The organism is Kordiimonas pumila (assembly GCF_015240255.1).
GTDB lineage: Bacteria > Pseudomonadota > Alphaproteobacteria > Sphingomonadales > Kordiimonadaceae > Kordiimonas > Kordiimonas pumila.
This window is the reverse complement of the sequence record NZ_CP061205.1, coordinates 1,137,501-1,368,186: the sequence shown is the minus strand read 5'-3', so window position 1 is coordinate 1,368,186 and position 230,686 is coordinate 1,137,501. Positions and strand designations below refer to the sequence as shown.

Sequence of the window (230,686 nt, the reverse complement as noted above, 5' to 3'; positions counted from 1 at the left end):
TCGCCACCACCACCTGATAGATGACTGGTACGTGCCTGAAGTGGGTGAAATAGCGAAACGTATTTTAAACATCTGGAAAATTGATATCTGCCTCGCAAATTATGTTTGGTTCAGCCGCTGGCTGGAAGATGTCCCCGCTGGTATTCCCAAATATCTTGATACACATGATATGTTTGCTGACCGGCATAAAAGCCTGAAAAATGATGGTCTGGAAGCAAGCTGGTACTCAACCTCGGTGCGCGAGGAAACCAAGGCTTTAAGGCGGGCAGATACGGTGCTTGCCATTCAATCGCAAGAAGCCGAAGTTTTTCGCAGCATGAGCGAACGCAGTGTAGCTGTGGTCGGGCACTATATGCCCAGCAGTTTTCTACCCGCACGCACAGCAACAGGCCCAAAGCTGAAAGCCGGGTATCTGGCAAGCAACAACCCCATAAACCAGTTTGCGCTCGAAGCCCTGTGGCAGGAAATATCTATCAGACCTGATATATTAGAGCATGTAGAGATTGAACTGGCTGGCGCCGTTAGCACCAGTGCCCCAGCCCAAAACATGCCATTTACCAAACACGGTTTTGTAGAAAGCCCGGAAGCTTTTTATCAAGACATGGATATTATTCTGAACCCTAACCTTGGCGGAACGGGGTTAAAGATAAAGTCGGTTGAGGCGCTTGCATACGGCAAAGCGCTGATTGCAACCAAAGATGCTATGGCAGGCATAAAAACCAGCGCCGAACACCACAATCACGATACAATCGCCAGCCTCTGCGAAGGCTTGCTGGATCTGGCACAAAACCGCGAAAAGCTAGCGGCGCTTGCGCTGGACGGCCAAGATGTTTTTACCGCATACCAAAAAGAGCAGCAAGCCACACTTGATGCGCTTTTCCCCGTAAAAGGGGAGACCGCATGAGCCGCCCCAGCCTTCTGGTTTTTGGTGTATTACCGCCTTTAACAGGACCAGCAACAGCCCTGACGGTGCAAACTGCTTTCTATCTGCACTATCATAAACTTGCAGATGTCACCCTTGTGATCAGCGACCACGCACCGCCGCCAACCGGGATACCAAACGATATACCGGTGCTGCGCGAGCGTGAGCTTGGTAGCCAGCAAGCAGCCTTTCAAAACACACCCCGGCTTTATGTACTTGATGACAGCTATCAAGGCATTTTTACCCTGAAACTGCTTAAGCGTTTCCCCGGCACAGTGCTGGTGCCAAATGAAAGCATGCATGGTTTACTGCGCGCCTATATGGAAACACTGCCGGAATGGCCAGATAATTATACGGGCTGGCTTGAAAGCCGCCTGGGCAAAGCAGGTACCATCATGGGGGCAGCCCTTACCCGTTTTGGCCGTGAATCAGAGGTTATACAAAACGACATCCCGGCGCTTGACAATATATCTTCTCATGTACTGGATCTACCATTCCCCTTCATGGGTAGCACAGTATTACCCACCCCACTTTCACAGAAAAACCACACGGTAACAGACACCGCAAAACGGGTTATCTCTTTTGGTGCGCCCACCGCAACAGCAACTGCGGTGCAAGACCTGAATCTGCTTGGGCTTACTGTACAGCATATCGCCCTTACCGGCACTGAAATAGAGGTAGCGCACCTTGTAAGCACGGCAGACATCGTCGTGATTGCCGCACAAGGAACACAAGCGCCCCCGGCCCTAACTGCTGCTCTCCGCGCCGGTAAGGCTATCATTGCCGCAGGCAGGTGGGCAGCCCACATGCCCGCAAACAGCCGCCTTAACCTGACAGGCAACCTCACACATCATTCTTTGGCATCAGCAATAGGTGCCATCATAGCAAGCCCGCTGGGTGGATGGTTAAAAGAAGGCAGCAAGGCTTATGCGGAACAGAGCCTAATAGACAGTCTCCACAAGAAAGCGACCAAACAGCTTTTAACAGCCCCTAAAAAACCACTGGTGCTTGATGTCGTTACTATAGCGAAACAAATAATAGAGCCTGTTCTAAACCAACCAGCCGCCAGTAGCCCGACTGTTAGCACCTCGGCCGTCAGTATCAGCGTTACCGGGCCAGCAGCTCTTATCGGTACAGTACCACCGCGCAGCGTTATTAAGCAGCTATACCCCGGCATTGATGCTGCAAAAAGCCCTGCCTTTGCCACCCCTGAGCTTGCTGTAGCGCTGGAAGAGGCAACAGGCAAACCAGCCTGCCTTGTTTTACCGCGCCTTGGCTATGAAACACCGCTGGTGAAATCCAATACATCGCCCTTGTCTTCAACAAGAGAAGCCTATGATTGGCCTGATATAAAAAGCCGTCTTAAAGTGGCCCTGCCTGCTATTAGCTTTGGCTGCGCACTGGACAACAGCTTTCCCGCAGACCCCGTGGGCGAAGTGAAACTATCGCTACAATTCCCGCGATACCAAGCGCGTAAACGACACAAAGAAACCAGTGGCTATATAGAAGAAGCTGGTTGTTTTTGGCACCTTATGGTGCCCGAAAACAGAATTGAATGCCTGCTCATGCCCGGTGTAAGCGGCCAGTTTACCCTATCACTGCCAAAGGCAGCCGCTTGCGCGCTGCTTATCACCAGTAAAAGCACGACAGAGATTGTCACACATACAGCACAAGCCCGGCTTGTCACAGATCAAGCAGCCTTGCTGCGCTTTGGCATACAGGCGCTTGACCCCGAAACATATGCCCCCTTGCCGCTTTCCGGGCTACAGCAAATTCTTGCCATCACCCCCTTGCAAGTCCGGTATGAATCTGTGATGGTCGGCCTATGAAAAAAAACGATACACGCGCAACAGAAAATGTCGTGCCGTTCAAGGCGCGAGATGACCGTTTTCCAAAAGCAGCCCTTGATTATATTGATACCCTGCTTACCGTTCAGCGTGACCGTTTTGACGCAGAAATGGCCTGCCTCACGCCAACAGATTTTTCCGATTTACCTACCCGCCCAACTGCGAGCCTTATGGTGGCTGATACAGATAAATTTATTGGTGCTGGCTGGTCATCCCTTGGCCAAAGACGCGATGGCACCAGTTTTCGCTGGATGGGCAGGGTTGGCACGCTCATGCTACCGCTTAATCTCGAAGCAGAATTGCCTTTCAGCATCTTTGGCTGTGGCTTTACCAAGCGACGTTTTTTAAAAGAAACGACCCTATGGCTTGATGATATGCCCGTTCGTTTTAGCCTGACACGTCGGGGCTTTAATCGTTGGTACATGACAGGGACCTTGCCCAAAATGGCACCCCGCCCTTACTATATCCTGCGGCTAGAGGCCCCTGCACTGGCCCGCCTCGCTGAAGGGGTTGATGCCTTTTTCAGCCTCGCTGTCAGTGAAGTAAGGGTAAACTGTTAATCCACAGTACCACTAGCTTTCCGGGTAAGGCTATCAATCGGGTTTTCAAACGATCCATCCTTGTTCTTCACAAGGCCTAGCTGCGTTATGATATAGCCTTTAATTTTAGCAGCAATATCATGAAGCCCTTTTACATCTTTGTAGCGACCATAAAAATCAGGTATTTCAAGCTTGTTTCCCGGCACCCGAACACCGAGAAACTGAGCGAGACTTTGCATAACTTCGTGCGGTGATTCTGCCAGTTCTTCAACTGTTATCATACGGCCCGTGAGCTCGTTTGAGACCACAGCTTCGATAATAGCCTCTTCCAGTACAAGGTGTTGAATATCTGCCATGGCTTTTGAAATGCTAATATCGGTAGCCGCCAACAAGCGAACATCTTTTCGAAGCATATCCCAAAGGCAGCTGTACTCAGGCGGCAATGCCGTTGCCAGTGCCACCTGCAGGCATTTATCACGGCGGGTGAGATATAGTATTTTTGCTTCTGATTCCAACAGCAGCTTTTGAGCGCGCGCCGTAAAAGACTCGTTTGCATCATAAAACATGGCAAGCACATCGCTTTCAACATGCAGGAAAAACCTTTTTTCCGCTGCATAGCGCTGAAACTCTATCAGTAAGCGGGATAGCTGAAAATCACGCTGCGACAATGCCCATGTGGCAAGCCTCCGGTCTAGCTTACACACCGGCAATGGCATTCTTGCATTACGCATCAGGCGAATCAGGTAACCCCCGTCACCGCCTTTAAGCGAGAATAAAACGATTGGCTCTTTCTTGTGTTTTGCCGGGGCTTCAGAAGGATAGCAAAAACCGTTTTCTGGATGAAACCCCGCAACCGCCAAATCATAGGTTACAGAATACACCTTAAGTTTAGGCCATACCGCCGCAGTTTCCCGCTTCAAGGCATGTTCTCTGCTACGGCAAAAGAAAAACACACGCTTCACGGTGCCGGATATTTCATGCCTAAAGCTGTCTGGGCTGGAAAGAATCGCCTGCCCTGAGTGGCTGCCCGCCAGCAAAGCCTGCTTTATATCCGGGTCTGTTACTAGTAAATCAGTATTCTTCAGCATCGCAAAAGCATTGAAAAGGCCCCAGCTTTCCAGCTCGCTGATCAACAGGCTTTCTGCCCTTTTCTGTTGCTGTATGTTATTTTTGTTAGGCATTCATCTCAGCCTTTTTGCCTGTTTAAGCGGCATCAATTTCCTGAACTGTACCGGTTTCTGTATCATTGCACGAACGACATATTTTTTCAGGTGCCGGAAACTTACGCGTTGCAAGCGGAAACTCCATCATAAGCGGCAAGCCTTTTGCCAACTGGTCTTCCTGCCACAACAGAAATGTATCATGATAGTCTTTCCTGTCGCCAGAAAGCTCGCGCACATAAGACAAGCCCTCTACGGTCCAATTAAACCCGCCGTTTTGCCCCCGCGTAAGCGATTCGTCGCGCAGTAACCCTATATAGCAAACCTGCCGCATGGGAAACAAACGCGCCACGCCAAACACCTTGTGGATCCGCCTGATAAACTCGGTATCGGCCGATATGCGTACACTGTCAAAATAACCAATTTTACTCACAACATCATGTCGCCTGATCATCAGGCTAATGGCTGCCGTGCGTTCTTTCAGGCCGTCAATAACCAGACAGTTTCCTTGCTCGTCGACCCGCTGCCAGCGGCACGTTACACCAACCGCTTTTTTGGAAATAATGGCACCAAGCTGGCGCTGCAAACGAAGCGGGTGTGATGTGTCATCGCTATCATGAAATGCAACAAATTCACTTTCCGCTTTTGATAAACACCAGTTTTTTGACCAGTATGTTCCATGATTAACAGGCGAATGAAAAACCCTGATCCGGCTATCTGTTGCTGCCAGCTTTTTTAAAACATCAAGGGTGTTATCTGTGCTGGCATCATCAATAATCATAAGCTCAAAAGCACGATGGCTTTGTGCTAAAACCGATTGTACAGCGGCCTCTACCAACGTGCCGGTATTGTAAGCTGTCATGATAACCGTAATTTTGCGGTCAGCATTTGCGCGGCCTACAGCATCAAACCTTGCGGTCTGCGCCCTATAGAGGCTGCCACCCAAAGCACGAAGCATACCGTGCTTTGAATCAAGGCAATAGCCGATCGGATCGCGCCGTAGTTTGCGCAGTTTTCTATACACGCGGCAATCCTTCCCGGTTAGATCCCGATCACGACACCTGCAGACAGGGCCAACTGGTAAAAGATATTAATGATGTCAGATGCGATCTGAACATTTTTGGTCGCCACGCGAGGCAGAACAAAAATTTCGTCCCCTGCCACAACAAGCAAGCGCTTACTATCTAGCTCGCCGCGTGAAACTTTTCTAAAGGTGCCATCCCTGTGCAGCAGCAACACATTTGAATTGCGGCTATTCTGGGTAAAGCCACCGGCCTGATCAATATAGTCCTCAACCGTGCTATTACCCTGAAACGCCATCGCGCTTGGGAACAAAACATCGCCGTGTATCATCACAAGGTTACTGATACGCGGAATACGGATCACATCGCCCGGCTCCAGCAGAATGTCGTTACGCGATTCTGCCCCTGCAAGCGAAACCATACCACGTGGTTCAACCTTGCGGGCACGTTCTACCCACTGCAAAATAAGGCCTGCTTCGCGTTCGCGCAGTTCTGCTTCCCCAACGGTGTTTGACCGTGCGGTCAGGACACTGTTTTCAAGGGCGCGTAGCTGTGCTTCCAGCGTTTCTTTTTGCCGTTCTTTCACACTTTTACGCATAAGCTGAATGGCCTCTGGCTGCGCATACTTGCCAAACTTCACCTGCGATAAAAGGTCACCAAGGCTAGCGCCGTACGGCAGAACAAACTCTTGTGCCCCTTCATGCTCGCCTTCAATCCGAACACTGATAGTGCCTTTGTTTTTATCTGACATAACCTCAAGCACATCACCGCGGTAAACAATCGCGTTTTCAGCGCTTGCTATCGGCATATATTCCACTTCGGTTTTGGCCCGGTTATTACGGCTTATTCTTATGTGCGTGGCCTGCGCCGATGGGCGTGCCAGCCCCAGAAGCGTGCTGGCTTTTTCAGAGGCACCCTTAAACTCGAAAAGGGCGGGGTTTTTAACCTCGCCAAAAACCCCGGCCTGAGAGTTTACCGGGCTGACAACAATGGTGTCACCGTCAGCGAGCTGAAACACAGGCAGTGTGCCCGACAGGATAAAACTATACAGGTTTACACTGCGATATTCAGTGCCGTTACGCAGTACTCTTATATCCAGAAAAGACCCACGATCGGGGTCAATACCGCCTGCCTGATCCAGAAAATATAAAACAGAATCAGACGCGTGGCCCGCAAACAAACCGGGCTGATTAACAAAGCCCGTTACAAACACTTTTACTGGTTCAGCACCGCCTAAGCTTGCGTATACATTCACATTCTTGCGGAATGTTTGTTTGATCGCTTCTGTGATGAAGCCATTCACGTCATTATTTTTTACGCCGAGCACCCGAACAGGGCCAACTTTAGGCACAAAAATATTGCCTTGTTGGTCAACTGTCAGGCTGCCTGTAAAATCAAACCCGCCCCACAGTTTAAGGCCAATATTGTCGCCAATAGAAATTTCATAATCCGGGTTAAACCCGGCAAATGACTGGTTCGCAAACTCGCCGCCAAAAATCCAGTCCCCAAATACCTTTTTATTTTCCGTTGTCTCAAGCGCTTCCGCAGGAACCGCCGTTGCTTCCTGTTGAACAGGGAAATTTTGTGCGCTTATGCTGCCTGCGAACACTATGCCGCTTGCCAGCATACAAAATGCGAGAAACGCTTGTCTAAGTTTACACATCGCGGTGCTCCCGAATGGTGGCAAATATCATCATTACAACGCCGTAAGCAAGTGACAGGGTAACAAACAATGTTATCAGGTCATATAGTTTGCGTGGGTATTCTGCACTGTCTGGTATGGCAGGGGACTGCACAACAACGACGTGTTTCAATTTGTGATAGCTTTCAACCCGGGCTTTCTCAAGCGCTACCAAACTTGTTTGGTACAGGTCGGTTGCAAACTTCAGTTCCATTTCCAGTTCCTGATAGGTTGCATTCACCTCGTTTATCGAGGTTTCATCAGTGCTCGCCAGCTTTTGGCGTTCCTGCTTCAACTGGTTTTCAATAGCTTCGATCCGGCTACGTAAGGTCACAAGCTCGGCAGCGCCACTGTTTAGGTAACTTGATAGGGCTTTTTCTTCCGTGTGCAAACGTACAAGCTCTGCCTCCATTTCACTGACAACCTTCTGCATCGAGGCCCCTGTTGCCTCGGCATTCAGAAGGCCATTGTCATTTTGAAAAGAAAGTAGCTTGTCCCTGGCTCTGGCAAGGGCATCACGTGACCGGTTGAGTTCTTTTTCGACAAAAGCAATTTCTTCGGTCGCAATTTTTTGCCCGGTGCTATTGATAAAGGCTTCACCTGCACGGATTACAGCCTCTACAAATTTATGAGAAAACTCAGGCGTAAAGCCTTGACCGCGTACCACGATCAAACCACTATCCGGGCTAACAGATGCAGAAAGCCGCTTTTTGAAATATTCTAAACGGTCTTCCGCATTAGCGCCGTCTTTTAAACGAGATAAAAAATCGGCGCCCGAATGGGAAAAATGGTCGCTGAAACTAACCTCTTTTTCCATCAGTTCCATCAAGTCTCTGGACTGGAAAAAGGCATTTATCATGACAGCATCCTGTGAATCGCCCTGTGCGCCAGTCAACATCTGCAACTGCGGCATGACAGAGGATGATGCATTGCTGGATTTTACATATATCCGTGCCTCGGTCACATATCTGTCTGATGCGATAAGTGCATAGTAAACCGCAGCAAGTGCCACAATAAACAGAACCCAGCGATATGATTTAAACCGCACACTCGATGTTCTGACATCACGAATAGCAGGGCCGCCCGACTGGCCCCTGGCTACAGCATGCCGAAGTTTTGACAGTATTTTATCCATAAAGCTTTTGGCACGTCTTCATTATAAGTTTTGATACCGAAACAGGGCACGATCTATACTTTCGTAGAATTCTGCCCTGCCATATGCAAGTAAAATTGCGGCATTACAATGCTCTTTGATAGTCCCTTCATTATGAGACACAAGGATTATATTTGCTGAAGCCCGTTTATCTGCCAGTGCCTTGGAACACTTCCTCTTAAACGAGGCATCCCCTACAGCCATAATCTCATCAAGTAAATATGTGTCAAAATCGAAACCCATCGAAACTGCAAAAGAATATTTTGATTTCATCCCGGACGAATAACTTCCAACCGGTAGTTCAAAGCTTTTCCCCAGCTCAGAAAATTCTTTGACAAATTCTTCAATTTCTTTGGTTTTTTCTATCCCGTGGATACGACAAACAAACCGAACATTTTCCCGGCCTGACATGCTGTTTTGAAACCCTGAAGCCAAAGCAAGCGGCCAGCTGATAAATCTGTCAGAATGTATTTTTCCGTGAGAGGGAAAATCAATACCACCTAAAAGCCTGATTAATGTTGATTTTCCGGCCCCATTAACACCCAGAATGGCAACATCCCTGTCGTCAGGGACAGAGAATGTCAAGTTTTTCAGCACATATTTAGGCCCAAACCGCGTGGGATAATATTTTGAAACATGTTCGAGCCGGATCATCGTGCCAGCATCCTTTGCCAGCGCAGCCTGTAAGCCGAAACAGCCAATGCCGACAATATAAGTATCCAGACAAACAAATACTCATAACTGGCAACAGGGCTAATATATCCCGGCAGCCATGCTTCCCGAATAAGCTCACTTGCATGAACCAGCGGGTTGAGTGCCATCAAGTCCTGATACCGGGCAGGCACAATTGTCATCGGGTAAAAAACAGCCGACACAAACATAAGCGGCATTGTGAAGAGGTTAACCAGTTTTTCAACTTCTCTTGCAATACTGGCAATAACGCAGGCCAAAATGCCAAAAAATATGGCAAAAAGCCACAGATGTGCAGCATAGAACAGCATAAACAAAGGATCATTCGGCAAGGGCGCAAAACCCAGCCACATCATGATCAACACCAAAGCCGTACCCGACACTAAAAATATGCCGCCCTCGACCAAACTACGGGCCATGAAAATATCAAAAAGGCGTACCTGCCGAAACCCGAGCAACCCTTTGGCCCCGCCCAAAGCAGACATGTTTTTCCGCATTGTAGCCTGCCAAAGTGTGCGGAATGGTAAAAAACCCGCCAAAATAAACACCGGCGGTTCAACATAGCCAAATTCACCACGTCCCCGCGCACCAAAAAGCACCAAAAACACCGATATCATCAGGAGTGGCTCTAAAATAATCCAGATATTACCGAAGGTATAGCTTTTAAACCGGGCATTCATTTCCCGCAGGAAGATCGCGAATATCACATCGCGCTGAATTGATATGGCAGATCTGGCTTTCATGGGGAGGCACTATTCCTGAACTGGTTCTGACATGCAAGCCATATCAGGCAGACGCACGCAAGCCCGGTCAGGACTCATCGTGTTTATACACACCCTGATATATGCCCGCACGGTCAACCACCACCAAAAATTTAACTTCCTTGGACCTGAGCAGGCTTTCTGCATCATCTACTATCTGGTCTTTGTAGATAGTGTAAAAGTCTTTACCCATACATTGATATGCACTGACTTCGCGCACACGGCGCGTAACCCTAAGAGCCACCGCAAGCTGGCCTTTTGTGACAACGCCTAGCGGTTTCTTGTCGGCATCAACCACAATGGCAACACCGGCCGCGCCGCCTGCCATTTCAGCCGCAAGTTCCAGAAGCACCATATCTGGCTGCACAACAGGCACGCTTGCTGTTAGCATAGCCTCGCCCACCTTGGTTAGCAGCCTGCGGCCAAGCGACCCACCTGGGTGGTAGCGGGCAAAATCCTTGGCGTGAAAATCCCGCAGTGTCATAAGCGAGATCGCCAGCGCGTCACCGATCGCAACGGTTAGAACAATAGAAGTGGTCGGCACCAGATTATGCGGGCACACCTCTTCTGCTACAGGCACCTCAAGTACAATATCTGCGGCCCGGCCAAGTGTGGAAGATTTTGCGCTGGTAATGGCGAGAATTTTATTACCAAAGTTTTTAAGTGACGGCAAAAGCTGGGACAGTTCCTGCGTTTCGCCAGAATATGAAATAAGCAGCAGGGTATCATCCTGCGTTACCATACCCAGATCACCGTGAGAGGCTTCTGCCGGATGCAGAAAAAACGACGGTGTACCAGTTGATGCAAGCGTTGCTGAAATTTTACGTGCTACATGGCCAGACTTGCCCATACCAATCACAATAACATGGCCGGTGGTGTTCATCAGCGCCATAATGGCTTCTCGGAAAGCCTCTTCATCATAGGACTGCGACAATCGCTCCAGAGCCTGACCTTGCTTTAAAAAGCTGGCACCGATATTTTCAAGTGTGCGGCCGAAATCTGCTTTAAGGCCAACCGGAAGTTCAAGGACATTTTCAGTGGCTTTTGCCTGATCCACAGAAGCAGTCATATTTTTCCCCCCTAAGGTTCTCATACTTTTTTCGTCCCTAAAGGCTTCTACTATTTGTTTTCTTTACCGTTGTCACTGAATAGGGCATTTTTATGTCGTTGCGGCACTGGCATATCATACAGGTTGTAGCTGCTCAATAATTCTATAATATTTTCAACAATTTATACATTTCCCATAAAGATCATTGCTGAAATATGAATATGTTTAAACTGGATACAAAGTCTCTTAACAATAGCAATTTTAGCTTAATTCCAGCCCTTTACTTTTTGAAGAGCCTACACATCTTTGTCTTATTGAAATAATATGACACAATAATTCCTTCATAATACGCCTCTCTCAGACCGTCAACCTCCCTGTTCATGGGATATACAGGTAAACTTTTGAAACATCGTGTGATTTACGTCATAGGGTGATTTAGCTGAACGTAAAATGAACGATATGCACAAACCATTTGAACCCTAAATTCACATTTGATACTAGGGTCTGGCCCCTTGCATTTTGTGTTTGCTGCAAGGACCAGGAAAGAACAACATGCCATGCCAGATGACACCGGCCTGACCCTACCCCCGACGACAGCCCGCACATTTTTAGTGCTACAGGGGCTTTCAACCCGGTTTTTTACGGTTCTTTCAAACAGGTTAGCCGCCGAAGGACACAAGGTTTACCGTGTCCATTTTTGTGGTGGTGACTGGCTTCTCGCACGGGGGAGTACCGCTGTTTCACATATAAGGTTTAAGGATACACCCGAAAATCTGGAGCATTTTTACAGCACAACCCTGAAAGAAAAAGCAATTACAGATATTATTCTGTTTGGAGATTGCAGGCCTATTCATAAAACCGCCATTGCTGTAGCAAAAAAACACAGTATTGCAGTACATGTATTTGAAGAAGGCTACACGCGCCCACACTGGGTTACGCTTGAAGTTGGCGGCACAAATGATCATTCACCTTTACCGCGCAGCGCCGAAGTCGTGCTTGAAAAGGCTGCCGCTTTAACCACAGAAGAAACGCTTACTGACACAGCCACCCCCATACCTAATCCCATGGTAGCGCGGGTATTTTGGGATCTGGCTTTCCATGCAGGGCGACTTGGCGGCAAGCCCTTTTACCCGCACTATAAAACCCACAGGCCAAACGATGCTACCGACGAATTAATTGGCTGGTTTGGGCGGTTTTGGCGCAAACTACAACACGGTGACCAGAACAAAGCGCTGCTGGCACATTACAAAAAATACCATGAGCAGTATTTTCTGGTCCCGCTCCAGCTTAACAGTGATTTCCAGATCAGAGAGCATTCAAATTACCCGAATGTGCCCACCTTCATTATGGAAGTAATCCAGTCTTTTGCGGCGCATGCCTCGAAAAAGTCACGGCTGCTTTTTAAAATGCACCCGCTCGATAATGGCATTATTGACTACCGTTTCCTGATCACAGACCTTGCCCGGCAGTATAAAATCTCCAAACGGGTTGATTATGTGGAAGGCGGCGACCTTGATATGATGCTCATGAACGCAAAAGGCGCCGTGATGATTAATAGCACCGTAGGCTTTAAGGCCTTGCAGCTTAGTATCCCGATAAAAGTAATGGGTCGTGCCTTTTATGATATGGCAGGGCTTTCTGCCCAAGGCCCGCTTGACAGCTTTTGGGAAAACCCGGAAAAACCTGACCCGGAACTGGTCGCCGCTTTTATAAAGCTTGTGCGCACAGAGAGCCAGCTATACGGTGATTTCTTTACCAGAAAAGGCATGGCGCTTGTGGTAGAATCTGCCGTCAAAAAGCTACTAGCTCAAATACCAAACACGCAAGAAAGCCCCAAAGCTTTATGAGTATAACCCTTGTTACTGCCGTTTTTATTCTGCCTTTTATGGCTGAATGGTTTACCGCATCACTGCATACAGAGAGCCAGCAAAGGCGTGCGGCATTTTATATTCTGTGCCCTCTTGTTGGTGTGCTTGTTTACGGCACCTGTGTGATTGTTACGGGGCGCGAGTTTTTGGGTTTTGCTGGGGCACTGCTATATTACGGCGGACTAACGGCAGTATCGAACAAGAAACTTGAAATTCTGCGCGAACCTTTTAATGCCCATGATTTTGACAACCTCAGAAACCTGTATATTTACCCCGAATTTTATGTCTCCTATGTTGGCTGGCCGTTGCTTATTCTGGTCATCAGTGTGTTCACGAGCCTTGTGGGGGTGGCATTTTGGCTAGAGGCACCGCTTGCCGTATATAACCAAATACCGTGGGCCATAGTGCTTATTTTCTGGTTTGTGGGGCTTTACCTCCTGCGTTTAGCATTCAAGCGTTTCATCAATGAAACAACCATGAAAGATTACGGCCTGAGCCTGCATGTGGGCACAGATGCCCGCGCCTTTGGCCTGTTTCCCACCATCTATCTATACCGCCTGCTGCTTGGCGGCAGCGCTGAAAAGCCCGCCCTTAGAAACCGGCCCCTGCATATCACCAAAGTAACGGAAAAACCGGCTGACATTATTGCCATTCAAGGCGAAAGCTACTTTGATATTGAGCGGCTTTTCAGCAAACTTCCAGAGGGTAAATCCACCTCGTGGAAGCCGCTTCGCGCCCTTGAAGAGAAAGGCGTTTTAACCGGCCAAATTACAGTGCCCGCGTGGGGTGCCTATACCATGCAGACAGAATTTTCATTCCTTTCCGGCATTGAAAACAGCCTGCTGGGCATTGACCATATAAACCCCTATATGCGCTTTGCCCAAACACCGGTAGCTACCTATGTGCGCGCCCTAAAAGCCGCCGGGTACCGCACCATTTGCATCCACCCTGCAAAGAAAGAGTTTTTCCGTCGTAGTGACGTGATGCCTAATTTAGGCTTTGACGACTTTATTGGCCTTGAAGCCTTTGAGGGTGCGCCCTACTACGGTAAATATATAGCAGACGATGCCCTTGCTGATGAGATTGAGCACATCATTCAGGGTCACCATGCCATGCACACAGAGCCGCTGTTTATCTTTGCCATCACAATCGAAAGCCATGGCCCGTGGGCAGAGGGGCGGCTTGCAGCACATGTGGATGAGGAAAAACTGACGGCTGCAAACCCTATGGGTGACCCTGCGTTTGCCTTGTATCAGAACCATATGGAAAACCTGCTGGCCCTATACCGGCGGTTAAGTGTGGACGCTGGCAAAACCGCCCTGCGCACCTCACGCACAGTGGCGCTTTACGGCGACCATATGCCAGCCCACGGCGCGCTTTTTGAAAAATACGGCTTTGATGAAACCCCGGTTGACTATCTGCTGTGGTCAAACACTGCTCAATCAGAAATACCAGAGACAATGCGCAGCGAAACATTTTTTGAAACCATATTACATACGGCCGGGTTAAAGCTGCTGTAACAAAGCTGAAGCTAACACACTCCCTTAGAAGTTTTCGAGGATACCTTCCAGAAGCCACTGCTTTGCAGCCTTCATACTGGTAAAACCACGTACGCGGCCATCAGCCAGATTTTTAAGAACGGTAGAGGCCGCGCCAAATACATCAAAACCTTCAGGTGCTTGCACAATTTTTTCGGGCAGCACCACAGCTTCACGCACCAGCCCTGCCTCAAAAATAGCAGGCATTAGTTCCCCAACCATCCAGTCATTTGCCGCCAAAAAACTGCTGGACATAAACCTGAGGTCAGCGAGCCAGTATTTATAAGCGCCGGTTTGCATCTGCTCCAACACAAAGTACAACACCTCCCGAAACTGCTCACTGGTATGAAAATCACCAAACCATATATCGCAAACTAGGCCAGTATCAGCATTGTGGGCAACCACCGCATAGGTCATGCCACCCGGCATGCGAAAGGTTTTCAGCTCACTGAGAGCAAAGATCGATTTAACATTCTGTATTTGGCTATAGGCTGACATATATACATCCCGTGGTTCACGCTTTCAGAAACACAACGCTCACGGGGGAAAGGCACACAGTGCACGCTTGCACCCTACCTTTTACTCAACACTACTCAACTTCCCCATTAGCCTTTTACCCTATAACTATATATACTGTCAGTAATTTTTTGATAGGTGCCTTCGCTATCATGGGCTTCTATTTTTGCAGCAACCTTGGGGGTTGGGAAATATATCCCGCTTTCCAGCATAAACACCCCGTGCAGCTTCACCAGAACACCGGTGGGGTAAACCTGTACTTTTTTGGGGTGCAGTGCTTCTATGGCAGTTGGCCAGCTTTCTTTAGGTAGCACGCCGCGCGGCGCAGTGGTGCGCAGCATACTCGAGGCTACTTCAGCGGCGTTCAACGCATCAAGCCCGCCTGCAAAATCTTCTGCATCATAGTGACGCGGGTTAAGAAACAGAAAAAACCAGCCTGTTGCCAGTGCCACGACAAGCACCATGCCCAAAAGAGCGCCCCAAAGCCAAGTTTTCATCTATCTACCTCTGTTTATTCTCTCAGTGTCAAGCTGCGCATAAACATAAGGTAAGTGTCAAGCCAGTTTAGAGGGTCGTTGTCTTCCGACAGTCCATCGCCACCACATACACCATGCCGCGCATGGCCTTGCCGGTAAAATTCATGGAATAACGTCTAGGCCGCTAGACCTCAAAATCTTTTCTACACAGTTTTTCCTCTAAAGCTGCATAGCCCTTTTCCAATCCATATGAAAAAGTAATCTTTCCAGATAAATCTTTTATACTCAGCCATTCAAGCAGTGAAAGCTGATCATCAAAATCATCATAGCGAAGATCAGTCCAGCCAGCATTAAAAAAGAGCCGTACCAAATCTGTTTGGACATAGTATTTATGTTGAAACTCTGGGCACACCATAATGGTTTCTTCAGTGCCATCCACTGTATTTTTAATAGTGGCTTGCATTTGGTCGAAATTGAACGTGATAAAACCATTGTCAAACATGGCCTTGCCGCACCGTGTTTGCTCATTCGCATATTTCGCGGTTATCAGATTTATTTTCACACCATCACCCGGTGCTCTGCCCGGGGCATTTACCCCTTCGTAGGGTATTGTACCGCGTAATTGAATATATGTTTCAACCTTCTTATTATCGCTTACCGCAGCGGCACTGCGGCCTTTTATAACTTTCGGGGTAAAGCTGTTCCAGTTAAGCCTCTCTTTCGCAATAAATTTGTAAGCGATAGTAAGCGGATGAATGAGCGTTTCAAATGCCAGCCCATTTGGCACCTCGGTCCATGCGCGGTTACCTGCGCTGGGTGAACGAACAGCCCCTTCCACCAAGGCAATATCCAGAGATTTCAGCCGCCCCAAACTTCTGTATAGCTGTCCCAATTTGCTGTGGGTAAGCTCCTTGCCACTGCCTACTGTTAGAAACCTTTCATAGTAGGGATTACCGCTTAAAAGATAGGTAATAGGCAGGGCTTTCTCTAGCGCATAATAACTCAGGGCAAAGGTTGAGGCCCGATAGGTTTCTGCATTCTGCTTTAACAAGGAAATTTCTGCAGCATTTGTCGACATAGGTTTTTCAATGGCACATTTAACACCGGACGAAACCAGTGCAGATAAATAAGCAAAATGCGTGTCTGACGGTGTCGCAATGATAACCGGAACTTGTTCAGCAACAGTATCTGCCACGATCGCACTTTTGGCCGCATTCTGCACTAATACCTTACCTGACTTTATAGTCTGGGCACCTGCAATATCGTCCGTGATTGTATAGACCTTAACATGACGCTTCGTGAGGGGGCTTAGGAAATCCTGCTCACCTTTCATGCGCTCACGGAGCAACGCGGGCAATATCCTGTTGATAACAACATCCCCCGCACCAATAATATTAACAGTTGTCGTAGATTTAAATTTGGTCGTCGGCACCATGGAACGCAAATTAGCAAAAAAGACAGTGAAGTAAAAAAAACTAAGTATTTTTAAAAAGGTGACCTTCCACTCGCTTAAATTGGAGTTCTTAGTTGCGTTAAAAATCGCCTGTATGAGCTCCCACGGGCTTTCGCCAGATATATAGGAAAATCCCATAATCTGTACGCCCAGCACCAGCGGAAACATAACAAAATATTCAGCGGGATGATAAAGCGTATAGCGTGCTTCAGCAAAATTACGCCAAAACAAATAGTAGCTAATCCATGTAAATGCTTCGAATGTTAAAAGGCAAACAAGCCCGGTGATGATAATGCGCCAGCGCTCCATATTAATGGCAGGGTAAGACGCAAGCCATGAAGCAATATTATCACCACACACATAAGCAACGATAAACATGCCCATAACGACCAGAAAATAAACTTCTGTGTCCTTTGCATGAAAATCAGGGCGCTTTTGTACTTCTCCTAGGGAGTAATGCATCCGCACAAAACGCACAAAACGCTTGATATGTTGCAAAGGACTGAAAAAGCGAAAGAAGCGAAATGTGTGCTGCATCAGCCATGTAAGGGGTGAATAGTGGTTTTCCCACAACGACAGCATTCTATTTTCTTCGCCAGAAATCCTCGCATAATACACCTTCACGGAATTCCACGACACCAGAAAAGATACAATCACCAGTGCGCCCACAAGCTGAAAAACAAGCAACGGCAACGGCAGAGCATTTATCAGTGACAAGACAACAAATGCAGAGACACTTATTTTTGCCACCAGTTTATAGAGTTCTGTCATCAGTGTCTTCTTAGGGTCATTATAAAGCTCAAATAAAAAGGCCGGGTAATGCCCAGCCTTTGAAGTTTAGGTGTAAACTTTAGCGAGAGTCCAGCCCCTTGTCATACCGGGGCAAGTACCCCGGTATCCATGAGTAGCGGTATATTCTGAAATCCTAAAGATGGCCCCCGTGGTCAGGCCACGGGGCGTAAGCTGTTGGGCAGAGCGGTATCGTTAAATACCCTCGCCGCCCATAAAGCCATTCGATGTCAGATAACCGTTTTCTTCCAGATAATCTATAATCTGGTCGGCGCATTCCTCGGCTGATTTTTCACCCGTTTTTAGGTGAATATGGGCATTTTCAGGCGCTTCATACGGGCTATCGTAGCCAGTGAAGTTTTTAATCTCGCCCGCTTTTGCCTTTTTATACAGGCCTTTCGGGTCACGCTCTGCACAGGTTTCAATCGGGGTATCGACAAACACCTCGATAAATTCGCCGTCTTCCATCAAGTCTGCAACCATGCGGCGCTCAGCCCGGAACGGCGAGATAAAGCTTGTCATAACCATCAGGCCAGCGTCGACCATCAATTTTGCCACTTCACCCACCCGGCGGATGTTTTCTACCCGGTCGCAATCTGTAAAGCCAAGGTCTTGGTTAAGGCCGTGACGCACGTTATCGCCGTCGAGCACATAGGTGTGGCGGTGCCGTGCAAACAGGCGCTTTTCTACAATGTTTGCAATGGTGGACTTACCAGAACCGGAAAAGCCCGTGAACCACAATATAGCTGGTTTCTGGCGCTTCATGTCTGCGCGGGCCTGCTTGTTCACATCCATTGCTTGCCAGTGGATGTTTGAGGCACGACGTAGCGCAAAATCGATCATGCCCACACCCACTGTGGTGTTGGTAATGCGGTCGATAATAATGAATGAGCCCATATCGCGGTTGGTGCCGTATGGGTCAAACGCAATGCGGCTATCAAGGCTGATATTACAGATACCAATTTCGTTCAGGTCGAGCTTTTTGGCGGCTGTGTGCTCTAGCGTGTTCACATTCACTTTGTGCTTCAGGTCGGTTACCGAGCCGGGCACCATTTTGTTCGCTGTTTTAAACAGGTATGGCCTGCCGGGCAGCATAGCATCTGCCGACATCCAGATAATTTTTGCTTCAAACTGGTCTGCGGCTTCTGGTGGGCTGTCTTTACCGGCAATCACATCACCGCGCGAAATATCAATCTCGTCTGTCAGCGTTAGGGTTACCGCTTCGCCCGCGACAGCCTCGTCTAGCTCGCCGTCATACGTGACAATAGATTTGATCGTGCTTTCCTGCGCGTTTGGCAGCGCCTTGATCTTGTCGCCCACCTTGATGGTGCCAGAGGCAATCGTGCCAGAGAAGCCCCTGAAATCAAGGTTCGGGCGGTTCACCCACTGCACCGGCATACGGAACGGCGCAGCTTGGCGTGCATCCCCTACCGGAATTGTCTCCAGATGGTGCATAAGCGCGGGGCCCGTGTACCACGGTGTGCGGTCACTTTTAGTGATAATGTTATCACCCTTCAAGGCCGACATGGGGATCGCTTCAATGGTGCGGAAACCAAAATCTTTCGCAAATTCCCTATAGCCTGCCTCAATCGTGCGAACCACACTTTCGCTGTAATCCACAAGGTCGATCTTGTTCACCGCAAGCACGATGTTCTTGATACCCAAAAGCGACGCAATAAAGCTGTGACGGCGTGTTTGGGTCAGAATACCCTTGCGCGCGTCGATCAGCAGAATGGCAAGGTCAGCGGTTGAAGCGCCCGTTGCCATATTGCGGGTATATTGTTCGTGGCCTGGTGTATCCGCCACAATGAACTTGCGCTTGTCGGTACTGAAAAAGCGGTAAGCGACATCAATGGTGATGCCTTGCTCGCGCTCAGCCGCCAGCCCGTCCACCAGCAAGGCGAAATCAATTTCCTGGCCCTGCGTGCCCATTTTTTTACTGTCGCTTTCAAGCGACGCGAGCTGATCTTCAAAGATCATTTTACTATCGTACAGCAAACGGCCAATAAGCGTGGATTTACCATCGTCAACACTGCCGCAGGTAATGAACCGCAGCATGGATTTTTCTTCCTGCGCCTTTAGGTACGCCTGAATGTCTTCTGCAATAAGGTCACTTTGGTGGGACATTTAGAAATACCCCTCTTGTTTTTTCTTTTCCATTGAGGCGCTGCTATCGTGGTCGATAACGCGGCCTTGGCGCTCTGATGTTTTGGTCAGCAGCATTTCCTGAATAACGTCGGTCAGCGTTGCCGCCTCACTTTCCACTGCACCGGTTAAGGGGTAACAGCCAAGCGTGCGGAAACGCACCATTTTCATTTCTGGTGTTTCGCCTTCATTCAGTGGCATACGGTCATCATCCACCATAATAAGCTGGCCGTCGCGCTCCACAACTGGGCGTTTTTTAGCGAGATAAAGCGGGATCATCGGTATATTCTCAAGGTGGATATACTGCCAGATATCAAGCTCGGTCCAGTTAGAAAGCGGGAACACACGAATGCTTTCACCCGGTGATTTACGGGTGTTATAAATGTTCCACAGCTCTGGGCGCTGGTTCTTTGGGTCCCACCGGTGCTGCGCAGAGCGGAAAGAGAATATCCGCTCTTTCGCGCGAGACTTTTCCTCGTCGCGGCGCGCGCCGCCAAAAGCTGCATCAAACTTGTATTTATCAAGCGCCTGCTTCAAGGCCGTTGTTTTCATAATGTCTGTGTGTACCGCGCTGCCGTGCGTAAACGGGCCAACGCCGTCTTTTACGCCCTGCTCATTAATATGCACAATAAGATCAAGGCCATACTGCTTGCATATTTTATCGCGGAACTCGATCATCTCACGGAATTTCCATGTGGTATCCACATGCATAACCGGGAACGGCGGCTTACTAGGGTAAAACGCTTTCATCGCCAGATGCAGCATCACACTGCTGTCTTTACCAATGGAATACAGCATAACCGGGTTCTCGACCTCAGCCGCAACCTCGCGCATGATGTGGATACTTTCGGCTTCAAGCCGCTTTAGGTGTGTCAGCGTTTTTGTCATTAAACAGGTACCAATTGCGTCCATTATATTTTAAGCGCGCTGCGATAAAGACACAGCCATAAACATATCAGGCTTTTACAGATGGGCGCTGTTTAACGCAAGAACAACATAAATTGAAATAATATTTTCTTATGCATGGGTAAAAATAACCTACACAAGAATTTTATTCTAATATAATTAATATTATTGCAATGATAATCTCGCCGCCCTTTGAGTAAGAACATTCTCTAATTCATTAATACGCGACCAGTGCGTATTCTTTTTTGAGGCAACCGCAAATTTTTCCTTCATAGCGTTCAATTCTGCGCCCGCCTCCTCAAGCTGCCCGGCGTGTATAAGGCACCTTATAAGCGTGTACCGGGCCTGATAAAAAGGCCGGATACGGTCAATAATAAAGCCCTGCGCCTTGCGGGCAAAGTCTAGTGCTTCTTCCTTTTTACCAATAGACAAGGCCATATTGGCGGCATGCACCAAAGCCAGATAGAAATCCGGGTTATTTTCTACAGCCACTATAATGTCACTATAAGCACCTTCTAGGTCTTTGCGCTGCCGCTTTAAAATGGCGCGTTTTAAATGAAGAATGCTAGCGCTAAGCCCGTCCATGTGCAGCAGGCACGCATCAAATGCCGCTTCAATATCATCGCCCCGTTCCCCAAGCACATCATGCCTGTAGAGGGCGCGAATAGCATCTGGATAGCGTGTTATTGTCCCCGTCATTGCTTGCCACGGCGCAGCCGAACCGGGGGAGCAACAGGACAGAACGAACTGCTCCATACCAAAAAAATGGTTCAGCAGCGGCGGCAGGGAATGGTCTTCATTTCGGATTGTGTGAATATGGACATTATCCTGCCGGGGTAACTGTAAGGAACCCCAAAGGTCATAGGCGCACAATTCCCCGTAAAAACAATGAAACTGCGTGGTTTCTGCCGCTTTAACAGCCGCCATAAAAAGCTGTTTGCGGTCATCAGGGATCGTTTCTTCGCATAGCTTGTTAAAAAAGGCCCCTTCTGTGCCAAGCGCGACCTCCACACCTGTTGCGATACAGTGGTCAGCCTTTACCATGGCACCGTATAAAATAGCCCCGTAGCCCCCCATAGAGCCGCCGTAGGTAATAACCTCGGTGCTACCTAGTGCGCGCAATTCCTGTTCCAGTCTTTCCGCCACGTCTGCCGGGTGGTCCCCCAAACCGGGAATGGGGTTCAGGTACCAATTATTATTGGGGCAATTTACATACACATAGTTTGAACTGAGGTCCGTAAAAGCGCGCGTACCAGAAAACTTTCCCGCTCGCACCCGCGCAGAAGAAAAAACCACCAACGTGCGGCTTGCACCATTATTAACAATCTTGAGAAACTCGGACATTTCCAAGCCTAATCCACAGGGCTTTTCTTTAAGTTATCCACCATAAACTGATTAAAGCGGTCACAAAGAGCATGATACTGGCTGTTGAAATAGCTGTAATCAAGTGCATCATAAAGCTCGTAAATTGCCTCTGTGCCCTCCACAAGCTTTTCTACCGGATGGGCCGGTATATTCAGAAACTCGCATAGCTCCCGCGTTCTGCTGTCATGTGTGATAGCAAGGGTCGGGATACCTTTCATCAGCGCCATCATATTGCCGTGGAAACGGGCGCCATAGGAAAAATCAATGTCAGAGAGAAAGTCCGACCATTCCTGATATGTAAAAAAGATCCCCACATTGTTCAAAAGCCATTCGCGGCCTCTTTCCAGATCAGAATCTGCTATCTCAAAGTGCTTGCGAAAACGCTTTAGGGCATCTTCATCTATTTTTTTGGAGAAGCCAATATTGCCTTCCAGCATCTCGGTTTGAACCACAAGCTTGTAGTTATGATCGAAACCCTCGCGGAACATACGCTTCTGATAATCTCGCAATTGGTCATCGGCGTGATATTTCTTGCGGTCCCGCTTCATGGTTAGGGAAACCTTGAAGTTTTGAAGCTCATCACGTTTTGGAACGGTTATGCGGAAATCTTTATCATGACTATTAATATAGTATGACGGGCAGCCATTAACCTCGACATTTTTAACCCCACACTTTGATAGAACTTCCGCTGTATAACTGCCCCTCACACCGATCCGGTCAGAACGCTCCGCGATCAACTTCATGAAGTTGATGGTACCGCCGGGGGGCGTTAACTCTACCTGACTAGACTCCGCCTGCGCCCCCACACCAAAGGCCATGACAGGCAGGTTTACGTTCTTTAATGCCCGGTATATAAAAGCAAAATCAGCCCGCTCGTTGATCATATTGGCACCCGCCACCACAATGATATCAAAGTTTTCTTCAAGGTAAACTTTATCAGCAAACCGCAACTGCGACAATTTCATGTATGTAACCGTGCCCGCATCACCCGCCGCACGCTTCAGGTGATACATCGCGCCGTGCCCGATCATATAATTACCGGAGTTACCGCCAGATAATACCATCAGCTCTTTGAGGTCTTTACCGACAATGTCTGCCTTGTCCAGGAAATGGCCTGCACCAGTCATTAAAATTCGCATTGTAATCCTTTTACTGATCAGACTTTAAGTGTTTCGAAAAGTATCAGGTCACTCATGGTATCATGAATTTCCGGCACAACTGCAATCCGCTTCAAGCCGCCATTTGTTTTAATTTTAAAAGCAGACACACCCGGCTCAACTTTTTGTTTGTAGGCCATATTCTGTGAAAACTGCCAATCAAAATCGAAAAGCAGTTTCATGGATGACTTTTCCTGTGACCGGTTAACCAGTTTCAATACAAATTCAGCCGGCATGGGGTTATCTTCCGTTGTCCGGAAAATTATCGCGGGGTGATCCCCTGTCGCAACAAGCCCGCCCTTGGCCTTGTCGGGCGCTATCTGGCGGTTAACACGTTTAATTTTCAAGGGGTCAGGGTGGTTTTCAGCCATCACCTGCTCAACGCCGTAATAAGCCAGCGACACCTGCTTGTAGCCTGTTTCAGGGTCGATAAAATCTCGGCAGTTCTGTCGCTGTTCTGGTGTAACGGTCAGATTCATAAAATCTGTCGCGGCCTGTATAAATTCATCTTTGCTTTCAACAGCCCTATCATAGTTAATCAAGAGCATTGGTATATCCAGCTTTTCGATTAATTCTGCCATGATCACATTTTGTCGCAGCGAAAATCTGAGCGCATTTTCCACGGTCGTATCGTTTTTGGACCGGTTGACCTGGCTCATTGTTGTCGAAAGCATATTCCGAAAAACGAACACAAAATGAGGGTTGCGAATATCAGGCAAAAGTTCCTCGATATAATGCAAGCTATGGGGCATTTTCCAACCCCATGCTGGCGTTTCTGCATTCCTGACTGCAATACGCTCCCGCAGTTCATCAAGGTCTTTTGTTAAAAACTTTGGATCCTCGTGATTTTCACCCAGGCGGCTGCCTAAATCCACACCGAGTTCCCGAAAGGCACCAGCAACCATGGAAGTGCCCCCACGAGGAGCCCCCATAATAACCAGTGTCTTTTCCTCACTTTTCGACGGTGTTCCGAGAATTATGTGTTTATTTGCCATATCAATACCAAGTTACACCCTTTTGAAGGGCCAATTATTACAGGGCACTTATAAGCTTGCCCTAGCCAAAAGATCAAGGCGAGAATAAGCGTAAAAACACACGCCCACCCCCAGCATAACTGCCCATACCAACACCCTAAATGACAAGGAGAGTGTGTCTTTATCAAGACATATTAATGCCAAGTCTATCAATCATCTCGCGTCTAAAGGCAACGACTGCATCCTGTAACGTGGGCGCATGCGTATCCACCACGCTGTAATCGCCAACGGTAATATCGCCTTCTATTGGAAACCCTATAAAATCTGCCATTTCGCGTATAGATAGTTCCTGATTTTGCAGAAATGCTTCGAGCGTAATTCTGTAACTGGGAATGCCCGCATCTTCCACCGCGTTAAGGATATGCTCTTGCTGCTCAAAGCGTAAGCATCGCTTAATCCACCCGGTTATGCCTGAAGCCCATGTCTTCACAATGCGTTTCTTATCTGTCTTTTGGGTCCAGACAGAGCGTTCGATGGACTGATCCAGAAACTCTGCCCTTACAGACTGGGTGATATGGTCATCTTGCGACACAAGGATGACTTTAGCCCCTGACTGTTCCAGAAACCGAATAAACCTGTTCAATTTAAAAGGCGTATTATCAAAGACCGCTTGCAATACATCTATTTGCAGCAAGCTGAAAAAGTGCCCTTTCCTGCTAAACCGGCGCTGAGCAGCATCATAAAACCTGCTAACCTGAAAATGCTGGTGCACAGACAACCACGACACAAACAGACGCCCCAAATGTTCATGAAACAGCGGAAGGCCGTTTTCTACAAACACCTGCGCAATAAATTCTGCGTCAGCATAAGCCGTTGACAATATAAAAACCGGTTTCCCATAAGACTGGGTGTCTAGCTGTACATACGGTACCGTAGGCAACATACGCGGGGACCTGTCTGGCCCGGTGAGCGCATAAGTATAGGTTCCTGATACAACGGTTTTGTCTGGATAGCGTGCCTGAAGCTCTCTAACCAGAGCCATCTCACCCTGCTGGCAAAAAACCAGTATCTTCTCGATTTCGTCAGTTACGGCTTCATGCACCGCATGAAGAGAGGCAAGCTTGCATTTTAGCCTGCGCGGCGAACTATTTTCCACTTCGTGCAGAAAAAAATCATCGGCAACAATCAGGTGGTCAGCATCATACTGGTTGATAAAAAAGAACCATGACCAGTGCCTCATGTGACGAAAAAAACGCACGCGCCACGCCTTATTGTCAACTAACATCTGGTCATTTCCTTAACTACCAACATCTGCATCAAGCAGAAACATCATACTCGCTTTACGTAAAGTTATAGGCCATCCATAGGCAATAGCGAACAGAAAAGTCAAACCAGTTTATTTCTGGCTCACTTCATCCATCATCTCATCAAAGCCTATACCGAAGCATAATCGCTTCTGAACTCACGACGACCAAGAACACAAACGTCACTGATGAATAGGCTGATAAATGGGAATATGCATGATAGCGCCAATATTTTTATCGGCGCGCTTTGTTAGCGCCCCCGAATTTCTGTAATGCCCTTAGGAACACCGTACCCAACATCCAGATAAACACCGTGCCTGCAAACACTGTAATCTTGATCCGTGCAATGCTCAAGAAGCTCAGAATCGTAATTTGGCCACACCATCATAACGCCGATCGACAGACGCTGTGTTTTATCGCGTCCATAAAGAGGCAGGCTATAGTTTACCATATCAAAAACCAGATTTTCCCGGCAAAAATAGCGCCAATCAGCTTCTGCCGCGCACGGACCGGAAAAGATAACATTAAAATACCGGTGTAATCGAGCCCAGTCTTCCGGGCCGTAAGTATCCATATGGTCGCCAATTAAAAAGCGATGATTTGTTGAACGCTCAATCCCGGTACCTCGGTGCCGAAAACGAATTTCGTTATCTTCATTTAGCTCCATCATATAAAGATAGGGCAGCAGGCTCTTTACTTTTGCAGGGGAAAATTGTTTTCGGAACGGAATACCACCAGCGTCTTTTGCCATTTCGTGCCAACAGGATTTGAGCGATGAAAACAGCCGTTTTGCGTCTTTCAAATGCTGGTCCGATAGTCTTTCGCTTTTTGGCAAAGCGCTCATTTTTACTCCAACCACCAAAGGCATATACATCGCTATAATAGTTTATATCACATACTAACCGCCAATGTAACCAAAAGCCTTCAGTCTAGACAGGACAAAGGGCTAGCGCCGCATGGCATCAAGGAAGTATTTTGCTTTGCGACCAAGCCGGGTAACGGGCGCAAAAGGCCCGGCAGCGATTGGGCCACCGCGCGGTGTGCGGGCCAGTTCTTCCACCAGTGCCTCAGGGCTGTAGCTTGCACCTTCCGGCCAGCGCACATAGCGCGCATAAACGCAGTAAAGCGCATAAACAAGGGCATCGAGCGAAAGCTTGCGCCCCCGGCGCGGCAAGCTACACATGTCCGTTGTCAGGCCCCAGCCCGCATAAAACGGCATGCCATATGTGGTGACATTTTTACCTGAAATAAGCGCCTCAAAACCTGTCAGGCTGGTCATGGTATGAACACTGTCCACCGCTTCAAGCACATCAATGATATCAGCTTCGGTAATAACTTCCTGTGCTGTTTGGGCAAGCACTGTTTGCGGTACATCGCCCGCCCGGTTGCCGCTCACCACATCGGGGTGTGGCTTGTAAATAATATAGGCATCCGGCTTTGCGGCTTTCACAGCCTCAAGCAACCCGGCATTGGTTTTAAGCGTGGGCGACCCATACTGGATACTGGCATCTGCCTCCACCTGCCCCGGCACCAAAATAACCTCGCGCTTACCCGCCGCCTCGCGGAAATTTAAGGCCCCATGTTCGCCCACATTATATTTGCTCACACGGGCAGAGCGTATTTTATGTCGCAAGCGCTCGCCGCGCGCTATATCAGCATCGTCAAACTTGTGCGCCGCCAAAAAACTTTCCAGATCACTCGGCGCCGTACCGTCATAATATATACCCGTTCGGTCAAGCACCAGAGATGAAGGCCGCCTCAGATCACTGCCCAGCCCAACAGAGCGCAAGAAGCCATCTTCCATACGCCACACCGGCACATGTGCCGGTATAACTGCGGCTTCCGTATCGTGCTTTCGGCCCCACAGCACAACCATATCACCTTCTTTATAGTCAAGGGCTGCAAGCACTGCTGGCTTGATAAACTGAACAGTGCCAGCACCCACACCCAAAAATTCTGGTATAAACCCGCGCTTCCAAAGGCTAAAGCCAACAGCAAAGGTACGCTGTGCTCGTGGCCGTGCCATTTGCCGCTCGGCAACCAGCAGGTCCAGAATGCGCTCAATCTCAACCCGTTTGCCGGTATATGGGTCGTTATAAACGGTGTAGAGCATATAGGCGGCGGCAAACAGTTCAGCAAGGCTGCGGTTGGCAATGCGCGCTTCACACAGTTGTTTGTCGTGTGTCAGGCCCCAACCGGCATAAAACGGGAGGCCGTAACAGCTTACTTTTTTACCCGCGATCAGCCCTTCAAAGCCCATCTGGCTTGTCACCACATACACCTGATCAACCTTTTCGATCAGGCTCTGGGGGGCAACATCGTCTGCCACAAATAGCACCCGGTCCATTACACGCTCTGGGTCATAGTGGCCACGTTTCTGGCCCAGCATGACATCAGGGTGCACCTTCACCAGCACCAGCGCCGTAGGGTTTTCGGCCAGTGCATCTTCCAGCATGGTGCGGAACATATCGTCAGACGCCATACCGTCAGTAATCGATTTATCACCGAATGTCTGGTCTACCACCAGCACCTTGGGGCCTTTATAGGCCGCAAGCTCAACCTGCAGCCATGCCGGTATTTCAGCGGGTGACTGATTATATTTTGAGATACGCCATCTGCGCATGCGGGCCATGGCCGTTTCGGCCCGCTCGATAAGGTCGGGCGTAATCCAGTCATCCTGGTTCAGCATATTCTCAAGGTCGCTGGGGCTGTGGGCATCATAGTAAATACCGGTGGTATCAATAATAAGCGAAAGCCTGCGTTTATCAATTGCCGGGTGGCTTAAATACCCAATAAAACCATCTTCAAGCCGCCAATATGGCAGCCCGTTTTTTTTGGCATACAAGCGGGCCTTTTCGGTATTGTCTTTCTGGCCCCAGCCCACAACTACATCTGCTGGCGTTGCTGATGAAAGCCCCAACTTTACAGGCCGCCCCAAAAGTGCAGCCATGGCTTTGTCGCCCGCTATCCCACGTGAGCTGGTTAAAGCTTTTGGCCCGGTTGCCGCCCGGATTTTATCATCGCTCATGACTGTTTCCTGAAATAAGCCCGAACCGCTTCTAGGTCTGCCTCGGTATCCACCCCGTGGGGAGGGGCGCTGCTAACAGCCTCAACCAGAATTGTCATGCCCGCTGCCAGCGCTCGCAGTTGCTCAAGCTGTTCTATGCGCTCTAAGCTTGCAGGCCGGAGCGATATAAGCTGCTTTAGCGTTGCAACACGGTAGGCATAAAGGCCAATATGACGCTGATAGGAAAACCGTGACAGGTCAATAACACCGCTACGGTCATAAGGGATAGGCGACCGCGAAAAATAAAGCGCATAGCCCGCCCTGTCTGTTACCACTTTAACAATATTGGGGTTTGATACATCCTCAGGCTTTAGGATAATGCATGAAGCCGTTGCGATCGCAGCCTCTGGGTTTTCGGCCAGCGCCGTCCCCACTTGTTTTACAAGCTGAGGCGGCATTAGTGGCTCGTCGCCTTGCAGGTTTACAACAACCTCATCATCAGCCCAGTTCATTTTAGCCGCAACTTCGGCTATGCGGTCCGTACCACTTTCATGGTCGTTTTTTGTAAGCACCACCCGTGCCCCAAAAGCAGCGGCTGTCTTAACCAGCCGGTCATCATCCACCGCTATAATAATATCGTTCCTGTCATCCACTGCCTCAACCGCGCGTTCCCAGACATGCTGGATCATGGGTTTGCCAGCAATATCAGCAAGCGGTTTGCCCGGTAGGCGCGTGGAACCATAGCGCGCTGGTATTACAACCTTCATTGCACAAGGACCGTCGTAACGCCGCTTGCCGCCGTTTCAAGCGACAGGCCCAGCTGGCCCGCTAAATGGTCGCATGCCTCGCGCACCGCACCCCTGCCGCCATCCCGCGCCGTTACAAAATCAGCGCTTTTAATAACCGCCGTAACGGCATTTACCGGCGCTATTTTATAGCCGCATACCTGCATGACAGGCAGGTCATTCAGATCGTCGCCCATAAAAGCAACCTCGGCAAGCGTCACACCCATATCAGCGCATATATCTTCAAGGCCTTTTATCTTGTCACCGCATGCAAGGCGGCGGTGATAAACCCCCAGATCGTCAAGCCTACGCTCAAGAGCCGCACTTTTGCGGCCAGAAATAACCGCAACCTGAACCCCAAGCCGCGATAAAAGTTTCATGCCCATACCGTCCTGCGCGTTAAAAGCTTTCATCTCTTCGCCAGCCGCAGTGTAATAAAGCGTGCCGTCTGTCAGCACGCCGTCCACATCAAGGGCTAAAAGCTTTATGGTCATGACAAACCCTACTCCGTTACAACCGGATCAAAGGTTTTTACCAGATCATCAATCGCCTTCATCTGCGCAAGATAGGGTTCAAGTGCATCAAGCGATAAGGCACAAGGCCCATCACACAAGGCTTCATCAGGGTTTGGGTGTGCCTCAAGGAAAAGGCCTGCAATACCAAGCGCCATGCCACTGCGGGCAAGGGCTGCCGCCTGCTCGCGCCTGCCACCCGCACTATCAGACCGGCCACCAGGGCGCTGCAAAGCGTGGGTTGCATCAAACACAATAGGGGCCAGGTGTCTCATCTGGTCCATGCCCAGCATATCAACAATCAGGTTATTATACCCAAACATGCTGCCCCGCTCACACAGCATAATCCGGTCATTGCCGCTTTCTTCAAATTTTCTGATGATATGCTGCATTTCAGCCGGTGCCAAAAACTGCGGTTTTTTTACATTGATAGCTGCGCCCGTTTGGGCCATGGCCTGTACCAAGTCGGTTTGCCGCGCCAAAAACGCCGGTAGCTGAATAACATCTGCCACATCGGCTGCTGGCCGGGCCTGTTCTGGTTCGTGCACATCTGTAATGGTAGGTACGCCGAATTCAGCCTTAATATCGGCAAGAATTTTCAGGCCTTCGTCCAGCCCCGGCCCGCGAAAGCTGTGAATGCTCGACCTGTTCGCCTTGTCAAAACTTGCTTTAAACACAAAGGGAATGCCAAGCTTTTTGGTAACTTCTACAAAATGCCCGGCAACCTCAAAAGCCAGATCACGGCTTTCAATAACATTCATTCCGCCAAAAAGCACAAAAGGTGTTTCATTCGAAACAGTAATATCACTACCGATCGAGACCGATTTAACCATATCTTATCTGCCGCCCAAACAATTGATCGTATATGTGGCTTACACTATCAAGCTACATAGTACATATCTATCGCTACCTTGCGTTTACAAAAATCGCAAGTAGCTTGTCACATAAAGGCATAAAATTATCGAGGGTTATTACGCACTGTTTGAAAGCGGATCAGGCCGCCTGTTTGCCATCATAATAGTGCTATCCAGTTCAAAAACAACAGGACTGGCTGCAACAGCAGCAATTGCCATTTCAAATTCGGGTATATAATGAAAAAAGATATGGGCTTTTTTCGTCCCTTTTGGGCTGGGCACTTTTAACGAAAACTGCCCGTCTGTCATATCCAGTTCTATTTGCCGCAAATATGACATCAGGGTGCCATCTTCCATTTTAACAAAACTTTCCTTGATCGCCCACAGCGTAAAAAACAGCATCTGCCCTTCTGATTCAGGCATGGCGAGCAAAAGCTCTGCCTCTGCTTCAGGGAACCGGCGTTCAGCCACGCGCTGCCATTGAATTTCGGGGTCAATTTGCTGAATATCTATGCCGATTGGCGTGGTTTCACTAACCGCAATAGCCGAAATACCGTCTTCTGCACCGCCTGTATGCGACACAGAAAAAAACGGCGGTTCATCCTGTGAAAAACCATCCAGCCGTACACGGCGGCCCGCACCCGCCTGATGCAAAGGCACGGCCCCCGGCAACAGGCCCATATAACCGCCCAACATTTCCCGCAGCATGGTACGCGCTGTTACAAAGGCCGGGCGCGCACCTTCGTGCATGCCTGCCAGTCGTGCATGCTCCGCTTCTGAAAGCATATCTTGTTTTGTAAGGGCGGCATCTGCCGCACGGATCTTTATTTTTACTCGCTCAAGTGAACCTGCATCACCTGTCATACACAAACGCTCCCATTCTGTAACAAGCAATTGCCTGACACTTTTTACAGAACATCACCAGCCACAAGGCGATTTAATTACGAAATTTAAGCATGAAGCACGTTGGTTTCAAGGGAAAAACCCCGCCAATACTTATAGGGGCAGGGTTTTTAGTCCATCACTGGAGCACTATTTAATAAATTGTATCCACATATGGCAGGTCACTGTGATCGATCCCAATCAGGAAAATCGTGTCATTTGCTGTGGTTTCCACCATTAGGCCGTGGTTCCCGTCTACCACTGCATCGTAAGAATAATAGGCTAGGTCAAAATCGTCCCTGATCTCTGACAGACCGCTGAAAACAAGCGTGTCATCATAGAGGTCAAAGTCTTCAACAATGTCAAACCCGTGACCATCGGCAAAATAGAAATAGTCCTGCCCTGTGCCGCCGTTCAGCACATCATCGCCGCTACCGCCAAACAAGTCATCATCGCCGCTGCCGCCCTCAAGCGTATCCCAGCCAGAGCCGCCGTATAGCAGATCGTGGCCCGCCTCACCGGCCACTATATCATCGCCAGAGCCACCATAAACCGTATCGTTACCAGACCCGGCGTACAGATCGTCATAGCCAGAACTGCCACCCAAAATGTCATCGCCCGTACCGCCAAAAACGCTGTCGTTGCCGGTACCGCCGTATAGATCATCAAAGCCGCCATCGCCCCAGATATAATCGTCGCCGCTACCACCATAAACCGCGTCTGCACCGCCGCCCGCAAAAATATCATCATGACCACTGCCACCGCCGATGATGTCGGCATAGTTGCCGCCAACCACAAGGTCATTGCCGCTGCCTGCCCAGATTACGTTTGTTGACGCATAGCCTGCCGTTACTTCTTCGCCCAGTTCAAACCAGCCATTATCGCTAACCAGACCATCCTGCCAGCCACCGCCTACAAGCGTGTCGTTACCGTCACCGCCAACAAGCGTATCACGGCCATCATAATAATAGGGGTCATCAGGATAGCTATAACCGTACCAGCTTATATCGCTGTAGTAGCCATCATCAAAACCGCCGCCGATAATCAGGTCATCACCGCCGTAGCCCACCAGATAATCGTTACCGCCGCCACCAACGAGAAAATCATCGCCGCCGCTTGCAAAGAAGCTGCTGTTACTACCCGAACCGTTAAAGTGGTAATGCCCGCCAATGATAATACTGTAAGCCATTATGGTCTCCTCATGCCGCTATTACTTTGTTGTTAGCCCTAAAAGAACACAGACCGCCTGAATGCAAAATGAACATAGGCTTCAGGAAATGGCTTTTATCAAAACACACGCTAAAATTTGCATCGTTTATTCACACCTTTTTAACAGCTATGTGCTGTACTGAGCATACGCCGTACCTGAAGGCACTTCCAGTTAGTTTGCCATCAAAACCCACTAGATTAAAAGTACAGAGCACGCCCATGTCACCTGTCACACCGCAAGAAAAAAGCGATGTCTCCCTGCCAGACACAGAGGAAAACACGCCCGCAACAGCAGGCCAAAGCGCAGAAAACACCGAGAATAAAGAGGAGATTGCGGGTGAGGATGAAGCAGAGACACAGCCTTTAGAACCAGCCCTGCCCCCGCTTGCCACTGTACTGGTGCTGGATACCAGCACCATAATGCACCGTATTTTGACACAGATGCTTGCTAAATCGCGCATTGACACACAAGCCGCCCGCAAAAAAGCAGACGCGATGGACCTGTGCCACAAAACAGAGTTTGATATGATTTTGGTGGAGGTAAGCCCGCCCAAATACAATGGCACAGATATTACGGGTGAAATACGGGCACTTGGTGGTGCCTATAAAACCGTGCCGATTGTGGCCATTTCAGCAAACCTGACAAAAGCAGACTGGCCCCCATACGCCGAAGCAGGTATGGCGGCTTTTGTCAAAAAACCGGTAAACGAAATAAACCTTTTGAACATCATGCGAAAAGAACTGCAACTTCCACTGGAAAAAGCAGTAGCAAAGCCGCTGGACGACGATGACATTCACGCCATAGCAGGGGAAGACGAGCTTTCACTTTTAAACTGGGAAACCGTGCGGGAATATCATGCCATTTTAAAAAATGATTACCGCAGCATGATGGAAGATTTTTTAGTGCTGGCTCCAAGCCTGATCAAAGCGATCGGTGAAGCTGTTGTGGCTGGGGATGCCAAAAAGGTGGGGGAACTGGCGCACCAGTTGAAATCTACCAGTTTGATATTCGGGGCAGAGCATATGTCGAATGCAGCGGCCCAGCTTGAAATTATGGGTTACAACGACAACCTTGCAGACGCGAACCAGTTTTACAAAGAATTGCACATGCTGTTTTCACGTATCAAGCCTGCACTTAAAAAGAAGCTGGTGCTGCTGCACAACGCCCCATAAATTCTCGAAAAAAGTGTATTACGGTAAGATTTTATTTATCATTATACGCTATAGTTGAAATTCAGGCACATCAGGCATCTGCGAGAGAGGTGTGCAGGCGGGGTAACTATAGCGAGTGATTGGCGTCCTCCGGCCAAACGGCCACCCCCACCTGCACTATTAATTTCGCCTTTTAAGGCTGGCCCAGATCGTAAACTTCATCTCTGCTATACTGAAGTGGTACAACAAGCTGCCCCTGCCTGTCGATCTGCCCCCACAAACCACCTTGTACGGCAAAATGGTCGCCTTCCGCTACTGCGGTGCAGCCATTGCAGACATATGCCCTGCTCTGTTGAAACGGCGCAGCAAAGTCATATTCTGCGGGCACCACAACATGCAGGCAGGCATCTAAAAAACCAACCTTGCCCTCATCCATGTAGCGCATCAGCCCCTCGACCAGATAATCAGGGCCGTTGTCATAAAGATACCCTTTAAAACGCTTATCGCCATTTTCATCAATCAGGTAACCATCTGCGAAGGCATAGCCATAGTTTGTAAAACCATGAGCTAAATGATACTGAGGCTTTATACGAATAGTGCCATCTTGTGTTTTATACCCCCATAAACCCGCTTCTTGGTATAGCTCTAATGTTTCTTTTGCCCGGCACATAGAGCTGTCACAGCCAAAAGCCGTAAAAGACAGTAAATGGCCCATCAGGAGACAATAAAATACATACCGCACGGTAATCACCCCTTTATTCAGGTAAAAACCACAGCCTTACAGCTATGGCTTTTAAAAAATAGTCCTCAGACTTATCACGCGTTTTCTGACCATCCCAGACTGTAAAATGCCCTGATGCATCACCCCAAACACCTGACGCATCTATTATCAATGTAAAAAAAACCGTACAGTTAAGAAACTACATCTACTTGTTTACTAAGGAACCTCATGACTAGGTAAAAAAGGTTCAGGAGCAGGAACAGAAACCGGATCGCTTTTTTGAGGAGCAGGAGGCATATATATTCTTGGATCAAATGGCTTATTGGGATCGAGATAACCTTCTCTCCATGCCTCTTCCTGAGCTTCACGGTAAGCATCATGACCAAGCTTCGATACCGCCCCTTTATAAAGTTCAGCTACCATTACCCCCATATGATAATATACCAACCTTATTTGTGGGCTTCTCAGCATCCAAGACTGTTTACTGACCACTTCTAGGAGTTCATCCTCAAATGCTTCGTCAGCCTCTTCTTTGGACCAATTAATATAAGTATAACGTTTATCATGTTTATTGCATGGTTCTAAAAAATTGTAGCCCAGTGGAAAGTCAGGAACCTTTATACCATCTTCAGCACCGCAGCCATTCGATAACGGCAAGCCTGACATAGTAGATATAAGATAAGCTAAGTCCTTATGAATATTTGGTAAATGTCTTTGTAAAACATTCATTAATTCGTTTAAGGCCAAAACGCCCAATCGCCTACCACTATCAAAAACATGCAGCAATACAACCAAGATCATTTTGCGAATAATCTTATCAGATGAAAGGCTTTGAATTTGGTTTAAAGAGATTTTTTCAAACCCAGCTGGAACAATTAGGGACGTCCCAGAAAACGGTGCCTTCTGCTTCGATAAAAAAAACATACCAATTTCTTGATTATATTTCTCATGTCCCCCAAAGGTCCATGGTCCTGATGGCAAATCAGCTTTTATAATACGAATAAAATCGCTTGGAATACCGGTTATTCTTTGCCCCGTGTCTTTGTTAAGGAACGATACACCTTGAAGAACAAGAGAAAGCTTGTAACGAAAATCTGACGTTACATCAAATAATTGAGCACTGAACCTAATTTTTTTCCCATCTTTTATATGAGAAGAATATGCTTTGAGTAATGTTTCAAGTTTTTGAAACAGCATGGCACCAAACTCATTGGGGACAGGGCAATTTTGAGGCTTGGCCGTACTGTTAACAAAAGAACTTTCAATAACATACAAAATAGAAGTATGGCGAATTGAAGCAACTTTATGAACTCTTAACCGTAGTAATTGGTTCATTTTTTTTAGAACAGGACTATTCGGCAATAAAGTAACAGGGTCGTTTTTTTTATATATATTTTTGCTACCTTTAGGCTCTTCCTCTGACCGAAACTCATGCTCAACCTCAAATTTTTTTATAGCTTCATATAAACTTTCACTCACTTGCCCTGATATTGCATCTGTATAATAAATGCCTTTAGAATAGGAAATGTTCTTTAACGCTAATTGAATTATTGCAACGTCATGCTTATAATTTGATTTCCCTTTACCTATAGATCTTTCAATTTCTATTATCACCTATTCCCTCCACTTTTCCCGGCTAACGCCTTTCAGCTTTTCAATAGTTCTAAGGCCGCCAAGGCCCAGCATGGACATCAGAACTGTTACCAGCGTTTCAGTGCCGGAAAGTGCAGGCGGGGCCGGCATATCAGGGAAAAAGGCAAGGCGCAGCCAGCTAAAGATATCAGCCCCCATAAAATGCCACATAAGGGCAAAACCACACACCCAGCCAATGAAAGGCCGCCAACCAGCCACAAACACGCTCGGGTGTTTTGCTTCCTCGCGGTTTACTTCCATTTGCGCCATGCCGGTGCGCAGAATTTCCATCTCGATCTGGTGGATAAATTCGGCTTTTTTGTCCTTATCAACAATCAGTTTGTCGATGGGGCCGGTAACCACGCCTAAAATGGTATCAAGCAAGGGAATACCCATAATGATTTCCTATAGTAGCAGGTTCTCTAAAGCGGCCAGTGCCAAAAAGCATGTACCAGCACCGCAAGCGCCGCCAGCATCAGGCCAGTTTGTAAGAGGTCAGATACCAGATCACGCCGCATTATGTTCCGCCTCCGAAACAAAATGCTCCAGCGGCTTAATGCCCTGTGCTACCTGCTGTTCGCCGTTATCGCTGCGAAAAAAGGTGAGCACCTCACGGCGGTTGCCGCCCATGCGTCGGTGCGAAATATGTACCCATTGCTGCAGTTCCTTGCCGGTGCGTTCCCGCATTTCGTAAATAAGCTGGTCGAACGGTAAGGTGTCGAGGGCGGCAAGCGTGAAGGCTGCATCTGCCACCTTAAGCCCGCGGGGGATAAAGTCGGCGGCTTCCCCTAGCATATGCTGGCTGTTGCGGGCGCCGCCAATAAGCCGGTTGAGCGTGGCGCAGCGATAGCCAGAGGTAATGATAAGCGGGGCATTCAACAGAAGCCGGGCTGGCTCCAGCACACATTCTGCCAGCGCCTTCAGGTTCGCATGTTCTGATACCTCCCGCGGGATGTTATACAGCCCTTGGGCTTCTGCCGTTTTGCTGCGGGTAAGTTCGCGCAGGGTAAAATGCGGGGAAAGCGCCTCAGATTGGTCAAATGTCATGTTATAGCCGGTTCTACCGGTAAGCCGGTACCCGCTCATGACAACCACCCAAGCTTGTCTGCGACCAAAAACATGGTAAGCCCGCCAAGTTTGGTAAGCGCCACCAGCATCAGCTTCACCACCAGTCCCCAGCGGCGTTTGCATTCTTCCTCGTGCCGTTCGATACGGTCAAGCGCGAGGGTTGCGCGCATCAAGGCCGCGTTTGCTGTGGTGCTGCCATCAAGCACAGCCGCACCGTTTGCCAGGTTATATTCCTGTTTGGTCCCTACCAACATAGCAGCACCCACACCGCCACAAGCAGAAAAAGGCTTAGTACAGCCGCCACCACAAGCCCCCGCATTCTAGGCAGTACAGGCAGGAAGCGGCATTTTTCAGAGATCACGCATAAAAAAAGGCCCGCCTGAGCGAGCCTTTTTTGCACATAGGAAAAGGCAGCATAAAGCCACCCAAAGATCAGGTTTTTCATAAGGATTACTTTTCTGTTAGCGTTTTAAATTAACCAATGCGGCGCAGTAAAGCGACAAGCATCTCTTTGGTTGCAGCAGGTATTTTTGTCTTTTTTATAATAAGCTCGGCTTCTTCAAGTGGCAGAAACTCGATCGGGCTTTTATGCTGTACCGGTTTATTTTTCCTGACATTAAATCGCATAGACTGTGTACCTTTCTTCAAAGTACTTTGCGCTTTGACACAAAATCCGAATGGTTCCTGTTTCCTCTGCCGTTACTTCAAGCGAGCCATCGCTTACCGTCACTACTTCATTATTTACCAGCACATTGAACGGCAGAGGCAGGCCCGACAAAACAGCCTCGGCAACACCGTCCGCCGTAAATGTTGTTGTGCTTAGGATTGCCCCTAGCGCTGTTTTGTCCATAACAGTTTCGGTTGCCACATCCACATAGTGCACTTGTGGGTCAGCGCTCCCTTCAATGATTGAATGATAGGCACCCATGCAGGCTACCGCTGATAAAAAATCGCTATCTGATAGTAAATTAATAGCGCCGTGTTTTTGTGCATCTGGGTGGGAAGCATTTATATAAATAATCCACATAAGGCTACCTCTTGATCACGAGTGCGGTCATCGCAACATTCCGAACATAAGCCGCTGCACCAGACGACAAGTAATTGCATGTAATTTCCACTTCAAACGGCGGCGAAATAGCCCCCTGAAACCGAGTTGTTAAAGGAATAGCGCTGTATTTATCTGCCGTCCCGATTGTGTGGCTTTCTTCTGTGACAAAACCGCCATCCTTCGTGGTGCTACCGTCTTTTACCTTCATCAGGAAATTCGCCCTGCCACCTGAAATCACCAGATACGGAATGGCCGTAACCACAACCTTATCTGTACTGGCGTTATAGACTGGTACACTCACACTCCCTTTTGTAACCGCCGTATCTAGTGGTAAAGCCGTCAGGTCGTATGTACTCATGCTCCAGTTAGCTTCAGAGACGGCATTATTATCAATTTCGCCGGTTCCAACACTATCAAGGTCAGATAGCGCCCCTTCCCCTTTCAGGGGTACAGCGGCAGACCACGAACCAGTGCCCGCCAGCCTTTCTCTGAAATAACGATCACTTGCTGTGGGGGTGGTATGCCAGCTACTGCTGCCATTCACACTATATTCACGTTCAAAAATGCTGCTGGCGATATTCAGCGGGGTTGACCAACTGCCCGCCAGCGAACCATTTGCACTGCGCCATACCCAGCTTTCCCATGCCGGGTTACCGTTTTCAGCCGGAATACCATCAGACCAGCCACTTGGGTTGGTGCCAGACGGGGTCGAAGGCTGGCTGGCCGAGCGTTTATAAATAAAGTCTTTATACCCGCCGTTTGCGCCGTCTTCGCCCGGTTCGCCGACAATGCGAATAGGGTCAGACCATGCGGCAGCCCCCGCGAGCCTTTGGTGCATGTAAAAATCAGACACTAAAAACGCGGCGTGCCAACTTATGGCATCAGAAGAATATTCAATTTCAAGGCCACTACCCCCCACTTCCTGCGGGGTGGTCCACACGTCGATCAGGCTACCGTCTGAGTGTTTTAACGCTGTTGTCATCCACAAGGGGGTGCCGTCTGCCTCTGGTGGGCCGTCAGCCCAGCCAGCCGGGTTTTCCTCTGTCGGTGTTGCAGGCTGGGTTGCCGCCCGCTTGAAGCGAATATCCTTGTAGCTGCCCCCTGCGGCGAGCAGTGCCCAGTAATCGGTATCGTCAGGTTCCACGCCTGATGTTGCCGCAAGGGCTGTAAAAATATAACTGCTGCCCAAATAGGTAACAACATCGCCTTTGCTGTAGGTTTCGCTGTCATCGTAAGCACCCCGGTGCACGGTTCTGGTGGCACCGTCCTCGATATTATCAAGTTTTGTGGGCACACCAACAAGATTAAGAGTGGCCTCAACAGGGTCAGATGTTATGCCGCGCTGCGTGGTATAGGTCACGCTCACGTCGTAACTTTCGTCGCTTGTAAGGCCGTTAATAATGGCAGACGTGCTACCGCCTGTTAAAATCATGCTGGCGCCGTAAACACTATCTGCGGTTTTTTTCCATGCAACCTCAACCGATGCAACGGTTGGGCCGCCTGTGGGGGCTGCCCACGCAACAACAACACCGCTGATCACACTGCCATCAGCATTGGTTTCATAGTTTGCCGTTAGTTCAAGGTCTTGCAGGGCCGGTGGGTCTAGCCACAAGTCAGGGTTATAGGGGCTGTTTACCAGTGGCTCTTCAACAAGCGCTGGTGCGCCGTACACCGTGGGATCATACTTTATCAGATCAACCGACACATCAAGATCAGACGAAATTGTAACCGCTTCGACCATGAAATAACTGTTATTAAAGCCTTTATCGGCATAGGTAATTGCTATTACATCACCCGGTTCCAGCAATAGGGCCTTTGGTGCCAGTTGCAGTTTTTTGATCACCGGGCTAACCCGGCTTTTACGCACAACATATTCGGCATAGGCCTGCGCACGGTAAAAATCTGTCACGCTTTCAAGCGCTATATTTGTGTGCAGTTCCTGCCCGTTATCTTCATCGCGGTAATCGCTGTACTGGTCGCTGCTAAGTTCTGGCCAACTAACGGTATCCAGCTCATAATCCTTGTTTGCATTCGGGAACTCAACCGTCACCCGGTTCAGGCGTTCGCTGCGCATGCCGCGTTCAATGGTCCAGCCACCCATTATGGTATTTTCATCAAAGCTCATAACCGGGCTAGCCACCACATCTTCAATGATGAGCTTGTGCTTGCCGTTTGACCACGGCAACGACCACCCCATGCCTTCAAGCAGCTTTTTGGTGTTTTTCACCACCCCCTCTTTAGGGTCCAGCACCACATCTGCGGTATAAAGCGGCTGTGTGGTGCCTGTTTGGTCGGGGCGCTGATCACTGTAAAATGCCCCAATTGGGATAGTGGTAAAATTACCAAGGGCCCTGTCCCAGTAAAGCGGAATAACAGCGCCTGTCTGGTTCACCTGCCGCGCCGGGATATCCATATCGCTGTCGCAGAGATCAGCCGCTGTCGCAAAGCTTGCAAAATCAATATCGCTGTCTGGTGCATTCAGGCCGTAACTGCTCATCAGGTAGTTCAGGGCAACAAGCGCACGGTTATTGGAATACAGCCATGTTGACGGGTCGCTCAGGCTTTGGTCATCGTCGCGCGGGTCATAAACCCTAACACCCTGCACCAGCGCGGTTAGTTCCGGTTCGGAATCAAACTGTGGTTTGCTGTGCGACGCCAAAAACCGCGACCATGTGTAAGCCACACCAAGGCCTTTGTGGTTTGCTGTCCAGTCGCTGTGACCTAAAGCAAGCTCGGCTGCGGCGGGCTGGGTTTCGGTGCCGTACATGCTCATGGTGCGAATGTAAGGCCGGGCATTAAAGCGCGCTGCTGTGTGGGAATCGCCGTCCACCCAAAAACGCCTTATGGCAGAGATTTCGCCCTGCCCCCATACGTCAATACGGTTTAGCCAGTTATTGTCATCGTATGACTTTTCATACTCGTGGAGGGGAAACGGGTTATAAACATGGTTATAAGCTGCCGCATTTGTGATCGGCATATTGTTTGTAGACACCACCTTAAACACGGTTATGGGGTCTACCCTGCGTTCCCCGTATATGATGGGCAGGCCCGCCGCAGCCGAAACTTTTTGCAGTTCAATTTTACGCTTTGGCGCACTCGTAAGGCCCAGAATGCCAGTTAAAAAACCTAGAAAACCCATTATTTTTCTGCCCCCCAGCCAATATTTTCGCGTTCACGGTGCGCATATTGGAAAAACTTGTCGCCCGCATAGATATCTTCCTGATTATTGCTGCTGGTCATACGGCCTGCTGTCAGGTTTGGTTTCGACCAAGGGCTGGTAAGGCTGATTGTCAGAGTGGAATTGCTGCCACTTTCCTGCTCTTGCCATGTGTGGAACGTGCCTTTGTACATGCCAATTGCCTCGCCCCCAACCACACTGCCGCCAGCATCCAGTAATACAAGTTGCACCGTACATTCAGCACCCGTGCGGTTAGAGGCTGCTAATAAACCTGCATATTGCTGGTCAGCGCCAGAAAGTGTCAGGCTATAGCCTTGCAGTTTTATTTCGCGCTCGCGCACAATAGACGGCAAGGTAAGAATATCGCCCTGGCTAATATATGTGTGGCCGCCGTAGCTAATATCCACGCCCCAGTCGGTTAGGTAAATATTCGCAGGCAGGTTAATAAGCCAAGCAAACCGCAGGCTCTCTGCGGCCAATGCTGCCGCTAAAGTCGATGATACAGAAAGCATGTTAAACCCTTTCCACCAGTTCAAGTTGCAGGCTGATAAGCCCGTTTTTTGCAAGGGAAAATTCCTGTGTGTCGCTGGTAAACGAGCAGCGCATATAAGGGCTTGTGGCCGATACAGTACCGCTACCCCGCTGCGGCGGGCTGTATGTCAGGGGGCCAGTGCCGGTAATCATATGCAGCTTTGTATCATCAGAAAAATTCACAAAACTGCCCACATTCAAGCCGCCAACCCCGTTAAGCTGCGGTACATCCACCCTAAAAATGCCGTGCCGCCCCTGCATTTCCTGCAAAAAGGCAAGCAGCGGCGCAGCGGTTGCTTTGTGCATGGGGTTATAAACCAGGGTCATGGAATATGACTGCCCGCCGTACAGCCTGCTTAAAATACGGCCACTTGAGGCAGTTGAAACCTTGGTGCGCTGCCTTGGTGTGATGCGCACAGAAGCAGGTGCCGGCGTGGCCGGTAAATATATGTCAGTCATGGAATACTCCGGCTAGGGCGGGTAAAAACAAGGGCTTAGGCGAAGGGGGCTTCCATCGCGTAATCAGCAAAAATATTGCGGATCATACCTTCAAGCGCATTGCGGTTTGAATAAACGGCATCCCCGCTGGCCTCACCGTTAATTGTAAGGTTAATAGACGGGCTGTTGGTCACGTGGGAACTACGGTCATAGGCAGGGCTACTGCTGCTTTGCTGCGCCTGTAGAAAACTGGAAAGGTCTGCGTTCAGGCGGCTACCCACTACCCGCTCGCCCTGCTCAAGCAAATAGGTGCCCGTAGACGGGATTTTTGACAGGCCATCGTGGGCCTGCCCCTTAATGGTGGCAAGGGACGCGGCCCCCTTTGCTACAGCATATGCCACAGCTGTAATATTTTCTGGAAAAGGCTCTTTTAAGGCTGAGGTAACACCAACAGCGGTGTTCCGGATAGCATCACCAATAGCAAGTGCCTTGCGCACTACAGCCATTTTTTTGGCGCCTAAAATGGTATCGCCCACCTCAAGTGCCAGATTTTTGGCCTTCTCTTTATTCAGCTTGCCATCTTTATCAATCAGATCAGCATAATATGTGTTCCAGATTTCTGAAAGTGCCGTGACTTTTTCCTGAACTTTTTCAAGAAAGCTGCCGCCATCACCCTCAGGTGCTATAGCGCCGAGAAAGGCTGAAGCACCGCCCAGTGCCTGCCCCACCACACCATTTTCTTTGTTTTCAACAACAGCATCAACCACTGTCTGCACATTGGCAGCGCCGCCGTTTAATGCATCGACCAGCATTTCAAGCGGTTTGGCCGCAGCACCTAAGCCAACCTCTTGCAACATATCAATAATCGGCTGAATTTTGCCCGTAGCATCTGTCAGTACACCGGGCAACTTTGCAAGGGCGCTTTGCGGTTCTGCCTGTGCGGCAGCGCCGCCGCCTTCGCCCGAAGCGGCTGTTTGTTCTTCTGTCATGCTATCCGTACTTTTCTATAAGAGATGTAAGTTCTGCCCGTGTCATGGCCGAGGCTTTTGCCGGTGCATCGGGGTTTAGCCCGCGTGCCCGTTTCCAGCCTCTTACGGCCATCATCACTTCGGGCAGAGTTGCCGCCATGACGGTTGCCGGTTGCCAGCCCAACACAGCGCAGGTTTCGGCAACAGTAAACCAGTCAAGCGCGCTGTCTGTCGCCGTATCTATTGTGTCTGTAACTGGGCCTGTATCTGGAACTGTATCTGTTGCTATGGCTTCTGCCTCTACGGCTTTCCCGGCGCCCCCATTTGGGGGTTAAGGGTTGCCTCAAGACAGCTTGAAATAGCTGTCGCCGCCTCTGCAAGCCCGGCTTTCACCAGTGTTTCAGCCGCCGCTTTTTGGGCCAGTTCATCAGTAAAATCGCCCGATGTCATGGCCAGATACAGAACCGCCATATCTTTCAGGCGAAACTCAGGAAACCGCGTGGCAAGGAAAGGCACCAGCCCCATACCAAAATGGTCTTCAAGGTCCATCATGGTGCCAATGGTTAAGCGTAGGCGCATGGTACGCGCCCCCACCTGTAGGCTGGCTTCGCCGCATATTTTACGTGCCATTCTAATTTCCTTAAAGGGTTGCAACAGTAACAGCACCTGAGCTGTTAAGCTGAATACTGTATGTTACGGCTTCACCGTCATTACCGTTTAGCGTTAGTTTGCTAATGGAAAACACGCCGGTATAAGTGGCAAAGTCGGGCACCACAATACGGCAGGAAGGGTGTGTGCGGGCCAGCGTATGGTCGTGCACCCGCTTAAAGCTGGCATCATCTACAAACACACCGTCACCGGTAATAGAAACCGCCACATTACCCGAACCCGGGAGCAGCTCTTTAAAGCCGTTGCTGTCCTTGTTGGTAATATCAACAGCCTCGCCGCTTATATCGAAACTGTTTGTTTTAATTCCGCCAACCACGACATAGTTTTCGTCGTCAAAATCGCCTGATCCATCGTGAATCTTGATCAGTAGGTCACGTCCTTGTTGTGCAGCCACTTTTTCTCTCCTTTATGGGTATGTGGAATGCTGGAATATCGCCCCGAAGCGGCTTGCAACCACAGCCCAAACGGGGTTATGGTGCTTAAACACTGCGTGAGGGGTATGAAATGAAAACTGTTTTTGCGGCCTGTGTTGCCATCTGTTTTGCGGTGCCGTTGCACGCAGCAGATGAAACCCAGAACACAAACCGAATTTACCGGCTAGAAACCCAGGTAAAAACACTTCAGGAAACTGTCAGTAGCCTGCAGGAAGAAAACGAAATTCTAAAGGATCAGGTCGCCCGGCTTTCAGGCAATGCAAACCTGCCTGCCGCAAACTGCGCTGACCGCACGGCGGCGCTTGAAGCCAAACTGGAACACCTTCAAAAAATTGGTTTCCGCGAAACGCACCCAGACACCATCAATGCTCAGGCCCAGCTTGCAAAAGCGAAATCTGAATGTGCTACAGAAGCAGAAGCCGCTACGGCTGCCGCCGCACCAAAAGGCGCTGGTTGCACGGCCACCATTGCTGCCCTGCAGGACCAGAAAGACAAGCTGATTGTTTTAGGTTTCAAGGAAAACCATCCTGACATTCACGCACTTTCAGCCAAAATAAAAGCCGCTACGGCTGAGTGCAACAAAGCAGGCTAAACTGCCCTAGCTTGCATAAACCAGCGCGGCATAGGTCAGGCGGCCACGGTACAGGCTGCCGTCCTCGTTCCACTGTCTGGTTACAGCAGCGCTTTGCAGCCTGAGAGAAACAAGACTGTAACCCACCACGCCAAGCGCGGCTTTATCCAGCACCCTGTCTACCTCTGCCATTAGCTCTTTTACCTCTAGCTGCGATGGTTCCTTTGACCACAGGATTATGTCAAAACTAATGGATGCACCGTCCCTGTCTTTCAGGTCATTTGGTTGCAGGTTGGTGCCGCCCATTGCCGCATAGGGATAAGAGGCCCCTGTTGGGGCTTCATCGTACACCCCCGTTACCAGCGCCGATAGGCTGGTGGCTGCGGCAAGCGCTGCAAACACAGCTTCCTGCAACCGAAAGCATGCCATAGCTGTCATGGGGTTTCTCCCTCTATCAAACGGGTATCGAACGTTAGTGTGGGGTTTGTACCCAGCATGCGCTCTGTGCCTTGAATGCGGTAGCGCACGCCGCGCCACACCACGACCCTCGCTGCCTGATAGGCCGCATTATACCGCACTTTAAACCGTGCTGATGTGGGGTATATTTGCTTGTCAGCGCGTTCCACACCACCTGCCAAACCTTCTGTAACCTCGGCCCATACGTCAGTTATAATCGGGGTGGTTTTTGTAATGCGCCCCCCTGCCCCAATTACATTTTGCTCCTGCATCAGGGTGATACGGTGTCGCATACCTGCAAGCATAGTCATAGCCGCACCGTGCGGTAAGGCGCAAGAATACCGAGCGCACCACTTGCCTTTAAAGCGGGATCACCGCTGGTATCACCCCGGTTATAATAGAGGTGTGTGACCAGCATTAAAAGTGCCTGCCTTATGCCTGCGGGCACTGTGTTCCAGTCTGCCCCAAAGCCTGCGGTAACAGTTATTTTAATGCCGTCTGCGGGCACACCCGGCTGGGGCCACACACGTCCATATTTGCGCACTATAGCAGGGGCAAGGCCCGGCTTTAGGTAATAGTCATCTGTATTCCATGCGCTTGTGGTGCCATCTGCGGCTGTTACCCCAATAGATGCCACCGCGCTTACAGGCCGCACCGGTAGTGGCGCATGGAAAATATCAGATTGCAGCATGCTGACAACGCCGTCTGCAACGCCGTTCCACCATGTGCCTGTTCCGGCCTGTGTCTCGGGCCATGTATCCAGATAAACTGCCACGGTACGGTTAATAAGCGCCATATCAAGCCAGGTTTCAACAAGGGTTACGCTGGTGCTGATAAGGGCACCAAGAGCCGCGTCTTCCTCTGCCCCGTCAATGCGTAGATGGTCTTTCACTTCGTCAAGCAATACCGGCACATATGCGGGCTGCAACAAGGTTTCTGTGCGCATGGTTATCTCTCCATAATATGAAGGGTTACGCTGCGCTCTGCTGTGCGGCCTGCGTCTGTTACAATTTTGCCGGAAAGCCGGTAGCGGTGCCCCGCCGCACCACCCGATACATATATGCCGCGTGTGCTGCCCGTGCCCACTTCGCTGCCAAGGGTGGGGGCGCTGCCACCTGCCGGGTCTAGCGACCATGATACGGTGCTAATGCTTTCCCCGCCTGATAGCCAGCCCGACCAGTCAAAGCTATAGTCAACGACCGAAGCCGGGTCTTTTGCATAAACTGTCATGATGTTTCCTATATTCTGTGTGGGGCACCGGGCGCTAGGTGCCCTGCGTTAAAGTGAACCAGCCAGATGCAGGCGGGGTGATGGTAAAGCCGCTGTTCTGGGCTTCAAGCGCGCCGCCTACGGGCGCAAGATCAGCAATACCAAAGAGCAGGCTGTCCGCCACAAGTGCCTTTGGGCTGCCAAATACCAGCACCAGATAGCGCACTGGGCCAACTGTGACCGGGTTGCCAAAAATAATACTGTCTGTTGTAAAGCGTACCGCGCCATCCACTAGGCTAACCGACAGCCCTGTAACCGCACTGCGGGCATAGGTGCCGCCTGTAATTTCATCAGCGAGAATATCAGCAAACTCCGCATGGCTTGCCGTGCTTGGTGTGTGGGAAGGCCGTAAAAGAAGCGCCGCCAGCCGCGCGCTTTCAAGTGCAGGCATCGTGCCCGCAAGCAAGACCTTCAGGGCACTATCATATAAGGTAATGGGGCTTGCATCCACGGCAGCTCTCCCTCTGGTTCGTTGGTTTTCTATGTCATTCCATATAGGACGGTGGTTTTGCGAGCCGCCCCTAGGTGCGCACGACAAAAACAGCTGGCTGCACCAGTACCGTCCGCCGGGCAGCAGCAGTGCCAGATACCGGATCGGCCAAAACAACCGCCTCAGTTCCTATAAGCCTAAGGGGCTGCACACCTGCGGTCTTGCCAACAGTGAGCTGGGGCAGGCCGGAAACCGGCCCACCGCCAAGGCTTGTTTCTGCTAAAAGCATGAAACCCGCCTTTAAACTGATACAGCAGATTGCCCAGCACCCTCAGATGCGGCAATGGCTGAAAGCGCGTTAAACGCATCAACATAGGCAGGCATTTCAGCCCCTTGTAGCTGTGTTCGCTGCAAAAACTGAATAATGGTTTTAGCCTGTTTGGCAGAAAGAACGGGGGTTTCGATTGGAACTGTATCAGTCATTTTATTACTCCGGAGGGAAGTTACCCTGCCGCACCATGCGCACAGGGGTGTTTGCGGCTCAGCCGTGCCACAAACAAAAAAGCTGCGCTCTTCCATATGAAGCAACGCAGCAAAAACGCACCACAGGCAGAAGCCCGCAGGTTCATAATAGTAATATTTCAGAGGTGTTGCAGCTCAGCAATGCATGCCTTTAGCTGATATTCGAGCGGGAGATCTCGCACCACTTTGTCGCGCGGTACACAAGCGTTATGGTGTCGTACAGGCTACCAAATGTAAAATCTACGCCGCCTGCCAGTTTTATGTTGCCCGTATCGTGTTTTATAACAACTGGCCTTGCAGCATTTTCCAAAACCAAGGTAACACTGTCGCCCTCATTCGCGCCGCTTATTGTATCAACATCATCACTGGCGGCATCTGCTTCTGTATCAACAGAATGGAAAGATTTTGTAAGCGCTATAGCCCCTGATACTATTGTAAGCTCGGTGGGGCTGCCATAATTTATCCGCCCTGCCACCTTCAGGTCATTCATGGTTTTGACAGTACCATCACCGTAAACCCGAAGGCTTGAAGCATTCGAACCCATGCCGATATAATCTGTTGATGCACTACCATCGTGCGATACAAAAAGTTGAAAAAGGCTATCCACGCTAGCATCAATTGTGCGATCAAATTGAATCATTGTTGCGGTTGACGACGCAATTTTTAGCTTGGCTGTGCCGGCATCTGGCGCACCACCAATCCCTACATTACCTAAAGCCTGAATAGCGCTATTCTTAAAATCCCACACAGCAGCACTGTTATCCCACTGCAGTTTGGTATCAGTTGCCGACCTGAAAGCAATATCCCCAGCGTTTGTCTCATGACTTTCACCGTACATAATAACATTGCCACCAGTTGCCACCGTTGTACCACCAGAAATAGCTAGAAAACCAGTGGTTACTCCCCTCAAAATAGCAGCCATTTTTGTAAGTGTCAGACCTTGGAAATTCCAACTTGTGGCACTAGCGTCATAAAGAAGCTTTGTGCTGCCAGCCGACATAAACGCAACATCATTAGCATTGGTTGCATGGGCATAACCATACATAATTATTGCCCCACCTTGTGCTGCCGTTATTCCTCCAGAAATAGTGATAGAACCTGTATTGCTATTGCGTTTCACTAGGTCCCCACTAACAAGTAACCCCTCAGCAAATACAGCCTCGCCGTTCTGCCTGATCGAAAATAATTCCGTGAGCGTTATTGCAGAACCAGTCACAATAGCAGAGGAAGACGTCACAATTCTAAACACATTGGCTGTTGTCGTATTTGCGGGGCACAATTCTACAATGGATGCATACCCTTCATCGTTGTTTCCACCGTAATAGCCATTCACACCGCTGTTGTGCCATGCATTATATGCGAGAAAAGCTGCGCCGTGGCTCGCTACACCCTGCCAATTATTTGTGCCCATTTTAATATAATTAATATCATCATTGCCTGTACTACCTAATGTTATCAGCGGTGAGCTAGAGCTGTTGGCGCCACCTACAAAGGTTGCCTTACCTTCAGCGTTTAGCGTAAAAATATCAGCACTGGCAGCTTCACTCCATATTTTTAGTAAGGTGCCAGTGCTGTAAATTTCGAATTGGTCAGCGTCACTGGCATCTAACACAATACCAGCACTAGACCCGGATATAAAAAGATATTTCCCTATGCCCGCATCAGACATAACAGGCCCTGTACCAATTCTTAAATTGTTCACAAAGCTAGCAATACCAGCACTATTATCATAGGAAAGCCAAGGAGTGGAACCCGCCCTAAATTCAATATCCCCTGCCTGTGTTGCATGACTGCCTGGGAACAATCTAATATTACCGCCATTACTTCCCGAAGACCCACTGCCTATGCCCGTTACATTTGTATTATTTGTACTAAGCCAGCTACCTGCCACAAAAGCATCGCCTGCAAAAGTCGCTGATGTATCTGATCCCAAAGTAAGAGCTGGCATGAGCGACCCAGCAGCAGCCGTTAAAAACTGGATAGAACCATCATCTTTATTGGCCGTATCAGTGCCTGCCAGCATGTTTATTTGGGCAACCGCCGTATTGTTCCATGATGCTTTAACAGCCACAAGGGGGACGCCCGCAGAAGACAGGTCGGCTTTGCCTTCAAAAACAGTAGAATTATCCGAATTATCCCCGGCGATTATATGCCTGCCAAGGGATTGTATGGCCCCGGAAAACGCCGACGAACCGTCTGTATTGAGCACCAACTGATCAGTGGCTCCCCCAGCACCAAGCCCCAGCGCACTCGCCGCAGGGCTGCTGATCGTCGTGTCTTTAATCAGCACGCCGTCCACCGTTACCCCTGCACCCGCTGTTACCTCGCGCACAACATCTGCGGCTATCTCGCGGCGCAGCAAAAAATCTGCGGTTGCAGCACAGTAAACACGCGCACTACCTGTGAGGGTGATTGCTACCGCCCCTTCGCGGGTCAACACACCCGCCACCAGCGTTTCAGTCACCTCTGTGCGCTCCAGCGTGCCTGTCGCCACAAGGGTGCCGGTACCAATCTCATAGTTATCGTCGTCTTCAACCACATAGATAACACTATCACCAACAGTGAAAGCGCTAGCAAAGGCCACATGCCCAGCAATAGCACCTGAAAGTGTGATATCGCCTGTGCCTACAGTTGTTGAATATTCCCGAACGCGGTTCGCCAGCATCGCTATAATCCCTGATTGAAGAAACATGAAAAGAAAAGGGCACAGCTTTTGGCCATGCCCTTCTGGTTGGTTAGTATCGCTAAAATTACCGTTATTCTTCAGGCGCGCTAAATTTCAAGAGCTTGATCGCATCATCATTCACAACCGCGCCGCCCACACGCCGTGTGGCATAAAAGTTTACATATGGCTTGTTGGTATAGGGGTCCCTAAGCACACGGGTGCCGGTGCGTTCCACCAGCGTGTAAGCACGGTCAAAATCACCAAAGGCGATAGAAAGGCTATCGGTTGCCACCGCTGGCATATCTTCCACTTCCACCACAGGGTAGCCCAGCAGCATATCAGGCTGACCTTCCATAAGGCCCGCGCGCCAGATAAAGTTACCGTCAGCATCCTTAAATTTCCGCACAGCCGCGAGCGTGCTGCTGTTCATCACAAACTTGGCGTTCGCCCGGTAGCGGGAAGACAGGGCATGCACCAGATCAATCAGAATATCAGCGGGGTTACTGGCTGGAAACCCGCCGTCAACACCAGTTAAAATATGCTGAATTTCACCAAAAGCGCGGGTTGCATCGCCGGTTTCTGCTGTTGTGTAGGTCAGAAAGCCCTTTGGCTTGTCCGTGCCGTTACCACTAACAATCGCCGCGCTTTCCTGTGCGGCAAATTCTTCTGCCACTTCTTCCTGCAGCCATGCTTCACCGTCAAACTGCATATCATCCAGCGCGCGCTGTGTGGCGGCCGCATTTGCATAAATTTCGCCCGGAGTGATCGCCACTTCTTTCAATTGCGGCGTGCCCGTAACACTGCGGCCGTCTGTTTCACCCACCCAACCAGAAGCAGTACCGCCAATGTTCACAAGGCGTTTGTAATTTGATGTTTCAATCGCCTTCACCTTCACGATAGACCGCATAGGGGAAAGCAGGCGAAGCTGTTTTTCAATCTCTGCGTCAATCACGGTTGGAATGGCATAGCCACCATCGCCGCCACTATTGCCGGTGGAAGAAAGCGCTTTCGCCTCCAGCGTGCGCAGGGCCGTGTCATCGCCCTTCATCATAAAGCCTTTCAGGAAAGCGTCTTTATGGTCGCGGGCTTCAGCCCCCATAAAGCCATCTGCCGCCATGCCGGGGCGCGACAGTTTTGTTTCCATATGGTCAAGCCGTTCCTTAAGGCTAAGGATGCCGTGTTCCGCCGCGCCGGTGTAATCATCAATCGCGGCTTTAAGATCAGTCATTTCCATTTTAAAATCCTTTTTCTGGAAAGTTTGCATTATGCTTCTTCCATGCAAAACCGGCCTACGCACCCACCTGATCACCATAAGGTATAATCCCTAGGTGGTCGGGTGGGGCGTGGGCCGGTGCCGCACTTAAAAGCAGGTAAAAGGCCGCGAAACCGTTCTGCCTCGCGCAGAAAGAGGGCCAATAAAAAACGCCGCCAGCATCACGCGGGCAGCGTTTAAAAATCGTTTAAATAAAGTGAGGGGCTTACATACCCTGACACTGAAAAGATGATTTTTCCTTCACTTGAAGCGTATCATAAGAATGTACACTATCAGCGTAAAGTGTTTTATCTTCGTTTAATTTTTGGTTATTTTTGACCAGATCAAATGCTGAGACTCTCAGTTTAAACTCCTCGGCCACCATTTTCTTCAAACCGCAAACCGACGTAATTTTCATACCTTCCACATCAAAGGTTTCTATTTTGTCATTATATTCCACCTTAACCCTGTCACCCGCCAGTGCAGCCGGTGCCATAATGGCGACAAGCGCTGCTGCTAATATTATTTTCTTCATAAATTCCCCCAAGGGTTTGCACGATCAGAAAAGCAACTTTAAGACTTTTTCCTGAACGGCCAATGAACTATAAGTTGATCTTAGGGTAAGGAACCAAAGGGTACCCTGCTTGAGAATACACATAGGGGGCACTTACATGAAAAAATATCTAATCGGCGGTTCAGTGGGGCTTGTCTTTGGCGCTGTGGTTACTTGGCTTATATGGCCTTACCACTTTACAAATCAGATTGTTGAAACAACCTTGAACAACGACAACTCTGACCCCTATAACCTTAATGTTCTAGGTGCCATTACAACCACAAACGCAACGTTTGTAGATGTCGAAAAGAAGTTTGAATTTGTGAGGCACACCAGCTTATTCAGCATCACGGAGGAAGATATTGAACAGCTATGCCTTGCCACCGAACCCGGTTTTCCCGATGAAGAAAACATATATTTAAAGGCCTATATTTATCTGAATGACCTTGCACAAAACCGCATTATTGAAGCCCTTCGCACTGAAGGGACCCAAAAAATTTCGGTGGAATATAACGGTTTTCCCCTAACAACGACTTACTTCAAAGAGAACGCTTCAGAACGCTACAATCGTTACAGATACCTTAGCGGGCAATCAGATATTCCCCCCTTTGACAGGAAAGAAGACCTCCAATTCACAGCTGGTATTCATGAAGACGTTAAGCCTTATCGATTACTAGAAACTGTGCATTTCCTGTCGCCATCATCCGTACCACAAGGTTGCCCTGTTGGTTTTGACAGTAATCTCATAACTGATGACTGGGAAGCTGCCTTAAAAAGCTTTTGGGAAATTGACATCACAAACAAGGTCAAAGAATAAAGATTAGGGCCTATTGAAATGGATGGCATGTAACCCCTCACAGCCATCTTTTTTAAACTGATTAACTTGATCCCAGAAAATCTTTTCCAAATATATAGCCTCACCATGTAAACGATCCACCTGGTTTTTGTAGCGACCTACCTGGGCTTGAAATTCTCGTTTGCGTTTTCCTTCATAGTTAAACACTGTATCTAGTGCCTCAGTCAGCATGTTACCTGCATCATACAATGCCTTTCCTGCCTCAACAGGATTCCTGCGGGTTAGCGCAAGTTTTGCTTCAAACAGCTTCATTACAGTTCCTGCTGTATTTGCAAAAACTGACATAATTGCGTCTTCATCGTACTCTTGAGCGAATTTTTTTGTAGCTTGTTCCAGTTTCTTAACTGCATATCCCAATTTTTGCCATGCATCCCAACGGGATTTGTTTCCAGAGGCAATATCATTTTTTAAATAATTACAATCTGGCTTGTCATTCCATCCCTTACGGCAGGGTTCACAGTCTGTACACCCGTCTTTGCAGAGATGGCTTGCATATGTATCCAAACGCATTTGGCGTGCCTTTAGGGTGCGGACCATCGCTGCAATTTCAGTGCTTTCACTCGCACTTAGCTCGTAGGCTTTAAAGCCTTTTGCTGTAATCGCCTTGGCGCGGGTGCGGGAAAAGCCGTTATCGCGCAGCATACGCTCGAACCCGCGTTCACTGTCAGCCGGGTTAAGGGTTGCTGATTTAACGGCGCTGGTGCGCGCCATATCGTTTGCCGGGAATGTCACGAGGGATACCTCCATCAGGTCTATTTTGGTCTTTGCAACACTTCCCTGATGCACTATAGGTTGAAATATTCATGACGCACTATTCGGGGGTGAGATATGGCCAAAAGTCTACCAATAGTTATCGCAGCCTTTGTCGGCGCTCTTATTGGCTCTGCGCTAACACACATGAGGGCAGACTATGACCAAAAGCTGAAAATTCTAGACCCCGACATTGAAGGAAGCGAACGGTATAGTTTTGCTTTAGTATCCAGCATTTCACTGGATAGTTCGCCATCTGCCCCTAACAAGATCAGCCTTATTCAGCAAAACATTCTGGCAACAATTGAACCTGAAAACATCCAAAGCCTGTGCCTTGAAACCAAACCATATGACGGTGAACTCGCTGGAGAGTATGAATTAGCACTCAAGCTAAAGTTCACGTCAGAATCTAAAGAAGTTTTTTACAAGGCACTGCAAACAGCAGAGAACGAACACTTACAACTGAAGTTTAACTACAGAACTGTCGTCCAGGGCGTTCTGCAAACTGGAAGTGCGGAACGTTACCGCAATTTTACCAATAATTACCCTGACATCTTTGATATGCAGTTTGCTGCTTTGCATGGTAACCATGCAGGCCTTTTAGAATTCGCGCATGCCTTATCACCGAATGAAATACCCGGTGGGTGTGATGAAAACTTTGACCTTGAACATATCAATCAGGAAGGTCAAACCACCGCCAAAAAGATATGGTAAGCGTTAGTCTCCATCTCGAATAATGAACTTAACGGCTTCTTTTTCCTTATAGTCAGGGTTATCGGCACCCTTAAACCCGATATATGTAAACTCACCCCTAGGGCCGAAATGGCCTCCAAGCTGCTGCTTAGCGCTATTTAACTCACTTTCACTGGCATTTTTAAACCACTTTTGCTGATCAGAATAAGAGCCAACTGATGCTCTGTCGTTGAATTTAGCACCGCCATGTTCTCTATGATTAATAGTTAATTTCCGAAGCCCAGGCCCAGACGATGACCATGTGACGTACTCGATTGTACATTCAAAATAATAATCCTGAATCTTGCCTCTTAGTACATCAACAACATAAGATATAGTAGGCTGATCCAAACGTGATCTCATGGTGAATTTTGCGACCTGACCAGGCAAAACCGAAATAGGCATTCGTGTAATATATGGCTTTTCAGAACTAAGCATATCTTTCAAAAATTCATAAGCGAAGTTCTCAACAATACCTGCTGTTACCGCCCCAGCTAACCACACCAACAACGGTAGTGCCTTTTCTTCCAGCTTTATCTGGCTGGCCTTTAGGGTGTGAACCATCTCTGCAATTTCGCCGTGTTCCAGTGTCTCTAGGTCAGTTGCTTTAAAGCCTTTTGCTGTAATCGCCTTGGCGCGGGTGCGGGAAAAGCCGTTATCGCGCAGCATACGCTCGAACCCGCGTTCACTGTCAGCCGGGTTAAGGATTGCTGATTTAACGGCGCTGATGCGCGCCATGTCATTGGCAGGGAATGTCACGAGAGATACCTCCATAAGGTCTGCTTTGGTAATGGTGCGGGTGGCTGATGCCGGGTCGCGGCTTGCTTCTTTGGTTACAAAACCGATTGAAAGGCCGTTCAGCGCACCCATTTTTAACAGGTCATATGCTTCTGCCCCCCGGCCTGTCATGGCAAGCTGGCCTTTGACAAACAGGCCTTTTTCGTCTTCGCGCACGTCGTTAAACCTGCCGATAGGGGCCTTTTGGTCGTGCTGCCACAAAAGCGCGGGCATGCCGCCCTTCAGGCTTTCCCTAAAGGCACCGGGGGCAATAATATCGCCGTCGCGGTCGCGGTTATGAAACACAGCGCCGTAGCCTTCAAAAGTGCCGGGCATATCGCCCGCTTTTACATGCAGCGGCAGCGCCACCTGCTTGGTTGCAGTGCGTATTGTCATGGTATGTCCTGTTTTTAAAAGGGGCATAAACAAGGAAAACCCGCGCTGATCCACATGGGTTCTTCGCGGGCTTTCCCCTCGGGAGGAAATTATAATCTTAAACGGCGGCTAGGCCCTAGTGCGGCAAACCGCGTGGTATATGGGGTGCAGCCTGATCGCCAGATACATATACACCTTTATCAAGTGCTTCGCGGGCAGTGCCGCCTTCACGCTTGTGGCTTTGCGAGCGGCCACTTATCCGGTGCATCACACTGGTGCGGCTATAGGTTTTAGCCTTCACTGTATCGTCTTTATCACCTTTACCGGTTTTTTTGCCCGGTGTTTCCACAACATTTTCGCGTGTACCGCTATCACGGTTTATCGACCACAGGTTCACATGGCGCTTTTCAACAGGGGTTATGGTGAACCGTTCCATCGTGCTGGTGGAAAGTACCAGATAAACCGGCAATAAAATAAGGGCGGCGGTCCAGAACCAGGCGGCAATCATGGTTGCAATAAACAGGGTTGCCAAAATAATGCTGCCCGATTTTCGCACATCAAGCCGCATCCACGTGCCGCAGCCCGTGCATATAACCGTTGCTGGCAAATTTGCCATATGGGTATGTCTGGTATCTATATCCTTGTTACAACAAGGACACGCAGGCTTGCTCATGGCATTGCCCCCCTTCGTTGTAGTTATGGTTTCACCGTAAAAGGCAAATATTAAATACCTGTAAGCAAGCCGGTAAAATTTGTCGAAAATGTGCGGCTCTGCATACATTCCCGTCTGCCTGTGGCTTATTTGTCACCTGTTTTGGCCTTAAAGCCCAAAATTGTGCGTTTTTCAGCGTCACTTAGGAAGGCTGCCCCTGCTATACGGTCAAATTTGCGGGCGCGTTTCTCGGCCAGCGCCGGTACATCGTCCAGATCAGGCACCAGCCGGACCGAGTCGCCAAACTTAGGCCCAAGCCAGTTGGTTAATTCTGCCGCAATATCATGCGCGATCGGAATGATGGTATCTTCATACAGGCTTTGGCGTGCCTCGGCATAATTGCTGTATGTCTGCGCATCTGGTATGCCCAGCATCTGCGGCGGTACACCAAAGGCCAGTGCAATTTCACGCGCGCTTACATTTTTGGCGGCGGTCCAGTCCATATCCTTGGGGCTAAGGCCCATATCCTGCCACTTTAGGCCGCCTTCCAGCAAGAGTGGCCGCCCGGCGTTCAAGGCACCGGTATACTTGCTTTCTACTTGGTCCTTCAGCGCTTTAAACTGGCTTTCGGTTAAAATATGGTCGCTGTCTTCTTGGTACAACACACCAGAGGGCGTACCACCGTTCTGGATAAGCGCCAAGTTCCAACGGCTGCCCTCGTTATGGGCATCAATAGACGTGGCCGCCGCCTCAAGCGGTGCCAGCCCGTACCAGTCAGACAGGGGGTTAAAGGTTTTCCAGTGCAGCACAGCACCTGCATCAAAACGCTGTTTTTTGCCAGCCACCTGTTGCTCGAAACCCGCAGGCAAGCCGTCACTGCCTTCAATCACGCTAACGGTATCAGGCCGCAGTAGCCACAGTTCCTTTGGTGCGCCCTTTTCGGGGCCCGCCGCAAAGGCATAGGCATTGCCTGCAATCAGGTAATAGCCGACAAAATTATAGAGAAAATTTTCGCCCCTAAGGCGCGGGTTTGGCCGCGATAGCAGGTTTATAATCGGATGGTCGCTTAGCCGCCTTTCGCCCTGCATAACCGCAAACGGAATGCTGGCCAGCGCCTTGGCAACCAGATTAATCGCCCTGAAGGCCACCACATTTTGCTGGTAGCCTTCGCGGGCCAGCCTATCGTACCGGCGCGGGGTGGCTACAGCACTGCCGGGGCTAACACGGGTAAAAATCGGTGCTTTTGCCGCCTTTTCCACCCGTTCTGGTGCGGCTGGTTTTAGGCCAAATAACGTACCTAGAAATGCCATCTATAGTGTCCTTATGGTTGGGTTCTTTGGGCGCGATAACATCAGGCTGGTAACCGCCCAGACAAGGGCATCTACCCGGTCGGGGCTGCTTGTCCCGCTGCCTGTAAACGTGCACATTTGGTCTTCCAGCTCAGGGAACTGGCCTGCATGAAAAATGCGGCCCTGTTCATAAAGCGCGGCAACGGGTTCTGCGCGGGTGTGTTTGCTGCGGGTGGCATGCACACCTGCCACCGGCACGCTGGCATCCACCTGCCTGATAACATTTTCTGCCATCAGGCCGCCTTGGTTGGTTTCAATCACAATACGGTCTGCCTGCAAACTGTGGTACAGGCCCACAGCCTTTGCGGCCCAGCGCATGGGGCTTAGGCCCTGTTCGCTGCTGTCTGCTATAATATAGCCCCGGTCTTCGGCGTCTATCCCGGCGGCTATAATGCCGCATTCATCAGCCTTTTCCCCCGCTGTTGTCGGGGGGTCGATCGCCACCACAATACGCACAAGTGTTGGCGGCCTGCTTACCCGCAGTTGCTCCAGCCGTGTGCGCTGCCACAGGGCACCGGGCACATCCTCTAAAATCTCGGCCATCAGTTCCTGCCGGCCAAGGCGGGTGCCCTTATATTTTGCCACCAGTTCACCTGCAAAGGTGGGGGCAAGGTTTGCAAGATTTTCAAACGTGCTGCCCCTTGTGACAGCAACCGTGCCGCCTTCCACCGCTGCCAGCAGCTTTTTAAGCAGCGCAATAGGCTTCGGTGTTGTTGTTGTCATGGTGCGGGGCTGTGCCCCAAGTCGCAAACCAAATACCAGATTATCCCATGTGTCTTCTGTGTGCCGCCACGCGCATAATTCGTCGCACCACGCTGCATGGTGCTGGTGGCCCCTTAAGCGCTCTGGGTCTTCTGCACTAAACAGGCTGGCCATACTGCCGTTTGGCCATGTTAAAAGCCGTTTCGAGGCCTCAAACTTTGGCCGGTTCCACGGCGGTGATACAGCAAGAAGGCCGCTTTCGCCCTCTACCATTACGGCGCGCGCATCGTTCAGTGTTGGCCCTACAAGGGCAATACGCTGGCCTGGCCCTAAAGCCGCCTGCTCACGCACCCATTCTGCGCCCGCACGGGTTTTACCGTAACCCCGGCCCGCCAGCACCAACCAGTGCGACCAACTACCAAGGGGCGCACGCTGGTTTGCCCGCGCCCAAAAAGCCCAATCATATAATAACAGGCTTGCTTCAGCCTCTGTCAGGTTGTTTAGAAAATCAGCCTGCTCGCTGGGGGGTAGTTGCTTCAGTGAACTTGCGGAGAAGTGCATCACGCGCCCCTTCTATGCAGCCTTCAAAATCTGGCGCGCCGCTGCCATCCTGATTTTTGCCGGTTTGTTTGCTGTCGTATTTTTCAGGGAAATGCGCCTTCAGGAGAAACATCAGCATACTGTCTGAATAATCGGTTGTGTGACCAACAATCTCGCCGCCCCTATATACCGGCTTACGCACACCGTGCACAGCGCGGCGCACGGCTTCTGCCTCCAGATCATTAGGCGGCCTATATTTAGGGTCCAGTGCATACCATTTATCAGCAAAAGCTGGGTTGGTTCTGCGCCAATTATAAACCGTGCGCCGGCCAACCCCTGCAATCTTTGCTGCCTGCTGCACAGTGTTACCCGCGGCCAAGGCATCCAGAAAGGCGGCCTCTGCCGCCTGCCGAATGCACACGTCATCTGTTTCAGGCTCCACCGGGATCAGCCTTTCAAAAAGAAGGAATAATAAAAACGAGAATATACGAAAAAGATGTTCTGAACGTAGCGCTGCACAGGCTTTGCTTTAGTGCCCTGTGCCCTTGGTACAATTCTTCACCTTGACTATGCATATGGTGCATTATTATGGAGAAAGGTGCAAGTTATTTTTACGTTTTTCGTAAATTATTTTTAAAACAGCAATAAAAAGCCAGATATCCGCCGCTTTCAGCACGGCTATATATAATCAGGCCAGAACACAAATTTATCATAAAAAGTGGCTATGTAGCATGGAAATGATTATGCGGGTAATTCTTGGCCAAATAGGCACAGAAACAGGGCACAAAAGAAAAGCCCGCCCCAAGTTTCAGGTCTCGGGAGCGGGCACATTCGGTCACTATGGCTAAATGCATCGTAGCAATACTAACTAAGGGACTGCAAGCTTTTTTTTATTAAATTTACTGCCTGAGCTTTAATTCAGGCGAGTCAAGGGCTTGCAGCATTCACCCGTTTAACAGTATCCTAGGTTTTTCAAATAAATCGATGGAACCTCTGGTATCATTGCAGGTATTCCCGTCCCCAAATCTACATAATCCAGCCCCAGTATTCTCTCTTTTGGTGCGCTCCCGTCCATAAATCGACGGCCCCTATCATAATTGCGCTGTAGCAGCATAACGCCCAAAATATAGCGCGGCGTGCCTTCATTATCTGCCAAAGGTACACACAGCGCATCAACATCATAGGTGCGTGCGTTTTCCATATTCAGGGTGCGCTGTAATCTGCAAGCGCAAAGCTGCTGCGTGCTGGTTTCAAAAAGGTTGCCGTAATAGCCCCATTCCTCAGACCTTTCAGTATCAAAGACACCGCCTGCCCGTAACCCCTTGCCAAAAACGCCCTCAATGTCTGATCCAATAAGGCGGATGCAAAGGCTTGTTCGCCCCACCTTTTCGACCAGAAACAGGTTCGTTACCAAATGCCGTAATGCTGTAGGGCGAAAGGCCGACTTCAAAGGGGCTTGACCTTTACTGCGCGGCAAATTCTGCCAGCAGGCTATAAGGTCTTTAAACGCTTTTGGCTCAGTTTTCATAGCGTGCTCCTTGCTGTTTGAACTATCAACTCGGACTTAACACTAGATACAACAACCCTACAAAAGGTTGCAAAATAAAGGCTACCACAATCCTGACCATTTCAATAGGATTTGAAGTCTGCAACAGAAACCTCAAGCGCGCAAAAAATATAAAAATTTACTAAAAATTAATAATAAACAACTGGTTAACTTTAATTAAGCCACAAAAAAAACATATATATATATTTTCGCTCCGGCAAAAATTTCCCAGTAAAACACTGTTCAAAACAAAACTTTAAGCTGTTTTAATGAAAGACTCGGACCAAAATGGTATGAATTAGCCAAACGGCTAATGGGTGTTTCTAATCACCTTATGACCGTGCCCCTGCCCGCCGGGTAAAAAGCTTGGAATACGTTCCATATCCGGTACACCGTACCCTAGATCAATATACTCATAATAGCTGATGCCCATACGGGTATAGGCTATATTGGGGGGGAAAGGCTTCAGGCTGTCCGTTTCAGCATAAGCAACACCGATCATAAACTTTATAGTGCCATCTTTATCAGCAAGCGGCAGGCAGTTTCTACATAACTTAAAGCTGTCTCCTGTATTCAGGTGTACTGTACGTTCATAGTAAACACCGCACGGCCTGCTACAAATAGCCTGATAAATATTTTCGCAAAATTCCAGCATGTGGGGTTCCAGATAGTCAAACATATTATCTTTTATGACACCTGCTGGCAGATCTTTGTCTACAGCTGTCCCTGAAAGGCGGGCTTCAATATTATAAGGGCCTTTTCGCTCTAACAGGCTTATATAAGGTAAAAGAGCGGGAATTCGCATGGGATTGAAACTGGACCGTATCGGCACAAGGGGTTTTAGGCCATCTGTAGATTCAGCCTTCTGAAGGTTGGCATCTTGAAGCTGCCACCAATGACGTTCGAAATCTGCAAACATCTGTTTGCTTATTGTCATCACCGTATCCCACACAAGCCCGGCTGGCCGACCGGCTCAAACGTTTAACTGACATATCCGCACCCTCACAGGAAAGCCTAGGGAAGAAACATTAACAAATGGTGTATTTTCTACCATATGGCCCAGTGAAACCACCTTTTAAACCATAGCCAAAATACCACTTTTTGTGGTATTGTTTCAATCAGGAGAGGGGAACCATCATGAAATTCATATTGATGTATATCACTGTTTTCGCCTGTTCCAGTTTTGCACTGGCTAATGACCCGGCTGCCCTTCAGGCTAAAATAGACACTAACCAAAAGGCCTATGTTGAGGCAGAAAGCCTCCGCAATAAAGCAGTTGCCTTTTTGCTGGCAGGCAAAATTTATAAAGATGCAACATCCCTCTATAAAAACACACCACACCAGTATGCACCCTTTGTTTTTTTATACGCAAAGGCCGCCGCCACCTACCGCGAGCCGGTGGCCCTAAGCCTGTTCACAGATGCTATAGACCTGTACCAAACTGCTTTTGGCGCCGGTGCCGCAGAAAATCTTGACCCACTTTTATATGCAGCAGCCGAAGCCACCTCGCGGAATGAAACTGATCAAGCATATGAATGGTATAAGGCCGTACGCGTGCTTTTACAACGCCACTTTCCGAACGGCAGCTTTTATGAGGCGCGCTATAAAATGGGCATGGCAGTGCTCTACAGACAAGCGCATGATCCGCGCGCTATCATAGAAGCACATGAAAGTATTAAGCTGCTGGAAAAGTTTAAAGATCCGGCTAACACATACCAGATAGCAACCCTGTATTATGAGCTAGCAGAAACCGAGTGGGACAGGCACGAAACCATGTTGGCAAAAGACGCTTATGAAAAGTCCGCAGCGCTTTTCACTGACTATGACACGAAAGAACGACGGCTACTCACCATCTATTCACGGCTGATAGATATTAACTATACGCTGCAAAACACGGCAGCCGTTTGTGAAAATATCATCAAATTCATCACTTTCAGGCCGTGGGCAAACCGCTATCCAGCCTATGACCCCAGTACAAGATATACAACATGGATGCGCGGACGCTATCTGGCCGAGGTTTCATTTACCATGACCATTGGCCCTGACTGTAAAGCCCATGATATTGATATCAGCACACTTAAAGGTAACGACATAAACCAACAACAAGTGGAAAGCTGGCTGAAGGAGATGTTCTTTTTCCCCGGCGACCTAAAAAACACTGCAATAACCGCTCCTGTTCCCTATGACGCAACATGGCGTATCTTTGATATTAGCATGCTGCAAAATAACAGATAACCAGCAGGAATCAAAAGCAAAGGGGCAATGAAGGCAAGGGGCCTGTCTATGCCACAGACCCCGTACTCGCACTGTCCGTTGCTGGTACGCCGTACCCAAGGTCTACATAAAAAAGCGTTTTAACCGTCAGGTGCACCACTTCTGTTGTCATCGATGGCCGGGTGATAAATTTTTCATCTGGCATGCTCGCGCTGATCACATATTTTATACGGCCATCAAGGTCTGCAAACGGCAAGCTAAAGCGGTTCATAATAAAGCTTTGCCGGTTAGACAGCACTGTATGATTTTCAAAACGCAGGCCACACGGGGTTTCAAACAGGGTTTTATGCGGCTTTACAAACCCGTGCCACACATCAACAGGTGATATAGCAAGGCTAAGCCTTTTTGGCAGTACAGGGACAACATTTTCAAGCCCGCTGCCCACCAACCTTGAATGCATTACATTGTTTTCATCTAGTTCCAGAAGCGTGATATGCGGCAACACTTCAGGAATTTTAAAGGGCTCAAAACTTTTCCTCAGGGGCACCAAAGCAGGTTTTACACCCAAACGTTCAGCATCTTTTTCGCGGCGTTCCTGTAGTTGCCACCAATAAGCCTCGAGTACCGTAAAAATCGGGTTTAACCCCTGCATAAACTTTCTCCCTCGGCTACAGTACAAAGCACCTGAAACCTTACGGTAAATCGTACCATCTTATTTCTTAAGATTCGGTGTATTCACTGTAAGGCAACAAGGGCCGCAAGCCACATAAGCGACGCCTCGTACCGGCGTTTCAGGGTCCAGCGCGACAGGGTAAGCCCCAGCGACCGCCTGACCTTAACCCACGAAATGCGGTTCCCGGTTTCGCCTTCCTGGTGCCATGCTGCCCAGAAAACAATCTGCCTGTCGGTTATGTCTGGCAGCAGCAGCAGCAGGTCAAGCGTTGGCTGCATCTGGTCTATCTCTGCGGCGGAAATGCGCACCCTGCGGCGCGCCTCAAACGCGCTCATGGCTGCACGCGGGTACGTACCAGGCTCCGCCAGCGTTTCCGGCCACAGGGCACCGCGCATACGCAGAAAACCCTTTTCCCTGTCAGGCAGGCGGCGCAGCACCCATGCTGCATTCACCATGCGTGTTTCAATAAGGGCAGCAAGCGCCGCCTCTGGCTCTGCCTTTACAGGCTTGGGGCCTTGGGCCACTGTGCTGGCTGGCTTTCCCGCCGCTTCCTGAAGGCTGCGGGCGGTTTTACGAAGGTCGCGTTCCTGCATCATGGGTATATCCTTTTTATTAATTGAGCGTTTCAAATCAATTTTCTGATTGCCAGCCCCACAAGGGGCCGTATTCAGCATAAATTTCAGGGGGGATACGGCGGTTAAACCGGTGCTTTGGGTCAGGCCCCAGATTTGCGGGTAAAAACACTGGGTGATCTGCGGGAATAAGCCAGTTACTGCTCATATAGTCGCCGCGAAACTTGCTTTGCCTGTCCCCCAAAAGCACACGCCAATCAGCCACATTTTTACTATCAAACACCCTTAAAGCGGGGCGCGCCGGGTGGCTTGCCGCATGGCCTTTGCCGCGCGCATCAGCCCCCAGCCGTGTATCACGGGCTTCCACCACCACATCGCGGTAATAGGCTAAATGGGCAGGCGGCGGGTTGCCGCGTGCCAGCTCGCGCGCCCGAACACGCATGACGGCAGGCACTATATCGCGCACAGCACACACACCAGCCCCGTTCCAATACCCCAAAACAGCAAGATCAAGCTTCTGTTCATCAAGCCCGGCAGCGGCGGCAATCGCCACCCTGTCATGCTGAAAGGGGATAGCATCCATCGCTTGCGGCGTGACAGGCACTGCCTGTGCGCTTACTGCTACTTTGGTTTTAGTTCTGGTTTTGGCTTTGGTTGCTTGCTGGTCGCCAGCGCATGCGCTTGCACCGTTGCATAGCGGCGGCTTACCATTTGCTAAACCTGCCGCCTTTTCTTTCAAAGGCTTAGCGGGGCTTTGCCGCGCCAGCTTTTCTGCCCGCGCCTGCCCGCCCTTTGCGCCGTTTAGCCGGTTATTTTCCACCTTGCGGGCAACGGTGCCGTAAATGTGGGTCAGCTTCTTTTGGGTCCAGAAACCATTTTCCACTTGAAAAAAATCAACCAGCACCGGCTTTAGGCGCTGCCACCGGCGCGGCGTTACCCCCACAAGGCGGCAAAGCTGGCTGTCATTGTCGCGCAGTTTGCAGCCACGGGTTCGCCACGCACACATCAGCAAAATCAGATATGCCCCGTGTTCCTCCACTGTCAGGTGGCGGGTGTCTGCAAGGTAAGCATCGGTAAACAGGGGCAGCGCAGGAAATTCAGCCAACAGAAGTCCTTTAAAGCTATAAACATAAAAAACAGCGCCAAAACAGCAAAAGGCCGCTTGACGGTGCAACATATTTCAATTATTTACGTTATTCGTAATTATATCAAGCGGAATATTTTCTTTTTACACTTGCATTTTTTACGGAAAGCGAAATACTGGTGATTATGCATTCACAAAACTGGATAAAAGACGCCCTCAAAGATGCGGGCCTGAAAATGAAGGACCTTGCGGCAGCGCTTAAAATAACGTCGCCGCGTGTGACCGACATTTTGCAGGGCAAGCGCAGCGTGCAAGCGCACGAGCTGTTGCCGCTTGCCACCTTGCTGGGCATGGGGGTTAAATCTCTGCTTGCCAGCCTTGATGCAGGCAAGCGTGTTTTGGTTGCGGGGGACGGGCCTTCCGCAACCCTGCCTATTCTTGGCCACCTTACCGGTCACGGCACTGTGGTGCCCCTTGCAGATACAGCGCCTTTAAAGGCCATTCCGCTGCCTGCGGGTGCTGAAACCGCAGACGGCCTATATTGCTATATAATGGGCGATAGCAGCATGGCAGGGGAAATAAAAGCAGGCGATATTGTTATTGCTGCTGACCCGCGCAAGCATTTTTACCCTATGGTACCGGGTGCTATTTTTCTGGTATCAGGCCCTGATGGCAGCCTTGCCCCCCGGCAATTTATGAAAGCCGATAGCGGCGAAAGCTGGCTTGTTGCCCTGCCCGAGCACCCAGACCCGTCCCTTGCATCATGGCGATTTGACATGCTGCCCGAAAGCCTGACGGCAGAGCGCAGCGCAGAGACCGGCGCAAAAACTGGCCGCACTGTATATACTGCTGATATTTTTGCCGCCGTTCTGTGGGTGCACCGTTCTTATATAGCTGCCACGACGGCCTAAGCAGTCGTTTCACACTTCCCGACAATAGCCACAAGTCGCCTTTTACTATGCAGGTGTATTGCTGCGGCGTACTGGCCTTTTTGCGTGGTTAATCCTGCCTTCAAACAAGGCAGCATATAGAGCCGCATATAGGGTGCTATATAGGGTGGCCAGAATTATTTTACGAAATTCATAAAATAGTTCTGGACATATTTTTACGTTATTCGTAATATTACTTCACCAACACCGGCACGCCGGCTGTACCGGGCAAATGCCCTAAACCCCCCTCGCACAAGAGGCGGTTATCTGCACCAAAAGGCACCTGTTGCCGCAGATAGATACAGTTTCTTGCTTGCACGGCAGTTGCCCTGAACCGCGCGCTATAGCCGGAGCAGGTTTTGGCGAAAAGCCACATAAAGAAGGAGAGCTTTTCCTAAAGCCGAAACACCGCTGATACTAGCCTGCTGCCCCTGTTCCCCCTAACAGGCGCGGCCCTGCCCAGGTCCCCCTCCCCCCCTCACAGGGTCGGCCCGCAGCGCAGCAAGGCACCTCCGCCTTTCGTAAGGAATGGCGGTAAAAGCGGCAGTGACGGAAACGGAAAAGCTCTCCCCACCTACGGCGGAAAGAGCTTTCCATAAACACTATAAAGCTAAGCCTGCTAGCGGCCTATCAGTTTGCTACCTTAGTGAACTCAAGGTCGTGGAAATCAAAGCTGAAATCCGTAAGCGGTGATACCGCCTGCATGGTAATGCCCTGCGGTACACCCTGATAGTCGCGTGTGAACCTCACATAGGCATCTGCCTCAAGGTCGCGCTCGTCCCAGCGTACAATAAACAGGTCGTGCTTATAGGGCACCATAACACCTTTCAGGCGCGCTGATTTTGCAGAAACAAAGGTCAGGCCGTCCTTGGTGTTTGCAATTGTGATAGTACCGAACCACGGATCCTTAAACGTGCCGGTATAATCATCAAGCGAGCCCTCAACCGTGTAGCCCGTATCATCAAGCACGGGTTCAACCTTGGCTGCTGCCGCAACCTGTTCCGCCCGTTTGCCCTCAAAATAGCTAACCCAGTCTGTTTTCTTCTCAGACGTGTACGCCTCAAGGATACCATAAGCGATCGCGCTCATGCTGCCGCCAGATTGCTGGTTGGTTAAAATAACAACACCCAGATCAAGCTCTGGCACCGTGTAAACATACGACACCATACCCAGAAGGCCGCCAGTATGTGTAACCCACTTGTAGCCGTTTACATCCTGCACGCCGAGACCAAGGGCATAAGCCTTGAAATTAGTATTCAGCATTTTTTTAGTTTCTGCTGAAACACCCAAAAGTGTGCGCGGTGTAACAAGGGCATTTTGCTGTTCAGGGCTAATAAGAGCCGTCCCATTTGGCAGCGCGCCTTTATCAAGCCGCATTTGCAGCCATTTCAGCATGCTTTTGCTACTGCACAGAAAACCACCAGCCGCCGCAGAAACCACGGTTTCATGCACGGCTTCTATCCGGCCTACTTTTTTCAGTTCGCCGTCCAGCACCATGTGCGGTTCTGCAACATTTTTATAGCCCTTAAGGCGCGCGCGCTCAGCCGCGCAGTATGTCATGCCAAGGGGCTTCATAATGCGGTTTTCAATGAAGGTCTCATACTCCATGCCAGACGCTGCCTTGATCACTTCGCCCGCCACAATATACAGCAGGTTGTCATACGCGAACTCAGACCGGAAGCTGCTAACCGGCTTCAGGTAACGCAGACCGTGGATAATTTCATCGCGCGTAAAACCCGGTGAAGGCCAGAACATCAGGTCGCCCGCACCAAGCCCAAGGCCGCTGTTATGTACCAACAGATCAAGCACCGTAAATTCGCGGGTGACCCATGGGTCCATGAGCTGAAAACCGGGAATATAGTCTATCACCTTATCAGACCATTTAACCTTGCCTTCATCAACCAGCATGGCAAGTGCTGCTGCGGTAAAGGCCTTGCTATTTGAGGCAATGGCAAACAGGGTTTCATCGTCGACCTTGTCTTTTTTGCCAACGTCGCGAATGCCGTATCCCTTCGAAACAATAACCTTGCCGTCTTTGATAATACCAACAGAGATACCCGGCACCTGAAACCGCTCCATCGCGCTTTCAACAAGCGTATCCACCTCAGACGGTGTCATGCCGCTTGGGGCTGCAACGGTAGGCAGCGTTACTGCCAGTGCAGCACAGGCCAAAAGCCCTGCTTTTATACTTTTTACTGAAAAAATAGACATCGTTCCCTCTCCCTTTGCCCGCCTTATGGTGCGAGCCATATCGTTAGTGATACACCAATGAAGTTTGCGACTGCATAACCAAAGACACCCAGCAACACCGCAGGGGCTACAAGGTCTGGCCTGCTTTTGCCCGCCGCCAACGCCGCCGCGCTCGCAGGGCCAGAGGCACAGGCGTTTGATGCAATCACAACATCCAGTAGCTGTAATTTAAAAAAGCGGCTGCCGATAAAAATAAACAGCGCATGGCAAACAATGATCAACACCGCATACAGAACAACCGCAAAAGCCTTGTCCAGCATTGCTGCAACATCGGCGCTAATACCAATGGCCGCAAAAAAGATATACATAAACAACAGGCCGATTTCATAGTCACCCTGCAGGGCTTTAAGCTGTTTTGGAAACAGGTTCGCGATCAGCACCGTAAGCGCGGTTATAAACATAATGCTAAAGCCGCCAACACCGAGCAAGTTCGCTATCGTTGTGCCCGCCGCGCATATAACAAAAGACAGGCCAAGGGCAAAGGCTATATGTGTCAGGTTAATAGCCGATGCCCCCGGGCTGTCACTGCTGTTTCCAGCACTTTCGCCGGTCGGCATTTCAGCAGGCAGGGATAGCCGAAACATCTTCCGGAAAAACAGTAAAGACGGCACAATTGCAAGAAACGACAGATAAAGCACGCCCACCACATTATCGGCTGCGACACTGGCCGCCGCAAGCGCGGGCGATAGATCAACTGACTGCGTAACCGCAGCCATGTTCATGGAACCCCCAATATAGGTGGCGCTAAACACCCCGGCGAGCTTGTGGCCCTCTGGCCCAAGCGGCAGAATAAAATAGCCAATAATAGCGCCCACGCTGGTGCCAATAACGCCGAAAAAGAACGCAAGCAACATGCCCTTTGTTTCAGATACCACGCGGCGCAGATCCGCTTTTAACAGCAACAACGGAATAGCAAGCGGCACCAGATACACCCACACCACACCGTATACATCTGCCGACTTTGGCAGTACCCCAAAGTTTGACAGCAACATGCCACCCGCCAGGATCCCCGCCGCACCAGATACATTGCGGCCAATTTTGGTGGTATCAAGCCAGAACCCAAAAGCCGCCAGCAGGCACAGCACCCCAAGCAAAAGCAACGTGGAATCCGCTGAGATAAGGGGGAATTGAAGCATGGCAAGTTCTTTCAGTTAAAACAGTAAACAGGGCACCACGGGCACGGGGCCAGCGCCGCAGCACTGACCCCGTATCATATTTATGAATAATACTGGAAGCCAATAAGGTTCCAGTAATAATAGAACCATGTCATGAGCACAGCCGCCAGCGTTACAAGGCTAAAGCGCACCCGCGCCCAAACACTGCCATAAAGGCCAGCGCGCCACACCTGCACCGCCTGATACAGATGATAAAGACCCGCAAGCGCCGCAAGGCTTGAAAACACAAGCGCGAATTTAACAAGGCCCGGCAATTCATACATGATTGCAGGCATGCCAGCACTTAGACCAAGGCCCACGAACACCACAAACAGAATGTTCAGGCTCGCAACCAGAATTGATGCCTGAAACGCCCGCTTTTCAGCTTTCGGTAGGCTTTTGTAGCTAGACCATTGGTACCCAAGGCGGATAAACACGCCCACAAACACAAGAAACGCAAAAACGAACTGCAAGCTTATAAAACCAGCAGTCTCATAAAATGGCGCTTTATAATAATAAGCAAAACCTTCACGCGACATGGTTTTTATGGCACCGTTTTCGTCTTCCTGAAACGCAACACGGCCCTGACCACCCACTTCGCGGAACAGGTTTTTGTCTATTTCCACATAGCGGGTTTCACCGATCAACAGTGTGTTATCTGGCATTGGCGTAACGGTTGTACCGCCAAAACCACGCAGGATTGCTTCAATACCGCTAAAATTACTGCGGTACCCGTTATAGGTACCTGCATATTTACCAGCCCGCGATGCAAAATCTGCGGGCGGCGTAACTTGCTCTAATTCATACGGGAAAAACTCATTATAAAAACCGGTTTCAAGAGCGCCGTATATTTCACCGTTGCTAATTTCGCTAAAGGAAAAGAACAAAGCTAAATCTTCAGTTTTGGAAAGCCCAAAGAATGACAGGAACTTGGTTGTGCCACCATTATGGCCAAAAACCTCAAGTTTATCTGGCCCAACTGGCATCTTGAAAAAACCAAGGCCGGTGTTTTTAACCCTTGGGTCCAGTACAAAACTATCAGTCAGCATTTGCTGTAATGTTTCTGGCTGCAAAATGCGCTTGCCGTTATAGGAACCATCTGCAAGCAGGGCACGCGCAAACAAAAGCATGTCAGGCGCGGTTACAGCAGACGCCCCAGCAGGGCCAAAGTTTGAAATAATCTCGTAGTTTGTTTCACTATATTTGCCAGCTTCATATTTGTAAGCCTTTGCCATATTTTTATCCAGCTCAGGCGGCAAGGGCTCTACAAAGGTGGAACGGGTCATGCCCAGCACATCAAAGATATTTTCTTGCACATACTGGTTAAATTCCACGCCAGACACATTCGCCACAATCAGCCCCGCAAGCGCTGTTGCATAATTTGAATAAGACCGGTATTTGCCCGGCGGGTTCACCCGCGCTGCCTGATGTGTTCTAAGCGACTGTGCCAGCGGCACGATACGGTCTGGATCATCAATGATCAAATAGCCCATAAAGCCATCTTCAAAACCCGCTGTGTGGGTCATGATATGCCTGAGTGTCACCGGCTGGCCGGGGTATGTATCATCGATTTGAAAGGTTTTCAGATACTGGTTTACGTCTGTATCAAGGTCGAGCTTGCCTTTTTCCACCTGCTGCATAACCGAAACCCAGGTAAACAGCTTGGAAATGGAACCCGGCCTGAACATGCTGGTGTCAGGGTCAACCGGGATCTGTTTTTCAACATCAATATAACCATAACCCTTTTTGAAGATAACCTCGCCGTCTTTCATGAGCGCAACAACACCAGACGGGCTGTGATAGGCTTTCATATTCGGTATAACAACACCGTCAACAAAGGCTTCAACCACCTCTGGATCGGTTACATCAAGTGGCTCGCGGGCGTGGCTTGCAGCCCCGCCGAGCATCATGGTGGCGGCAAGTAACGCTGCCTGCCAGCCAGATGATTTTAAAATTCCTGTAAACATATTGGATATCCTCACTGCTATTCCCCTATATCCTGAACAATGCCGCGCAGCTCTCTCTGGAACTTTCTTTACGCCACATAGGATGGGCCAGCGCGCAGCACTGGCCCTATAATATTTATGAAAAATACTGAAAGCCGATCAGGTTCCAGTAATAGTAGAACCACGCCATCGATACCGCCGCCAGCGTTACAAGGCTAAAGCGAACCCGCGCCCAAACGCTGCCATAAAGGCCAGCACGCCACACCTGCACCGCCTGATACAGGTGATAAAGACCCGCAAGCGCCGCAAGGCTTGAGAACACAAGCGAGAATTTGATGATAAACGGCAGTTCATACATAAGCGCCGGGAAGCCTGCGCTTACCCCGATACCCGCCAGCACCATAAACAGAATGTTCAGGCTTGCCACAAGTACAGACGCCTGAAACGCCTGCTTTTCAGCTTTTGGCAAGGCCCGGTAGGTAGACCACTGGTAGCCAAGGCGCACAAAAACACTTACAAACATAAGAACCGCAAAACCAACCAGAATACTAATGAAACTGGTTGTCTGGTAAAACGGTGCTTTGTAAAGCTGCATAACGCCCATACCGTCGATAACAAAGCCGGTTATAGCGCCGTTTTCATCTTCCTGAAATGCAACACGGCCATAATCGTTTACTTCACGGAACAGGTTTTTTTCAACCTCAACATAACGTGTTTCACCGATCAACAGTGTGTTATCTGGCATTGGCACAACCTTCATGCCACCAAGGCCACGCGCCAATGCTTCAATCTGCGTAAAGTTACCGCGGTAGCTGTTATAGGTGCCAGCATACTTGGCAGCACGGTCTGCAAAATCGGCAGGCGGTGTTATCACCGGTATATCCTGCGGGAAGAACTCGTCATAAAAGCCCTTCACAAATGCCTGATGCACAGGCCCGTTACCGGGGCCATTGAAAGACGAGAACACCACAAGATCGTATTTTTTAGACATACCAAAGTGTGACAGGAACTTGGTGGTGCCGCCGTCATGGCCAAAGTTATCGAGGCCGTCAGGGCCAAAACGTCGCTTGATAAAACCAAGGCCCATACCGCGCACACGCGGATCATGGGCAAAGCCTTCATCAATCATTTGCTGAAGCGTTTCTGCTTTTAAAATACGCTTGCCGTTATATTCGCCGCCGTTAAGAATAGCGCGCGCAAACAGCAGCATGTCAGTCGCGGTTACAGCCGCCGCACCAGCCGGGCCAAAGTTTGAAACAATCTCATAGTTTGTTTCAATATATTTACCAGCTTCGTATTTATAAACCTTCGCCATGTTTTTATCCAGCTCAGGCGGCAAGGGTTCTACAAAGCTGGAGCGGGTCATGCCCAGCACATCAAAGATATTTTCTTGCACATACTGGTTAAATTCCACGCCAGACACATTCGCCACAATCAGCCCTGCAAGCGCTGTACCCCAGTTAGAATAAGCCGTGTGTGTGCCCGGCGGGTTCACCCGTGCTGGCTGGTGGGTTTTAAGCGATTCTGCAAGCGGTATAATGCGGTCTGGGTCATCAATGATAAGGTAGCCGATGCCACCGTCTTCAAAGCCTGCTGTGTGGGTCATAATATCCCGCAGCGTTACCGGCTGGCCGGGGTATGTGTCTGCCACCTGAAAGGTTTTTAGATACTGGTTTACATCTGTATCAAGGTCCAGCTTGCCTTTTTCCACCTGCTGCATAACCGAAAACCAGGTAAACAGCTTGGAAATGGAACCCGGCCTGAACATGCTGGTGTCAGGGTCAACCGGAATATGTTTTTCAACATCAATATAGCCGTAACCCTTTTTGAAGATAACCTCGCCGCCTTTCATAACAGCAACAACCCCAGACGGGCTGTGATAGGCTTTCATGTTGGGTACAACAACACCGTCAACAAAGGCTTCAACAACCTCTGGGTCGGTTACATCAAGTGCTTCCTGAGCGTGGCTTGCAGCCCCGCCGAACATCATGGTGGCGGCAAACAGCGCTGCCTGCCAACCAGATGGCCTTTTAAAAAATCTGTTTAACATGCTTATAATCTCCCTATTATTATCCTCGCACTAGCCCTGTATTTATTTGTCTGCGCTCCCATCACGCATAACAAACGCCACCACATTGAGGTGGCTATCCCTGCCCCCATCAAGCAAAGGTTCCTTCATCCCGCGCAGATACTTGTTAAAGAACGCGAGGGTATAATCGTTCATAATATCGTTCATAGTGTTGATATCAATCGGCCCAAGAAGCCCAGTCCATGCACCAACTTTTGACGTATAGCCAACATCAGTGAAATTACCGTGGGTCGCCCCGCCAACAGACATGCTGTATGCAATGCTTTTGGATTGACGGTACACAAAATCGTTCATTTCAAAGCTAAGCGGCTTAGACCAGTCCAGTTCCGGACCAAGAGTTTTTTCAAAATCAATCCGGCGGTCGCCGTTCATGATCATGAACGGTTTTTCAAGCACAATATCAAAGCTGTTTAGGCCAAACTGGAAACCATCCATATTAAGGCCTGCGGTGCAGCGGTCATCCCGGGCGCAGAACATGCCAGCGGTTGCCCCGCCGTACGACATGCCAAAGATACCAACCGTGTCCATATCAAGCCTGCCAGCAAACTGGTCTATGCCCGCGTTTTTACCGCTTCCTGCAAGCGCCAGTTCATCCAGCATAAAAGCGGTGTCATCAACCCAGACATCAAGGCCTTTATTAAGGGTCACTTGCGGCTCGGCAAAGGCTTTTGCGTCTTTTAGGTAAACTTCATAGTCATCAGAATACAGGCCGCGGCCAAGCTGCAGGAAACGTTTGTTATCTGCTTCTTGTGCCTCTTTACTTACAGGCCCCATCCAGTCTTTTTTGTAGGTGGCCACCCGGCCGTCAGGAAACTGTACCCACGACGCATTATAGCTGTGTTCAATACTGAAAACCACATAGCCATGGCTTGCCAGATTTTCGAGCACGAGTGAATTCAAAGTGCCATAAACGGTCATACCGTGGTTAAACACCAGAACCGGAAATTTGTTATCACCCGTTAAAAGAGGGGTATCAGCATAGCTATGACCCGGTATCTGTTGCAGATGGTCAAAGATAAAATCCGGTGCCGGCATTACACTTGAGAAGATGCCAAGCAGTGGCTCTTTCATATAAAGAAACGGCAGCGGTTTTTTGCCCTCCGGCACATCTGATGGGTACCAAACCCGCACCATAAGCTCGCGTTTGTCGTTCGGGTCCTCTGTGTATATTTCAGGGCGGCTTTCGTCCTTCATATAAAGACTGGTGAAGCCTACTTTATAACTTCCCGTAGGGACAGGCGCATCAAACATGGGGAACATCTTTGGCAGCACGCAGGCCGCGCCCAACCACAGCACAGCCACTACAATATAGCCACCAAACAGAAGTTTGCGGCCGGTTGTACGAACAGGCGCATGTTTTGCCCGGTAGTATGTAACACCCGCCAGAACAAGCGCCAGCGCAGCCGCTGGTGTCATTTGCCAGCGGCCATGGCCCATAAGCTGATCAAGAACAACAACCAGAATAGCCGCCGCCGCAACCCGGAAAGCCCACATACCAAAACGCTTGCTGGGTAAAAAGCTCAGCACCGCTGCACCCACCAGCAAAAGAAGCACTAAAGTTTCCATAACCACCAACATTAGTGTGCCTCTTCTGCACTTACGCTGCGGCCATCGCGGCTTATGAAGGAGCTGACATTAGGATAGGCGCTTGTATCCCCCTCTAGAAGCGGCGAATTTATCCCGCGCAGGTGTTTGTCAAAGAAAGCCAAGGTATAATCGTTCATAATATCGTTCATGGCATAAATATCGATCGGGCCAAGCGCACCCATCCACTCGCCAATCTTTGACGTAAAGCCCATGTCCGTATAGCTCATGTGGGTGGCACCGCTCACCACCATGCTGTAAGCAATGTTTTTTGACTGGTAATAGAAAAAGTCATTCATGTGGAAATGCAGGGGCTTGTCCCAGTCATAGTCAGCATTAAGATACTGCTTAAAGCCAAGCCTGCTCTCGCTGTTCATAATCATGAACGGTTTTTCCAACGCCACATCAAAGCTGTTTTCGCCGAACTGGAAGCCGTCCATATTAAGGCCTGCGGTGCAGCGGTCATCGTGCGCACAAAACATGCCAGCGGTTGCCCCGCCGTACGACATGCCAAAAATACCAACCTTGTCCATATCAAGCCTACCGGCAAACTGGTCTATGCCCGGGTTATCACTGCTGCCTGCAAGCGCCAGTTCATCCAGCACAAAAGCCGTGTCATCAACCCATAGGGTCACGCCTTCATTACTGGCTGTCTGCGGCTGGGCAAAAGCTTTTGCCGCCGCCAGATAGGTGTTGTAATCATCTTCATAAAGCCCTGTCGCAAGCTTTGTGTAAAGCCGCATGGCCTCGGCCATTTCCTCTTCACCCTCTGGGCTTACGCCGCCTCCGTCAAACGTGGCAACATGGCCATCAGGGAACTTCACCCACGCTGCATTATAGGGGTGCTCAATACTGAACACCACATAGCCGTGGCTTGCCAGGTTCTCAAGCGCCAGCGCATTACCCTGCGCAAACACGCCGAACCCATGGCTAAACACCAGCACGGGGAACTTATTTTCACCTGCTAGAAGCGGTGTACCCGCATAACTGTGCCCCGGCATCTGTTTCACATGGTCAAAGAGAAAGTCGGGAACTGGCCCTAAAGTGGCAAGCAGTGGTTCCGTTTCTGTTAAAAACGGCAGCGGCTTTGTGCCCGCTGGTACATCAGAAGGGTACCAAACCCGCACCATAAGCTCGCGCTTGTCGTCTGGGTCGTCCGTATATGTTTCAGGACGATTTTCATCCTTCATGTAAATGCTGGAAAAACCAACTTTATAGGTGCCCGTGGGTGCAGGCACCTCATACATGGGAAACGCATATGGCAGCACCGCCGCCACGCACAGCAGCACAGTGCCCACAACCACATAGCCACCAAAAGCAATCTTGCGGCCAAGGCTTTTTTTAGCATCTTGTTTTGTGCGGGAATAGATAATAGCAAAAAGTACAAGAGATAGAGCATAGGCGGGCACCATTTGCCAGCGCCCATGCCCCATAATAAGATCAAGAACAGCGATACAGATCGCGCCTATTGCAACCTTAAGTGCCAGGCTGCCAAACTTTTCTTTTGGCAGAAAGCTTAAAACCGCCGTGGCGATTAAAAGCAAAAGCAACAGGCTTTGCAGTATAATTAGCATCGCGTTCCCCCCTTTAAAAACGTATTAGGCTGTCCAGATATCGCCCAAAACGCGCTTAAAGTTTTGGCCCAGTACCAGCCGGATATCGCTGTCAGAATAGCCGCGTTTAATAAGGCCTTCTGTCAGGTCGAACATGCGTGTTGGATGGTCAAAACCTTCCGCATCAATTTTATCACGGAAAGCATACGTAGATTTATAACCCGCTTTCAAGGCGCTATATGCTGGCTCTGGGATATCGTCGTAACCGTCAAGGTCCATGTCAGACCCTATACCCACATGCTCAATACCAACAAGTTTGGCAACATAATCAACATGATCAAGCACGTTTTCGATTGTCGTTGGATCAGTTGGGCTTAGGAAGTTACGAACACCGGTAATGCCCATTACGCTGCCTGCTTTACCCATTGCTTTAATGGCTTCGTCTGGCTTACAGCGCACATGGCCTGCGGCCAGTGTCCGTACATTGGAATGTGTAATCAGAACTGGTTTTTTAGAAATTTCAAAAGCGTCAAGCGTGGTTCTGTCACCGCAGTGTGACACATCAACAGCCATACCCAGCTCGTTCATGCGCTCAACAACCGCAACACCAAAATCGCTCAGGCCGCCGTCGCTGCGGTCCGTTGAACCAGTGCCGATAAGGTTACGGCTATTGTAGGTAAGCTGGCTTACGCGCTGGCCCATGTAATAATACTGGTTTACATCGTCCACTTCACGGAAATGGTCGGAATTCTGGATACCAATAATATAGCCAATACGCTTGCCCTTTTTAAGGGTATCAAAATCAGCTACAGAATCGATACGCTGGAAATACTCAGGATACTGTGCGGCATAAGCATTCATGCGACCAACAAAACCGGCAGCCTCGTCAGCGCCGAGCCCAACCGCCGGGTGAAACACATCAATGCCTGATGCCAAAAGGCGCTGTACCTGCTCTTCAGTAACCTCAAGCGAATCTGACTGCTTTGGCTTCTCGCTGAAGGCAGAAAGCATCATGGGGCCAAAAGGCGCCATAATCGACAGCATATCCACCACCTGTGTGGTGTTAACAATATCTACCGCTTTAGAACTGTATTTTTTTTCGCTTGATGCAAAAGCCTTGTAAGCGCCCATATTAATCATCGGGAAAGCGATTGCCGCTGCGCCCGTTGTACGCAAAAATGAACGACGGTTTACTTTTTTACTCAGTGTCATGATCTCATCCTTTTTTTTGTGTTTTTTTGCGCCTTTGAAAACAGACGTTTTCTGTGGTCCCCCCACGCTGCGCAGTGATGCTCTAGTTATAGAGGTGCTCCCGGCGCCCAAATGGGTACAAAGAGCACTTTATTTTAATCAACAGGCTATTCCCGCGCCTGCAAAACCACAGCAGGCACGGCAACAGAGCCTATTGGTACTGCCAACCGATCATGTTCCAGTAGTAGTAGAAAATGACCATGAAAACGGCAGCCAGTGTAACAAGTGTGTAGTGAATTTGACGCCCACGACGCCAAAATCCCTCACGCCATGCTTTTACCGCAAAATACACCATGCCAAGTGTTGTAAGAACAATCAGGATTGGCAGGATCAGGGCTACTTTCAGAATGGTCGGGATACTTTCGTATATTTCCATCTGGTAGGTCGCCATAATGCCAACAAGCATGAAGATAAACCCAAAATTAAGAACGCTTGTTGCCATAGATAGCTTAATGGCTGTGCGCGCTGGTGCTTGCATGGCTTTATAGTCCTTACGGCGATAAAACCAGCCTGTCCACACTGTTAGGAACAGCAGCAATGACACAATCGGCAGCAGCATTTTATAGAGCGACGATTCAAAAGCTGGTGCCCGGCTTAGCCCCATAAAGGGCAGACCGTCGATATACAGATCCTGAATATTGCCGTTTGCATCTTCACCAAAAGCAATAAGAAGCTTGCCGTCTACCTGACGGAACAGGTTTTCATCCACTTCAACAAACTGTTTTGGCTCTTCAAAACCACTAACGATCAAAGTGTTTTTGCCAGATGGTGCTACTGAAAAACCACCACTTGCAAGAGCCATAGCTTTTTCAATTGTACTAAAGTTATGACGCCAGAACTGATACGTGCCAGCATATTTGCCAGCGCGCTCGTTAAAGTCAGCAGGCGGAGTAACCTTTTCCAGTGGCTGCGGGTAATAATGGTCGTAGAAAGCCGGGATAAATTCGTTCCGGCCTTTAGAGCCTGTAATGGTCTGGTACGAAACAAAAATGCCCAGATCTTCATCTTGGTCGATCAGCAGGTTTGTATGGAACTGGAATGTATCGCCGCCGTGGCCAATAAGGCGGTGGCCGTTGATATATTCTTCATAAAAACCATGCGCCATACCGCCAAGGCGTTTGTCAGGCTGGAACAGAACAGAATGCATGAGCTTAGTGGTTTCCGGCTGTAGAATGCGGTTGCCATTAAGCGCGCCGCCGTTCAGGTGTGCCATCATGAACTGCGCCATATCAGTAGCGCTGGATGCCATAGAACCGGCTGGACCAAAACCGCCTAAAACCTCATAAGGACGTGGGTCCTGCACACCAGCTTCACGCTTATAGCCGATAGTCATATCACCGAGCAGGTCACCCGGTAGTGGCTCGCGGAATGAAGAATGATCCATGCCAAGAGGCTCGTAGATATTCTTTTCCACATATTCGTTGAACGGTACACCAGACACATTCTGTACAATCAGGCCCGCAAGCGCGGTTGCATAGTTAGAATAGGACCCATAAGCGCCCGGTTTGTTCACGCGAGCAGGAATATGCTTTGCCATGGCTTCAGCCAGTGTAGAAGCCTTTGCAGGGTCATAACCAATAAGATAGCCCATGCCGCCATCTTCAAAGCCCGCTGTGTGTGTCATAACGTGCTTCAGGGTAATCGGCTCATCAAATGTCGCCGGGATCTGGAACGTTTTCAGATATTTGTTAACGTCTGTATTAAGGTCCAGGTTGCCGCGCTCTACCTGTTGCATCACCGCTGTCCATGTGAACAGCTTAGATGTCGAGCCAATACGGAACATGGATTTATCAGCACTTACCGGAATATCTTTTTCCCGGTCCTGCATGCCGTAACCTTTAGCAAAAATAACCTTGCCGTCTTTAACAATGGAAACTGTCATCGCTGAAATATCAAGCAGCTTAAACTGGGCTTCCATCGTGCCGTCAACAAAAGCTTCCAAGCCCGGATAAGGCTCAGCCACTGGTGCTACGGCCTCTTGCACTACTTCAGGCGTTACCACCTCATCCTGTGCTATCGCCGTCAGGGTGAACGACATTGCAAGTGCTGCTGTCGTACACAGTTGTTTCATCATCTGTTTCATCTCACTGTCACTTCCTTAAAGTTAAAAGTTCCCAACCATTTATTGGTTTTGTTTACGTGTTTACTCGCTGTCGCCGTCGGGTTGGGTATTGACCATGACGTTCCCTATAGGCGATACCGCACGCAGTACGTGCGGCTTAGGTTGACGGTTTATACTATCCCCACAAAGCAGGTGTCGGGATAGTGACGATACCGCCGTCGCCGTAAGTAAGATTGTTTTCAATGTCCTGCGCCAAAAACAGCGGGCCATCAATGTCAACAAACTGACAGTACTGACCAATGACATAAGCTGGGGCCATAGAAAGCGATGACCCGGTCATGTTACCGATCATCAGGCCTTTGCCATCGCGCTGTGCAAGCTGTACAATCTCAAGGCCCTCTGTTAGGCCGCCGCATTTATCAAGCTTGATATTGACCACATCATAGCGTTTTGCCGCCACTTCATATTCTGCAACATTCAGGCAGGATTCGTCTGCACCCAGCGGTACTGCAGATTTAAAGCCTTCCAGTTCAGCATCACCGCCGCGTTTCAGGGGCTGCTCGATCATGGCAATACCCAGCTTTTGAGCCGCTGGCGTATATTCTTTCAGTTCGTCAAAGGTCCAGCCTTGGTTCACATCCACAATAAGGGCTGCGTCAGGGCGGGCGGCACGAATAGCCTCAAGCTTGGTGATTGGGTCATCGCCACTTAGCTTGATTTTAAGGTTCGGATACTGCGCATATTTCTGGGCAGCTGCCGCCATTTTGGCCGGTGTATCAATCCCCAGTGTTGCAACTGATATCAGCTTCTTTGGGGTAACTTTCAGCAGTTCCCAAATGGTTTTGCCAGCGCGCTTTGCCTCCAGGTCCCACAGGGCGCTGTCAAGTGCATTACGTGCGCCGCCCGTTGGCAGCAAGGCTTTTACGTCGGCACGGGTAAGGCCAGATTTAACCTCGCCTGCAATTTCCGCAAGCTGCGCTGCCATTGTATCGCCGCTTTCACCGCAGTAATAAACACCAGCACCTTCACCGCGCCCTGTGTAACCATCTTCTTCAAGGGTTACATGCACCGTGTCAGACGCTGTGAAAGTATAGCCTGTGATCGCAAAAGGCTGCGACAGCGGGAAGGCTTTTTTCTCTATTTTAATCTTCATAACACATTACTCTTTTCAGAATCTAAATCACCGACACACGTTACGCTGGAAACTCTGCCTTCAGGCGTTCAATAATCCGCTGCGTGCCGCCCTTTAGAGGGTCAACCGTTGGCAAGCCAACACGCTTTTCAATCTCTTCAAGGTAGGCTTTGCGCTCTGCCTCGGGTATATTGGCTGTGTTCACACTGATACCAACGCAGCGAATAGCCGGGTTTGTAAGCGAGCCAATGGCAATCGTACGATCAATCACATCTTCAATGGATGGCAGCTCGTAATCATCTTCCCAGCCCGCAACATGCGTGCGGCCTGCCTCAAGACAAACAACAAAGGCATCAGGCTGTGAACCAACCAGCAGACCAAATGTTACAGCACCAAAACCGGGGTGGAAAATACCGCCCTGACCTTCGATCACGTCCCAGTGGTCAGGTGTATTATCAGGCGACAACAGCTCAGCCGCGCCGGACACAAAGTCAGAAACTACAGAATCAATCGGGATACCTTCACCCGCAATCATAATACCGGTTTGGCCACTTGCGCGGAAGTCGGCATTCATGCCCATGGCTTTCATGTCGCGTTCCATGGCAAGGGCGCTGTATTTCTTGCCAACAGCACAGTCTGTACCCACCATAAGCACACGTTTGCCGGTGCGTTTTTTACCATTGCCAACAGGGATCTTGGCCGGCGGTACCCGCACATCAATAAGCTTGGAACCAGACTTTTCAGCAGCGGCTTTCAGTCGTGGAATATCCCCAAGCTTGGTGTGAACACCCGCAACAATATCAAGGCCCAGCAAAGCTGCTTCTTCAAGCGCATCTAGCCAACTGTCCGGGATGCTGCCGCCCACGGTCGCTGTACCAATCAGCACAGTCTTGATGCCAGCGTCTACGGCCTGCTGCAAGGTCATGTCCGGCAAGCCAAGGCTAACGCCGTTATCAATAAGACTAAGCTGGCCTTTGCAAAGCTCTGGCCGCCATTCTACCAAACCAGCGCCTGTTTTTGCCAGATGCTTTTTAGTCTCTGTACCCAAAAATATCAGGTAAGGGGGCGTTATTTCGATCGTTTTCATAGACGTTTACCTACTAAATTACTATTGTTTAAACCCTTTACCGCGCAGGACTTTACCCGGCGCAGCGCCCGTGTGATGGCCGCCGTCAAGCACAAGCTCACCGTTCACAAGGACATATTCTATGCCTTCTGGCGTTGCTGTGGGGTCTGCCCACGATGCATTCGCCTTCATTGTATCAAGATCAAAAACCACAACGTCTGCTGCCAATCCTTCCCGCAGAACACCGCGGTCAGAAAGGCCCATACGCTCTGCTGGCCATGATGTGATCTTCCTGATCGCATCTGGCAGCGTTATCACTTTTCTGTCGCGTACATATTCCGCAATCACTTTTGGAAATGTGCCGTAACTGCGTGGGTGCGGCAGACCAAGTGCATCAAGTTCGCCGAGCGCTGTAGAAGATGCGGCATCCGTACCAATGCTGGTCCACGGTGCCTTCATTGCTGTCTCCACATCTTCTTCGCTCATCATGAAGTAAAGGCCCATGGCACGCTCAGGATAGGCTTTCACAACAATATCCCACGCAATGTCTGCCGGGTCTTTGCCAAGCGCTTTGGAAATTTCTTCAAAGTTTTGGCCGTGGAACTGGCGGTATTCATCAAGGTATGAATTTGCGAGTACCACATGGCCCCAACCGCCAGAAACATAAATCATATTGGTCCAGCCAGGCTGGGGGCCAGCGGCCAGTTCTTTTTTCATCTGTTCGCGTACTTTTGGGTCTTGCAGGCGTTCAAGTGCTTTTTCTTCGCCGTCAGCAAAAACCCAGCTTGGCGCAGATACTTCAAGGCCGGTACCGCCCGCCACATATGGGTATAGGTCAGCTGCCACATTCACGCCGCGCGCACGCGCTGCATCAATCAAGGCAACTGCTGCTTTCATATCTTTACCCCAGTTAGGGTAGTATGCGGCTTTCATATGGAAAATTTCTACGCCAGAACCGCTTTCCTCGCCGATGCGAATGGCTTCCTTAACCGCGTCCAGAAACTTTGAGCTTTCATCGCGGATATGGCTTGCATACATGCCGTCATATTTTGCCACAACTTTTGCAAGCTCGACCAAATTTTCGGTTTTATGAAAGGACGAAGGCGGGTAAATAAGCGCCGTTGTAATGCCCATGGCACCCGCTTCCATGGCGGTTGCAACAAGGCCTTTCATTTCTTCTAACTGGGCTGGTGTTGGGTCAACCGCGCTATCGCCGATCACCGCCACACGTGCCTGTGTGGCGCTGTAATAGGTGCCAAAATTAACCGAAATACCATTTGCCTGCATCGCCGTGAAATAAGCGTCGATGTCTGCTGCATCAACTGGCGTACCACCTTCACCGGCAATTACCGTTGTAACACCCATAGCAATTTTATTGGGCGCAAGACCAACGGTCTGGAATATGCCGCCAGACTGGTCCATCATGTCGATCCAGCCGGGGGAAACATATTTGCCGTGAGCATCAATTTCGCGGGTGCCTGTGCCTGTTACCCGACCAATTTTTGCAAGCTTGCCGTCCTTGATAGCGATATCCGCAGGAACCCAAGGGTTGCCGGCGCCGTCAAGCACATGGCCGCCCCGAATAACCACATCGTACGCTGCATCTTCTGCTTGAACGGCAGCAGACGGTAACCAGATAGCTAAAAGTGAAACGGCAAGTGTGCGAACTGTTCCTTTAATCATTACACTGCCCCTTTTTTAACAGATTTATAAACACCGATAGTGAGTATTGGCACCACAAGGATAGCAATGAACACAAGGGTTAAGAGGCCGTATCCTTGGGCTATCAGGTTCACAATGCCAAAGGTTTCTGCCGCAAATATCGCAATCGCCAAAAAGCCAATAGCCACAAGCGGGCGCGCCATGCGCGGCAGGGTTTTACCCTTGTCTTCAAAGCTGCCTTCAAGGCGTTCATTAACCGAGTGCAAAAGTGCGGTACCGGTTTCAACAAAGGTACCAAAAATCACAACCTGAAACACCACAGCAAGCCAGCCAGAATGGATTTGCGCCATCAGGTAGGTGCTGGGCACTGGCTCTGACCCAATCTCAGGGAAACGGCCCATCATGGCTGTGAAAAACAAAATAGCAGGGACAACAGCAATGGCACCGGCAATAAGCCCCGCACCCACTGTTTCACGGCGGGTATTAAGCGCCTTAATAGCAAACAGAACCGCAGGCAGTGTCGCAAGGTTATAGCCTGCATAGAGCACACCGCCGCTTATCCAGCCATTAGTGTTGGGGGCTGTTTCAAACGTATGGGCAATATCAGCACCAAAGTTTTTATAAGCGAGCACAAACATGGTAATATAAACCGCATAGAGCAGCACCGACCACCACGACAAAACCTGTGCAATGATAGATGAGCCGGTAAAGGTTAGTACCCCGATAAAGCCCATCAGGAACAGGGTGCCAACAAGTGGTGTTACCCCGAACATATCGCTTAGAAGCGCCCCTGCCGCCGACCCGATCACCGACAGGATAAGCAGCATCAGGATAAAGTAAGCAACTTCGAACAGTACCCAGCCACGGCCCAAAAGCTCGCGGCAAAAGTGCCGGTAATCATAAGCACCGGTCACCCGGGCAAACTCAAACCCCGCCGCCAGAACAACGCCGAACACAAGGCCCGCCATAAGAAGACCAAGAACACCGCCCACCGGCCCAGCCGAAAAGAAAAACTCGACCAGCTCCCGGCCCGTTGCATAGCCACCGCCAATAACAACTGACTGAAAGATAAAGCCGGGCAGTATATATTTACTAAAAAAACTCATCGTATATATCCATGTGTAAGCGGTGTTTCAGAACCAGTCTTAAAGGGTACTATTTAGGCTGGTTTCGAACGGGCTTGCCCGGCAAAACATTCGTATCTAGCACGCCGCCAGAAACCACTGGCACGCCGCCCACAATCACATACTTAAAGCCAACGGAAGGCTGGGCTGGTGTTTCGTACGTTGCTTTGTCTGATACAGTTGCAAGGTCAAAGATCACGATGTCTGCGTCAGCACCCACCTGTATGCGGCCTTTTTTCTTCATTTGCGGTACAGCATCTTCCAGAATATGGGCAGGGCCGTAACTAACGCGGCGCATTGCCTCCACAAGGGAAACGGCTTTCATTTCACGTACATATTGACGCAGGAACCGTGAATAGGTACCGGCGCTGCGTGGGTGGCTCCATGCTTCCTTTGGCACCGGCCATGTATCAGACGAAATCATTTTACCGTCGATCAGCCATGTACCACCGTCAGAGGCAATCACGCCGCCCGGAAACAGGATAGACTGGTCAAGAAAGGCCTGATCTTCCGGCTTCTCTGTATCAAGGAAATGGATCACAGAATCAGTGCCTGGCTTTTCGCGTTGCAGATATTCAAATTCTTCTTCTGTAGTGCGGTGGCCGCCGACATCAAAGTTATGGGCTGTCATGCCGCCTATGCGCTCGCGCCAGTTCGGGCCGCGGAACATCGCCGCACCAATCGCGGTTGAACCAGCACCGTATGGGTAAGCCTCTGTCGTAACCTTCAGGCCTTGCTCCTGTGCTTCAGCAACCATTTCGCCGATCATGCCAATATCGCGCAGGCTAATAGAATTCATGTGTACAATATGTGCATGCACACCCGTACCCGCCGCCGCCTGAATAATTTCGCCCATACCTTCAAACGAGCTTTCAGGCTCTAGCACGGAAAGGAAGCGTGCATGGGTAAATGTTGGCACCCCTGCTTTAGCGGCAATTTCAGATACTTGATAGTATTCCTTGCGGCCCGTGCCGGGAGCATAGCCAAGCAGGAAACCAACACCCAAACCGCCTTCATCGATACCTTCCTGAACAAGCGCATCAATTTTTTCAAGTTGGGCTGGCGTTGCAATCTTTGTTTGCCATTCCGTGTTGCTGAAATTGCTAAAGAACCATTCAATGCTGTTATCTGGCTCAACATCCAAAAGCGCGGCAATGCGCGCAGAAGCCCAGTTTACAGACGCGCCGTAGTTAATCGGGCGGCCTTCCTTCGCAATATCATCGTAAAAACCACTGATCGGCATCGCGCCTGCTTCAAGCTCAAGCCCTGTTGTTACACCGTCAAGCGCCTGCATGCGGGCTGCTGGAATTGTTTGACCGTGGGCATGCAGGTCAATAAAGCCGGGAGCCACAACAAGGCCCTTGGCATCAATCACTTTACCCGCTGAAAGTGTATCTGTTGTTACAGTAACAATCTCGCCGCCTTTAATGCCGACATTCTGAATAGCATCAAGGCCTGTCTCGGGGTCAATCACCCGGCCACCAATGATCGCTATGTCATACTTTGTCTCCGCCGCCGATACGGGTGCCAAAGCACCGCCAACAACAAAGGCCACAACACTAATATACTGGAAAAAAATCTTCATGTTATATCCCCCTAGTTTGCCCTTAAAGGCAAAGTCCCGCTTATAAGATATTATTGAAAACTCAGAACAAGGCCCCCCGGCGTACCGAGGGGCCAGATAGTCATTACTTAGAAATCGATCTTCATGTTCACGCCGATTGTGCGTGGGCGCTCATAAACGCCAGAAGAAGAAACAATTGGGTCACCCGTTACAGGATCCGCACCCAGAATTGGGTCTTGGCGATTTGTCAGTTTGTACTCGTCAAACAGGTTACGTGCGTAAACTGTAAAGGACAGGTTTTCACTGGAAAGCGTGACGTTAAGGTCTGTAATCAGACGGCTATCAAGCTGCGTTGCCGCAGAACCTGGTGCCTGACTATAAGCAGATATGGATTTGCCTGCATAGCGGAAGCCACCACCAAAGTTAGCTGTCCAGCTATCAACCACATCAACCCTGTAATCCCACTGCAATGACGCAGTCCATTTGGGCAGATTTGGCAGGAACTCACCCTCAACACCGCCAATTGTTGGCTCATCAGATTTCAGCGTACTGTGCGAATATGCAATAGATGCTGTTAGAGTAAGCGCATCTACTGGACGCACAATGAACGAGCCGTCAAGACCATAGGCTGAAAGGCCGTCTTCTGCGTTACCACCAGTACTGATACCGTTCAGGAATACAGACGCTTGGAAATTAGCCCAGTCAATTTTCCAGAGAGCAACGTCATATGCGAACATATTGTCAGCGAAGTTACCCTTCACACCCAGTTCGTAGCTCCACGCATGGTCAGACGCTACAAAAGCAGGTGCCACGTTCACACCGTTTGTATCCAGAACTGGAATGTTACTTTGTGCTGGACGGTAGCCACTTGCAACACGGGCATAGAAAGACATGTCGTCATGCACACGGTACCGTGCAGCAAGAAGATATGTATCAACTGTATCTTTTACAGGTGTGTTAACCAGATCTCCCGGTGGCAGGAACACACCTGATGCAATGTAAGACAGAATAATCTTGTTTTTACTGATACGCGCACCGGCTGTGATGTCAAAATTATCATTCACATAGTAAGTCACATCACCAAAGGCTGCTTTTTCCGTATAATCAGACGGGAAAGCAATTGTCAGCAGGTCAAACGCGGGGGTTGCTTGCAGCGACTGGTTATTGATTGTATCTTCTGATGCATAATACAGGCCGGCGATCCATTCAAAAGCACCCATACGCTCTGATGTTAAGCGTACTTCCTGTACAAACTTTTTAGAGCCCAACGTCTGGTCAAAATCAACCTGCGTTGTTGTACCCGGTGCACGACCATCAAACAGATCGGCATAAATGGCATAATCAGCCGTAAAGTCTGAATAGCCGCCATAAGAATATTTGCTATGGCTTGTTGTTGACGTCACCGTACCCCAACCAAGATCATACTCGATCGAACCTGACATAATGCGGAAATCAAGGAATTTCGGTCCAGGAGGGTTAATGTTGCTATACCCACCAAACAGGGCTTCATCACCCTGTGGTACGAGCGTAGTCGTAGCATCAGCAGAAAAATCCATTTCCTGCTTCAAATACTTAAGACGGATACGAAGTTCATCAGTTGGCGTGAACAGCGCATCAGCCATATAACCCGTTACTTCACTGCCGTTATAGTCTTCCTGAACAAGCGCGCCAGTGCCGTCAACCTGATCAACATAACCGCCAGTATCTTGGTAAAAACCAGAGAAGGTAACGCCGAGTTTGTCTTCAACAACAGGCACACTTACACGGCCGTTGAAAATCTTGCTCATTTCGCCGCCTTTAGTGGTGGCAATATCAGCACCCACAGAACCACGGAACTCCTGCAAGGCAGGGTCGCGAGAAATATAGCGCATCATACCGCCTACAGATGTAGCACCGTACAGTGTACCTTGTGGGCCTTTAATAACCTCAACGCGCTCGATGTCCATCAGAAGGCCATCAAATATTATGTTGCCGCCGCCCGCGAAGTTTGTGTTTGATGAAAGTGGAATATCATCAAGATAAATCCCAAACACCGGTGTGGCAGATGACTGCGGTACACCGCGTGCAGATATGTTACCAAGACCTGGTGCACCACCAGTCTGAAAAACAACACCGGGTGTATAATCCAGAATTTCACCAATCTGTTTGATGCCTTTAACTTTAAAGTCATCTGGATTGATAGCGACAACAGAGGCTGGAACGTCTTGAAGCGATTGTTCCCGGCGGCCAGCTGTTACGATAATTTCTTCGAATAGCATTTCGCTTTTATCGCTGCTCTGGCCCTGCGCTGTAGCAGCGCCGGTAAGTGCTGTCAGTGATACAGCCCCTAGCAGTGAATATTTAGCTATAATGTTCAGTGACATTATTTTCCTCCCAAAGTGGTTTTTTGTCGAACGCATGTTTCGTAACTATCTCTCACGTCGCAATTTTTTTTATTATAGCTGCCTTATTATTACAATAATTCTGCCTTGTAAATGTTTTTAGCTGTTTAAACTGAATTATTATCAATTAAGGCTGCCTTAAGGGCTTGATTAAATCACTTCAACAGGTTAAGAATACGAAAATAAAATCAGTCAGAAAGTGTTGCCGTGCCTAAGGATGAGATTGTAAATTCAGAGATTCATAACCCTGATGTGCACGATGCGTACGAGCAGATTATGGATGCCATAGTCACGCAGAAACTGGCGCCAAGCCAAAAAGTTTCCGAGAATGTGTTTAGTGATATGTTTGGCATCAGCCGGTCCATATCCCGCAACCTTATCGAGCGCCTGACAGCCAAGCACTTTTTGGTTTCCATGTCGCCGCGCGTAACACTTGTGGCACCGCTTACCCTTCTTGAGATCAAGCAGAATTTCACACTGCGCAAAATATTGTTGCCGGAAATTTTTGCGCTTGGTGCCCAGAACGTTGATTACGAGGCGCTCAACACCCTTAATAAGCAAATTAGCAGTATGATGCCCATTAAGGATGATGCCTCTGCCTTGCAGGTTTTAAAGACCAACAAGCAGCTTAATATGCTGTTATGCGAGAATGCAGGCTACCCGCTCATGCAGGACTGGGCGCAGCAGCTTGAAGATACCGCCATGCGCATTTACTGGCTGTATGTGAAGGTCAATAAAACCTTTTTCTATTCCAAGGAACAGGTTGAGATGAGTTTCAGCGTGATGAAAAATGAAGAACCCGCCCGCGTCCGTAAGGTGATGTATGATATTCTGTCTCAAACCGAGGAACGCATACTCAACACGGTTTTCTCGCACGAGCAATTCTACACGCAGGACCTAAAGGTTTAAGATACCCTCGCGACCATAGCGACTACAGAACAGAAAAGCCCCCTCCCTGAGGGGGTTTTCTTTTGCGTGGCCTTTGATGCAACACCCACACCACACCGCACCACAATTCAAAGCAACAAAAAGGGCAGCCGGTCACCCGCACTGCCCTTCCGTTATACATGGTAGTCAGGGGGCAAAACATAGCCCCCTTAGCCATTATCTGACTAGAATTTAGCCCTCACACCAAAGTAGAAGGAGCGACCAATCACATCATAGTGGATAGCATTGGTTGCAGTTGGGCCGATAAAGTCTAGTGGAATAACTGGCGGGTCATTATCAAACAGGTTGTTAATGCCAGCATACAGTTCCATGCCTTCATTCAGCTTGTAACGGCCAGACAGGTCGACATAGATCTCAGCGCCGATATTGTTCTGGTCATCAGCAAGCTGTTCTGGGCCCCACTGTACGTTATATTTGCCTGAACCAACATAACGAACCTGTGTAAAGAGACCAAATGTATCCGTATCGTAAGAAACGCTACCGCGCATCTTAAGCTTTGGCAGACCAAAGACAGAACCTTGGCCAACTTCGCCAGCATAGTTCACTTCGTTGGTACCGTCAGCCGCGATCTTTTTAGAATACACATAGCTACCAAGAACTTTAAAGCCGAGCGAAGCGCCGTTATCAAGACCAGCCCTGTACTGTGCTTCAAAATCAAGCCCTTTTACGCGGTATGTACCAAGGTTCAGAAGCTTGTTGGTAATATCAACCACTGTATTATCAGGTGCAAGTGTTACCAGATCACAGAACAGATCGTTGCCCTCAAAACACTCGTCCACAATACTCTGGCTGGAAACCTGTGCAATCGCATCGCTGATATCAATGTCATACCAGTCAACAGATGCCTGGAAGTTATCAAGCCAGCTTGGTGAATATACCATGCCTACAGTTTTTGTGAGCGAGCGCTCTTCCTGCAGGTCAGTATTACCTGTGTTCAGTTCTTGTACAAAATCAGTATTGCCTGTGAACGGGTTGTTAACGTTACCGAACAACAACAATGTTTTCAGGAACACTTCACCGATTGCGGGTGCGCGAATATCACGAGAGATCGTGCCGCGGAAACGCAGTTCATCAAGCGGGTCGTATGTCAGGCCAGCTTTCCATGTAACCACCGAACCACTGGTGCTGTAGTCAGTGTAGCGAACTGCACCGTTAAAGTTCAGTGATTGGCCTGTTGCAGCTTCATCAAGAAGCGGGATCAGCACTTCGCCGAACACTTCTTTCACATTAAAGCTACCAGACAAAGGCTGTGCGTTTGTGATCAGGAACTGAGCCTGCTCAGAGAGATCATCCACTTCACGGTTAAGCGATTCTTTGCGGTACTCAACACCAAACGCTGTTGAAACCGGGCCAGCCCAACCTTCGAACAGGTCGCCGCTGATGCTTGCCGCTACAACTTGCTGCTTAAGCGCTGTATCAGAAATACTGGTACCGGTTACATATTCAATTGCTTCCGCACTTGGTGAACCACTACCAAACAGGTTGATCGGCACACAGTTCGGGTCAAGACCGCTCAGGGCTGCCGCGCAAACAGTGTCGCCTGTTGCAGGGTCAACAACAGCGTCAGACGCCAATGCCATATTGCCCGGGATCAGGTTATTGATCTGGCGGTTAGAGAAGTTTGTTCTGCCATACTGGTAATAAACATCCCAAGCCCAACCACTTTCAAGCTCGCCGTTCAGGCCAGTAACAAAGCGGTAGTTATTGGTTTGGCTTACAGATGTAATCGGTCCAAATTCGCCGTTCGTTCTAAAGAGAGTAAGCGAGTCTGTACCTGTATCATCCATTATTGTTTGCACTGAATCAGGCAGGAACGGGTTACCAGAACTAATTGGAATACCAAAAGAGAACGAATCTACAAGCGCGCCTTCTGAATTAGACTGGCTTGCAGTACCTTCGAAATAGAAATTAATATCTTCAGTGATTTTATAATCTAGCGCTGCAAGAACGTTTTTGCGCTCAAGCGGAATAGCAAGCGCCGCGCTGTCAGCAAGGTAAGAACCACTACCGCCTGCCATCAGGTTACCACCAATATTGCCCAGTTCGCGATCAACAACAGAACCGTCTGGCAAAAACTCAAGGTTACCAAGCGGACCACCAGGAAGTGTCACGCCGTTTGGTGAGGCGATAAACAGGCTAACATCATCAGCAATAATTCTGGATGGAATGCCATCATTTGGGCCTGTATCCAGTGAATTTGTGATGATGCCAGGGTGCCTTTGTGCCCAGTCACGCGCTGTTGCAAGCGGTACGCCTTTGCTGTCATTATAGTCTGCAGCGATCAAAATATGGCCACGACCATCAGCAACATCACTACCAAACGCCATAGAAACACGGTAGTTTTCGTTATCGCCTTCGTCAGAGATGCCGTACTGCGCCTCAACCTTCAAGCCTTCGAGAGTTTTGTCATAAATAACGTTAACCACACCAGAGATCGCATCAGAACCCCAAGCAGCAGAGCCGCCGCCGGTTACAACTTCAATGCGCTGCACAGCAAGTGTCGGAATAACGTTAGTATCTACAACACCAAACTCATCTGTTGGCACATGACGGCGGCCATTTACCAGAATAAGGTTACGGTTGCCACCAAGACCACGAAGGTCAAGTGCATTGGTCGCGTTTCCGCGTGAGTTTAGAATGGTTGATGTCGGCGTAGTGGTACCTGTAAAACTTGGCAACTCATTAATAATGTCTGCCAAATTGGTCGTGCCGCGCGCGGCCATGTCTTCGCTGCCAACCATTGTAACAGGTGTTGGCGATTCGAAACCTGAAGCTTTCAACCGTGTTGTGCTAACAACAATTTCTTCAAATACCATCATATCGTCGCTGGTATCTTGGGCCTGCACTGCGGCAGCCCCCGTAAGTGCAGCCATCGAGACAGCACTCAGTAATGAATATTTCTTTATAATGCTCACTGACATTATTTCCTCCCAAAGCGAAAATGAACGAACACTTAACCCTGACCTCTAACTCGTCGTGTAGGATATTGTTATTGTTGCATTTGCATCATTAGTACAATAATTCAGCCTTGTAAATGTTTTAAGCAGCTATATTATCATAATTAGCAGCCAAATAATGAATAATAGGCAGATAAATTTTATCTCCCAAGCCATTTAACCGCCTAAGGCTGGTTTGATAGCCGGGGTTTAGAGCGCCCCGCATAAAAAGCTATGATACTTTTCTTGATGGCAGAAAATATACCTGAAAATCGTACAGCCACACAGCGCCTAGCGGGGTGAACCAGAATAGTTTTTTCCCCTGCTAACCAGCATTATATACAGGTGCTATATATATAAGGAATAAAAATACAGCGAGACTAGAAAGTATTTGGCCCCTGCGATGCTGCTGCACCAGAGGGGCCTAGAGAGGTATAGATGCTGTCATGATCGGGCTTGTTGTCCTCGGGGCTGAGGCCCTAGGTACCTGCTACCAATAACATTCAGGCGTGTCGCCCCACTTGCGATAAACCGACCCGTTTTATCGGTAGGTCGTTTAATCGCAGCATAATAAGCCACCCAAATGTGGCTATGATTTGTCTTTCAGGCTTGCTTCAAAATGGTGCAACAAGCTTTTGTGCAGCGCCCGCTCGTTCATATCCGGGTTTTCGTACAGCAGATTTTCCCGTGCAAGCCAAAACACTTCACGGAAAGCCAGCGCAATAGCTGAGCTACTGTATGCAGCAAACTGTTCGTCATGCTCACGCATAAAGGCAGAAAGCGTTTCAAGCGCAGTGTCAAACCGGGGGCCAAGACCAGAAAAGCTATCCGCCGCAGACATTTTCTGCGCTAGATCAAGCGCCCTGATAACGCCGCGTCGCTCAGTACACAGGCGAATAAGCAAGCTTATAACAATGCCCGGCATTTCAACGATCAACGCGGGGCACGCCTCAAGTTCTGTCATCAAATGATGAATGGTTACTTCGCACTCAAGCCCCAGCCTGTCATCAAGGCAGTGTAACAAGGCTGTTTTATCGCTAAACCTGTTATAAAAACTGCCAACAGATGCCTTAGCACGCCGTACAATTTCCTGCACAGAAACTTCATGCCAGTGACGGCCAGCGAGCAACTGTTCCGCCGCATCTAAAAACCTAAAAAATGTACGTTCTGACCTATCTTGCGCCGGTGCCTGAACCCACTTTCCGTAAATCCAGACAGCTTCGCCTTCAGCATTCATTGATCCCGCTTCAAATCCCATTCCATACTCCCTAGCCGTATAGATAGCTGCCTGCAAAACCCCTTTTGCCAGCAGTTACAAAATCACCATCATACCGCACATGCAGCATACACTCAGTTAGGCGGTAACTGATAGCCCGGCCACGCTCCCACGATCATAGAAAGTGTCCCGCAGAAAACCACAAAACACCATGCCTATACCAAACTATCAGCTACCTATTATCAACACTCAAAACAGCGATACTCAAAACAGCGTTGGCACTCAGAACACCACCAAAACTCGAAACACACTCAAAACAAACCCAGCCGCTGGCGGCAACCAGTGCCACCAACCATAAAAACAGGCACACAAACACGCCTAACCGCCCCTTGCCAGGCAGCCATAAAACACAAAGGCATGGCTTTTTTAAAAAGCCTCACACCTTTTTAAAAAGCACACAGCAAAGCACCGCAGTCGCAAACACAACACCCAAAAGCGGCGCAACCAAAAGCCACCCATCCGCCGCCGCCAAAGTGCGGCTCAACTTCACTTAAACCTTATTCAAAACACCCTGCTTCAACAGCAAAACTCGGCGTTTCAACTCACTGTCTATATTAGAACCAGAATTCTAATTCTAATACAAGGAAAAAAGCGGAAAACATCATGTTAAATTTTTAAAACACATTGTTTTCAATTAGTTATAGTTTTTATCAGGCTTCTTTTGCCGCAAAAAATACCGGCTTGAAAATTGTGGGTCTGGCAGAATTTCAATAAACAGATAAATCTAACCAACTGTTCCAAGATCGCGCATTTCACCCAGTGCTGATGCAAACGATATAGGCTTTCACGGTGGACGAGGCTTAAGCCGCCCTATAATTAAGGCTTTCATCTGCTCGGTCGCAGCGCTATCAAGTCATAAATTCTACCGAGAAAAAAAAGGGGGGGGACCGATGAAAATTGCCATTATAGGTGCTGGCGCCATAGGAAACTGGATTGGCTGTGCTCTTGCCGCCTCTGGCAACACTATATCCATGCTGGCGCGCGGCCAAAGTCTGGACACTATAAAAACCAGTGGCCTCAGGCTGATCACACAGGAAACCGACACCTCCTATAAAGTGCACGCCTCAGACAATCCAAAAGACCTTGGCAAGCACGACCTTGTTATCATCGCCGTAAAAAGCCACCATCTGACTGATATTGCCTCTGCCGTATCAGAGCTTATCACCCCCAGCTCTATGGTTATTCCCATGATAAACGGTGTTCCCTGGTGGTTTATGGATGATGGTAAAGGCCTTAAAAGCCTTGACCCGGAAGGCTACCTGTCGCGCCTCATTCCTTATCAGCAAATCATCGGCTGTGTTATTCACGCCTCCTGTTCGTCGCCCGCGCCAGCTACAGCGCACCTCAAGTTCGCAGACAAAATTATTCTCGGCGACCCCTCAGGCTGCAACAGTAAAACTGCGGAAAATATACAGAAAATCTTTGAAGCAGCGGCTGTCAAAACAGTGATCAGCACTAATATCCGTCATGATATCTGGTACAAGCTTTGGGGCAACATGACGCTGAACCCCATTTCAGCCCTAACCCGGTCTACATCCCTTGCGGTTCTGGACGATGACTATACCCGACATTTCATGCATGAAATAATGCGCGAAGCACAAGAAATTGGCGCCTCCATTGGGTGCCCGATAGATCAAACACCTGCTGAGCGTAACCAGATCACCCGCACGTTAGGCGATTTTAAAACATCCATGCTGCAAGATCTGGAAGCAGGTAAACAACTGGAAATAGAAGCACTGCTGACGGCACCAAAGGAAATTGCGATCGCACAAGGTATCGCAACACCCAATCTGGATATTTTATTAGGCCTTATCCGGCTGCTTGCTGCCCGGCACGGCAGCAGCTATAAAAGTTAGCGCCCGTAAAAGCCGCAAAAAAGCCGCCCATAAGGACGGCTTTTCAAAAACTTTAGCCCCCCTGATTAAGCGCGGGCAGCAGCGATCACTTCAATTTCCACAAGCGCGCCCGGCAGTACAAAATCCGCCACCACGGTAGAGCGCGGCGGCGGGCTGGCGCTAAAATGCTGGGCATATACTTTATTATACCCGGCAAAGTTCGCGGCGTCTGTTAGCCATACCGTGGTTTTTACCACATCATCCAGCGTGCAGCCTGCCTCGGCAAGAATGGCCTTAATGTTGGCAATGGCTGCTTCTGTCTGTGCTTCAATGCCGCCTTCTGCAAGTTTGCCGTCTGGTCCAAGGCCCAATTGGCCGGTCAGGAAAACAAGGCCGCCAGCCTCAGCCGCTTTTGAATAAGGTGCTGTGCCACCGCCCGGCAACATAATCGGGGCACCTATAATTTTTTTTGTCATCAAGCTACTCCACCATAAAATATACTATGCGTTGCAGCGGGTGTAGCAGGCGCGGTAATTTTGGCAATAGTTTTTGAAACCGGCCTTAATAAAGGTTTGCAAAGCCTGTCGTTTGTGCCCAGTTTAAAAACAGGTCTAGCCACTCGCCCACGGGCTTGCCAACGGCTTTACGCAGGCCAAAACCGTGGCCGCCGTTTGTAAACAAATGGGTTTCAACACGAATATTTTGCGCTTTCAGCGCCGCCCTTAACAGCAGGGCATTTTCGACCGGTACCACGTCATCATCTTCTGCATGCAAAATAAAAAACGGCGGTGCATCGCTCGTGCCAATCCGGTCTACAATACCAGAGACAACCACTTCGTCGGTTTGGGCAAAACTTTCCCGCATATCAACACGTGCTGCAATACGGTGGCGATCAGCAGCATCAATATGCCGCGCGGTCGACGCCATAACACTAAGGTTTTCAAAGGCCTCAAAACCTACACTGTTGCGGCGCTCAAAAGGTTCAGCTATAAGTAGTTAATACTCTAAAATACCACACATTTACACCTTTTAAGGGTATTTAGGCATATTTTATGAAGCATAGTTACCCCACGCTCAAAAAAATGAGGGTGTCGCAGGAAATGCATGGCTGCCACGATAATCTTGCGGCTTTTCAAGGGCATCAATTATGGGTAGAAAGGATACTTGTAAAATAAGATGAGCTTTTTATGCCCACTACCCAACACGACACAACAACCATAAACCCTAATTCTGATAATCGGCCCTATGTAAAACGGCCGTCCTTTATCATATCGCTTGCTGCACTAACGGCACTAACAGCAACCGCTATTGATATAGCACTGCCAGCCCAGCCGCTTATTGCCGAAAGCCTCGGTGAACGGGCAGCAGCGGGTGGCATCATTGTCAGCACTTACATGCTGGGGTATGGCCCCGGTCAATTGCTTTGGGGCCCACTTGCTGACAGGTTTGGCCGTATTCCGCCCCTGATGTTTGGGCTTGTCGGTTTTATTCTCGCGACAATTGCCTGCATCTTGTCGCCTAACCTTGAAACGCTGAGTATAGCACGCGGTATTCAGGGCATATTTGGTGGCTCCGGCCCCGTTATCGCCCGGGCTATTGCCCGCGATCAGGGCGGCGGCAAAGCAACAGCCAACCTTCTGACAACAATCATGATGATTTTTGGCATAGCGCCCTTACTTGCGCCCATCATTGGTAGCACCATTCTGGCCTTTACCGAATGGCAGGGTATTTTTGTCTTTCTTGTTCTCTTTAGCTTAACCCTTATATTTTTGGTACGGCGTTATATTATGCCTGCCACAAAGCTACATTCAGAAACCAGCGCGCCGCGCAGACCCCTTACGCTGTCCTTAATCATACAGCTTATAACCGCGCGGGATTTTCTCATGGGTATGCTTGTTGTAACGGCCATTATGGGGGGTTACGGTGCCATGCTTTCTATTGGTGCCTTAATGGCCAGCACACGCTACGGCATTAGCGCAACCGAATTTGGCCCCCTGTTTGCCACCGCCTCTGTTGCGATTGTGATTGGCCCTGCCATTAGCCGCCAACTGCTAAAACGCTATAGCCTGCGCACCCCCATGAAAGTGGGTGCTGTTTCTATTGGCATTGCAGGGTTTGCCTTTTTACTAATGGCAAACACCAGTGTGCCGCTGGCTGTTTACTGGGTGTTTGTCTTTTTATACATGATCAGCTTTGGCCTTATTATGCCTATCTCCAACTCGCTTGCGCTGGAACCTGCGGGCGACGCCGCAGGCACAGCAAGCAGCCTGCTTGCAGCCTTACCCACGATCGGCGCGGCAGCAGGTGCGGCCCTTGCTTCCAGCACAGTTTTTACCGATAGCTATCAGGCTTTGTCTCTTATCATGGCAACAGGCGGTATTTGCACTGTTGCTCTTGTCTTACTGTGGGATACAAGCCACCGGCGCGGGGTCGCCAATCAGGAAAAATAAAATATAGGAGACATCACAATCAGACGACATATAATCGGGTTGTGATACATATAATATTAAATATTTTCCTGTATAGAATCAGGCCTATGATCAAGCAGTGTAAAATAGATCTGACCTTCCCTTTCCGGCTGGTCCTACTATGCCTGACCTTCAGTTGTGCCTTTCATCTGGCACCAACCTATGCAGTAGAGACATCAGGCGAAGTAGCCGCAACATCTGGTTACAAAGACACCCGTATTGTGCAAGTGTTTGCCCCAGAGGTAAGCGAAGCCTTAAAGCAGGATGGCACAGGGTTTTATAATGATATCTGGCAGCTGGCTTTATCAGGTTTTGACCGGCCCACCCTTACAATCGTACCGCACCGCCGCAGCAATTTTATGTTTATAAACACAGAAGGAAGCTGCCGGTTTCCGGCTGTAAGCCATTTTAAAAAAATAAAAGATGAAAAAGCGATTGCCAGTGCGCCTTTCATTAAAATGATCGTGCGTGCCTATACAAAACCCGGCATAAAAGCCCCGCACAGCCCTACTGACTTTATAAGTAAAAAAATAGTCATTTCGCCGCACTATGTTTTGCCTGTCCCATATCAGGACGTTAGTGCATCGACCATGGTTATTATGTCAGAGCGGCAACGTGCCACCATGCTGCTCAGCGGCAGGGTAGATATTATGATATCCTCCATGCCGGTATCAGAATTTGTGTTCCGATCGTTTGGGGTCAAAGAGCCGCTTTACGATAACAAGCTTGTTATTGGTGAATATAACCTAAGCCTTGTATGCCATAGAACGCCTGTGAACGAAGAACTGATCAAACGCTTTAACATGCAACTGGAAATGATACAGCAAGATGGCAGCCTCGCCGCCCTTTTCAGCCGTTATGATATTGAATATGACCTGTATAGACCCGGCGATGAGCGCACAATGACTATCCCGCTGCCAGCCTCTATGCAGCAGGATAAAATCGACGTCCTGGACTGAAAGACAAACAGTGCCGTTCGCCGTACCGGAACAGCATGAACATATCGTCACTGGCATCAAAATCATAAAAATCAGGGTCAATATTCAAGCTATACCCACCCGTGAACCGGAGCACAAAGCAATCATCCCGCGAATCCATATCAATGGCCGTTAGCTGTTCCCCTGCAAGCTGCTCTAGAATGGACCCCGCAAGCGAATGGTTGCTTTCACGGCGCCATAACAAGCGTGTATTGTCCTCATAGAGGTCCCAATCACACATATATACCCAGAGGTGCCAGTCATACTGAACATCACCTGTGATTGTGTCTTTGCCGCGCTTGTTACCAAAATCAAGGGTGACGTACCCGCCCACACCCTGGCGTGCTTTCGCGACAGGCAGCGGCAGCTCGGCCCGAAAAGCTTCGAACTGTGCCCTTGCTGAAGCCGGTGTCGGCATTTTCAGAATCGCGCTCATGGTTATATCCTAGTCTAAATCAGCTATTGTTTCCACTAGATGTCATTCGTCTGATAGTTCATCCCGAATTTTCATCATGATTTTACCAAGTTTGTTTTGGCCTGTTCCGCCTGCACCGGCACCCCAGTAAGTGCCCAGAACAGACCCATCTATAATTTCTGCCTTGCCAGTGGCACAGAGTGCCGCGCGCAGCTCAGCGTGTGCCTCAAACTTTGCTCGCACTGCCTTTTCCATTACCCTGTCCCTGACATCAAACCAGTCATCCCTCAGGGCATCTGGTACAGCCCGTGCGATTGATCTTGCGGCAAACGCATACGGTGATTTGCGTACCTTTTCCTGCACTTCCGGGCAGGAAAAGCGCTGCGCCTCAACATAATGCGCCACAGACCGCCAATAAACGCCGTCAAGCTTGATGCCGTGGGCAGATGAATTTTTAAACTCGCTGTGGTGCTCACCACGTGTATTAAAGAATATAGCCATGTTTCATTACTCTTGTATCATGGTTTCATTACAGTTTTGACAAATTCTGCCACCTGAAGTTTAGCTGACAGGCAGGCAATAGTTGTGTGCTTGTTACTGCCTACCTGTCATCCTCGCTACTGACCCGGGGTCATTGTTATTTCTGGGACAACCACAGCAGCCTGTAGTGCTTCCTGAAGGGCAGTTGCCTTCATCGCAGCCATCTGGCGGGCTGCAAGGGCACTGAACATAATATCCAGACCATCAGCCCGCCAGAGAGAGCGCGCAGTACCAGGGGCAGCTGGTACATGCTGGGGGGAAAGACTTTGGGTTTTCTGTATCTGCGTGATCATCACGTTTCTCGCTTCTATTTTTGCGGTTTCCTTTGGCCGCCTGTTTCAGTTCTCGTTGCGTTAGGGGTTGATAAAGACATAAAAAAACCCTCCGAGACTTTGGTCCGGGAGGGCTATCTGATTTCAGTTTTCAACCTATATTTTATGAGGTTGAGACACCGATACTGCCTCCCTGGACGCGCGTAATGACTAGTGCTGTACGCATAATCTGCGTGCACTTGACAACTGTCGCTGCGAATGTCCAAAGAGTAGTCATTAGTAAATTCCGTTTGTTTCTATTCAAAACCAAGCATAGGCATGGCTTCAACAATATTTCCCCTATACGCCCGTTCGGTCTAGCCTGTCAACACCCTTTCTTATCTCCCCCTACTGCTTGCGCAGGCTGGCAATAAAGGCCGCTGCCCGCTCAGATAGGGCCAATGTCTTATCAGATAAAGCACTAACAGCACCTGCCGTATTTTCAGCAGCACTTGAAATACTGTTTGAAACAGCGTTCATATTATCAACCGATCTTGTTGCCTCTGTTGTCCCGGCTGATGCCATTTGCGCCGCACGGGCAATCTCGTCTGTAGCGGCTGACTGCTCGCTGATCGCGCTTGCGATCGTTGCTGAATTTTCACTGATCTGGCCCACAACAGTGACGATTTTATTATTAACCGCAACAGCGCCCGTTGTAGCCTCGCGGATACCCGCCAACAGTTTGCCGATTTCCTCTGTCGCTTTTGCTGACTGGTTCGCAAGTGATTTCACTTCACTAGCTACCACAGCAAAGCCCTTGCCTGCCTCGCCCGCACGGGCCGCCTCAATCGTTGCATTCAAAGCCAGCAGGTTTGTTTGCTCGGCAATATCACCGATCATTTTCAGCACTTCATTAATTTTATCAGCCCGGTCAGCAAGTTCCTTAATCCGCGCCTCGCTATCCTTTGTATAAGTACGTGCTTCATCAGCTACAGCCGCACTTAATTTCACCTGCCGGGAAATTTCATTAATAGACGCTGCCATTTCTTCTGCACTGGCCGCAACTGAGTTCACATTGTCTGAAACATTATTTGTCGAGCCGATCGCCACCCGAACCGCTGTATCACTTTCTGTTGAAATTTTACTAAGTGATTCTGCTTGCTGCTCCAGTTCCTCCGCAACATGTTCGATATCTCTTAAAACAGTGCTTAAGCCCCCTTCAAACTCCAGTACAATCTGCTCGCGCTCCTGTGCTGCTTTGATACTGTGGTCCTCGTCTGCCAAGCGTTTTTCAGTTTCAAGGTTGTCGATGTGCGCCCGAGCCAGTTCTGTTTCAGCAAGAGCTCTTTCTGCGCGTTCCTTTGCCTCTGCTGCTTCTGCCGCCTCAGCAACCGCTTTTTCTGCCTCTGCCGAGGCTTTTGCCTCGGCGGCGGCGGCGGCGGCAAATCCATCTTGTAGTTTGAGCGCCAGCCAAAACAAGGCCGCCGTTTCAAACACAACAATAATAGCATGCAGCACAACCCGCATATAACTAACACCGTCAGGGAAAACCCAGCTTGGTACAAAAATGTTAAAAAGCAAATGGTGAACAGCAATAACACCAGCCGCCACTAAAATGGCCCGTGCATCGCAGAACAGGCACAGTACAGCCAGCACCGCGAAGAAATACATATGCACGTCAATTTGCCACGGGTGCCCCCTAAACGTGAGCACCAGAAGCGCTGGCATGACAACAAAAGACACACTGACAAGGAGCCGCTGAAGCTCATCAGCCCCGCGCAGATAATACAGCACCGTAGGGACAGCCGCCGCCAAAACCGTAACAAACACGGTAGCCAGAGTGCCTTCCTGATCATGCAGTGCTGAAAACAGCCAGACAAGCGGCACATGCACCCATAAGGCAACGGTTAACCAACGGGCAGAAAATGCACGAATGTCCTCAAGGTATGTCATGATTGTATCCTCACAAAAGGGCTAGCAGGAGGTTTGGGGGCTGCACTATTGCAACCTGCTTTTGGCAAAGCATTAAGCACCAAAAAGGCACCATTTTTATATAAAGCACGAATATCACCGGCGGCGCTGTATTGAACTATATACCGGCGGTCTGATATTTTTTCGATCAGCTGGGCATCGGTATCTGCCAGAACCGCATATATATCGGCAGGCACAGGGTAACCACGAACTACAACCATTAATTTATCTGGTGTATGCGGGTATAAAAGCACAGCAAGCATTAGGGCGAATATCCCTGCTCCGTATAAAAGCGCTGTACCTGTATGCTGCATTCCGTCTTCCCTTTATGGCTATTTGGGCAAACACCTTAAAGGGGTTATGCTGCAGGCCACCAAAAAACCTTTTGGCCCATAATGAAGGCAACCGGTTTTTTTTTGGTTAACGGCGTTTAACTGTATTAAGAGAAGACCAAAATATTATTCGGCGCTTGCTGGCCTTGAATGACGCTTGCGAATATATTGTATCTGCAAAACACCAAGGAAAGCGGCAAAACTGCCTAGCATAAAGGTATATTCAATACCGTACACAGCAACGTTGCTGCCAACCATGCTGATAACCGCCTGTGACAGGCAAAAACTGGACGTTATACTGCCCATCACCGCGCCTTGCTCCAGCGTTGCAATGGTCTCGCGGCTCATAAAAGCTGGAATAGAAGCATTCACAATCGCCACCGCAAAACCCAGCACCACAGAGATCAGCAGACCCACTTCATTAGTGGGCGACAGGAGTATAAGCAGCATTAGCGACACCACCCCAATGCCGCCAAACAACAGGTTATGCCCAAGGGTCATAATGCGCTCCACCCATTTAACACCAAACAGCGCAAACAGGATCATGGAGCCGGTAAAGAACATGTTGGTGGTTGCAATTTCTGCGCTGTCCGCCCCCCAGCGGTTCACCAGAAACAGCGGGTAAAACTGGTAGAATGTATTGATCCCAACTGTCATCAGGAAATGGGCCAACAACACCATTCTGAACATACGGTGGGTTTTCAGCATTTTTAAAATACCGGGGCGTTTTTGATATGCCCCTTTGTCTTTGACCCGCTGGTTGGTTTCAGGTAGCCAAAGTGCGGCCATTGCCAGCGTAATAAACCCAAGCCCCCCCGCCACATAAAACGGCAAGGCGTTTGACCAAACCGCCAGATAGCCACTTATAATGGGGCCTATCAAATAGCCGCTATAACCAGCCACCCCAAGGACAGCAAAAGACGATGCTTTGCTTTCCCCTTTGGTAATATCGGTAAGCATGGCGCGGGCAATAGAGCTGTTGGCTTCAAAATAGCCCGTCACCGCACGGCTAATTACAAATTGCCAAAAATCTTCTTCCCTGATCGCATAGGCAGACCACAACATACAAAAAGCGGTTAAAACCAGCGAAAATAAAAGCACGGGCCGCCGACCATATTTGTCAGAGAACGACCCAAGTGTCCCGCCCCCAAAAAACAGGCCAATAGGATAAACAGCCAGCGCAATGCCAAGGGCAGCCTCGCGCGTGAACGGTGTTTCAATAGCGCCGCTCATGAATAAAGGTGTGATCACAGGGTACGGCATGGCGATACCCATAAATGCCATGAAATACACAGCCGCAACGGTCAACTGTATGCGCTTGTCCAGATCAACTTCCTTTACCGGTATATCTGACAGGGTTTTTGGCCCCATAACCAGCTGCTGTCATATTAAATTTATCGGTATCGATTGCTGTATCGATACTTGTTTTTGGTGTTGGCTATTATAATGCCATGGCTTTTCTATAAAACAGGATGCCTGCTTTCACCATGATAAAATGCACACTTTTCTAAGAAAAGAAATACCATATCTACCTTGCAGCAAGCCTATTCTGCCGCAGTTTTTGCCGCCAGCAATTCTGCTTTAAGGCGCTCTGCACGCTTTTCGCGCCGGGCCGTATAGACCGTAACGGACAGAATAACAGCAGCACCTAACACCACCTGCACGTCAAACACATCCCCGAAAAGTGCAATGCCCAAAATGGCCGCCACCACAAGGCGTAAAAAATCTATTGGTAAAACCGCGCTGGCGTCAGCCGCTGCAAAGGCTTTCACCATATAAAACTGCGAAATAGCGGTGCCAAGGCCAATAAACAGAACCAGCAACCACTCTATACCTGTGGGGCTTGTCCAGTCTGTTACTGCATAAAGCGCACTAAAGGGCAGAATAAGCACAAACGGATATGCCACAACGGTTTCAGAGCGTTCTGTTCCCGATAGTTTTTTCACCACAAGAAAAGCCCCCGCCGTGGTGATAGTCGCAATAATAGCGGCAATCATGCCCGCCACTTCCATCTCAAAACTGGGTTTTAAAACAATCAGAACACCAATAAAACCAATGCCAAGCGCTACAATACGGCGCAGGGTTACACCTTCCTTAAAGACCACCATAGCAAAAACGCCTGCAAAAACCGGGGCGGCATAGGTCATGGCAACAACCGAGGCAAGCGGCGCGTGTGCCACTGCAAAAAACACCGAAAAACCGCCAATAAAAGCAAAAGCTGCCCGTAGCAAGTGGAAGCGAAGTTTATCGGTTTTAAAAAGCGCAGGCCCCTGCTTCATAAACAAGGGTATTATGGTGCAAAAGCCAATAAGATTTCGGAAGAAAAACAGGGTAGCGGTTGAAAGATCGTCGCCAACATAGCGCACAATACCCCAGACAAGCGACTGCAGAACTGTATAAATGGCCATGTAAAACATGCCGCGCTGTATCTGGCTGGCCGCCATTTTATCCTCCGAACACAAAGCGTATAAATGACATAAGCCAGCCCAAAGGGCAGCGCAATCGCTATTTATCAAAACAGCTTAAAACAGCTACTTTCAGTCACTAAATCTAGCCTGTAGGTGGGTTTGGCCGGGTCAGGATAAAAAAGGAAACACACACCAGAATAACAAGCTGTATTATAAAGGCATATAAAGGAACGCCGTATAAAAAGCTTAGCACGACAGAAAATATAATCATGCCTGTTGCAAGCCACTTAACCCGCGGTGCAATCGCCCCGTGCTGGTTCCATTCCTGAATCGGCGGGCCAAACCATGCGTGCCCCATAAGCCAAGCATGGATACGTTCAGACCCTTTCGAGAAACAGAAACTGGCCAGCAGCAAAAAGGGCGTGGTTGGCAAAAGCGGCAGATAAATGCCGATAATTCCAAGCCCTAACGCAAGCCACCCCGCACACAGCCATAAAAGCCGCATTCTGATCTCCTGAAACGCCGTTACCAGCTACACTATGTAAGCAAACCATTTGGGTAAGCAAACCATTTGGGTAAGCAAACCATTTGGGTACCCAACCTATTTGGTAATCGTTAATAACACATGTGTGCGAATGTGTCGCATTCTCTTTTTTGGTCACATGCAAATTAACAAACACTGCAACTATAGCCTTTTAATCAAAACATTCCTGTAGCATGATAAATACAATAGAATGCACCTGTCACTGTTCCGGGATACTCCATGATTGAAAAACTTGTTATTTTTGGCGTGAGTATGGCTGATGTGCTTGTGGTGTCATTTTTTTTGCTTGTGTGGATAGGCTATACCTATGTGGCAGATCACAGTTCCCTGCATAAAAAATCAATCTCATACGCGATGGACCGGCAGCGCCTCCGGTGGCTTACGGAAGCCAGTTCCCGCGAGGTAAAAATTGTAGACACCAATGTACTGCGCACCCTTATTACCGGCATTAGCTTTTTTGCATCGTCTACTGTGCTGGTTATGGGCGGTCTTATTGCAGCCCTTGGCTATGCCGAAAAGCTGGCGGTTACCTTTTCCCACCTGCCGCTTATTAACCCGGTTACCACAGACGGGCTAACGCTCAGGTTCTGCTTTCTTTTGGGCATATTTGTCTATGCTTTTTTCAAGTTTGCCTGGGCGTTTAGAACCGCAAACTACTGCGCCATTATTATTGGCGGCATGCCAGACACAGCACCAAACCAAAATGCCGCAGCAAAACAAAACCGCATTACAGTGGCAACCAGCCTTAGTTCCACATCTGGGCACAGCTATAACCGGGGGATTCGGGCCTATTTTTTTGCACTTGCCGGGCTAGCGTGGTTTGTTGGGCCCGTGTTTTTTGTCGCCGCTACCATTGTGGTTTTGCTGGTACTTATCCGGCGGGAATTTGCCTCAAACAGCGTGCGTATGCTGCGCGGGCTTGATTGATTACCTCACAGTCTTTAAACAGCACGGTAACAGCGCCGTAAACTTGCCATTTTTAGCAGTATAACAGGCATTAGAATTCAAACAGAAGGTAACCGGGGACAAAATTCGTATATAGGGTAAGTTTTCAAGCTAAAATTAATCTGGCGTTCAGCTTTATACCGGCATGGAAAATACTATAAAACCGATAAAATGATTTCATTCATAATCCGGCCCGGTTACGATAGCGGCAAATATTGGGGTAGTTACCCGAAACGAGGAAAAAAAGTGCTTTTCACCAAATCGATTTCAAAGTCATATTACATGCGCGTTTCCACCATTGCCCTTGTGTCTGCCATGATGGCAACAGAAGTGTATGCCGCCGATGAAACCATAACAGATGACCGCACCAGCAGCACAACCACCACAGATGAACTGGGCGCTGGAGCTGGCACCCTAACCATTGATTCAGGTGGTTCGATCACGGTAACATCTGGTACAGCCCTCACGGTGAATGGCCCTCATAACCTTGTGCAAACCGGTAGTATCACCTCTGAAGACCTAGCCGCAGGGCGCGGCCTGTTCCTTGATGCCTCAACCGCTAATCTCTTAGCAGATATTACAGTTGATGGCACAATCAATGTGGCAGCCCCAGAAGATACGTTTGACGACGATGAAACACCCACATCAAACATCGGGCTGGAACTTTCTGGCGCGTTTGGCCTAACGGGCGACATTACCGTTACAGAAAACGGCGACATTAATGTTTGGGGCGGTGATAGCCGCGGCCTGCTGCTTGGCAGCAATATGACAGGCGACCTGACAAACAATGGCGAAATTACCACAGTAGGCAGCCGCAGCGTGGCTGTGGACATTCAAGGTAACCTGACAGGCACGTTCCTGAACACCGGGACCATTCTGTCCAGCAACCCTGAGGGTACGGGCGTTAATGTATCGGGTGAAATTGATGGTGGCTTTATTAACCGGGGCACTATTCGGGCAGGGCGTGGTACAACAACGGATGCTGACAGCAACGAAGTTGATGCTATCCCCGGTAAAGCTGCCGTTTATATTGAGAACAATATTACAGGCGGCGTGCTGCTGGACGGTATTGGCGCGGATAACGAAACCGACCTAGACGGTGACGGCGAAGACGACATTACCGCAGACAGCATTATCACCACAACGGCAGGCACCCCAGCGCTGCATATCAACGGCGGGCTAACCATTGGCACGGTTGACGGGCTGGATTACGGCCTTGTGCACCGCGGCGGCATTCAGGTGAATGGCTCTACCTACGGCCTTGAATCCAAAGGTATCATTATTGAAGGCGAAGACGCCAGTAACCGCGCTGTTATTGAAGGTGGCATCCATTTTGATACCGGCACCTTGAGTGTTGTCGCGGGGGACGCTGATTCAACCGGCATTACGGTGGGGGATTATGCCACGGTTAGCCGTTTCCATAATGCGGGCACCGTTGACGTAGACAGTAATATTTCATCCACCACAACAGATGATGTTACAGTGGAAGGCCCCGGCGGCAATGCTGTCGGTGTGATGATCACTGAAAATGGCAGCATGACAGAGCTGGTAAACGACGGTAACCTTACGGCAAGCGCGCGCGGTACCGGCAAAAGTGCTACCGCCATTATCGACCTTTCCGGCACCCTTAAAAGCATCACCAACAACAGTGTTCTTTTGGCACAGAGAGAAGACACAGATACCGGCACAGCAACGGCTATTGATGTAAGTGCCAACACAAGCACATTCAGCCTTGTAAACACAGGCGATATTGTAGGCGATCTGCGCCTTGGGAGCGGAAATGATACAATAACCCTGAACGGCGGCACGCTAGACGGTGATATTTTCTTCAACACCGGCAGTGACAAGCTGGTGCTGAAAAACGATGCCTCTTTCTTTGGTTCGCTTGATTTTGGCGGCTCGCTTGACCTCACCGTAAACGATTCTGACCTGGCCCTCGGCCAAACAGACACGCTGCATGTGAGCAATGCCACCTTCACCGGCAACACAAACCTTGTGTTTGCCGTAAACCCCAGAAGCCAGTTGGCGGGTGCTATTGTTGTAGACAACACCTTGTCTGCAAGCTCTAGCGTGAACATCACCCCTGTTTTGCAAAACTTTGCGGTTGGCGAACAGTCATTTGACCTGATCACAGCGGGTAATATCAGCTTTGCAGACGCAAGCGCAACTCTTGCACTTGTTGATACACCCTATCTTTTTGATATAACGCTGGGCGAGATCGACGGGGCAACCACCAGCACGGTTACGTTGGACATCCGGGCAAAATCTGCGGCTGAACTTGCGGTTTCCGCGCCGCTTACAGCCCTATACGACAATATGATCAGCACATCTGTTGATCTGGACGCTGAACTGGAACGCAACCTAGCAGGCCTCACCACCAAAGGCGGTGTTGAAGATGCCCTTTCATCCATGCTGCCCGATGTAACCAACGCGAGCTTTAATGTGGCGCTTGCCAGCAAACGCCAGTTCGAGGGCCACCTTGCTGACCGGCTGACCGACTTTATGGTAGCAGAAAAGTTTGTTGGCGGTGGCTGGGCACGCGAAGTAACCAATTACGGCAAGCTTAGCGCTGGTCAAAGCCAGCTTGACGGCAAGCTTTTGTCTGTTGGGGTTACCTTTGGCTATGATGCCCCAGTCTCTAAAAATATCGCTGTGGGTGTTAGCACCGGCTTTACCCTAAACGGGGTGAACGGCGTGAAACCTGTTGATAGCCAGTTCTCGTCTTTTGCGCCGTTTATTTCGGCCTACGGCTTGGGCCGGGCGGGTGATTTTTATCTGGGTGCTCAGGTTGTTGGCCAGTACACAAGCATAGAACGTGAACGTACCCTAACCTTCGGCGACCTTGACCGCCTGGTGGAAAGCACGGCAAGCGGCTGGAACCTTGCAGCAACAGCAGAGGCCGGGTACGAGCTTCATCTTGGCGGCATGTTCTTAAAGCCTTATGGCCGTATTTCCATGCAAAGCTATAGCGAAGGCGGCTACACCGAAGAAGGTGGCAGCAGTGCCAACCTTGAAGTGGGCAAACGCAGCTTTAGCCGGACAGAAGGTACATTCGGCGCTTCCCTTGGGTACGATTTCAAATGGGAAAAATCGCGCTATAACACCAGTATTATTCGGCCTGAAATATTTTATAGCTACACCAAGGCCATCAGCGGCTCTGACCCCGACGCGCTTGAATCAATTTTTGTGGCGGGCGATACCAAGTTCGCGCTTGAGATTGACCAAATGTCTGAAACGGTTGAACAAATGGGCGGCGCTTTCAGCATCTTCGGCGACGGTGCCACAGCGCAGATCCATTATGCCCACGAAAAACTTGATGATCTGACAGGCCATGCGGTGAGCTTTAATTTCGCGCTGACCTTCTAAGCTGATAATCTAATCCTACAAAAGAAGGCCGGGTAAATATTACCCGACCTTCAAAGCACCCCACCCCCACTATAATAGCCATAGTGATACAGGGTTATTCTGCATCCTGTGCAGAATCAGGGGCTGTAGCACCGTCACCCGCATCAGCCACTGTCTTTTCCAGCTTTTCATACTGACCAAACTGACAAGACGGGCCGGGAATAGGCGTTGAATCTATCACTCGGAAAATATCGCCAGAGCACAGGAAACCACCGCGCACTTCGTAAGCAATAGCCTCATGAAAGCCCAGTGAACTGCATTTGTGCGGTAGCGTGTTTAGATATTTCTCGCGGCCTGAAACTTCAAAGATAATATTATTATCGTCCACCACCCGTGTTTGACGTATGCGGGAAGGGCTAAGGCAGCGTTTCATCTCGCCCGTGCGGGTATAGCCATCAAGCGCCTTATCAAGCTTTGTTGGCTCTGGCGGCGTGGGTGTTTCGTCTGCATAAAGGCTACCGGAAAGCCCGGCAACCATAACGCCCGCAACCAGCAGGCTGTGCCACACTTTGTGATCTCTGTTATATCGTGTCATAATACGGTCCCTTCACTGTTTCTTGTCTTATATAGACCAAGCGTTACAGAGACCATAGCCAACACAAGCTGAACACAAGCTGAATTAACACTGCAGCCCTGCTTCAGGCTGCAGTGCTTATTTAATACCAAATATCAGCTTATAGAGCACAGGCACAGCCACCATTGTGAGCACGGTTGCAAAGGCCAGCCCGCCCATAATGGTAACCGCCATACTGGCAAAAAACGCATCACCCAAAAGCGGTAACATGCCCAGAATTGTGGTAGCGGCTGCTAGAAACACAGGGCGAAGCCTGCTAACACTGGCTTCCACAATTGCATCACCCGGGGTAATATCTTCGCTGATCTGCATATCAATTTCATCAACAAGAACAATAGCGTTTTTCATCAACATGCCAGACAGGCTCAGAAGCCCCAAAAGCGCTGTAAAACTGAACGGCAAGCCTGATATAAGCAGACCAGCGGCAACACCGACCAGCGCCATAGGCACCACAAGCCAGATGATAAGCGGCTGCTTAACCCGCCCGAACAGCAGAACAGAGATAACCAGCATGATCACCATGGTTAAGGGTAGCTGTGAACCAAGGGATGCTTGTGCATCGCGTGAGCTTTCATACTCGCCGCCCCACTCCAGATGATAGCCGGGCTTCAGAGGGATTGCCTCCACGCTGGCTTTAATACCTTCAAGGCCCTGCGGCGTGGTAAGGCCGTCTGCCGGGTTGGCCTGCACCGTTAGGGTGCGCGCCCGGTTCAGGCGGCGAACCAGCACTTCCTCCGGCACTGTATCAAAACTGGTGACAACCTGTGTTATGGGTACATAGACCTGCGATGTAGCACTCCACACCAGCCGCTCGCGCAGGCGGTTTGCATTGAGCCGTTCATCAACCGGCGGGCGGGCGACAATCGGGATCAGCCTGTCGCCCTCACGGTATGTGCCAGCGCGGACACCCGTGGTGGCAAACGCAAGTGTTTCTGCTACATCCGTACGGCTAACACCAGCCTGCAAGGTACGCGCCGAAGATACACGCGGCGTAATGGTGAGCTCTTTCTGGCGCCAATCCTGCCGAATATCAATGACCGAACTGGAGCCATGCATAACATCCATTGCTTTTTGGGCCAGCCGGCGTAGTTCTTCTGAATCTTCCCCAGAAAAACGCGCTTCTATCTTGGCACCACCGCCGGGGCCAAATACCAAACGGTCTGTCCGCACTTCAGCGCTTGGATACTGTTCACTGATAATACGGCGAAGGTCAGCCGCCAGCGGGTCGATCAGCTTGCGATCAGTCATCGTTACAATAAACTGGGTGTAAGCTGAATTGGGCTGCTCGGGCTGGTAGGTCAGCATAAAGCGTGTTGCACCGCGCCCCACAAAGGTGGCAACAGATTCAACACCTTCTTTACCCAGAATGATTTTTTCAATCTCTTCAGCGTCGCGTTTGGTGGCGTTAATATCAACCCCTTGCGGCAGCAGATAGTTTACATAGAACATTGGCGTGTTTGAAGATGGGAAAAACGCCTGTTTCACAAAGCCAAACCCATAAAAAGAAAGCCCGGTCAGAACAACAAGCACAACCACGGTTAGGCCGCTGGCCTTTAGAGCGCGCTGTAAGAACCGGCGATATACACCGTAAAAACGCCCACTATACATAGTGGCGTCACCAACCTGCGGCTTTAAGAGATAATGCCCCATCAGCGGCGTTACCGTTATGGCCAAAATCCAGCTAAGGGTTAGGGAAATACCAATCACTGCAAACAGCGAGAATAAAAACTCGCCCGTTGCATCGGGGGACAGCCCAATACCCGCAAAGGCCATAATACCAATAAAGGTTGCCCCTAAAAGCGGGAACTGCGTGCGGGCGGCAGAATCGCTCGCTGCCTCGCGGGCACTCATGCCTTTTTGCACGTTAATCAACATGCCCTCAGCAATCACAATGGCATTATCAACCAGCATACCCATGGCAATAATAAGGGCACCAAGCGATATACGCTCCATCTCGATATTGAAAATACCCATAAAAAAGACTGTGCCCATAACAGTGAGCAACAGCGTAACACCCACCACAAGGCTCATGCGCCAGCCCATAAACAGGCACAGCACGCCAATCACAATCACAACAGATATGGCAAGGTTCAGGATAAAATCGTTAATGGCGGTATCCACCACCTTGTGCTGTTCGTAAACCGGGCTGATCTTCACACCCAGTGGAATACGGTCTTCCAGTTCGGCAAAGCGGGCATCAACCGCCTGCCCTACTTCCACGATGTTTGCGTCCGAGACACCAGCCACAGCCAGTGTAAAAGCAGATTCGCCGTTAAAGCGGATAAACTGGCTTGGTGTTTCCGTAGGCTCCCGCGAAATGGTTGCTATGTCTGTAAGGCTGATTTGTTCGGTCGACCCAGGCAGGCCAACCCGCAAAGCCTGTATTGCTTCAACAGAATCAAAGCTTGATTGCATGGAAACACGGATACGCTGATCATCCACCCGGATAGACCCGGCGGAGGTTACAGCATTTTCGCTCTGGATAGTTTTCAAAACCTCGCTGACCGGAATACCAAGCCCAATAAGCTGCTTGTTTGAAACCTCAACATAAATGGTTTCCTCAGGCTCGCCAGCAGTAGAAACTTTTGCAACACCGGGCACCGTGAGCAGTTCGCGGCGCAGATAATGGGCTATATCGCGCTTTTCTTCGTCTGAAAAACCGTTAGCCGTTACCGCATAAAACATGCCGAACACGTCACCAAAATCATCGTTCACAACAGGCGCACCAACACCTTCTGGCAGGGAAGACCGGGCATCACCCACCTTGCGCCTCAGTTCGTCCCATACCTGCGGCATGGTTTCGCTATTATATTTATCCTTGATCTCAACCTGAATTTCGGAGTAGCCCGGCATGGACTTTGAAGTAATTTTTTTCAACTGGGAAAGCTGCTGGATGGCAGATTCCAGCACCTCGGTTACCTCGTCTTCCACTTCTGTTGCCGTTGCCCCCGGATACTGGGTTACAACAATAGCCTGCTTAACGGTAAAGGCCGGGTCTTCAAGGCGGCCCACTGTTGCAAGGCCCCATAGGCCACCAAGCAAGCAGGCGAGAATAATAATCCACGTGTTAACGGGCTTATCAATAGCATAACGAGCAATATTCATGGGGTTACCTCAGCTTGCCAAGAGGCTGCACTTTCATGCCCTCTTTAAGCGACTGAACACCTGCGGCAACAACTTGTTCGCCTGCCTCAAGCCCAGACACAACCGAAACATAGCCATTCATAATAGCACCCTGCTGCACACGGCGCGGGGCAACAAGTTCTGTTTCTGGGTTATAAACCCATACCCGCATGCCAGTACCCGCACTATCATCTAGGGCACCAACCGGCACATAAACAATCGCACTACCAGAAGCCAGTTTCGGCGTCACCACAACAGACACTGTCATGCCCGGCAAAAGGTTAACTTCAGCTGGGCGCGGCATGCCAAAAACAACACCGTAGCTTTGCGCAACCTGATCTGCCTCAGTTGAATGCTCGCGGTATTCAAGCGGATAAGAATATTCTGTGCCCGCCGCACTAACGAGGGCCTTAACGTCAACCTCGCTTGCGTCCGTGGATGCCCTCATCAGATCTTCTGGCACTGAAATACGCACGCGCAGCTCGCTCACATCCTGAATTCTAAGAACAGCTTCCCGCGCTTGCACATTTGTGTGGGCATCCACCAAACGGCGGGTGATCAGTGCATCAAACGGCGCATTAATGGTGGTATAGGAAAGATTACGTTCCGCATTATCAAGCGCCACTTTCCGCAGATCATAAACACTGCGTGACTGCTCGTATGTTTCGGGGGCAACCAGCTGTTTATCGAGCAGGATTTTCTTGCGCCTAAGTTCGCTTTCAGCCACATCAACAGCTACTTCCGCCTCGCGTACAGCTGATTTAAATTCAGCGGGGTCAAGCGCAGCCAGCAGGCCACCTTCAGGCACGACGGTGCCTTCTTTAACCGGTAGCTGGGTCATGTTGCCTGTAACCTGAAACGAAATATCTACAGTGCTTACAGGCTCTACAAGCCCAATAAAACGCCGGTTTATCAGCGCCGAGGTAGTACCGCCTTCAGCGGTTTTTATAACAACGGTATGAATTTCATCAGGTTGCACCACCTGCTCTGGTTCAGAACAAGCAACAAGTGCAGACATTAAAAATACTATACTGCCAACATGGCAGATTTTTCGGGGGGAGATGGTCATTGTATTACAGGCCTTTGGCGAACTGATCAAATTTTTCAATAAAACTATCTAGGTCATCGGTATTGTAGGGAGCCATACCCATGCCCAATTTTGAAGTAAGAACCAAACCATCAATCGCAGCAAATAGAACGGCTGCCCCGGCTATATCATCACATTCCGTCATAATATCAGCCCAGTATTGCCGAAATAATACCCGAGCAGGCTCTAACAGGTCAGGGTTCTGTGCCGCTGACGCCAATATCGCCATCGAAACCCCGTTATCTGTTTCACATTCTTTCAAACAGGCCGATCTGATCATTGCACGAAGCGTGGGGTTTTTTTCACCCTTTCGCTTGAGGTCTTCTCGCAGCGCATTCATATCAGCACGGGACGTTTCAATTTTTCTCTCCAGCATGCCTTTTAAAAGCATTTCCTTGCTGGGAAAATTATAAAGAACCCCCCCTTTGCTCACACCCGCTTCACGGGCAACAGCATCGATCGTAACCTTACCGGCACCATCACGCTCTGCAACCCTGTGGGCGGCATCAAGGATCGTTTCTTTAGAATTAGAATATACTCGTTCTGTCGGTGACATCGGGCTTCTTACCTCTTTAAGTGAAAGGCATACTATACCGTCTGGTCGGTATAGTCAACAAAAATACAGAAAAATGCTGCGATGCAGAAAAACCATAGATTAGCCTGTTGATAAATAAGAAGTTATTAGCGGCGCGATGTGCGCATGCGCATCATTATTTCGATCAGGAAAGCGGTATTAAGGCCAAACAGCACCAACCCGTTTGCCGCTGCAAAGCCAGACAGCAGCCGCCATTCAAGCGGCAATAGTAGGTCACCAAACCCCAGTGTGGTAAAGGATGCCATTGCAAAATACAGCGCCGCCTCAAGCGTATCAAAGGCCCCGACATAGAGAAAACCCAAAGCCCACACCCACATGGCAAGGCTAAGGGCCGCCAAAAGCCACAGTGCTGTTACCGTTAGCACAAGAACAAAATGGCTAAAGCGTTTGCTGTCCATCAGGTTTTTACCAAAGCGACGAGTCGCCATAATGGCAAGCTCGATAAAGCTTACCTCCACCAAAATGGTGCAAACGATCAGAAAAGAGCCAATTGCAATCTGTATAAACACGCGGTTCCCTTACGCTAGCTGCCGTCTGTAAAAACTATAACTGCAGGCGTGATTTAGCAAGCACCCACATGGATGCCCTATAAAATGACATTTAAAACAAAGGCTATGTAAGAAAAGTATCGTCGCCCACAATTATTGCGCTATGATCAAAGAACGCATATTAATATACTGTCTGTTAGCAATTTTTAAGGTTTGCTTAGTGAAAAAGATAATCAGCTTTCTATTTTTATTTTGCTCGATCTCCATTTTTCCCACAGCCTCGCCGCATGCGCTTGATACAGATGCAGAGCTGCAAATTGCCTTAGAAGCGCTTGACATTGGCCGCTTCAAATTGGCAGACAACCTGTTTCAGGACCTGATGCAAAACAACCAGGCATTGCCGGTTGATATTAGCTACCATGCCGCACGCGCCGCTTATGGCAGCGGTTTCTACCAGCGTGCAGAAATGCTCATCAACGCCTATTTGGCCGAAGCCGGGGAAAAGCCGCTTTTTGCACCGGAAGCCGCCGCCCTTAAAGCAAAAATTCTGGAAGCCATAAGCGCCTTTACTACATCTGAAAAAGCGGCCTTTGAATTTGCCCAAAAACAGCATACCATTTTTGCATATGCAGCTTACCGGCGGCAATATCCAACAGGCGAAAACGTTGAATCTGCTGATTTCCTGAGCTTTAGGCGCGCCAAAGAGCTTAATACAGAGGTATCATTTTTGCGCTATCTGGAACACTGGCCTGACGGTAAGTTTGTGATAGATGCCACAAACGGCGCTGATGTGGCGGCCATGCGTGTTGCCCGCCAGCAAAACACTATCCCAAGCTATCAAAACTATCTCGACGCTTATCCAAAAGGCAAATTCCGCGATCAGGCAAAGCAGCATGAAGAAGCGCTGGCTTTTTACAGCGCCCAAAAAAGCGGGTCTGTGACCGCCCTGAAAAACTTTCTCTCTGTTTATGCCACCAGCCTTTACAGAGGTGAGGCTGAAAAGGCCCTGAAACTGGCCGAACAGTCGCTGCCGCTCTATACTTTAACTGGCCCGGTTGTGCGCATTCCTGCTGGCTTTTTTACCTATAAAAAATCAGGCATTGGCCAAACTATTACCAAAATAGACGGCAACATTATCCCCAAAGCCTTTGAAGCTACGGCATATGAAATAACCTTTAGTCAGTGGGACAAATGTGTTGAAGCCGGTGGCTGTAATGCCTATGTGCCAAATGACATGGGCTGGGGCCGCATGAAGCGGCCTGTTATTAATGTGAACAAAAATGACATTGCGAGCTTTATTGAATGGCTCAATAACGAGTGGCAAAAAGCAGGCGGCACCGGTTTTTGGCGGCTACCCAGTGAAGTGGAATGGGCCTATATGGTACGCGGGCAAAATGCCCAAATTGATACCCAGCGCGCAGCCTTCAGTAATGCGGGTGGCACCTGTGCTGAATGCGCCGACATGCCCGACCTCGATATGACCTTCCCTGTCGGTCAATATAAACCCAATACATACGGCCTTTATGACACCCTTGGTAACGTAGCAGAATGGGTTGCTGATTGCTGGCAGGATGATTTTACCAAAGCGCCGGCAAATGCAGCACCCTTTATGGGCACAGACGGAACCTGTGATACAGGCATGGGCGTGGTGCGCGGCAGTATGAACTCGGCCATGCCTGCCCTGCTTGCCGCACAGGCACGGCATAAAACAGAGGGTACAGAACGGCGTAAAAATATTGGTTTCCGGCTTGTTCGGTCTATCCCGGAATAAAGGCTGCTTGTTTAATCGCCTTTAGATAGTTTCCAGATTGTACCCTGTGCGGTGGCGCACAGCTTTTCCACACCGCGCTTCAAGGCATATATATCGCAGGTGCAAACCGCCTGACTGCGGCCCACGCCTGCTGTGCGAGCCCGGGCAACAAGGCGCTCGCCCACAGCAGGGCGCAGATAATTTATTTTATATTCCAGCGTTAGGCAGTCGCCCATAACAGAGCCGCCCGCAAAAGTGAGGGCATTATCTGCCAAATAGCTTATAATACCGCCATGCGCATAACCATGCTGCTGCCTGTGCTCGGGCTTCAGGTCAAGCGCCAGTTCTGCCATGCCTTTTTCAAAAGCTGTCAGCTCTGTCCCCAAAAGCACACTAAAGGGCTGGCTTTCCAGCACACCCCGCCCAAATGCCAGCATATCATCCGTCATAGTATCCCTTTCTGCTTACCCAGCATGACATATGCCAGACGGCAAAAGTTTCAATGAAAAGTAGGGTTTTTATAGGGAATTATTACTGCGGGGTATTCAGGCGATATGATTGCAGAAAATCACGCGCCGAAAAGCCAAATTCACGCCGAAAAATACGGCTGAATGTTTCGCGGTTTTCATACCCAACAGCAAAAGAAACTTCTGATATGGTAATGCTAGGCTCGGATTTCATCAATTCTGTTGCCCGGCGCATACGGCGGTAATGTAATAGCTCCATAGGGCTACCGTAGGGCTTGCAGACCTGAAACAGCTTAGTTCTGGAAACCCCAACCATGCGGGCAATGCTATCCGGGTTCAGGCCCGGTTTATGCAGGTTATTTTCAATACAGATACGAACCGACCTTAAAACAGGACCAGACATACTCTCTGATTCTAGAATATGCGGAGCCTCAATACCAAGAAGTGCCGCGCTTAGCATCTCGATCGTCACACTTGCTACTTTTTCGGCATCAAGCTGCGACAAACCCGGCATTTCCGCCATAACAGACTGCATGTGGGTTTTCAGAATGTTAGTCATCGGCCCGGCTTGCATGGTAAAGCCGTGCAGCTTGTCCAGCCTTGGTAGCCGGTCCAGCAATTCTTTTTTGGTAACCAAAATGCCAATATTATCATAGGCCGGGTTTTCAGAAAACAGCGGCTGGCTCAGGTCCGCAATTCTGATGTCACCGGGGCTAAAAAGCTGGTCTGCCTTTAGGTTATGCTGAACTTCTTGCCCGCTTAGTCTAAGCTGAACAGCGAGCAGTTCCACTTCCTGCGTATCTATAATCTTCTGTGTTCGGTCCATGTGGCAGTGATCATGGATGGTGTGCTGCACATAGCCAATAGAGGATGTGAAATAGTTGGTCATCGTACCGCGAAAAGGGGCGTTCAGTGGCCCGGGCCGCCCCAGCTCTGCAATACCCGCAGCGCAGTGCTGCCACATATCAAACTGTTCCGCAGGAACGGCTTCGGCGGTATCTACCCTGTTTGCAAAAACCCGCTCTTCTCTGCTTTCAAAAAGAGCAAGCAGGTTCGTGGTATCTGGTTTTGTTGCTGTTGGTGAATCCAGCATCAATCAGCCCATCTATTGTTCCAAAGGCTACCATATCAGCGTTTTTGCTAATCGGCAAATTATCCAGCCCTAACGATTGTATACAGCAAAAAGTAGCAAAACTACCTGTAAAATGAAACGCACGATCACAAAATATGAACTGTACGTCACGCACTAGCGCCCCGTATCTGGTATCTTTCTTTTCAGTCATGCTGTTGCCTGCTGCTGGTTTCGGCACGAATATTGCTCATAAACATTACTGCATATTATGAAGCACAGACTAAACAAATTATACGAGCTATTCGTCATGAACAAACACCAGCACAAAAGCCTTTCATTCCCAGAAGGGGGCACATATACCTTCAAAGTTGCAGACTTCAGTGTTCAATCTGGCCGCTTAACCTTTGTCACCCTTGATATTATGCCGCGCAAAGGCACAATATTATACGATAATGCCCCTCTTGTTGGGGCAGGTTGTTCTATTTCAGCTATCGATATTTTGCTTGGCAACCTTATCTACGAACCAGAGCCCGGTGCCACAGGCCCGTGGTATGCAACTTTTGAATACACAACGATCAGCAACTTCAAGTCTACATACAGTGGTTCTGTCGTTTTTAACATCACCGGGGAAGATGCCTTGGAGACCGTGGTACAGAGTGCCGGTCGCGCCTAAAGCCCACATATTGTGAAACTGATATTTTACTGACACGGTAATCGCAGCTCTTGTCAGACTGAGTGTATTAATAAGCCTCTAACAGAAAGCGAGGCCCTTTATGAAACACTCCTCAAACCACCCTATGTACACATGCCTAGCCAGCATTATTTTAGCATCTCTTTATGCAGCAAGCCCTGCTGCCGCATCGCCCTACCATACCACTGGTCTAGATGCTGCAGACCGGCCCGAAATTAAAATTCTCAGCGAGTACGAATCCGCCGGTGATGACTGGAGCCTTGAGGGCCCGGCGATTGACGCCACCCTGCCCATCGTACCCGGCCTTGAAACCTCGGTTACTTTTGGTAAAGGCTGGCTGAAGGAAGACGGTCTGCCATCTGAAAGCGGTTGGCTCGATACAGAAATCGCCCTGAAATGGGAAGTGATCCGCGTGCCTGAAGAAGGTGGCTTTGGCCTAACAACAGAGCCTGCACTGTTTGCCCCCACCGGCACACACGGTATCGGATCAAATGAATGGCAACTTGAAATTCCGGTTATTCTGGGCTGGGAACAAGGTCGCACCAGTCTGAGAACCTTTGTCGCCTATGCTACCTCCCTTGAATCGCACGAAGATGAACTGGGTTTCGGCGCTGTCGCAGAATATGATGTAACCGAAAGCCTTAGTCTCGGTGTTGAAGTAAGCGGTGATGTACCGCTCGCCTATGAAACCGGCTATGCGCTGGAAGGCGATGTTGGTTTCACGTGGGACATGGGGAATGATTTAGAGCTGCAAGGCCGTATCAGTCATAGCCTGCACACCGAAGATGGCATCAGTGTTATTGGCGCTGCTCTTTTTCTTGAAAAAGCCTTCTAAAGAGGGCCAAACCGCCTTATTTTAACTAAACAGGAAGCCTAATTATGAAAAAGTATATTTCCAGTTTGATTATCAGTACCGCCCTTCTCTCTGCTTGCTCTGCTGACAACAGTAGCAATGCGCAACAAACGCCCGAGGTTACCACAGCCTACAAAGTGAGCAGGACCATCACCGCGCCAGACGGTGGTTATGACTATATTTCCGTTGACCACGCCGCAAACCAGCTTTTTGTGGGGCGCGACAATGGCATTATGACAGTTGATCTAGCAACCGGCAAAACAACCACTCTGCTGGAACGCGCTGATGTAGCCGCCGTTCTGCTGATCCCGGACACAGACCTGATGCTAAGCACCAACAACGACAGCAACGATGCTACAATCCTGAACCGTAAAACCGGTGCAGTGATTGCCGATATAAAAACAGGCGACGGCCCAGACGGCGCTTTTTTTGAAGAAAAAAGCGGCCTGATTTTTGTAATGAACGGCCACAGCGAAGATGTAACCGTGATCAACCCAGCAACCGCTGAAGTGCTGGCCACTATTCCAGTGGGCGGTAAGCCAGAGGCCGCCAATGCTGACGGCAAAGGACATGTTTTTGTGAATGTCGAAGACACAAATGAAATTGCCGTTATCAGTACAGCAAGCCTGACTGTAGCAAAACGGTATGCCCTACCTGACTGTGATGAGCCAACCGGCATGGCGTACGACCCTGTAACCGGCCTTATCATTTCTGTATGTCATAATAATATTGCCAAATTGATTGAGGCAGAAACTGGCCGCAACCACGGCAATATTAAAATTGGTTCAATAGCAGATGGCTCTATCTTTAACCCTGAAACCCGTATCGGCTACGTATCTTGTATTGATGGCACCCTAACGGTTTACCATCTGGATACAGAAGGTAACGCCACTGTTCTGCAAACTATTAAAACCGCAGACGGCGCCCGCACAGAAGCCTATGACCCAATAGCAGACGAGCTATATTTGCCCGCGGCCCACGTTGAATGGGGCCCAGACGGTGAATATATGGGTGCGGAAAAAGAGTTTAAGGTCGTTGTTGTTAGCCAGAACTAATCAGGCCTTAAAGCACACCATAGAGCGCGTGGCCCCTGCCGCGCGCTTTTCTTTTAGCCCTCAACCATTAGGGCTGCCGCTTTGGTGCGGAACGTATCATCAATAGGCATAGCCTTTCTGGCTTTCAGGTCAAAAAACACTGAAACAGAGTCCAGCGTTGCCGCCAGCGACATATCCTTAATATTTCGCATTTCATGCCGCGCCGTAAAAGATGTGCGCCCCAGCTTTAAAATACCACTATGCACGATAACAAGCGCGCCGCTCCGCAGCTCTGAAAGGAAGTTCATTTCCAGCTTCACATCAACAAAGCCGCTTTCCCGGTTTTCAGAACTTAGGTCAACCCCGCAGGCATAGGCCAAATGGTAGCTGGCATCGTCAAACATTGCGGTATAGTGCCGGGTGGTAAAGTGCCCCATACCGTCACACAGCCACGGGTGCACTACTCCTCTGTAACTTTCCATCATACCCATATTATGCCCCTTTATTTCGTAGTTTATAAAGCATAGCCCCCACCAGTATATAGACCACAGACCATGCCGCATGTGCGGGTGACCCCACGACCACAACCAACAGGAAAAAAGCTGAAATAAGCATAAGCCCCCAGCCAGAAAACTGTATGCCGCCCATACCAAGCTTAAAGCCTGAGGCCCCGTAAGCCTCCGCAGCCTTTTTAGGCACATAAAGCAGCGCCGCCCCAACAAGGATCTGGAATAAAAGTGTGAACGACGAAACCCACACAGCATATTCGCTAATAGAGTTACCAAGACTGATAGCCAGCAGGGAAAACACACCTACAACCAGAACCGAGCGTGCAAGGCTGGTTTCGCCTTGCGGGGCAACACGGCGGGGCAGTAAACCGTCCTGTGCCAGTGCAAAAATATCGCGCGAGGCAACCAGCACCAGCGCATTAATCGATGTAGCTGCCGCCCCCATAATGGCAAAGCTTGTGAACACACCGCCCACACGACCAAAAAGCTGTTCCGCCACTATTTTAACCGGTGCTTTCACGCTCGCCAGCTCTTGCCACGGTATCATGCCCACAAGCGCAAGCGACAGGGCAACATAAGTAACCACCACCAGAATAAAGCTGATAATAAGCCCGGCAGGAATGGTTTTACCGGGTTTCTTAATCTCGCCTGCCATTTCCATCACTGCCATAAAGCCGCCGTATGAAAAAAAGGCTGGCACCGCTGCATACAGCACCGGCCCCCAGCCAGACGGTATAAAAGGGGTAATGTTTGCGGGTTCAATCGCGGCAAGACCCCCGCCAGACACCGCCACAAGCGCCGCCATAAAACACAAAACCAGAAAGCCCTGTATGCGCATCAGAAATGTAAGGTTACCAAGGTTTGCAAGGATAAAAAATGCCACCACCCCATAAGCCACAGCAGACCGGCTAAAAACCGGGAATACAGCGGTAAAATAATCAGCAAAACCAAGGGCAATAAGCACAATCGCCATAATATAGGCTGCGAGCATCAGCCAGATGCCAATAAAGCCTGCGAAGGGTGACAAAAGCCGCGACACAGCCACATAGCCCGCGCCTGCGCTGGGGAATACAGCCCCTATCTGGCCCGCCACAAGGCAGGAAAAAGCGGCTATCACTGCCGCCAGCAGATAAGATATAACAACCCCCGGCCCAGCAGTGCCCGCCAGTTCCCCCGGCAGAATAAAAATACTGGCACCGATCACATAACCGACAAGGGTTGCAACAACACCCCAAAGCCCAAGGGTGCGGTTCATTCGCTTGCTCCCGTGCCAATATAGTGCCCGTACCAGTTCAGGTTACGCTGCATGCGGTCGTGCAGGTAGCTGGGCACGCTAATGCCGTGGTGCTGGCCGGGGTATATAACAAGCTGGGTCTCGGTACCAACAGACTTAAGCGCCTGATACATTTGCTCTGCCCCAAGGCACGGCACGTTAAAATCTTTTTCCGAACACTGATAGAGGGTCGGTGTGGTGATTTTATCGGCGTGCAGAAACGGAAAGCTAACCCGCGCATAAGCTTCGGGGTTTTGCCACGGCGTGCCCAGTTCCAGCTCGTACCCGCCTGTATATTGGTCGTGCCCGTACATGCCGTACATATTAGCGGTGCCCGCGCCGCTGATCGCCGCCTTAAAGCGCGTGTCCGTGCCTATCACATAATTGGTAAGCATACCGCCGTAGCTCCAGCCGCCCACCGCCATACGGGTCGGGTCTGTAATACCCGCATTCACCATATGGTCGGTGCCTGCCAGAATATCAGCCACATCAACATGGCCCCAGTTTGCATAAATAGAACGGGCAAAATCAAACCCCTTGCCCGATGACCCACGCGGGTTAATACCCACAACGGCATAACCGGCAGCCGCATAAATCTGCCAGTCGCTCATAAATTCGTGGCTAAACTGGTACACCGGCCCGCCGTGCAACCGAAATATGGTAGGCAGCGGAACACCTTTCACCGCACCCACTGGCCGCACAATAAAACCATCAATCTGGTGGCCATCACTATCAAAGGAAAATTCCTCTGTTTCAGCAAGCTGCACGTCCTCAAGCCACGCATTATGGTGTGTAAGCGGGCGCAAGCCTCCCTCTACCGCATACAGTTCAAACGGCTTGGTGTCTGTGCTATCCAGCAGCACAAGCTTGCCGTTTGCAGAGGCAGCATAGTCTAGCGCAAACCGCTTGCCGTCGCTCAGCCGGGTAATAGCACCGGTTGTGCTATCTACCCGCACAAGATAGGTGCTGCGGTTTTCTTCCATCAAGGCAAAAAGCGCGGTGCCATCCGCCGACCATTTCGGCATATAAAAATTACGATCAGCGCGTGCAAGCGGCATTACAGTACCTGTTTTAAGGTCAGCAACCGTAAGCTGCCACGGCGCATAGTAAATCCATTTGCTTTCACCACTTTGCAGCCACGCCAGCTTTCTGCCATCTGGTGACCACGCTGGCGGCGAGGCCCAGTAAAGGTCAGCATCGGTGCCTTCAAACGTGCTAATCTGTTTTGGCGGGCTATTGCCATCCACTGCCATTATATAAACATCTGAGTTCATCGTACGGTCAGCATCTGGCCCGGCTTTGGTTACATAAGCGATGCTTTTACCATCTGGCGACCACGCCGGCAGCCAGTAATCTTGGTCGCCGTGGGTAAGTGGGCGTGTATCGCCGGTTTTTATATCCAACAACAAAATATGCCGCCGCGCCCCGGCCAAATAGCCGGTCCAGTCTTCCATAAATTGAAAGCGGTCAATCACGATGGGCGGTTCTGTTCCCGCCTCGTTTGGTTCAGCACCGCCCATAAAGGCTGTAATCAGCATACGCTTACTGTCTGGCGACCAGTCAAAATCAATAATACCGCCCACAACATCACTGGCCTGCCGGGTTTTGCCGCCTTTTAAGGTGCGGATAAAAACCTGCGAGCTGCCGTCATCCTCATCCTCCCCGACATAGGCCAGAAAGCGGCCATCGGGGCTAAACTTTGGCGTGCTTTCGCTTTTATCATCTGCCGCTGTTATCTGGTGCGGGGTAGCGCCCTTATAATCCACCATCCAGATATCGCTGATAGCGGCGTCTATCTCTGTATCGTGGCCAGTTACCACATAGGCCACAAGCTTGCCGTCTGGTGACAGCGCCGGACCAGATACATCCTGTATCAGGTAAAGGTCGTCCACCGTCATCTGCCTTTTGGCGGTATCTGCTTCCGCCCTTAAACCAGCGGCAACCGCAAAAACAGCCAGCGCCCCGCCGAAAGTTAACCTTATGCTCATGGGGCGGTTCCTTCTGCCAAATGCTCGTACACTTTTCGGGCCGCCGCTATTTCCGCGAGCACGGCCTCGCGCTCCCACGTATGGTTATAATCATCCCTCGCGCCAGCGTGCTCTGCTGCGCGGTCAAGCCACGCGGTAAAATAAGCTGCATCAGCAGGCGCATGGTGCGGTTTGCCCTCAACCTCCAGCCAGACAGGGTTTGTCGTTGCATAGGTGAAAATATCCTGCACAAACGGATGCGATGTTTTGCTTACCGCACGCACCAGCACCCAGCCACTTTTGGTAACGGGCAGATCAAGGGTTATATCAGCGCTGGTTTTGTCTGCGTCCGTTTCAAATGTTGCAACAACAACGCCGTTCATCACCAGTTCAAAGGCTTCCACCGGTACGGGTGACCTAAGCGCCGCCTGTATTTTCACGGTGCTGCCGTTTGCGGGCAAGGCAAGGCTACCGCCCGGTTTAACCTTATTCACCAGTAAACCAACAAGCGGGCCATTGGTTACAAAGCCATGCCCGCCTTTTATTGCTTTTTTCAGCGTTGCAGGTTTGTCTGCCTGCACCCCGTCCAGAAACATGCGGTTAAGGCCGATGGGCCCCCGCAGCGAAGCATAATTGGTCATGGCATCTGTGCCAGCCCCGGCCGACAGACGGAACCCAAGGTTCAAAAACTTATACCAAACGGCGGCGGTGTCCTCGTGGTTCGCAAAAGAAACCACCTCCAGATAATCGGTTTTACCAAGCGCGACACCAACAGGCAGGCTGTGGGTAAGCTTGCCGCTTGCCGCCGGGTCGGGCACGCCGTCAAACGGGTGAACATAACCCGTTACCGCGCCTTGCTTGTGGGCTAAATCCTCAATAATGCCGTTTGTCGGGTAAGCCGAGGCCAGCCCCGTATGCCAATAGCTGGTAAAATCAGGTGTCAAGTAATGATCGCCCAGATGCAGCAAGCCCATATGGCCCCAATAGCTGCTATGGTATTCCTGCCCCTCGTAAATGGTGACCCCGTCTATTTGTTTCACATCCGTACTAAACTCGCTGATGTCTGGGATGCGCTCTTCCTTATTCACGATCAGGTTATAAATAATATCGAGGTTTTCGGCGCGGGCATCCGCCGCCATTGTTGCCGCTGTTTGCTTGTATTTGCCGCCGTAGTTCATATGAACATGCATATCAGCACTGGTAAATTGGCCAAATTTTTGAGGCAGGCTGTTTTCAGCGAGAACCAGTTCAACCGTTCGCGCAGCCTTTACCGTCACTGTGCTCGCGGCCAGCTTGTAATCATAGCCGTGCGAGGCTGTTAGTTCTATTTCCCCTACAGGCACCATCACTGTGCATTGTTGATCGCAGTGGAAATAATGGGTTTCATGGTCCGCTTGTGCAGCATCAACAAAATCGTCGCCGTGCATGCGGCTATTATCAGGCCCATAGTGGCGGCCATCAGCAGCCAACACAGAAACCCGGCTAGCAAGCGGCTTGCCCTTGCCGTCTTTAAGGCTAATTTCAACCGGCACTACGGGCTGTTTGTAAACCCGGTTTTTCGCTTTAATCTGTTGTCGTTCACCGCCCACAAACGTGTGGTATATCAGGTTAAGGCCACCGGCTTCGTTGCTGCTATAAACAAGGTGCGTATCATCCGGGCTAAAGCGTGTCTGCCATATGTCAAAATCACCAAAAGTAAGCGGGAGCGGGTATTTGCCCTCTGCTGTCGCGATCCAGAGCTGGTGCCACTGGCGGCCACTATAGCTGCTGTAAATCATGCGCTTGCCGCCGTGGTCTATTTGCGGGCGGGTCGCCCATGTGGTTTCTTCCTCAAGCACCAGCTTGGGCGTGCCCTCACCGCTTGCCGCCACCGCCCATATATTACCCGTACCCCATGCAATTTCTTGGTTTGATACATAATAAACTGTTTTACCGTCTGGCGACCACGACGGGTTCACCGCATGGTCGGCCTGCGAATAATAATAGCGGTACGTATCAGAAACCCGCCCGGCAACAAGGGGCCTGTCGCCTGCAAGGGCAGTACCCGTAAAGCCCGCAATATAGATACCCAAATAGCCACTATCTCGGCTTGAGACATATACAATCTGTTTGCCGTCTGGGCTAAAGCGCGGCTCAAGGTTAACATCAGTGCCTTCTGTCAGCGCCCGCACACTGCCTGCCTGAACATCAAACACCATCAGGTTCAGGGCATTATGCTGCTGACGGGTAAAAACCACATAGTTACCGTCTGGCGACCAGTCAGGCTGGTAATCATAACCCGGCCCTGCGGTTAGCTGGTACGCTGTATCATCGCCAATCTTTTGCCGCCAGAGCGAGCCCTGCATCGTATATATAAGCGATTGCCCGTCAGGGCTAAAGCTGGCAGCAGACGGCCCGCTTGTAAGCTGTGGCATGTACATTTCGCGCCAATAATAGCTATGAGGGTGGGCAACTCCTGCCAGCACCGGTACCCGTGTTGGCTCTGCTGCCACGGGGCTTGTTATCAGGCTGCATACAGCCGCTATGCTCCATAATATGTTACGCCTGCGTATCATTTTTGCCCCCTTAGCCAAATTCTGTAAAAGCTGGCCCTTCCAGAACCATCATGCACTCGTCTGCGGCCTCTGTAAAACCAACCGCTTTATAAAAGGCCGCAGCTTCTCTATTGCTCGCATGCACACTAAGGCGCATGTATGTGGCACCCTGTGCCGCCGCACGCTGAATGGCAGCCGCCGTTAGCCTGCGCCCAACACCCAGCCCGCGTGCGCTATCTGCCACATACAGATCCTGCACATAAATGCCGGGCTTTGACCGCCACGTTGAAAATTCAAAAAAATACAGCACCAGCCCAACTGGCATCCCTTGCGAATAGGCCAGCATCACTTCAAAGGCGGGCTTATTAGAAAACCCATATTTCAAGAGGCTTTCGGGGGTGCCTTTATAGCCGCCCGGCTTGCCAAGCGCACAGGCAAGCTCAACCAGCATTTGCTGGATAACACCCACATCTTCAGCGGTTGCCTGTTGTATCTCTAGCGTCATATGGTCAAGCCAGACTAATGGCCCCTCTGCCTTTAAGGTCGAGCATGGTGCGCGCCTCGTCAGCGGTTGCAATACCGTAGCCCATTTCCTCAATGATGGTACGGATTTTTCGCACCTGCTCGGCGTTACTGGTCGCCAGCCTGCCGGGCGGAATGGTAAGGCTGTCTTCAAGCCCAACCCGCACGTTACCGCCCAAAATAACGCCCAAGGTTGCAAGCTCTATCTGGTGCCGTCCTGCCGCAAGTACAGAAAACTGGTACGCATCACCCAGCAAACGGTCTGCCGAGGCTTTCATCGCCATCAGGTTTTCAGGGCTCGCACCAATGCCGCCCATAACACCCAGCACAAATTGCACATAAAGCGGGGCCTTCACTTTGCCCTGTCGCAAATAGTAAGCAAGGGTTTCAATATGGCTCATGTCATAACATTCAAACTCAAAACGCGAACCGCCCTTTTCACCGAGATCAGCCAGAATATCTTCAATATTAGCGTAACTATTAGTGAACAGTGTGTGGCGTGTGGCCTCCAGCAGTTTCGGTTCCCAGTCGTGTTTCCAGTTCTCGTATTTGCGCTTGAGCGTAAAAATACCAAAGTTCATGGACCCCATATTAAGCGAGCACATTTCAGGGCTGATGGCCCGCGCGGGCGCAAGGCGTTCGTCCAGCGACATCAGCGAGCTACCCCCGGTTGAGATGTTCAGCACCGCATCTGTTGCCGCATCAATAACCGGGCAAAATTCCATAAAGTGCGCAGGGTCTGCGCTCGGCCTGCCATCTTCTGGTACCCGCGCATGTAAGTGGATAATCGCGGCCCCAGCCTTTGCCGCGTCAATAGAAGCTGCCGCAATTTCAGCAGGCGTTACCGGCAGGTGCGGCGACATGGTCGGTGTATAAATAGAGCCGGTTACAGCACAGGTAATGATAATTTTTCGAGGCATATTCGTTTCACCACAAATAACGCTTGATCTTGTTTGTTAACGCTCTATCATTTGATTATCTTATCTTATAAATGTCAAACATAGTTTTAATGAATGATACCATGACCCCAAAAGATGATACACCCAGAAATATGCTTACGCCGAATGACCAAAGCCCGGCCCCAAGCCCGTGGAACATGGACTGGAACCTGCTGCGCACCTTTATGGTTATTGCAGAACAGAACAGCATAACCGGTGCCGCGCGCTATCTGGGTCTAAAGCAGCCAACGGTGAGTAACGCGCTCAGGCGGCTTGAAACCATGCTGGGGTGCCAGCTTGCGCAGCGCGACCCGCGTAATTTTACGCTCACCCGCCACGGCAAGGCCCTGTACCATGAATGCCGGGAAATTTTTGGCTCCATCACCCGCCTGCCAAACCTGCTTTCCAGTATGAGCGAACAAGTTGAGGGCCATATCACCATTTGCATGACAAGCCATGTCATGACCCCGCTGCTGGACCAAGCGATTGCAGCCTTTCATAAGGAAAACCCGCTAACCTCTTTTTCAATCTCGATCCAAAGCAGCCATAATGTGGTCGAGACAGTGCTTTCAAAGCAGGCAACCTTCGGCGTATGCCTGATGCGCGACAAGCGCCCTGAACTGGAGTCTACCCTTTTTTACCGCGAACATTTTGGCTTTTTTTGCGGCCCCACACACCCGCTTTACGGCAAGGAAAACCTGAAGCTTGAAGACATGCGCGACTTTGAGCGTGTCAGCTTTTCAACCGATGACCTGGGCGGCTTGCTGCACCCTGTCGCTGCCGTCAGGGCCCAGGCCCAGTTTAGCGACAAAGTGGCTGGTGTTTCCAATAACCTTGAGGAAGTACGCCGCATGATTACGGCGGGCCTTGGTTTTGGGCCCCTACCCATTCATGTGGTAGAGCGCGACATTATAAACAAGCGCCTGTGGCAACTCCCACCCTACACCGGGACCCCCGCTGTTGATATATTTCTGGTAAGCCACCCAAAGGCAAACCTGAACGCGGCCGAGGCTGCCTTCCTTGAGAGCCTGACAGGCCTTATTAAAAAAACATCTCTCACGGCACGCACCTATGGCAGCCAAAAGATAAACCCTGAAAACAGCATGAAACAGAAAACAGCATGAAACCATCGCACCTTTTTTACCAGTCACGCCTACGCCGCCCGTTTCTTGACCGCGCCGAAGGCGTTTATATGTGGGATATTCACGGCAAAAAATATCTGGATGGCTCAAGCGGGGCCATGGTTTCCAACATTGGCCATTCAAACCCCAATGTGCTGGCAGCCATGCAGAAGCAAATGGCAAAGGCCACCTTTGGCTACCGCCTGCACTTTGAAAACGAAGCCGCAGAAAACCTGGCCGAGCGCGTAGCGGGCCTTAGCCCAGAGGGCCACGACAAGGTGTTTTTTGTCTCTGGTGGCTCAGAGGCTGTTGAAAGCGCTGTCAAACTTGCGCGTCAATATGCTGTCGCGAAGGGCGAAGATAGCCGCTACCGTGTTATATCGCGCCTGCCGTCGTATCATGGCTCTACCTTTGGGGCACTTGCCCTTACCGGCTACGCCCCTCTCAATGACCCCTTTAGGCCCATGTACAAGGATATGCCCAAAATACCAGCGCCGCGCTGCTACCTTGATACAGATAGCCTGACCAACCATGAGCGCGGCTTGCGCTACGCCAATATGCTGCAAGATAAAATACTGGAGCTAGGGCCAGAAACAGTTCTGGCTTTCATTATGGAGCCGGTGGGCGGTGCTTCAACCGGTGCACTAGTAGCCCCCGACAGCTATTATCAGCGTGTGCGTGATATCTGCGACGAGCACGGCGTGCAGCTTATTTACGATGAAGTGATGACCGGCGTAGGCAGAACCGGCGCCTTTCTGGCAGCCGAACACTGGAACATAAACCCCGATATTGTTGCGCTTTCAAAAGGCTTTGGCGCTGGCTATGTGCCGCTTGGTGCCGTAACAGCCAAAGACCATATTGTTGAAACAGTGCTTGATGCCGGTGGCTTTCAACACGGCCACACCTATGCAGGCAACCCTATTGCCTGCGCGGCAGGGCTTGCGGTGCTGCACGAAATAACCAGTAAAGGCCTGATGGAAAACACTGTCACGGTCGGCACCCTACTAAAACAGGGTCTTGAAGGCCTGATGACAGACTTTTCCTTTATAGGCGATGTGCGCGGCAAAGGCCTGCTGCTCGCGTTTGAACTGGTTAGCAACAAGGAAACCATGGCACCGCTCCCCAAAGATATGAACGCGTACCTCAAACTAAGCGACATAGCCTATGATAAAGGCCTGATTATTTACCCACGGCGCACCCGAGGCGGGTTTGAGGGCGACCATTTCCTTGTTTGCCCACCTATGATTTCAACCCCCGCCCATGTGGCAGAAATCCTTGAAACACTTACCGCCAGCCTAAAGCAGTTCGCCCATGAAAACGGCCTATGAAGGACATAAACCATGAAAGCATTTCTCTCAGATAAGCAAGCCGCACACTACCCAGAGCATTTTCTGGAAAATGGTGTTTTTGAACAAAACCCAGAAATGCCAGAGCGAATAAACCGGCTGCGCGCAGGTGCCCTTGCTGCTGGTTGCAGCCTGCACGAACCACAAAACCACGGCATGGGGCCAATCGCCAAAGTTCATACACCGGAATATCTGGCCTTTCTGAAACACGCCTACAAGCGCTGGGGGTATATCAAAGGTGCATCTGACGCTGTTATCCCCGACATTCGCCCCACCACACGGGATGGCCATTACCCCGCCTCTGTGGTGGCGCAGGCAGGCTATCATATGTCAGATGCTTCAAGCCCGATCACCGCCGACACATGGGACAGCATTTGCTGGAGCGCATGGACAGCGGTTGATACCGCCAATGCCGTCCTTACTGGCGACAAGCTGGCCTACGGCCTATGCCGCCCACCCGGCCACCATGCCAGCGCAGATATTGCCGGGGGTTTTTGCTATTTCAACAATAGCGCTATTGCCGCCGCACACCTGCAACAAAAATACCCGCGTGTTGCCATTCTGGATGTAGACCTGCACCACGGCAACGGCACACAGCAGATTTTTTATAACCGCGACGATGTGCTTACCGTATCGATCCACGCAGACCCGGTGCGATTTTACCCGTTTTTCTGGGGCCATGCGGCAGAGCGCGGCGCAGGGCGCGGACTTGGCTATAATATGAACCTGCCACTACCGCGCAAAACAGCCGATGCTGAATATCTGGCAACACTACAAACCGCCCTTACCCGTATTGAAGCCTTTGCACCTGATGCCCTTGTCATTGCGCTCGGGCTTGATGCTTCAGAGGATGACCCTTTTGGGGGCCTTAGCATTTCCCCTGTTGGCTTCCGCGAAATTGGCTGTATGATCGCCGCCAGCCTTCCTTGCCCCACTGCTGTGATACAGGAAGGTGGATATTTGAGTGATATTTTGGGACATAATTTAACACAATTTTTAAACGGCCTTGAAACACCATAACAGATAATCATAACAGGGCCGATCAGGAGCGAAACACTGTGACCACTAATACCTCAAAAGCCGAAAACATCCCATTATGGCTCGCCTTTCTGCCGCTTGTCAGCCTTATCTTGATGCTCACTGCGGCTGTTAGCCTTTTCGGCGACGGCGCAGCAGGCGGCCCCAACCAGCTTGCGCTTTTGTTTTCAGCTGCAGTTGCTGTCATTGTTGGCTTATCGCGCGGGCAAAAATATGCAGACCTTGAAAGCGCTATTATTGACGGCATTATGCTGGCAATGCGCGCCTGCCTTATCCTTCTTATGGTTGGTTCCATGATTGGTAGCTGGATGCTGGCAGGCACGGCGCCCGCTGTTATCCACCTTGGTCTCGGCGTGCTTGACCCCGGCTTCTTCTACCCGGCTACCCTTATTATTTGCGCTTGCGTGGCCGCTTCTATTGGTAGCTCGTGGACAACAGCGGCCACCGTGGGGCTGGCCCTTGTTGGCATTTCAAACATTCTGGGCCTTTCGCCGGAAATTACCGCCGGTGCCGTTATTTCCGGTGCCTATTTCGGCGATAAAATGTCGCCGCTATCAGACACTACCAACCTAGCGCCCGCCATGGTGAACGTAGACCTGTTCACCCATATCCGTCATATGTTCTGGACCACAACCCCGTCCCTTATCATCTCACTTATCCTCTTTACCTGGATCGGCTGGGGCGGTGTAAACGGCGAAGGCACTGTAGAAAGCATTATCAAAACCCGTGCGCTGCTGGAAGAAAACTACAACCTCGGTTTTGTGGCCTTCATTCCGCTTATTGTTCTGCTTACCCTTGCCGTTAAAAAAGTGCCCGCTCTGCCAACCATTACCATTGGCACCGTTACGGGCTGTATCGTGGCTGTCCTGTTCCAGTTCGAGTCCACCCGTGCGTTCGGCGACAGTGCTGGCGACCTCAGCACACCGCTTGCCGTTCTTAAAGGCCTGTGGGCTGCCATGACACATGGGTATGTGGCCAGCACAGGTGATGCCACGCTCGACGAACTGCTATCGCGCGGCGGGATGAGCAGCATGCTCAGCACCGTATGGCTGATTATCTCTGCCATGTGTTTTGGCGGCGTTATGGAGAAAACCGGCCTGCTAACGCGCATTGTGACAGGTGCCCTAAAGCATGTGCGCGGCACTGGTTCGCTTATCATGACCACCGTGTTCACCGCTATCGGCATGAACATTGTAGCGGGCGACCAGTATATCTCCATCGTGCTACCCGGCCGTATGTATATGATGGAATTTGCGCGGCGCGGCCTTGCGCCCCAGAACCTGTCTCGTACTCTGGAAGATGCGGGCACCATGACCTCCGCCCTTGTGCCGTGGAACACCTGCGGGGCCTTTATGGCCTCCACCCTCGGGGTTGCAACCTTCGCTTATGCGCCCTTTGCATTCTTCAACATTATCAGCCCAATAACGGCGATCGTATATGGCTTCCTAAACATCAAGATTACCAAACTTGATGAAAGTGAAACGGCCTAAACGGCGTTTAAATATCTGGTTGAAGGTCGCGATACCTTCAGCCAGAACCATTAAGGTGGCTCTTTTTTTAGGTGTACATTTACGCTTAAAAAGCTTCGATCTGTTCCATAACACTTGAAAGCATTGGCATTAAGGCCATTATTTCGGCCTCATGACGACGCCATTTTTCAGCGTGTGGCTGTGACAGTGTGGTTCTGGAAAGCGGCAAGGCCCCAGCGGCAGGGGCCTGCGTACCGTGCACCTGAACGCCAAGCGCTTCAGTAGCAGATGCTAGGGCGCCTTTAGGATCCCGAATGAACTGGTCATAGGCGAGGGTGGTAAACCGGCTTCTATCTAGCCCCTTTAACCCCTCCATAATCGCAAGGTTACTGGCAGCCCACTGAAAGGCTGCAATTTCGGCAAGTGGTTTACCGGCCATATTCTGCCACCCCCGCGGTAATACAAAACACCATGCAGGCAAAGGCCAGCCCGGCAGATCACGGAACGTCACAAAGCGGCCTGTTTGCAGGCCAACTGTCCATGCCTCTATCAAGCTGGAAACCGTTTGGCGTGGGTCGCGGTGCAAATAAAGGAAACGCGCGCGGGGAAAAACCTTCAACAGAAAAGCTATATTCAGCGCATTACGCGGTGTTTTCTCTAGAAAGCAAAACGCCGGCGGCCTGTGCGCTGGCGGCAGAGCAAGATATGGAACACCCTGTTGGCTGCGCAGTAAATATAAAAAACAGCGACGCATAGCGTCACTAGTGGCATCGTCTGCATGCGCTGCGGTGAGGGTCATGGAATCCAGTTCTGCGTTCTCTGCTTTCAGGTGCGGGAACGCCCGAAACACCGCATGGCTTTCACCGCCAATTGTCCAGAAGGGGTCGTGCTGCGCGAGCTGTTCGAACAAAAGTGTACTGCCAGAGCGCGGCGCAGAAAGAATAATAACCGGGCTGGCAAGCATGTTCAGCACATCACCCGCGCTTAACCCGCTTGTGGCACGGCGTGCAGCGCTTATAAGGTCTGGCGGTTGTTGCATGCCTATTGCCCCCTAGTCAGCGCTAATGCGCTTCGGGGAAACAGGTGCACGGGATTTTTAGTCGGTCGATCTCGACACAGGCTTGCGGGCTGCACGCAACACCGGGGTGTACTTTGTCGCTGCAACAGCAGCGTTCCCAAGGGAAAACCCAATCAAGAATCAAATGCACCCGGTCTTCTGTGCCGCCGTTTACAACAGCATGGGTGCGCCGGTTATTAATCTCGTAGATTTCGCCTTCCTTCATCGAGAGAGCTTCCTGCCCCACCTTAAAAACAACCTTGTCGTTCGTGATAATTGGCACATGAATGCGGTGCGAATGCGCCAGAGAAAAATTCATATCCTTATGCTCCGCAATCTCCCCGCCTGCGGCAAGCTTCACCAGATTAACGCGGATAAAATAGCCCTCCACCCGCCGGCCGAACTTGGCCAAAATAGCAGGGGATGCTTCGTAACAATCAGCAATCATCGCAAAAAGTTGCCGCAGCGCAGGGGCAAAAAGGTTATAAGCTGGCTTAACTGTTGGGTTGATATGGCGAAAATCTTCATCATACACCAGCCCGATAGCCTGTGTGCTTTTATGCACTTCATAGCGGTTTTGGCGGGTATCTTCGAGCGACCAGTGCTCAGGTGTCAGTTGCAGAACAAGGTCTTTCAAAAGCGACATATCTGCCTCGCCGTGCCGCAAAAAACTGCCATCAAAATTCATGAAATTCCCCAGCCTTGCCTGCTTTAATCTCTGTGTGGCGTATCGATAACAAGAACCACATCCTTATAGTCAGGCTATATAAGGCTGGAAACCAAGTCCAGATATTTTGGCGGGATGGTCTGAAAGCTTTAAGGGATTTGCCCAGCCCTAAAAACGGTCCTACTCGCCCAACGCGGTTTACATAACTCGTAATTGCATTTCTGGCCCGGTGGCGTTAACACTCTATAACCGTTCAATAATGAGGCTACGGATTGTGCGTTTCCTGTATTTACTGCTTTTCCTGTCACCGCTACCATTTGCGAGCGCACGCCCTGTTTGGCAATATATGTGGGTGATCTTCATTGGCTTATCCGGCATTATCTATACACTCAGATGGAAGGCCCTGAACACAGCCAACCTGCCAAAAGCATTTTATTTTCCCGTTAGCGCCACGCTTTTCCTGGTGTTTTGGGGTGGCTTGCAGGTTATCAACGGCTGGACACCCTCGCCCCACGAGACAATTGGCACCAGCCTGTTTTTCTTCACCTATCTGGTGTGGTTCTTTTTGGTTTTTAAAAGCTTCAAGCGCCGACATGATGTGCCCAAGCTGGTCCTGATGCTCGGGCTTATAATCACAGTATACTGTATTTACGGTCTTATCGTTTATTTTACCGGCAATGAAACCATTCTTTGGTACAAAAAGTGGACCAACCACGAATCCTTAACCTCGACTTTTGTGAACAGGAACAGTTTCTCAACGTATGTCGGTGTGGGTTTTCAGTGCATGATGGCCTATGCTCTTTGGACATACACGCATAAAAACACTATTCACTTACCCTTCAAAGAGCAGTTCATCCAGTTCCTGAGCAAAGACCTGACAAAAACGGTTATTATTGTTTTATCGCTAATCACGCTCCTCTCAAGCCTATTCCTAACAGCCTCAAGAGCAGGTATTATAACGAGCCTTATCGGCGCGGCACTGTTAATTCTTTTCTCAACTTTAGGCACTTCCTCTCATCATACTGAGGGGCCAAACCCTACAAAAAAATACCTCCTTCTGGCAGGCTTAGCAGCCATAGCTCTGTTAACCTTCAGCATGAGTGGGGATTTGTTTAGCAAAAGGATTGAAGCTGTTGGTGACAATGATATGCGCTTTCTAGCCTACCCGCTTATGATCGACGCCCTAGAAAGCACCCCAGTGAAGGGGACGGGCATAGGAGCCTTTGCCGAGGTGTTTGCCCAGTACCGCATAGACGCAATGATTTTGCCTTTCAACAAAGGCCATAATGATGTTCTCGAAATCCTGATGACCGCAGGCCTAATTGCAGGCACACTGTTTGTTCTATCGTTTATATTTATTACCATCTGGATATTTTTAAAGGCATTGAAAAATTCTGAGTATAAAATTTTCCTGCTACTTGGGGCGTCTGTATCCGTGCAGATAGGCCTGCATTCCCTTGTGGATTTTTCACTGCAAATGCCTGCTATATCTTATCTGTATATCACCCTATTAAGTGCTGTTGCTTTTTTAATAAGCAGAAGTCGCTATCAGACAAAATCTTATTGATCGCATGAGTTCTATTCGTGCCTACTGGAAGAATTTTTGCCAGACCTTTAAGAATATCAAGGCATTAGCAACCATCACAACGCCGTAAATGGTGGGAATTGTTGCCAGTTCAGCCCGTCCTAAAACCGAGAGGCCAAGGAATGTTGCCATCGTCACATTCTGCACACCCAGTTCAACACTCACTGTTACACTTTGTATGCTAGACAAGCCAAACCTGCGGGAAAGAACAAGCCCCACAGCCATCCCTGCAAGATTAAGAATAATGGCAATTGGTGCCACATCCAGAAAAACAGATGTCACCAACTGTTTATTAACAGCCATTGAAAATGCGATGATCGAGAGCAATATGCCAAGGGCAGCAGGCCTCAGTAACACAAGGACCGTGGCGGCCTTCTTCGGCGCAGAAATACGAAACCCCATCCCAACCAAAACCGGTATCGTAGAGAAAAGAAACAGGTTCCCTGTTAAGCTTGCCAAATCAGGCATGTGGGTATCTGGCACCACATCGAGATATTGTAACGCCACAGAAATAACCAGCGGCCCGGTTACAACAGTAATAAGCGTCGACAGGGCCGTGATCATAATCGACAGGGCCACATCGGCCCGGCCATAAAAGGTGAGCGCATTAGATGTAATACCACCAGGGCAGGCCGCAATTACAATCAGGCTAAGGGTTAGAACAGGCCCAAGCTGGGCCGCCCATGCCAGCGCAACAGCAATGATGGGGAGCAACAGCACTTGAGCGCTGACCGCAATTAGAATTGCCTTCGGAAAAACAAGACTGCGGGTAATATCCAGTATACTAAGGGAAAGCCCCAAGCTGAACATGATGGTAACAAGGCCAAACGGCAACAGATAGCCCGAGACAAAATCTATCGTTTCGGGCGATAGCTCAAGCACGGCTTTGCCCCCTTAAGATCAACCTGATATTTCCCCGGTGGCGGAGCCTTTTTGTGCACGGCTCAAACGGTTCAGAAGCCCCATCAACACTTCACGTTCCTGATCTGAAATATCTTCCATCGCAGAAGCAACCCATTTTGCATAATCGCTGGCCATTTCTTTATGAAGCGAGCGGCCTTTCGCGGTTACAGTAACCTGAAAGCTGCGCCGGTCATCAGGGTTCAGGCGGCGCTCAATAAGGCCTTCTTTTTCCATGCGGGTCAGAAGTGCAGAAACACTGCCAGCCGTGTCTAGCAAGCGCCGGGTAAGTTCACCAACCTGCAACCAGTCTTCGCTTGCTTGGCAGAGCTGCGACAACACATCGAAGCGGGAAAGGCTTTGACTATGCTTGTTCTGCAATTGCCCACCAATGTTACGTTCCATAGATTTGTAACACTGCAACAATTGATGCCAGGTAGAAATTGCTTTTGAACTATATTTACTCATAGTGGCTTTCGTTATTTTATATGATGGATCATATAAAGATATATCATATTTACACATCTAAAGTAACTGACTTTATGCCGCCTGTTTCCATGCTTTTGTTAGAAGCTTAGGCACAACAAGCGTATTTAAAATCATGATAAGGCCGTATAGGGTCGGCGTGATTGCCAAAGCCATATCATCCAGAACCGTTAGGGTTAAAAATGTAGCTACCGTGGCATTTTGCACGCCCACTTCAATACTTACCGTCATACGGTCTTGCTCGTTTAGCCCACCAGCCCTTGCAAGCAAATACCCGCCAAGAAGGGCTGATATATTAAGCACAAAGGCCGCTGGCCCTGCCGTTGTTATATTATCGAGCAACAAATCTGCGCTGGCATAAAGGGAGAAACCAATAACGCTCACCAAAACGATAAGTGCGACCGGGCGCAGCCAGATAACCAAACGATCTGCAAAAGCATTCAAGAAGCGGCGTAGCACCATGCCAAGCGCCACAGGTATAACGGTCATTTGAAAAAGCTTCATAAAGGTATTAAGCGGCGAAAAGGGCGGTGCATCACCGCTGCCTAAATAATGATCGAGAATAACACCCATAAGAATAGGTATAGTGACAATTGTCACCAAACTGGAAATAACCGTAAGCGATACAGACAAAGCAACATTGGCACGAACAGCAAAAGCAATAGCATTCGATGTTACACCACCGGGGCAGATTGCCAGGATCATCAGGCCAACAGCCATTTCTGGCGGCAAATGAAATGCCGCCACCACAGAAAGGCCAAGCAGCGGCAATAAAATCAACTGGCCCAACACCCCAAGCCCCAACCCGGTGCCTTGCTGCCCAACCCGTTTAAAATCCTTCAAGGTCAAAGACAACCCAAGGCTAAACATAATGGCGATCAGGCCGATGGGCACCACCGCTGTATTTATGAAATTGATTTGTGCGTCACCCATTTTTCTACCCTAACAACTATTGGCGCTATTCTTTATAGTACACAGAGGCTGCTCTCGGTATCACTTAGATGCCGCCCCTAAAACAGGCCTGACACAGTATTCGAGAGCAATTATCGCACATGCTTTTACGAATTAAGCACCCCACACATCAGACATCAGACGCACAAAGTTTTTCCCCAGAATTTTCTCAATACGAGCAGATGAATGCCCATTTGCATAAAGTATATCAGCGATTTTTTGGAACTGGTCTGGACCCTGAAGGTCTTCCACGAAAGGTACCACGCCCATTTTCTCGCCTTTTGCCGAAATACCCGCCGCTTGCCTGCTCGCAATTTCTTTATCAACCATGGCATGAAACGCCTGCATATCATCGATCTTGGTTGTGCCGCCGTCCGTTCCAATACCAACATGGTCCTCGCCGCACACATTCACTGCGTGCTCAATATGCCTCACCACATCCATCGTGTTCGGGAAGCTGTCTTCTTTCAGAAACGGCATGAAATATATACCAACAACACCGCCTTTATCTGCGAGCAGCCTTAATTCTTCATCGGTTTTATTACGCGGCACATTAGATAGCGCACGGCAGCCAGAATGCGTAATACTGATAGGGCCATCTGAAATGCGAATAGCATCCAGACATGTTTGTTCGCCGCTATGAGATAAATCAACAAGGGTGTTTGTTGCATTCAGGCGCGCAACCACGTCGCGGCCAAATTCGCTAAGCCCCCTGTTTTCAGGTGCCATGGAACCATCACCGATCTGATTGGCGATATTGTAGGTAAGCTGAATGATTTTAACACCTAGCCCTGCGAAAATATCGACACGCTCTGCCTTGTCGCCCATCATCGCAGCATTCTGGAAGCCTTGAATGATACCAATTTTCCCTGCCTGCTTGGCTGCAAGAATATCGGCCACACTTTCCACTTTCAGCAAATACTCAGGGTTCCGTTTAATCATGTCATTGCACCGGGCAATGGTCTGAACCGAATATTCGAAAGGCTCCATTGGCCCATCAACATAGCCAATTGTCATATTGACCGCCGTAGTGCCTGATGCAAGGGCATCCTTTATTGCGCGCTCGCCCAGTTCCATCGTGTCGCGACCTTGCTGCCCGCGCTTATTGGGGTCGCTAACACCGCCCAACGCATTAATAACAATGGCATCAGCCAGCCCCGGCCAGCGGCTTTGGCCTGCAAAGGCCGACACACCCGACATGGCAACCGGCATTGCAGCAAGGCCAGCGGCGGCCGCTTTTAAAAACTGACGTCTTTCCATTTCTCTCATGTCATTCCCTATCAATGTTCAAAACTGGCTATGTGCGTGGTAGCACTGATCGCAGCCCAAAAGCAGAAACCTGCTTATCCCCGGTATATTTGAGGGAAAGGAATATCCCTTCCCTCATATTTCAGCCTAAAAATCGTAACCGAGCGTAAGGCCTATTGTGCGTGGCTGCGTTGTCAGTATCCGGTCAGGAATACCCGGGCGCGTCTCAACAACCCAATCTACAGCTTCGCGTTTATCAAAGATGTTTTTCGCATAGATGCTGGCATGCCAATTATCACCGCGCAGGCCAAATTGGGCATTTGCCAGAACAAAACCACCCCATTCGCGGTCACTTGCGACACGCTCTGCCGAGAAAGTTGTATTGGCTTTGCCGGTGTAGGAGAAGTTCATGTTAGCAGAGGCTTGATACCCGCCAACTTCAAAACGCTGTTCAAACACAGCACCCGCTGAAAACGGTGATGTATCGGGCAGGCGTTCGCCTTTCCGGCCAGCTTCCGGGTTTGTCGCTGCGTCAACAGCATCTTCAGCAAGGGTCTGGTCTGCCAAAGACAGATTCAGGCTTGCAGAAAAGCCTTCCAGTGCATCCGGGCGAAGAACAGTTTCCAGCTCAATCCCGTACAGTTTAGCCTTTCCAGAGTTTGTTACATATTCAAATGCCTGATTGGAATCGAGCAGCGACGTTTGAATATCTTTGAACTGCATGTAATAAACAGCACCGTTAAAAGTAAGCTGTTTATCCATAAACTGGGTTTTCCAGCCAAACTCATAGTTATCAACAAAATCAGGATCGTACCCAACCGGCACATCTGCACCTGACGCCGTTTGCAAAGACGGCCTGTTTGGTCCGCCGCGGCGGAAACCTTGTGAGAACGTCAGGTATGTCAGCACATCGTCTGACCATTCGTAGAACGCCTGAAATTTACCCGCAAACTTAGTACCTGATTTATAGGATAAAGGATCAGCAAGACCGCCCGGCACACCAAACGGCGTGGCAAGCTCGTTTGTCTGCGACCAGCTTGTCATTTCAAACAAACGGCCACCGGCCACGATGTTAAAGCGATCACTTACCTGATAGCTGACCTCACCAAAAATGGCTTTATTGGTGTTTTCAACGTCAGTGCGTGTATCAAAGAACTTGCTTGCGTTTTCAGGCACAAGCCCTGTCTCTGGGTCGGTTATAAACCCTTGCGAGAGAGAGCCGCGCTTGTGCTTCTCATAAAACACACCGGCTATCAATTGCAGTGGGCTATCAAAAGACGAGGCAAACCGTGCTTCGGTTGAATAGTTCTTTTCAGGGCCTTTCTGGTTTATCGATGCTGATTGTCCCGGTGGCACAAACTGAGATACGTCAAACACATACAGCGCCTCACGGTCAAACAATGAGCCAGTAACCGTAAACACACCCGCGTCAATTGTATGGTCAAGGGTCACGTTATACATGGTCAGGTCATCAAAGAATGGCTCTTTAATGGTACCCAAACGGCTGTCACCCGCTTCCGTTACATTGCCGGAATCGCCAGCCTCGGTTTTATGATGGTAGATCATGCCGCTGAGCTTTGTGCTATCGCTCATATCAAAAGCGACCTGAACGCGGCCACCCTTTGTTTCCAGCGTATTTGTGTTTTCAGCACCAAGTTCTGGCAAATCCACATAGCCGTCTACATCACGGTAAAAACCAACGGCGCGGATCGCCAACTTGTCTGCAATCACAGGCACATTGACCATCGCATTCAAACTCAGGGCTTCGCCTGCATCTCTAGAGCGGGTTGCAATATCCCCCTCAACAGACGCTGCAAATGCGCTCGAATCTGGCTTGTTGGTGATATAGCGAATAGTACCGCCCTGCGAGCCAGCACCGTACAGCGTGCCTTGCGGGCCGCGTAATACTTCAACACGTTCCATATCATAAAGGGCAACATCTGTTTGCTGCACATTAGCGCCGATACTGCTCAGGAAAGGTACTTCATCAAGATATACACTTACTTGCGCCGCACCTGAAAGGCCTCGAATCTGGATTGTCTTGTTACTAGGGCCACTGTCCAGAACATTAAGGCCAGCAATCTGATGCGCAAAATCATCCATACCAACAGCATTAATCTGGCTAAGTGTATCAGCGCCAATGGCTGAAATATTATACGGCGTATCCTGTACTGTCGCCGCCCCGCGCTTTGATGCCGTTACCGTTATCTCTTCGAAATCAGCTGCGCCTTTATCACCAGCTGCAAAAACAGCCTCACCGGAGGCCAACAGTGCAACAGAGCTAATCGCAATAAGCGAAACCTTTGCTCGGCTACAGTATGCAAACGACCTTTTAAATTTCCTCATAATTTCCTCCCTAGGAATATTTATAATTTACTGGACAGCCAGGTATGTGATGTATCTTAAACCAAGTTACAAAAGGCCTGCCCTTGCTCCGGCACAGACCAATGATTTTCTAATCCACTTCAGGCCACGGCATTGCCGGAATGCCCTGATGCTTGTAATCTGCACGGTAGAATTTTTTACCGCGCTTAACAGTGAGCGCAACGCTGCGAAAATTCTTTACATCTTCGAGCGGGTTCGCTTCAAAGAAAGCAAAGTTTGCCAATTTGCCAACTTCAATAGTGCCAACTTCTGCATCAACGCCCGTTGCTTTGGCGCCGTTAATGGTTGCAGCTTTAATAACTTCGGCTGGCGTCAGCCCTGCATATAGGGCGAGATTATCAAGCTCCATATTCAAAGCAGGGTACGGGTCATTTGCCTTGGATACACCGTCCGTACCTGCAGAAACAGGCACACCAGCCGCCACAAAAGCCTTCACCAGTTCCCCTGCAAACTCGCGGGAACATGTGCTTGGCTCCATGTCATCACTCGCTGGCGGATACACAAACAGGGTTGCATCAAAGACTGTACCTGCCTTTTGCAAGGCTTTGATGTATTTCAAGATCACAGGGTTATCAGCCTTAATAGCTGTAATATCAGGCCGCTTGTCATGGTATGCAGCACCCGGCTTTGCAGCATACTGCGCAACCATGCAAACATGAGAAACAGCGACTGCACCACCTTCAACTGAATCAAACGGCGTTGCAGGGAAAACCTGCGCATGTGTCCACACAGGGATGTTTTGCCGCTTTGCTTCCTTCATGATACTGCGCACAAGACTGCCGGGTAAGTTTGCATAAATCTTCACACCTGACGCCCCTGTGCCCCGCGCTTCTGCAACCGCAATTTTCAGGTCTGTCTCTTCAGTGATACCATTCATCCACGGTATTTCGCCGGGGGTTTCACCAAGCCCTGAGGCAAAAGTTCTTGGGTCTTTAAAAAAAGAAGGCCCCGCCATAAGCGACGAATATTTTATATCAGGCGACGGAATTTCATTAATAAGCGAGGCCCGCGACAGATCTGCTAGCGAGCGAACATCCCCCGCCATGTCGCGCACTGTGGTTACACCAGAATAGATAAAGCGCTTTAGATATGCGGCAGCGATATCAGCAGCAGGCAGGGTTGCGAGATGAACATGTGTATCAATCAGGCCCGGTGTTAAATACCAGTTGCCTGCATCCACGACAGAAGCACCATCCACCTTCAGTGAGGCAAGGTCAGACATCGAAGCAATACGGGCGATCTTCTCGCCTTCCACTACAATTGCTAGATCAGTTTGCAAGGCGTCTGATTTACCATCAGCCATTTTGACATTTGTGTAAATAACAGTAGCTGTTTCCTTGCCTGCCATTTTGGCAATAGCTGCTCTCATTTTTTCAGGATCAGGGCGGCCAAGGTTGTCCTTACTGTCCGCTGCTGAAGCCGCCACCAAAAGTAAAAGCGCAAGACCCGCCGCAACAAAAGATTTTATCATTATTTCCTCCCATCTTAAACTCAGGGCAGGCCACTTTTGAGTCAAAGCAGCAAGCCAAGTGTTTTAAGCTTAAAGTATTTGTTACTTATAATTATATTACATGTCAACTATTTATATATAACAATAAAATATTAACGCCATTTCAGAGAGCACAGAATGAAATTGCTTGTTTTGGCGGGGGCGGCCACTAGAAGCGCTGCACCCTGCCTTTACCAATAAGTACCTTCAAAGCAGAGGCCGGTCAAAAAGCCTACCAGCGTCACCTTTGCAAAAAGTATTATCCGTTAGGGGCAAGAAAGCAGGCTAAGCAGCAACTTTATTTCGTTTATACTTTCTGGAGCTGATAGCAAGTAAAGCCAACGCCGCCACTTCTGCTAAAAAGACCAAATATGTATACTGGCCTGCAAATAGGGAAAGGGCTGAAAAGGTAGTAATAACGAGACAAAAAACCAGCAACGTGCGCTTTGGTCCGCTCGCCGCCATCAGCATATGATGCAAGTGATCTCGCCCTGCATAAAAAGGGCTGGCCTTACTAATCTTGCGCGAAATAACAACCCGCAAACAATCTAGCGTTGGTAGCGCCAGCCACACAAAAATTGTGTCAGCATAAATAGTGATGTTAGCCCCAACATTGTAGGTCAGAATTGCAACAGACCCAACGAGCAGACCAAGCGCATAAGCACCGCCGTCGCCGAGGAAAAACTCACCCTTCATATTGTACACAAACATCACGCCTAATGCAGACGCCAGAAAGAGACAAATCGCTTGCCGGTGCGGATTTGTTGCAACCAGCGCCATAATAAGAAACAGGATAAGGCTCATGCCAATAACGCCGCCGTTGAAGCCGTCCATCATGTTGAAGGCAATCACCAAGGTCATCAGGCATATAATTGTAAAGATACTGCCAAAAACCGGGCCCAGCGTAGTTGTAAACCCAAAAGACCAAATAAGCTGATCCAGACGCAGCTCAGGAACCCAAAAGACTAATAGAGCAGAAATCGCCGCAATGGCCAAAAGGCGTATCTGCCAGCTAAGTTGCAATTTATCATCCACAAGGCCAAGAACACCGGCCAAAATAGTGCACACACTCACACCCACCATCCTTGAACTTGCATCAAAGAGATAGTTGTTAAGAAGCATAAAAATCGCCAGAGAGCCAACCATCAATGCACCCACAAGCGGTGTTGGTAATTTATGGCTTTTGTGCGCTTCATTTTTAGGATCATCCATAATCCCTAAAAGCTCGCCAAAATACCGTGCGTTCAGCGCGATAAGAAGCACAGTCATAATACCAAGGTATGCAATGATAAGGCTCATGAAAAGGTCCCTAAAACTCTATCTGTCGAATTATCATAATATCGCACAAGTGATTATAGATAAACAGTGCGTCAATTACCATTAAATTCAGGCACACCCTGTGTTCCTTATCACAGAAATTGAGCCCTACAGTATAATCACTCGTTAGCCCCAAATCCCTCTAGTATCGATGATGATTTTTTCGGCGCGTTTATTAGGTGGCAAGCGCTTGAAAGGCTTATGGTCCACTAGTAGCACAAGAATGTCTGCCCTCTCAACGGCTTCAAGTGTGTCTGTTAGGGTAATGGGCAGGCCCGCCAGACTTGCGGGTAGCTCGCTGATATTTGGCTCAACCGCCAACATGGTACAGTCAAGCTCACCAGCAAGCTGTACCGTAATATCAAGCGCCGGGCTTGACCTGAGGTCATCAATATCCGCCTTGAAGGCGAGGCCCATAAAAGCAACGGTTGGGCTTTTAAACCGGCTAACCGCGCGCTTGACCTTATCGATTATCACAAGCGGCTTACTGTCGTTTACCTCGCGTGCAGTGCGGATAAGTCGCGCCTCATTTGGTACAGCATCGACAATGAACCACGGATCAACCGCAATACAGTGGCCACCCACACCGGGGCCGGGCTGCAGGATGTTCACACGTGGGTGCTTGTTCGCAAGTGCAATTAGTTCCCATACATCAATATCAAGCTTGTCTGCAATGATTGATAACTCGTTCGCAAAGGCAATGTTCACGTCGCGGAACGCATTCTCAGAAAGCTTTGCCATTTCTGCCGTGCGGGCGTTTGTCAGGTAACAATCACCGTTTACAAACAGCTCGTAAAGCGCCTGAGCACGCTCTGCACACTCATCGGTTATACCGCCGATAATACGGTCATTTTGCACAAGCTCGATCAGCACCCGGCCCGGCAGAACCCGCTCTGGGCAGTGGGCTGCGAAGTAAGCTTTGCCCGCACCACCTGCTACCGCAAGATCAGGGCGCTCTTCCTCAAGCCATGCCACCATCTTGTCGGTTGCGCCCGGCGGAATGGTCGATTCAAGCACAATCAAGTTGCCCTCCCGCACAAAGGGGGCAATCGACCGCGTAGCCGCCTCAACATACGTAAGATCAGGCACGTGCCCATCCATAAACGGCGTTGGCACTGCAATGATAAAGGCATCAGCTTCTGCAGGTACTGTTTGTGCTTTCAAGCTGCCGTTTGCCACCACACCTTGAAGAAGACCGTCCAGATCAACCTCAACAATATGGGCTTTGCCACTATTGATAGATTTGACAGCTTTTTCGCTAACGTCAACGCCTGTCACCTTGAGGCCGGTTTTGGCAAATACCGCAGCCGTTGGCAGGCCAATATAACCAAGGCCTATCACACATAAACTTTTAAAAGGTTGCACGCTTTATGGCCTCCAGAATTTGTTTTGCAGCCGTTCCGTCCCCGTAAGGGTTATGGGCTTCTGACATGGTTTTATAGTGTGTGGCATCATCGAGCAAGCGGGATGCTTCATGAACAATCACATCTGTATCAGTACCGACAAGTTTCACGGTGCCGGCGTCCACCGCCTCGGGGCGCTCGGTCGTATCCCGCATCACCAGCACAGGCTTGCCAAGCGAGGGCGCCTCTTCCTGCACGCCGCCAGAATCCGTCAAAATAATATGGCTGCGGTTCATAAGATAGACAAAGGCCGGGTAATCTTGCGGGCTAATCAAGTGTACATTGGCACTGCCACCAAGTGCCTTGTGTACAGGGCCTTTTACATTTGGGTTCAAATGCACGGGATAGAGAATTTCTGTATCAGCCCGCTCAGCAAGGGCTGCAAGGGCTGTGCACATATTCTCAAAGCCCTTACCAAAGCTTTCACGCCGGTGGCCTGTCACCAAGACTAGTTTTTTCTCAGGGTTGAGGAAAGAGAACTGCGCCTCAAAGGCCTTGACGGTTTCTGCATTACCAAGAATGCGATCACGCGCCATAAAAAGCGCATCAATCACCGTGTTGCCCGTTACTGTAATTTTACTGTCGCTAATGCTTTCGCGCAGCAAATTACGGCGCGACCCTTCTGTCGGCGCAAAACAAAGGCTGGATAAGTTATCGGTAATCAGCCTGTTTGCTTCCTCGGGCCACGGGGAATAAAGATTATGGGTCCTGAGGCCCGCTTCTACATGGCCGATGGGGATTTTCTGATAGTAAGCAGCCAAGGACGCTGACATTGTGGTATTGGTATCGCCGTGCACAAGCACCATATCAGGCTTTTCAGCCTCTAAAACTGCGGTAAGGCCGGTTAATATACGTGCGGTAACGTCCGCTAAGCCTTGCGCCTCTTTCATCACGTTCAAATCATGATCAACCCGAACATCAAAGAACCCCAGTACCTGATCGAGCATATCCCTATGCTGTGCTGTAATGCACACGCGGTTATCAATAGCTGGGTCAGCTTCCAGCGCATGCACAACAGGCGCCATTTTGATCGCCTCAGGCCGCGTTCCAAAAATTTGCAGGATTTTCATTATTTTTCCCGGGCTGAAAATTTAGACTGGTAAAAATCAACTAAAATTTGCGCCATCTTATTGGCCAGAGTTTTCCTGTCAAATGCTTTCGCCAAATCCGTGCCTGCTTTTCCCAAGCTTATTTGAAGCGCTTCGTCATTTCTCAGGGCTTGTATGGCTTCGATCAAGGCCTTCTCATTTTCAGGTTCAAAATAAATACCTGCTGCATAGTGCTCAATTATTTCCCGCGCCTGCCCGTCAACCCCAAGCAATATGGGCTTATTCATTGCTGCAGCTTCAAAAATTTTTGACGGGATTACTGTTTTAAAAGTATCCGATTTCCTTACCCGCGTTGATATCCCCTACCGTAATGACGTCATTTGCACTGACATCAGCGCCCGAAAGCTGGAAGGTACCACTTGTCACTGTTAAGGTATCAATCCGGACGGACGCAAGACTATCGCCTGTGTCCACATCCGCGAAGTTGAAATCTGCAGCGGTCAAGACGCGGGCGGCATCCTCAGCGATCGTGATGTCAGCATTGGCTGCCGTCGGCGCATCACTGGCTGCTGTAACCGTAACATCTAGTGTGCTTGGTGCGGCTGCAAAGTCAGTACCATCATTCACGCTGAACGTGAACGTTAGCAGGTCGTCGCCAAAATCATTCGCCCCTGGCGTATAAACGAGGTTGCCCGCGTTGATATCCCCTATCGAAGCTGATGTCGCGGTCACCGGCTGTTGGGTTGTCACCCGGTGCATCGAAGGTGACGTTTTCCATCAAGGCCTCAACCGCGGCCGTGCTTGCATTAGCATTCAGTGTAATCACAAGGTTGGCGCCGTCTGCGCCGCCGGATGCGGTACCAATGGTTATTCCGCCATAGGTTACGGTGGTGCCGTTAAAGCCAATCTCACCCGCATTTGTTCCTACATTGAGGATCGATAATTCATCGCCCGCTAGCGTGCCTGCGACGGTCAGGACACTTCCATCAAAGTCGCCTTCAGGGTCGGTAAAAATAACATTACTATCGATCTGTACAGGGCCATCGCCCTCGGTAAAGCTCAGGCTGTTAAGCCCGGAAAGCACTGGTGCAGTCGTCATTTTTTTCCCCTTATCCCCCACATGAAAAAGGAGAATGCACTGTTGGCGTGTATTGTTAACAACTTTTAGTTTCTATAAATGAAAAAGCAAGCCTGATCTTTATTTTCCAATCATCAATAATCTCAGCCCATTGATGCAAGTTACGTTTTCAGACCAGTCACGTGGGTGGAGTTGCCGTGGAAGGTAAGAGGGTGTTAAATTTCAAACTGAGACACTACCCAGTTTTAAATGATGATACCCCTGCTAAGGCAGGCAATTTTGCACGCCAATTAACACGTAAACTTACTCCTCAACAATCAGGCTATAGCTTTTCTTCTGATGATCAGATGTCGATGGGTCCATAAGTTCAAGCTGTAACCACAACACCCAAGACATCAAGTTCTCATGCTGAAGGAAACTATAATGATCCCCAGGCATTAAGTAAACTTTGCACTCGAAACTCGTATATGACTTCCAGTATCGGATAGCCTTCTTCGTATAATCGTTTTGAGTCTGAAACAAGGTGATCGATAGTTCACTGCTTGATAAAGAGTGTGTTTTAAAGGCAGCATAGGCATTCACAAATACATCATACATATTTTGCAAATCCGAAACACCAATAGTGGCCAATGGCTTCTGATTACTGACCTGGCTGGCTAACTCTTCTATGCTGGCAGGAAGAGTAGCCCCCGGGTATCCTTCTGTTAGCTTTAGCAAGTCTCTGGAAAACTTTTCAAATATATCGCTCGCAGAGGAAGCCGCATCAAACTCACCTTCCATTTCCTCAATAATATCATAAGGATAGCTATCCAAAAGCCCAACAAAGCTCACTTCATCCTGATTTGCAGATAATAAACCTGCAACTTCATACGCCAACAAGCCACCAAACGACCACCCGGCAATACGGTAAGGGCCTTCTGGCTGAACAGATTTAATGGCGTTCAAATACCGTTTAGCCATATCAGGTACGCTGGATAAATTCTCACCTTCGGGCACGCGGATACCATAAACAGACAATTCTGGTGGCAATTGCTTCACCAGTGGCAAATAGCAGCTTACTTCACCGCCAATAGGATGAAGTAAAAATAATGGTTTATCTGCATGATTAGGATCGTTAGAAATCTGTAATGGAACTAAGCAAGGGTCATCCCCATAACGGGCAGAACCATCTGAGCCTATTTTATCAACCACAATTTTCGCCTGCTGGGCAACCGTCGGTGCCGACAGAAGTTCCACATAAGATAGCTGCACCTTAAAAGCCGTGGAAATCGCATCCATGAGGCGTACAGCTGACAGACTGTTACCGCCGTACTGGTCAAATGGCACTGCAACACTGTTGATGCTTTTAGTATCAACATCATCCAGCACCAGCTGCCATAAATCTAATATCTGCTTTTCAACATCACTGACAGGCGAAACCTGTTCATAACCGCTCACTAGTGCAGGCAATTCAAGATTCTTAAGCATCACCCTATCTATTTTTCCACTGCTAGATAGAGGTAAGTTTTCCAGATATTGAATACGGTTAGGAACCATATGTTCTGGCAGCGCCCGCCTCAAATAATCCTTTAAGCCAGCTTTATCAAAAGTACCGCTATTCGCCTCAACATATGCCACTATAACGGTATCACCGCTTTGGTTTAATTGGGGCAGTACCGCTACATTACAATCATCATAGTCAAGGATTTTTGCTTCAATCTCACCCAGTTCAACACGGTAACCACGAACCTTAACCTGATTATCCATCCGCCCGTGGAATACAATGACACCATTACTTCCTTTTAAATATGATACCCGGTCCCCTGTACGATATAATCGTTGGCGGCCCCTATTAGTCCCCATGTCGATAAGTGGGAATCTTTCCGCTGTTAGGCTATCGTTACCCAAATACCCAAGGGCTAGGCGTCTGCCCCCTAAAAACAGCTCCCCTTTCACGCCTTCAGGGACAATGTTACCGTTATCATCAAGAATATAGGCAACAACACCATCAAGAGGGCGGCCAATGGGTACAATAGAGCCATATTTTTGGTCACGCGTAACTTCATAAGTAAGTGTTGTAATCGTTGCTTCTGTTGGGCCATAAGCATTCATCAATTTCACGCATCCCAAGATGCTGTTTTGCCAAAGGCTGACTAAATCCGCGGTTAGAGCCTCACCGCCAACCAAAATCAGCCGAAGTTTCAAGAGGCCTTCAGGCACTTCTTTCCCGCGCCACGCTAGTAATATCTCCCGCAGGTAGGCAGGGGGAATATCAGCAACTGTAACATTTTCCCCATTGAGAAGCCTATAGAACTCACTTGGAGCCAGTAATTTTTCACCCACCATGACCAAGCTGCTACCACATGCCAGCGTTGGCAAAATCTGCTCTAATGACGTGTCCGTGCTGTGGGATGCAAACTGTAAAACAACATCACTATTTCGCAGGCTATATTTTTCTGCGATGATCCCCACGTGGTCCGCAATAGATGCGTGAGAAACCACAACCCCTTTCGGCTCACCTGTAGAACCAGATGTGAATATTATATAAGCTGCGCTTAACGGGTCAGCATGAAGTTCAATATCACTGTCACTCATTGCCCGCAAATGTTCCTCAATGTTTTCAAGAACAGCTATATGGCCTCGTTTCAACCCAAATGTAGCCACCTTTTCGTCAAAACGAGCCTGCGTAATCAGTAACCGCACAGAAGCATTTTGCAGAATTAACCGGCTTCTAGCCCCTGGGCTTTCACTGTCCAGAGGAAGCCAAACAGCACCAACCGACATAACCGCAAGAAGTGTGACGATACTATCAGCTCTGCGCTCCAAAAATACAGCGACAGTATCCTCTGCCCTCACGCCTTGTGATAAAAAATACCGCGAAAGCTGGTTCACTTTATTCATTAAATCTCGATAACTTAGCACATTTTCGCCGCACACAATGGCTGGTGCATCTGGGGTTTCCTTGGCCCGCGCACGTATAGCATCAAGCACTGGCACAGATGGCTTACTGATGGGTTCTTTGCCGCACCATTTCAATTGCTGTTTTTTTTCTTCTGGTGAAACGACTGTTTGGTTGGCAATCGCTGCTGATGGCTGACGTATCACTTCTTGCAGCAATGTCTTAAAATGCGCCATAAAGTCATCAATGAATGCACTCGAAAAACGAGCACCATCATAGGAAAATACAGCATCGACACCCTTGGTATGCTCAAAGAAATCAACGCCAATAAAGGTGTCGTTTGACTGCCTGATCTTCGGCACCAGAACTGCGCTTCCCTGATTAAATTGCAAGGAAGTTTCAGCACCACCCCCTATATTCAAATAACAAAATGTCGCTTGATACAGCATATCACTGCCGTAAAGCATGGCGGTTTCCCGAATAATCTGGCTGTAAGGCACATTCCCATGTTTAAGATCCGTCAACAGTCTGGCATGCAGTGACCGGAAGAATACATCCGTTGTCATATGCCCCTTCATATCAACCGATAAAGGAATCATATTGGCACAGTAACCAACTGTTTTCTCAAAGCCACTTTCAGGCCGGCGCATTGTTGGCACACCCAGTGTAAACGCTCCTTGACCCGTATATTTATACAAAAGCATAGAGAAAACCCCCATAAAGAAAGAGGCTTTAGACACACCGATCAACCGCGCTGCCGCTTCAGCAGATTCAAGCACATCGCTGGGCAAGAAACATTCTAAAGTTTCTGGTTTAGCAACAGCACCTTGGTCAGCCGCAACATCAAAAGGCAAATCCAGCTTTTGTATGTCAGAAGCCAACTGGTCCCGCCAATAAGCAAGTTCAGCCCTGCCTTGATCACGCTGTAATAAGGCAGTCTCCCACGCAATATAATGCGCATAATCAAGCGCATTGCGGCTGTCCCCTGCCTTTGGTGTTATTCCTTGAGTAAAGTCATCATAGATTTGCCATAGCTCTGCGGCGAGTGTCGCCATGGAGGTAGCATCCACAACCATGTGGTGGGCCACGACAAGTAATATAGCCTCGCCTTTGTTCAAGGGGCCGCCTGTTAGGAATTCAAACCTAATTTTGCCAGCCTTGCGCAAATCAAACGGGATTGATGCTCGATATTTTATAAAGTTTGCCGCGCTTACACCTTTGGACATTGTGATATGAACAAGTGCCTCAGCAAGTGGCGAGGCAAGCAACATGGGCGCAGACGCTTCACTATCGTCAACACGAACTGATAAGATAGGATAGCGCTGTAAAAGGAGGGCGCACGCCCGCCCAAGCAGTTTTTCATCAATACCCTTCAACTGAAAAGCCATGGGCACATTATAAACGCTGCTATCCGGCTGCATTAGCTGGGCGATCCAGATGCCTCTTTGCCCTTCCCCCATAGGACTTTGCCACGGTTCAGGCGTTTGTTTCAGCCAGGGCGAACAACCCTCACCCAGCCCCTTCGACATATTAATTTCATTTTCACCCCTTACGCTTTCTTGGGCACCTATATTATCATCCTGACGGGCCTCAACAGATAGGCCGCCGTAAGCTTCATACAAATAATCAACCAAGCTATTAATCGTTGAATACTCAAACAAAATAGCCTGCGGCAATTCCCCAAAAACGTCACTGAGCGGTTCAAGAATATGCAGAGCTGACACAGAGTCTACCCCGTATCTATCAAAGGTCTTATCAGCATCCAGCCGCGCTGCCGGAATGCTCAGGGTTTCAGCAAAGGCCGCAACTACAGCAGCGGTTATTGCTTCGCGACCCATAGAAACCGGCCCCTGTGAACCGATAACGTCGTCTGCAATAAAGGCACCATCTTGCTCTAGCCCCGCGCCTGCGGTGGGCACAACTTGCGACGCCATCATTGCCCTCAAGCGGTCATGATCACCGTTTAGCACCAACACTTGACCCAAACTTTCACTATCAAACGCGGTCGATACAGCGATTAAAGCTTCGGAGAGCTCAAGCGGCAACACCCCGTAATTACGTTCCATTGCTTGGATATATTGCTGATCTAACGTAATGCCGCCATCTCGCCAATAAGGCCAATCCATTGAAAGCGTTCGGCCTTGGCGCTGCCCTTGTTGCGTCAACCTGTTTCGCACAGATGCAAACCCATCTAGGAAGGCATTTGCTGCGGCATAATCTGTTTGTCCAGCGTTCCCAAGGGCACCCGCAACCGATGACATCAGCAACATGAAATCAAGCGGCGCACCGCCAATTGCTTTATCAATATTGATCGCGCCGTCAACCTTAGGCGCTAATACATCATATAAATCCTGCGCTGTTTTTACCCGCAGCAATCCATCACGGGTTAGACCTGCACTATGAATAACACCGTCAAGCTTGCCGTCTGTATTTTGGATTTCCTGAATTAAATCCCTTATGTCGCCTTCAGAGGTTACGTCAACCTGCCTATAATAGACGTTTGCCGTCAATGCGTGCTGTTCCTGTTGCTGCTGCTCGCTAAGCGTTGAGCGTCCAATCAACCATAAGGAGGCGTTCTTAACTGCCCCAGCAATCTCACGGGCCATATGAAGGCCAATCCCCCCGGCCCCACCAGTAATAAGATAAACACCACCGTCTTTCCATGGCATTTGCCCATCAGTAGCTGTGGGGATCTCGCGCCAATATTGCTTAAAACGCTCGTTATCTTTGTACCGAATATGGCCGCCCGCTAAAGGCTGTTGAACTTCTTTAGAAATATTGGAAACCAACATTTCATGGCTACAGCCTCTATATTCAATAAGCTGCGTGGACAGATGCGGCGCTTCAAAGCTTGCGGAACGCAGCATACCGGCAAGGCCTCGCAGGTATGCGCCGTCATGATCAGCATCAATAACAAGACGGAGATTGATTCTTTCTTTTGTATTCTGCGTAGCCTTTTTCAGCAATTCCAAAAGGTTGGCTGCATATTCCTTATAACAATTGCCGGTAATCGCTGGCTTTCCTGTATGCCAAACATGCAGGTCATCATCAGCGACAAGGCCGTTGATCTGTTTACTGTCTTCCTCTCGCACATGACATAAAACCAGCAGATTACGCACATCATTTGCTTTAGAAGGTTTAACAATCTCTTCTGCGTGCCAACACGGCGCATACAGCAATGACAGCGTCTCTTTCTGCTCTATCAAAACAGCGTGACGGGAAGGGGCCTCTAATCCCGGCACCCAGTAAATATCGCTCGCGAATGGGTATGTTGGCAGGCTTATTTTTACAGGAACCCCTTCACCCCACAATAGTGACCAGTCCACTTGCGCGCCGCCGGTCCAAGCACGGGCTACATCAGAAAGCCGCGAGGCATCTGGCACGACACCCCGTTTTCCTGAAAAAGTTACATAACCGTAATAAATATGCGGCCCCTGCAATGTCTCAAACGCCGATGACAGGGCTTTATCTATCTTATGGGCAAGGTCTGCAACTGAGTGAACAATCAAAACGATCCGTTCATCAAAAGCCTCTCTGCCAACTTGCAAACAATATGCAGCAGAGGCCAACTTGTTGTCTGGTAACTGTTTGCTAAAATCGCGGAACCGTGAAATCACTTGTTTCAAGGTATCCTTGTCATGGGCCGAAAATGGCAAAATGTAAGGGCCTGAATGCGCCAAACTTTCAGTTTCATACTGATAGTCTTCCACCACAAAATGCGCGTTTGACCCACCAGCCCCAAAAGATGAAAGCCCCGCCATGCGTGGCTGAACTAAGCCATTGATATACCGGCGTTTCCAAGCCACGTTTTCGCGCTGAACCCTGAACGGGCTTTTATCAAAGTTGATTTTAGGGTTCAATGTATCTGCGTGAATGGATGGAACCAATTGATCATGCTTGAACTGGAGCAAAATCTTACTTAGGCCCGCGATCCCCGCTGCGCTTTCTGCATGCCCCATATTGCTTTTCACAGACCCGATAGCACACTTTTGTGCTGCCTGATTTCTGCTTTCGTATGCACGTGTCAAGGCAGCGATTTCAATAGGATCGCCAAGAGCTGTGCCTGTGCCGTGTGCTTCCACATACTCAATTTGGCCAGCATCAACACCAGCGCGTTTCAAGGCCCGGCTTATAACAGCGGCCTGAGCATGTGGGTTTGGCACAGTATAGCCATTTACCTGCCCGCCGTGGTTTAATTCTGAGCCACGAATAACCCCGTAAATTTGGTCTTTATCAGCCACCGCTTTATTAAGCGGCTTCAAGAGAACAGCACCAACGCCTTCACTTGGCACATAACCATCGCCCCCTTGTCCAAAGCTTTCGCATTTCCCGTTAGAGGATAGGAAATTAGCTTGTGCTAATCCAACATACTTATTCGAATGTGAAGAAAGGTTAACACCGCCCGCAAGAGCAACACTGCAACTACCACTTTTGATGCTTTCAACAGCCAAATGGATAGCCGTCAACGATGATGAACACATGGTATCCACCGTCAGGCTTGGGCCGTGGAAATTACAGAAATAGGAAACCCGGTTTGCAACAGATGATCCGTTCCCGGACATAGCAATAGGCGCGCCGCCACTAGCATACCGCTCGGCACCATACAGCTGGTATTCCTGCCACATCACACCCACAAACACACCCACATGGCTGCCGCCCAGTGGTGGTTCCATCGGGGCAAGTGTTTGGCGTGTATAGCCCGCGTCCTCAATTGTTTCCCATGCGCACTGCATAAACAGGCGTTCTTGTGGGTCCAGATAATGCGCTTCAGCGGGGGAAATATTAAAAAACAGCGGATCAAACCTATCGGCCCCATCAACAAAGCCGCCCCACTTGCTCTTGATATTCAGCTTTGAATCCTTTGCGGCCTGCACAAGAACTGCGTGGTCCCACCGTGCTTTGGGTATCTCTGTAATACAGTCTTTGCCTGCAACAAGATTATTCCAAAACTCATCCAGATTGTCAGCCTGCGGGTAGCGCCCAGACAGCCCGATAATAGCAATATCATCCACCGGATGATCATATTCAGAATAAGGACGGGCAACCGATGTATCATTCATACCCACGTTTAACGGCTTCACATGCGTTTGGGTGCTTACAATTTCTGCCTGCTTGTCCGCGTGATTATCTGCAAAATACTGCAAAAGTGACCCAAGCGTTAAATGATCGAAAAAGAGTGTTGCGGGAAGTTCGCCAAAATCCGCCTCAAGCGTTTCTGTCATTCTGGTGAGCAGCATTGAATCCATGCCGTACCGCTCAAGCGGGACATCCATGTCAATGTCTTCAGCAGGGATATCAGTGAACCCTGACAACATCGATGTTAAATACAGCTCAAGTGAAGCAGGCTTTTCAATGCCTCTCGCATTTTCTTGCTCGTGAATGGTCGGCTTTTTCACCTTAGGTAAGGTTTTCAGCGTGAATGATTTTATGATGGCCGTTACCAACCCGTCCGCATCCATCAGGTCAATATCAAGCTTTATAAGCCCCCCTGCTGCTGAGCGCACAGTAAGATGCGCCCACATATTAGATTGCAGTGGGCGATAAACCTCTATGCTTTCTAGTCCAATGGGCAGGGCCAAACTACCATCAGTGTCATCACCAAAAAGAGCCAATGCAGCATGGAAAGCGCCGTCTAATATGGACGGATGCAAAGCAAGCTCTTTTGCTTTTGCCGCTTCCTGCCCAAGTTTCAAATGGGCAAGTACCCGCCCATCACCCGCGTACAAGTTTTCAATTACCTGAAACGTGGAGCCGTAAACTATCCCTAAATCCTGGTATTTAGCGTATAGAACTGCAGCATCAACTGGTAACAGCGAAACCTGAAGCTGGTGAATATCCTGCCTAACTAAATCTATAACATTACCAATGTTGCCAATCGTGCCGCGCATATAGGCATCACCGCCATCAGCGGCCTCAAATACAAAGTTCACCCCGCCAACCGCCGTTTTTGTAAAACTAACCTGCGGCTTTGCAGTACCCTCCGCTAATTCAAAGGGGCGACGCCAACTGACATTTTTAAGCATCACAGGCGTAAAAGAGCCATCACGCGAGAGAAATCTCACCAGTTCCAACCCCATTGCCCCCGGCAGGATTTTCTTCCCCATCACCATATGATCGCGAAGATAGAAGGCGTCAGCCTCTATAACGCCGTTGAAGGCCTTATAAGGTTTGTCTTCTTGCGCTTGTTTCTTTGCAGATAGGGCAATGTGATATATATCACGCGCAAAGGAATATGTCGGTAACTGCACCCTTTGCACCGGCGTTTTGTAATAGGCATGCCAATCAATAGCCTGACCTTCAACCCAAGCTGATGCTATATCAGACGGTAGATCGCTCGCAAATATGCCATTGGTTTTGCTTTTGTGATTTTCCGGTATGCTACCAACAAAAATATCATCATGTGTTTCGCCTGCAAGATAGGCTTGCAGATACCGGCCCAACTCAGACAGGCTGGCAGCTACGATTGCCAAACGCTGGATCATGGCATAACGCCCTACCTGCAAGGTAAAGGCAATACTGCGGGCATCTTTTGCTTCAAAGTTCGAGAGAGAAGCGTATAGGGTTTTCGCCTGCTCTCTTAAAGCTGATTCAGTTTTTGCTGACAGGATAAAAACATGTCTATCTGTCTCTGGGGGCACCGGGGCGGCATGGGCAGCCTCCATGTATTCTTCCAGCACGATATGGGCATTCACACCGCCAAAACCAAAGCTGCTAACCCCAGCAAGCCTTGGTATAGCATGACCTTCGGCATCCTTGAATGGTTCCCAAGAGCAAAGCGTCTGATTTATCCTAAAGGGCGACCCATCAAGTTTAATGTGCGGGTTTAGGTCTGCACTATGTAGCGACGGAACAAGCATCTTATGCTCCATCTGCAACAGGGTTTTGATAATACCCGCGATACCCGCCGCTAGTTCCAAATGGCCAATATTGGTTTTAACAGACCCAATAGCACAGTGCCTTGATGCATAATGCGCTTCATTCTCCGGTGATACACCGAAGGCTGCTTTCAAGGCGTTAATCTCAACTGGATCTCCAAGGGCTGTCCCTGTACCGTGTGCTTCGATATATCCGATATCATAGGCATTAACACCGGCTGATGCATATGTATCACGCAGCAAAGCAGCTTGCGCATTAGTGTTAGGAGCAGTGAGGGAATTGGCATGTCCGCCGTGGTTCACACCGCTTGCCTTCACAATAGCCAGAATGCGGTCGCCGTCACGCTTGGCAGAGGACAGCGTTTTCAAGAGTACAAAACCAACACCTTCGCCGCGCACATACCCATTCGCATCCTTGGAAAATGTCTTGCAGTGCCCGTCCGGCGACAGCATCCCCGCCTTCGAAAAATTAATGTGTGCATCTGGGGTTAACATTGTGTTCACGCCGCCAGCAATTGCGGCTTCACATTCCCCGTCCCTCAAGGATCGTATAGCCCTGTGCAGCGCAACGAGCGAACTGGAACAAGCCGTTTCAATCGGCTCGCTAGGACCGTGCACATCAAGAAAATAGCTCATGCGGTTCGGGCCAACTGAAGCAACAGAGCCTGTTGCCACATAGCCCTCATCACCCCCTGCACTACCAATTAATTGTCGGTAATCGCTCGCCGCAGTGCCCGCAAAAATAGCCAGTTTCTTGCCCGTGAAGGACGTTGGATCATACCCCGCATCTTCTATAGTTTTCCAAACATACGTCATCAGCAAACGTTGCTGCGGGTCCATCAATAAGGCTTCGCGCGGGGAAATATTAAAGAAGGCTGGGTCAAATTCCAGCATCCCATCGCAGAAACCACCCCAATGTACATTGGTTTTACCAGTGTCAGTTTTCGGGTTACCGTCTAAGGCGCGCCAATCCCAGCGTTCTTCCGGCACACGCGATATGGATTCAGTCCCCCTCTTCAGGTTTTGCCAGAACTGATCAGCGTCTCTTGCGCCCGGGAAATTACAGCTATAGCCAACGATTACGACGGGGTCATTGCCTTCAGAAGAATTCGGCACTTCCACCGCACTGATAGCCTGAGTATGCTCGGGCACAGCAGGGGCAGTGCTTACCTGTACATCTGCTGTTGCAGCAATATGATCAGCGAGCTGCGCTAACGTTGAAAACTCAAAGAAATCCGCGGGTGACAAATCCAGGTCAAGGGTTTCATTCACATGCCCCGCAAAGGTTGTCATCACAATGGAATCAAATCCGAAGTCACCAAGCTCTGCATCCACATCTATAGCATCCGTATCCACTTCCAAAACAGATGCTGCCAATTCAACCAGTTTTTCCAGAATGGCATCAGCCCCTACCGCAACACTAGCCACCACATTTGCATCTGGGCTGTTTGTGGCAGGCATTGCCTCCGTAGCACCAATTATCGCGGCAGGTTTTTCTTTCGGTAGCACCGCCGCAGTCGCAGCTCCCCAGTAAGACGTTGTCTCAAATGGGTAACCCGGCAGCGCAACTTTCTGGCATATGCGCTGATTGTTCAGCACTTGCCAATCAACTTCAAACCCGCGCACCCACAGGGAGGCAACTGTTTGATAGTTACCAGAGGCCACTGACTGCTCTGCAGCTTTACGGAAATTATCGTCATTTCTAAGGATATCAACAGTTTCACGGCCACCTTTTACGCTGCTGGCATAAAGATCTGTGCACGCCTGTCCTTTCAAATATGCCGACAATTTATCGGCCAGGTCCGACTTAGAATGGGCAACAATAGCAATGCGCTGGTCCATCCCCTGACGTGCGACCTGCAGCGTATAGGCAATATCAGAAAGCTGATCACCGGTTGCAGCGAGATAGTCTTTCAGCCGTGCAACAGATTGCTGAAGCTGGTTTTCTGTACGCGCGGATATAGGAACAAAATAACTTCCGGCGGGTTCTGAATAACTGACCACCGAAGAAGACGGCGCAATATATTCTTCCAGCACCACATGGGCATTGCTGCCGCCAAAACCGAAGCTACTAACCCCTGCTCGGAATGGCTGTGCATGACCATCACCGTCTAGCACCCGCTGCCATGGCCGGTTTTTGTCAACAACAAAGAAGTTACCTTTATCCAGCTTCAAATATGGGTTTAAGGTTTCTGTATGCAGCGATTTAACAAGCGTTCCAGCTTGCATTTGCAGCACCACTTTCATCAAACCCGCAATACCTGCGGCAATTTCCAAATGGCCCATGTTTGACTTAACAGAGCCCAAACCACGCGCTGGTGTTTCTATGCTGTTGCCGTACTGCACTTCCGCCTCGCGGTGCAGGTCTTTAAAGGCCGCCGTCAGGGCCTCCACCTCAATCGGGTCGCCCATGGGGGTGCCTGTGCCGTGGGCTTCAATATAGCTTACTGTGCGCGGGTCAACGCCAGACCGGCGGTAAACATCGCGCAGCAAACTGGCCTGCGCCTTGGGGTTCGGCGCTGTTAAGCTGGTTGCAAAGCCGCCGTGGTTTTCACCGCTTGCGCGCACAATGGCTAAAATCTTATCGCCGGCGCGTTCCGCCTCAGATAAACGCTTTAACAGAATAAGCCCCAAACCTTCACCGCGCGCATACCCGTTCGCGTCAGCACTGAAGGTTTTGCAGCGGCCATCTGAGGCCAACATGCCAGCTTTTGAGAAACCGATGTATGTGTAGGGGCTTAACAGTAAGTTGATGCCACCTGCAATGGCGGAAGAGCAACGCCCTGCTACAATAGACTCTATGGCTCTGTGCACCGCTACCAGTGCGCTGGAGCACGCGGTTTCAACCGCCACACTAGGGCCGTGCAAGTTATAAAAATAGCTAATGCGGTTTGGCCCAAGCGACGGCGCAAGGCCCGCCATGGTATAACCTTCGATCTGCTCAACATCTCTAGCAACGATATTACTGTAAGCAGAGTCCGCAATACCAAGGAAGACACCCATGTCTGACCCAGAGAAGCTTTTCGGCGCATAGCCCGCATCTTCAAAAAGCCGCCATGTTTGCTGTAACAGAAGCCTTTGCTGCGGGTCTATCAACCTTGCTTCAGGACGAGAGATGCCAAAGAAATCAGGGTCAAAGCCGCCAGCATTTTTGATAAAGCCACCCCACTTAATGTTTGTACGGCCCGCTTCTTTGAGAGGGTCACCCCAGTAATCGCGCCAATCCCACCTGTCAGCCGGGATTTCACTGATCGCATCCACATTATTCAGCAGATTTTGCCAATATTCTTCAACACTCTCTGCTTCAGGGTACTGACAGCTCATCCCAACAATTACAACCGGATCATCACCGTCTTCAACCCTTTTAGGCTGCTTCACGGGTGCTGCGGCTGGCGCAGTCACAGCCGGTTCTTGCTGGGACGTCGGCACAGCAGGCGCTGAAATACCAAGTTTTTCGCTTATCTGATCAGCATACTCGCTGATAAAGTACGCGCTCAGTTCGTCCAGGCTCGGGCATTCAAAAAAGAGTGTCGGTATAATGTCGAGATTAAAATGGTCATTAATGGCATTGGCAAGCTGCGCAAAACCAATGGAATCAAAACCATATTCCGAGAGCTGTTCGTCAACATCCAGTTCATCCACCGGCACTTTCAGTTCATCACTGACAATTGTCTTGAGCGCCAGAATAAGCGCCGCAGACATATCGCCCGTATCCGCGTACATCGCCGCGCTTTGGCTTGGTGCCGGCTGGTTCACGGACCTTTTCTGATCATGTGATAAGAGGTCACCCCCTTTTATAAACGCAGTGATTTTTTCTGCATCACCTGAGGTAACGAGTGCATGGCTGCTTTCACCCGACAGCAATGTCATCATGGCAGCAATAGCCGCGTCACTGGAAAGAAGCGTTAACCCGGTTGTGCGTGTCATGCCAGCGACAGCATCATCGCTAAGCTGCATCCCGCCGTCGCGCCACAATGGCCATGCGACAGAGACTGTTCTGCCGCATCGGCTACCTTCCGTGCAGCGCATTTCCCGCATGCGGGCAAAACCATCCAAAAAGCCGTTCGCGGCGGCATAGTCAGTTTGTCCAACATTACCAAGTGCGCAAGCGATCGACGAGAAGAGGATCATAAAGTCCAGCCTCTCCCCTGCAAGCACCTTATCCAGGTGAACAATACCATCCACTTTGGGCGCTAGTACAGCCTGTAGGCTTTCCTCTGTTTTATTTAATAAAGCACCATCATCAAGAATGCCGGCTGCATGGAATACACCGTTTATATGGCCATGTTTTTTCTTAATACTGTCAATTAGACTAACTGTACTCTCGGCTACTGTAATATCAGCCGAAATATACTGAACTTGCCTGCGCTCATCTTCCTTGAGCCAATGAAGTTTATCAACATCAATAGCTGAGCGGCTGGTCAGAACCACATGGGCGTTGGGGGCGCTCGCAAGGATATGTCGGGTCAGTTGTCCCGCGATGCCGCCGCTACCGCCTGTGATCAGGTAAACCTTGCCATCCTCAAACGCAACTGAACGGGAAGCCTCACAAGCTTCCCTCAAGTCCCACTGGTGCTGTTCTAAATCACCTTCACTAGACAAGCGCAGCCACGGTGCTTCCAAAGTTTCTGCTGCAAGGGCAAGGATATCAGACACAGCTTTAGGCGACTGGTCAGATACTGACACCAGTTGTGCCGCCACCTTTGGATACTCTTTCCGAACAGTCCGTAACATCCCGACAATGCCCGTTAAGGGACTTAGCGCAACATCATCCGGCAAGACAACCTGCACAAGCTGAGGACCAAATTTAGGGACCTTCACGATATTCTGAATAGCCGTAAGGATTTGAGAAGCCATGTCCTTATAAAGTACGGCTATGTTATCTGTCTCCAGCGGTCCTAAATCATATAAGGTTGCGCTATACGCATTGTCTTTGAGTTCCTTGATATACGGGCTGAAGGCAAGCACATGCTGTTTCTCAAATACCGTATTTGAATGCGTATCCTCTGTCACTTTTGACCAGTGGGGTTTGAAGATATGTGTTTCTTGCGGTTGGGCCTGTGGTTGTTTCACAAGCCTTGCCATAAAGCCCCTGAGGCGCACACAAATGGACCCATCACCCGCGATCAGGTCAATATCAGACCGCTGAACCTGGCTACCTGCCTCGGCTGCACCTGTAGCCCGCACATGCACCCATATGTCATCTTGCAAGGGCTTGATATATTCCACACTATCAATGGCAAACGGAAGGGCTGTTTCATTAGGCGCGCTGGTCGCATGCAAACCCAGCCCCACCACTGTCTGAAAAGCACCATCCATTAAACCCGGATGCAGAGCGAACTGATCCAGCGATCCCGCAATGCTTTCAGGCAGCACCAGCTTACCGAGTACCTGAGGCAAGCCATTCACATACATGCATTTTATTTCGCGAACCGGCCGGTGCCCGGGACCGTAAGACAGCTTCATATCATCAAAAATACGGTAAATGTCTTCCGCTGAATAGCTGTTCCCAGCCTGTGCTTTCAAAGCATCCAAGTCTGCCAAAGCGGCACTGAAGGCCCCAACTTGCATGACTTTAATTTGGGCGTATTCTATCTGCTCTCCTGAAGCCGTTTTCGCATAAACCTGCGCTAGCCAATCACTATCCCCCCGCTGTGAAAAGACAATTGAAATAGTCGTCACGCTTTCAACCACCATTGGCTTTAGCCAGACTGTTTTCTTCAAAGTGATTGGGGCTTTAATCAGCATGGAGGCCGCCTGCTGTACCATTTCAAGGTACGCAACACCCGGAAGTATCTGCTGCCCCAAAATCACATGGTCGGTCAGGAAAAACTCGTCCCCCGTCAGTTCCAGTTCAAATTTTGTCGTGCTAACCGCTTTCGGTGTGAGCGGCGCTTTTGGTCTCGGTGTATCTTGAGGGACAGTTTCTTGCTGGTCGCCTTTCTCTATCGGTAAAGAGAACCTTTTTAGCGCGTAAGGGTATAATGGCAATGAGAGGCGCTTTGGCTGACTTTCAGCATAATATTTGGCCCAATCAACACTCACGCCTTTGACCCACGCGGCTGCCACAGCCTCTGCCCCCGAGCCTGCCGGATTCATATGATCATCGCCGCCGCGTAGGATAGTGCCCTGATGATACGCCGGATTATCGTTACCAGATAGATAGTCTAATATAGCTTCTTTCAGTTCATCCGTATTTGAGGCAACAAAGGCGGCCCGTTCCCGCATGGCATCACGCCCAACCTGAAGCGTATAAACCAGATCAGAGAAATCATACTGGCTTGCCACCGACAAAATATTTTCAACAATTTGTCTGAGCCCGGCCTTATTTTTCGCCGACAGCGGAACCACAGCTGGCGCACCCGACCATACTGGATTGGTAACGGCCCTTTGCTCAGCGTGGTATTCCTCGATCACGACATGTGCATTAGCACCGCCCGCCCCAAAAGAACTGATGCAAGCCGTACGCGGGCCAAATTGCCCCTCACATTCCGGGGACTGCCAATCTGCACCGTCCTGCAACAGGTAAAATGGGCTGTCTTCCAATGTAAGCAGCGGGTTAACATCGTCGCAGTGCAGGGTTTTAAACAGTTTCTTTTGTTGCAGGGACAATAGTATTTTAATAATGCCCGCAACACCCGCCGCTGTTTCCGTGTGGCCAATGTTGGACTTTATAGACCCCAGTCCAATTTTGGCACCCTTAGGCGCTTCAATGCCCAAATCTTTATACCGCTGTGCAAAAGCGAGCTTCAGTCCCTCAACTTCCGCTGGGTCGCCAAGCGGCGTACCTGTACCGTGGCATTCAACATAGCTGATAGAACGCGGGTCAACATCCGCGCGTCTGTGTGCCTCAACAATCATGCGGGCCTGCGCTGCCGAATTGGGCGCCGTCAGGGAACTGCCTTGCCCGCCGTGTTGTTCTGCAGAGCCCTTAATCAGTCCTAAAATCTGGTCGCCGTCCGCCTCAGCCTTTGAGAGCGGTTTTAATAGAACAACCCCAACACCGTCAGCGCGGCCATAGCCGTCTGCATTCTTGGAGAATGTTTTTGAACGTCCATCAGCCGCCAACATGCCGGTTTTGGAAAACAATATATGCTGCTTGGGGCCAAGCATCAGGTTAGACCCGCCCGCAATCGCCATTTCGCAGCCCTCATGGCGGATGCTCATGACAGCACGGTGGAGAGCAACAAGGGAGCTTGAGCACGCTGTATCCACAACTTCACTTGGGCCGTGAATATCCAGCATAAATGAAAGGCGGTTGGGGCAGAACGCATGCCCAAGGCCTGTCATTTGCTGCGCCTCCATAAGGCCCGCACTGTTTACACGGTCCACATGATCCAGCAAATTGATGCCAAGGAAAATGCTGATTTTTTTACCCGCCAAAGAGCTTGAAGCATATCCTGCCTTTTCAATTAACCGCCAGACAGACAGCATAAACAATCTGTGCTGCGGGTCGATCAATTCTGCTTCACGTGGGGAAATGTTAAAGAAAGAAGCATCGAACAGGTCATGATCCGGCACAAAGCCCCCATGTTTCACCTGTGTAAACGCCCCTTTTTTCGGGTCACCCTCTACCTTGCGCCAATCCCACCGGCTGGTTGGCACCTCTTCAATACAGTCCGTACCCTTCAGTAAGTTTTCAAGCAGGCTCTCTATATCCGGGCTGTTAGGAAACATGCCTTCCATCGAGATAATGGCGATGGGTTCAACTGCTGCATCACCTTTTTGAGAAGCAGGTTGTGGCTGTACTGGCCTTTCAGCCTTAACCCGGCCTGGTGCTTTTGCCTCAACCTTTACAGGTTTGATATTGGTCAGCGTGCTGCCCAGTTTTTTATGCCGCTCCAGCCACGCGGCGGGCATAACTGGTGTTTTAGCCGCCTTGGGTTGCTCTGCTTTCTCAGTAGCCTTATCAGATACTTGTGCCTGATAATGCGCCGTAATTTGTTTGGCATAACGATCAGCCAAAATATCACTGAGATGCTTCAAATGCTTCGCTTCAAAGAAGGTCGTCGGCGCAATAGAAACGCCGTAAAATCGCGAAATCTGAACCATAACTTCGGTAATAGCGATTGAGTCCACACCAAAATTAGCCAGATTTTCCGTGGGGTCCAGTTGGTCTTCTTGCATTTCCAGCGCCTGACAAGCAAGCCGCGTCACATCCCTGCGCAAAAGGCTTGTCATATCGGGCGTATCTGCAATCGTGCCTGAATTAGACTGAGCCTCATGCGCATCTGGGGCCTGTGTAGCACGCTCGGCGGCGTAACGCGCACGGCCACGCGCGACCAGCTCTGCGTCTAACAGTGCAGCCATTTTCTGCCTTATGTCCTTTGGTCCGCGCTCAGTCATTATAGCCCTCAACCAGCATTTCACGGTAACGGCGTGAATGCCCCAACAGCTTCCAGAGGTCAGCCTCCCACTTGTGACGGTAAGAGTCGATATAATAGGTTTGCCCCAAATCAGGCTGATCCGTTTTCTTGGCTTCTAAAAACTTCTCAAGCCCCGGTAATTTTTTCGCGTATGCTAGGGCATAGTTTTTCACAAACATTCCTTGGGTCTTAATGCCGTCACCCAGCCCAGCTGCCGTGTTGATATAGCCCATAAATAAGAGATTATCATGATTGCGCGGCACTGCATGCAGGAACAAGTCAGGGATATTATCCTTCCACTCAAGAAGATCACTTTCTAGGAACGGGAAATCGCGCTTATATCCGGTGGCATGAAGAATAAGGTCAACCTCGACAGTGCTGTCATCAGTAAAGGTAACGGTTTTGCCACTGTAAGATTTAACATCCCCCTTGGGGATGACATCATGGTGCGCAATATGGAATAAAATCTGCGAGTTCATAACCGGATGGGCACCATCGAGCGGGTAGTCTGGCTGCGGCAAGCCGTAGTCGGTTCCATCAAAGCCTGCCATACGGAACACTTCCTGAATGTAGGCGAGTGTTTCTTCTTTGGTAGCAAACTTACTACCCAGTTCCATCATCCACTGCGGCGTTGGTTTGCCGTCGATAAACTTAGGCTGATAATAATACCCCCGGCGGGTGCTGTGATACACACAGTCAGCAGTGTGCGATGCGTCCACTGCCAAATCACAGCCGGAATTACCGCCGCCAATCACAAGAACACGCTTATCCATTACCTGCTGCGAGGATTTATAATCTCTCGCATGCAGCACCTCACCCTCATAAGTACCGGGATATTCTGCGTACAGCGGCACCCGTTGAAGCCCGTTACAGATCACAACCAAGTCATACAGCGCTGTTTCACCACCCACTGTAGACACTGACCACTGGTTCCCGGCTGGTTTTAACTCTGTGACCGCAGCACCGAAGCGCGCATGGTCATAGAGGCCAAACTCACGGGCAAACGAACGAATGTACGCCAGCATTTGCTTGTGGTTTGGATAATCGGGGTAATCGTCAGGCATCGGGAAATCCGGCACCTGCGTGTTGAATTTCGGCGAAATCAAATGCAGTGACCGGTAAGCGCGGCTTGATGTGGCGCCCACATTCCATACGCCGCCAAAGTCTGATTCAGCTTCATAAATAGTAAAATCAAAGCCGGCCTGCTTTAGTTCGCGGCTAACACCCAGACCCGTTGGGCCACCACCAATAATCGCAATTTTTAAGGTATCGGTCATAAGTTTATCAACTAACTATTTAACATTATGGGGGTGCTGGCCCCAGCCGGAACCATGTGCAAATTTTTCAAAAGTAACCGCGCTTTTCGGTCAGTGCCGTAAAAAACCATGCTGGCTGGATACCCTTCACTGAGTGAACCGGGCGTAACCTCGAGCCACATCTCATCATCCAGCAAGCCGTAGCTAACAAGGTTCTCAAGCGAGAAAAGAGACAGAGACTGCGCCTGCAGGTCTTCGCCGTTCACCACAGTTTCCACAAACGCACCCACCGCGGTAACAATGGATAAAAACTGCACGTCGAACAGCCCTGCCGACGCCGTATGCGGTGCCCGCTTCAAATGAAGACTTATAGACTTTTCATGTTTGCGGGCCGAGATAACCGCCAGACCGCGAGACGACCAAGCATCTGGTGCCATAAAGTCCAGAAGTTCCGTCCTTATGTCCTCACCAGCTTTGTTTTTAGTAATCTCAGTCGGGTGCGCGGGCAATTCATGATCTGCCATTTCCTCAGCAAGATGGTACGGGCTTGCCTGATCACCGCCGGAGACAACACGGAACAAGCGTCCCGCATCGTCCTCTGATATCACAATATTCAGCGCACTTTCATGGTCTTTAAACGGAACCGGGTTACCCCACATCAAATGCTTCAGGCCAGCAACACGAGTACCGGATGTCTGTTGCAGTGCTTCTCTTGCAAGCTCCGACAACAAAAGCGGCGGCATATAATCTGCCTGTACCTCTGGGAAACTCATGATTGTTGAGCTATGACCGTTTAGAAACACAGGCACACTCAGGTTTTCTATGCTGTCTCGGTGTGCGGGCATCTGCGCAGGCTTTTCCTTCACAGAAGAAACTACAGCCGCTTTTTCCCGAGCCTTAACCCAATAACGCTTGCGCTCAAATGGGTAGCCCGGTGTTGCCATGCGCGCCGTTTTGGGTGCCGCCCGCCAGTTCACTTGTAAGCCTTCTACCCACATTTTCCCCAGCTTGTGCAAGTCACTTGCATCGTCAGATTTCAGCCAAGTTTCAGCGAGAGCAGCCATACCGCTGTCGCTGTCGAATAAGGCTTTATTATCGCCGCCCGCACCTGTGCGGTAAATATCATCGTGCTGCTTGCCCCCCATAGCGCGTGACAGGCTGTCCAAAAGGTCATCCCGGCTCTGATAGACAAACGCAAGACGGTGCTTAAAGTCACTACGCCCCACCTGTAAGCTATAAGCAAAAGAGGCCAAACCCAGGCCACTTTCACGCTCAACAAAACGGCTTATGTCGTCTATTGCCACCTGCAACTGGTCAGGTGTCTTTGCAGACAAGGTAAACAAGAATGGTTGGGCCACAGCACCAGATGACTGTTTTACGGGTGCTTCCTCCATAACGATATGTGCATTCGTGCCGCTAAAACCAAACGAACTAACCGCCACACGGCGCGGCACATCAGGCTGGGCTGTCCAGTCGATAAGATCTGTGTTCACATCAAACGGTGTTTTGCTGAAGTCGATATGCTCATTGCAGTTTTTGAAATGAATGAGCGGTGGTTTTTGCTTATGCTCTAGTGCCAGCATGCCTTTTAGCGCCCCGGCAACACCCGCTGCCGCCAACAAATGACCAACATTGCTTTTTACTGAACCCAATTGGCAGCTTTTTTCGTGCTTCTTCACTGACGCGAAAGCCTCTGTCAGCCCTTCCACCTCAATGGGGTCACCAAGGGGCGTGCCGGTGCCGTGGCATTCCACAAGCCCAATAGTGGCCGGATCAATATCAAAGCGGTCATAAACATCTCGCATCAACGCCGCTTGCGCATCAGGGTTAGGGGCCGTTATTCCATTGGTGCGCCCATCTTGATTGGTCCCCCAGCCTTTGATAACCGCACGAATGGGATCGCCGTCACGAACGGCGTCGTCTAAGCGTTTGAGCATAACAACACCGACACCTTCGCCAGGTACAAACCCATCTGCCCGCTGATCAAATGTATAACACTGCCCGGTTTTCGACAGCATGCTGACCTTACTTGTATCGATAAACATATCAGGGCCGATCATCACACTAACACCGCCCACAAGCGCCGTATCGCACCGGCGGGTTGCCAAGGCATCACACGCCTCAATAATACCCACGAGCGAGCTTGAACACGCCGTATCAATCGCCAAGCTGGGGCCCCGTAAATCTAAAAAGTATGATATCCGCGAAGCAAGGATCGACCCTGAATTACCAGAGAGGCTATAGGCATTCTTCTCCTGAATAAGATTGCCATAACCACTATCCCCGGCAGAGGCATAAACCCCGCACTTTTGCCCGGCCATAGACAGAGGGTCTATCGCGGCATTCTCAATAGCATGCCACGCATGCTTTAAGAACAACCGCTGCTGCGGGTCCATCAATGTTGCTTCACGCGGCGTTATGTTAAAGAAGGCTGGATCAAACTCGTCCACATGATCCAAACGCCCAACCCATTTACAATAGGTTGTGCCGGGGTGAGCCTGATCAGGGTGATAATATGTTTCAACGTCGAACCTATCAGGCTGGACAGTGGTGATACAGTTCACGCCGTCCCTTAGGTTTTGCCAGAACTCATCCAGTGTTGTGGATTTGGGAAAAGCACCAGACGCCCCAATAATTGCTATACCTGAAGCACTTACATCTTTTTTGGACACAGGAGCTGGCACTGTTTGCACCGCCTGCACTTTTGGCGCTGTTTGCGCAGGCTCAGTCACTTCCGGTACACATACAGACTTAACCGCGACAGGCTCAGCCACCACCTTTTCTGGCATCGCCTTGGCTACTGTTTCCAACACCTTCTCAATATTAGGACAAGAATAGACAACAGTTGCGGGCAAATCTATGCCCAACAACGCATTCAAGCGCCGTATCCATGTAACAGCGAGAATAGAATCCAGCCCCAGCTCAAGGAAACTTACATCACCGCGAATTTCGCTTTCATCTATCATCAATTCTTCAGATAGGCTGGAAACAATGGTTTGCCGTAAATCAACATCAAGGCCAGTGCTCTGCTGTGCAGGCTTCTCGGCTTTATTCCTATGCTGCGAAGATTCTTCTCCCACCTCAGCAACAGAAACTTCAGGAAGGAGCCCTTCCAGTTTCTGGATCATCACCCCAACCGTTGGGGATGAATATACTGTGGTGGCTGGCAAGTCGGTGTTAAGGGCTTCATTCAGGCTTCTAATCCATGTCACAGCCAGAATAGAATCCATACCGAGATCAAGGAAGCTCATGTCTTCGCGCACTTCATCTGCTGAAATCATCAGCTCTTTGGCTAAGCTTTCCAAAACATGGCGGCGCACATCAACGCTCATAGACCCAGTAAGTTTCTGGCTAGGTTCCAATGTTTCCCCCGCACTCTCCGCAAACTTCTCGGCAATACGTTCTTCCACCCTTTTATTACCGATAAAGGTGGTCTGGTGCATTGCCAGTTCTTGTTCGAAAACTCGGCTAATTGCATTCCTGTGATACTGCGATTGCTGTTTCTTTGCGGCTATCAGCTCAGCTCGCGTAAAGTGCACCAGAGCATGCGCCATTCTTTTCGCTTCATTATACACATCTTTTGCGGGCAGCACCTTAAGCCAAGGCGCGCGCGCCTTCAGGTCAGCACCCCGGTATTCACGCGCACTAAACAAAACTTCACGGGCAAGATCATCCCCCAAGCGCAGCGGCAAGGCAAGCGTGGCACCCGCACCCGGCGTGAACCCAAACCACATATAATTGCTGTGATAAACCCGCTCATTCGCGAAAAGCACAAGGTCCGCTGTCATCCCCATGGACCAACCAGCACCAACGGCATGCCCTTGCATCGCCGCAATAACAGGCAGTTCACACTCAAGCGGCAAGCTATACACCTTACGGTCTGTAAAGCTGGTTGCGCCTTCCTGTAATTTTTGCAAGCCGTCCGCCGTGCCGCCAACAGCAAAGTAACTGTCAAAGCCAGTCAATACCAACACCTTGGCATCACTCTGGCGCGCAACCGTATCAAAGGCTTCCTCAAAACCGTCCATAAAGCTACTTGTAAAACTGTTGGAGCTTTCTGCATCTTTCATCTGAAGCGTCAGGACTCCATCAGAAGATTTTGTCAGATACATCAGGTCTGTTTTCAGCAGGATTGTCTCGTCCTTGATAGGGAAAGCTTCAGCTTGCTGCCCGGATTGTTCCAGCATGCCGCGCAGCAACCCCTCGCGGGATTGGCTATCCTCATAGGAAAGCGCTGGCAGTGTGCGGCGCATATGGTGCTTTAATGCCTCAATAGAAATGCGCGGCGCTTCTGTTATCTGCTTTGCTAAGGACATGGCACGGTCCACCACATCACTGGCCGAAGCTGTGATAAAACCGGCCCCGGCTTCGGTCAGTTTCTGTAAAGAAACAGCGTCTTTACTGTGTGATAACATCTGCAAAGCAGCCTTTGAGAATCGGCGCGACAGTACCCCCGCATCAACCTGTGCGTTTTCAGAATCAAAACTGATGGAAACGCCGTCCGCTATGACAAGGAAATCTGCGTTCAGGGCAAGCGATAAACCTGCCGTAACGGCATCCTCTTCAATCACCACAACGACTGGCAGCTTGCAAATGCCCAACAAAGCGGTTTTCTGTTTAGGCCCAAGAACCGACTGACAGTGCTCAAGCCCCTGAACCACAACTGCAGAAATATCTTGTTGGCTTTCAGCCTCAGCAATAGCGCGCTCAAATGCAGTCAGGTCGATACAATTCCCGACACCAAAGCGGGCAACAAAAATGCCGTCATACTTTTCAGTGGCAAGCGGCATGATAGAGCCTGCGTTATCAGAGGGCGCTGTTGTGCGCAGCGGTGCGAGGGACACTTTAACAGGCACCCCGTATGATCGTGCTGACCTTACCTTTGCTGGATCAATTAAGGTGACTTTACCATCAGCAGATTTCATTGTCGGCAAGGCAGGCACGTCCACTTCAGACGCCGTGATCTCAAACGGTAATTCCCCCGCCCAGAAGCTCTTGGAGACCAGCGGATATGTAGGCAAAGCAACGCGCTTAAACCCAGACAAAAACAGGTCTTTAATGGGCATATTCGCCCCGCGAAGGTAAAGGCCTGCCAATTGCTTCAAGCTATCTTCTGCCTGTTCTACAGACGTTCTCACACCTTCAATCAAGTGCTGAGCGGTCAGGCTGTCATCCGCTTTGCTCTGATTTTCCTGCGGGTCATAAACAGATGAAAGCACATGGTCATCCAAGCTATCTTGCAGCCATGCTGACAGCTTTTGAACCAATATATCTATGGTGCCTGCCACCACAGCCAGACGGTGGTTGAAGTGCCGGCGCCCGGCCATAAGCGTATAAGCAACATCTTTGGCTTTCAGCGCCGTATCCGCCTCAAAACACCGCACACAATTTTCCACCTGCAAGCGTAATTGATCTGGTGTTCTAGCCGAAAAAACAAACAAATATGGCCCCAGTTCGTCCGTGCTCACGCTGTCATCAACAGGCGGCTCTTCCACAACCAAATGGGCGTTGGTACCACTGAACCCAAACGAGTTAATCGCAAACCGCCGCTTTTGGCCGTTCTCTACAGTCCAAGCTTCTGGCTTATCATTTAAGACAAACGGGCTATCCTCAATCGCGATGGACGGATTGGGCTTTGCGGCATGCAATGTTGGCGGCACCATTTTATGGTGCAAGCTCATAACACCTCGAATAAGGCCGCATATCCCCGCGGCTGTTGTTGCATGGCCTATGTTTGATTTAACCGATCCAAGGTATATTGATTTACCATTTGATGCTCTATGACCAAATACACGGTTTAACGCGTTAAATTCAATCGGGTCACCAAGCGGCGTTCCCGTACCATGTGCTTCAACCATACCAATAGAGGCAGGATCAATGTTATACTCCGTCTGCACCTTGCGGATCAGCTTTTCTTGCGATTTAGCACTTGGCGCAGTAATGCCGTTGGTGGCACCGTCCTGATTGGTGCCAGAACCAATAATCACGCCGTAAACTGTGTCACCGTCAGCTAGGGCTTCTGATAGCGGCCTCAATAGTACAGAGGCAACCGCTTCGCCGGGTACAATGCCGTCTGCCATCTCACCGAATGCCGCACAATTACCGCTAGGGGACAGCATCTGCGCCTGATTGGCTGACCGGTAGAAACGCGGTCCGCTCTGGACAAAAACACCGCCTGCCAAGGCCATATTACACTCGCCGTCCCATATGCTGCGGCAGGCTGTGTGCACTGCAACAAGGGAGCTAGAGCAAGCTGTATCAATGGCAACGGCTGGCCCCTTGAGGTCAAGCCAGTATGAAATGCGTGCTGGTATTAAGGAACTGGTGTTTCCCCAAAATGCCTGCCCCGGTGCATCCCCCCCGAAAAGTTCATGATAATCGCCGTGGCTGCACCCAACAAACACACCGCACTCGCTGCCGATAATATCACCGCCGGCGTGCCCTGCATGCTCAAGGGTTTTCCACGCTTCTTCAAGGAACAGCCGTTGCTGCGGGTCCATATAGGTGGCTTCAACACCCGAAATCCCAAAAAAGACAGAATCAAACGTATCAATCCGACTTAGGAAACTGCCTTTGTCACCGTAAGTGCCCTTTGGCGCATCCTTATAATATGCGCTGAGGTCAAAACGTGACACTGGCTGAACAAGGTCATCCCCTGCAAACAGGTGGTCCCAAAGCTCCGCAATTGTCTCAGACCCGGCAAACCGCCCGCTCATCCCAACAATGGCAATTGGCTCTCTTTGTTGCTGTGCTTTTGAGGGCATACCAATTGTGGAAAAAGCTTCCTTTTCTACTCGCTCAGTTTTCTTAGGCCCCGTTTCTGTTGCCTCTGCAATAGACTGGGAAGGTTGTTGAACGTCCGTTTTCTGGCATGCTTCGGGCCAAGTTTCTTCAACAAAGATTGTCAGTTCTTTGAGGTTCGTAAAGTCATATAAGGCAGTCTGATCAAGCTTTATGCCCAAATCACTGCGGATACGCCGCACCCATTCAGCACCCAGAATTGAATCAAGGCCTAAGTCCGCAAATGCCTGCCCCGCCGTAATTTTCGCCACAGGCATATTTAAGGTGCGCGCTAAGCTCACCTTCAAAACACTTTCAACCGAGCTGCCATAAGATGGCGCCTCTGGCTTGGGTGCAGGCTTTTCCACCGTTTGAACAGCAGTACTTATAGGCAGGTTCACGACCTCACCCACCGCACGGGCCGCAATAATTTGCTGGCCTAACGCCTGTTCTTTGGTGCCCGAATATGAAATACCCTCGAAGCCTGCCTCTTGCAGCGCCGCATCCCAGCTCGCAGATGTAAGGGACGGCGTGCCAGCAATACGCCTTTCAGCGTCCGTGAAGCGCCACCACCCATCCAAAAGCCCGAAGGTAAGATGCGTAAAGAGAGTGGCCTTACTGGTTTCATTCAAAAGCAAAACACCATCCGGCTTTAGCATCTTCCTAACGTTTTTCAGCGTGCTGACAATATCAGCTGTCGCATGCAGTACATTCGCCGCCACAACCAGATCATAGTCAGCAGCACCAACTTCATCACTGATGGTAGGCTTCTCAATATCAAGGATAGCCGTTTTTAAATAGGACACATCGCTTAAATACTGCTGTTCCGCATGAATTAAAAAAGCGCGAGATACGTCTGTGTAGCAATAGCTATCGATATGATCCGCGTAAGGCATTAATTCTTCAAAAATGAGCTTGCTGGTGCCACCCGTTCCTGCACCAATTTCCAGTATTTTGATTTTTTGCTGAGGTGCAGTTTTTACCCTATCCCGCACAAAGGCCGCCACCCCATTTGCAGTATGTTTGCTAAACCGGGCTGCAATCGGGTTTTCCTTATAGACCGCTTCAACTGCTTTCAATGACCCATCCGGGAACAACACATCGGTTGCTTTTTTCTGTCCTGTTAAGACCGCAGGCAAATGCCTAAAGGCAATTTCAGCAAGTTCTATGCGAGACAGGTTTACAGCACTTACAGGCATGTAAGTGTTCCAGTCATTCCATGCCTTTTCAAACGGCTTTGTATCGCTATCATCTGCAACTAGCTGAAGGGCCGCCTTATACCAAGCTTTATAACCATCCGTGATGGCATCGGGGCGTATATCTGCCAAAATAGCCTTGAGAAGCACAGCAATACGGGCTTCCAGCCTGTCATCTGCGTCTTGCAGGACCGTGTCCCCCGAAGCTGCCGCAATTTCAGTTACCAGCCCTTTGTATGCACTTGAACCTGCTAATCTTGGCAACCAGTATTTCTGCAGATCAAAGGGATATGTCGGCAACGGCACTGTTTTCGCCTTGCAGGCCCTTGGCAAAGCCAACCAGTCTACAGAAATGCCCGCAACCCATATTGGTAATAGCTTATCATAATCCTTTTGCTGCCAGTAACCTGACACAATGGAATCCAGCGCGTCACCGCCCAGTAGCTTTTTCATTGCGGCCGCAACAGGCTTATCTTCTGATTCGAATATCTGACTGTCTGTGCGGTCCCCGCTCAGCCAGCGCCCTAACTTGTCTGTCAATTCGCCAATCGTTCTGGCAGTGAAAGCTAAACGACACTCCATATCCTGCCGCCCCACCTGCAAGGTGTAAGCTATGTCTGCAAGCGAAGCATTAGTGCGCTTATCCGCCGGTATATCGCTTGCGCCCATAGATGCCGCAATATCCAATAAGCTTGACTGAGCAGAAAGGCTGGTTTCCTGAATGCTGTGGTCATAGGTATGATTTAACCACCGCTCCAGCATAATCCAGTGATGCGGTTCCATGCCCAGTGTATCAAGCGGATCATCAACCTGAAGGTCGCTTTTATCGACTTTCAAAATATTAGAAAGCTCACTGAGTAGTGCCTCGATAATAGCTACTTTATCAACCGCTGCGCTGCCTGTACTCTGGTCGCCCAGAAAGTCTAAAAGCTGTTTTGCTTGCGCTGCAAGGCCGGTTCGGCTTTTAGCAGACAGGATAATAACTTCTTCAAAGTCAGTCTTATGGGAAGGCCGTGTAAAGGCACTTTTCGGGGCCTCCTCGATAATAATATGGGCGTTTGCGCCCCCGGCACCAAAGGAAGATATACCCGCAATCTTCGGCGTATCATTCCCCCAAGGTTCCAGCGTGCGCTGCAATTTGAAGGGCGTCATATCAAATTCAATATTGGGGTTAACCTTGTCAACATGGCGCGTGGGCACTAACTGGCCCTGCTGCATCTGCAACACAACTTTCGTAAGCCCCGCGATGCCCGCCGCAGCCTCCAAATGACCAAACACAGATTTAACAGAGCCAAGCGCGCAGAAACCTTTGCTATCCGTATCCCGGTCAAAAGCTTGCGTTAGACCCTCCACTTCAATCGGATCACCAAGCGAGGTGCCAGTTCCGTGTGCTTCAATATAACTGAGCTGCTCGGCCCTAACCCCTGCTGCATCCAAGGCCATACGCACAACATCGCGCTGTGCCTGCGGGTTTGGCACCGTATATCCGTTTGTGTGCCCACCGTGGTTCACTGCACTACCGCGAATGACCGCATGGATATAATCCCCGTCCGCAAGGGCTTTTGAAAGTGGCTTCAGTAAAATGCACCCAACACCCTCACCCGGCACAAACCCATTGGCCCCCGCGCCGAAACTTTTACAGAGGCCGTCTGGCGACAGCATACCCGCCGCACACAGTTCCGTATAATTCGAAGGGTGCAGGTAAAGATTAACGCCGCCAGCAAACGCCATAGCATGTGGGTTTTTCTGCAAGTAAGCACAAGCCTCATGGATAGCTGTTAGGGAAGATGAACACATTGTATCAACCGGCATGCTAGGGCCGGAGAGATCCAGCACATGAGACACACGGTTTGCGACACTAGCAAAGGATGTCGCAGGGCGCACAATAGCGCCGTCTTCACTTTCATAAGGACCGTGCAGGGCATAGCCGGTTTTGCAAACACCCGCGAACACACCCACTTGACCTTGTGTCTGGTCTTTTAGCCTCTCTGGGCTGTAACCCGCGTTTTCCATCGCATGCCAGCTGGACGCCAAGAACAGCCTTTCCTGCGGGTCCATCGCGGCGGCATCACGCGGTGAAATTTTAAAGAAAAGCGGGTCAAAGTCAGCAAAACCAGTGAGGAAAGACCCCCATTTAGCATAGCTTTTCCCTGCCTCAATCGCTTTGTCTGGATCACTTTCAAAGAAGCCTGCAAGCGGCCAGCGGTCTTCTGGAATTTCGCTGATGACATTCCTGTCACTGACCAACGTTTCCCAAAAACCTTTCAGACCGTCCCCGCCCGCGTACTGCCCTGAAATCCCGATAATTGCCACGGCATCACCGGCGTCAGCGTCCTTGGGCGCAAAACGGCTTGGGTTTTGTGCGGTTTGGGGCGCCATATCTGCCTGAGGTATGGCACTGGCAGAATCTAGCACATAACCAACCCATTTTTCACATTCACTGGCTTTACCCTGCACCAAATAATCAGCAACCGCATTTAAGGTTTTATACTGGAAAAACAGTGTTTTAGATAACGCCCCGAAGATGTCAGCTAGCTCACGGTTTAACCGGGTGATCATCAGGGAATCAATACCGTATTCTTCAAGTAGAACATCACCGTCGATATCATAAGCATCCACACCGCTCACTTTAGCGAACAAACTGGTCAAATGCTTGCGAACAGCAGGGATTAATGCTGTTTTCTGGTGGGCATTACTGTGCGCCGTTACTTTCACATCACTGGATAGAGCGACCTTATTACGCTGCATAAGACCCGCGAAATAATGCTTAATCTTATCCGGCTCACCTGCGATTACAGCGGCGCGTGACTGCCCAAAGCATGCCAGCACTTTTAACGCATCCAACCCTTGCTTGGTGGACATGGGGCGTTGCCCCATTTGCTCATACAGCCTGTCTTGCGAAAGCTGATCCATAACCATGCCGCCGCTTAGCCAATACGGCCAGTTTACAGAGAGGATGCGCCCGTCACTACTGGCGGCAAAAGCGTCCATAAACCCGTTCGCTGCGGCATAATCGATCTGGCCCTCGTTCCCAGTGATACCAGCAAGCGACGAGAACAGCACAAAACTATCCAAATTCATGGCTTTCGTTGCATTAGCAAGAGCAACCGTTCCCACAACTTTTGCACTTAGGGTAATATCAAGGTCAGTTTCAGGTTTTTGGATAATATAACCATCCCTCAGCACACCAGCGCAGTGCATTATATGGTTTAATTGACCATATTTACGGATAATATGTGTTACCAATTCCTGAACGGCATGTTCATCCGCAATATCAGTTCTGACATAGTCAACCTGCACACCCTGAGCCTGCAATGCCGCGAGAAAAGCCTCATCATCATGGGTGAGCTCTGAGCGACCTGTCAAAATAAGGGCTGAAGCTGAAGTTTGCTCAGCAATATGCGCCGCAACACCTTGTCCAACACCGCCCAGTCCGCCAGTAATAAGCGTTACACCCGATAAGGTTTGGCTATGGCTAACGTTAAGGCTTGTTTGTGTCCACGCTTGCGCATACCGCCTGCCAGCATGGTACCTGATGGATTTATCGCTTGAGGCAAACTCGTTTTCTAAAAGGTCTGCCAAAGCCTGCGGTGCATACCGCCGGTCAGACTGGATATATTGTACTTGAAGTTTCGGGGCCTCAATTGCCGCAGTTTCAAGCATCGCTGACAGCCCCGCCAAATACCCATCAGCCTCCGACATATCCGGCACCAAAAGCTGCACAAGTGTCTGCGTCTCTGATTGGTCCTCAATCAGGGCCTTCAAGTGCCGCCACACATGCTTCACGGCCCCAGCATATTTTTCCGCCACATCCGAATTGTGGCTCTGGAATGGGTGCTGCACTGCATTTTGGGTAAAAGCCACTTCCATATTAACCGGCAGCACAACTCGCCGCATGTCTTGTGGCAGAGCGCCAATACTGAGGGGCTTTTCTACCCACTCTGGTGTTAAAATGGTTGGCCTTTGAGTAACGCCATCAGCATCAGGTAACCAGTAGCTTTTCCGATTGAAGACGGTGGCTTGGCGTTTTGCTCGCGTTGCGACATAGCTGTCAGGTGCCTGCTCAAGCACAACATGAGCGTTACCACCACCAAAACCAAAACTGCTAACCCCAGCCCTGCGCGGTGCATCAGCACTGCTCTCCCATGCGCGGGTTTCAGTCACAAGTTTGAAAGGTGAGCCCCCTAAGCCTAAATGCGGGTTCACCGTTTCACAGTGCAGACTTTTCGGCAGTGTCTTATGCTGCATTGCCAAAAGAACTTTAACAACGCCAGCCAAGCCTGCCGCTGCCTCTAGGTGCCCGATATTTGATTTAATCGAACCCAAGTGAACAAAAGGCGCGTCATATTTCTGCGAACCGAGCTGCGTTTCAAAGGCCTGTTTCAAGGCACTAACCTCAACAGCGTCCCCAAGCTGTGTGCCCGTCCCGTGCGCTTCAATATAGGAAATAGTCGCAGGGTCTATGCCTTGCATAGCCGTTTGCACAAGCTGCGACTGGGCCTGCACATTGGGGGCCGTTAATGACCCCGCATGCCCGCCGTGGTTTTGGGCTGTCCCGATGATTTTACCGTAAATATTATCGCCGTCACGCACGGCTTCAGAGTATTTCTTCAAAATAACCGCTGCCACACCTTCGCCGCGCACATAGCCGTCAGCACTGTCGCCGAAACTGTGACAATAGCCTGTGGGGCTGAGCATGCCAGCGTCTAGCGGGCCTTCAAAACCGTCTTTGGACAAGCAAAGGTTAACGCCGCCAACAATCGCCACTGGGCAGGAACCCTGCTTGATGGCGCTTGCTGCCTGATGCAAAGCCACAAGGGAACTGGAACACGCCGTATCGATAGACATGCTCGGGCCGTAAATATCAAGAAAGTGCGACACCCGGTTCGCGACCATCGCAAGGGAATTACCAGTGGCACTATAACCATCAGCTTTGTTACCAGAAGCCTTTAACAAGGCCTCATAATCTAGGGCGCTTACGCCGATAAAAACACCGGTGTCTTTCGGCAATTCAGTTTTGTCATAGCCAGCATCATCAAGGCTATGAATAACAGTTTCCAGCATCAAGCGTTGCTGCGGGTCAAGTCGCTGTGCTTCAAACGGCGAAATCTTAAAGTAGCTGGCGTCAAACAAGTCAACACCGCCAATAAACCCGCCACGCTTGACAAAATCAGCTTCTGTTATGTGGCTCAGTAACTGCCCCTCGTAACGCTCCAGCGGCAGGTCACTTATTAAATCTTCCCCAGCGACAAGCCTAGCAAACAGCGCATCCACTGTATCAGCGCCAGGGAAACGCCCTGCCATACCAATAATAGCGATCTCATCATCACCGCTATCATCAGCTCTCCGCTTTTCTGCAACAGTGTGCACCTTGTTGGCTAAAGGTTGAGTTTTCTCCTGCACTACCTTTGGGGCTGGGGCAGGCTGATGCTTAACGGTTTCACCAACAACAGGGTTAAAGCGGGTCACTAAATGCTGGCTCAAGGCCTTAATGTCAGCACAGTCAAAAAAAATAGCGGGTGAAATATCAACCGCAAGCGCCTTGTTAATTTCTTCTGCGTATTGGGTTAGGGTAATGGAATCGAACCCTAAGTCATGGAAACGCTCTCTGTCAGGGATATCAGCGGTTGGAAACTTAAGAATACCCCCTGCAATTTCCTTCAGGCTTTGGGCCACCAGTTCCGTTGTGGTTTCTGTTGAAAGGCTGTGCTCTACGCCGCTCGCCGTCCTCAAAATATTCTGCCCCTCGCACACACCTTCAAAGGAGGCGCAAATCAAACCAGTCTCGGTCAGGAAGGCAACATCATAGCTCGACTGCACGTTCGGGCTGAGAAGCACATAAGTAATATCATTTGCGGCAACATACGCACGGCTTAATGACCACTGCAACCCTGCACCCCAACCCGGTGATACATACTCAAAAAGCTGGTTTGCAGCCGCCAAAGCCACCGCATCCAGTTGCATGTTCTTTTTAAAGCTATCTTGCTGGGGCGGGTTATTGCGAATCTGCGCCAAATAGCGCCCATCCTGTAACTTATACACGCTCTCAATCGTTTCAAGGTACGGACCATACCCAAGCCGTCGTTTTGAGAACTCAGAATAAAGGGAAGCATGTTCTATTTTTTCAAAAGAAGAAGCAATGAGCGATTTAAGGTCAAGTGGCTGGTGCAAAGGCACCGCCTGCCCTTTAATTTCCGCTTCAAACCAGACTGCTTCCTTATCGCCCGCAACAACAAGCGCCGAAATATGCAGACGACCAGCCCCATCTGTTTCTAGGTTATATTTAAGCGCCGTAACACTCTGCCAATCAGCCGGGTTATGTACATTTAAAGCTTCAAGGGCGATATCCCCAGATAGGCCAGCCACACGCCCCAGTGCTGCCGCCACGTCTGCTGCAACAACAGGGTTAATATACATATCCCTGCCCGCGCGGCACACATAATCCTGCATCTCTTCAAGATAGAGAGCCGTTTCGTATGCTAGCCCCGAAAGGTCAGACACATTCTGGCCAACAAATGGATGAAGCTTCGATTTTGACCCCAACGGATTGATAACAGAAGGCGCATCAGGATAATCCTGATACCAACAGTGAACACGCTCAAACGGATAATTGGGTAGCGACACCCGGCGCAGACTGTGGCCTTCATTATAGTGCCGCCAATTAACGGGGACACCTTTAGTCCATATATCAGCGACAGTTTCAAGCTGCCTGCCGGCTACAGCACGCTCAATGTAATCCGCGTCCTCGGGTGGGTCCTGATCAAGGATAGAGCGTACATACCAAACCCTATCCGCCCCTGATTGATACGACCATATTTTTTGAATGGCTTCTTCATGCGAGCGCGCAGTAACAGCCAAACGACAGGGGAGCTCATTTTTACCTACCTGAAGGGTGTAAGCAATATCAGATAAAGGAACGTCAGCCGCTTTCACCAAATATGCACAGAATTGCTCAGTCACTCTGCTCAAAGCATCTTCATTCATGGCAGATAGAACAAGAAGAACATCCTCTTGCCTGCGGGGTGTAGCAGGCCTCTCGTCAATATATTCTTCCAGAATAATATGAGAGTTCATACCCCCGGCACCGATTGAAGTAACCCCGGCACGGCGTGGTAAAGGCTGCCCGTGTTGATTTATTTGGGGTTTCCACGGCAACAGCGTTTGAGGCACATAAAAGGGCGTTTTCTCAAAAGGAATATCTGGGTTTAATTCAGCGGAATGCAGTGACGGTGCAATAGCGCCGTACTTGAACTGCATCAATACTTTTGCGAGCCCTGCTAGGCCAGACGCTGCAAGCAAATGCGCGACATTACTTTTTACTGTGCCTACTGGGCAAGACTGCAAGGCGAGCCCTGCTTTGCCGTAAACCTGCGTCAGCGCCCTAACCTCAATTGGGTCACCAAGAGCCGTACCTGAACCATGCCCTTCTATATATCCGATCGATGAAGCCTCTATCTTAGCATCATCAAGGGCTTCTTCGATAGCTCGCGCCTGCTGCGCAGGGCTTGGTACAGTAAAACCATTCCGCACACCAGCGTTTGAAATACCAGTGCCCTTGATCACACCGTAAATATGGTCACCGTCACGTTCGGCATCAGCTAAGGTTTTGAGCACCAAAGCCCCAACCCCTTCACCCAGAATTGTGCCATCTGCGCCAACGCCGTAGCCGCGAATAACATCCGCTGTTTTTGTGGTGAAATGTTCCTGCGAGGTCGCAATTAACTTTTGTGGGTGCAAAAGCAAGCTAACACCGCCCGCAAGCGCCATCTTGCACCGGCCAGCCCGCAGCATATGCACCGCTTCGTGCACACATGTGGAAGACGCCGAGCACATGGTATCGAGAAAGTATGACGGCCCGGTAAAGCCGTAATAATAGGACACCATATTTGGAACCGTGCCCGTGTAACTACCGCTGGCCCGCGCCCCGCGCATCAACATATTTTGGAAACCGTACAAGTGATATTCGTTGGTCATGGACCCCATGATCACCGCAACATCCCCGCCGTATGCCTGCTGTATATATTCGCGTGAATAGCCCGCATCTTCAAAGGCATGCACGCTGGCCTCTAAAAACAAACGCACCTCAGGCGACATAATTTCAGCTTCGGCTTGGGAAATGCGGAAATAACGCGGGTCAAACTTGTCAATATCATCAAGGAACGCGCCGGTTTTCACCACGGTTTTACCAAGCACATCTCGTTCTGGATGCAAAATAGCATCATGGTCCCAGCGAGATTTCGGCCACGTTTCAAAACCATCTATGCCGTCCTTGAGCATCTGCCAGAAGGTGTCTTGGTCATCCGCCTTGGAAACTTTCAGGGACATCCCGACAATCGCTATATCATGGCTATCGTCTGCGTCTTTAGCCATTGAAGAGATTTTGACCGGGGCATCCTCAACCACCTTAAGTGCTTGCGCCGCCTGTTCAGTGGTTTGTGATGCCGTATCCGCTTCCGGTGCAGAAGACTGCTGCATGAGCGCGTCCGCGTGATTTTCTACGAAATAAGCTGCTAAGCCCTGAATATCAACAAACTCAAATAGTAGTGTTTTTGAGAGAGGACCAAAATTTTCCTCAAGTTTGTTCGTCGCCTCAACAATAGAGATGGACTCTAGCCCATACTCTTCCAGCTTACGGTTTACCCGAAGCTCTTCAGGTTCAAACTGCAGCACATCTGCAAACACATCACGCAAATGCTCTATCGCAATTTTCTTTAAATCTGCCGTGCCCGCAACCGTGCTAACTTTTTTCGAGCTGTCCACAGTTGCAGCCACACTACTCGGAAGCTGATCTGCACCAAAGCCTGAAAGAAATTTAGTAATATCCCCCATATCGCCGTACATAACGGTATGGTTTTCAGCAGTTTCTTGAGCAATAACAGTGCTTAATGCTGCCTTTGCGATTTCCTTCGGCAAGGGCTTTATACCCCAGCGTTTTTGCATTGCCGTTAGTGTTGCACCGTCCACCTGCATGCCGCCGTCAGCCCACAGTGGCCACGCAATAGAAACGGTTTTACCCGCACGTGTACCAGCGCCGACCATCTGATTACGGTCATGAACAAAAGCATCCATAAAGGCGTTAGCACCCGCATATAGGGCTTGACCGCTATTCCCAAAGCTTGCCGCAACGGAAGAACACAAAACCATAAACTCAAGAGCACAGCCCGACGTTGCCCTATCCAAATGAACGAGGCCGTCCACTTTTGGGGCAAAAACAGTTTCAATGTCGGCAACATCTTGATTGAAAATATAACCATCGCCAAGCACACCTGCCGCGTGGATAATGCCTTTAAGCACACCAACTTTCTTAGTGCACCATTCTACTGTCGCCTGCAGGTCACTGATGCCCGTCATATCGCACGGGCGGTACATCAAGTTAAGGCCTGCTTGAGTATATTCATCAAGCCATGCCTGTGCTTTTTCGGATATTTTTGGACTACGGCCTGTTAGCAAAATATTGCGCGCACCGTTTGCAACCAGCCATTCTGTAAAATGTTGGCCAAGGCCGCCCGCGCCGCCAGTTACCCAGTAAACAGCTTCAGGATCAAGCTTTAAACCCTTAGGGCTCGGCAAGCTTTCACTCGGGACAAACTTGCGTAAAAACCGCGTGCCGCTTTCGCCGTAACGAACTTCACGAAAACCGCCGCCTATGGCAGCTTCCGCCTTGATGATATCCGCCAGAGTATCCGACGCTGTCGTTTTAGCACAGCGAATAACTAAGGCCCGCAGTTTAGGGTTTTCAAGTGTCGCTGTTTTCAAAAGCGCTGTAACGGGTGCCGTCAATACTTCTGCGAAACCGTCTTCCAGCACTAAAACAAAATCAGCGTCAGTCGTTGCACCGTCCCGCATCCAAGATGCAATCTCGCGGTGCATAAGGCTAAAATACTGTGATGATGTTTCGCTAATTTCCTGCGCGCCCGGCGCTGGAAATGCTGTGTAAGTTGCATTTAACCTAGGCGCACTTGCCTTAGCAGCGTCTGCAACTTGGCCTGCCGCATAAAGCCTAATATGCGTATTAGCGGGCTGGCTCACAGAAGGCAGCGACACCTCTTGCCACGTTAGCTTCGACAGGAGCGTATCCTGTAATGGATTAGCCGTATCAACCTTTTCAGACATGGCCCGTAGCACCAAGTTTTTTAGCTGAACGCAGACCACCCCTTTTTTATCAAATAGCGTGATATCCAGATGTAGGGATGATCCCCCGCTTTGCTGCCCGGCGCTTGAGCGCACCAGCACCCACATTTCAGGGGCACAAGGGTGATAAACCTCCACTGCATCGCAAGCAAACGGCACGGCGGCCTGCCCGTTAAGGTCAACATCAAGGCCAACCCAAGCCTGTATAGCCCCGTCAAGCAAATGCGGATGCAAGGGCAGGCTAGTATGCGAGGCCGCCATCCGGCGCGACAGCTTCAACTGTGCCAGAACCTGCTGCCCGTCACTTTTAACCTGCTTCAAAACCCTGAAAAGTGGCCCGTGGTCAACACCTGACTTTAACAGAATGTCATAACAATCCTCCGCGGCAATAGTGCGCGGCATCTGTTCAGCCATTTGGCCTAAATCAACAGGTGCTATGTCCTGAATGGCAGAAAGCCGCACTTGTGCTTGCACAAGTAATGTTTCCCCACCTGTTTTGTCGCGGCGGATGATCTTGACATCAAACGTATTATCACCAGCCTGTTTCAGCCGTGTCTCCAGCTTGACTGTCTCACCCTCTGCCCTTACTGGCCGCAGGATCACCATATCATGAAGGGTTAACTGCTTGCCCTCAGCCTGTATCATCAGGGAAACACTGGAATGTATCATTTCAGCGTACACAGTGCCCGGTAAAATCTGGACACCACCAACATGATGATCAGACCAAATGGGTTCATCGCCCGTCAGCACCGTTTCAAAGGCAATATGATCAAAGGTCGATATATTACGGTGCAAAAGAGGATGTGGCACAGCGGCTGTATCCTTACGCGCCGCAAACACATCCATCCAGTGAACGTCCCGCGCAAAAGGATACACTGGTACAGATATGCGCCTTACACCGCCGTCCGCATGAAAGGCCCATGTTATTGATTTACCACTGAGCCAGTCACGTACAGTGCCGTCTTCGACACCCTCGCTGCCCGCAAGCAGAATATCTGCATTCTCTTGACCTGAGATAAAATCCCTAAGGGCAACTTGCAGGGCTTGAGGCGTTTTGACCGCAAACACAACCCGCTCCTCAAAATCTTCACGGCCCGTTTGGTATGTATAGGCAATATTGGCAATATTGCGCGATTCTGAGTGATCTCTGTCCAAATGCTTCAAAAGCGCAGAAGCATATGAATGCAGTCTTTCCTTACTTTTGGCTGAAAGCGGAATATAGTGCAGACCTTCATAACCATCACTGCCAGTTGCTGCCCCGCCCTGGTCATACCCCTCAATAAGTGCATGAGCATTGCTGCCCCCAAAACCAAAGGAACTAACCCCTGCCCGGCGCGGTTTATCTGACCTTTTCCAAAGGCGCGGTTCCCCCAGCACATGAAACGGCGTACCTTCAAGATCAACCATACGATTAAGAGACTTGAAACCAACATTCGCGGGGATTTTTTCATTTTTGAGCGCGGCGAGAACCTTGATAATACCAGCTACACCCGCCGCCCCTTCAAGGTGGCCGATATTGGTCTTTACGGACCCAATGCCGCATGTGTCAGGCTCAATTTCAGCGCCCCGTTCTGCATAAAGCGTTGAGAATGCCTGCTTTAAGCCTGTTATTTCAATGGGGTCCCCAAGCGGCGTGCCAGGGCCGTGCGCTTCAATATAATTAATACTATCAATTTCAACATCCGCGGCCTTGTAGACGGACTGAATAAGTGCTGCCTGCGCGTCGGGGCTCGTCACAGTAAGGGAATTGGTGCGGCCACCGTGGTTCACCCCAATCCCCCGAATGATCCCTTGAATATTGTCACCGTCCGCCTCTGCTTGGGCAAGCGGTTTCAACAGCAAAACAGCACCGCCTTCGCCGCGCACATAACCATCAGCACCTGCATCAAAGGCTTGGCTTTTCCCCACTTTTGAGAGCATGCCTGCTTTTGAAAAAGCTGAGAAGTGATTTGGCGACCATATCAGGTTCACGCCGCCCGCAAGCGCCATGTCGCACTCGCCGTTTTGAATAGCGCGCACAGCCTCATAAATTGAGGTCATCGACGCTGCGCAGGCCGTATCGTTCGTAATGCTAGGGCCGTGAAAATCAAAAAAGTGCGAAACCCGGTTGGCCAGAATAGAGTACGCAATGCCCGTTGGCATGTAAGCATCCGTATGGGCATAATGCTTTTCTAAAAGCTCCGCATAATCCCAGTGACACACCCCCATGTACACACCGGTATTACTGCCTGCTACATCGCTGGCCTTCAGCCCCGCATCTTCAAGGGCATGCCACGCCATCTCAAGCGCAAAGCGTTGCTGCGGGTCCATAAAGGAGGCTTCTTTAGGCGAAATCCCGAAAAAGGCCGCATCAAAACAATCCGCGTCTTCAACGAAGCCACCCCAAACATTTTTGGCGTTATTACCCTGTGCTGGGTCACTGAGGAACGCATTAAGGTCAAACCGCCCTGAAGGCAACTCCCTGATCAAAGACCGGCCTGCATCAAGATGCTGCCAGAAATCATCCAAGCTATCAGCCTGCGGTAGCCGCACGCCAGTGCCAATAATAGCAACAGGTTCGGACGGATATTTCCGGGCTTTAGCCAATAGCGCCCCCCTGCATCGCAGCCGTTAACCTGCGACCATAAAGCTCGGCAGTTTCGCTTAATAGTTTTTTACCCAGCGCATCAACACTGCGTTTACGCCAATCTTCCAGCTCAGTGTCTTTGAGCCACTGGTTCACAGCCCCCATTGCGGGCCCACAGTGAATTTGAAAGTCCACTTTATGATCCATATTACCGCTCAATGCCCACATCGTCGTATCACTGTAATAACAGCGAATAATTTGGCTCATTTTATAGCGTGGATTTGTTTCAACTTTGCGCCAATCATCCGCACTACTGCGCTCTCTGATCTCACTTAAAACCTCGTTAAAACTGCGCTTAAAGTAACGCTCCTGAATCTGCTGAGCGAGTTTTGTATCGATCTCATCAATACTTCCAGATTGATTATAGAGAGACACAAGCTTTTCTGCCCGCGACGGAAAAAAGAGGCCCTTTTTCAAAACCTGAATTTTTGAACCCAGTTCAAACATGGCACCAGACGGCGCATACCCTGTGTCGTACACATTGGCGGCAGCCAGTAAATCTTTCACAGCATCACTGGTGCCCGCTTCAACGGTGCACTGGTTAATGGACCCAGAGACAATATAATCAGCCCCCAGCATAAAGACCGCAGCCGCTGCTTCTGGCGTACCAATACCGCCACCTGCACCAACAAATATCGGTCCAAAACCGGGAAATCTCTCTTGTGCTTTCTTGCGAACTGACAGCACTGCGGGAATAAGGTTAAACGGGTTGCCTTGATCCGTGTGCCCACCAGAATCAGACTCAACCGTTACGGCGTCTGCCATGGGCACCAAGCGAAGCATGCTAGCTTCCTCAGCGGTCAGTGCGCGCTCAGACACCATTTTATCAAGCATTTTATCTGGCGGCGGTGACAAAAAGTTTGCCGCAATGTCAGGACGCGATACTTTGGCAATAATTCTGTTTTTCACATGAATATTGTCGCCTGTACGGGATAACCCTTTGGCGCGGTAGCGCACCAGTGCTGGCGACACTTCCATAAAGGCCGATGCTTCAATCACCGGTACAGCATATTTCAACAAAACATCTGTTAAGGCCTCTTCTGCATGCGGCCTATTGAAGTGGGAAATAAAATTCACCCCGTATGGCTGACCCACAGCAACAGAAGCCTGTATTTTTGCGAGGTTTTCCTCAACATCCTTAATGGGCATGCCCCCTGCCCCCAAGAAACCCAGCATGCCAGCATTTGCCATTTTGATAACCATATCAGCAGATGCAATGCCCCGGTACATGGCGCCACTAACATAGGGGTACTTAAGGCCAAACTTATTACAAAATTCTTGGGACCCAAGCCGAACAGAAGGCTTAGTGGCGGGCTTATGTACGCCGTTTAATTTACCGTTCACCAAAGGAGAGGCCGCCTTTACAGACGCAGAAGTGACAGTTTCTTTTTTATCAGCAGGCGCTGACTTTGCCTGCGCACCAGCGCGTTTTGCCTCTTCTTCCTGTTTCAGTGTCTCTGCATCAAGTGGGCCAGCCTCTAGCTGCGTTCTTTTAACCATAGGCTGCAAGATAGGCGGCCCTTTTGGCCCGATCTCTTTAAAATCACTAACCTCAAGCCCCTTGGCCAGCAAATACCTTATGCTTTCGCTCCATTTCACAGGCGCTGTTATCTGCTCTATCATTTTTGCCCGGATATCAGCTGGCAGATGCGGCCTTGCGGTTACATTCGAAATCACGGGGGTTTGAGGGGTCTTAAATTCAAGCCCCTTTGCCAACTCAGCAAAAGCCTGCTGCGATTCTTTCATGAACGGCGAATGGAACGCGCCGCTTACAGCAAGAACTTTATAGAGCATGGCCCCTGCGTTTTGAAACAAGAGCTCTGCCGCAAGAATAGTCTCTTTTTTACCGGAGATAACAATCTGCTTAGGCGTATTATAATTGGCGGCAAAGATATCCGTTAAGCCTTCGCGGGCAATTATATCTTCTACCTGTTCTGCAGTTAGGCCCAGAACAGCAGCCATGCCGCCGCCTTTGGCCTCAGCCATCAGCGCCCCGCGTTTTTGCACCAGCCTTAAGCCGCTCGCAAAATCAAGTACACCCGCCGCAAAAAGCGCGACATACTCTGAAACGCTATGACCAAGCAGGTAATCTGGCTTTTCGCCGCCGTCTTCCATGAAAGCTAAATACTCAAGAGCATTAACAACATAGAGGGCGGGCTGCGTATACTGCGTTTCTGTTAGTCGTTCTATGGGGCCGTCCATGCACAAGCTGCGCAAAGAGTAGCCAAGAATGTCATCCGCTTCCCTGCACAGCTGCGGAAATCGTTCAAACAGGCCATTGCCCATCGATAACCGCTGCGCCCCTTGACCGGGAAACATAGCCGCCAGCATCTAGTCCTCCAATGGGTAGTCTGGAGTGACCACCCGTCCCTAGCCCTGTTTTCAGGGGCATTTAATTTTGAGTATAATAATTCAGGTATTTTTTATCATCAGCGTTCTTAGAACGATTCAGTTGGCATTATTCCAGTTAGCCCCAATTATTAATTAAATATCTGTAGCTTATAAAAGGATTATTGGTAAAACAATATTACAATGCAAGCAGTTTTCCCGTAAGGCACTGAAATACATGGAAATTAGCATACCATTACGCCATAAAGTGATTGCTTGGCATCTCGATTGCAGAAGCATTGATAGCCTGCAATGGCCTCAACTACTCGGTTTGTTAAGCCTCAGCGAACAAGAAAGGGCGGATAAGTTTTACTTTGACCATGACCGTCAATCTTACATAGCCGCCCACGCTATAACCCGCGCAGTGCTGGCCTTCTACAGCGATATTCAACCAAACAAAATAGAGTTTTCTGCCAGCGATTTTGGCAAACCAGAGGTCATCATCCGGCATCATGCCGCCAGATTGCGGGTAAACTTATCCCACACCCGCCACATGGTCGCTGTCGCTCTAACTGAGGAAAATGACATCGGCATTGATATTGAATGGCTGGGCAGAAAGGATAGTTGCCTAGACCTCGCCCCCACGGTCTTTACACATGAAGAACAGGCTATTTTGGGCAATACTCCTGCGAATCGGCAAAAAGAAATCTTTCTAACCTTCTGGACTTTGAAGGAAGCTTATATAAAAGCGATCGGCAAAGGGCTATCCCTGCCTTTAACAGACTTTCATTTCAACCTTGACCCACTGGCAATTCATTTTAAACAGCAGCACGAGCGACAAAACATTGATGATCCTGAAAGCTGGTACCTGAAGCATTACAGGCCAGGGCCTGATCATGTTGCCGCCATCGCCGCCCAAGGCGTAGACAAACATAAACTGGACTGTAAAATCGAAGCAGCACCGCTGCAGGCTATTATTGAAAAATTTAGGGCCAGCCCGTAACGCTTCACCAAATTACTCCTGACTGTACGGCAATATTTGCCTTAAGTAAGGCGCAACGCCTTTTGCCTGATCCCACTGCTTTGGGTACCCAAGCGACACTTCTTCGAAACGTGTTTGGTCGCGCCAATCTGTGCGCCTAACGTGCAAATGGCCCGTCACAACCACTTCGGCATTATACTTGTTGTGCCAGTTTTCTGTCTTGGCGGTGCCACACCAAGGAATGAAGCGGGGCACTCTGGGGATGTGGATCAAATCTTTGCGCATGGGGAAATGGTTAATCAACACGGTTCGGCTGCCTACCTCAATTTCCGAGAGGCGTTGTTCACTGATTTTAATACGGTCGGCACACCAGTCTTCTACCCGCACATAAGGTTCTGAGGCCAACAAGTGTTCATCTGCTGCTACACATTTCATTTCCCTTGCCCACGCAACAATTTCAGCGTGAGACATACCCTCAGGGCCAAAACTGTAGTCATAGAGTAAAAAGAGTGGCGCAAGGACAAGCGGTGCGCCGTGATCCCCTAATGATCCGGGCCATGCAATAAAGGGATCTTCAGGAGTCAGCACACCGTACGCACGTGCCAATTCAACCAAATGCTCGTATCTCGCGACTCCGCATATCTGTTCTCCGTTTTCATCAGGCAGCGCCCATAACTCATGATTTCCAGGAACCCAAATCACACAGGCAAAAGATTTTACGGCATGACGAAAAGCAATTTCCAGAGTTTCAGGCCGCTCAGCAATATCACCCCCAAGAATAAGCCAGTCTTCTGCGTGCTCTTTCAAAGCGAGAAAAGCCTCAAGGTTAGACGGATTCGATAAGTGGAGATCGCTGATAGCAAATAATTTCACAAAACAAGCCTTATACTAAAAAGACAGTTATTATAATCCACATATCCCTTTCGCTGTAAACAAAACTACAACTAAATATTGAAGTCATTTTGGCTTTATGCTCCACTGCCGGAAAGGAATAAGGAACTTTCTCCACCCAACATTGTCGATCCATTATCACGCTCAGGTTTGTTATGAAATACAATCGCTCAACAATAATACTGACGCTTATTACCGTTATTAGCCTATCAATTCCAACAGTTGAGGCCTGTTCCCGCCTACTATGGAACATCAACGATACGCGCGTTATGTCTGGGCGCACTTTTGACTGGTACCATTCCCTCGGTAGCTTGATTTATATTAACCCACGTGGCACAAAAATGGACGGCGGCGAGAAAAAAAATCCCTATTCGTGGACATCCAAATACGGCAGCGTCACAACCGCCATCTCCACATACCTGATGCAGCAAGGGGATTTTAGCTGGGAGGACGGCGCTACAGACGGCATCAACGAAAAAGGCCTGGCGGCACATGCCCTTTACTTACAGGGATCAGTTTTTGTACACGATGAAAAAGATTTACCGGCTATCAACACGCTGCGATGGGTTAGGTATATTCTTGATAATTTTGCGTCTGTTGATGAAGCCTTGGCTGCAATGCAACATATCCATATTGCGCCCGGTATATTAGACGGCAATCCAATGAGTTTCCATATGGCCATGGAAGATAGCTCCGGTGATTCTGCCATCATTGAATTTGTGAATGGCATTAAAACCATTAAACATGGCGCACAGTATACTGTGCTTACAAATAATCCACCCTACACCGAACAAGTGGAAAACCTGAAAAACTACGAAACGTTCGGGGGCAACAAACCTTTACCCGGAAACGTATCCTCAGAAGATCGTTTTGTAAGGCTCAGCTACTATTCAAAATTTTTACCTGAAACCAACTTTTCCACCTTTCCCCAGTCACACCTTTTATCCGTAATGCGTACAGCAGCATCGCCTTTTGGTGCGCCGTACACCTCTGGTGCTAGCTACCCGACTTGGTGGATTTCCCTGTCAGACCTGACAAACCTGCAGTATTTTTTCACGGCTGTGGAAGCGCCAAACCTGATACAAATAGATGTTACGACGATTGATTTTGAAAAAGGCTCCGGGATACGCTGGCTTGACCCGCGCAACCAAAAACTATTCGGTATAGTAAATACTGACTTCAAGCCTTTATCCGAATTAAAAATTCAACGCCAAGATTCCATTAGCACAAAAAGGGGTGCCCAAAATGTTGCAAACTGAAACAAGTACAATGGGAATGCCCGCCGAGTTTGCCAATGTAACACTCGCGAAATTAAGTGAAACATTTGTACTAGAAATTCGGGGGCTGGACCTCACAGGTACTATCAGTGACGCTGTTATTGATACCTTGCAAGAACTGCTCGCCCATCACTTGGTACTTGTAATCCGCGACCAACATATCGACGGCGAACAGCAGGATGCCATTACAGCAGCACTGGGCAAACAGCGCGACCAAACTCTGCACACGTGGGCACCGCCCGCAGAAGCAGATGCGCAAGTGGGCAGAGTGGGCAAGCTTGGCCAATTGCCAATTCTGAATAAGGGCAACCAACTGTTTTTCATAAATGGGCCAGAACTGTGCGACACAGACCATGATCCAAACGTAATACTGGACATGAAAGATCAGTATAAAATGCACGGCACATCCTGCTGGCACACGGGCGACACAGAGAAAATGAATGTAGAGGTTATCAACATTCTAAGCCCTGTCATTGTACCAGAACGTGAAGGCCACACACAGTTTGCCAATACAACAGCGGCCTTTGCTGCACTTGATAAAGCGGCACAGGAAAAATATGAAAGCCTGCGGGTGCTGCACTGTATGGTTTTTCCTGAAATTGATTTTGTCGACATGCCAGAAAACACAGCCCCTGTTAGCCAGCCTTTGGTGAAACAAAACTCTCATACGGGTGAAAAATTCCTGTACCTGAATTTCCATGATATGGACCGCGTAGTGGGATACGAGCGTGCTAAAAGTGATGCCCTCATTAAAGATGTTTTCAGCAAAACCATCCGCGAACCTTTCCTTTATTCACACGAGTGGAAAGAAGGCGATTTGGTTATATGGAACTGCAATGGCACCATGCACCGCAGAGGCCTAGTTGACCCAACAACCAAGCGTGCCTTGCGCCGTACACAAGTGGAAATATCTATCCTTCAAAGTACACGCGAGTGGGATAAAACACGCGAAGCCGCACCGGGGGAACATAACGGCGAATATTGGCACCCATTTCCTTTGAAAGACGATGAATAGGCGACAAAAGAGCAATGAGTGTTTCAAATATTAAAACAAGCAATAGCCCCACGAACAGTACAACTGATTGGTGGGGCACCATCACTGATCATGCCTTTATTACAACCCCTTTTCCAACATTACATGAATTACTGAAAGAGGGGCCCATACATCATGACACCTATTCGGATATATATTTCATACTAGGCCACGCTGAATTTCAGCAGATCATGAAATCTCCTGATATGCGGCGCGATACAAGGCTATGGAAAGACGGCTGGAACACAGAAGAGTACCGGGCAAAAGACCCTGTGGGCTTTGAGCTTCTAAGTGGAAACCAGCCCCAAATAATCAATAATGACGGCGCTGATCATAAAAGAATGCGCGATGTTTACACCCCCGCTTTTCGTGCCCAAATGATGAAAAACCTGTCACCGATGATAGAGGCCGAATGTGGCCAGTTGCTCAACCAACTACCTGTCAGTGAACCTGTGGATTTTGTCAAAGCGGTGGCGGGGCCACTGCCCTTACGGGTTATGTGTAACCTCTTTGATATCCCATCCACTCTTGACGAGGAAATTGGCCGCTGGAGTGCCGCTATTATCCGGTTAGCCGACATACTGCTAACAGACGCCCAAAAAGAAGAGGCACTGGACGCACAGAATAATTTCAAAGCATATTTAAAAGAAGAAATAGCTATCCGCCGCCACAAAGACGGCAACAGCCTGATGGATATGGCCATTAAAGCACTAGATAATGGCACAATGACAGAAGAAGAAACGCTGATAAACCTTATGTCAATGGTGCTTGCAGGCCATGAAACCACCGTATCCCTCCTTGGGAGTGGTATGTATCTACTGCTTAAAAACCCTGATCAAAGGCAAAAACTACATGCTGATCGTAGCCTGATGCATAAAGCGATAGAAGAAATGCTAAGGGTTGAACCAAGCGGCACCATGATCCTGCGTATTGCCGCAAAAGAGTGTGAGATAGGCGGCACAAAAATCCCTGAAGGAGCTATGGTCATGGGGATGATTAGCGCCACAAATTATGACCCACGGCGCTATGAAAATCCCTTTGTTTTTGATATTACCCGTACACCAAACCCGCATCAGACCTTTGGCGGCGGCCCCCATGTATGTATTGGTGCGCCGCTTTCACGACTTGAGGCCTCTATCGTTTTTTCTTCTATTCTCGACAAGTTTTCAAAAATTGAGTTCGCAGGTAAACCAGAATGGCGGCTGGACAGATTAAACGCGCGGGGCCTTGCCTCGCTGCCTATTCAAGTAGAGGCGAACTAATGCACCAAAATGTTGGCATTGAAGCCATGAACCTGTACGGCGGGCGTGCTTCGCTGGATGTTCATAAGTTAGCTGAATACAGAAACCTTGAAATCAATAGATTTGAAAATCTGTTGATTGACGAAAAAACCGTTGCCCTTCCCTGTGAAGACCCTGTGAGCTTCGCGGTTAATGCCGCTAAACCGATCATTGATGCCTTAAGTGAAGAGGAAAAAAGCCGCATAGAAATGGTTGTCACCTGTACTGAATCAGGGATCGATTTTGGCAAGTCTATCAGCACTTATATCCACAACCTCTTAAATCTGCCATCCAATTGCCGGTTGTTTGAAATCAAGCAAGCTTGTTACTCAGGGGCTGCTGGCCTGCAAATGGCCCTTAATTTTCTTTTGTCGGGAACATCGCCGGGTGCCAAAGCACTTGTTATTACCACTGATATTTCAAGATTTGCCCTAGACGATAAAAATGCAGTGCAAGAATGGGCGTATTCAGAGCCGACATCTGGCGCGGGGGCTGTTGCCATGCTGGTTTCTGACAAGCCCGATATATTCCGGATTGACCCCGGGGCATACGGTAATCATGCCTTTGAAGTTATGGACACATGCAGACCCGGCCCAGACACAGAAGCCGGAGATGCAGACTTGTCACTGATGGCCTATCTTGACTGCTGCAACGGTGCCTATACTGATTACGCGCGCCGTGTTGAAGGAGCCGACTTTAAGAAAAGTTTCCAATACCTCTGTTTCCACACACCCTTTGGTGGCATGGTAAAAGGGGCGCACCGCCATTTGATGCGCAAACTATACAAAACACCCTCTCCTGAAATTGAAAGCGATTTTAATGAGCGGCTAATGCCCAGCCTCGCGTATGGTCGCAGAGTTGGCAATACGGCAGGGGGCGGTATTTTTGTTGCTTTAACAGGTGTTATTGATAACGCGCCTATCAGTGCCCCCCTCAGGATCGGGATTTTTTCATACGGCTCAGGGTGTTGCTCAGAGTTCTTTAGCGGCACGGTAACGCCAGATGGCCAAAAAGTCTTAGCTAAAATGAACATTGATCAGGCATTAAAAAAGCGTCATCTATTGTCCATGGACGAATATGAATGGTTGCTTAGTGGTGAACAGACTTTACGGTTTGGCACCAAAGACGCCAATATTAGTCTTGATAACATTCCGGGGGTATCATCAAACGGCACAGGTAAAAACTGGCTCGTATTAGAGGGCGTGTCAGACTATCATCGCGAATATCGCTGGGTATAACGGCCCGTCATCTACCACATCACCCAAAAGGAAAATCAGTGAGCACAACAGACATTTTAAATATTCTAATCTCTGAAATTCATGAATGTGTTCCAGAACTGATTGACCAGCCAATCACGGCAGAGACATCCATGACCGAGATTGGAATCAACTCAATGGAGCGAGCAGAGATACTTATAGCAACGCTGGAGGCTATGGACCTTACTGTTCCCATGACATCCCTTCACGGGCCTAAAAACCTTGGTGAGCTTTCCGAGTTATTGCATGCTAAAAAATCCGAAGGATAAAAGCCCGCTGGCAGTAATCGGTATTGGTGTTGCTTGTGGTGCAGGCTTTGGCAAAGAAGCGTTTAGTGATGCCCTCTATACAGCTCCCAATCTTTTTTCATATCTATCCCGCGAAGGCAGAGAGACACAAGAAGGCCACAGCCCTTTCATCGGCGTTGAAATACCAGAGATACAAAAAACTCATTTACCGGCTAGGCTTGAGCGCACATTATCCCTATCTGCCCGTGTTGCCGTGTCTGTTGTACAGGAAGCATGGCTTGAAGCCGGGCTTGATAAATATGACCCTGAGAGAATAGGTGTTGTTGTTGGCGGCACGGCCCTAATGGCGCGCGAGCAGGAACTTGCAATAGCTGCCTATCAAGACCGTACTTCCTTTATCCCCCCTCGAATGGGGCATATATTCCTCGACACCGAAATTGCGGCAGTTTTGGCATCAACCTTCCCTATTCGCGGTGTTTGTGAAACCACCAACGCTGCCTCAGCAAGTGGGGCCGCTGCTATCTTGCAAGCCATGCGGGCCATACAAGAGGACCGTGTTGATGTGTGTATTGCGGTTGGGGCACTGCAAGATATTTCCCTCATGAACCTTTATACAATGCGTTCAATGGGGGCGATGGGAGGCGCAAGTAATACAGACTGCCCCGAAAAGGCTTGTCGTCCAATGTCTCAGAACAGTGATGGTTTTATATACGGCGAATCTTGCGCGGCACTTGTTATAGAACGGTGCAATGGCACTCATAGCCCTTACGGGTTTATCGCTGGCGGCGCTGCCGTCCCTGATGGCAGCCGCGGGCCGGAGCCTGATAGCATGGGCCAACAAAAGGCCGCCCAAATTGCCCTAAAGCAAGCGGGCCTGACAAATAAAGATATCGACTATGTGAACGGACACGCAACCGGCACACCACTCGGTGATAAAACCGAAGCGAGTACATATCAGGCATTAGGCCTTGACCACGCGTGGATCAATACGACTAAATCTCTTATTGGTCATAGCTTGAGTGCTGCAGGGGCAATAGAGACCGCAGCCGTGTTCCTGCAAATGAAGTACGGCAAACTTCACCCGTGCCGTAACCTTGATCAACCCGTTGATCCAGGGTTAAAGTTTACTTCAACAGTTCCCGAACAGCATGCTATCAAAAATGCCTTGAAATTTTCCTTTGGGTTCGGCGGTATTAATACAGCACTCGTCTTAACAGCAGCACAATAATAAAGGGTTCACCCCATGACGTTAGACCACCAAAACTTCGAAACCCTTGCTGTGACAGTGAATGAAAAAATCTGCAGCATTCAGTTCAACAGGCCAGAGGCCGGAAACAGTATAAATGCGCAGCTTGTAGAAGAATTTGATGCCGTTACCCGTTACTGCGCAGATGCGCAAAACGGCATTTCTATCCTGCTTCTAGAAGGGAATAGCGAGGCTTTTTCATCAGGTGGTGACTTTAATGCCGCGGCCAGCGGTAGTGCGGCGCCAGACGCAGGCCAGTTATATGATATATGGCACCGTATGACTTCTGGCCCTTTTGTTTCCATTTCACTAGTTGAAGGCCGGGTCAATGCAGGTGGGATTGGCTTTATTGCAGCATCAGATGTCGTGCTTGCCGGGCCATCGGCAACCTTTGGTCTTTCTGAAATGTTGTTTGGGCTTTTTCCAGCATGTGTACTGCCTTTTCTTATACGCCGTGTTGGCCGCCAGAAAGCGCATTATATGACGTTAATGACCAAGACTATTGATGTGCAGGAGGCGCTTTCATGGCACCTTGTTGATCAAACATCTGACAATACCGCGCTTATGCTTCGCCAACACCTTACCCGACTTCAACGGCTGGATAAGCAAGCTATCACTACCTACAAAAGCTACATGAACGGCATTCACGGCAATGACTTGCTGGCAACAAGAAAGCCTGCCACAGATGCCAACCAAAGCATGTTCTCAGACGCCAAAATTCAAGCCAATATTAAACGCTATGTGGATGAACTGAAATTCCCTTGGGAAGCCTAAGTCCGCAGATCAACGACCTTCTGCAAGGGCGGCAGATTACCAAGTTTACCCGATGCACCGCGCCCACTGCGCTCCACAAAAAAGTGGTTTGTCATTGCAATACCCAACAAGAACATGAAAGTTTGGTGTTCTTTTGTTGAAATTTTTTCCGGCGCAGTATTTATCAATTTTTTCGTCAAAAGGCCTGCGAACTTCTTGTTGATAAACGGTAGTTTTGAAAGTTCAGAATCTGACAAAACAAGGTCCAGGTAATCTGGCTTTTCAGCGATAAAGGCCTCGGTATCGGGCGCACGGTAAGGAAACTTCCTTTTATCCACCACCTCAGCTGGCAGATCAGCCCGAAACGCCTCTCTCAGTAAACGCTTTTCCCGAAAGCCATTATCAAACTTCAGGTTGGTTGCAGCCGCTACGTCAATAACGGCAAGATCAAGAAAAGGGCACCGGTTTTCAACGCCGTGTGATAAGCTCATACGCTCCCCTTGGGTCGATAGCAAATACCCTGACAGTAATGTTTTATATTCAAGCCACTGCGCTTTTTGTACAGCCGACATAGAAGCGAATTCCCCGCTCGACTGTGTTAAGCCCATAATGTCTGCAAAAGGATCTTGCGCGCCATCTGGCATCATAAGACGTGCAGAAAAGCGGCCATTTTGGAAGCGAATTTCATGTGAAAATAAGCCCGGCATATTTTCTTTGGAAAATTGCTGATAAAGGCCTGCAACTGCAGCATTACTGCCGCCTGCGTAATGCGCGAGGTGCGGGTAAAAACTGCTAAGCCGCTCACTACGCAAGTCCTCGGATAAATCATCCCATTCACTTCGCAGGATAGTTTCTTTAAACAGGTCATATCCTAAAAATGCTTCATCTGCCCCCTCACCGCTTAGAATTACTTTTATATTATTTTCTGCGGTTAATTCAGACAATAAATACATGGGCACAAAGGCACTTCTGAATGCTGGAATTTCAGCGTGATAAACAGCATCCGGAAACGCATCCACAATATCTTTATACGTGATATGCTTTGCTAGATGTTTGGTTCCAATGTGCTGAGAGACCAAGTTTTGCTCTAGCGATTCATCAAACTGACTGTCCTCAAATGTTACAGAAAACGTGTAGAGGTCATGATTATTATATTGCCTTGCTAAATGCGCAACAATGGCAGAATCGATGCCACCGCTGAGATAAACACCCACCTCAACATCACTTCTAAGGCGCAGGGAAACACTCTTATCAAGTTCCGCCCTTATTTGTTCAACCGCGTCTTTTTCATTTGTAACTTGTCTCGAGCTATCAAAAGTAAGCTGATAGTATGTATGACATGCTATTTCACCGTTCAGGAACGATAGAAACTGACCCATTGGCAAACTGTGAACATGCTTAAAACCTGTTTGATCTGGCAAGGGCGTCCACTGCGCAACAATAGACCCAAGCTGTGCCGGATCCTGTTCAAAAGCAAAGCCCGGAATGGCCAAAAAGGCTTTCATTTCGGATGCGAAATAGAGAGCATTCCCCCTAACGTGATAGAATAGCGGTCGTTTACCAAACCTGTCCCGCGCCAAAACCATTCGTTTGGTACGGCGATCATAAAGCGCAAAAGCATAGCCCCCATTAAAACGAGACAGACAGCCTTCTCCCCATTCAATCCAAGCCCGCAGTACAACCTCGGTATCACACTGGGTTTTAAAAATGTGGCCTTTTTCTTCCAGCTCTGCCTTCAATTCACGGTAATTATAAACTTCACCGTTATAACACAGCCAGTACCGGCCCTCTTCATCTGATATGGGCTGTATCCCAGCTTTCTGGTCCAGAATAGCAAGCCGAACGGTTCCCATAACAAAATCATCCGCCACAACATAACCAGAACCGTCAGGCCCCCTATGGCCAATAGCAGATAAGGCATTAGAGATTATTTGCGGCAATTCACCAGCAGGGAAGTCAGCACTTACAAGCCCCACAATACCGCACATTAACGCCCCTCCACAGCAGACGCGTTATCTTTTTCCTTAACCTTCAGCGCAACCGCCTCCTGTATTTGGGTTAAGCTCACAAGAACATTGCTGGTCATTTCGCGTTCGGAGAATTTAATGTCATATTCACGCTCTAAAAAATGGCACAATTCAACATATCCAAAACTATCCAGGACACCTTCCATAAACAGGTTACTGTTTTCAGGAAACGTTTCATCAAACTCAATCAGGAATTGTTCTTCCATAAAAGTGCGAATTTTATTATCCATAATAAACAAAACCCCAATGCTTCCTGCTATCCATGCAATAAATTTTATAATTATAACAATTATTTATGCCCTGCAAGTCAACCGCTGTCCCATAGGCCGGGTTAAATGATTTTCTGAGCGCCGGTAAGAGCAGTCAGGACACCTTTAGTCGTCTCAAATGAACTGTTAAAGGGAGACAAAATCACATGGCATGCCTTACTTTTAGCCTCAGGCATTTTTTTAATTATGCCCGCTAAAGAGCCAAACGGACCAACATCAACAAGCGTATCATAATTATTTGCCAATAAAAGACTTGAGAGAGCACTAGCACAGTTAATGGGGTTTCGCCCAACTTTGCCAAAATGTGAAGCAGACAGGCTGTGTACTTCGCCCCCTTTAAGGGAGGAATAAAATTTCATTTTCAGGGGATGAACCTCAAAATCTGAAAACACCTGTGCCAAAGATTCCCTGCAAACATCAAGTGCTGCACTATGGAACGCATGTGACACGGGCAACATTACGGAAATCACCTCTTTCTTGGCAAGATACCCTTGAACGTCCTTGAGTGCCTGCGGCTGCCCCGCAAGCACTATCAACGCATCCATATATTTGCCAGCAAATGTGGTCTGCTCTCTAATGAAAGCATCGTCATAATAAAGCCCAGCTGGACCCAAAACTGATAGCATCCCACCTTTTTCACAATTTTCTTCAATTATCATGGCAGATCGCACGATAGCACGCATCATGTCTTCTGCCTCTACGGCACCAGCCACAACTGCACCGATATATTCCCCCAAACTTGACCCCAAAACGGCTGTCACATTGATACCGTTGGCCATCAAGGTTTTGGCAATAGATACTTGCACCATGAATATTGCCGGATGTGTTAGCAGTGTTTTGTCATACCGATCACTTTTCAGGTGGTGGTCGTCGTATAAATCAGCAAGGGCCGACATACCGACTTCTTCCTGAAAAACACTATCGAGCAATTGCATAGTATTTTGGAATGAAGGGATATGGTCATATAGCTCACGCCCCATTTGCCGGTACTGGGAACCCTGCCCGGAAAAAAGCAAACATACGCTATTATCTGAATGAATATCTATAGACTGAGCTTCTTTTACTAAATTAGCATTCATCGACTAAACTATGAGCAGATTTATTAATTATATGAACTCTTGTCACCTTTACTGTCCCATTCAATTTGACCCAAGTCGAATTTCACAACCCTATCAGCCAAATGCCAAAACCGCTCATCATGCGTGACAACAATAACCGTTTTCCCTCTGGCTCTAAGGTCAGTTAGTATTGAAGTATAAAAATACTCTCTAAAATGAACATCCTGCTCGGCTGACCATTCATCTAACAAATATATTGGACGGTCTTCAAGAATAGCGGTGATCAGCGCCAACCGTTTACGCTGGCCCGTTGACAGGTGTGTGTCACTAAACCGTCCATTTTTAAATTGAACTTTGTCCGCAAGGTCCATTATCTTCAAGAGTTTTTCAACTTCCTCAGGATCAACATGCTCCAGGCCGTATAAGCGGTCAAACAGATGGAAGTCACTGAAAATTGTTGTAAACAATTCCCTGAAACCCGCCACATCCTTTACAGTAACTTCATCGCCGTCGACAAATAATTGGCCCGCATCCCAGTTATAAAGCCCAGACATAAGCCGTAGGGCTGTGGATTTGCCACTGCCATTACCGCCAACCAAAAAAGTCAGCTCGCCGCGTTTTACTTCTAGGTCCCACGGGCCGGAGGTAAAAACAGCCGCACCCTGTTTGTCCGTATATTCGTAGATAACGTCTTTAAATCTTATTTCCTTAAAGTCCTGAAACTTCTTACCCTTGTTTCTAGCTACTGCTGTAGAAACGCCTCGCGCGGATTCAATTTCCTTTTCCATTTGGTAAATGCTCGATAACCCAACACCCGCACGAATAAACAAAGGAGAATGCGCCACCATTTTAGACAGAGGTGCAAAACAGAACAGCAAAGTGGGTATAAGTTGGAAAATAATATCACTATGCCCCTCAATATAGTGAGGGAAGACAAAAGCCACAATGCCAAGCATCAGGTCCATTACAAAGGCGCTTAACAGCACCATCATGGTCCACTGTTTACCTGAATTTGTTAATAATTCCTCTGTATTATCAGACTCATTGAAAAAAACATTCATGATGTCTTTGCTGCGCTTTTGATTTAGTCTGATTTCCTTACTGCCATGAATAAGATCACCGTATAAATCGAGGACTTTCTCTTGCTGGCGCGCAACAGTTTCTAATACTTCACTGTAATTTTCATTGATGTACGCATAGATCAAAATTCCGCAAAGTACCGCAATGAAGAAAACCGCCAAAGCCGCAAGAGATAAGTAGCCCAAATAAATCATTGCAACGGCGAGCAACACAGCCTGTTGGAAATTTTCCACTAGAATTGGAAACGTTACGGAAAGGTGGTTTGTCTCATACGCAAGCAAAGAATACAGCCTGCCCCTGCCCACTTTATTAACCGTTCTCAACTCAGACTGCCGTAACTTATCAGCAATATTTATGCGCAAGTTTTTAAGCAGATTTTCAATAATGTTATTCGCGTCCAATAGAGCCTTTTTATTGCACACATAATACAAAACAAAGGCTGTCAGAAACGTGATAACCTCAAACCATGTAGGGCGCTGACCTTGCGCTATCAAAACGGCAACTTGGTTAATAACAACAATAAGGAATGCATTCGCGCATCCGGCAACCAGTGTAAGCCAGAGCATTTTCTTTATGTCTTTGGGGTTCGCCTCTTGCAGGAATCGCCTAATTGCCATTGTCGCCCCCATTGCCAAGGAAATACCCTTTGGGCGCACCTTCTCGCATTTTTCCAGTTTCAAGATGAATACTGCGATCTGCAACATGCCAGTATCTATCGTCGTGGGTTATCACCAAAACCGTTTTGCCCATCGCTTTTAATTTTGGCAGGATTTCAACGTAAAACAGTTCGCGGAAATGAGCATCCTGATCAGCAGCCCATTCATCCAGCAAATATATTTCGCGGTCTTCCAGCATGCTAACGATAAGCGCAAGCCTCTTGCGCTGCCCGCTAGATAGGTCCTGTGTTGAAAACCGATTATTCTGGAAAGTAACCTTATCCTCTAGCTGCATCCATTTAATCATTTCGTTGACTTTTTCCGGGGAAACACCTCTTAGACCGTAAAGCTCATCAAACAAATAAAAGTCAGGAAAAATGCACGAAAATAAGCTGCGATATTCGGGCAGAAGTTTTTTGATGACTTCCACATCATCAACATAAATCTTACCATCACTGACCTGGTACAAACCGCAGATTAGCTTAAAGGCTGTTGATTTACCGCTACCGTTTCCTCCCATCAGGAAAATGCAATCGCCCCGATTAATCTCCAATGTCCATGGGCCTGTTTGAAATCCATCCTTCTCCTTGTGGTACCGGAACTTAATATCTTCCAAGCGTATAGATTTAAACTTATTGAAATGAAGCGACTGGGCGGCGTGGTAATCTTCAAATTCTTGGCCCTTTTCCAAGCTTTCTTCCAATTCAAAAACATGACCCAATCCAATGTTAGCTTTCACAAACATAGGCGCCGCCGAAGTGATGGCAGAAACAGGCCCAACCAGAAAAATAGACGCTGTCACAATTTTATAGATTGTATCGGTATACCCCTGAAAAAAGAGCGGTAAAATAAAGATTACGACACCAACCAGCGCATAAAGGAAGGCGTTACTGAATAACAGCATCACAACCCACTTAGCCCCAACACCAACCACAATCTCTTCCAGCTCATTAATGATTTTTTGAAATTGTGCGTGCAGCGCATCGCTTTTATCGGCGTTAAGGCGAATTTCCTGAAAGCCTTCTGTATAATGCTGCAGGGACCCTAGCATTTCAGCTTCTCGTATATTCACTGAAACCATAGCGTCATTCAGGACAACCCGGCGGCGCCAAAAATAAAATAACGCAAAAACAGTGGCACTCGTCACAACTACAAAAGCGGCAAAGGACAGTAACGCTATGTAGCCAAGGCATAGAACTAATAAAACCGCACTTTGTGCCGCGCTGGACAACAAAGTAAAATGATGGCTGAAATGATTCATTTCCTGCGAAAGAACTGAATAGATATTCCCATGTTCAATCTGCTCAAGAGAACGAAGGTCTGCTTTTTGAATTTTACTGGCAATTCGGTTTCTGAGAACGTTCAAGCGACTTTGCACGAACTGGTTTGCCCGGTACAGAGATGCCTGATTTGAAACATAAAAAATACCAAAGGTAATCAGGTATAGAATAACCAGCTGGGCGCTAACAGGTTCACCCAAATGGGTTCTCTCTGCAGCTGTGTTAACCAAAGCCAGCAAAACAGCACTCGCCAAGCCCGCCAAAACAGTCACATAGAGCATATTCCATGTAAAACGAACTTTATTAAGTCGAAGTAATCGAAGAATATGCATTCAGCCTACCCTTTGGTATATGGAACTGTTCGGTTATTAAGTGATGGGAAACCAATACACCAAAAGCCGCACTCACTTTATTTGCCAGAATTTAACAGCAAAGGCAGTTCTTTGGAGTCTGTACCAATGACAATGATTTTTGAATTCGGCGATTTTGCTAATTCAACAGTCGCGTCAATACCTTTCCATTGCAACATTGGAATATTACTGATTTCTTCAAACTGTTTCAGACCTTCCGCTTCAATTTTCAGGCGGTCTTTCTCGTGCTGAGCAGCCTGTAAGCGGTAATCATAAGCAAGCATCTCTTGCTCAAACAGCAATTTATTCACAATCCCTTCGGCCATATCTTTAGGTAACTGCAACTGTAGCAAAAGAATATTTTTTACAAAAACAGGGTAATTATCAAATTTATGGCCAGCATTTTTTGATAATTGCGTTACGAGCGATGCCTCATCATACGCAAATATTTCCTCGGCGCGGTAATTACCCAGCACCTGACGAAGCGATGAAATCGCTTCTGGAATAACAACCCTGTGTGCATAATCAGGCCCCAAAGCTCTATGAAGCTCTGGCAACTCATTGGGTTCGGGGCGAAAACGAATGGACCATTTCACATCCATTTCCATACCATCTTTGGATAACAGCACCAAATCCCCACCCGCCTCCTGAAGGCGCATATCATATTGGGCAATTTCATCCCATGGAAATTTAAAGTGAGCTCCTTCACCAAGATAGCGGTCCGATGTACCACCAAAGAACCGGCTCCAATAAACCCCCTGCTGTCCTGGGTGATTAAAGACAACAACTGTTTGCCAGAAAAATGTCACCACAAAAAGCATCAACAATGTTGATAAAACGAGGCCTGTACGAAACCTATCAAAGAATTTATTCAGCGGCTTGGATTTTTCATTCATCACAGCCTTAGAGTCGGCATTTTCTCCATCAACTTTATCTTGGCCTTCTAAGTCTTCGGGAGCCTCACTGGACATAATCACTTTTCCTATTGATTATATAATAAGTAGCCGTTTTCTTATTCACTACCAAATCGGCGCCCGAATAACACAAGGATGATAAAGACGAGTAACGGTGTAATAAGAAAGCTTGCGACCAATAGTCCCCAAAAGCCAAGGCGGCTTTCCCGTCCCCAATAGGCAACAAAAACAGATGCAATAATATGCAGAAGAAAATAAAATATCATATTGTGAAGTTCCTAATGGAATAAAACACAAACTCTGACAAAAAAACTGCTGTCACTTATGTGGCAGCAGCGGCTTTTGAAGGCTGTGCTTTAGATGATTTCATTTTATCCTTAAGCGCCCCAGCTTTTTTCACGCCTTCTTCATAAAAGGATTTAAAATGGCTTTTCATCTTTTCTGCATCAAACGTCAATAATGTGCCGCCAGTTTCATAGTGTGCGATGAACACTTTACCAATCGCATAAGCAACACCAGCAGACATTGCAGGCAAAGAAAGAGCAGAGATAACAGGCCCTACAACAGGGATGGCGCGCAAAGAACTCGTCGCTAAAACCTGCGCAAGCTTCATTCCACCAAGGGAACCAACCAATGAGAACACAATAGACTTTGCCAAGTCCTGACGAAATGGCACGCCGTAATGGTCAGACAATTCTTTAATTAGCTTTATCTGAAGTCCTGAAACAGCTACAAACTCCACGAGTGGAATAGGCAAAAGTCCTGCGCCCCCAGACCACAACATATTTTTTTTCACAATTTCCATCGGAGTGGTATCAACACTCTCTTCAGAAAGAGTTTCTTCTACAGCATCATCCACTTTATCAACCATTATACACTCCTTCTAATAATGAGACGTTAATTTGGAGCCAACCCTATGACGATTCCCAAAAAACATCAATCGTAAATAACAAAGCCTATATACTAGCTGTTAGGCCTTATAGAATCAAAGTTAGAAATTATTTTTACATTATGGAGTTTGTGCAGACACCACTGTTTTGCTTCAAGCTCTTTCGGAAAGAAAAAAGCCACCAAGTTACCCAATATGCAAATTCAAAAAACAACATCCTGGCGTACAGGCCTGGTTTATTTTGATGGTATCGCCCACAGCAACCAGCCATTTAGCAAGATTACCCTTTTCCATTGTGGGCGACAAAGCGGCATTATCAGTTCGGTAGCCATTCTTACTTCTCCAAAAACAGTTCAGCAGCTGCATCAATAATGGCGGTATCGTCAAGCCGGTACGTGCGGTAAAGGTCAGGCAAGTTGCCTGTCTGGCCAAAGCGGCCCGTGCCAAGGGGGCTGGTTCCCGTGTCTTCACGGTCACTGGTGCGGAAGATCACGTGAAGCAGTTCCCTCAGCCCCTATAACGATCCTGTCAGCAATGGAAAAGAAGCTGCCTTCTGTCACGCCACCTTGATCTGCTCTGCTAAACAAATACCTACGTCCTGAGCGTCTGCCGTTCCTTCATAAAAACATGGCTAGCGAGTATTTAGGTGGTTGACACCGGAGATCACATGACGGGCGCCAATCCGGGGTCTTTAATCAAAAGATGGAGGGATTAGGCCCGCCTGCGTCACTCTCTGAGTAAATGCAGTAAAAACAAAAAGAGATCATATATAAACCATAAAGATGCCATTTGGTCTATATATAATCCATTTTATTGACTTATAGAAAACGACATGCCATAAGAGTACCTACGATAAACAGGTGCAAAATGGCTCAAAAAACATACTCAGCTTATACAAAAGACGCGACGCGCCTGCTGGGCGCTACCATTCGTGCCGAACGCAAACAGCGAAAAATGACAGAGCAAGAGCTTGCTGATCGGACTGGGGTTTCCCGTAGTTTCATCAAGAGGCTGGAAAAAGGCGATATGTCTTGCACGCTAGGGTCCGCCTTTGAGGCCGCTCACGTTCTCGGTATACAGCTTTTTGATATGGGGCCTAGTCGTCTTGCAAGTGAACTACAAAGGACAGAGGAAAAGCTGACCTTACTTCCTAAAGCCATTCGTCAGAAAACAAAGGTGATCGACGATGACTTCTGAAGCACCAACAGAAGCGTATGTCTGGATCTGGCTGCCTGAAGCAACCGAGCCCGTTGTTGCTGGCAAACTGGAGCAAGACGGCGACCGTTTGATCTTCGCATATGGTAAAAGCTATTTGGCGCGTGACAACGCCATCCCCATTTATGAACCTGAGCTCCCCCTCAGGGCGGGCACCCTACCATTACTGACAGGGTTAAAAGCGGCTAACTGCATCCGAGACGCGGCTCCTGACGCGTGGGGCCGCCGTGTGATCATCAACAGGAAAATGGGTCTTAAAGGGCCAAAAGCCGACGCTGCTGATCTGAGCGAATTAACCTATCTCCTCGAATCCGGATCAGACAGGATTGGCGCACTGGATTTTCAGCTGTCGCCGAAAGACTATATCCCGCGAGAGAAGCAGGCAGCTACTCTGGAAAAATTAATAAGCTCGGCCCAGAGGGTGGAAGAAGGGGTGCCTCTAACACCTGAGCTCGATCAGGCCCTGTTTCATGGAACTGCCCTTGGCGGCGCCAGGCCTAAGGCCCTAATTGATAATGACCCTGTCAAATGTATCGCAAAATTCTCCGCCAGCAACGACACCTACAGTGTGGTCAAAGGCGAGTATATTGCCATGCGCCTCGCGGCACTAGCCGGCCTATCAGTCGCACCTGTGAAGCTCGTGGCTGCTGCCGACAAGGACGTGCTTCTCATCGAACGGTTTGACCGCATTCACACAGGAGAGGGCTGGAGGCGCCGTGCCATCATTTCTGCCCTTACCCTTTTTGAGCTTGATGAAATGATGGCACGCTATGCCAGCTATGATCAACTGGCAGAGATCATCCGGCTACGCTTTACCGATCCAAAGCCAACACTCAGAGAAATGTTTGGCAGGCTTGTCTTCAATATTCTGTGTGGCAATACAGATGATCATGCACGAAACCATGCTGCTTTCTGGGACGGAAAGGAACTGTCTCTGACACCTGCCTATGACATTTGCCCGCAAAGTCGCGCAGGCGGAGAGGCTTCCCAGGCTATGAGCATTCTTGAGGGTCAGAACCTGAGCAAGTTGAGCATCTGCATTGAAGCTGCTCCTCGCTTCTTAGTGGAAGACCGAGATGCCCATGAGATCATCCAGCACCAAGTTCAGACCATTCGGGACTATTGGGGGGAAGTTTGTGACGAGGCGAACCTGACAAAAGTAGACCGCGACTATTTCTGGGAACGTCAGTTTCTCAACCCTTATGCCTTTGAGGGTACGGCTCTATCTTAAAACGCCAAGCTTAGAATTCCAAGTTTGGGGTATCTGGAGAAATGCCGTTAGACGCTTCCTGCTAGCGCAACCCTTTATTGTTCTGTCGTATTGTAGGAAAGTACTGTAACATATGCTCAGTCGCGGGACACCTCGTGTTTTCATATTAGCTTTTCTCTGAGGGATTCATAGGGGTTTTTCCACCATGTGCCCCATGGGGTCTTGTAAAGTTATAAAAGGCTTCCCATTCAGCTAATTTTTCTTCCAGGTCGACATCATCCTTGTAGGTCATCAGCTGGTAAAACTCCTGCTGATCAGATCTACGGGATCGCTCGACTTTACCGTTGAGTTGCGGTGTTCGTGCTTTGATATAGACATGTCGTATGCCTAGGTCCTCAACATGCCAGGAATTGCGCCTGAAATTGACGTAAACGTCTGCTTCGCGAACATGCCCTCGATCCGTCCTGATTTGCTGTATTTTGAATGGAAACTTGTTGATGATGTGATTAACAAAGTTGATAGCATTCTTCTGCGTGTGACACGTATAGACCTTCAAGGCTCGAACACGCGTTGCATCATCAATAGCCGTATATTGGTATCGTTTAATCTTGTTGCCATCTTTCCCTTTGAATACCAGAAACTTAACATCCATCTGAATGTGGTGGCCCGGCACCTGTTTTTCGTATCGCTTTGTATGGGCCTTTCTGCGTCCGACATTGTTCGGTAATCGATTGACACCGTGTCGCTTCAATACGCGAGATATGGTTGCATCCGAGACTTTGGGCTTGCTTCGGTTTAGTGGAGAGCGGTTTAAGTTTTAGCCGGTCATACTTTCGAACTGTATGGGGCTTATGTATCCCAAAGTTGAGTGACGGCGTCTGGGATTATAGAAGTCATCGATATAGTGTGCAATCATATTTGTAGCTTCCTTTCGTGTTGCAAAACTTGTGCGCCAGACAAGTTCAGTTTTAATGGTTTTAAAGAATGTCTCCACCACGGCATTATCATAGCAATTTCCCTTGGCTGACATAGAGCCGGTCATACGGTATTTTTTCAGACGCTTGCGATACTCGTATGAGCAATATTGACTGCCCCTGTCGCTGTGATGGATCAGGCCGGGAGGCGGTTGTCTGAGGATGAAAGCCTTGTCCAGAGCTTCAAGGGCCAGCTCCTTTTTTAGCCTGTTGCTTGTGGCCCAGCCAACAACACGACGGGCATAAAGGTCAATGACAACTGCCAGATAGAGCCAACCTTCCATTGTCCAGATATAACTGATATCAACACCCCATTTCCTGTCTGGCGCAGAAGCTGTAAAATCTTGCTCCAGCAAGTTAGGAAACACGGGATTATCATGATGGCTATCTGTTGTGCATTTGAACCGCCTTTTTTGTCTGGCTTGCAGGCCAGTCTCTTTCATCAGACGGGCAACACGCCGACGGCCAACAGAAAACCCACATGCTTGCAACTCTGCTGCCATACGGGGACTGCCATACGTATCGTTTGACTGGCGAAAATAGCTGCGTATATGGACAAGCAACACCATATCATCGCGCTGTCGCTTGCTGACAGACCTCTTCTTCCAGGCATAATAACCACTCATACTGACATTCAGCAACAAACAGGCACGCTCAACAGGCAGACAGGCCCTCTTCGCATCAATAAGGGAAAACCTCACCGACTTTCCCGGGCGAAAAGAGCTGTAGCCTTTTTTAATAAATCGCGTTCTGCCTTCAGAAGTTGAACTTCCCGTCGCAGAAGGGCAAGCTCCTTATCCTTGTCATCTGAAACAGCATCCGGCTGGACTGAATGACGATGCTGGCTAACCCAGCGGCAAAGAGTGGATTTACCTATGCCCAAATCTGAGGCAATATCCTGTCGCTGACGATCACTCGTTAACGCAAGACGAACTGCTTCTTCCTTAAATTCTTTTGTAAACAATACTCGATGTGAAGACATGTAATAACTCCAAAGTCTAGGATCATATCAAATGCTCTCCACTAAACCGAAGCAAGTCCAACACAGCGTTATGCCCACTTGGCAGATGCGCCCATGCATGAAGCTGCAGAGCGTGTATCATTTGCAATCAGCAATGCTCTGAAAGGCATCTAAACTGATAAAACCCGTATTACCTGCTTTAATCCAAGAGAATTATTTATGTTCGATATACTCACCCTACCTGATGCTGACCGCTACGCAATCTGGAGCAAAGGCATTGCCAAAGAATATGCTTATGTAAATTACTGCAATGCAGACATCCAAGCACGTTATACTGCTCTGAAGGATGCCGCGCGTGCCGCCGAGCGGCTCAGAACTAAAGCTATATTTAAATCAGTTAAGGAACAAAGCGCAACGAACAGCCGTGTTGTATTCAGCCCGCCATTGCTCGATTCATCCATAGAAAAAACAGAATTTGAGACGTATGACACCGACTTAAAAGACCAGATGCTTCAGGATATAAAAAACGGTGTGTTTATAGTTCTGGGGTATCAATACCCGCGCGGCATGAGTGATGCCCCAAAACCGGTTCCGCTTGATGTGTGGGATCAATCTGATCCATGGAGCGGTAATAGCTTTCAATTAGGATCAACAAAAATCATTGATGTACACATCACCCTTAAAAGATCAGTAGCTTCTTATTTTGAGGCATTGCCGGAACCTGAGCCTGAAGAGACAATCCAGAATATATCCCAAGTTGCTCTTCGGGTACCTTTTGCCCAGATGAAAGCCGGTAGAAAATCCCGTAAAGAAGAAATTTTAACGGCATATGAGACCCTCAAAGCGCAAGGAGTGCTTACACGGGACACTCCAAAAGCTATTTTAGGCCATGAAGTGAGAGAATTTATTTTAAAAGGTGTTCCCAAGCCAGAGCGCAGGGAAACCGGGCTTTCCGACGAGACAATAAGGCGCATAATACGCGGCACAAAATAACACAAAATCATTTTGTGATTCTGTGACCTATTTTGTGTGCTGAAAGGAGTGATCCTTGTTGGCACAGCGCAATCAAGCGCTGGCATTGCTAACAAGGAGTCACGAAGGTGAACCAGCAACTACAAGCAGACTACCAAACTAAACTCATCAACGAGCATGAAGCGGCTGACTATATAGGCCACAGCGTCCGTGCCTTGCAGAACTGGCGGGTGCGGGGCGGCGGGCCCCTGTTCGTTAAAATCTCAGGCCGGTCAATCCGCTACCGCCGCTGTGACCTGAATGCATGGATTGAGGCTAAACTGGTTCGTAGCACTTCCGATGTATGCGGGAAGGCAGCGAACGATGCATAAGAATATATATTCAGATATACGCCGCGCTACCTGCATGCGCTTAAGCGAGATAGTGCCCAGCATCCTGCCGCAAGGGCGGCGTATGGGGCGTGAATGGGTTGCCCTTAACCCGACACGGTCCGACCGGTCCCTTGGTTCCTTTAGGATAAACTTAACCTCTGGTGCATGGGCTGACTTTGCCACCGGCGATAACGGCGGTGATCTGGTGAGCCTTGCAAGCTACCTGTACGGCATGAGCCAATATGAAGCCGCTTTATATGTAAGCCGAATTGCGGGGGTGGCCAATGACCGGTAATGTACCAGAGAGGCACCCCACCCTTGGGGTGCCATCAAAGATATACCCGTACCGGAATGAGAAGGGTGACATGGTGGCAGCGGTTTACCGGTTCGATACGGTTAATACCGTTAATAGCGTTAATAGCGTTAATAACGGTGTTGAACGGTATACACCGTTAAAAGCAGTCGCGACCGGTACTGGTAATAACGCTCTCGACCGTTATGCACCGTTCAACACCGGTATTCAGGGGGGTATTAGTGCCCATAACCACAATAACGGTAAGAAAGAAATCAGGCCATACTGCCTTATCGCTCATGACTGGGTTAGACCGGTAAAACCGTTATTATATGACCTTGAGACTATTAGTAGCGACCGGTCGCGACCGGTGATACTGGTGGAAGGTGAAAAGTGTGTTGATGCTTTAAGCAAGCTTGGCTTCCTTGCCACCACCAGTATGGGTGGTTCAAATGCTGCCCACTTTACTGACTGGAGCCCTTTAAGGGGTAGAGATATTATTATCTGGCCTGATAACGATGAACCGGGCCAAAAGTATGCGGCAAGTGTGGCTGAACTTTGTTTGCAGGCGGGAGCCGCAAGCCTTGCCATTGTTGATCTGAGCCCTGCCACCATAAAAAGAGCCCTAGGTGAAGGTTATGCTGCCCCCCCTATAGCAGTGATGACCGGTGAAGACCGTTCATCACCGGTATATACCGGTCTAACAAAAGGCTGGGATGCGGCTGATGCTGTGGTAGAAGGGTGGGGAAAAAAGCATATAGAAACGCTTTTATCGTATGCAACCGCTTATGAAAACCGGTCGGGACCGGTGAGCGCCAATGATAACGATCATAACAATTGGCCTGCCCCTGATATGACCATTCTTGACAGGGAAGCACCGCCGCCCGCGTTCCCGCTTGAGATATTCCCGCCAGCCCTTGCTGACTGGGTTATCAAAACCGCCCGGTCAAAATCATCTCCTATTGATTATGTGGCAGCAACTGTTCTAACTGGGTGCGCCTCTTTGATCGGCAGTAGCCGCAGAGTCTCCCCTTGGGTGGGCTGGAAAGAGCCAATTATTTTATGGTCCATGCTGGTTGGCAGCCCTTCAGCAGGAAAAAGCCCGGCCATGGACCCGGTTCTCTCGGTCCTATGCACAATTGAAGGCGATAGTCTTACAGACCACGCCGAGGCGCTTCGCCTTTATGAAACCAACAAGATGGAAGCAGACCTTGTACGCTCCGCATGGGAGCGGAAGGCAAAAGACGCCGTAGATGCAGGCGGAAGTCCACCAATATTACCGGTTGCGGCAAAAGCACCCGATATGCCGGTTAGAAAGCGACTGACAGTGCGGGATGCTACTATTGAGGCCTTGCTGGCAGCTCTTAAGGGCCAGCCAAAGGGCTTGCTCATGGTACGCGACGAGCTCGCGGGCTGGTTTGCAAGTTTTGACCGCTATTCAGGCAGCAAAGGCGGGGACCGGGCTTTATGGTTAGAGGCATATGGCGGCAGGCCTTATACACTTGATAGGGTTAAGAATGGCGGTACGCCCTTCCATATACCAAGCCTTGCGATCGCCGTGATTGGCGGCATTCAGCCAGATAGGCTGCAATCTTGCCTGCTTAAAGGCGATGATGACGGCCTTAGACCTTATCAGGTTTAAGAGTGATCATATCCAGCATTTCTAAAATAGTTACCACATTCTGACGGAGTTATGGTGTTGATGATCTGAGCAAGGGCTTTGTTGACGGCATCTACCGATCTTTCCTGAGCCATACGCATCCAGTGTTTGATTTTAGAGAATGCCAGTTCAATAGGGTTGAGGTCAGGGCTATAAGGTGGCAGGAACAGGAGCCTTGCGCCTGTTGCTCTGATAGCGTCCCGAACAGCGGGGCTTTTGTGTGAGCTGAGGTTATCCATGATAATGATATCTCCGTGTTTGAGGGTTGGACATAACATCTGTTTCACCCATGCTTGGAAACGCTCACCATTAATTGGGCCGTCAAAGACACAGGGGGCCTTAATGCCATCATGCCGAAGGGCTGCAAGAAAGGTCATGGTTTTCCAGTGTCCATGTGGCGCATAGGAACGAAGGCGCTTTCCCTTCTGGCACCAGCCTCGTGTTGGGGCCATATTGGTTTTAATCCATGCCTCGCCCAGAAAGACAAGCCGTTCGGGATCGAGCCGGCCCTGATAAGCTTGCCACCAGAACCGCCTGACCGCAACGTCAAAGCGTTGTTGCTGAAGAGCGAACAGGCTTTTTTTTGAAGCTTTGCCCAAGATGGCGCACAGTACGCCAAACCGTATCATGGCTTACCTGAATATCCTGCTCGGCAAGCGCCTGCTGTAACTTTACTATGGTCAGGTGCGGTGTGGCTTAAAGCTGAGACCGTATCCAGTCATCGTACGCTTCAAGAGCACGCTTGCGGTTACCACCTCGGGGTTTCGGTTCAAAGTGACCCGCTGACTGATACCGGGCACACCAATTGATCGCCGTCGACACCCCAACATCAAATCGAGCCGCTGCTGCACGCCGGCTCATCCCTGATCCAACTGCTGCTACAACTCGCTCCCTTAATTCCTTTGGATAGGCTTTACCTTTGCGCATCAATACTGTCCTGCATCTTCAGCCTATACTGAATCAGAAAAACATCACTGTGGGAATCCCAAATCGATTCACATCAAAACTGGTATGCTCTAGTTCTCAGTTCCTCTATTTTTACCCCCAGCCAGCCCACCGGGAAAGACCGGTCCACAGTGCGGATGACCGGTTTTTAGAGCGGCTTATCTGTAAGTTAGACGCTTTGAGCCCTGATGTAGATGAGAGCGGCAGCTTTATGGCGCGCACCATACCGCTCACACACCAAGCGGCTAAACTTTGGTTCCAGAGGGCCTGACAGGGAACACTGCTCTAGATTGAGGTGATATCACTTTCTTAGCATGATGGCTTCAATTCATAAAATTTGGAGCACAAAAGTATCTACCAGATTAAATGCAGCCTCAATTATTATAAAAGTGGCTATTCCCTTTGTAAGCTCAATTTATTCCTGCACTATAACTATCTTATACTTACTTAATTGCTTATCTACTTTTATTTGACAAGCTAGCCGTGACTGTCCTTGCATATAATAACAGCTATCTTCTAGGAGCATTTCCTCTTCAGCGTCTGGGCTTTTAAACTCCTCCTTTGTATTATAAGGCTGAAGTAAAACATGGCATGTACCACAACTCATTTGCCCCCCACATATAGCAGCAACTGGAACATTAGCGCGTTGCAGAGCCTCCAACAAACTTTCATCCTTTTCACCAAGGACAGTTTTTTCTATATCGGACTCAACAATATTAAGTGAGATGGCATTGGTAATATTACTAATCATAACTACTCTTTGAACCTTTGTGTTAACCACCGTGTTATTACTATGGAACCAATCATGGAGATGGTTTTTAATAAGTGCTAGGCCCTACCAAGTTAATACAATTCTTCTTTCAGGGCATGCTGGTATAATTCTTCCAGTTGGTCTGGTGTATACTCTGCCACTTTCGAAAGATCGCTAATAACTTTCCCGACCATAGGGAAACCTGTTACTTCTTGCCAGCTATCTGGCTTCCATAAGGAGGAGCGTTTAAAAGCTTTTCCGCAGTGGAAATACGCTTCATTAACGATTACTTTTATTGCAGTTTTAGGCTCTTTATTGTGCTCTATTAAGAGCTTCAAAACATCAGGATCCTGCGTAATACTGGCCGCGCCGTTTATACGAAAAAAAAGGTCCATGGTCGGGATCAAGAAGAGCATTCCGCACCGGCCTGTCTGGATGATATTAGTCATAGATTCCAGTTTATTATTTCCGGGCCAATCACCAAGAAGAAGCGTCTTCCGATCAAATACTTTAACAAACCCAGGCTGCCCTCCTCTTGGTGAAACATCCAAGCCGGTTTCCGAATATGAAGAAATAGCAACAAATGGACACCGACCAACGTAGTCAACCATGTAGTTATGAAGAAAATCCAGTTTCGTTTTGACAACTATAGGATTGGGTTGATCATAAATATCACGTAATTTTTCAAGAGTATCAACCTTATACGGGTCAGTATCTTTCATTATAAGAACCTCGGAATATTGGAGTGGATTGCATTTACCGGAAAGGTAAAATACCTTTCCGGAATGGAGGATTATATTAGAACTGATACCTCAGTTCTAAGCCATAAACCGCACCGACTGGGGGATAATAAACATCTGCACCTGTTGGTAAGCCTGTATTGCTAAAAGGCTGAAAATCACTAGTGATTTTCTCATTCAATGCATTTTGCACGTAGCCCGTGATAGACCATTGTTCATCTAAATCGCGCAGACCTAGCCGAAAATTTAAAACATTTTCAGCCGGACGTTTATAATCATTTTCAGGATCCCAGTAATATCCCCCTATGTAACGGTAATCAGGTCGAAAGAAAATGTATGTATTATCTGTCACTGGTATATCAATATCCAATCCAAAGTTGAATGTAACTTTAGCCGTGCGAGGTGGTCGATTACCAATATAATCCGATGCTATACCTGTAAAACCTGTGGGCGGCGTGAAAGCAGTAACTTTCGGGTCTGTATAACCAATGGATGCATTTAAACGAACGTTTTCAGTAACTTGTACTGCTGATTCTGCTTCGAACCCTCGAATGCGAGTTTTATCAATATTCACCCCCACATTCGTGGCTCCAATAGAGTCAAAGAGTTTGAATTGCCCATCGGCTAAATCAGTTTGAAAGACTGCCATATTCAGCATTACTTTACCATTGAATAGTATCGATTTTGCGCCCACTTCATAGTTAGTAGCAGATTCTGCTTTTATCAAAGGGTTTCCATAACTGGCCCCACTTGAGTTAAAATCACCACTACGATACCCTTTCCCAATGGAAGCATAGAGTGTTAAATCGCCAGAAGACGGTTTGTAAGTAATAGTGCCTTTTGGTTGCCATTTAGAAAAACTGGCTTGTTTTTCGCCTTCAGCAAGAGAAACTTGACGAACGCTATCATCATCATAGCGCAACTCAAAGGAAACACTTAGCTCTGGGAGGAACTCATAGTTGACTTGGCCAAATCCGGACCATGTTTCATAGTAATATTCATCACTTGCTGACCCTAATACAAAGTCAGCCTGCGTTGGTTCTGGTGCCAAACCTAGATAAAACAGGTCAATATATATTTCAGTGGCACGCATTTCTGTGGAGCGAACATGATACCCCCCCACAAGCCAATCCAATTTATCATCTCCATTTGATGCAAAACGCAATTCTTGAGAGAAGCCATCAACATCTTGTGTCTGCCTTGCCGCAAGAAAGTCCGCTGTTGTATAATCTAGGTCTTCGTCAATATCCTCTGCTATATCAACATATGCGAGAGTAAGTGTTGTTGTTGCAAAACTAGTATCAAGACTGAATTTTCCTGATAGATCATGAAGCTTTCGTGGGTTATAGCCTATTCTGTTACTCACCAAGGGGTCGGAACTAATTGCTGGATCTCCAGAAGCACTACTAATAAAGCTTGGGTCCCGTCCATCCGTGTCCGAGTAAGTATATTTTAAATCAAGTTCCAGATCATCTGAAGGCGTAACAACAAAACGCAGTCGCGCCGTTAGGTCTTCAACTTTATCAGAATACGTCCCCGTTGTTATATTACGCACTTGACCTCGTCGATCAGTGTAAGACACCCCCCCAAGGGCATATAACAAGCCTGGAACAATCGCACCACTAATTGATGCTTTACCTTTCCATTCATCACCCCGAGCATAGCCAGCTAGAAAATGAGCATTAAATTCATCACTTGGCTTCAGAGTGGCAAGATTAATTGCTCCTGCAATTGCATTGCGGCCATAGATGGCCCCTTGCGGACCTTTCAATACTTCTATTTGCTGGAGATCAAACTCATCAACATTGAACTGCAGCGGAGAAATCGTTAAAACCCCATCCACTACAATTGCTGCAGGAGGGGCTGCATACTGTGATTGCGTTTGCCCCCGAATAGTAAGGTAGTTAGTTCCAGCATTCAACGAATTACTAAAGGTAACGTTTGGAACCAAATTAGCAAAATCGCTAACGCCTTCGAGGCCAGCACGAGCAATATCGCGTTCTGTCAAGGCCGTAACAGCAATTGGTACATCCTGTAAACTTTCACTGCGTCGCCGTGCGGTGACAATAATTTCATCAAAGACACCTACGGACTCTGCATCTTCATTTCCTTCTGCTGTAGCTGGATTATAAGGCACAGTTAGTCCTAGCAACGATACTGACAAGCATAACCTTGATAGGTGATTTCCCCACGACATTATTCACGTCCTCCCTAATGTTTAAATATTTCATGTTTTTAAGTTTTTAGACACCTAAAGATGATAAACAGTATTTAGAAGGGGCGTTAAATTATACCCGATAATTGGTATAGGCATAAAGTGCAGGCAAAAAGCATTTCACCCAATTAACCTATCCGAAAGAATGGGTGGATATCTTAGACTGTAAAATAGACTATAATTTAAACGTTCAAAGTGTTTGCCATATCTCATAGTTAGTCATGATCGATAAAGCACAAGATATATCTGAAGAGAAGAATAGGAGTACGTGCAGAGTGTCCAGCGAAGATTACTCCGTGCAAAAAACAAACCTACCATATCGATATGCTTCACCTCACCCTCAAAGTGACTATATCGTTACACGACATAATTTATTAAGGCATCTAACAGAAGCAAGCCTCATTAAAAAGGTATCAATCGTTCGAGGACCTGCAGGGTCTGGGAAAACTACACTATTATCCCAGTGGAGAGTGATTTGTAGGGAAATGGACTGTCCTGTGATTTGGCTAACCATTGATCAAGCAGATATAAATCTCACATACTTTGTTTATGGGCTATCAGACGCTTTGGAGTATGCCGGTCATAATGATGCAGCTTACGGAGTTCGTAAATTATTAAATCAAAATGATAGACCTATTGGTTTGGCTAGGGCACTGGCAAATTTATTCAACAGCCTGGGGGAACGTTTTGTTCTTATTCTAGACCAATATGAGCATATGGATAGTCAAGAAATTGGCGAAATGCTCAATAGTTTGCTCATGCATGCTATACATATTCGTATCGTTTTGGGCAGTCGCGTTCGCCCTACAATGCCTCTTGGAAACATTATGGCTAGAGACCAACTATTTGAAATTGGCCCATCAGACCTTAATCTAAGTCATGAAGAAATACATGAGATTTTTGAAGATAATGTTCCCGAATTATATACTAGGAGACTACATTATGAAACCAGTGGCGAGGCTGTCGCCGTCGGTTTTGCACGCCGTTTTGCTGATATTCATTCGCGATCTATGGTATCCACTGAAAACTGGCATGAACATTTACACGAATACTACCGCATTGAAGTTTTAAATACGTTACCCGAAGAGCTAAAAAAAGCAATTGCTCAACTCGTTATCGTTGAGAGGTTTGATAAATCACTTGCAAGCGCACTGATAGGCAGTAATGCCGCTCCCTTGATTGAAAGATTATACCATATAGACGGCTTATTGCTTCGACATAGAGGAACACAAGACTTTTATTTTTCAGAGATGCTGCGTCGTTTTTTAGAGCAGCGCTTAGTCTGGCTAGAAAATACGGAATATGTTGATTTGCATCGCAGAGCTGTGTCATGGTTTATCAATAAAGGACGCACAGCGGAAGCTTTGCGACACGCTGTAGCTGCGCAAGACAGAGAAAAAGCCCTAGCAATATTAGACAGTGTTGGATATGCAAACCTCCTAGCTCAACAAGGGATTACAGCTGCACACCGGTTATTGGATGAAATTGATGTTACACCAGATGAAGCGTCAGCTAAAACCCTATTGTCTTTAGCAATTATACATGCTCACGAAGGTGATACTGAACTAGCCCTAGCAAGATTAGAGGGCGCACGTGGTTGCATTGATGATCAAAAAGGTGAAGTTGACCTTTCTCTGCCTGACCAATTTGTATTAGCTGAGGCACTTATTGCCGGAATTTCTGATAAAACACTTCATAAAGATACGGCACCAGCCCTAAGGCGTTACTTAGAGAATGTCGATACTTTAGCTGAATATGAAAATAGAGCTCAGGCCTACACTTTTTTATCATATGATAGCTTTTGTCATGGGGACGTAAAGGCGGCTAAAGAACTCGCAGATAAAGCTGCTGATGAATACGCTGAAACAGAAGCCGTATATGGTAGTATTTTTATGCATATTCATAGAGCACTAGCATGCTTTTGGCTCAACGACTTAAAATCCGCACTTGAAGACGCAGTGATTGCAGAGCGTATGACAAAGGTTTTTTTCCCTGATGACCAGCGTTTATGCGCTCTAGTAAGTATACTGCGTACTGGATTGTTTTTTGAGACAGGGAGATGTGATCCACTTACTGACCTTATGTCTCTAATCGGGACGCTGGGCGCTTTAGAAAGCTGGACTGAAGTTCAAATATGGGCTCACCTTCAGAGTGCTCGAGCTGCAATGCTATATGGGCGAATGAATGAAGCAAGAGGCATTTTATCTTTTGGCTTGGAAGTTGCTGAACGGATGGATGCACCACGGTTAGAATGGAATATGAGGTTAGCACATATCGATGCTTCACTTAATTTGGGAGAAATTGACCGCGCGTCACAAGAGGCTGAAGCCTTATCCATAACTAATGGTGAATTTTTGCAATCTTTTTCGGAGTATCATACATGGCAAGAACGTATTGGTGGGATGTTGGTCGCTATCCGTCTTGCCATAAAAAAGAATATGGTAGAACTCGCTAATAACTTAATTAATCAAACACAAGAACTAGTAGACCAAACAACAGTCACGCGTTTTGTGGTAGAACTAAAAGTAGCAAAATCAAAATTATACCAATTATTAGATCAGCCAGATCAACATGAAAAATATTATGACGAAGCAAAGAGCATGTGCCCATCCGTGTTACCGGCATGGTTGTTTCAAGGCGGTCAGGTAGCGAAATGGCAAGCATCTATAAAGTTATTTAAGACTAAAAACAACGCTAGCGGCTTAGCTAACGCAAATACAGAAGATATGGAGTATCCAGATGATCCTCTGACACCAAGAGAACGCCAAATACTTCTTTATATTGGCGAAGGTCATCAAAATAAAAACGCCGCGTACCACCTAGGTTTAAGTGAAGCTACAGTTAAGTTTCACCTGCGGAACATATATCGTAAGCTACAAGCTAACAATCGAACACAAGCCTTAGCACGTTACCGGAAAATAACAGTTAGTTAAAGAAGTTAATACATGATTTGATAATGGCGGGCCTTAAACTCCCACCATTATATTAGCACAGTCTATGAATGGCGATTTAAGTGGTCAACAATCGCTTTACCTAGGGGTTCTGCTGATGCAGGGTTTTGACCGGTAAAAAACGGTGGATCAACAACCACATGTTCGACTAAAGGTTCTGCTGATGAATATATCGCACGGAGTTTGCGCAACATCTCTTCAGGTAAAACAGGTACAATGCGATCAAGCCCAAACATTACATCTTCTGCAATACTAACAGATGTGACCTGCTTATTTTTAACAATTGGCTCACCGCTTTTGTCAACGGCCTGAACCAGCCCTACTACGCCGTGACAAACTCCGCCGATTATTTTACTATCACTATAGTATGCCTCAACAATCTTCTTGATAGCTGCATTATTTGGAAAATCCCATGTAGTAGCAGCCCCGCCTACTAAGTAAATACCAATAAAATCACTGGGATTAATTTCATCAAGTAATATTGTGTTGGATAATTTTTCAGAAGCTTCATCATCATCAAGAAAACGTCGACCTGCATCACTAAGCCATTGGTCCTGTATACTAATCGGATCCAGTGGAGCTTTTCCGCCCTTAGGGGACGCAAGTATGACTTGATAGCCCGCATCTTCAAGTTGCCAATATGGGCTTGCCAACTCTTCAAGCCAGCTACCCGCTTTATCTCCACTATTACCGAGGTCGGCATGTGACGAAACAACGAACAATATTTTTTTCGTCATAAAACACTCCTATAATCTTATTAATTGAAGTGTCTATTTTTACTTTTTTTATCCAGTATGCCTACTCGTCCGATTGGATAGAAAGCCTAGCTTTTAGGATAGGACTATAGCGAACCTGTTAAGCTAATGCTGCATATCACTGTCCTAATTAGTGGGTAGTATTCCTGCCTGATTACTTCGATAAGTTTCAAATCATTTGAGACGTAGCTACATGAGCAGGAGGGCCCTATGTCGGTCGAAACACAACATCAATTTTCCAACAGAACTTCAGGACCTGAAATAATTAAAAGGGCCTTAGGAAAGCCTGTCCCATTTGAAGGAGAAAACGGTACATTTACGCAAAGCTGGTTTCCTATATGTTTATCAAGCGCCGCAACACCAGACTTTGTTCGTGGGTTTGACTTTTTAGATGGCAGAGTAATTGTATTTCGTGACAAGGATGGGCAAGCGCATGTCATGAGCGCATATTGCCCACATTTGGGGGCAGATCTATCAATAGGTGATATGGTTGACGGAAACGTGCGCTGTGTATTTCATCATTGGAAATATGGTGCTGATGGACGTTGCAGTGGAATGCCCAGTAAAGATCCTATTCCTACTAATGCAAGATTATTTAAGTTTCCTGTATGTGAAAAATACGGGACAATATGGGCATATAATGGTCTTGAACCTCATTATGAATTGCCCGACTTCCCCTACCCTGATGAAGACCTTGTTTTTAAAACCAGAATATTTGGGAATGAAATCCCAACTGATCCTTGGATTTTATGTGCGAATACACCCGATATGCAACATATTAGGTACTTACACGGTATTAATATCAATGGTGATAACCCCCATGATATTGTTGAATGGACTGACCACTCAATGTTTTATGAATTTGAGGGAACACATGTCACCGGTGATCCTGTCAAACACCGTTTGGGTATTGTTGGTACCAGTATGTATTATCAGAGTACAGAGTTTGCTGGTAAATGGTTTGGTTTTGTTTCTCCTTTCACACTAAATCGTCCAGGTCGTTCAACAGCTTTCATTACTGTGTGCGCACGCAAAGATATGGGAACACCTGAGGAAGTCGATCAGTATCTGGAAGAAATTGTTGAATTAGAAAAGCGTGTTGTAATCGACGATCTGATGAATATGCAAACAATACATCTTAAGCCAGGAACTTTGACAAGAAGTGACCTCACTTTATCTCGCTTTTTCGATTATTTGCGAGCGTTCCCTCGGGCACACCCTTCTGCAGACTTTATTCGTTAATTAAACACCTGCCCTTCAGCATATGTGATTTGAAGGGCAGCCCCCATCTTTCTATGGTATAAAGGGATTACTAAACATGGCAAATGTAGAGAAAAATTTGTCTATCGCAAAAGCTTTTTGGGATAGCATCCGCACTCGCAACATTGACGCTTACTCAAGGCTATTTACAAAAGAAGCGATTGCTCATGACCCTGCAAATAAGCCGTCTCTGGAGACAGATAAACAGCGCCGCGTTTATATCAGCGCATTACTAAGTAATTTTGAAAAGCTGACTATCGATATAAACTTTATGACACCTTGTGGCGATTATACTGCCAGTAAATGGACTGCTAACGGCATCACAGGAGAAGGCCAACAAGTTGTCATTGAAGGTATTGATATCATTAAGCACGCAGACAATGGTCTAATAGAAGAAATGTGGGGGTATTTTGATAATTAACTGTAAAGAAACAGCCTCTCTGGCATGAGCTCAGAACCTCCCATGCTCTTACGTCATCATATAAGAAAGTTCTACAGAGAGAAGATCAAACCCCTTATCAGCCATTAACTTTTTCAAACGTCCTGTCCAATCTCTCAATACAAGTCCACCCCTTACTCTCGAATATGAAAATGGTAGAACCTTAACGATCTATTTGAAGCAAGGCATGGGTTCAGCAACTCTTCATCAATTGAAATGGAACAGAAATACACCGGTGCTCGGTGTAACTAACGCCTTGAATCAAAAAATGTAGTTTATCCACAGCCTAGTAGATTATTTGAAACGGGTTAGTACGACAACTATATCGTTGTCTTGCTCATACATCTTTTTAAATTTCTTCTGTACTAGTGTAATCGTAGAAGGCCCAGTTGAAGGGACTAGACTATACATTTCGCTTGTAGGAAATGAAATTTTAGTTCGCTTAATGATGGGATAACATGGATATTGTTAGATAACCTTACAAATCATCAATCTTATTCCTTCCGTGGAAAATACCGTAAGGTTTAACGGTGAAGCGAAGCGCCTAAGTGATTAAAAGTGTCGGTAAGAAATTGTGGCCGCAGTAAGAAGTGAACTCGCGGCCTGATGATTACAAAGCCCCTCCCGATGCTTCTCCTGCACACTCGGGGATAAACTCGTAATCTTGCTCGCGTCTCTCTCTTGTCGCACTTGTCACGCGTCACATAGCTGAACATATCGGCAACTGGCTACCCCTGCCTTCTAATCGATTCTGATCACGTCAGAGCACCTCTATTGTGTTTACTTTCTCTTTGATTACGCCTTATTTGCGTTTTTGGTGCTCCTTTTGTGCTCCTTTTTGGGTTTAAGCACGTTGCGTTTCAGAACGAGAAAGCCCACTAACTCATTGAGTTAGTGGGCTTTTTAATGGTTGCGGGAGTAGGATTTGAACCTACGACCTTCAGGTTATGAGCCTGACGAGCTACCGGGCTGCTCCATCCCGCGTCAAGAAAGTGATCCGGTATTTAAGCCGGTAGCGATTTTCTGATGCCTTACGGCGACACAGTATCTTCAGAAGCGATGCTTTTGAAGAGGCGGGCTGCTCGGTCCCGCGCGTATGATCAGGCATAAAGCCTTAAATTAAAAAACCGGCAATGAGCCGGTTTCATAAACTGTTTGGAACTGTGATGATGTTTTTGAACACTCTTTTGTAGATCTGGCGATGACCTACTCTTCCGCGCCTTAAGACGAAGTACCATCGGCGCAAAGGCTTTTCACTTCCGGGTTCGAGATGGGACCGGGTGGGACAACCTTGCTATAACCACCAGATCAACAAAAGAGTGTTCTTTGCGTTTTGTTTTGCAGCTTTTCAGCTGCTGCATGCTGTTTAACCTTTATATTCAAAGATATTTTATCTCTGTCTATGGAGAGGCTCTACAAGCCTATCGAGCAATTAGTATCAGTTAGCTCCACACATTACTGCGCTTCCACACCTGACCTATCAACGTGGTGGTCTTCCACGGCTCTCAGAGAGACCTAATCTTGAGGGGGGCTTCCCGCTTAGATGCTTTCAGCGGTTATCCCTTCCGGACATAGCTACCCTGCAATGCGGCTGGCGCCACAACAGGTCCACCAGAGGTCCGTCCACCCCGGTCCTCTCGTACTAGGGGCAGCTCCTCTCAAGTCTCTTGCGCCCACGGCAGATAGGGACCGAACTGTCTCACGACGTTCTAAACCCAGCTCACGTACCTCTTTAATTGGCGAACAGCCAAACCCTTGGGACCTGCTCCAGCCCCAGGATGAGATGAGCCGACATCGAGGTGCCAAACACTGCCGTCGATATGAGCTCTTGGGCAGTATCAGCCTGTTATCCCCGGCGTACCTTTTATCCGTTGAGCGATGGCCCTTCCACTCAGAACCACCGGATCACTATGACCTACTTTCGTATCTGTTCGACTTGTCAGTCTCACAGTCAGGCAGGCTTATGCCATTGCACTCAACAACCGATTTCCAACCGGTCTGAGCCTACCTTCGCGCGCCTCCGTTACCATTTGGGAGGCGACCGCCCCAGTCAAACTACCCGCCACAGTGGGTCCGAGATCCAGTTTCATGGATCGTCGTTAGGCATCAGGAACAACAAGGGTGGTATTTCAAGGGTCGGCTCCACAAGGACTGGCGTCCCTGCTTCAAAGCCTCCCACCTATGCTACACATGTTGTCCCTAATACCACACTGAAGCTGTAGTAAAGGTGCACGGGGTCTTTCCGTCTAACCGCGGGTACTCCGCATCTTCACGGAGAATTCAATTTCGCTGAGTCTGTGCTGGAGACAGTGGGGAAGTCGTTACGCCATTCGTGCAGGTCGGAACTTACCCGACAAGGAATTTCGCTACCTTAGGACCGTTATAGTTACGGCCGCCGTTTACCGGGGCTTCAATTCGCAGCTCTCACCGCTCCTCTTAACCTTCCGGCACCGGGCAGGCGTCAGACCCTATACGTCGTGTTCACCACTTCGCAGAGCCCTGTGTTTTTAGTAAACAGTCGCCACCCCCTCTTTTGTGCCCCCACCAATGAGTTGCCTCAATGGTGGGCCTCCTTATCCCGAAGTTACGGAGGCAATTTGCCGAGTTCCTTCAGCACAGTTCTCTCAAGCGCCTTGGTATGCTCTACCATCCCACCTGTGTCGGTTTAGGGTACGGTCTATATGGTGGTGCTATTTCCTGGGACACCTTCGCGGCCCTTCCAATCCAATAAGGAAGAACAACTTACAGTATCCGTCACATTCCACCAGGTACAGGAATATTAACCTGTTTCCCATCGACTACGCTTTTCAGCCTCGCCTTAGGGGCCGACTCACCCTGCGCGGATTAGCCTTGCACAGGAACCCTTGGGATTTCGGCGAGAGTGTCTCTCACACTCTTTATCGCTACTCATGTCAGCATTCTCACTTCTGATATCTCCAGCATGGCTCACGCCACACCTTCACAGACTTACAGAACGCTCCGCTACCACTTGATCATAAGATCAAATCCACAGCTTCGGTACTTGTCTTTAGCCCCGGTACATC

General features: G+C 49.2%; 174 protein-coding genes, 1 tRNA gene, 2 rRNA genes and 2 pseudogenes (2 of these 179 only partly in view). 44 read left to right on the top strand and 135 right to left on the bottom strand.

The genetic code is table 11. The annotated features are described in order from the left end of the window. The 3 genes in view from ICL80_RS05890 to ICL80_RS05880 are tightly spaced (each overlapping or abutting the next) and all read left to right on the top strand, a layout consistent with a single transcriptional unit that may run on beyond the window. Positions 1-904 carry the 3' portion of a glycosyltransferase gene (locus ICL80_RS05890; RefSeq protein WP_194215169.1) on the top strand. It extends 224 nt beyond the left edge of the window, so only the last 904 of its 1,128 coding nucleotides appear in the window; its start codon lies beyond the left edge, outside the window; the stop codon is at positions 902-904. After that, positions 901-2,751: a hypothetical protein gene (locus tag ICL80_RS05885; protein ID WP_194215168.1), complete on the top strand. Its 1,851-nt coding sequence runs from the start codon at positions 901-903 to the stop codon at positions 2,749-2,751. Before ICL80_RS05890 ends, ICL80_RS05885 begins: the two co-directional genes overlap by 4 nt. Continuing rightward, positions 2,748-3,329: a hypothetical protein gene (locus ICL80_RS05880; RefSeq protein WP_194215167.1), complete on the top strand. Its 582-nt coding sequence runs from the start codon at positions 2,748-2,750 to the stop codon at positions 3,327-3,329. The genes ICL80_RS05885 and ICL80_RS05880 overlap by 4 nt, the downstream gene beginning before the upstream one ends. On the opposite strand, the gene ICL80_RS05875 is transcribed toward ICL80_RS05880, so the two are convergent. The 7 genes from ICL80_RS05875 to ICL80_RS05845 form a co-directional block, all read right to left on the bottom strand. Further along, positions 3,326-4,489: a hypothetical protein gene (locus ICL80_RS05875; protein ID WP_194215166.1), complete on the bottom strand. Its 1,164-nt coding sequence runs from the start codon at positions 4,487-4,489 to the stop codon at positions 3,326-3,328. The genes ICL80_RS05880 and ICL80_RS05875 overlap by 4 nt on opposite strands. Positions 4,490-4,511: 22 nt before the next feature. Beyond that, complete coding sequence (locus tag ICL80_RS05870; RefSeq protein ID WP_194215165.1) at positions 4,512-5,492, bottom strand: glycosyltransferase family 2 protein; 981 nt, start codon at positions 5,490-5,492, stop codon at positions 4,512-4,514. Between the two features lie 17 nt (positions 5,493-5,509). Further along, entirely contained in the window at positions 5,510-7,153 is a 1,644-nt protein-coding gene (locus tag ICL80_RS05865; RefSeq protein ID WP_194215164.1) for a polysaccharide biosynthesis/export family protein, read from the bottom strand. Continuing rightward, positions 7,146-8,306, bottom strand: coding sequence for a Wzz/FepE/Etk N-terminal domain-containing protein (locus tag ICL80_RS05860; protein WP_194215163.1), 1,161 nt, complete (start codon positions 8,304-8,306; stop codon positions 7,146-7,148). Before ICL80_RS05860 ends, ICL80_RS05865 begins: the two co-directional genes overlap by 8 nt. A 21-nt stretch (positions 8,307-8,327) precedes the next feature. Then, positions 8,328-8,978, bottom strand: a complete 651-nt coding sequence (locus ICL80_RS05855) for an ABC transporter ATP-binding protein (protein WP_194215162.1) — start codon at positions 8,976-8,978, stop codon at positions 8,328-8,330. Further along, positions 8,975-9,757, bottom strand: a complete 783-nt coding sequence (locus ICL80_RS05850) for an ABC transporter permease (protein WP_194215161.1) — start codon at positions 9,755-9,757, stop codon at positions 8,975-8,977. The genes ICL80_RS05855 and ICL80_RS05850 overlap by 4 nt, the downstream gene beginning before the upstream one ends. 67 nt (positions 9,758-9,824) lie before the next feature. Further along, positions 9,825-10,844, bottom strand: a complete 1,020-nt coding sequence (locus tag ICL80_RS05845; RefSeq protein WP_194215160.1) for a KpsF/GutQ family sugar-phosphate isomerase — start codon at positions 10,842-10,844, stop codon at positions 9,825-9,827. Positions 10,845-11,380: 536 nt separating this feature from the next. On the opposite strand from ICL80_RS05845, the gene ICL80_RS05840 reads away from it, so the two are divergent. Beyond that, positions 11,381-12,670, top strand: coding sequence for a capsule biosynthesis protein (locus ICL80_RS05840; protein ID WP_194215159.1), 1,290 nt, complete (start codon positions 11,381-11,383; stop codon positions 12,668-12,670). Further along, positions 12,667-14,211: an LTA synthase family protein gene (locus ICL80_RS05835; protein WP_194215158.1), complete on the top strand. Its 1,545-nt coding sequence runs from the start codon at positions 12,667-12,669 to the stop codon at positions 14,209-14,211. Before ICL80_RS05840 ends, ICL80_RS05835 begins: the two co-directional genes overlap by 4 nt. Positions 14,212-14,235: 24 nt before the next feature. On the opposite strand, the gene ICL80_RS05830 is transcribed toward ICL80_RS05835, so the two are convergent. The 16 genes from ICL80_RS05830 to ICL80_RS05755 form a co-directional block, all read right to left on the bottom strand. Further along, a complete protein-coding gene (locus ICL80_RS05830; RefSeq protein ID WP_194215157.1) occupies positions 14,236-14,727 on the bottom strand; it encodes a hypothetical protein in 492 nt (163 codons plus the stop codon). Between the two features lie 107 nt (positions 14,728-14,834). Next, complete coding sequence (locus tag ICL80_RS05825) at positions 14,835-15,242, bottom strand: hypothetical protein (protein WP_194215156.1); 408 nt, start codon at positions 15,240-15,242, stop codon at positions 14,835-14,837. 163 nt (positions 15,243-15,405) lie between these two features. Beyond that, entirely contained in the window at positions 15,406-17,445 is a 2,040-nt protein-coding gene (locus tag ICL80_RS05820) for a Gfo/Idh/MocA family oxidoreductase (protein ID WP_194215155.1), read from the bottom strand. 213 nt (positions 17,446-17,658) lie between these two features. After that, complete coding sequence (cysN, locus tag ICL80_RS05815) at positions 17,659-19,590, bottom strand: sulfate adenylyltransferase subunit CysN (protein ID WP_194215154.1); 1,932 nt, start codon at positions 19,588-19,590, stop codon at positions 17,659-17,661. Then, a complete protein-coding gene (gene cysD / locus ICL80_RS05810; protein WP_194215153.1) occupies positions 19,591-20,496 on the bottom strand; it encodes a sulfate adenylyltransferase subunit CysD in 906 nt (301 codons plus the stop codon). A gap of 183 nt (positions 20,497-20,679) precedes the next feature. Next, entirely contained in the window at positions 20,680-21,858 is a 1,179-nt protein-coding gene (locus tag ICL80_RS05805; RefSeq protein WP_194215152.1) for a hypothetical protein, read from the bottom strand. A gap of 8 nt (positions 21,859-21,866) precedes the next feature. Beyond that, a complete protein-coding gene (locus ICL80_RS05800) occupies positions 21,867-23,018 on the bottom strand; it encodes a polysaccharide pyruvyl transferase family protein (protein WP_194215151.1) in 1,152 nt (383 codons plus the stop codon). 17 nt (positions 23,019-23,035) lie between these two features. Beyond that, positions 23,036-24,031, bottom strand: coding sequence for a sulfotransferase family protein (locus ICL80_RS05795; protein WP_194215150.1), 996 nt, complete (start codon positions 24,029-24,031; stop codon positions 23,036-23,038). 163 nt (positions 24,032-24,194) lie between these two features. Beyond that, positions 24,195-25,295 (bottom strand): hypothetical protein, encoded by a 1,101-nt coding sequence (locus ICL80_RS05790; RefSeq protein WP_194215149.1) that lies wholly within the window; start codon positions 25,293-25,295, stop codon positions 24,195-24,197. A gap of 269 nt (positions 25,296-25,564) precedes the next feature. Then, the gene (locus ICL80_RS05785) at positions 25,565-26,158 is read right to left on the bottom strand and encodes a PAS domain-containing protein (RefSeq protein ID WP_194215148.1); all 594 of its coding nucleotides are present in this window, start codon (positions 26,156-26,158) and stop codon (positions 25,565-25,567) included. A 102-nt stretch (positions 26,159-26,260) separates the two neighbouring features. After that, positions 26,261-28,342 (bottom strand): capsular polysaccharide biosynthesis protein, encoded by a 2,082-nt coding sequence (locus ICL80_RS05780; RefSeq protein WP_194215147.1) that lies wholly within the window; start codon positions 28,340-28,342, stop codon positions 26,261-26,263. After that, a complete protein-coding gene (gene kdsB / locus ICL80_RS05775; RefSeq protein WP_194215146.1) occupies positions 28,339-29,088 on the bottom strand; it encodes a 3-deoxy-manno-octulosonate cytidylyltransferase in 750 nt (249 codons plus the stop codon). The genes ICL80_RS05780 and kdsB overlap by 4 nt, the downstream gene beginning before the upstream one ends. After that, a complete protein-coding gene (locus tag ICL80_RS05770; RefSeq protein ID WP_194215145.1) occupies positions 29,085-29,600 on the bottom strand; it encodes a KdsC family phosphatase in 516 nt (171 codons plus the stop codon). Before ICL80_RS05770 ends, kdsB begins: the two co-directional genes overlap by 4 nt. Positions 29,601-29,608: 8 nt before the next feature. After that, positions 29,609-30,451, bottom strand: a complete 843-nt coding sequence (gene kdsA / locus ICL80_RS05765; RefSeq protein ID WP_194215144.1) for a 3-deoxy-8-phosphooctulonate synthase — start codon at positions 30,449-30,451, stop codon at positions 29,609-29,611. A 138-nt stretch (positions 30,452-30,589) separates the two neighbouring features. Then, the gene (locus tag ICL80_RS05760; protein WP_194215143.1) at positions 30,590-31,336 is read right to left on the bottom strand and encodes a 4'-phosphopantetheinyl transferase family protein; all 747 of its coding nucleotides are present in this window, start codon (positions 31,334-31,336) and stop codon (positions 30,590-30,592) included. Positions 31,337-31,508: 172 nt separating this feature from the next. Beyond that, complete coding sequence (locus ICL80_RS05755) at positions 31,509-32,543, bottom strand: calcium-binding protein (protein ID WP_194215142.1); 1,035 nt, start codon at positions 32,541-32,543, stop codon at positions 31,509-31,511. Positions 32,544-32,782: 239 nt separating this feature from the next. On the opposite strand from ICL80_RS05755, the gene ICL80_RS05750 reads away from it, so the two are divergent. Continuing rightward, entirely contained in the window at positions 32,783-33,736 is a 954-nt protein-coding gene (locus ICL80_RS05750) for a response regulator (RefSeq protein ID WP_194215141.1), read from the top strand. Between the two features lie 172 nt (positions 33,737-33,908). Here ICL80_RS05750 and ICL80_RS05745 read toward each other — a convergent pair whose 3' ends face one another. The 11 genes from ICL80_RS05745 to ICL80_RS05695 form a co-directional block, all read right to left on the bottom strand. Further along, positions 33,909-34,457 (bottom strand): WG repeat-containing protein, encoded by a 549-nt coding sequence (locus ICL80_RS05745; protein ID WP_194215140.1) that lies wholly within the window; start codon positions 34,455-34,457, stop codon positions 33,909-33,911. Between the two features lie 195 nt (positions 34,458-34,652). Further along, entirely contained in the window at positions 34,653-36,050 is a 1,398-nt protein-coding gene (locus tag ICL80_RS05740) for a hypothetical protein (protein WP_194215139.1), read from the bottom strand. Next, positions 36,051-36,464 (bottom strand): 3TM-type holin, encoded by a 414-nt coding sequence (locus ICL80_RS05735; RefSeq protein WP_194215138.1) that lies wholly within the window; start codon positions 36,462-36,464, stop codon positions 36,051-36,053. A 111-nt stretch (positions 36,465-36,575) separates the two neighbouring features. Next, on the bottom strand, positions 36,576-37,154 hold the full coding sequence (locus ICL80_RS05730; RefSeq protein ID WP_228073828.1) for a D-Ala-D-Ala carboxypeptidase family metallohydrolase: 579 nt from the start codon (positions 37,152-37,154) through the stop codon (positions 36,576-36,578). Beyond that, positions 37,151-37,390 carry a hypothetical protein gene (locus ICL80_RS05725; protein ID WP_194215137.1) on the bottom strand — a complete coding sequence of 80 codons (240 nt, stop codon included), beginning with the start codon at positions 37,388-37,390 and terminating at the stop codon, positions 37,151-37,153. Before ICL80_RS05725 ends, ICL80_RS05730 begins: the two co-directional genes overlap by 4 nt. A gap of 220 nt (positions 37,391-37,610) precedes the next feature. Next, entirely contained in the window at positions 37,611-37,763 is a 153-nt protein-coding gene (locus ICL80_RS05720) for a hypothetical protein (protein ID WP_194215136.1), read from the bottom strand. Then, entirely contained in the window at positions 37,753-38,163 is a 411-nt protein-coding gene (locus tag ICL80_RS05715; protein WP_194215135.1) for a hypothetical protein, read from the bottom strand. The genes ICL80_RS05720 and ICL80_RS05715 overlap by 11 nt, the downstream gene beginning before the upstream one ends. Before the next feature lie 4 nt (positions 38,164-38,167). Then, positions 38,168-41,323, bottom strand: a complete 3,156-nt coding sequence (locus ICL80_RS05710) for a phage tail protein (RefSeq protein WP_194215134.1) — start codon at positions 41,321-41,323, stop codon at positions 38,168-38,170. Next, complete coding sequence (locus tag ICL80_RS05705; protein WP_194215133.1) at positions 41,323-41,874, bottom strand: hypothetical protein; 552 nt, start codon at positions 41,872-41,874, stop codon at positions 41,323-41,325. The genes ICL80_RS05710 and ICL80_RS05705 overlap by 1 nt, the downstream gene beginning before the upstream one ends. Before the next feature lies 1 nt (position 41,875). Beyond that, the gene (locus ICL80_RS05700) at positions 41,876-42,352 is read right to left on the bottom strand and encodes a hypothetical protein (protein ID WP_194215132.1); all 477 of its coding nucleotides are present in this window, start codon (positions 42,350-42,352) and stop codon (positions 41,876-41,878) included. Between the two features lie 35 nt (positions 42,353-42,387). Continuing rightward, positions 42,388-43,320: a hypothetical protein gene (locus tag ICL80_RS05695; RefSeq protein WP_194215131.1), complete on the bottom strand. Its 933-nt coding sequence runs from the start codon at positions 43,318-43,320 to the stop codon at positions 42,388-42,390. A gap of 44 nt (positions 43,321-43,364) precedes the next feature. On the opposite strand from ICL80_RS05695, the gene ICL80_RS05690 reads away from it, so the two are divergent. Beyond that, positions 43,365-43,634, top strand: a complete 270-nt coding sequence (locus tag ICL80_RS05690; RefSeq protein WP_194215130.1) for a hypothetical protein — start codon at positions 43,365-43,367, stop codon at positions 43,632-43,634. On the opposite strand, the gene ICL80_RS05685 is transcribed toward ICL80_RS05690, so the two are convergent. Both ICL80_RS05685 and ICL80_RS05680 read right to left on the bottom strand, forming a co-directional pair. Continuing rightward, complete coding sequence (locus ICL80_RS05685; RefSeq protein WP_194215129.1) at positions 43,600-43,929, bottom strand: GTA-gp10 family protein; 330 nt, start codon at positions 43,927-43,929, stop codon at positions 43,600-43,602. The genes ICL80_RS05690 and ICL80_RS05685 overlap by 35 nt on opposite strands. A gap of 10 nt (positions 43,930-43,939) precedes the next feature. Continuing rightward, a complete protein-coding gene (locus ICL80_RS05680) occupies positions 43,940-44,362 on the bottom strand; it encodes a phage major tail protein, TP901-1 family (RefSeq protein ID WP_194215128.1) in 423 nt (140 codons plus the stop codon). 110 nt (positions 44,363-44,472) lie between these two features. Between ICL80_RS05680 and ICL80_RS05675 the strand changes: the two genes are divergently transcribed. After that, positions 44,473-44,994, top strand: coding sequence for a hypothetical protein (locus ICL80_RS05675; protein WP_194215127.1), 522 nt, complete (start codon positions 44,473-44,475; stop codon positions 44,992-44,994). A 6-nt stretch (positions 44,995-45,000) separates the two neighbouring features. Here the strand turns inward: ICL80_RS05675 and ICL80_RS05670 are convergent, their stop codons facing one another. The 10 genes from ICL80_RS05670 to ICL80_RS05625 all read right to left on the bottom strand — a co-directional run bounded on the left by ICL80_RS05670 (position 45,001) and on the right by ICL80_RS05625 (position 52,102). Continuing rightward, positions 45,001-45,411, bottom strand: a complete 411-nt coding sequence (locus ICL80_RS05670) for a DUF3168 domain-containing protein (protein ID WP_194215126.1) — start codon at positions 45,409-45,411, stop codon at positions 45,001-45,003. After that, positions 45,408-45,740 carry a phage head closure protein gene (locus ICL80_RS05665; RefSeq protein ID WP_194215125.1) on the bottom strand — a complete coding sequence of 111 codons (333 nt, stop codon included), beginning with the start codon at positions 45,738-45,740 and terminating at the stop codon, positions 45,408-45,410. The genes ICL80_RS05670 and ICL80_RS05665 overlap by 4 nt, the downstream gene beginning before the upstream one ends. After that, positions 45,737-46,375: a head-tail connector protein gene (locus ICL80_RS05660; protein ID WP_194215124.1), complete on the bottom strand. Its 639-nt coding sequence runs from the start codon at positions 46,373-46,375 to the stop codon at positions 45,737-45,739. The genes ICL80_RS05665 and ICL80_RS05660 overlap by 4 nt, the downstream gene beginning before the upstream one ends. 2 nt (positions 46,376-46,377) lie before the next feature. Beyond that, entirely contained in the window at positions 46,378-46,659 is a 282-nt protein-coding gene (locus ICL80_RS05655) for a phage fiber-tail adaptor protein (protein WP_194215123.1), read from the bottom strand. A 34-nt stretch (positions 46,660-46,693) separates the two neighbouring features. Then, positions 46,694-47,149, bottom strand: a complete 456-nt coding sequence (locus ICL80_RS05650; RefSeq protein ID WP_194215122.1) for a hypothetical protein — start codon at positions 47,147-47,149, stop codon at positions 46,694-46,696. 70 nt (positions 47,150-47,219) lie between these two features. Beyond that, positions 47,220-47,417: a hypothetical protein gene (locus ICL80_RS05645; RefSeq protein WP_194215121.1), complete on the bottom strand. Its 198-nt coding sequence runs from the start codon at positions 47,415-47,417 to the stop codon at positions 47,220-47,222. An 11-nt stretch (positions 47,418-47,428) separates the two neighbouring features. Beyond that, positions 47,429-47,611 carry a hypothetical protein gene (locus ICL80_RS05640; RefSeq protein ID WP_194215120.1) on the bottom strand — a complete coding sequence of 61 codons (183 nt, stop codon included), beginning with the start codon at positions 47,609-47,611 and terminating at the stop codon, positions 47,429-47,431. 190 nt (positions 47,612-47,801) lie between these two features. Continuing rightward, entirely contained in the window at positions 47,802-50,315 is a 2,514-nt protein-coding gene (locus ICL80_RS05635) for a hypothetical protein (protein ID WP_194215119.1), read from the bottom strand. A gap of 91 nt (positions 50,316-50,406) precedes the next feature. Beyond that, positions 50,407-51,549, bottom strand: coding sequence for a phage major capsid protein (locus tag ICL80_RS05630; RefSeq protein ID WP_265588824.1), 1,143 nt, complete (start codon positions 51,547-51,549; stop codon positions 50,407-50,409). 244 nt (positions 51,550-51,793) lie between these two features. Beyond that, the gene (locus ICL80_RS05625; RefSeq protein WP_194215118.1) at positions 51,794-52,102 is read right to left on the bottom strand and encodes a ubiquitin-like domain-containing protein; all 309 of its coding nucleotides are present in this window, start codon (positions 52,100-52,102) and stop codon (positions 51,794-51,796) included. 136 nt (positions 52,103-52,238) lie between these two features. Between ICL80_RS05625 and ICL80_RS05620 the strand changes: the two genes are divergently transcribed. After that, positions 52,239-52,937, top strand: coding sequence for a hypothetical protein (locus ICL80_RS05620; protein ID WP_194215117.1), 699 nt, complete (start codon positions 52,239-52,241; stop codon positions 52,935-52,937). A 3-nt stretch (positions 52,938-52,940) separates the two neighbouring features. Here the strand turns inward: ICL80_RS05620 and ICL80_RS05615 are convergent, their stop codons facing one another. Further along, positions 52,941-53,708, bottom strand: coding sequence for a hypothetical protein (locus ICL80_RS05615; RefSeq protein ID WP_194215116.1), 768 nt, complete (start codon positions 53,706-53,708; stop codon positions 52,941-52,943). A 96-nt stretch (positions 53,709-53,804) separates the two neighbouring features. Between ICL80_RS05615 and ICL80_RS05610 the strand changes: the two genes are divergently transcribed. Further along, positions 53,805-54,440 (top strand): hypothetical protein, encoded by a 636-nt coding sequence (locus ICL80_RS05610; protein ID WP_194215115.1) that lies wholly within the window; start codon positions 53,805-53,807, stop codon positions 54,438-54,440. Positions 54,441-54,443: 3 nt separating this feature from the next. On the opposite strand, the gene ICL80_RS05605 is transcribed toward ICL80_RS05610, so the two are convergent. From ICL80_RS05605 to ICL80_RS05575, 7 genes are all read right to left on the bottom strand, one after another. Next, positions 54,444-55,631, bottom strand: coding sequence for an HK97 family phage prohead protease (locus ICL80_RS05605; RefSeq protein ID WP_194215114.1), 1,188 nt, complete (start codon positions 55,629-55,631; stop codon positions 54,444-54,446). 115 nt (positions 55,632-55,746) lie between these two features. Continuing rightward, a complete protein-coding gene (locus ICL80_RS05600) occupies positions 55,747-56,283 on the bottom strand; it encodes a hypothetical protein (protein ID WP_194215113.1) in 537 nt (178 codons plus the stop codon). Between the two features lie 125 nt (positions 56,284-56,408). Further along, positions 56,409-57,572, bottom strand: a complete 1,164-nt coding sequence (locus ICL80_RS05595; RefSeq protein ID WP_194215112.1) for a phage portal protein — start codon at positions 57,570-57,572, stop codon at positions 56,409-56,411. After that, positions 57,573-58,874, bottom strand: coding sequence for a DNA-packaging protein (locus ICL80_RS05590; protein ID WP_194215111.1), 1,302 nt, complete (start codon positions 58,872-58,874; stop codon positions 57,573-57,575). Beyond that, positions 58,822-59,295, bottom strand: coding sequence for a helix-turn-helix domain-containing protein (locus ICL80_RS05585; protein WP_194215110.1), 474 nt, complete (start codon positions 59,293-59,295; stop codon positions 58,822-58,824). The genes ICL80_RS05590 and ICL80_RS05585 overlap by 53 nt, the downstream gene beginning before the upstream one ends. A gap of 510 nt (positions 59,296-59,805) precedes the next feature. Next, the gene (locus tag ICL80_RS05580; RefSeq protein WP_194215109.1) at positions 59,806-60,381 is read right to left on the bottom strand and encodes a PAS domain-containing protein; all 576 of its coding nucleotides are present in this window, start codon (positions 60,379-60,381) and stop codon (positions 59,806-59,808) included. Positions 60,382-60,709: 328 nt separating this feature from the next. Next, the gene (locus ICL80_RS05575; RefSeq protein WP_194215108.1) at positions 60,710-61,336 is read right to left on the bottom strand and encodes a PAS domain-containing protein; all 627 of its coding nucleotides are present in this window, start codon (positions 61,334-61,336) and stop codon (positions 60,710-60,712) included. A gap of 200 nt (positions 61,337-61,536) precedes the next feature. Between ICL80_RS05575 and ICL80_RS05570 the strand changes: the two genes are divergently transcribed. Continuing rightward, complete coding sequence (locus ICL80_RS05570) at positions 61,537-62,634, top strand: hypothetical protein (protein WP_194215107.1); 1,098 nt, start codon at positions 61,537-61,539, stop codon at positions 62,632-62,634. Between the two features lie 46 nt (positions 62,635-62,680). Here the strand turns inward: ICL80_RS05570 and ICL80_RS05565 are convergent, their stop codons facing one another. The 3 genes from ICL80_RS05565 to ICL80_RS05555 form a co-directional block, all read right to left on the bottom strand. Beyond that, on the bottom strand, positions 62,681-63,265 hold the full coding sequence (locus ICL80_RS05565; protein WP_194215106.1) for a PAS domain-containing protein: 585 nt from the start codon (positions 63,263-63,265) through the stop codon (positions 62,681-62,683). Positions 63,266-63,348: 83 nt separating this feature from the next. Continuing rightward, positions 63,349-63,882, bottom strand: a complete 534-nt coding sequence (locus ICL80_RS05560) for a hypothetical protein (RefSeq protein WP_194215105.1) — start codon at positions 63,880-63,882, stop codon at positions 63,349-63,351. A 34-nt stretch (positions 63,883-63,916) separates the two neighbouring features. Then, the gene (locus tag ICL80_RS05555; RefSeq protein WP_194215104.1) at positions 63,917-64,963 is read right to left on the bottom strand and encodes a YdaU family protein; all 1,047 of its coding nucleotides are present in this window, start codon (positions 64,961-64,963) and stop codon (positions 63,917-63,919) included. 164 nt (positions 64,964-65,127) lie between these two features. Here ICL80_RS05555 and ICL80_RS05550 point away from each other — a divergent pair, with 164 nt between their 5' ends. Beyond that, on the top strand, positions 65,128-65,853 hold the full coding sequence (locus ICL80_RS05550; RefSeq protein ID WP_380082664.1) for a helix-turn-helix domain-containing protein: 726 nt from the start codon (positions 65,128-65,130) through the stop codon (positions 65,851-65,853). 648 nt (positions 65,854-66,501) lie between these two features. Here the strand turns inward: ICL80_RS05550 and ICL80_RS05545 are convergent. The 14 genes from ICL80_RS05545 to ICL80_RS05480 form a co-directional block, all read right to left on the bottom strand. Further along, positions 66,502-68,082, bottom strand: coding sequence for a serine hydrolase (locus tag ICL80_RS05545; RefSeq protein WP_194215102.1), 1,581 nt, complete (start codon positions 68,080-68,082; stop codon positions 66,502-66,504). Positions 68,083-68,105: 23 nt separating this feature from the next. Further along, complete coding sequence (locus tag ICL80_RS05540; protein WP_194215101.1) at positions 68,106-69,257, bottom strand: DUF819 family protein; 1,152 nt, start codon at positions 69,255-69,257, stop codon at positions 68,106-68,108. 80 nt (positions 69,258-69,337) lie between these two features. Next, a complete protein-coding gene (locus ICL80_RS05535; protein ID WP_194215100.1) occupies positions 69,338-71,242 on the bottom strand; it encodes a serine hydrolase domain-containing protein in 1,905 nt (634 codons plus the stop codon). A gap of 115 nt (positions 71,243-71,357) precedes the next feature. Next, positions 71,358-73,271 (bottom strand): serine hydrolase domain-containing protein, encoded by a 1,914-nt coding sequence (locus tag ICL80_RS05530; protein WP_228073827.1) that lies wholly within the window; start codon positions 73,269-73,271, stop codon positions 71,358-71,360. A gap of 42 nt (positions 73,272-73,313) precedes the next feature. Continuing rightward, entirely contained in the window at positions 73,314-74,888 is a 1,575-nt protein-coding gene (locus ICL80_RS05525; protein ID WP_194215099.1) for an alpha/beta hydrolase family protein, read from the bottom strand. Further along, positions 74,888-76,468: an alpha/beta hydrolase family protein gene (locus ICL80_RS05520; protein WP_194215098.1), complete on the bottom strand. Its 1,581-nt coding sequence runs from the start codon at positions 76,466-76,468 to the stop codon at positions 74,888-74,890. The genes ICL80_RS05525 and ICL80_RS05520 overlap by 1 nt, the downstream gene beginning before the upstream one ends. A 24-nt stretch (positions 76,469-76,492) precedes the next feature. Further along, positions 76,493-77,659, bottom strand: a complete 1,167-nt coding sequence (locus ICL80_RS05515) for a dipeptidase (protein ID WP_194215097.1) — start codon at positions 77,657-77,659, stop codon at positions 76,493-76,495. 190 nt (positions 77,660-77,849) lie between these two features. Next, positions 77,850-79,772 carry a serine hydrolase domain-containing protein gene (locus ICL80_RS05510; protein ID WP_194215096.1) on the bottom strand — a complete coding sequence of 641 codons (1,923 nt, stop codon included), beginning with the start codon at positions 79,770-79,772 and terminating at the stop codon, positions 77,850-77,852. A gap of 163 nt (positions 79,773-79,935) precedes the next feature. Then, positions 79,936-80,913 carry a dipeptide epimerase gene (locus ICL80_RS05505; protein ID WP_194215095.1) on the bottom strand — a complete coding sequence of 326 codons (978 nt, stop codon included), beginning with the start codon at positions 80,911-80,913 and terminating at the stop codon, positions 79,936-79,938. A gap of 40 nt (positions 80,914-80,953) precedes the next feature. Next, on the bottom strand, positions 80,954-81,979 hold the full coding sequence (locus ICL80_RS05500; RefSeq protein ID WP_194215094.1) for a DUF1611 domain-containing protein: 1,026 nt from the start codon (positions 81,977-81,979) through the stop codon (positions 80,954-80,956). Positions 81,980-82,000: 21 nt separating this feature from the next. Continuing rightward, positions 82,001-83,641 (bottom strand): N-acyl-D-amino-acid deacylase family protein, encoded by a 1,641-nt coding sequence (locus tag ICL80_RS05495; RefSeq protein WP_194215093.1) that lies wholly within the window; start codon positions 83,639-83,641, stop codon positions 82,001-82,003. Further along, a complete protein-coding gene (locus ICL80_RS05490; protein ID WP_194215092.1) occupies positions 83,641-84,726 on the bottom strand; it encodes a YkvI family membrane protein in 1,086 nt (361 codons plus the stop codon). Before ICL80_RS05490 ends, ICL80_RS05495 begins: the two co-directional genes overlap by 1 nt. 49 nt (positions 84,727-84,775) lie before the next feature. Further along, positions 84,776-86,329 carry an amidohydrolase family protein gene (locus ICL80_RS05485; protein ID WP_194215091.1) on the bottom strand — a complete coding sequence of 518 codons (1,554 nt, stop codon included), beginning with the start codon at positions 86,327-86,329 and terminating at the stop codon, positions 84,776-84,778. Positions 86,330-86,436: 107 nt separating this feature from the next. Further along, a complete protein-coding gene (locus ICL80_RS05480; protein WP_194215090.1) occupies positions 86,437-88,671 on the bottom strand; it encodes a TonB-dependent receptor in 2,235 nt (744 codons plus the stop codon). A 225-nt stretch (positions 88,672-88,896) separates the two neighbouring features. On the opposite strand from ICL80_RS05480, the gene ICL80_RS05475 reads away from it, so the two are divergent. Then, on the top strand, positions 88,897-89,598 hold the full coding sequence (locus ICL80_RS05475) for a GntR family transcriptional regulator (protein ID WP_228073826.1): 702 nt from the start codon (positions 88,897-88,899) through the stop codon (positions 89,596-89,598). Positions 89,599-89,801: 203 nt separating this feature from the next. On the opposite strand, the gene ICL80_RS05470 is transcribed toward ICL80_RS05475, so the two are convergent. Both ICL80_RS05470 and ICL80_RS05465 read right to left on the bottom strand, forming a co-directional pair. Continuing rightward, entirely contained in the window at positions 89,802-92,558 is a 2,757-nt protein-coding gene (locus ICL80_RS05470) for a TonB-dependent receptor (RefSeq protein ID WP_194215089.1), read from the bottom strand. 604 nt (positions 92,559-93,162) lie between these two features. Further along, positions 93,163-93,831, bottom strand: coding sequence for a helix-turn-helix domain-containing protein (locus tag ICL80_RS05465; RefSeq protein WP_194215088.1), 669 nt, complete (start codon positions 93,829-93,831; stop codon positions 93,163-93,165). Positions 93,832-94,739: 908 nt separating this feature from the next. On the opposite strand from ICL80_RS05465, the gene ICL80_RS05460 reads away from it, so the two are divergent. Next, entirely contained in the window at positions 94,740-95,705 is a 966-nt protein-coding gene (locus ICL80_RS05460; RefSeq protein ID WP_194215087.1) for a ketopantoate reductase family protein, read from the top strand. A gap of 65 nt (positions 95,706-95,770) precedes the next feature. On the opposite strand, the gene ICL80_RS05455 is transcribed toward ICL80_RS05460, so the two are convergent. Then, positions 95,771-96,160, bottom strand: a complete 390-nt coding sequence (locus ICL80_RS05455) for a RidA family protein (RefSeq protein WP_194215086.1) — start codon at positions 96,158-96,160, stop codon at positions 95,771-95,773. Between the two features lie 85 nt (positions 96,161-96,245). Next, positions 96,246-96,611 carry an alpha/beta hydrolase family protein gene (locus tag ICL80_RS18125; RefSeq protein WP_228073825.1) on the bottom strand — a complete coding sequence of 122 codons (366 nt, stop codon included), beginning with the start codon at positions 96,609-96,611 and terminating at the stop codon, positions 96,246-96,248. A gap of 260 nt (positions 96,612-96,871) precedes the next feature. Between ICL80_RS18125 and ICL80_RS05445 the strand changes: the two genes are divergently transcribed. Both ICL80_RS05445 and ICL80_RS05440 read left to right on the top strand, forming a co-directional pair. Beyond that, positions 96,872-98,134 carry a multidrug effflux MFS transporter gene (locus tag ICL80_RS05445; RefSeq protein WP_194215085.1) on the top strand — a complete coding sequence of 421 codons (1,263 nt, stop codon included), beginning with the start codon at positions 96,872-96,874 and terminating at the stop codon, positions 98,132-98,134. A gap of 86 nt (positions 98,135-98,220) precedes the next feature. Next, a complete protein-coding gene (locus ICL80_RS05440; RefSeq protein ID WP_194215084.1) occupies positions 98,221-99,111 on the top strand; it encodes a hypothetical protein in 891 nt (296 codons plus the stop codon). On the opposite strand, the gene ICL80_RS05435 is transcribed toward ICL80_RS05440, so the two are convergent. From ICL80_RS05435 to ICL80_RS05400, 8 genes are all read right to left on the bottom strand, one after another. Then, positions 99,077-99,565, bottom strand: a complete 489-nt coding sequence (locus ICL80_RS05435; RefSeq protein ID WP_194215083.1) for a hypothetical protein — start codon at positions 99,563-99,565, stop codon at positions 99,077-99,079. The genes ICL80_RS05440 and ICL80_RS05435 overlap by 35 nt on opposite strands. Before the next feature lie 42 nt (positions 99,566-99,607). Beyond that, positions 99,608-100,045, bottom strand: a complete 438-nt coding sequence (locus tag ICL80_RS05430; RefSeq protein ID WP_194215082.1) for an NADAR family protein — start codon at positions 100,043-100,045, stop codon at positions 99,608-99,610. A 116-nt stretch (positions 100,046-100,161) separates the two neighbouring features. Continuing rightward, a complete protein-coding gene (locus ICL80_RS05425; protein ID WP_194215081.1) occupies positions 100,162-100,377 on the bottom strand; it encodes a hypothetical protein in 216 nt (71 codons plus the stop codon). A 366-nt stretch (positions 100,378-100,743) separates the two neighbouring features. Further along, the gene (locus tag ICL80_RS05420; protein ID WP_194215080.1) at positions 100,744-102,288 is read right to left on the bottom strand and encodes a methyl-accepting chemotaxis protein; all 1,545 of its coding nucleotides are present in this window, start codon (positions 102,286-102,288) and stop codon (positions 100,744-100,746) included. Further along, positions 102,285-102,620 carry a hypothetical protein gene (locus ICL80_RS05415; RefSeq protein ID WP_194215079.1) on the bottom strand — a complete coding sequence of 112 codons (336 nt, stop codon included), beginning with the start codon at positions 102,618-102,620 and terminating at the stop codon, positions 102,285-102,287. Before ICL80_RS05415 ends, ICL80_RS05420 begins: the two co-directional genes overlap by 4 nt. A gap of 144 nt (positions 102,621-102,764) precedes the next feature. Further along, the gene (locus ICL80_RS05410; protein ID WP_194215078.1) at positions 102,765-104,009 is read right to left on the bottom strand and encodes an MFS transporter; all 1,245 of its coding nucleotides are present in this window, start codon (positions 104,007-104,009) and stop codon (positions 102,765-102,767) included. Between the two features lie 173 nt (positions 104,010-104,182). Beyond that, positions 104,183-105,082: a DMT family transporter gene (locus ICL80_RS05405; RefSeq protein WP_194215077.1), complete on the bottom strand. Its 900-nt coding sequence runs from the start codon at positions 105,080-105,082 to the stop codon at positions 104,183-104,185. A 106-nt stretch (positions 105,083-105,188) separates the two neighbouring features. Then, positions 105,189-105,551, bottom strand: coding sequence for a YbaN family protein (locus ICL80_RS05400; RefSeq protein ID WP_194215076.1), 363 nt, complete (start codon positions 105,549-105,551; stop codon positions 105,189-105,191). A gap of 258 nt (positions 105,552-105,809) precedes the next feature. Between ICL80_RS05400 and ICL80_RS05395 the strand changes: the two genes are divergently transcribed. Both ICL80_RS05395 and ICL80_RS05390 read left to right on the top strand, forming a co-directional pair. After that, positions 105,810-106,517 (top strand): DUF599 domain-containing protein, encoded by a 708-nt coding sequence (locus ICL80_RS05395; protein ID WP_194215075.1) that lies wholly within the window; start codon positions 105,810-105,812, stop codon positions 106,515-106,517. A 264-nt stretch (positions 106,518-106,781) separates the two neighbouring features. Then, positions 106,782-109,901 carry an autotransporter outer membrane beta-barrel domain-containing protein gene (locus ICL80_RS05390; RefSeq protein WP_194215074.1) on the top strand — a complete coding sequence of 1,040 codons (3,120 nt, stop codon included), beginning with the start codon at positions 106,782-106,784 and terminating at the stop codon, positions 109,899-109,901. Positions 109,902-109,995: 94 nt separating this feature from the next. Here the strand turns inward: ICL80_RS05390 and ICL80_RS05385 are convergent, their stop codons facing one another. From ICL80_RS05385 to ICL80_RS05365, 5 genes are all read right to left on the bottom strand, one after another. Beyond that, positions 109,996-110,475 carry a hypothetical protein gene (locus ICL80_RS05385; RefSeq protein WP_194215073.1) on the bottom strand — a complete coding sequence of 160 codons (480 nt, stop codon included), beginning with the start codon at positions 110,473-110,475 and terminating at the stop codon, positions 109,996-109,998. Positions 110,476-110,592: 117 nt separating this feature from the next. After that, on the bottom strand, positions 110,593-113,619 hold the full coding sequence (locus ICL80_RS05380) for an efflux RND transporter permease subunit (protein WP_194215072.1): 3,027 nt from the start codon (positions 113,617-113,619) through the stop codon (positions 110,593-110,595). 4 nt (positions 113,620-113,623) lie between these two features. Beyond that, entirely contained in the window at positions 113,624-114,655 is a 1,032-nt protein-coding gene (locus ICL80_RS05375; RefSeq protein ID WP_194215071.1) for an efflux RND transporter periplasmic adaptor subunit, read from the bottom strand. A 55-nt stretch (positions 114,656-114,710) separates the two neighbouring features. Beyond that, a complete protein-coding gene (locus ICL80_RS05370) occupies positions 114,711-115,280 on the bottom strand; it encodes a TetR/AcrR family transcriptional regulator (RefSeq protein WP_194215070.1) in 570 nt (189 codons plus the stop codon). 125 nt (positions 115,281-115,405) lie between these two features. Next, complete coding sequence (locus ICL80_RS05365) at positions 115,406-115,828, bottom strand: ion channel (RefSeq protein WP_194215069.1); 423 nt, start codon at positions 115,826-115,828, stop codon at positions 115,406-115,408. A 199-nt stretch (positions 115,829-116,027) separates the two neighbouring features. Here ICL80_RS05365 and ICL80_RS05360 point away from each other — a divergent pair, with 199 nt between their 5' ends. Then, positions 116,028-117,578 (top strand): formylglycine-generating enzyme family protein, encoded by a 1,551-nt coding sequence (locus ICL80_RS05360; protein WP_194215068.1) that lies wholly within the window; start codon positions 116,028-116,030, stop codon positions 117,576-117,578. A gap of 11 nt (positions 117,579-117,589) precedes the next feature. Here the strand turns inward: ICL80_RS05360 and ICL80_RS05355 are convergent, their stop codons facing one another. Further along, on the bottom strand, positions 117,590-118,006 hold the full coding sequence (locus ICL80_RS05355; protein WP_194215067.1) for a PaaI family thioesterase: 417 nt from the start codon (positions 118,004-118,006) through the stop codon (positions 117,590-117,592). An 82-nt stretch (positions 118,007-118,088) separates the two neighbouring features. Then, positions 118,089-119,117 (bottom strand): helix-turn-helix domain-containing protein, encoded by a 1,029-nt coding sequence (locus ICL80_RS05350; protein WP_194215066.1) that lies wholly within the window; start codon positions 119,115-119,117, stop codon positions 118,089-118,091. Positions 119,118-119,403: 286 nt separating this feature from the next. Here ICL80_RS05350 and ICL80_RS05345 point away from each other — a divergent pair, with 286 nt between their 5' ends. The 3 genes from ICL80_RS05345 to ICL80_RS05335 all read left to right on the top strand — a co-directional run bounded on the left by ICL80_RS05345 (position 119,404) and on the right by ICL80_RS05335 (position 121,695). Beyond that, on the top strand, positions 119,404-119,769 hold the full coding sequence (locus ICL80_RS05345) for a hypothetical protein (RefSeq protein ID WP_194215065.1): 366 nt from the start codon (positions 119,404-119,406) through the stop codon (positions 119,767-119,769). Positions 119,770-119,869: 100 nt separating this feature from the next. Next, the gene (locus ICL80_RS05340; RefSeq protein WP_194215064.1) at positions 119,870-120,622 is read left to right on the top strand and encodes a transporter; all 753 of its coding nucleotides are present in this window, start codon (positions 119,870-119,872) and stop codon (positions 120,620-120,622) included. Positions 120,623-120,666: 44 nt separating this feature from the next. Then, entirely contained in the window at positions 120,667-121,695 is a 1,029-nt protein-coding gene (locus tag ICL80_RS05335) for a YncE family protein (protein ID WP_194215063.1), read from the top strand. Between the two features lie 53 nt (positions 121,696-121,748). On the opposite strand, the gene ICL80_RS05330 is transcribed toward ICL80_RS05335, so the two are convergent. Genes ICL80_RS05330 through ICL80_RS05305 form a run of 6 tightly spaced genes read right to left on the bottom strand, consistent with a single transcriptional unit; the run spans position 121,749 to position 129,399 of the window. Then, positions 121,749-122,165 carry an acyl-CoA thioesterase gene (locus tag ICL80_RS05330; RefSeq protein ID WP_228073824.1) on the bottom strand — a complete coding sequence of 139 codons (417 nt, stop codon included), beginning with the start codon at positions 122,163-122,165 and terminating at the stop codon, positions 121,749-121,751. 1 nt (position 122,166) lies between these two features. Then, on the bottom strand, positions 122,167-123,438 hold the full coding sequence (locus ICL80_RS05325) for an APC family permease (RefSeq protein ID WP_194215062.1): 1,272 nt from the start codon (positions 123,436-123,438) through the stop codon (positions 122,167-122,169). Then, positions 123,435-125,444 carry an alpha/beta hydrolase family protein gene (locus ICL80_RS05320; protein ID WP_228073823.1) on the bottom strand — a complete coding sequence of 670 codons (2,010 nt, stop codon included), beginning with the start codon at positions 125,442-125,444 and terminating at the stop codon, positions 123,435-123,437. Before ICL80_RS05320 ends, ICL80_RS05325 begins: the two co-directional genes overlap by 4 nt. Beyond that, on the bottom strand, positions 125,441-127,978 hold the full coding sequence (locus ICL80_RS05315; RefSeq protein ID WP_194215061.1) for a CehA/McbA family metallohydrolase: 2,538 nt from the start codon (positions 127,976-127,978) through the stop codon (positions 125,441-125,443). The genes ICL80_RS05320 and ICL80_RS05315 overlap by 4 nt, the downstream gene beginning before the upstream one ends. Before the next feature lie 10 nt (positions 127,979-127,988). Continuing rightward, positions 127,989-128,462, bottom strand: a complete 474-nt coding sequence (locus ICL80_RS05310; RefSeq protein WP_194215060.1) for a GNAT family N-acetyltransferase — start codon at positions 128,460-128,462, stop codon at positions 127,989-127,991. A 4-nt stretch (positions 128,463-128,466) separates the two neighbouring features. Next, positions 128,467-129,399: a BKACE family enzyme gene (locus ICL80_RS05305; protein WP_194215059.1), complete on the bottom strand. Its 933-nt coding sequence runs from the start codon at positions 129,397-129,399 to the stop codon at positions 128,467-128,469. Positions 129,400-129,500: 101 nt separating this feature from the next. On the opposite strand from ICL80_RS05305, the gene ICL80_RS05300 reads away from it, so the two are divergent. Genes ICL80_RS05300 through nhaC form a run of 4 tightly spaced genes read left to right on the top strand, consistent with a single transcriptional unit; the run spans position 129,501 to position 134,412 of the window. Continuing rightward, positions 129,501-130,541 carry a LysR family transcriptional regulator gene (locus ICL80_RS05300; RefSeq protein WP_228073822.1) on the top strand — a complete coding sequence of 347 codons (1,041 nt, stop codon included), beginning with the start codon at positions 129,501-129,503 and terminating at the stop codon, positions 130,539-130,541. Further along, positions 130,538-131,866 carry an aminotransferase family protein gene (locus ICL80_RS05295; protein WP_194215058.1) on the top strand — a complete coding sequence of 443 codons (1,329 nt, stop codon included), beginning with the start codon at positions 130,538-130,540 and terminating at the stop codon, positions 131,864-131,866. Before ICL80_RS05300 ends, ICL80_RS05295 begins: the two co-directional genes overlap by 4 nt. A gap of 12 nt (positions 131,867-131,878) precedes the next feature. Continuing rightward, positions 131,879-132,904 (top strand): histone deacetylase family protein, encoded by a 1,026-nt coding sequence (locus ICL80_RS05290; RefSeq protein WP_194215057.1) that lies wholly within the window; start codon positions 131,879-131,881, stop codon positions 132,902-132,904. 38 nt (positions 132,905-132,942) lie between these two features. Beyond that, on the top strand, positions 132,943-134,412 hold the full coding sequence (gene nhaC / locus ICL80_RS05285) for a Na+/H+ antiporter NhaC (protein WP_228073821.1): 1,470 nt from the start codon (positions 132,943-132,945) through the stop codon (positions 134,410-134,412). Positions 134,413-134,497: 85 nt separating this feature from the next. On the opposite strand, the gene ICL80_RS05280 is transcribed toward nhaC, so the two are convergent. Then, positions 134,498-135,430 carry a sulfotransferase family protein gene (locus tag ICL80_RS05280; protein ID WP_194215056.1) on the bottom strand — a complete coding sequence of 311 codons (933 nt, stop codon included), beginning with the start codon at positions 135,428-135,430 and terminating at the stop codon, positions 134,498-134,500. A gap of 22 nt (positions 135,431-135,452) precedes the next feature. Further along, entirely contained in the window at positions 135,453-136,136 is a 684-nt protein-coding gene (locus ICL80_RS05275) for an aspartyl/asparaginyl beta-hydroxylase domain-containing protein (RefSeq protein ID WP_194215055.1), read from the bottom strand. A 253-nt stretch (positions 136,137-136,389) separates the two neighbouring features. Between ICL80_RS05275 and ICL80_RS05270 the strand changes: the two genes are divergently transcribed. After that, entirely contained in the window at positions 136,390-137,682 is a 1,293-nt protein-coding gene (locus ICL80_RS05270; RefSeq protein ID WP_194215054.1) for an O-antigen ligase family protein, read from the top strand. Between the two features lie 21 nt (positions 137,683-137,703). On the opposite strand, the gene ICL80_RS05265 is transcribed toward ICL80_RS05270, so the two are convergent. The 16 genes from ICL80_RS05265 to fabD all read right to left on the bottom strand — a co-directional run bounded on the left by ICL80_RS05265 (position 137,704) and on the right by fabD (position 192,445). Next, positions 137,704-138,582, bottom strand: coding sequence for a bile acid:sodium symporter family protein (locus ICL80_RS05265; RefSeq protein WP_194215053.1), 879 nt, complete (start codon positions 138,580-138,582; stop codon positions 137,704-137,706). A gap of 18 nt (positions 138,583-138,600) precedes the next feature. Beyond that, positions 138,601-139,068: a MarR family winged helix-turn-helix transcriptional regulator gene (locus ICL80_RS05260; RefSeq protein WP_194215052.1), complete on the bottom strand. Its 468-nt coding sequence runs from the start codon at positions 139,066-139,068 to the stop codon at positions 138,601-138,603. A gap of 72 nt (positions 139,069-139,140) precedes the next feature. Further along, positions 139,141-140,019 carry a bile acid:sodium symporter family protein gene (locus ICL80_RS05255; protein ID WP_194215051.1) on the bottom strand — a complete coding sequence of 293 codons (879 nt, stop codon included), beginning with the start codon at positions 140,017-140,019 and terminating at the stop codon, positions 139,141-139,143. Between the two features lie 132 nt (positions 140,020-140,151). Continuing rightward, a complete protein-coding gene (locus ICL80_RS05250) occupies positions 140,152-141,306 on the bottom strand; it encodes a dipeptidase (RefSeq protein ID WP_194215050.1) in 1,155 nt (384 codons plus the stop codon). A gap of 126 nt (positions 141,307-141,432) precedes the next feature. Further along, positions 141,433-143,631 carry a TonB-dependent receptor gene (locus ICL80_RS05245; protein ID WP_194215049.1) on the bottom strand — a complete coding sequence of 733 codons (2,199 nt, stop codon included), beginning with the start codon at positions 143,629-143,631 and terminating at the stop codon, positions 141,433-141,435. Positions 143,632-143,740: 109 nt separating this feature from the next. Continuing rightward, complete coding sequence (locus ICL80_RS05240) at positions 143,741-145,141, bottom strand: amidohydrolase family protein (protein WP_194215048.1); 1,401 nt, start codon at positions 145,139-145,141, stop codon at positions 143,741-143,743. Positions 145,142-145,444: 303 nt separating this feature from the next. Next, positions 145,445-146,458, bottom strand: coding sequence for an MraY family glycosyltransferase (locus ICL80_RS05235; RefSeq protein ID WP_194215047.1), 1,014 nt, complete (start codon positions 146,456-146,458; stop codon positions 145,445-145,447). A 144-nt stretch (positions 146,459-146,602) separates the two neighbouring features. Beyond that, positions 146,603-147,841 carry a UDP-N-acetyl-D-mannosamine dehydrogenase gene (wecC, locus tag ICL80_RS05230; protein ID WP_194215046.1) on the bottom strand — a complete coding sequence of 413 codons (1,239 nt, stop codon included), beginning with the start codon at positions 147,839-147,841 and terminating at the stop codon, positions 146,603-146,605. Beyond that, positions 147,828-148,949 carry a non-hydrolyzing UDP-N-acetylglucosamine 2-epimerase gene (wecB, locus tag ICL80_RS05225; protein ID WP_228073820.1) on the bottom strand — a complete coding sequence of 374 codons (1,122 nt, stop codon included), beginning with the start codon at positions 148,947-148,949 and terminating at the stop codon, positions 147,828-147,830. The genes wecC and wecB overlap by 14 nt, the downstream gene beginning before the upstream one ends. Continuing rightward, complete coding sequence (locus ICL80_RS05220; RefSeq protein ID WP_228073872.1) at positions 148,949-149,233, bottom strand: glycosyltransferase; 285 nt, start codon at positions 149,231-149,233, stop codon at positions 148,949-148,951. Before ICL80_RS05220 ends, wecB begins: the two co-directional genes overlap by 1 nt. A gap of 19 nt (positions 149,234-149,252) precedes the next feature. Continuing rightward, positions 149,253-149,660, bottom strand: a complete 408-nt coding sequence (locus ICL80_RS05215; RefSeq protein WP_194215044.1) for a hypothetical protein — start codon at positions 149,658-149,660, stop codon at positions 149,253-149,255. Continuing rightward, a complete protein-coding gene (locus tag ICL80_RS05210; protein WP_194215043.1) occupies positions 149,590-150,027 on the bottom strand; it encodes a hypothetical protein in 438 nt (145 codons plus the stop codon). The genes ICL80_RS05215 and ICL80_RS05210 overlap by 71 nt, the downstream gene beginning before the upstream one ends. Positions 150,028-150,309: 282 nt before the next feature. Then, positions 150,310-168,069 (bottom strand): non-ribosomal peptide synthetase, encoded by a 17,760-nt coding sequence (locus tag ICL80_RS05205; RefSeq protein ID WP_194215042.1) that lies wholly within the window; start codon positions 168,067-168,069, stop codon positions 150,310-150,312. Positions 168,070-168,097: 28 nt separating this feature from the next. Continuing rightward, positions 168,098-169,402 (bottom strand): flavin-containing monooxygenase, encoded by a 1,305-nt coding sequence (locus ICL80_RS05200; protein ID WP_194215041.1) that lies wholly within the window; start codon positions 169,400-169,402, stop codon positions 168,098-168,100. Between the two features lie 11 nt (positions 169,403-169,413). Next, positions 169,414-190,074: an SDR family NAD(P)-dependent oxidoreductase gene (locus ICL80_RS05195; protein WP_194215040.1), complete on the bottom strand. Its 20,661-nt coding sequence runs from the start codon at positions 190,072-190,074 to the stop codon at positions 169,414-169,416. Next, on the bottom strand, positions 190,067-192,445 hold the full coding sequence (gene fabD / locus ICL80_RS05190; RefSeq protein ID WP_194215039.1) for an ACP S-malonyltransferase: 2,379 nt from the start codon (positions 192,443-192,445) through the stop codon (positions 190,067-190,069). Before fabD ends, ICL80_RS05195 begins: the two co-directional genes overlap by 8 nt. 235 nt (positions 192,446-192,680) lie before the next feature. Here fabD and ICL80_RS05185 point away from each other — a divergent pair, with 235 nt between their 5' ends. Next, a complete protein-coding gene (locus ICL80_RS05185) occupies positions 192,681-193,445 on the top strand; it encodes a 4'-phosphopantetheinyl transferase family protein (RefSeq protein ID WP_194215038.1) in 765 nt (254 codons plus the stop codon). A gap of 12 nt (positions 193,446-193,457) precedes the next feature. Here the strand turns inward: ICL80_RS05185 and ICL80_RS05180 are convergent, their stop codons facing one another. Further along, positions 193,458-194,297 (bottom strand): metallophosphoesterase family protein, encoded by an 840-nt coding sequence (locus ICL80_RS05180; RefSeq protein WP_194215037.1) that lies wholly within the window; start codon positions 194,295-194,297, stop codon positions 193,458-193,460. Positions 194,298-194,470: 173 nt separating this feature from the next. Here ICL80_RS05180 and ICL80_RS05175 point away from each other — a divergent pair, with 173 nt between their 5' ends. From ICL80_RS05175 to ICL80_RS05145, 7 genes are read left to right on the top strand one after another with little or no spacing between them, the layout of a single operon-like run. Further along, a complete protein-coding gene (locus tag ICL80_RS05175) occupies positions 194,471-195,574 on the top strand; it encodes a linear amide C-N hydrolase (RefSeq protein WP_194215036.1) in 1,104 nt (367 codons plus the stop codon). Beyond that, positions 195,561-196,607 carry a TauD/TfdA dioxygenase family protein gene (locus ICL80_RS05170; RefSeq protein ID WP_194215035.1) on the top strand — a complete coding sequence of 349 codons (1,047 nt, stop codon included), beginning with the start codon at positions 195,561-195,563 and terminating at the stop codon, positions 196,605-196,607. Before ICL80_RS05175 ends, ICL80_RS05170 begins: the two co-directional genes overlap by 14 nt. A gap of 14 nt (positions 196,608-196,621) precedes the next feature. Further along, positions 196,622-197,887, top strand: a complete 1,266-nt coding sequence (locus ICL80_RS05165) for a cytochrome P450 (protein WP_194215034.1) — start codon at positions 196,622-196,624, stop codon at positions 197,885-197,887. After that, the gene (locus ICL80_RS05160) at positions 197,887-199,143 is read left to right on the top strand and encodes a hydroxymethylglutaryl-CoA synthase family protein (RefSeq protein ID WP_194215033.1); all 1,257 of its coding nucleotides are present in this window, start codon (positions 197,887-197,889) and stop codon (positions 199,141-199,143) included. The genes ICL80_RS05165 and ICL80_RS05160 overlap by 1 nt, the downstream gene beginning before the upstream one ends. A gap of 38 nt (positions 199,144-199,181) precedes the next feature. After that, positions 199,182-199,430 (top strand): phosphopantetheine-binding protein, encoded by a 249-nt coding sequence (locus ICL80_RS05155; protein WP_194215032.1) that lies wholly within the window; start codon positions 199,182-199,184, stop codon positions 199,428-199,430. After that, entirely contained in the window at positions 199,408-200,637 is a 1,230-nt protein-coding gene (locus ICL80_RS05150) for a beta-ketoacyl synthase N-terminal-like domain-containing protein (RefSeq protein WP_194215031.1), read from the top strand. Before ICL80_RS05155 ends, ICL80_RS05150 begins: the two co-directional genes overlap by 23 nt. A 15-nt stretch (positions 200,638-200,652) precedes the next feature. Then, complete coding sequence (locus ICL80_RS05145) at positions 200,653-201,429, top strand: enoyl-CoA hydratase/isomerase (RefSeq protein WP_194215030.1); 777 nt, start codon at positions 200,653-200,655, stop codon at positions 201,427-201,429. Here ICL80_RS05145 and asnB read toward each other — a convergent pair. The 9 genes from asnB to ICL80_RS05100 form a co-directional block, all read right to left on the bottom strand. Further along, positions 201,426-203,396: an asparagine synthase (glutamine-hydrolyzing) gene (gene asnB / locus ICL80_RS05140; RefSeq protein ID WP_194215029.1), complete on the bottom strand. Its 1,971-nt coding sequence runs from the start codon at positions 203,394-203,396 to the stop codon at positions 201,426-201,428. The genes ICL80_RS05145 and asnB overlap by 4 nt on opposite strands. Then, positions 203,396-203,665 (bottom strand): acyl carrier protein, encoded by a 270-nt coding sequence (locus ICL80_RS05135; protein WP_194215028.1) that lies wholly within the window; start codon positions 203,663-203,665, stop codon positions 203,396-203,398. The genes asnB and ICL80_RS05135 overlap by 1 nt, the downstream gene beginning before the upstream one ends. A gap of 101 nt (positions 203,666-203,766) precedes the next feature. After that, complete coding sequence (locus ICL80_RS05130) at positions 203,767-204,783, bottom strand: acyltransferase domain-containing protein (RefSeq protein WP_194215027.1); 1,017 nt, start codon at positions 204,781-204,783, stop codon at positions 203,767-203,769. Positions 204,784-204,806: 23 nt separating this feature from the next. After that, positions 204,807-206,459: a cyclic peptide export ABC transporter gene (locus ICL80_RS05125; protein WP_194215026.1), complete on the bottom strand. Its 1,653-nt coding sequence runs from the start codon at positions 206,457-206,459 to the stop codon at positions 204,807-204,809. After that, a complete protein-coding gene (locus ICL80_RS05120) occupies positions 206,449-208,110 on the bottom strand; it encodes a cyclic peptide export ABC transporter (protein ID WP_194215025.1) in 1,662 nt (553 codons plus the stop codon). Before ICL80_RS05120 ends, ICL80_RS05125 begins: the two co-directional genes overlap by 11 nt. Positions 208,111-208,187: 77 nt before the next feature. Further along, positions 208,188-209,099: a prohibitin family protein gene (locus ICL80_RS05115; RefSeq protein WP_228073871.1), complete on the bottom strand. Its 912-nt coding sequence runs from the start codon at positions 209,097-209,099 to the stop codon at positions 208,188-208,190. Positions 209,100-209,140: 41 nt separating this feature from the next. Next, entirely contained in the window at positions 209,141-209,308 is a 168-nt protein-coding gene (locus ICL80_RS05110) for a hypothetical protein (RefSeq protein ID WP_194215023.1), read from the bottom strand. A gap of 56 nt (positions 209,309-209,364) precedes the next feature. Further along, entirely contained in the window at positions 209,365-209,913 is a 549-nt protein-coding gene (locus ICL80_RS05105) for a YcjF family protein (RefSeq protein ID WP_194215022.1), read from the bottom strand. Between the two features lie 352 nt (positions 209,914-210,265). Beyond that, positions 210,266-210,424, bottom strand: a complete 159-nt coding sequence (locus ICL80_RS05100; RefSeq protein WP_194215021.1) for a hypothetical protein — start codon at positions 210,422-210,424, stop codon at positions 210,266-210,268. A 374-nt stretch (positions 210,425-210,798) separates the two neighbouring features. Between ICL80_RS05100 and ICL80_RS05095 the strand changes: the two genes are divergently transcribed. Beyond that, positions 210,799-211,128 (top strand): helix-turn-helix domain-containing protein, encoded by a 330-nt coding sequence (locus tag ICL80_RS05095; protein WP_194215020.1) that lies wholly within the window; start codon positions 210,799-210,801, stop codon positions 211,126-211,128. Further along, a complete protein-coding gene (locus ICL80_RS05090) occupies positions 211,118-212,377 on the top strand; it encodes a type II toxin-antitoxin system HipA family toxin (protein WP_194215019.1) in 1,260 nt (419 codons plus the stop codon). The genes ICL80_RS05095 and ICL80_RS05090 overlap by 11 nt, the downstream gene beginning before the upstream one ends. A 140-nt stretch (positions 212,378-212,517) precedes the next feature. Here ICL80_RS05090 and ICL80_RS05085 read toward each other — a convergent pair. Together ICL80_RS05085 and ICL80_RS05080 are read right to left on the bottom strand one after the other, a co-directional pair. Next, positions 212,518-213,137: pseudogene (locus tag ICL80_RS05085) on the bottom strand (integrase core domain-containing protein); the annotation flags it as partial. Between the two features lie 36 nt (positions 213,138-213,173). Next, positions 213,174-214,312 (bottom strand): IS3 family transposase gene (locus ICL80_RS05080; RefSeq protein WP_392389803.1). Its coding sequence is split into 2 segments (ribosomal slippage): positions 213,174-214,042 and positions 214,042-214,312, totalling 1,140 coding nucleotides; the frame shifts between segments, so codons are not numbered across the junction. Between the two features lie 198 nt (positions 214,313-214,510). Here ICL80_RS05080 and ICL80_RS05075 point away from each other — a divergent pair. The 4 genes from ICL80_RS05075 (at position 214,511) to ICL80_RS05060 (ending at position 217,568) form a co-directional block, all read left to right on the top strand. Beyond that, positions 214,511-215,284 (top strand): hypothetical protein, encoded by a 774-nt coding sequence (locus tag ICL80_RS05075; RefSeq protein ID WP_194215018.1) that lies wholly within the window; start codon positions 214,511-214,513, stop codon positions 215,282-215,284. Between the two features lie 107 nt (positions 215,285-215,391). Beyond that, a complete protein-coding gene (locus ICL80_RS05070) occupies positions 215,392-215,634 on the top strand; it encodes a helix-turn-helix transcriptional regulator (RefSeq protein WP_194215017.1) in 243 nt (80 codons plus the stop codon). Next, positions 215,627-215,929, top strand: coding sequence for a hypothetical protein (locus ICL80_RS05065; RefSeq protein WP_194215016.1), 303 nt, complete (start codon positions 215,627-215,629; stop codon positions 215,927-215,929). The genes ICL80_RS05070 and ICL80_RS05065 overlap by 8 nt, the downstream gene beginning before the upstream one ends. After that, positions 215,919-217,568: a DUF3987 domain-containing protein gene (locus tag ICL80_RS05060; RefSeq protein WP_194215015.1), complete on the top strand. Its 1,650-nt coding sequence runs from the start codon at positions 215,919-215,921 to the stop codon at positions 217,566-217,568. The genes ICL80_RS05065 and ICL80_RS05060 overlap by 11 nt, the downstream gene beginning before the upstream one ends. On the opposite strand, the pseudogene ICL80_RS05055 reads toward ICL80_RS05060, so the two are convergent. The 4 genes and pseudogenes from ICL80_RS05055 to ICL80_RS05040 all read right to left on the bottom strand — a co-directional run bounded on the left by ICL80_RS05055 (position 217,565) and on the right by ICL80_RS05040 (position 222,159). Beyond that, positions 217,565-218,513 (bottom strand): annotated as a pseudogene (locus ICL80_RS05055) (IS630 family transposase). The gene ICL80_RS05060 and the pseudogene ICL80_RS05055 sit on opposite strands and share 4 nt — an antisense overlap. 433 nt (positions 218,514-218,946) lie before the next feature. After that, positions 218,947-219,282 carry a 2Fe-2S iron-sulfur cluster-binding protein gene (locus tag ICL80_RS05050; protein WP_194215014.1) on the bottom strand — a complete coding sequence of 112 codons (336 nt, stop codon included), beginning with the start codon at positions 219,280-219,282 and terminating at the stop codon, positions 218,947-218,949. A gap of 92 nt (positions 219,283-219,374) precedes the next feature. Continuing rightward, positions 219,375-220,004 carry an MSMEG_1061 family FMN-dependent PPOX-type flavoprotein gene (locus ICL80_RS05045; RefSeq protein ID WP_194215013.1) on the bottom strand — a complete coding sequence of 210 codons (630 nt, stop codon included), beginning with the start codon at positions 220,002-220,004 and terminating at the stop codon, positions 219,375-219,377. Between the two features lie 76 nt (positions 220,005-220,080). Then, on the bottom strand, positions 220,081-222,159 hold the full coding sequence (locus ICL80_RS05040; protein WP_194215012.1) for a TonB-dependent receptor: 2,079 nt from the start codon (positions 222,157-222,159) through the stop codon (positions 220,081-220,083). 353 nt (positions 222,160-222,512) lie between these two features. Here ICL80_RS05040 and ICL80_RS05035 point away from each other — a divergent pair, with 353 nt between their 5' ends. Continuing rightward, positions 222,513-225,170 carry a helix-turn-helix transcriptional regulator gene (locus ICL80_RS05035; protein ID WP_194215011.1) on the top strand — a complete coding sequence of 886 codons (2,658 nt, stop codon included), beginning with the start codon at positions 222,513-222,515 and terminating at the stop codon, positions 225,168-225,170. A 62-nt stretch (positions 225,171-225,232) separates the two neighbouring features. Here the strand turns inward: ICL80_RS05035 and ICL80_RS05030 are convergent, their stop codons facing one another. Then, entirely contained in the window at positions 225,233-225,925 is a 693-nt protein-coding gene (locus tag ICL80_RS05030) for a type 1 glutamine amidotransferase domain-containing protein (protein ID WP_194215010.1), read from the bottom strand. A 228-nt stretch (positions 225,926-226,153) separates the two neighbouring features. Here ICL80_RS05030 and ICL80_RS05025 point away from each other — a divergent pair, with 228 nt between their 5' ends. Together ICL80_RS05025 and ICL80_RS05020 are read left to right on the top strand one after the other, a co-directional pair. Continuing rightward, positions 226,154-227,185 (top strand): Rieske (2Fe-2S) protein, encoded by a 1,032-nt coding sequence (locus ICL80_RS05025; RefSeq protein ID WP_194215009.1) that lies wholly within the window; start codon positions 226,154-226,156, stop codon positions 227,183-227,185. 76 nt (positions 227,186-227,261) lie between these two features. Then, entirely contained in the window at positions 227,262-227,624 is a 363-nt protein-coding gene (locus tag ICL80_RS05020) for a nuclear transport factor 2 family protein (RefSeq protein WP_194215008.1), read from the top strand. 925 nt (positions 227,625-228,549) lie between these two features. On the opposite strand, the gene ICL80_RS05015 is transcribed toward ICL80_RS05020, so the two are convergent. The 4 genes from ICL80_RS05015 to ICL80_RS05000 all read right to left on the bottom strand — a co-directional run. Beyond that, a tRNA-Met gene (locus ICL80_RS05015) sits at positions 228,550-228,626 on the bottom strand. Further along, positions 228,604-228,750: a hypothetical protein gene (locus ICL80_RS05010; protein ID WP_194212963.1), complete on the bottom strand. Its 147-nt coding sequence runs from the start codon at positions 228,748-228,750 to the stop codon at positions 228,604-228,606. Before ICL80_RS05010 ends, ICL80_RS05015 begins: the two co-directional genes overlap by 23 nt. Before the next feature lie 85 nt (positions 228,751-228,835). Further along, a 5S ribosomal RNA gene (gene rrf, locus ICL80_RS05005) occupies positions 228,836-228,950 on the bottom strand. A 102-nt stretch (positions 228,951-229,052) separates the two neighbouring features. Continuing rightward, a 23S ribosomal RNA gene (locus ICL80_RS05000) occupies positions 229,053-230,686 on the bottom strand (it continues 1,114 nt past the right edge of the window).

Excerpts from the sequence above, each read along its gene's own strand:
- ICL80_RS05885 (WP_194215168.1), top strand. The coding sequence starts at position 901 with ATGAGCCGCCCCAGCCTTCTGGTTTTTGGTGTATTACCGCCTTTAACA.
- ICL80_RS05880 (WP_194215167.1), top strand. The coding sequence starts at position 2,748 with ATGAAAAAAAACGATACACGCGCAACAGAAAATGTCGTGCCGTTCAAG.
- ICL80_RS05875 (WP_194215166.1), bottom strand. The coding sequence starts at position 4,489 with ATGCCTAACAAAAATAACATACAGCAACAGAAAAGGGCAGAAAGCCTG.
- ICL80_RS05865 (WP_194215164.1), bottom strand. The coding sequence starts at position 7,153 with ATGTGTAAACTTAGACAAGCGTTTCTCGCATTTTGTATGCTGGCAAGC.
- ICL80_RS05860 (WP_194215163.1), bottom strand. The coding sequence starts at position 8,306 with ATGGATAAAATACTGTCAAAACTTCGGCATGCTGTAGCCAGGGGCCAG.
- ICL80_RS05855 (WP_194215162.1), bottom strand. The coding sequence starts at position 8,978 with ATGATCCGGCTCGAACATGTTTCAAAATATTATCCCACGCGGTTTGGG.
- ICL80_RS05850 (WP_194215161.1), bottom strand. The coding sequence starts at position 9,757 with ATGAAAGCCAGATCTGCCATATCAATTCAGCGCGATGTGATATTCGCG.
- ICL80_RS05845 (WP_194215160.1), bottom strand. The coding sequence starts at position 10,844 with ATGACTGCTTCTGTGGATCAGGCAAAAGCCACTGAAAATGTCCTTGAA.
- ICL80_RS05840 (WP_194215159.1), top strand. The coding sequence starts at position 11,381 with ATGCCAGATGACACCGGCCTGACCCTACCCCCGACGACAGCCCGCACA.
- ICL80_RS05835 (WP_194215158.1), top strand. The coding sequence starts at position 12,667 with ATGAGTATAACCCTTGTTACTGCCGTTTTTATTCTGCCTTTTATGGCT.
- ICL80_RS05830 (WP_194215157.1), bottom strand. The coding sequence starts at position 14,727 with ATGTCAGCCTATAGCCAAATACAGAATGTTAAATCGATCTTTGCTCTC.
- ICL80_RS05825 (WP_194215156.1), bottom strand. The coding sequence starts at position 15,242 with ATGAAAACTTGGCTTTGGGGCGCTCTTTTGGGCATGGTGCTTGTCGTG.
- ICL80_RS05820 (WP_194215155.1), bottom strand. The coding sequence starts at position 17,445 with ATGACAGAACTCTATAAACTGGTGGCAAAAATAAGTGTCTCTGCATTT.
- cysN (WP_194215154.1), bottom strand. The coding sequence starts at position 19,590 with ATGTCCCACCAAAGTGACCTTATTGCAGAAGACATTCAGGCGTACCTA.
- cysD (WP_194215153.1), bottom strand. The coding sequence starts at position 20,496 with ATGACAAAAACGCTGACACACCTAAAGCGGCTTGAAGCCGAAAGTATC.
- ICL80_RS05805 (WP_194215152.1), bottom strand. The coding sequence starts at position 21,858 with ATGTCCGAGTTTCTCAAGATTGTTAATAATGGTGCAAGCCGCACGTTG.
- ICL80_RS05800 (WP_194215151.1), bottom strand. The coding sequence starts at position 23,018 with ATGCGAATTTTAATGACTGGTGCAGGCCATTTCCTGGACAAGGCAGAC.
- ICL80_RS05795 (WP_194215150.1), bottom strand. The coding sequence starts at position 24,031 with ATGGCAAATAAACACATAATTCTCGGAACACCGTCGAAAAGTGAGGAA.
- ICL80_RS05790 (WP_194215149.1), bottom strand. The coding sequence starts at position 25,295 with ATGTTAGTTGACAATAAGGCGTGGCGCGTGCGTTTTTTTCGTCACATG.
- ICL80_RS05785 (WP_194215148.1), bottom strand. The coding sequence starts at position 26,158 with ATGAGCGCTTTGCCAAAAAGCGAAAGACTATCGGACCAGCATTTGAAA.
- ICL80_RS05780 (WP_194215147.1), bottom strand. The coding sequence starts at position 28,342 with ATGAGCGATGATAAAATCCGGGCGGCAACCGGGCCAAAAGCTTTAACC.
- kdsB (WP_194215146.1), bottom strand. The coding sequence starts at position 29,088 with ATGAAGGTTGTAATACCAGCGCGCTATGGTTCCACGCGCCTACCGGGC.
- ICL80_RS05770 (WP_194215145.1), bottom strand. The coding sequence starts at position 29,600 with ATGACCATAAAGCTTTTAGCCCTTGATGTGGACGGCGTGCTGACAGAC.
- kdsA (WP_194215144.1), bottom strand. The coding sequence starts at position 30,451 with ATGGTTAAATCGGTCTCGATCGGTAGTGATATTACTGTTTCGAATGAA.
- ICL80_RS05760 (WP_194215143.1), bottom strand. The coding sequence starts at position 31,336 with ATGACAGGTGATGCAGGTTCACTTGAGCGAGTAAAAATAAAGATCCGT.
- ICL80_RS05755 (WP_194215142.1), bottom strand. The coding sequence starts at position 32,543 with ATGGCTTACAGTATTATCATTGGCGGGCATTACCACTTTAACGGTTCG.
- ICL80_RS05750 (WP_194215141.1), top strand. The coding sequence starts at position 32,783 with ATGTCACCTGTCACACCGCAAGAAAAAAGCGATGTCTCCCTGCCAGAC.
- ICL80_RS05735 (WP_194215138.1), bottom strand. The coding sequence starts at position 36,464 with ATGGGTATTCCCTTGCTTGATACCATTTTAGGCGTGGTTACCGGCCCC.
- ICL80_RS05730 (WP_228073828.1), bottom strand. The coding sequence starts at position 37,154 with ATGAGCGGGTACCGGCTTACCGGTAGAACCGGCTATAACATGACATTT.
- ICL80_RS05725 (WP_194215137.1), bottom strand. The coding sequence starts at position 37,390 with ATGTTGGTAGGGACCAAACAGGAATATAACCTGGCAAACGGTGCGGCT.
- ICL80_RS05720 (WP_194215136.1), bottom strand. The coding sequence starts at position 37,763 with ATGCGATTTAATGTCAGGAAAAATAAACCGGTACAGCATAAAAGCCCG.
- ICL80_RS05715 (WP_194215135.1), bottom strand. The coding sequence starts at position 38,163 with ATGTGGATTATTTATATAAATGCTTCCCACCCAGATGCACAAAAACAC.
- ICL80_RS05710 (WP_194215134.1), bottom strand. The coding sequence starts at position 41,323 with ATGGGTTTTCTAGGTTTTTTAACTGGCATTCTGGGCCTTACGAGTGCG.
- ICL80_RS05705 (WP_194215133.1), bottom strand. The coding sequence starts at position 41,874 with ATGCTTTCTGTATCATCGACTTTAGCGGCAGCATTGGCCGCAGAGAGC.
- ICL80_RS05700 (WP_194215132.1), bottom strand. The coding sequence starts at position 42,352 with ATGACTGACATATATTTACCGGCCACGCCGGCACCTGCTTCTGTGCGC.
- ICL80_RS05695 (WP_194215131.1), bottom strand. The coding sequence starts at position 43,320 with ATGACAGAAGAACAAACAGCCGCTTCGGGCGAAGGCGGCGGCGCTGCC.
- ICL80_RS05690 (WP_194215130.1), top strand. The coding sequence starts at position 43,365 with ATGGCCGAGGCTTTTGCCGGTGCATCGGGGTTTAGCCCGCGTGCCCGT.
- ICL80_RS05685 (WP_194215129.1), bottom strand. The coding sequence starts at position 43,929 with ATGGCACGTAAAATATGCGGCGAAGCCAGCCTACAGGTGGGGGCGCGT.
- ICL80_RS05675 (WP_194215127.1), top strand. The coding sequence starts at position 44,473 with ATGAAAACTGTTTTTGCGGCCTGTGTTGCCATCTGTTTTGCGGTGCCG.
- ICL80_RS05670 (WP_194215126.1), bottom strand. The coding sequence starts at position 45,411 with ATGACAGCTATGGCATGCTTTCGGTTGCAGGAAGCTGTGTTTGCAGCG.
- ICL80_RS05665 (WP_194215125.1), bottom strand. The coding sequence starts at position 45,740 with ATGACTATGCTTGCAGGTATGCGACACCGTATCACCCTGATGCAGGAG.
- ICL80_RS05660 (WP_194215124.1), bottom strand. The coding sequence starts at position 46,375 with ATGCGCACAGAAACCTTGTTGCAGCCCGCATATGTGCCGGTATTGCTT.
- ICL80_RS05655 (WP_194215123.1), bottom strand. The coding sequence starts at position 46,659 with ATGACAGTTTATGCAAAAGACCCGGCTTCGGTCGTTGACTATAGCTTT.
- ICL80_RS05645 (WP_194215121.1), bottom strand. The coding sequence starts at position 47,417 with ATGCTTTTAGCAGAAACAAGCCTTGGCGGTGGGCCGGTTTCCGGCCTG.
- ICL80_RS05640 (WP_194215120.1), bottom strand. The coding sequence starts at position 47,611 with ATGACTGATACAGTTCCAATCGAAACCCCCGTTCTTTCTGCCAAACAG.
- ICL80_RS05635 (WP_194215119.1), bottom strand. The coding sequence starts at position 50,315 with ATGCTGGCGAACCGCGTTCGGGAATATTCAACAACTGTAGGCACAGGC.
- ICL80_RS05630 (WP_265588824.1), bottom strand. The coding sequence starts at position 51,549 with ATGGAAATGACTGATCTTAAAGCCGCGATTGATGATTACACCGGCGCG.
- ICL80_RS05625 (WP_194215118.1), bottom strand. The coding sequence starts at position 52,102 with ATGAAGAAAATAATATTAGCAGCAGCGCTTGTCGCCATTATGGCACCG.
- ICL80_RS05620 (WP_194215117.1), top strand. The coding sequence starts at position 52,239 with ATGAAAAAATATCTAATCGGCGGTTCAGTGGGGCTTGTCTTTGGCGCT.
- ICL80_RS05610 (WP_194215115.1), top strand. The coding sequence starts at position 53,805 with ATGGCCAAAAGTCTACCAATAGTTATCGCAGCCTTTGTCGGCGCTCTT.
- ICL80_RS05605 (WP_194215114.1), bottom strand. The coding sequence starts at position 55,631 with ATGACAATACGCACTGCAACCAAGCAGGTGGCGCTGCCGCTGCATGTA.
- ICL80_RS05600 (WP_194215113.1), bottom strand. The coding sequence starts at position 56,283 with ATGAGCAAGCCTGCGTGTCCTTGTTGTAACAAGGATATAGATACCAGA.
- ICL80_RS05595 (WP_194215112.1), bottom strand. The coding sequence starts at position 57,572 with ATGGCATTTCTAGGTACGTTATTTGGCCTAAAACCAGCCGCACCAGAA.
- ICL80_RS05590 (WP_194215111.1), bottom strand. The coding sequence starts at position 58,874 with ATGCACTTCTCCGCAAGTTCACTGAAGCAACTACCCCCCAGCGAGCAG.
- ICL80_RS05580 (WP_194215109.1), bottom strand. The coding sequence starts at position 60,381 with ATGAAAACTGAGCCAAAAGCGTTTAAAGACCTTATAGCCTGCTGGCAG.
- ICL80_RS05575 (WP_194215108.1), bottom strand. The coding sequence starts at position 61,336 with ATGACAATAAGCAAACAGATGTTTGCAGATTTCGAACGTCATTGGTGG.
- ICL80_RS05570 (WP_194215107.1), top strand. The coding sequence starts at position 61,537 with ATGAAATTCATATTGATGTATATCACTGTTTTCGCCTGTTCCAGTTTT.
- ICL80_RS05565 (WP_194215106.1), bottom strand. The coding sequence starts at position 63,265 with ATGCAGGGGTTAAACCCGATTTTTACGGTACTCGAGGCTTATTGGTGG.
- ICL80_RS05560 (WP_194215105.1), bottom strand. The coding sequence starts at position 63,882 with ATGATGCAGGAACGCGACCTTCGTAAAACCGCCCGCAGCCTTCAGGAA.
- ICL80_RS05550 (WP_380082664.1), top strand. The coding sequence starts at position 65,128 with ATGCATTCACAAAACTGGATAAAAGACGCCCTCAAAGATGCGGGCCTG.
- ICL80_RS05545 (WP_194215102.1), bottom strand. The coding sequence starts at position 68,082 with ATGTCTATTTTTTCAGTAAAAAGTATAAAAGCAGGGCTTTTGGCCTGT.
- ICL80_RS05540 (WP_194215101.1), bottom strand. The coding sequence starts at position 69,257 with ATGCTTCAATTCCCCCTTATCTCAGCGGATTCCACGTTGCTTTTGCTT.
- ICL80_RS05535 (WP_194215100.1), bottom strand. The coding sequence starts at position 71,242 with ATGTTTACAGGAATTTTAAAATCATCTGGCTGGCAGGCAGCGTTACTT.
- ICL80_RS05530 (WP_228073827.1), bottom strand. The coding sequence starts at position 73,271 with ATGTTAAACAGATTTTTTAAAAGGCCATCTGGTTGGCAGGCAGCGCTG.
- ICL80_RS05525 (WP_194215099.1), bottom strand. The coding sequence starts at position 74,888 with ATGTTGGTGGTTATGGAAACTTTAGTGCTTCTTTTGCTGGTGGGTGCA.
- ICL80_RS05520 (WP_194215098.1), bottom strand. The coding sequence starts at position 76,468 with ATGCTAATTATACTGCAAAGCCTGTTGCTTTTGCTTTTAATCGCCACG.
- ICL80_RS05515 (WP_194215097.1), bottom strand. The coding sequence starts at position 77,659 with ATGACACTGAGTAAAAAAGTAAACCGTCGTTCATTTTTGCGTACAACG.
- ICL80_RS05510 (WP_194215096.1), bottom strand. The coding sequence starts at position 79,772 with ATGATGAAACAACTGTGTACGACAGCAGCACTTGCAATGTCGTTCACC.
- ICL80_RS05505 (WP_194215095.1), bottom strand. The coding sequence starts at position 80,913 with ATGAAGATTAAAATAGAGAAAAAAGCCTTCCCGCTGTCGCAGCCTTTT.
- ICL80_RS05500 (WP_194215094.1), bottom strand. The coding sequence starts at position 81,979 with ATGAAAACGATCGAAATAACGCCCCCTTACCTGATATTTTTGGGTACA.
- ICL80_RS05495 (WP_194215093.1), bottom strand. The coding sequence starts at position 83,641 with ATGATTAAAGGAACAGTTCGCACACTTGCCGTTTCACTTTTAGCTATC.
- ICL80_RS05490 (WP_194215092.1), bottom strand. The coding sequence starts at position 84,726 with ATGAGTTTTTTTAGTAAATATATACTGCCCGGCTTTATCTTTCAGTCA.
- ICL80_RS05485 (WP_194215091.1), bottom strand. The coding sequence starts at position 86,329 with ATGAAGATTTTTTTCCAGTATATTAGTGTTGTGGCCTTTGTTGTTGGC.
- ICL80_RS05480 (WP_194215090.1), bottom strand. The coding sequence starts at position 88,671 with ATGTCACTGAACATTATAGCTAAATATTCACTGCTAGGGGCTGTATCA.
- ICL80_RS05470 (WP_194215089.1), bottom strand. The coding sequence starts at position 92,558 with ATGTCAGTGAGCATTATAAAGAAATATTCATTACTGAGTGCTGTCTCG.
- ICL80_RS05465 (WP_194215088.1), bottom strand. The coding sequence starts at position 93,831 with ATGGGATTTGAAGCGGGATCAATGAATGCTGAAGGCGAAGCTGTCTGG.
- ICL80_RS05460 (WP_194215087.1), top strand. The coding sequence starts at position 94,740 with ATGAAAATTGCCATTATAGGTGCTGGCGCCATAGGAAACTGGATTGGC.
- ICL80_RS05455 (WP_194215086.1), bottom strand. The coding sequence starts at position 96,160 with ATGACAAAAAAAATTATAGGTGCCCCGATTATGTTGCCGGGCGGTGGC.
- ICL80_RS18125 (WP_228073825.1), bottom strand. The coding sequence starts at position 96,611 with ATGGCGTCGACCGCGCGGCATATTGATGCTGCTGATCGCCACCGTATT.
- ICL80_RS05445 (WP_194215085.1), top strand. The coding sequence starts at position 96,872 with ATGCCCACTACCCAACACGACACAACAACCATAAACCCTAATTCTGAT.
- ICL80_RS05440 (WP_194215084.1), top strand. The coding sequence starts at position 98,221 with ATGATCAAGCAGTGTAAAATAGATCTGACCTTCCCTTTCCGGCTGGTC.
- ICL80_RS05435 (WP_194215083.1), bottom strand. The coding sequence starts at position 99,565 with ATGAGCGCGATTCTGAAAATGCCGACACCGGCTTCAGCAAGGGCACAG.
- ICL80_RS05430 (WP_194215082.1), bottom strand. The coding sequence starts at position 100,045 with ATGGCTATATTCTTTAATACACGTGGTGAGCACCACAGCGAGTTTAAA.
- ICL80_RS05425 (WP_194215081.1), bottom strand. The coding sequence starts at position 100,377 with ATGATCACGCAGATACAGAAAACCCAAAGTCTTTCCCCCCAGCATGTA.
- ICL80_RS05420 (WP_194215080.1), bottom strand. The coding sequence starts at position 102,288 with ATGACATACCTTGAGGACATTCGTGCATTTTCTGCCCGTTGGTTAACC.
- ICL80_RS05415 (WP_194215079.1), bottom strand. The coding sequence starts at position 102,620 with ATGCAGCATACAGGTACAGCGCTTTTATACGGAGCAGGGATATTCGCC.
- ICL80_RS05410 (WP_194215078.1), bottom strand. The coding sequence starts at position 104,009 with ATGGGGCCAAAAACCCTGTCAGATATACCGGTAAAGGAAGTTGATCTG.
- ICL80_RS05405 (WP_194215077.1), bottom strand. The coding sequence starts at position 105,082 with ATGGCGGCCAGCCAGATACAGCGCGGCATGTTTTACATGGCCATTTAT.
- ICL80_RS05400 (WP_194215076.1), bottom strand. The coding sequence starts at position 105,551 with ATGCGGCTTTTATGGCTGTGTGCGGGGTGGCTTGCGTTAGGGCTTGGA.
- ICL80_RS05395 (WP_194215075.1), top strand. The coding sequence starts at position 105,810 with ATGATTGAAAAACTTGTTATTTTTGGCGTGAGTATGGCTGATGTGCTT.
- ICL80_RS05385 (WP_194215073.1), bottom strand. The coding sequence starts at position 110,475 with ATGACACGATATAACAGAGATCACAAAGTGTGGCACAGCCTGCTGGTT.
- ICL80_RS05380 (WP_194215072.1), bottom strand. The coding sequence starts at position 113,619 with ATGAATATTGCTCGTTATGCTATTGATAAGCCCGTTAACACGTGGATT.
- ICL80_RS05375 (WP_194215071.1), bottom strand. The coding sequence starts at position 114,655 with ATGTCTGCACTTGTTGCTTGTTCTGAACCAGAGCAGGTGGTGCAACCT.
- ICL80_RS05370 (WP_194215070.1), bottom strand. The coding sequence starts at position 115,280 with ATGTCACCGACAGAACGAGTATATTCTAATTCTAAAGAAACGATCCTT.
- ICL80_RS05355 (WP_194215067.1), bottom strand. The coding sequence starts at position 118,006 with ATGACGGATGATATGCTGGCATTTGGGCGGGGTGTGCTGGAAAGCCAG.
- ICL80_RS05350 (WP_194215066.1), bottom strand. The coding sequence starts at position 119,117 with ATGCTGGATTCACCAACAGCAACAAAACCAGATACCACGAACCTGCTT.
- ICL80_RS05345 (WP_194215065.1), top strand. The coding sequence starts at position 119,404 with ATGAACAAACACCAGCACAAAAGCCTTTCATTCCCAGAAGGGGGCACA.
- ICL80_RS05340 (WP_194215064.1), top strand. The coding sequence starts at position 119,870 with ATGAAACACTCCTCAAACCACCCTATGTACACATGCCTAGCCAGCATT.
- ICL80_RS05335 (WP_194215063.1), top strand. The coding sequence starts at position 120,667 with ATGAAAAAGTATATTTCCAGTTTGATTATCAGTACCGCCCTTCTCTCT.
- ICL80_RS05330 (WP_228073824.1), bottom strand. The coding sequence starts at position 122,165 with ATGGGTATGATGGAAAGTTACAGAGGAGTAGTGCACCCGTGGCTGTGT.
- ICL80_RS05325 (WP_194215062.1), bottom strand. The coding sequence starts at position 123,438 with ATGAACCGCACCCTTGGGCTTTGGGGTGTTGTTGCAACCCTTGTCGGT.
- ICL80_RS05320 (WP_228073823.1), bottom strand. The coding sequence starts at position 125,444 with ATGAGCATAAGGTTAACTTTCGGCGGGGCGCTGGCTGTTTTTGCGGTT.
- ICL80_RS05315 (WP_194215061.1), bottom strand. The coding sequence starts at position 127,978 with ATGATACGCAGGCGTAACATATTATGGAGCATAGCGGCTGTATGCAGC.
- ICL80_RS05310 (WP_194215060.1), bottom strand. The coding sequence starts at position 128,462 with ATGACGCTAGAGATACAACAGGCAACCGCTGAAGATGTGGGTGTTATC.
- ICL80_RS05305 (WP_194215059.1), bottom strand. The coding sequence starts at position 129,399 with ATGCCTCGAAAAATTATCATTACCTGTGCTGTAACCGGCTCTATTTAT.
- ICL80_RS05300 (WP_228073822.1), top strand. The coding sequence starts at position 129,501 with ATGACCCCAAAAGATGATACACCCAGAAATATGCTTACGCCGAATGAC.
- ICL80_RS05295 (WP_194215058.1), top strand. The coding sequence starts at position 130,538 with ATGAAACCATCGCACCTTTTTTACCAGTCACGCCTACGCCGCCCGTTT.
- ICL80_RS05290 (WP_194215057.1), top strand. The coding sequence starts at position 131,879 with ATGAAAGCATTTCTCTCAGATAAGCAAGCCGCACACTACCCAGAGCAT.
- ICL80_RS05280 (WP_194215056.1), bottom strand. The coding sequence starts at position 135,430 with ATGCAACAACCGCCAGACCTTATAAGCGCTGCACGCCGTGCCACAAGC.
- ICL80_RS05275 (WP_194215055.1), bottom strand. The coding sequence starts at position 136,136 with ATGAATTTTGATGGCAGTTTTTTGCGGCACGGCGAGGCAGATATGTCG.
- ICL80_RS05260 (WP_194215052.1), bottom strand. The coding sequence starts at position 139,068 with ATGAGTAAATATAGTTCAAAAGCAATTTCTACCTGGCATCAATTGTTG.
- ICL80_RS05255 (WP_194215051.1), bottom strand. The coding sequence starts at position 140,019 with ATGGGTGACGCACAAATCAATTTCATAAATACAGCGGTGGTGCCCATC.
- ICL80_RS05250 (WP_194215050.1), bottom strand. The coding sequence starts at position 141,306 with ATGAGAGAAATGGAAAGACGTCAGTTTTTAAAAGCGGCCGCCGCTGGC.
- ICL80_RS05245 (WP_194215049.1), bottom strand. The coding sequence starts at position 143,631 with ATGAGGAAATTTAAAAGGTCGTTTGCATACTGTAGCCGAGCAAAGGTT.
- ICL80_RS05240 (WP_194215048.1), bottom strand. The coding sequence starts at position 145,141 with ATGATAAAATCTTTTGTTGCGGCGGGTCTTGCGCTTTTACTTTTGGTG.
- ICL80_RS05235 (WP_194215047.1), bottom strand. The coding sequence starts at position 146,458 with ATGAGCCTTATCATTGCATACCTTGGTATTATGACTGTGCTTCTTATC.
- wecB (WP_228073820.1), bottom strand. The coding sequence starts at position 148,949 with ATGAAAATCCTGCAAATTTTTGGAACGCGGCCTGAGGCGATCAAAATG.
- ICL80_RS05210 (WP_194215043.1), bottom strand. The coding sequence starts at position 150,027 with ATGACGACTGCACCAGTGCTTTCCGGGCTTAACAGCCTGAGCTTTACC.
- ICL80_RS05205 (WP_194215042.1), bottom strand. The coding sequence starts at position 168,069 with ATGGCTGCACTGTTAGACGCAGAGCTGGTCGCGCGTGGCCGTGCGCGT.
- ICL80_RS05200 (WP_194215041.1), bottom strand. The coding sequence starts at position 169,402 with ATGACCGATACCTTAAAAATTGCGATTATTGGTGGTGGCCCAACGGGT.
- fabD (WP_194215039.1), bottom strand. The coding sequence starts at position 192,445 with ATGCTGGCGGCTATGTTTCCCGGTCAAGGGGCGCAGCGGTTATCGATG.
- ICL80_RS05185 (WP_194215038.1), top strand. The coding sequence starts at position 192,681 with ATGGAAATTAGCATACCATTACGCCATAAAGTGATTGCTTGGCATCTC.
- ICL80_RS05175 (WP_194215036.1), top strand. The coding sequence starts at position 194,471 with ATGAAATACAATCGCTCAACAATAATACTGACGCTTATTACCGTTATT.
- ICL80_RS05170 (WP_194215035.1), top strand. The coding sequence starts at position 195,561 with ATGTTGCAAACTGAAACAAGTACAATGGGAATGCCCGCCGAGTTTGCC.
- ICL80_RS05165 (WP_194215034.1), top strand. The coding sequence starts at position 196,622 with ATGAGTGTTTCAAATATTAAAACAAGCAATAGCCCCACGAACAGTACA.
- ICL80_RS05160 (WP_194215033.1), top strand. The coding sequence starts at position 197,887 with ATGCACCAAAATGTTGGCATTGAAGCCATGAACCTGTACGGCGGGCGT.
- ICL80_RS05150 (WP_194215031.1), top strand. The coding sequence starts at position 199,408 with ATGCTAAAAAATCCGAAGGATAAAAGCCCGCTGGCAGTAATCGGTATT.
- ICL80_RS05145 (WP_194215030.1), top strand. The coding sequence starts at position 200,653 with ATGACGTTAGACCACCAAAACTTCGAAACCCTTGCTGTGACAGTGAAT.
- asnB (WP_194215029.1), bottom strand. The coding sequence starts at position 203,396 with ATGTGCGGTATTGTGGGGCTTGTAAGTGCTGACTTCCCTGCTGGTGAA.
- ICL80_RS05135 (WP_194215028.1), bottom strand. The coding sequence starts at position 203,665 with ATGGATAATAAAATTCGCACTTTTATGGAAGAACAATTCCTGATTGAG.
- ICL80_RS05130 (WP_194215027.1), bottom strand. The coding sequence starts at position 204,783 with ATGAATGCTAATTTAGTAAAAGAAGCTCAGTCTATAGATATTCATTCA.
- ICL80_RS05125 (WP_194215026.1), bottom strand. The coding sequence starts at position 206,459 with ATGGCAATTAGGCGATTCCTGCAAGAGGCGAACCCCAAAGACATAAAG.
- ICL80_RS05120 (WP_194215025.1), bottom strand. The coding sequence starts at position 208,110 with ATGCATATTCTTCGATTACTTCGACTTAATAAAGTTCGTTTTACATGG.
- ICL80_RS05115 (WP_228073871.1), bottom strand. The coding sequence starts at position 209,099 with ATGTCCAGTGAGGCTCCCGAAGACTTAGAAGGCCAAGATAAAGTTGAT.
- ICL80_RS05110 (WP_194215023.1), bottom strand. The coding sequence starts at position 209,308 with ATGATATTTTATTTTCTTCTGCATATTATTGCATCTGTTTTTGTTGCC.
- ICL80_RS05105 (WP_194215022.1), bottom strand. The coding sequence starts at position 209,913 with ATGGTTGATAAAGTGGATGATGCTGTAGAAGAAACTCTTTCTGAAGAG.
- ICL80_RS05095 (WP_194215020.1), top strand. The coding sequence starts at position 210,799 with ATGGCTCAAAAAACATACTCAGCTTATACAAAAGACGCGACGCGCCTG.
- ICL80_RS05090 (WP_194215019.1), top strand. The coding sequence starts at position 211,118 with ATGACTTCTGAAGCACCAACAGAAGCGTATGTCTGGATCTGGCTGCCT.
- ICL80_RS05075 (WP_194215018.1), top strand. The coding sequence starts at position 214,511 with ATGTTCGATATACTCACCCTACCTGATGCTGACCGCTACGCAATCTGG.
- ICL80_RS05065 (WP_194215016.1), top strand. The coding sequence starts at position 215,627 with ATGCATAAGAATATATATTCAGATATACGCCGCGCTACCTGCATGCGC.
- ICL80_RS05060 (WP_194215015.1), top strand. The coding sequence starts at position 215,919 with ATGACCGGTAATGTACCAGAGAGGCACCCCACCCTTGGGGTGCCATCA.
- ICL80_RS05050 (WP_194215014.1), bottom strand. The coding sequence starts at position 219,282 with ATGATTAGTAATATTACCAATGCCATCTCACTTAATATTGTTGAGTCC.
- ICL80_RS05045 (WP_194215013.1), bottom strand. The coding sequence starts at position 220,004 with ATGAAAGATACTGACCCGTATAAGGTTGATACTCTTGAAAAATTACGT.
- ICL80_RS05030 (WP_194215010.1), bottom strand. The coding sequence starts at position 225,925 with ATGACGAAAAAAATATTGTTCGTTGTTTCGTCACATGCCGACCTCGGT.
- ICL80_RS05025 (WP_194215009.1), top strand. The coding sequence starts at position 226,154 with ATGTCGGTCGAAACACAACATCAATTTTCCAACAGAACTTCAGGACCT.
- ICL80_RS05020 (WP_194215008.1), top strand. The coding sequence starts at position 227,262 with ATGGCAAATGTAGAGAAAAATTTGTCTATCGCAAAAGCTTTTTGGGAT.
- ICL80_RS05010 (WP_194212963.1), bottom strand. The coding sequence starts at position 228,750 with ATGCCTGATCATACGCGCGGGACCGAGCAGCCCGCCTCTTCAAAAGCA.